The sequence below is a fragment of the Streptomyces sp. NPDC048603 genome, from assembly GCF_043199475.1.
In the GTDB taxonomy this organism is placed as follows: domain Bacteria; phylum Actinomycetota; class Actinomycetes; order Streptomycetales; family Streptomycetaceae; genus Streptomyces.
In genome coordinates, this window is record NZ_JBICVY010000012.1 from 1 (window position 1) to 230,686 (window position 230,686).

Here is a 230,686-nt window from a genome sequence, read left to right on the forward strand (position 1 = left end):
CCTCTCGGGCTTTCCTCCGGGCGCTTCCTTCGTTCTTGCGTTTCCGACTCTATCAGATCTTTTCGGACCCGATTTCCTCGGTGCTTTCCGGTTCCAGCGCTTCCGCGCTTTTCCCTTTCGGCGGTTCCAACCTTACCAGACTCTTTTCCGTTCGCCGCTTCTCGAAAGTCGCAGTCGGTTGGAATTTGATTCCGGTGGCCGTTGGAGGGCCTTTTCCCTTTCGGGCGGTCCAGACCATATCAGGTTTCCCGGGTCTGGTTTTCCACCCGCCTTCAAGACCGTTCGGGCACACGTGTGTGCCGCGTTTCTTGCTGGGGTGGAGACGTCAACGTACTGGAGCGGGGCCCCGGATGCAAATCCGGGGCCCCGCGTCTGGCCGTGCGTCACACGTGTGGGTCAGACCGCGTGGGTCAGACCTCTACGACGACCGGGAGGATCATCGGGCGGCGGCGGTAGCCGTCGGAGACCCACTTGCCCAGCGTGCGGCGGATGAGCTGCTGCAACTGGTGGGGTTCGGCGACGCCGTCGGCGGCCGCCTTGGCGATCGCCTCCTCGATCTTCGGAAGCACCGCCGTGAAGGCGGAGTCCTCGATGCCGGAGCCGCGGGCGTTGATGTTCGGGCCGCCCACGACCTTGCCGGTGGTGCTGTCCACCACGACGAAGACCGAGATGATGCCCTCTTCGCCCAGGATGCGGCGGTCCTTCAGAGCGCCCTCGGTGACGTCGCCGACCGAGAGGCCGTCGACGTACACGTATCCGGCCTGGACCTTGCCGGCGATGCGGGCGCGGCCGTCGATCAGGTCGACGACCACACCGTCCTCGGCGATGACGATGTGGTCCTTGGGGACACCCGTCATCGCGCCGAGCTCGGCGTTGGCACGCAGGTGGCGCCATTCGCCGTGGACCGGCATGAGGTTCCTGGGGCGGCAGATGTTGTAGAAGTACAGCAGCTCGCCCGCGGAGGCGTGGCCCGAGACGTGCACCTTGGCGTTGCCCTTGTGGACCACGTTGGCGCCCCACCGGGTCAGGCCGTTGATCACGCGGTAGACCGCGTTCTCGTTGCCCGGGATCAGGGACGACGCAAGGATCACGGTGTCGCCGGGGACGATCCGGATCTGGTGGTCGCGGTTGGCCATGCGGGACAGCGCGGCCATCGGCTCGCCCTGGGAACCCGTACAGACCAGCACGACCTCGTCGTCCGGCAGGTCGTCGAGGGTCTTCACGTCGACGACGAGACCCGCCGGCACCCGCAGGTAGCCCAGGTCCCGGGCGATGCCCATGTTGCGGACCATGGAGCGGCCGACGAAGGCGACCCGGCGGCCGTACTCGTGCGCGGCGTCCAGGACCTGCTGGATGCGGTGCACGTGGCTGGCGAAGGACGCCACGATGATCCGCTTGGTGGCGCCGGCGAAGACGCCGCGGATCACGTTGGAGATGTCGCGCTCCGGCGGGACGAAGCCCGGGACCTCGGCGTTCGTGGAGTCCGAGAGGAGGAGGTCGATGCCCTCCTCGCTCAGACGCGCGAACGCGTGCAGGTCGGTGAGGCGGTTGTCCATCGGGAGCTGGTCCATCTTGAAGTCGCCGGTGGCGACGACCAGGCCCGCGGGGGTGCGGATGGCGACCGCGAGGGCGTCCGGGATGGAGTGGTTCACCGCGATGAACTCGCAGTCGAAGTTGCCGAGACGCTCCCGGTCGCCTTCCTTCACCTCCAGGGTGTAGGGGCGGATGCGGTGCTCCTGCAGCTTCGCCTCGATGAGGGCGAGCGTCAGCTTGGAGCCGATCAGCGGGATGTCCGGCTTCTCCCGGAGGAGGTAGGGGACGGCGCCGATGTGGTCCTCGTGGCCGTGGGTGAGGACGATGCCGTCGATCTGGTCGAGGCGGTCCCTGATGGACGTGAAGTCCGGCAGGATCAGGTCGATGCCCGGCTGCTCCTCCTCGGGGAAGAGGACGCCGCAGTCGACGATCAGGAGGCGGCCGTCGAACTCGAAGACGGTCATGTTCCGGCCGATTTCGCCGAGGCCACCGAGAGGGGTCACACGCAGGCCGCCCTTGGGCAGCTTCGGCGGCGGGCCGAGTTCCGGATGCGGATGGCTCAAAAGACTCTCCTCACCACACGCGCCACGTACCCCTTTAAGGCACGTGGCGCGCGTGACATTCGTGCACTTGCTGTCTTGTGTGTGGTGGTGCCTATTCAGTTGTGGAGTCTGGTGTCAGAGCTGTACCCCGCCCGCGGCGAGATCGAGCTTGAGCTGAGCGATCTCGGCGTCGTCCAGGCCGACCATCGGCAGCCGCAGCGGGCCGGCGGGCAGGCCCTGGAGGGCCAGGGCGGCCTTGGTCGTCATGACGCCCTGGGTGCGGAACATGCCGGTGTAGACCGGGAGCAGCTTCTGGTGGATCTCGGTGGCCTTCTGCACGTCGCCGCCGAGGTGGGCCTCCAGCAGGGCGCGCAGGTCGGGGGTGACCAGGTGGCTGACCACGGAGACGAAGCCGGCGGCGCCCACGGAGAGCAGCGGGAGGTTCAGCATGTCGTCGCCGGAGTACCAGGCCAGGCCGCTGCGGGCGATGGCCCAGCTGGCCCGGCCGAGGTCGCCCTTGGCGTCCTTGTTGGCGACGATGCGCGGGTGCTCGGCCAGGCGGACGATGGTCTCGGTGTCGATCGGGACGCCGCTGCGGCCCGGGATGTCGTAGAGCATCACCGGGAGCTCGGTGGCGTCGGCGATGGCCGAGAAGTGCCGGTACAGGCCCTCCTGGGTGGGCTTGTTGTAGTAGGGCGTGACGGCCAGCAGGCCGTGCGCGCCGTCGCGCTCGGCCTGGCGGGCGAGCTCGAGGGTGTGGTGGGTGTCGTTGGTGCCGATGCCGGCGACGACGTGGGCGCGGTCTCCGACCGCTTCGAGCACGGCTCGTACGAGGTCGCTTTTCTCCGCGTCGGTGGTGGTCGGGGACTCGCCGGTGGTCCCGTTGATGATCAGGCCGTCGTTGCCTGCGTCCACCAGGTGGACGGCGAGCTGCTGCGCGCCGTCGAGGTCGAGTGCGCCATCTGCCGTGAACGGCGTGATCATGGCGGTGAGGACCCGCCCGAAGGGGGTCTGCGGAGTCGAGATCGGAGCCATGGGTAACACGCTACTCGCTGCCATGCTCGCGATGCCCCCTCGGGGGACGTGTACCGGGGAGCGGCTCGCAGTCGTTCTTGGAGGTGTTGGAGCCCGGCACTGCCTGCTCGGGGGTTCAAGCAGTGCCGGGTCCGTTTGATCAGCCTAGATGAACTTCACGAAACGTCGCAATACGGACACTTCGGTCTGTGGCTTCGCACATCCGACCGGGCGTGCCTACGGGGCCACACGGCCGTTCGCATTGAAGGCGGCGTAGGTCAGCGGCATGAGCTTCGCCCAGTGCTGCTCCATCCTCTCGCCCACCATCTCGATCTCCCGCTGGGGGAAGGACGGCACCCGGGCCAGCTCGTGCTGGGTGCGCAGGCCGAGGAAGTGCATCAGCGAGCGGGCGTTGCAGGTGGCGTACATCGAGGAGAAAAGACCCACCGGCAGGACCGAACGGGCCACCTCGCGCGCCACACCGGCGTCCAGCATCTCCTGGTACGCCTCGTACGCCTGCCGGTAGGAGTCCTCCATGACCCGGCCGGTCAGCTCCTGCTGCGCCTGGGTGCCCTCGACGAAGACGTACTTGCCCGGACGGCCCTCCTGGACCAGCTTGCGCTCGGCGTCGGGCACGTAGAAGACCGGCTGGAGCTCCCTGTACCGGCCCGACTCCTCGTTGTACGACCAGCCGACGCGGTGGCGCATGAACTCGCGGAACACGAAGATCGGCGCGCTGATGAAGAAGGTCATCGAGTTGTGCTCGAAGGGGCTGCCGTGCCTGTCCCGCATCAGGTAGTTGATCAGGCCCTTGGAGCGCTCGGGGTCCTTCTGCAGCTCCTCCAGGGACTGTTCTCCGGCCGTGGACACCCGGGCGGCCCACAGCACGTCGGAATCGGTGGCGGCGTGCTTCACCAGTTCGACGGTCACGTCGCTTCGGAAGTCGATCTTCGGCTCGGGGGTCTCGCTCACGAGGTCCTTCCCGTTCGTACGGTCTCGGGCGCGACCACTCTACGGCGACCCGGGCACCCTCCCCGACACCACCCGGCCGGCCCCCGGAGCCGCGGCGGATTTTGGGCAATGCGCAGGAATCCGGCACCGATCGGGATCTTCGTTCGTCCTAACCGGTACCAGTGAGAACACGCCACCGTGAGGGGTGAGGCCCACCATGATCCGACGGCGCGAACCAGTTCCGTTCGCCTTCGTCGCCGAGGCGGAGCGTTTCCGCAGTAACGTCACTCCACCGCCCCGGGAGCGCCTGAGCAGGACGCAACTCGCCGCCCGTACCCTGGTCGGACTGACCGTGGTGGCGGGGCTCGTCGGCTCGCTGCTCTTCGGCATGCCCGCACTGCAGCCGCACCAGGCGCCTGAGAAGGCGCAGCAGTCCGAGGCGGCCGAGGGGCGCTGACACCCTTCCGCCGATGTGCACATGAGTGAGGATCAGCCGTGCCCCTGCCCTTTCTGACGGCCGAACCGGAAGACGTCGCGCTGCCCCACGACGACCACGACCGCTGGCGCCGGCCCTACCGGCCCGGTCCCTGGCGCGTGGCCATCGGTGCGGTCCTGCTGCTGATCGCGTCCTTCATGCTGCTCGCCACGATGATCATCGCCTTCAGCGGCACCGGGAGCGGTGCCGTCATCTGCCTGGTGGCCGCCCTCGCCGTGGTGGCGGGCACCGCGCGGATGCTGCGGGGCGGGGTGTGGGTGAGCCGTGCGGGCCTGCGGCGGGTGTCGTTCTTCGGGACGCGCTCGGTGCCCTGGAGCCAGGTCGGCGAGATCCGTACGGTGCAGCAGCCGGTGCGCTGGATGGGGCTGCCCCGGACCGTGCAGGGGCAGGCGCTGACCGCCACGCCGGCCGGCGGCGCGCAGCTGCCGGTGCTTTTCACCGACCACGGCGCGGACTTCCTGGCCCGCGCGGAGGCCTTCGAGCGGGCCGCGGACACCATCGGGGCGTGGGCCGAGGAGTACCGGGCCGTCCCGGCGGGGGCGGCGGACGCGCCCGCGGGCCGGTAAACGCGCCGGCCGGCCCCTCGGGGCCGGCCGCGGCTTCGGAGCCCGTACGGGGATCAGACCCGTACGGGCTTCTTGTCGTGCAGGGCGATGGCCCGCTGCATGGCCTTGCGCGCCCGCGGGGTGTCCCGGGCGTCGTGGTAGGCGATGGCGAGGCGGAACCAGGAACGCCAGTCCCCCGGCGCGTCCTCGGTCTCGGCCTTGCGGCGCGCGAAGACCTCGTCGGCGGAGTCCCGCAGGATCCGTCCGTACCGGTCCCGCTCCAGCTCGTCCTCCGGCAGTGCGCCCTCAGCCTCCAGCTTCTCGGCCAGCTGGTTGGCCTTGCGGACGAACTGGGTGTTCTTCCAGAGGAACCAGATGCCGATGACCGGCAGGATCAGGACGGCCACGCCGAAGGTGACGGTCAGCGGCGTGCCGATGCGGATCAGGGCGATGCCCCGGCCGCCGGCCAGGACGAAGTACAGGGCCAGGACGGCCGCGGTGACGAGGTAGGTGATCTTCGCGCGCATGGTCGTGGCTCAGCTCAGGTCGAGGAAGTGTTCCAGGCCGAACGTGAGGCCCGGGGTCTGCGGCACGCGGCGGGCGCCGAGCAGGATGCCCGGCATGAAGCTGCTGTGGTGCAGGGAGTCGTGGCGGATGGTGAGGGTCTCGCCCTCGCCGCCGAGCAGGACCTCCTGGTGGGCCAGCAGGCCGCGGAGCCGCACGGCGTGGACCGGTACGCCGTCCACGTTCGCGCCGCGCGCGCCGTCGAGGGCGGTGGCCGTGGCGTCGGGCTGCGGCGCGCAGCCCGCCTTCGCACGGGCCTCGGCGATGAGCTGGGCGGTGCGGGTGGCGGTGCCGGAGGGGGCGTCCACCTTGTTCGGGTGGTGCAGTTCGACCACCTCGACGGATTCGAAGTAGCGCGCCGCCTGGGCGGAGAACTTCATGGTGAGGACTGCGCCGATGGAGAAGTTGGGGGCGATGAGCACACCGGTCTCCGGGGAGGCGGAGAGCCAGGTGTTCAGCTGGGCGAGGCGGTCCTCGGTCCAGCCGGTGGTGCCGACCACGGCGTGGATGCCGTGGCGGATGAGGAAGTCCAGGTTCCCCATCACCGAGCCGGGGGTGGTCAGCTCGACGGCGACCTGGGCCTCGCTCTCGACGAGGGTCTCCAGCTTGTCGCCGCGGCCGAGCGCGGCCACCAGTTCCATGTCCTCGGCGGCCTCCACGGCCTTGACGGCCTCGGAGCCGATGCGGCCCTGGGCCCCGAGTACCGCCACGCGCAGCTTGCTCATGATGTTCGCTTCCTTCACTCCGTACGGAACTACGCGACCGCTTCGTCGAGGCGCGCGGCCTGCTTCTCCTTGAGCGGGCCGATCACCGACAGCGACGGTCGCTGTGCCAGTACATCCTGTGCCACCGCGCGGACGTCGTCCGGGGTAACCGAGGCGATGCTGGTCAGCATGTCGTCGACGGACATCTGGGCGCCCCAGCAGAGTTCGCTCTTGCCGATGCGGTTCATCAGGGCGCCGGTGTCCTCCAGGCCGAGGACGGTGGAGCCGGAGAGCTGGCCGACGGCGCGCTTGATCTCCTCGTCGGTGAGGCCCTCGGAGGCGACCTTGTCGAGCTCGTCGCGGCAGATCCGGAGCACGTCGTGCACCTGGTTGGGGCGGCAGCCCGCGTACACGCCGAAGAGGCCGGTGTCGGCGAACCCGGAGGTGTACGAGTACACGCTGTAGGCGAGGCCCCGCTTCTCCCGGACCTCCTGGAAGAGCCGGGAGGACATACCGCCGCCGAGGGCGGTGTTGAGGACGCCCAGGGCCCAGCGGCGGTCGTCGGTGCGGGCCAGGCCCGGCATGCCGAGGACGACGTGGGCCTGCTCGGTCTTCCGGTTGACCAGGTCGACCCGGCCGGCCGTGCGGATCCGCTTGGTGCCGGCGCGCGGGGCGGTCGGGACGGCGTCGGTGCGGCCGAGCGCGCCGGCCTTCTCGAAGGCCGCGCGGACCTGGCGGACCACCTTGGCGTGGTCGACATTGCCGGCGGCCGATACGACCAAGTGGGTGGGGTCGTAGTGCTTCTTGTAGAAGCGGGCGATCTGGTCGCGGGTGAGCGCGTTGATCGTGTCGACGGTGCCGAGGACGGGACGGCCCAGCGGGCTGTCGCCGAACATGGTCTCGGCGAACAGGTCGTGGACCATGTCGCCGGGGTCGTCCTCGGTCATCGCGATCTCTTCGAGGATGACCCCGCGCTCGGCGTCGACGTCCGATTCCAGGATCAGCGAGCCGGTGAGCATGTCGCAGACCACGTCGATGGCCAGCGGCAGGTCGGTGTCGAGCACCCGCGCGTAGTAGCAGGTGTACTCCTTCGCCGTGAAGGCGTTCATCTCGCCGCCGACGGCGTCGATGGCGGAGGAGATGTCCAGGGCGGACCGCTTCTTGGTGCCCTTGAAGAGGAGGTGCTCCAGGTAGTGCGTGGCGCCGTTGAGGGCGGGGATCTCGTCGCGGGAGCCGACGTTCACCCAGATGCCGAAGGTGGCGGAGCGGACGGAGGGCAGCGTCTCGGTGACGACGCGCAGTCCGCCGGGGAGGACGGTGCGCCGGACGGTGCCGATGCCGTTCTCGCCCTTGAGCAGGGTTTGGGTACGGGCGACGGCCCGCCCCTCCGAAGAGGGGCGGGCCGTCACACGGGAACTACGCGACGTCACTTGTCGGAGTCGTCCTTGTCAGCCTCGGCGTCGGCGTCCTCGCCCTCGATCACGGGGATCAGGGAGAGCTTGCCGCGCTGGTCGATCTCGGCGATCTCGACCTGGACCTTGGTGCCGACCGCGAGCACGTCCTCGACGTTCTCCACGCGCTTGCCACCGGCGAGCTTGCGGATCTGCGAGATGTGCAGCAGGCCGTCCTTGCCCGGGAGCAGGGAGACGAAGGCACCGAAGGTGGTGGTCTTGACGACCGTACCCAGGTAGCGCTCGCCGACCTCCGGCATGGTCGGGTTGGCGATGCCGTTGATCGTGGCGCGGGCGGCCTCGGCGGCCGGGCCGTCGGCGGCACCGATGTAGATGGTGCCGTCGTCCTCGATCGTGATCTCGGCGCCGGTGTCCTCCTGGATCTGGTTGATCATCTTGCCCTTGGGGCCGATGACCTCACCGATCTTGTCCACCGGGATCTTGACGGTGATGATCCGCGGGGCGTTCGGGGACATCTCGTCCGGCGTGTCGATCGCTTCCATCATCACGTCGAGGATGTGGAGGCGGGCGTCGCGGGCCTGCTTGAGGGCCGCGGCCAGGACGGAGGCCGGGATGCCGTCCAGCTTGGTGTCGAGCTGGAGGGCGGTGACGAACTCCTTGGTGCCGGCGACCTTGAAGTCCATGTCGCCGAAGGCGTCCTCCGCACCGAGGATGTCGGTGAGGGCGACGTAGTGGGTCTGGCCGTCGATCTCCTGGGAGATCAGGCCCATGGCGATACCGGCGACGGGGGCCTTGAGCGGCACACCGGCGTTCAGCAGCGACATGGTGGAGGCGCAGACCGAGCCCATGGACGTCGAACCGTTGGAGCCGAGGGCCTCGGACACCTGGCGGATCGCGTAGGGGAACTCCTCGCGGGTCGGGAGGACCGGCACGATCGCGCGCTCGGCGAGCGCGCCGTGGCCGATCTCGCGGCGCTTCGGCGAACCGACGCGGCCGGTCTCGCCGACGGAGTACGGCGGGAAGTTGTAGTTGTGCATGTAGCGCTTGCGGGTCACCGGGGAGAGGGTGTCCAGCTGCTGCTCCATACGGAGCATGTTGAGGGTGGTGACGCCCAGGATCTGGGTCTCGCCACGCTCGAACAGCGCGGAACCGTGCACGCGCGGGATGGCCTCGACCTCGGCGGCGAGGGTACGGATGTCCGTGATCCCGCGGCCGTCGATGCGGACCTTGTCCTTGATGACGCGCTCGCGCACCAGGGCCTTGGTCAGGCTGCGGTAGGCGGCGGAGATCTCCTTCTCGCGGCCCTCGAAGGCCGGGAGGAGCTTCTCGGCGGCGATCTCCTTGACGCGGTCCAGCTCGGCCTCGCGGTCCTGCTTGCCCGCGATGGTCAGCGCCTGGGAGAGCTCGCCCTTGACGGCGGCCGCGAGGGCCTCGTACACGTCGTCCTGGTAGTCCAGGAAGACCGGGAACTCGCCCTCGGGCTTGGCGGCCTTGGCGGCCAGGTCGGCCTGGGCCTTGCAGAGGACCTTGATGAACGGCTTGGCGGCCTCGAGGCCCGCCGCGACGATCTCCTCGGTGGGCGCCTCGGCGCCGCCCTTGACCAGGGTGATGGTCTGCTCGGTGGCCTCGGCCTCGACCATCATGATCGCGACGTCGCCGTCCTCCAGGGTGCGGCCCGCGACGACCATGTCGAAGACGGCGTCCTCGAGCTCGGTGTGCGTCGGGAAGGCGACCCACTGGCCGCGGATCAGCGCGACGCGGACGCCGCCGATCGGGCCGGAGAAGGGCAGACCGGCCAGCTGGGTGGACGCGGACGCGGCGTTGATCGCGACGACGTCGTACAGGTGGTCGGGGTTGAGCGCCATGACCGTGGCGACGACCTGGATCTCGTTGCGCAGGCCCTTCTTGAAGGACGGGCGCAGCGGGCGGTCGATCAGGCGGCAGGTGAGGACGGCGTCCTCGGAGGGGCGGCCCTCGCGGCGGAAGAAGGAGCCGGGGATCTTGCCGGCCGCGTACTGGCGCTCCTCGACGTCCACCGTGAGGGGGAAGAAGTCGAGCTGGTCCTTGGGCTTCTTCGACGCGGTGGTCGCGGAGAGGACCATCGTGTCGTCGTCCAGGTAGGCAACGGCGGAGCCGGCGGCCTGGCGGGCCAGACGGCCCGTCTCGAAGCGGATGGTACGGGTGCCGAAGGCGCCGTTGTCGATGACGGCCTCGGCGTAGTGGGTCTCGTTCTCCACTAGCGTTTTCTCCATTTTCGTCGTCTCCGTCCTCCGCCCGTGTGGCGGGGGACGGTCGGAGAAGCGCGCCTTGCGTGCGGGCCGGTCTTCGATCGAAGCACCCGGGACTGGGGCCCGTACGGGCTCTCCGGGTGCCACTACCGAGGACCGGCGGTGCGTAGGGAGGGCGCTCCCCCTCTTCAGTTGTGCTTCGGGTGTGCGTTGCGACCAGACTACAAAGCGTCCGGTACGTCCCGCACGTACAGCAAAGGGAGCGGTCCCCTAAGAGTGGGAACCGCTCCCTTCACAGCGTCTTACTTGGCACCCGCGGCACCGCGGCGGATGCCGAGGCGCTCGACCAGCGTACGGAAGCGCTGGATGTCCTTCTTGGCCAGGTACTGCAGCAGGCGGCGGCGCTGGCCGACCAGGATCAGCAGACCACGGCGGGAGTGGTGGTCGTGCTTGTGGGCCTTCAGGTGCTCGGTCAGGTCCGAGATACGGCGCGAGAGCATCGCGACCTGGACCTCGGGGGAGCCGGTGTCGCCCTCCTTGGTACCGAACTCGGCGATGATCTGCTTCTTCGTGGCAGTGTCGAGCGACACGCTTACTCCTTGTGTGTATGCGTTGCCTCCGAGTGCCCCGGGTCTGCTTCTCCGGGGAGCTTCGGTGACTCGGGAGGCGAGTGGGTCTGGCGGCAGCCCTTTCGGGCGCGTGCACAGACGGCCGTCACACAGCGTACCAGGCCGGAACGGCGGTGGTCTCAGCTGGTGAGAGAACGGGCCTGGGTGTAGACGTCCAGTACGGCCAGGCAGAGCGGGACCAGGCTGAGCAGGACGGCGGCCTCGGCCAGGTCGAGGGTACGTCCCCAGAAGGGCGAGAGGCCCTTGCGGGGGATGACCAGGCCGATGCCGGCGAGGAGGGCGGCGCCGGCCGCCACGGCGGCGGAGAGCCAGATGGTGCGCAGGTCCAGGCCGCCGCTCTCACCCGTCCGGGCGAGCTCGGTGACCAGGTCGAGGGGCGGGTTCAGGGCGAGGCCGAGGACCAGCAGGGCGATGGCGGCGAGGCCGGCGGCCAGGGCGCAGACCACCTGCGAGGTGTAGCGGAACAGGCGGGCCCGCAGCAGCATGGCCAGGCCGGTGGCCAGGGCGAGGAGCTTGCCCCAGGTGTTGTCGGAGAACCCGAGCACGGCGGCGGAGCCCACGGCGACCGCGGCACAGCCGCCGACCAGGCCGAGCAGCATCTCGTGGCCGCGGCGGGCCTGGGCGGCGATCAGCTCGGCGTCCAGCGGGGTGACGGGGTCGGAGCCGTCGGCGGCCTGGTCGCCGTACGGGTCGGTGTCGTAGCCGTCGGGCCCCGGGTACTCGTCGGTGGAGCTCCGCGGGGCGGCGTAGCCGATGGGCAGCCGGGCGAAGCGGGCGGAGAGGCCGGGGAGGAAGGCGACCAGGCCGATGGCGACGGGGGCGCAGACGGCCGCGGTGCCGGTGGCGGTGGCCGAGGTGACGATCGCCAGGAAGGTGGCCAGGGTGCCGGTGGCGGCGAGGAAGGTGGTGGCGACGAACAGGGCGTCGCCGCTGGGGGTGAGCGCGACCAGGATGACGGAGGCGACCAGGACGGTGACGCAGCCGAGCAGGAACTGGAGGCGGCCGGGGCCCTCGCCGTCCGCGGCGGCGATGATGCCGGAGCCGGCGATCAGCAGCTGCGGAAGGGCGCCGAGGCCGAGGACGACGGCGGAGCCGCGGTCGCGGTAGACCCGGGCGCGGACGCCGGCCGCGGCGGTGAGGAGCAGGCCGGCGGCTCCGGCGATGATGCCGGGCAGGCCGTGCATGTCGTGCCGGACGGGGTCGGCGTACCAGAGGACGAAGCCCATCAGGACGAAGAGCACTACGGCGGCGGTGAGGCCGGCGGCGCGCAGCATGTCGTCGCTCCAGCGGTGCCGGTCGCGGACCACGGCGGAGGCGACGGCGTCGGCGACGTCGTCGAAGACGGCGGGCGGCAGGGACTCCGCGAAGGGGCGGAGGCTGAGCACCTCGCCGTCGAGGATGGTCTGCGCGGCGAGGGTGCGGGCGCCGTCGAGGACGGAGCCGTCCCGGCGGACCAGGTGGTAGCCGGTGGGGGTGCCGACGGGCTGGGTCTGTCCGGTGAGCCGGAGCAGTTCCGGATAGACGTCGGCGACGGCGATGTCCTCGGGGAGCGCGACGTCGATCCGGCTGTCCGGGGCCACGACGGTGACCCTCACGAAACCCGTCGCCTGGCCCGTACTCACCTGTGTGACCCCCATGTTCGGTGGCTGCTTCGCGGATGCGCATGAACGCGCGGGCCACCCTACCGGCAGTGGGAGTGACTGTCGGCAAGTAGGATCACCATCCCCCGGCCACCGCCGGGATGACGTCCCGTCCGTCTTCGAGGGATTGATGCTCCGGTGAGCCAGATCGTCGTCAAACGACCGCCGCGGTCCCTGCCGCCCGAGGTCCCCACGGACGAACTGCGGCTGGAACCTCCGCCGGAGCTTCCGCGCGGGCAGCAGGAGGGTGTTGCGATGCAGCTCCTGCCGTTGCTCGGCATGGGCTCGTCGGTGGTGTTCTTCTTCATGCCCACCGGCATGCCGTTCATGAAGATCATGGGCGTGCTGATGCTGGTGTCCACGGTCGCGATGGTCATCGCCCAGCTCGTGCGGTACCGCAAGGGTACGCAGGGGCAAATGGCAGATGTGCGACGGGACTACCTGAAATACCTCGCACAGACGCGGCGTCAGGTGCGGCGCACGGCACGGGTGCAGCGGGACGCGCAGCTCTATCTGCACCCGGCCCCGGAGCAGTTGTGGTCGGTGGTGGCGGAGGGCTCGCGGCTCTGGGAGCGGCGGGTCGGCGACCCGGACTTCGGGCAGGCCCGGCTGGGGCTGGGCCCGCAGCGGCTGGCGACTCCGCTGGTGGCCCCGGAGACGGCGCCGGTGGACGAGCTGGAGCCGCTGACGGCGGGCGCGATGCAGCGCTTCCTGCGGATCCATTCCTCGCTGGACGCGCTGCCGGTGGCCCTGTCGGTACGGGCCTTCTACCACGTGACGGTGTCCGGTGAGGCGGAGTCGGCGCGCGGTACGGCGCGGGCGCTGGTGGCGCAGCTGGCGACGCTGCACTCCCCCGAGGACCTGATGGTGGCCGTGGTGGCGGCGCCGGACGCGGTGGCGCACTGGGACTGGGTGAAGTGGCTGCCGCACACCCAGGCGCCGGGCCAGGTGGACGGGGCCGGTACGAAGCGGCTGTTCGGCGACGACCTGGCCGAGGTGGAGGAGCTGCTGGGCTCCCGCCTCGACGGGCGGCCGCGGTTCAGCCGGGACGTGTCGCCGGTGCTGGACCAGCCGCACGTCGTCCTGGTGCTGGACTCGGACGCGCGCGGCGGACTGGTGACGCCCGACTCGGTGTTCGCGGCGGCCGAGGGCCTGCAGGGCGTGACCATCGTCGAGGTGGTGGCGGGCGAGCTGGACGAGCTGCGGGGCGGGCTCTCGGTCGTGGTGCGGCCGGGCCGGCTGCTGCTGGAGTCGGGCGGCGGCATCGCGTACGAGGGCGTTCCGGACGGGCTGTCGCTGCCCGCGGCGGAGGCGCTGGCGCGGCAGCTGGCGCCGATGCGCACCGGCGGCGGTGACGAGGACGAGCCGCTGCTGGCCAATCTGGACTTCACCGACCTGCTGAACCTGGGCGACGCGGGGTCGATCGACGTGGCGCGGACCTGGCGGCCGCGGTCGGCGGGCGAGCGGCTGCGGGTGCCGATCGGGGTGGGCGTGGACGGTGCGCCGGTCATGCTGGACCTGAAGGAGGCCGCGCAGGAGGGCATGGGCCCGCACGGCCTGTGCGTGGGCGCGACGGGTTCCGGCAAGTCGGAGCTGCTGCGCACGCTGGTGCTGGGTCTGGCGGTCACGCACACCTCGGAGACGCTGAACTTCGTCCTCGCGGACTTCAAGGGCGGTGCGACGTTCACCGGGATGTCGCAGATGCCGCACGTGGCGGCCGTCATCACCAACCTGGCGGACGACCTGACGCTGGTCGACCGCATGGGCGACTCCATCCGCGGTGAACTGCAGCGCCGGCAGGAGCTGCTGCGGTCGGCGGGCAACTACGCGAACATCCACGACTACGAGAAGGCGCGGGCGGCGGGTGCTCCGCTGGAGCCGCTGGCCTCGCTGGTGCTGGTCATCGACGAGTTCTCCGAGCTCCTCACCGCCAAGCCCGACTTCATCGACATGTTCATCCAGATCGGCCGGATCGGCCGGTCGCTGGGCGTGCACCTGCTGCTGGCCTCGCAGCGCCTGGAGGAGGGCAAGCTGCGCGGCCTGGACACGTACCTGTCGTACCGGATCGGTCTGCGGACCTTCTCGGCGGCGGAGTCGCGGACGGCGATCGGCGTGCCGGACGCGTACCACCTGCCGTCGGTGCCGGGTTCGGGTTATCTGAAGTTCGGCACGGACGAGATGGTGCGGTTCAAGGCCGCGTACGTGTCGGGCACGTACCGCTCGGGCGGCCCGGACCTGTCGGTCGGGCGGTTCCCGGTGGAACGGCGGCCCGTGCTGTTCACGGCGGCGCCGGTGCCGGTGGTGTACGCGGCTCCGGACCCGGCGTACCTGGCGGCGCAGGCGGAGTCCCGGGAGGACGACGCGCTGGCGGACACCGTGCTGGACGTGATCGTGGGCCGGCTGGAGGGCCAGGGCGTGCCCGCGCACCAGGTGTGGCTGCCGCCGCTGGACCAGGCTCCGCCGCTGGACCAGCTGCTGCCGGCGCTGGCGACGGGCGAGGCGCGCGGACTGCACGCGGAGGGCTACACCAGGCCCGGCGGGCTGGTCGTGCCGCTCGGTCTGATCGACAAGCCGTTCGAGCAGCGGCGCGAGGTGCTGTACCGGGACTTCTCCGGTGCGGCCGGCCACATGATGGTGGTGGGCGGTCCGCAGTCCGGCAAGTCGACGCTGATGCGGACGCTGATCGCATCGTTCGCGCTCACCCACACCCCGCGCGAGGTGCAGTTCTACGGGCTGGACTTCGGCGGTGGCGGCCTGTCGGCGGTGCAGGACCTGCCGCACGTGGGCGGGATCGCGTCCCGGCTGGACCCGGAGCGGGTGCGGCGTACGGTCGCGGAGGTCGCGGGCATCCTGAACCGGCGGGAGGAGTTCTTCCGGGCTAACGGCATCGACTCGATCGCCACCTACCGGCGCCGGCGGGCGGCGGGCGAGCTGCCGGGCGAACCGTGGGGCGACGTGTTCCTGGTCGTCGACGGCTGGGGCGCCTTCCGGACCGAGTACGAGGGCCTGGAGCCGGTGGTCACGGACATCGCGGGGCGTGGCCTGGGCTACGGCATCCACGTGGTGGTCACCGCGGCCCGGTACATGGAGGTGCGGGCGGCGCTCAAGGACCAGATGCTGAACCGGCTGGAGCTGCGGCTCGGCGACGTCATGGACTCGGAGTTCGACCGGAAGGTCGCGGCGAACGTGCCGCCGGGCATGCCGGGCCGCGGTCAGGTGGCGGAGAAACTGCACTTCCTCGGGGCGCTCCCGCGGATCGACGGCTCGCACGCGGCGGACGACCTGTCGGAGGGCACGGCCGCGTTCGTGGCGGCGGTGCAGGCGGGCTGGTCGGGTCCGTCGGCGCCGGGGGTGCGGCTGCTGCCGCGGCTGCTGCACGCGGACCAGCTGCCCAAGGGCGGGGAGTACCCGGGCCGCGGGATCGCGATCGGCATCGACGAGACCGACCTGGAGCCGGTGTTCGTGGACTTCGAGACCGATCCGTTCTTCCTGGTGTTCGGCGAGAGCGAGTCCGGCAAGACGAACCTGCTGCGGCTGATCGCGAAGCAGATCGCCCAGCGGTACACCCCGGACCAGGCGCGGCTGGTGGTCGGCGACTACCGGCGGACGCTGCTGGGCGCGCTGCCCGAGGAGCACCTGCTGGAGTACGCGCCGATGGCGAGCTCCCTGCAGATGCACATGGAGGCGCTGAGCGGGGTGTTCCAGCGGCGGCAGCCGCCGGACGACGTGACCCCGCAGCAGCTGCGCGACCGCAGCTGGTGGACCGGCCCGGACGTGTTCATCGTCATCGACGACTACGACCTCGTGGCGACCAGCCAGGGCAATCCGCTGGCCCCGCTGGCGGAGTACCTGCCGTTCGCCCGGGACACCGGTGTCCGGTTCATCATCGCCCGGAGTTCCGCGGGTGCCTCGCGCGCGATGTACGAGCCGTTCATGCAGCGGATCAAGGAGCTGGGCGCGCAGGGCGTGGTGCTGGCCGGCGATCCGTCCGAGGGCGATCTGATCGGCAACGTCCGCCCGAGGCCCATGCCGCCGGGCCGGGGCTACTTCGCCTCCCGCAAGCGGGGCACCTCGCTGGTGCAGCTGGGCAGGCTGCCGGGAATGTAGCCCCGCGCGGCGGCCGGATGTGGGTGAACACGGCCACGGGCTCCGCCCGTGGCCGGATAATCGGGGGGCGGACGCCGGACGGCGGACGCGGCACCGAGGGGAAGGCCGCTCATGGGCACGCAGGCGGAGAAGGACGAGCTGTACGCGCTCGACATCAGCGGAGTGGAGTGGGAGGGGCCGCCGGGGACCGGCCCGGACGAGGAGCGCGTGGAGATCGCGCACCTGCCGGGCGGCGGGGTCGCCATGCGGTCCTCGCTGGACCGGGAGACCGTGCTGCGCTACACCGCGGCCGAGTGGGAGGCGTTCGTGCTCGGCGCCCGGGACGGCGAGTTCGACATCGAGACGCCGTAGGGTCCCGCGGGTACGGGAAAGGGGCGCGCCCGGTGCGGGCGCGCCCCTTCCGTGTGTGCCGGGCGGGCGTGTGGCGGCACGCGTGCCGGCCGGAGGCTCAGAAAGCCTCGGTGAACAGGCGCGAGGCCTTGACGTCGGTGGCGCGGTAGTCGCCCTTGCCCTGCTCGATGATCTTGGCGACGTTCTCCAGGGTGTCGCGCATGTGCTCGGCGCGGCCCTTGTACTTGGCCTGGAGCTGGATGTACTGCGCGTGCGCCTCACCGTCCCAGGTGTCGGTGACGACCTTCAGCGCGGAGTCCATCTCGTTGATGTCGTCGACGATCTTCTTCGAGACGGCGCGGAGGCGGTTGGCCATCTCCTGGACGCTCTCGTACCGGACCCTCATCTGGCCCTGGTCACCGGCCATGTTTCTTCTCCTTAGTGCTGGACTGACGCTTCCGGAACGGACGGTGGTCCGTCAGACGCTGTTCAGGCCGGACGAGTTGGCGGTCTGGGCCTTGATGGTGTTGAAGGCCGCACGCACGTCGTCGTCCTGGGCGTTGCTCAGGTTCTTGGTCTCGGCCACCGCGTGGTGCAGCACGCCGAGCAGCCGGCGGATCGCGTCGTGGTCCTCGTTCACCATGGTCTGCGCCGTGACGAAGCCCGAGGCACCGGAACCGGTCCAGCCGGCGCTCACCGTCGCGAGGATGTCGGCCAGCTCACGGGCCTGCGTGGTGACCGCGTTGGCGGTGCTGTTGACCTTGTTCTTCGCCTGGACGATCGGATCGTCTGCGAGTCCGAAACCGCCTGCAGGGTTGCTCATCTGGGGCTCCTCACTTCTTAATTCACTGACCCGACCGGCGTGGTTACGTCAGTCCCCCGATCACAGTCGTGAAGGCTGGTGCCACTCTAGTCAGTTCATCTGTCCGCCCCAACACCGGTACGGCTGTCCTGTAGGCGAACTGTGACGGTTCACTGCAAACGACGTCGGCGGTTCCGGGCATCCCGGACGACCACCGCCGTTCCCGCGATGACGGCGATCAGCACGGCGGCCGCACCCAACGCGTAGGTGCCGAGCCGTTCCTCGCGCTCCTGTGCCGTCTCGGTCACCTGCAGCGGCGCCACGTCCGGTGCGGCGGCCGGCGGCGGACCGGGATCCGGCACCGGCGCCCTGGGCCGCTCGTGGTCCTGGGTGACCGCGCGCACCGGGTCGACGACACCCCATCCGACGTAGTCGTCACGGCCCTTGACGGACCGTTCGGCGGTCTGCTGGATCTGCCAGATGATCTCTTCCGGGGTCCAGTCCTTGTGCTGGGCCTTCAGCAGCGCCGCGACCCCGGCGACGTAGGGGGCGGAGAAACTCGTCCCGTTGTCGACGCACTGGCCGAAGCCGGGAACGGTGGACAGCATGTCGACGCCCGGGGCGGCGACCGCGAGGAAGGTGCCCGGCTGCGAGAAGGCCGCCCGCTCGTTGTTGCGGTCGGAGGCGCCGACCGCAAGCACCTTCGGGTAGGCCGCCGGGTACGTCTTGCGCTTCTGGCCGTTCAGGCCGTCGTTGCCGGCCGAGGCGACGATCAGGACGTTCTTGTCCACCGCCCGTTTGACCGCCTGCCCCAGCGCGGAGTTCTCGCCCAGCGGGGCGTCGGTGTCCTGGGAGATGTTGATGATGTGGGCGCCCTTGTCCACCGCGTGGTCGATGGCCTTGCCGAGCGTCTCCGCGTTGCCCTTGCCCTGCCCGTCGTTCTGCCGGATCGGGATGATGGTGGCCTCGGGGGCCAGGCCGACGAAGCCGGTGCCCTTGTTGGGGCGGGCCGCGATCAGACCGGCGACCTTGGTGCCGTGGCCCACCGTGTCGTTGGTGCCGTCCCCCTTGCCGTCGATGAAGTCCTTGCCGGAGCCCACGTCGAGGGCACCGCTGAGCTGGGGGTTGACCCGGTCCACACCGGTGTCGATGACCGCGACCCGGACGTCCTTGCCCTTGGACCCCGCCCACAGCTCGTCGAGCAGCAGCCGCTGCAGGGCCCACGGGCGGCCCGCGGTCTGCTTCTTCATCGGGAACGTGCACTCGCCCGCGCCGGACAGGCGCAGGGGGGCCGCGGGCGGCCCGGCCGCCGGGGCGGTGGCACCGGTGGTGCCGGTGGTACCGGCGGGCCCGGTGGTACCGAGGGCGGCGGCCAGGGCCAGTACGGCCGCCAGGGCGACGGCCCGGTGCGGCCGGGGCTTCGGCTGATGAGTCATCGGTGTCCGCCCGCCCTCACGAACCCTGCGGCTGGCGGGCCGCGTTGGTGTCCAGACGGGGGCCCTTGGAGAGGAACTCCGACCAGGTGATCGGCACCAGTGCCGGGGCCACGTCCTTGTAGCCGAGCCGCGCCTGGGCCTGGCTGGCCTCCGGCGCGCTCTCCGCCTTGCCCTTCCCGTCCGCCGTCCCGGGCTGCGGGGAGGCGCCGATCCCGGACTGCTCGGCGTCGCTGTCCCCGTTGGCCTGGACGGCGTACCGCAGGCCGGTGTCGGTGACCAGGAAGAGGGAGCCGCCGCCCTTGGCCTGCTTGCCCTGGAACTGGGTGTAGAGCAGGCCGGAGCCGGGGGTGACGTAGGAACTGGTGCCGCTGGCGCTGATGTCCACCGGGAAGCCGGTGCCCGCCCAGGTGCTCAGGGTCGTCCTGCCCTGGCCCTCGACGGAACGCAGCACGTTGCAGACGGTGTTGCGGGGTCCGCCCTGCGCGGCGCTCGCGGCGGCCGCGCCGGTGCTCCCGTTGACCTGGCTGGACTGGGTCCTGGGCCAGCGCTTCTTCTCGTAGAACTGGGTGCCGTCCGGACGGATCGACTGGAGGTCGACCTCCTTCGCCCGGCCGTTCATGTTCAGGCGTTCGGCGGCCGGGGAGTTGATGAGCAGCCAGGCCGTGAAGGAGGAGACCCGGGAGACCTTGCCCGCCTGGACGACGAAGTGCTGCGGGCCGGAACCTGTCCGGGCCAGCAGCACCATGCCGATCCTGTTGTCGGCGGTGGCCAGGCCCTGCACCTTGGCGTCGTCGCCGGCCTTGCCCTCGAGCTTGGGGAAGGCGAGGTCCTCGCCGGTGTTGAGCGTCTCCAGCCACTGCGGGGTGACCTGCTGCGGGGTGCCGGTGCCGACCAGGGCCATGGTGAGGGTGGCCGCCTCGGGGGTGCCCTCCGGGAACTTGTACTTGGTTCCGGCGGAGTCGACCAGGTAGCGGGTGGTGGCCTCGCCTCCGTCCGGGCGGCGCAGCTTGGCCTGGACGTAGAGCACCTGGCCGTCGGCGAGCTTGCGCTTGTCGTCCATCAGGCCGGCTTCGCGGGAGGCGAGCACGAACGCGGCGGTCTGCACGCCCTTGCCGTTGCCGCCGGGCTGCTGGCAGACGGCCCAGCGCTTCGCCTCGCCCGCGTCCTTCGCCGAGGGCAGCCGGTCGGGGGCGTAGGGGATGCCGATGATGGGCCCGCGCGGCGGCTTGCCGCTGTCGAGGATCTTGTCGTCGACCTGGATGACGTCGAACTTGCCCGGGTCGAGCAGGAGTCGGGCCGAGGACAGGTTGAGCACCGGGTGCAGCCGGGGCTTCCCGTCGGTGTTGAGCACCACGTAGCGGGTGGTCGAGTTCTTGCCGACGATCACCTTGGTGCCCGGCTTGTCCCACTCCTTGGGGGCCTGTGGTTTGAACATGCCCCAGGCGCCGAACCCCGCGAGCACCAGGGCGCCCACGACCAGTCCCGGCACCACGGCCCGCAGCGGACGCGGTGCGCCCTCCTCGGTACCGGTGGCGGAAGGCTGGAGGAAGGCGGCCACCGATCGCCGCTTCGCAAAGGTGTACGCGTTGAGTTCGTCGCGTCGTGATGCCATGGCCGTCTGCTTCTCCCCGCCCGGCCCGGTCGGTGGGTACGGTCCCCGGGCCATGATTCGTCGGACCGGGCACCTACTATGCCTGTTGACGAAGGGGCCGTACGGGGCGGGTAGGGTGAGGCGGCCGCTCGGAGCCGCCCTGCGCCGCTCATTGCCTCCCGTTGCCTCCCGTTCCGGTCCCTTCGGGGCCCGTTGGGGCGGATCGGGAGATTCCGGGGAGCTGCGGATACCGTCCGCACCGCTTCGGTGCCCGCGGGGGGCGCCCGGAGCCGGGGCCGTGGAAGGGGAGGTGTGCCGGAGATGGCCATCGCGACGGAACAGCGCGCCGCCGCGGCCGCGCCGCCGCGCGGCGGGGTGACGCCGCATCCGAAGTCGAGTCCGGGCCGGTTCGGGCCGTTCCGATTGCAACAGCTGGTGCTGCTGCAGGTGGCGGCGGCACTGCTGCTGGCCGCCTGGGTGGTCGATCCGCTGCTGCTGGTGCCCGCGGGCGTACCGGCGGCCGTTCTGCTGGTCCTCGCCCTCGTACGCCGCCACCGGCGCTCCCTGCCCGAGTGGATCGGCACCGCGCTGTCCCTGCGCCGACGACGCCGGCGGGCCGCCGCGTTCACCGTGCCCGCCGGGACCGAGCCGGGGCTCGCCCCCGTGGTCGAGGCGGACCCGGCGCTGCGGACGTACACCTTCAGCGACCGTGACCGGCGGCCGGTCGGGATGATCGGCGACGGCACCTTCCTGACCGCCGTGGTGCAGGTCGACATGGACGCCACCGCGCTGCGGCCGGACCGCTCCGCGCGTCCGCTGCCCCTGGGCATCCTCCGGGAGGTGCTCGACGTGGACGGGATCCGGCTGGAGTCGGCACAGCTGGTGCAGCACACCCAGCCGGCACCCGCCCCGCACCTCCCCGCGCAGTCCATGGCCGCGCGCAACTACGCGCCCCTGCAGGCCCGGACCGGCACTCCGGCGGTGCGGCTGACCTGGGTGGCACTGAAGCTGGACCCGGAACTGTGCCCGGAGGCGGTGGCCGCGCGCGGCGGCGACCTGAAGGGCGCGCAGCGGTGCGTGGTGCGGGCGGCCGACCAGCTCGCCAGCCGGCTGGCCGGCGCGGGCTTCCGGGCGACCGTGCTGACCGAGCAGGAACTGACCTCGGCCCTGGCGACGTCCACGTGTGCCAACCCCATGGCCATCACCCAGGCCGGCCGATCGACGAGCACCGGGCGGCGCACCGAGGAGACGGCACGGGCCTGGCGGTGCGACGACCGGCGGCACACCACCTACTGGCTGTCCCGGTGGCCCGAACTGGGCGGCACGTCCGCCCCGTTGCCGCAGTTCGTGGCCCTGCTCACCTCGCTGCCCGCGCTGGCGACGACCTTCAGCCTGACGCTGGCCCCGGCCGACCGGCACGGGGTGACCGTCAGCGGGCACGTCCGCGTCACCGGGCGCAGTGACGAGGAACTGGTGGCGGCGCGACGGGAACTGGAACGGACGGCTCGCGGGATCAAGGCCGGCCTGGTCCGGCTGGACCGCGAGCAGGTGCCGGCGCTGCTGGCGTCGCTGCCGCTGGGAGGTGCGCGATGAGCGGTGTGCGGGGTGGCCGCGGTGGGCGCGGAGCGCGTGCGGGACGCGGTCCCGGCTCCGGGCCGGCGGGCGTGCCGGGTTCTGCGGGTTCGATGGGCTCGGCGGGTGCGGCGGGTATGACGGGTGCGAGCGGTACGGCCGGCGGCGCGGGACACGGCTCCGGAGCCGGGTCCGGATCCGGATCCGGACGGATCGGGTACGGGCTGCTCGGGCCGCGGCGCGAGCGGCACACGATATCCGCGGCCGACCTGGACGCGCTGGCCGTCCCGGTGGGCGACGACGGGGTGGTCATCGGCGTCGACTCCGAGGGCCGTTCCGCGGTGCTCGGCGTCAACCGGCCCACACCGTACGAGGTCACGCTGATCGGCGGCCTGTGGACGGCGCAGGTGCTGGCGCTGCGGGCGGCGGCGACGGGCGCACGGGTCGCCGTGGAGACCGGCCGGGCCCAGGTGTGGTCCGCGCTGGCCCAGGCGGCGGGCGGGGGACAGCAGTGCGTGACCCTGCACGAGGTGGGCCGGGTCCCGCCGCAGGGCGCCTCGGCGGGCAGCCCGGTCCTGGTGATCCGGGACTGCGGCATGCGGCCGCCGCGCGGGCGCGTGGTGGCCGGCCCCTGGCAGTCGGTGCTCACCCTGCTCCCCTACCTGAGCCCGACGGCACCGCGACTGCTGCGCCAGTCCTCGCTGGTCGGGGTCCAGCGGGTGTCCCCGGACGAGGCGGAACAGATCGGCCGCCTGATGAACCTGCCGCGGCCGGCGGTGGAATCCCTGCCGACCCTGGGCGACGGCGTGACCCTGTGGTGCACCGGACGCGACCGTCAGTTCGTGATGACCCAGGGCACGGAGGCGGAGTCGGGCCTCCTGGGCCCGGCGCGGCGGATCGACTGACGGAAGGCCGGCGACCGGGGCACCGTGTGGTTGCCTGCTCGCAGGCGTTGCCACGGCCGGGTACGACTCGGGGAAGGCACGGCAACCGCGCGTCCCAGGTCCGGGTGGGGAGGGACTGTGCGGACATGCCCTGAATCCCGGCTCCGGGCGGCCGCGCCATTAGGCTGACCGTGGGCGCGTCGTCTCGTGCGGGCGCCCGAACGGCTTGAACGGCGGATCGGGACCAAGGCCCGGCCAGACCAGGAGGACGAAGTGAACGGCGATCGGAACGAGAGCCGCGGCGGGGCGTGGGACGTCCCGACGGACGATCAGTCCGACGCGGAGCCCGAGCTGACGGGCGAGTTCACCATCGACTACACCCCGCCGGCCTGGTACACGCAGAATGCGTCTGCGGCGGCAGTGCCGGACCTCCCGGCGGGCAGCGGCTTCGAGCCGCACCGCCCGGACGACGTGTCCGCGCCGTCCACGACCCGGTTGGCCCCGCCGTCACGCCCGGCGGATCCGGCACCGTCGTCACCGGCTGCCGGAACTCCGGTCGTTCCGGGCGGTCCCGTCGTTCCGGGCGGTCCGGTCATTCCGGGCGGTGCGTCGCCCGTGGCTCCGGCGCCGTACGCGATGCCGCAGCCGGTCGGCGAGGCCGCGGGGCAGTCCCCCGCGGGCGGGACGCCGTTCCCGGACATCTCCCCCGCGGGAGCCACCCCTTCCGTACCGGCCCCGGCCAACGCGCCCGACCTGGCTGCGCCGTACGCGACGCCGCAGCCGGTCGGCGCGGCAGCCGACGGGCCGTCCGCCGCGGGCGGGACGCCGTTCCCGGACATCTCCGCCGCCTCGGGTACGCCCGTTCCGGCACCTGCCGATGCGCCCGCGGGGTACGCGGCGACCCCGCCGGGCGGGATTCCGTACCAGGGCGCGCCCGCCGGTGGTGACGCCGCCGGGCTGTCCCCCGCAGGGGGGACGGGGTTCCCGGCGGGGTCCCCCGCCGGGGTTACTCCTCCCGTACCGGCACCGGCCGACGGTTCCGGCCTGCCGGTGGCGGACCCGGGGGTGCCGGCCGGCCTGGACGGCGACCCGTACCGGGTGCCGGCCCCGGCCGAGGCACCCGCGGTGCCCGCGGTGCCCGCGGGCGCTCCGTTCGGCGGCGAGGCCGGGCTCAGCCTGGCCAAGGCCCCCGAAAGCGCGGGGGTCTCCTACACGGCCACGCCGCCGAACGGCACCCCGCTGCCGGCCTTCCCCTCGGATGCCGGAGCCGGCGAGCCCGGTCCGGCTCCGGTCTGGCCCGGAGCCACGGGTGAACCCGCTTCCGCTGACGCCACGTCACCCCTTCCGGCGAGCGGCGGCCACGCCGCCGAACCGGAAATCGTCCTGTCGGCCGAGGCGGACCCGCAGCCGTGGGGTGCGCCCGTACCGGAGGTGGAACCGCCCGCGCCCGCACCCGCGTTCGACGCTGCCGCGTCCGGTGCGGAGCCCGAGGACCGCAGGCCGGACGCCCCGGCCGTGGCCGACGGACCGGACTTCCCGCAGGCCCGGCCGCAGGCGCCCGCGGGGTACGACTTCCCGCCGGCCCAGCCGCAGGCCACTCCGGCCGGATACGGCTTCCCACCCCCGCAGCCCCACCAGGCACCGCCGGCCGCGCAGCCCGAACCGCAGGCCGCTCCGGCCGGGTACGGCTTCCCGCCCCCGCAGCCGCAGCAGGCCCAGCCCCACCAGGAACCGCAGGCGCAGCCCGGGGTGCAGCCGCCCGCCGGGTACGGGTTCCCGCAGGCGCAGGCGCCGCAGACGCCGCAGCCCGGCGCGCCCTGGGGCGCCCAGGCTGGTGCACCGGCGCCCGCGCCGACGGACCCGCAGCACCAGCCGCAACACCAGCCGCAGCCGTACCAGCAGCCGCAGGGGGATCCCCGGCTGAGCCAGCAGTGGCTCCCGACCGACGGCCCCGCCGGTCCGGGCGCCCCGGGCACCCCGGGCACTCCGGGCACTCCGGGCACCCAGGGCGCTCCGGCCGGTCCTTACGCTGCCGGTGGTCCCGCCGGTCCGGTCGGCCCCGCCGGCCCCGGCGGCCCCGCCGGTCCCGCCCCACACGACGCCCGCTACCAGGGCGCGCCCGGCGGCGGTGCGCCGCTCGGTTACACCGCAGCCGTGGAGCTCTCCTCCGACCGCCTGCTCCGCAACAAGCAGAAGCCCAAGAGCAACCGGCCCGCACCGGGCGGCGGCTCCCGCTTCCGCCTGGGCGGCAAGGCCGCCGAGGCGGAGCGCCGCCGCAAGCTGGAGCTGATCCGCACCCCCGTGCTGTCCTGCTACCGCATCGCGGTCATCAGCCTCAAGGGCGGTGTCGGCAAGACCACGACCACCACCGCCCTCGGCTCCACCCTGGCATCCGAGCGCCAGGACAAGATCCTCGCGATCGACGCGAACCCGGACGCGGGCACCCTCGGCCGCCGCGTGCGCCGCGAGACCGGCGCCACCATCCGCGACCTCGTCCAGGCCATCCCGTACCTGAACTCCTACATGGACATCAGGCGGTTCACCTCCCAGGCCCCCTCCGGCCTGGAGATCATCGCCAACGACGTGGACCCGGCCGTGTCGACCACGTTCAACGACGAGGACTACCGGCGCGCGATCGAGACCCTCGGACGCCAGTACCCGATCATCCTCACCGACTCGGGCACCGGGCTGCTCTACTCCGCCATGCGCGGGGTCCTGGACCTGGCCGATCAGCTGATCATCATCTCGACCCCGTCCGTGGACGGCGCGTCGAGCGCGAGCACCACGCTCGACTGGCTCTCCGCACACGGCTACGCCGATCTGGTCTCGCGCTCCCTCACCGTCATCTCGGGGGTCCGCGAGACCGGCAAGATGATCAAGGTCGAGGACATCGTGCAGCACTTCGAGACCCGTTGCCGAGGCGTGGTCGTGGTGCCCTTCGACGAGCACCTCTCCGCCGGCGCCGAGGTCGACCTCGACATGATGCGGCCCAAGACCCGCGAGGCGTACTTCAACCTCTCGGCGCTGGTCGCGGAGGACTTCGTACGGGCTCAGCAGGCACGCGGGCACTGGCCCCAGCCGGGTCAGCCGCAGCCCGGACAGCCGGGTCAGCCGGGTCAGCCCCAGCAGCCGTACGGACACCCGGGGCAGCCCGCCCCCGCCGGTCCCCCGCCGCAGCAGCCCTACGACCAGCCGTACCAGCAGCCGCCTCAGCAGCCGCCGTACGGACAGCCCCAGCCCTACCCGCAGCCGTACCCGCAGCAGCCGGGACAGCCGGGACAGCCGCCGTACCCGCAGCCCCAGCCGGGCCAGCCGGGCCAGGGCTGGCCGCAGCAGCCGCCGCAGGATCCCCGCCAGGACCCGCGGCAGCCGCACTGAAACGCCGAGGGCCCGTACCGTCCCCCGTGGGGACGGTACGGGCCCTCGCCCGTCAGATGCCGAACGGCCGAATGCCCGGCCGCCGAACGCCCGGCCGCCGGCCGTTCGGCCGTGCCGGGTCAGCCCGTGGTGCGCGCCGCGGCCGAGTCGTACGCCTCCGTCAGCGACCGCGCCCGCTTCACGTCGTCGGCCATGGCGTCGAGCAGCCCCTCCAGGGAGTCGAACTTCGCCATGCCCCGCACGTACGCCAGGAAGTCCACGGTGACGTGCAGCCCGTACAGGTCCAGGCCCACCCGGTCAATCGCGTACGCCTCGACCGTCCGCTCGGTCGCGTCGAACTGCAGGTTCGTGCCGACCGAGATCGCCGCCGGCATGCGCTCGCCGTCCGCGGTGAGCCAGCCCGCGTACACCCCGTCGGCCGGGATCGCGGTGTGCGGCAGGGTCTCGACGTTGGCGGTCGGATAGCCCAGCTCCCGGCCGCGCTGCGCCCCGCGCACGACGACGCCCTCGACCCGGTGCGGGCGTCCGAGGATCTCGGCCGCACCCTCCACGTCGCCCTCGGCCACCAGCCGGCGCGCGAGCGTGGAGGAGAACGGGTCGCCACCGCCGGCCTCACCGCGCACCACCAGGTCGAGGATCTCGACCTGGTAGTCGTAGGTGGCGCCCAGCTCGGTCAGGAACTCCACGTTGCCGGCGGCCTTGTGACCGAAGCGGAAGTTCGGTCCCTCGATGACGCCGCGCGCGTGCAGCTTGTCGACCAGCACCTTCACGATGAAGTCGGCCGGGGACAGCTGGGAGAACTCGGCCGTGAAGGGCAGGATCAGCAGCGCGTCCACGCCCAGTTCGGCCATCAGCTCGGCGCGCCGGTGGTGCGGGGCGAGCATCGCGGGGTGGCTGCCGGGGCGGACGACCTCGCTCGGGTGCGGGTCGAAGGTGACCACCACGGCCGGCACACCGAGTTCCCGGGCCCACTCCACGGCCCGCCCGATGATCAGCTGGTGCCCGCGGTGAACACCGTCGTAGGAGCCGATGGTGACGACGCTGCGTCCCCAGTCCTGGGGGATGTCCTCCAAGCCACGCCAGCGCTGCACTCTGACCGCTCCTCGCCCGAACCCGTGTAGTGCGTAGTAGAAGATTGCAGATCTAAGACTGCCATGCCGTCGGCCGGGGCCCCGCATCGGTATCGGGACAACACCGCGGAACGGTCAGGGGCGGGCCCCGGCACCCAGGGCCGCGACGGTGTGCCTGCCGCTCGGGCCCAGCAGTGCCGACGCCTCGTGCGGCTCCTCCTCGAGCCAGTGGGCGATCAGCCGCCCGAAGGGCGGGAGTTCACGGGCCAGGCACACGGTCCGCCGCTCGAACTCCGCCGCGCCTCCGGGTACCACGAGCAGCCGCCGCCCGGTGCGCCGCACCAGCTCGCGGGTGCGCTGCTCGCCACGCTCCACGGTGGCCCGGGCGACCGCGCCGAGCAGCTCGCCCAGCACGGCCGCTTCCGTCTCGGCTCCGAGGAGCCGGTCGAGCAGTTCGCCGCGCAGCGGTCCCGTCGCCGGTGCGCCGGCCGCGCCGAGCACCCCGGCGAGGGCGGCCCGGACCGGCTCCGTGCCGCGGAGCAGCCCGTCGGCGAGCCGTCGGAGGTCGTCGGTGGCGACGGGACCCCGTTCCAGCGCGCGGTCGACGTACGCGGCCGCGTGCGGTGCGTCTCCGGGGTGCCGTTCGGTGTGCTCGCGTACGAGGACGGCGGCGCGGGCGGCGGCCACGGGCGAGGTCAGCTCGGCCAGGGCCGGCAGCACCTGCCCGTCGGCGCGGGCCCGCAGGGCGCCGAGCACCTCCTCGGCGCGGCCCGGCAGCGCGTCGGCGGCGGCCACCAGCGCACCCGGGGGCACCCCGGGGCAGGTCAGCGCACGGGACACGTGCGCCTCCCGGGTCTCCGGATCGCGCAGCAGCATGCCGAGGGCGGGACCGTGCAGGCCGGCCTCCCCGGTGCGGTCCAGCAGGGCGAGGGCGGCGCGGCGGAGCAGGGCGCGGTCGGCCGGATCCGCCACGGCCGCCGAAGCCGCCGCGGCCGGACCGTACGCGGCGGCCGCGACCCGGCGCTCCGGGCGTTCGTCCCGGGCCCAGCGGTCCACGGTCCGCGCCATCAGGGCGGGCTCCTCCTCGGCGAGTACGGCGAGCAGCTCGTCGGCACGCGGGTGCGCAGCGGAGACCAGCACCTCGGTGAGCTCGTCGGGCGCGAGCCGGCGGTGGGTGTGCAGCAGCGCCTGCGCGGCGGCGGCGACGGTGGCACCGGGCCGCCCGCGCAACCGCCGCTCGTCGCCGAACCAGTCACGGAGCAGGGGCTGCACGCCCCGCGGATCCCGGCGCAGCCTCCGTGCGGCCGCGTCGAGACATCCGAGTTCGGCGGGGAGCAGGCGGCGCAGCAGATCCATCCGCTCGGCTTCGGGCAACCGCAGCCGGCTCCAGAAGCGGGCGTCGAGCCCGTCGCCGCGCCCGTCGCCGCCCGCGGTGTGGGAGGCGTACTCGGCGAGCGCGTGCAGCAGATCGAGGCAGGGAAGCGCGTCGGGCAGCCGGAGGAGGGTCCCGCGGAGCAGTCGCGCGGCCCACCAGGCCCGCTCACCGGAAGCCACGGCCCGGGACACGCCCTCGGCACGGTTCGTGCCGTCGACGCGGTTCGTGCCGTCGGCACGGTTCGTGCCGTCGGCACGGTTCGTGCCGTCGGCACGGTTCGTGCCGTCGGCCGGGGAGCCGGATCCGGCCGCGGTCGTGCCGGACGAGGAGCGCAGGAACCGGAGCAGGGCGTCGAGGTGCTCGGCGCGGGCTGCCGGGGGCAGCAGGAGGAGGGCCTCCTGGACGGGGCCGATGCGGTGCCGTGGTACGGGCGGGCCGGTGCGGATCAAGGTGTCGAGGGCGGCGGGGAGGTCCAGGTGAGAGGCCATCAGCCAGTCGGCGAACTCCTCGTCGGCGAACCGGTGGCCGGCTCCGGCCGGAAGGAGGAGGCCCTCGGCGAGCACCGCCTCCGCCCAGCCCCTGTCCGGTGGGAACAGCGCGGCGAAGGAAGCCCCGTCCAGCGAGCCCTGGCCCGGCCCGAGACAGTGGCGCGCGGCCTCGTGCACCCGCCCGGCGATGCGGACCGCCAGCCGGCGCACGGCCGGGCCGGGCGCATCGCCCTGCAGACGCGTCGCCACGCGCAGGCACACGAGGTCGAGGTGCGCCTCGAACACCTCGGCGCGTCCGGGCCGGCCGTCCGTGACCCCGGCTTCCCGCACCCCGGCCAGCAGCCGGAGGGTGAGGGGGTGGCGGCGGTCCCCCGCGCGCAGGGCGTCGGCCGGGATTCCGTACCGGTCCCGGGCGAGTTCCGCCTCGGCGGGGGTGAGGTCGCCGAGCAGGTGGGCGGCGGCACTCCCGTCCGGGTGGAACGCCGCGGCCCGCTCCCAGTACTCGGGCCGGGTGGCCAGGACCAGCCGCACGCGGTGCCGGCGGAGCCAGGCGGTCGTGGCGGAGGTCCACTCGGCGAGCCGGCGGGCGAGCCGGGACGGCATCTCCTCGGGCGCGTCGAGCAGGACGACGAGCCCGCGCCCCGCCGCGTCGGCCACCCGGGCGATCTCTTCGGCGCTCGGTTCCGCGCCGGTCCCGGCCCGGCCTGCGGCTCCGTCCCCGTCCTCGCCGGGACCGGGCGGAGCGGGGGGCGGAGGGGCTGGAGGGACGGTGGCGGACTGCAGGGCCCGGGTGAGCGCCTGGACCAGCGAGGTGTCCCACGGAGCGAGGTCCGAGCCGCGGAGCCGGACCACCGGAGCCGGACACGGGCCCCGGGACCGGCGGGCATCCAGCGCGGCGAGCTCGGTGCTGCGCCCCGTGCCCGGTTCTCCGACCAGGGCGAACACCACCGCGGACGAGCACATGAACGCATCGATCGCGCCCACCGCCCCCGAGCGCACCACCGGCTCCACCGGCTCCACCGGCTCCACCGCCATCCGGGGGGCATCCGGTCCCCCGGCCGCCGTCCGTTCCGGGTGCGGCGCCCGGCCCGTGAGGCGGAGGGCGGCGGCCAGATTGAGGTCGGGGCCGTAGGCGGGGACGGTTTCCGCGTTGCGGGCCAGGAGGGCCGCGAGGGCGCCGTCCGGGTCCGCGGCCGCGGCGGGGCGCAGGGGGATCGCGAAGCCGCCGGAGCGGTGTTCCGCGTGGAGGGCGGTGCACACGACCGCCAGCACCGCTCCGGTGGCCGCGTCCAGCACGGGCCCGCCGCACGCCTCGCCGCCCAGGCACAGCGCGTCCATGCCGTCGGTGCCGATGGCCAGCTCCAGTGCGGTGCCGAGCAGATGCGTGCCGTCCGCCGTGCGGTAGACGACCTCCGTGTCCGCCAGCACCCTGGCCTGCCGCCGGCCCCGCGCGTACAGCCGTACGTACGTCCCCGAGGCCACCCGCTGACGTACGGTCACCGGAAGCGGCGCCACCCCGAGACCGGCCGACCCGGCGGCCGAGCCGGTCGGCCCGGTCGGCCCCGCCGTCTCCACGAGCGCCAGCCCGGCCTCGGCGAGCAAGGTGACCGCGTCCGCCCCGACCGTGCGGGTGCGGCCGCCGGAGCCGTGCAGGACCAGCCGGTCCAGGCCGGCCACGACCTCGTGGCCGGTGACGATGGTGCCGCGGTCGTCGGCCACGAAGCCGCTCCCCCGCGGCCGGCCCGCCGGATCGCAGATCCTGACCAGCGGTTCTGCCCGGTCCCCCGTGACCTTCATGGGACGACCGTAGGTCGGTGAAGATCAGCCCCGGAAGCGTGTGCGCCGAACGCGCCCCCCTGTGCTCCCTCCGTTCACTCCGAGCGCCTGCTCGTGCGAGTGAATATCGGGCTCCGGGTGGATAGAGACCTACAGCGAGGGGGGTCGTGGAGCGGTGAGCAGCAGTCCGGCCTCGGCGGACCACATGCGCTCACCGCTCCACGTCAATCGTTTCCCACGCGAAGAGGGGCCCCCGGGACGAGGGCCCCACGCGCAAGGCCGTCCCCTACGCGAAGACCGCCAGGGACTTCGCCTTGCCGGACTTGCTCTCCACCAGGCCGAGCAGCCGGCCCTCGGGGCCGAACACCGCCACGGTCTTCCCCGGCTCGTACTCGTCCGGCATCTCCAGCCGGACCCCGTTGGTCAGCAGCGACGCGCGGCGCGCGTCGAGGTCCCAGCGGGGGAACGCCGCGGCCGCGGCCTCGGCGATCGGCATCACGGTCAGCTCCTCCTGGAGCTGGTCCAGGGTGCGGGCCTTGTCCAGCTTGTACGGACCGACCCGGGTGCGCCGCAGCGCGGTCAGGTGCCCGCCCACGCCGAGGTCGGCGCCGAGGTCGCGGGCCAGCGCCCGGATGTACGTACCGCTGGAGCAGACCACGGAGACGACCAGGTCGACCACCGGGGTGCCGTTCTCCGCGGTGGCCTCGCGCATGTCGTAGACGTGGAAGGACGAGACGGTGACCGGACGGGCCGGGATCTCGAACTCCTCGCCCTCGCGGGCGCGCTTGTAGGACCGCACACCGTTGATCTTGATGGCGCTGACCTTCGACGGGACCTGCATGATCTCGCCGGTCAGCTTGCGGATGCCCTCGTCCACGTCCTCACGGGTGACCCCGGAGGCGTCCGTCGACGAGGTGATCTCGCCCTCGGCGTCATCGGTCAGCGTGTCCTGGCCGAGCCGGATCGTGCCGAGGTACTCCTTCTCGGTCAGCGCGAGGTGGCCGAGGAGCTTGGTCGCCTTCTCGACGCCCAGGACGAGGACGCCCGTGGCCATCGGGTCGAGGGTGCCCGCATGGCCGACCCGGCGGGTCCTGGCCATGCCGCGCATCTTGGCGACCACGTCGTGCGAAGTGAAGCCGGACGGCTTGTCGACGATGACAAGGCCGTCCGGCGTGGTGGGTACGTGCTTGCTCATTCGGCTGCGTCGTCCTCGCCCGGCTTCTTGTACGGGTCGGCTTCGCCGGCGTACGTGGCGCCCGAGGACGCCTGCCGCACCTCTTCGTCGGAGGCGCGCGCCCGGTCGAGGAGGTCCTCGATGGTGCGGGCGTTCTCCGGCAGGGCGTCGGCGACGAAGGTCAGGGTGGGCGTGAACTTGATGCCCGCAGCCTGGCCGACCGCCGAGCGCAGGATGCCCTTGGCGCTCTCCAGTCCCTTCGCCGCGGCCGCCCGCTCCTCGTCGTCGCCGTAGACCGTGTAGAAGACCGTGGCCTCCCGCAGATCGCCGGTGACCCGGGTGTCGGTGATCGTCACGTGCGTACCGAGGCGCGGGTCCTTGATACCCCGCTGCAGCTTCTGGGCGACCACCTCCCGGATGAGGTCCGCCAGCTTCTTCGCCCGCGCGTTGTCGGCCACTGGTCCGTCTCCTTCATTTCTTTGCAGACGAGCTGCAGGTCAAGCAATCAATCAGTCTTCATCACCGTGGAGCCGCCGCCGCACGGACAGCAGTTCCACTTCCGGACGTGCCGCGACCAGCCGCTCACAGCGGTCGAGCACGTCCGACAGGAATCCGGCGTCCCCGGACACCATCGCGACCCCTATCCGGGCCCTGCGGTGGAGGTCCTGGTCACCCACCTCCGCCGCGCTCACCGAGAACTTGCGCTGGAGCTCTGCGACGATGGGCCGGACAACGGAGCGTTTCTCCTTCAGCGAATGCACATCGCCGAGGAGCAGGTCGAAGGACAGAGTCCCCACGTACATGTGGTGCCGGATATCCCGCCGGTTCGGGTTCGGTGACCTGCCGGCCGTCGCTCGGCAGGGACACCAGAACCGTACACGCAACGGCCGGGGCCGATCGACGGAAATTCCGCCGACCGGCCCCGGTCACAAGGCAACCGCTCAGACGCGCGGCTTCTCGCGCATCTCGTACGTCGCGATGACGTCGTCGATCTTGATGTCGTTGAAGTTCCCGAGGTTGATACCGCCCTCGAAGCCTTCGCGGATCTCGGTGACGTCGTCCTTGAAGCGACGCAGGCCGGAGATGGTGAGGTTCTCGGCGACGACCTTGCCGTCGCGGAGCAGGCGCGCCTTGGTGTTGCGCTTGACCTCGCCCGACCGGACCAGGACACCGGCGATGTTGCCCAGCTTGGACGAGCGGAAGACCTCGCGGATCTCCGCCGTACCCAGCTCGACCTCTTCGTACTCCGGCTTGAGGAGACCCTTCAGGGCCGCCTCGATCTCCTCGATGGCCTGGTAGATCACCGAGTAGTACCGGACGTCGACGCCCTCGCGCTCCGCCATCTGCGCGGCACGGCCGGCCGCACGGACGTTGTAGCCGATGACGATGGCGTCGGAGCCCATCGCCAGGTCGATGTCGGACTCGGTGACCGCACCCACACCGCGGTGCAGGACCCGGATGTCGACCTCTTCACCGACGTCGAGCTGGAGCAGCGAGGACTCGAGAGCCTCGACCGCACCGGACGCGTCGCCCTTGATGATGAGGTTGAGTTCCTGGATCTGACCGGCCTTGAGCACCTTGTCGAGGTCCTCGAGGGAGACCCGGCGGACCCGCTTGGCGAAGTTGGCGTTGCGCTCGCGCGCCGCGCGCTTCTCGGCGATCTGGCGGGCCGTACGGTCCTCGTCGACGACCAGGAAGTTGTCGCCGGCGCCGGGGACGTTGGTGAGACCCAGGACCAGGACGGGGGTCGACGGACCCGCTTCCTCGACGTTGTTGCCCTTGTCGTCGAGCATCGCCCGGACACGGCCGTACGCGTCGCCGACCACCATCGTGTCGCCGATGCGGAGGGTACCGCGCTGCACCAGGACGGTGGAGACGGCACCGCGGCCGCGGTCGAGGTGCGACTCGATCGCAATACCCTGCGCGTCCTGCTCCGGGTTGGCCCGCAGGTCGAGCGAGGCGTCGGCGGTGAGGACGACGGCCTCCAGCAGCGAGTCGATGTGCAGACCCTGCTTGGCGGAGATGTCGACGAACATGGTGTCGCCGCCGTACTCCTCGGCCACCAGGCCGTACTCGGTCAGCTGACCGCGCACCTTCACCGGGTCCGCGCCCTCGACGTCGATCTTGTTGACCGCGACCACGATCGGGACGTCCGCAGCCTTGGCGTGGTTGAGCGCCTCGATGGTCTGCGGCATGACGCCGTCGTTGGCCGCGACCACGAGGATCGCGATGTCGGTGGACTTGGCACCACGGGCACGCATGGCGGTGAACGCCTCGTGACCCGGGGTGTCGATGAAGGTGATGCGACGCTCTTCGTCGTTCACCTCGGTGGAGACCTGGTAGGCACCGATGTGCTGGGTGATGCCACCGGCCTCGCCCGCGACCACGTTGGTCTTGCGGATCGCGTCGAGGAGTCGGGTCTTACCGTGGTCGACGTGACCCATGACGGTCACGACCGGCGGACGCGCAACGAGGAACTCCTCGCCGCCCTCGTCCTCGCCGAACTCGATGTCGAAGGACTCGAGCAGCTCGCGGTCCTCCTCCTCCGGGCTCACGACCTGAACCGTGTAGTTCATCTCCTGGGCCAGCATCTCCAGCGTGTCGTCCGACACGGACTGGGTGGCCGTGACCATCTCGCCCAGGTTCATCATCACGGCGACGAGCGACGCCGGGTTGGCGTTGATCTTCTCCGCGAAGTCGGTGAGGGACGCACCGCGCGACAGGCGAATGGTCTCGCCGTTGCCGCGAGGCAGCATCACGCCGCCCACGGACGGGGCCTGCATGGCCTCGTACTCCTGGCGCCGCTGCCGCTTCGACTTGCGGCCACGACGGGCCGGGCCGCCGGGACGGCCGAAGGCGCCCTGCGTGCCACCGCGGCCGCCGGGACCGCCGGGACGGCCGCCGAAGCCACCGGGACGACCGCCGCCGCCACCGGCAGGACCGCCGCCGAAGCCGCCGCCACCACCGGGACGCGGGCCGCCGAAGCCGCCGCCGCCTGCCGGGCGGGAGCCCGGACCGGCCGGACGGCCGGCGAAGCCGGGACGACCGCCGCCTGCACCGCCGGGACCACCCGGACGGCCGCCGGGGCCACCGGGACCACGGCCGCCGGGGCCCGGACGCGGGCCGGCAGCGGGACGCTGCGGCATCATGCCCGGGTTCGGACGGTTACCGCCCGGACCGGCCGGACCGGGACGCGGGCCGCCCTGCGGGCGCGGCATGCCGGCCGGCGAAGGACGCGGACCACCCTGGCCGGGACCCTGGGGACGGGGACCGCCCTGGCCGGCACCCTGCGGACGCGGACCACCCTGGCCGGCACCGGGGGCACCCGGACGCGGGCCGCCCTGCGGGCGCGGAGCCTGCGGACGGGCCATGCCGGTGGAGCCACCGGAGGTGAAGGGGTTGTTACCCGGACGCGGGCCGGCCGGACGGCCACCCGGACGCGGGGCCTGCGGAGCCGCCGGGCCACCCGGACGGGGGGCCTGGGCGCCGGGGGCACCCGGACGCGGCGCGCCGGGACGGGCGCCGGGCGTGGCCGGACGCTGCGCCGCCGGGCGCGGGCCCGGGGTCGCGGCGGGACGCGCCGGGGCGGCCGGAGCCGACGGCGGGGCCTGGAACTCGGCCGCGACCGGAGCCGGAGCCGCCGGAGCGGGCTTCGGGGCCGGAGCCTTGGGACCGGGACGCGGGCCGGGAGTGGCCGGGGTCACCGGGGCGCTGACGGACGGAGCCTCGGCAGCGGCCGGCTTGGGGGCCGGGGCGCCGGGCTTCGGGGCAGCAGGACGTGCCGCGGTCGCCGGGGACGGCGCAGCGGGCTTCGCAGGCGTCGCCTTGCGGGGCGCACCGGGCTTCGCAGAGGTCTTGCCGGCACCGCCGGGACCCTGCAACGCGTCGGTCAGCTTGCGTACAACGGGCGCCTCGATCGTCGAGGACGCCGAACGGACGAATTCACCGAGTTCTTGGAGCTTGGCCATGACGACCTTGCTCTCAACCCCGAACTCCTTGGCGAGTTCGTATACCCGGACCTTAGCCACTTCGCTCCTTTTAGGTCCGGGTTACCGCCGGACCGTCGCTACTTCATGGGCGTACTCATCGCGTACTCATCGAGTGCTCATCGCAATCTCGACCTACTTCCAACTCGCGAGGTACCTGACCGCACGGGGCTCCGTGCCGTACTTCCTTCTTACGGTGTCGCCTCGATGACCGTCCGCAGCGCGGAGGTCTCGAGAGTTCCCTGGACCCGAAGGGCCCGGGGAAACGCCCGGCGGCGCACCGCCTGGTCGAGGCAGACCACGGCAGGGTGCACATAGGCACCCCGGCCGGGCAGCGTACCGCGATGGTCGGGCACACACTCGTCCCCGACCGCCACGATGCGCAGCAGATCGTGCTTGGCCGCTCGCTCCCGGCACCCCACGCAGGTGCGCTCAGGGCATGCGCGGGCATGCGTCCGGCCAGACACGTTCAGTCTACCTCCCCGTACCGACCTCACCCCTTCAGGCGAAAAATCGAACGGACGTCGTCTCCATTCGGGCCGCCGAAACGCGACCCCTGTCTACCGGCCCGCAACCCGAACCGGTAGCGGTTTATTCCGCCGACCCGCCGTCCGCGGGCTCCGTGTCGGGGCGGATGTCGATGCGCCAGCCGGTGAGCCGGGCGGCGAGGCGGGCGTTCTGGCCCTCCTTGCCGATGGCCAGCGACAGCTGGTAGTCGGGCACGGTCACCCGGGCGGACCGCGCGCCCAGGTCGACGATCTCCACCTTGCTCACCCGGGCGGGTGACAGGGCGTTCGCGACCATCTCCGCCGGGTCGTCCGACCAGTCGACGATGTCGATCTTCTCGCCGTGCAGCTCCGCCATCACGTTGCGGACCCGGCCGCCCATCGGGCCGATGCAGGCGCCCTTCGGGTTCAGGCCCGAACGGGTGGAACGCACCGCGATCTTGGTGCGGTGGCCGGCCTCGCGGGCGATCGCGGCGATCTCGACGCTGCCGTCGGCGATCTCCGGGACCTCCAGCGCGAACAGCTTCTTCACCAGGTTGGGGTGGGTGCGCGACAGGGTCACCGACGGACCGCGGACGCCCTTGGCCACCCGGACCACGTAGGTGCGCAGGCGCAGGCCGTGCGGGTACTCCTCGCCCGGGACCTGCTCCTGCACCGGCAGGATGGCCTCCAGCTTGCCGATGTCGACGAGGACGTTCTTGGGGTCCTTGCCCTGCTGCACCACACCGGTGATGACATCGCCCTCGCGCCCGGCGAACTCGCCGAACGTCAGGTCGTCCTCGGCGTCGCGCAGACGCTGCAGGATCACCTGCTTGGCGGTGGTGGCGGCGATCCGGCCGAAGCCCGACGGGGTGTCGTCGAACTCCTGGGGCTCCTGGCCCTCCTCCAGATCCTGCGGGTCTTCCTTCGCCCACACGACCACGTGCCCGTTGGTGCGGTCCAGCTCGACGCGGGCGCGCCGGTGGCTCCCCTCGGTCCGGTGGTAGGCGATGAGGAGGGCCGACTCGATCGCCTCGACGAGCAGGTCGAAGGAGATCTCCTTCTCCCGGACCAGACCCCGCAGGGCACTCATGTCGATGTCCACGGCTACGCCTCCTCTTCCTTCTTGTCCTTGCGGTTGAACTCGATCTCGACACGCGCCTTGGCGACGTCCGTGAAGGCGATGCGGCGGGAGGTGGCCTTGCGGCCCTTCACACCGGGGACCTCGAGATCCATGCCGTCCTCGTCCACGCCGAGGATGCGGGCGATCAATTCCCCGCCGTCGGCCAGCTGGAACTTCACGAGGCGGCCGGTCGCCCGGACGTAGTGACGGTGCTCGCTGAGCGGGCGGTCCGCGCCCGGGGAGCTGACTTCGAGGACGTACTCGTCCTCACCCATCACATCGCTCTCGTCGAGCCTGTCGGAGATCTCGCGGCTCAGCTCGGCGCAGGTGTCGAGCTCCACGCCCTCGTCGGAATCCACCACGATACGGAGCATCCGGCGGCGGCCGGCCCGGGAGATCTCGATCTCCTCCAGGTCCAGGTCCTTCGCGGCGACGAGCGGCTCCAGCAGCCCGCGCAGCCTGTCGCTCTGGGTGGTGCTCATCCGGGTGACTCCTCGGCCGCGTGTGCTGTTGTGGTTCCGTCGCGTGGATCGCGTGTCAGATCAAAGGGTATCCGGTCGCAGAGGGTGTTGCCGTCCGCCCCTTGGACCGTGCCCCCGGGTACCGTGATCACAGCCCGGTCCGGGCTGTTTCCTGCCGCCCGTCCCGAGGACTCCACCGTGCCCCTGTCCCTGCCTTCGCGAAGAAGCCTGCTCACCGGTGCGGCCGGGGCGGCGGGCGCCGCACTGCTCACCGGCTGCTCGGATTCCGGCGCGCGTCCCGGCGCACAAGCCGAAGTTCCACTCGAACGGCGGATGCGCGAGACCGCCGTCCGGGACAGCCGCGGGCTGCTGGAACGGTACGACGCGACGCTCGCGGCGCATCCGGCGCTGGACGGGCGGCTTGCGCCGCTGCGCGCGGCGGTCGCCGCGCACGCCGAGGCCCTCGCCCCGCCCGGCGCGTCCACGGCTCCGGCCTCCCCCTCCGCCGCGGGCTCCGCCCCGGCCTCTCCCGCAGCCGGTGCTCCGGCCGCTCCGGCCGTGCCGCAGAAGGCCGAGGAGGCGCTGGGGGCGCTGGCGGTCGCCGAGCGCTCGCTCGCCGAGGCCCGCACGATCACCCTCGCCGAGGCCCCCGGGGAACTGGCCCGGCTGCTGGCCTCGGTGGCGGCCTGCGGCATCGTCCACCACCACCTGCTGACCACCACGGGCACCGACCAGGGAGGAAACGCATGACGGCCGACGTCCTCGCGGCGGCCCAGGCCGCCCTCGCCGCGGAACACGCGGCCGCCTACGCCTACGGAGTGGTCGGCGCCCGCGCGGCCGCCCCGCGCGCCGCTCAGGCCCGGGAGGCGTACGGCACCCACCTGGCCCGGCGCGACGCCCTCGTCCGGACGGTGCGCGGGCTGGGCGGCGTACCGCGGGCGGCGGAGGCGGCGTACCGGCTGCCGTTCGACCTGCGGACCCCGGCCGACGCCGACCGGCTGGCCGCCGAGATCGAGGACCGGGTGGCGGGTGCCTACTCCGACCTGGTGCGGGCGGCGAGCGGCCCGCTGCGCCGGGAGGCGGCCGACGCCCTGACGGCGGCGGCGGTCCGCGCGGCACGCTGGCGCGGCGTCGGCGTAGCCTTCCCTGGGCTGACCGAACGAGCGGGACCACCGCGATCGGCCCCGCACAGCTGAAAGGGACCACCCACGCATGGCTTTCGAACCGCCGGAGCGGCTCGTACGGGCGCTCGGCGAGCAGCCGGACACAGCACCGGAGCGGGACTGGCTGGACCGGCTCCCCGGCCTCGTCGAACAGGCGCAGGACCGGCGGGGGGTACAGGTGCAGCGGGTCCAGGCTCCGGGTGGCCGGAGCAGCCTGGTGCTCCTCGTCCGGTACCCCGACGGCACCCCGGCCGCGCTGAAGCTGGCCCCGCCGAGCGCCCGCCCTGACCTGGAGCTGGCGGCGCTGGCGCACTGGGGCGGGTTCGGAGCCGTACGCCTGCTGGACACCTGGCACGGGGACGGCGGCCTGCTGCTGGAACGGCTGCAGCCGGAGGTGTCGCTGCGGTCTCTGCCGGAGGCCAAGGCACTGCTGGAGGCGGCCGGGACGGTCCGCCGGCTGTGGGTGGCCCCGCCCCCGGGGCACGGCTTCGAGACGGTGGCGGAGCGTACGCAGCGCCAGTCCGCGGTGCTCAAGGGAGCTCCCGCCGAGCTGCGGGCCCTGGCCGATCTGGCCCTCTCCCTGCGGGACGAGCTCACCGCCCTGCCGCCGGAGGAACTGCTCCTGCACGGAAACTTCCGGCAGGGCAAGGTGCTGGCCGGTGAGCGGGCGCCCTGGCTGACGGTCGGCCCGGAGCCGGTGGTCGGCGAGCGGGCCTATGACCTGGCCCGGCTGGTCAGGGACCGGCTGGAGGACCAGGTCGCGGCCTCGGCGGGGGCGGCGGGCGCACGCCGCCGCGTGAACAAGCTGGCGGACTCCCTGGAGGTGGACCGGGACCGGCTGCGGGGCTGGACCGTCTTCCGGGCGGTGGAGTCGGGCCTGCGGGCCCTGGCGGCGGGGCGGCACCGCGACTCCGAGCTGCTCCTGGAATTCGCCGCGTGGCTGTAGGGAATACCGTGGTTAACAGCCACGAATAGCCACGAATAGCCACGGGCAGGGGGCCGTCATGGTCGAAGAACTGCTCACCGCGGCGGTCGCCGCGGGTACCGTCATCGCGCTGTACTCCGCCGCGGCGGCCCGGGTGGTACGCCAGTACGAGCGCGGGCTGGTGTTCCGGTTCGGCCGGCTCCGGCACGAGGTCAAACCGCCGGGGTTCACGATGGTCATCCCGTTCGTGGACCGGATGCACAAGGTGAACATGCAGATCGTCACGCTGCCGGTGCCCGCGCAGGAGGGCATCACCCGGGACAACGTGACCGTGCGGGTGGACGCGGTGGTGTACTTCCGCGTGGTCGACCCCAAGAACGCGGTCATCGAGGTCGAGGACTACCGCTTCGCGGTCTCGCAGATGGCGCAGACCTCCCTGCGCTCGATCATCGGCAAGTCGGACCTGGACGACCTCCTCTCCAACCGGGAGAAGCTCAACGAGGGTCTGGAGCTGATGATCGACTCGCCGGCGGTGGGCTGGGGCGTGCAGATCGACCGCGTCGAGATCAAGGACGTGTCGCTGCCGGAGGCGATGAAGCGGTCGATGGCCCGGCAGGCGGAGGCCGACCGGGAGCGGCGGGCCCGGTTGATCAACGCGGACGCGGAGCTGCAGGCTTCGCGGAAGCTGGCGGAGGCCGCGGCGGTCATGGGTCAGGAGCCGGCGGCGTTGCAGCTGCGGCTGCTGCAGACGGTCGTGGCCGTGGCGGCGGAGAAGAACTCGACGCTGGTCCTGCCCTTCCCGGTGGAACTCCTCCGCTTCCTGGAGCGGGCCACCGAGGCGCAGCCGCACGCGCCGGCCACCCCGCGGCCGCCGGCCGTCACCGCCCCGCCACCACCGCAGCCGACCGCTGCGGAGCCGCCGCCCGTCGATGCCCCGGCACCACCGGAGTCGACCGCCGCGGAGCCCACGGAGGGGGCGGGCGCGCAGCCACCGGATTCCGCCGGCGCGGCGCGCGTCAACGGCTCCCCCACCGAACCGGCAGCCCCCGCCGACGTCCCGGCCCCGCCGGACCCCCGTCCGTAGCCGCTGCGCGGCGCCTCCCCCCCCACCCCGCCCCTTCCCGAAACCGGGGCTCCGCCCCGGCCCCTCGGGGCTGCGCCCCGGGCCCCGTGAGCGGGGCTTCGGGTTGGGCGGGGTACGGACGTTGCGCGGCGGTGTCCCGGTGTGCCCACCCTCCCCCAAGCTCTCGACTCCGCTCGAGCAGGGGGGACCCCCATCGCCCTGTGGGACGCCTGCCCACACCGAGGTGGGCGGCCTGCCCGCACCGAGGTGGTGTCCGCCCGCACTTACGGGCGGTACCGGAGGGAGACGGGGGTGGAGGCTGGGGGTGTCCGGGACACTCAAGCGTGATTTGTGGCGCGCCCCCGCTCAGCGGCCGGATCCGGCTCAGCGCGCCGTAAATCATGCCGTCCCGGACACCCCCAGCCGGAGCCCCCGGCCCCCGCACCCGAAGCCACCCCTGCCCCAGGGCCTCGGCCCGCCCGGCAACCGAGCCCCCCACCCGAAGCCCGGCTCCCCGGGCCCCGGCCCGACAGCCATCGCCCCGCGCCCGAAGCCGACCAGACCCAGGGCCCGGCCCCGCCCGGCAACCCCCGGCCCCGCCCCCGGCGAAGCCCGCCCGCTACGCCCCCGGCGTCACGCGGGACAGCGCCGCCGGCAGCGGCAGCTCCTCGCGCGTACCCGTCCGCCGGTCCTGGAGCTCCACCACCCGCTCCCCCGCCCGCCGCCCGGCGACCAGGATCCACGGCACCCCGATCAGCTCGGCGTCCGTGAGCTTCACGCCGGGCGACAGCCCGGCCCGGTCGTCCAGCAGGACCCGCAGCCCCGAGCCCGCCAGCGCCGAAGCCGCCTCCGCCGCCAGCTCCTGCTGGGCCGCCTTGCCCGCCGCGACCACATGGACGTCCGCCGGAGCGACGCCGCCGGGCCAGCACAACCCCCGCTCGTCCGCCGTCTGTTCCGCGAGCGCGGCGACGAGCCTCGAGACGCCGATGCCGTACGACCCCATGGTCACCCGGACCGGCTTGCCCTGCGGTCCGAGCACGTCCAGCCCGAACGCGTCAGCGTACTTGCGGCCCAGCTGGAAGATGTGGCCCACCTCGATCGCCCGGTCGAGGGACAGCCCCTCGCCGCAGGCGGGGCAGGGGTCGCCCGGCTCCACCACGACCACGTCCAGGTACCGGTCCACCTCGAAGTCCCGCCCGCAGACCACGTTCCGGGCGTGCGTGTCCGCCCGGTTCGCGCCGGTGATCCAGGCGGTGCCCGGCGCCACCCGGGGGTCGGCCAGGTAACGGACCTTCTCCAGGCCCTGCGGCCCGACGTAGCCGCGCACCAGGTCGGGCCGGCCCGTGAAGTCCTCGGCGGTGACCAGCTCCACCACCGCCGGGGCGAGGTGCTCGCCGAGCTTGCCGAGGTCGACCTCGCGGTCGCCGGGCACGCCGACCGCCACGATCTCGCCGTCGACCTTGACGAGGAGGTTCTTCAGGGTGGCGGAGGCGGGCACGCCGAGGTGTGCGGCCAGGGTCTCGATGGTCGGGGTGTCGGGGGTGTCCAGCTCCTCCACCGGCCCGTGCCCGGCATCAGCCGCCGCCGTGAGGGGGAAGGTGACCGCCTCGGTGTTCGCGGCGTATCCGCAGGCGGCGCAGGACGCGAAGGTGTCCTCCCCCGCCACGGCCGGCGCCAGGAACTCCTCGGAGGCCGAGCCGCCCATCGCGCCGGAGACCGCCGACACGATCCGGTGGTCCAGCCCCAGCCGCGTGAAGATCCGTACGTACGCCTCCCGGTGGAGGCGGTAGGACTCCGCCAGTCCCTCGTCCGTGACGTCGAAGGAGTAGGAGTCCTTCATCTGGAACTCGCGCCCGCGCAGCACGCCCGAGCGGGGCCGCGCCTCGTCCCGGTACTTCGTCTGGATCTGATAGAGCATCACCGGCAGGTCCTTGTAGGACGTGCACTGGTCCTTCACCACCTGGGTGAAGATCTCCTCGTGGGTGGGCCCGAGCAGATAGTCCGCGCCCTTGCGGTCCTTGAGCCGGAACAGCAGGTCCCCGTACTCCGACCAGCGCCCGCTCACCTCGTACGGCTCGCGCGGCAACAGCGCGGGCAGCAGCAGCTCCTGGGCGCCGATGGCGTCCATCTCCTCGCGCACGACGCGGCAGACGTTGTCGAGGACCTGCTTGCCGAGCGGCAGCCAGGTCCACACCCCGGCGGAGGAGCGGCGTACGTATCCGGCCCGGACCAGGAGCTTGTGGCTCAGCGTCTCGGCGTCGGCGGGGTCTTCCCGGAGGGTGCGCGCCAGCAGGGTGGACATCCGCCGGACGCGCTGTTCGTGGTGAGTGGACATGCCCGGAGGCTAGCGGCGCCGCAGCGGCAGTGTCGCGCCCATTACGGCGTACGGCAGGCTCGCGCTGGGGAAGTGGACCTGGCGGGCGAGGTCCCGGTAGCCGAGGTTCCGGTAGAGGCCGCGGGCCGGGGTGTCGTTGTCGATCGCGGAGAGGATGGACCGGGTCTCGGTGGCGGAGTCGGTGATCCTGGTGATGAGTTCGCGGCCGACGCCGTGCCCCTGGAAGCCGGGGTGGACGTGGAGTTCGGTGACGGCGAAGGCGTCGTCGAGCCAGTGGTCGTTGCCGACGGCCTTCAGGTACGGCTCGACGATCGTGGACCACCAGTGGCCGCGGTCGTTGGGCATCCCGTAGACGAATCCGGCGAGCGCCCCGTCCTCGGTGAACGCGCCGAGCGCGCGGGCGCCCGGGCAGGTCATGTGGCGCTGCACGATGTAGCGCCGGATGCCGACTTCCTCCTCGCTGAGCCCGAAGGCGACGGCCTGCACCCGCAGCGCCTCGTCGACACGTGCGGCGAGGTCGAGCGGGCCGATCTCCAGACCCGAGGGGAAGGGCAGCACCATGCAGCGACCTTACTTCGCGGTACCCGGCCGGGAACAGCGGCTCAGAACAGGACGCTCATGAACGCGCCGACCTCGCGGAAGCCGACGCGCCGGTAGGCGGCCCTGGCCGCGGTGTTGTAGTCGTTGACGTAGAGGCTGACCACGGGTGCGACGTCGCGCAGCGCGTACTCGATCACCGCGGCCATCCCGGTCTCGGAGTGGCCGCGGCCGCGGAACTCGGGCGCCACCCACACGCCCTGGATCTGGCAGGCCTGCCGGGTGGCGGCGCCGATCTCCGCCTTGAAGACCACCTTGCCGTCCTCGACCCGGGCGAACGAGCGGCCTGCCGTGACCAGCTCGGCGACCCGGGCCTGGTAGAGCAGGCCGCCGTCCCCGGCGAGCGGGGAGACGCCGACCTCCTCGGTGAACATGGCCACGCAGGCGGGCATGATCAGGTCCATCTCGTCCTTCCGGACGCGGCGGACCAGGGGGTCGGGTGCGATCTCGGCGGACGGCCGTTCGGTGACCATGAGCGGCTGACGGGTCCGGACCTCCCGGGCGGGACCCCAGTGCGGTTCGAGCAGCCGCCACAGCGGAGTGGTGGACTCGGCGGGGCCGACGATGGAGGAGCAGCGGCGGCCGGTGCGCCGGGCCCGGTCGGCGAAGGCGCGTACGGCCTCGGGGGTGGCGCAGACGGGGACCAGGTTGGCGCCCGCGTAGCAGAGCGAGCGGAGCTCGCCTTCGCTGTACCAGCCCCACATCTCGCCGCCGAGCCTCCAGGGGTCGAGTCCGGCGACCTGGACCCGGGAGGTGACGAACGCGTTCGCCACCGGGTCGCGTTCGAGTACCTCGAGCGCGGCGGGGAGGTCGCCGGGTTCGAGGACCCTGGTGGTGGTCTGGGTCAACACGTGGGCGCCTCACCGTGCGGATCTGCTGATCTCCGCACTTTACCCGGCGTGACGCGCGGACGCCGCTCACCGCAGGTCACGAAAAGGCCCCGGCCTCCTGCGCGTCGCAGGAGGCCGGGGCGGTGGCACGGGTGCCGGGCGGGCGATCGGGCGATCGGACGCCGTGGCGAGGATCAGACGCCGATGGCTACGGTCGGCTCGCCGGAGGTGATGCCGTCGGCCTCCATCTGCGCGGCGATCTTCATCGCCTCCTCGATGAGCGTCTCGACGATCTTCGACTCGGGGACGGTCTTGATGACCTCGCCCTTGACGAAGATCTGGCCCTTGCCGTTGCCGGAGGCGACGCCGAGGTCCGCCTCGCGGGCCTCGCCGGGGCCGTTCACGACGCAGCCCATGACGGCGACGCGCAGCGGGACCTCCATGCCGGTGAGGCCCGCGGTGACCTCCTCGGCCAGCTTGTACACGTCGACCTGGGCGCGGCCGCAGGACGGGCAGGAGACGATCTCCAGGCGGCGCTGGCGGAGGTTCAGCGACTCCAGGATCTGGATGCCGACCTTGATCTCCTCGGCCGGCGGGGCGGACAGCGAGACGCGGATGGTGTCGCCGATGCCCTGGGAGAGCAGCGCGCCGAAGGCGACCGCGGACTTGATGGTGCCCTGGAAGGCGGGGCCGGCCTCGGTGACGCCGAGGTGCAGCGGGTAGTCGCACTGGGCGGCGAGCTGGCGGTAGGCCTCGACCATGACGACCGGGTCGTTGTGCTTGACCGAGATCTTGATGTCGCGGAAGTCGTGCTCCTCGAAGAGGGAGGCCTCCCACAGCGCGGACTCGACCAGGGCCTCGGGGGTGGCCCGGCCGTACTTCTTGAGCAGGCGGGCGTCGAGGGAACCGGCGTTGACGCCGATCCGGATCGGGGTGCCGGCGTCCTTCGCGGCCTTCGCGATCTCCTTGACCTTGTCGTCGAACTGCTTGATGTTGCCCGGGTTGACCCGGACGGCGGCGCAGCCGGCGTCGATGGCGGCGAAGACGTACTTCGGCTGGAAGTGGATGTCGGCGATCACCGGGATCTGCGACTTCTTGGCGATGACCGACAGCGCGTCGGCGTCGTCCTGGGTCGGGCAGGCCACCCGGACGATCTGGCAGCCGGAGGCGGTGAGCTCGGCGATCTGCTGCAGCGTGGCGCCGATGTCGGAGGTGCGCGTGGTGGTCATCGACTGGACCGAGACGGGAGCGTCTCCGCCGACGGCCACCGAACCGACCTGAATCTTCCGGCTGACCCGTCGGTCGGCGAGCTTCGTCGGCACGGACGGCATTCCGAGAGAGATGGCAGTCATCTGCTGTGCAACCCCAAGGTGTGGATCGAGGTCCCGAAATCGGCGGGCTCCGGCCTTCGAGACTACGCCACACCCCGCGCCGGGCCCGCATCGCAGGGGGTGCGCCACCCGAACGTAGGGAGCCGGACACGTTTCGTGTCCGGCTCCCCCGTCCCCGCGCTATTGAAGGGACGCGGTCAGGTGATCTTGATGGGGTTCACCACGTCCGCGATCATCACCAGCACGGTGAAGCAGACGAACACCCCGGCCACCACGTACGCGACGGGCATCAGCTTGGCCACGTCGAACGGGCCGGGGTCGGGGCGCCGGAACAGCCGGGCCGTGTTCCGCCGCACCGACTCCCACAGCGCGCCCGCGATGTGCCCGCCGTCCAGCGGGAGCAGCGGGAGCATGTTGAACAGGAACAGCGAGAGGTTGAACCCGGCGAGCAGGTTCAGGAAGAACACCAGCTGGTGTTTGGCGGGCACGTCGAGGGTGAAGATCTCGCCGCTGACCCGGGCCGCGCCGACGATGCCCATCGGGCCGTCCTGTTCGCGCTCGGCCCCGTTGAAGGCGGCGTCCCACAGGGCGGGGATGCGCGAGGGCAGGTCGATGATCGACTGTACGCCCGCCTCCATCATGTCGCCCATCCGGGTGACCGACTGGCCGAAGGACTGCTCCACGTAGCCCACGGCCGGTGCGAAGCCGAGGAAGCCCGCGGTGACGTACTGGTCCTCGACGTAGCGGCCGCGGGCGTCCGTCTTGGCGACCTTGTTCTCGATCAGGTCCGCCTTGAGGTCCAGCCGCTGTCCGGCCCGCTCCACGGTGATGGTGGCGGGTCCGACGGTGGCCCGGATGTCCTTCTGCAGGGTGGTCCAATCCCCGACGCTCCTGCCGTTGAAGGCGACGATCCGGTCGCCCTGCTTGAGGCCGGCGGCCTTGGCGGGGGCGGCGGGGTCGCCTGCCCGGCAGGTGTCCCGCTTCTCGCTCTGCTGGATGACGCAGTCCGAGACCGAGCTGACGACCGTGGTCTGGGTGTTCACGCCGAAGGTCATCAGCGTGGTGAGGAAGATCGCCACGGCGAGGACCAGGTTCATGAAGGGCCCGGCGAACATCACGATGACGCGCTTCCAGGGCTTGCGCGTGTAGAAGAGCCGGGTCTCGTCCCCGGGCTGCAGTTCCTCGTACGCCGCCGACCGCGCGTCCTCGATCATCGCGCGGAACGGGGAGGTGGACCGGGCGGTGACCTTGCCGTCCTCGCCGGGCGGGAACATCCCGATCATGCGGATGTAGCCGCCCATCGGGATGGCCTTGATCCCGTACTCGGTCTCGCCCTTCTTCCGCGACCAGATGGTCGGGCCGAAGCCGACCATGTACTGCGGGACGCGGATGCCGAAGAGCTTGGCCGTGGAAAGGTGCCCCAGCTCGTGCCACGCGATGGAGACGAGCAGGCCGACGACGAAGATGACTATGCCGAGCACCGTCATGAAAGCTGTCATGCGCGCGCCTCCACGGCGGCCTTCGCCGCCATCTCCCTGGCCCGGGCCCTGGCCCAGGTCTCCGCTTCGAGGACGTCCGGGACGGTCAGGGAGGTTCCCCCGGCCGGCGTTCCGTGCTCTTCGACCACGGCAGCGACCGTATCCATGATTGCTGTGAACGGCAGCCGACCGGCCAGAAACGCCTCGACGCACTCCTCGTTCGCCGCATTGAACACGGCGGGGGCGGTGCCGCCGAGTCCGCCGACGTGCCGGGCGAGGCCCACGGACGGGAACGCCTCGGTGTCCAGCGGGAAGAACTCCCAGGTGGACGCCTTGGTCCAGTCGAAGGCGGGGGCGGCGTCGGGGATCCGGTTCGGCCAGCCGAGGCCGATCGCGATCGGTCCGCGCATGTCCGGCGGGGTGGCCTGGGCGAGCGTGGAACCGTCGGTGAATTCCACCATCGAGTGGACGTAGGACTGCGGGTGGACGACCACCTCGATCCGCTCGAACGGGATGTCGTAGAGCAGGTGGGCCTCGATCACCTCCAGGCCCTTGTTGACCAGGGTGGCGCTGTTGACCGTGATGACCGGGCCCATGGCCCAGGTCGGGTGCGCGAGGGCGTCCTCGACGGTCACGGCGGCGAGCTCGGCGCGGGTGCGGCCGCGGAACGGGCCGCCGGAGGCGGTGACCACCAGGCGGCGGACGTCGGCGCGGGTGCCGGCGGCCAGCGCCTGGAACAGGGCCGCGTGCTCGGAGTCCACCGGGATGATCTGGCCGGGCTTCGCCAGGCCCTTCACCAGCGGGCCGCCGACGATCAGCGACTCCTTGTTGGCGAGGGCGAGCGTGCGGCCGGCTTCGAGGGCCGCCAGCGTGGGCGCGAGGCCGATGGAGCCGGTGATGCCGTTGAGGACGGTGTGGCAGGGAGAGGCGGCCAGCTCGGCGGCTGCCTCGGGGCCGGCCAGGATCTCGGGCTGCGGCTCCGCGCCGTACCGGTCGGCCAGCGCTGCCTTGAGGGCCGGTACGGCGTCCTCGCGGGCCACCGCGACCTTCTCGACCCGCAGCCGGTGGGCCTGCTCGGCGAGGAGCTCGGCCCGGCCGCCGGCGGCGGACAGCGCGGTCACCCGGAAGAGACCGGGGTTGCGCAGGACGAGGTCGATGGCCTGGGTGCCGATGGAGCCGGTGGACCCGAGGATGACGATGTCCCGGCGGCCGGCCGCGGCGTCGAAGAGGAGGTGCGGATCGGCGAGGGGGGCTGGACTGTCGGTCATGCTCCCATTCTTGCCGCAACCCGGGAGTGCCCGGACACGGCCTCCCCTCACGGCCTCCCCTCCCCCGCGCTCCGGCCGGTGGCGCACGCGTCCCCCGCGCGCGCCACCGCCGGACCGGGCGGTCAGCGGATCGGGCGGTGGACGTTCTTCCGCTCGGACGGGCCCGGGGTGGCGTCCGCGATCCAGGGGCCGTCGCCGGACGGGTCGAGGACGCCGTCCTCCAGCCAGGTGTAGGTGCCGGAGAGGACCCCCGCCACCACCTTGCGGTCGAGGTCGTCGGTGTTGGACCAGAGACGGCCGAAGAGCTCCTCCACCCGCAGCCGGGACTGCCGGCAGAAGGCGTCGGCCAGCTGGTACGCCTCGCGGCCGTGGTCGCCGGAGACCCGCAGGTGCTCGGCGCGGACGCAGGCGGCGCTCATGGCGAAGAGTTCCGCGCCGATGTCGACGACCCGCCCCAGGAAGCCCTGCTTGGTCTCCATCCGGCCCTGCCAGCGGGACATGGCGTAGAAGGTGGACCGGGCGAGCTTGCGGGCGGTGCGTTCGACGTAGCGCAGGTGCGCCGACAGGTCGGTGTGGCCGCTCGGGTGGAACTCCCGGTAGCTGGTGGGCACGTGGCCGGGGCCGGCGGCCAGTCTGGGCAGCCAGCGGGCGTAGAACCCGGCGGCGCGGGCGCCCGCCTTCGCCTTGTCGCCGAGGTCCTTGTCCGGATCGATGAGGTCACCGGCCACCGAGAGGTGGGCGTCGACGGCCTCGCGGGCGATCAGCAGGTGCATGATCTCGGTGGAGCCCTCGAAGATCCGGTTGATGCGGAGGTCGCGCAGCAGCTGTTCGGCGGGGACGGCGCGCTCGCCACGCGCGGCCAGCGACTCGGCGGTCTCGAAGCCGCGTCCGCCGCGGATCTGGACCAGCTCGTCGGCCATCAGGCAGGCCATCTCCGAGCCGTACAGCTTGGCGAGGGCCGCCTCGATGCGGATGTCGTTGCGGTCCTCGTCGGCCATCTGGGAGGCGAGGTCGACGACGGCTTCGAGGGCGAAGGTGGTGGCGGCGATGAAGGAGATCTTCGCGCCGACGGCCTCGTGCCTCGCCACCGGCCGGCCCCACTGCTCCCGGACCCCGGACCACTCGCGGGCGATCTTCAGGCACCACTTGCCAGCGCCCACGCACATGGCGGGCAGGGAGAGGCGGCCGGTGTTGAGGGTGGTGAGCGCGATCTTCAGGCCGGCGCCCTCGGGGCCGATCCGGTTGGCGGCGGGCACCCTGACCTTGTGGAAGCGGGTGACGCCGTTCTCCAGGCCGCGCAGGCCCATGAAGGCGTTGCGGTGCTCGACCGTGATGCCCGGCGCGTCGGCCTCGACGACGAAGGCGGTGATGCCGCCCCCTCTCCCCGGTGCCGCAGCTCCCTCGCTCTTGGGCACCCGGGCCATGACCACGAGGAGGTCGGCGACCACCCCGTTGGTGGTCCACAGCTTCACCCCGTCCAGCACGTACGCGTCCTCGCCGTCGGGGACGGCGGTGGTGGCGAGCCTGGCCGGGTCGGAGCCGACGTCGGGCTCGGTGAGCAGGAAGGCGCTGATGTCGGTGGTGGCCAGGCGGGGCAGGAAGGTGTCCTTCTGCTCCTGGGTGCCGAACATCTTCAGCGGCTGGGGCACGCCGATGGACTGGTGCGCCGACAGCAGGGCGCCGATGGCCGGGCTGACCGAGCCGACCAGGGCGAGCGCCTTGTTGTAGTAGACCTGGGTGAGGCCCAGTCCCCCGTACTTGGGGTCGATCTTCATGCCGAGGGCGCCGAGCTCCTTGAGCCCGCGCACGGTCTCGTCGGGGATGCGGGCCTCGCGCTCGATGCGCTGCCCGTCGATCTGTGTCTCGCAGAACTCCCGCATCCGGGCCAGGAACGCCTCGCCGCGGCGGACGTCCTCCTCGCCGGGCACGGGGTGCGGATGGATCAGGTCGAGCCGGAACCGGCCGAGGAAGAGTTCCTTGGCGAAGCTGGGCTTGCGCCAGTCGGCCTCCCGGGCCGCCTCGGCGACCTGCCGGGCCTCGCGCTCGGTCACCTTGGGCTGCTGTGCGGGCTGTGTTGCGGACACTGAGGAGCTCACCTCGCCGCCGGAGTCGGGGACTCGTCTGCCTGGGGTGCGATCACCGGATGTGATTACCGATGGGTGCTACCTGTCAGTCGTACCCAATCCGGTCCGCCAGGAAAAGCCGGGTTGGGCAGAGCGGGCGAATCCCCCGGGGAAAAGGGGGACGGCCGGAGCCCCCGCACAGTAGGCTCCGGCCGTCGGCTTGTAGGCCGTACGAGATCAGATGTCGAGGCCGGTCAGGACCAGGACCCGCTCGTACGTGTAGTCGTCCATCGCGTAGCGGACGCCCTCGCGGCCCACACCGGACTGCTTGACGCCGCCGTACGGCATCTGGTCGGCGCGGTAGGACGGCGCGTCGCCGACGATCACGCCGCCGACCTCCAGCTCCCGGTGGGCGCGGAACGCGGTCTGGATGTCGCGGGTGAAGACGCCGGTCTGCAGACCGAACTTCGAGTCGTTGACGGCGGCGAACGCCTCGTCGGTGTCCTCGACCTTCGTGAGGGTGAGGACCGGCCCGAAGACCTCCTCGGTGGCCAGCTTGACGCCGGCCGGGACGTCCGCGAGGACGGTCGGCTCGACCGAGGCGCCCGTGCGCTTGCCGCCCGTGAGCAGCTTCGCACCGGCGGAGACGGCCTCCTCGACCCATGCCTCGACGCGCTTGGCTGCGTCCTCGGAGACCAGCGGGCCGACGTCGGTGGCGTCGTCGGACGGGTCACCGGTGACCTGCGCCTGGACCTTGGCTACGACCTTCTCGGCGAGGCGGTCGTAGACGGAGGCGGTGGCGATCACGCGCTGCACGGAGATGCAGGACTGGCCGGCCTGGTAGTTCGAGAAGGTCGCGATACGGGTCGCGGCCCAGTCGAGGTCGGCGTCCGAGGCCCAGTCGTCCAGGACCACGGCCGCGGCGTTGCCGCCGAGCTCCAGGGTGCAGTGCTTGTGGGGCACCGACTGCTGGATGGCGTAGCCGACCGTGTCGGAACCGGTGAAGGAGATGACGGGCAGGCGGTCGTCCTTGACCAGGGCCGGCATCTTGTCGTTGGCGACGGGCAGCACGGACCAGGAACCGGCCGGCAGGTCGGTCTCGGCGAGCAGCTCGCCGAGGATCAGACCGGACAGCGGGGTGGCCGGGGCCGGCTTCAGGATGATCGGGGCGCCTACGGCGATGGCCGGGGCGACCTTGTGCGCGCACAGGTTCAGCGGGAAGTTGAACGGGGCGATGCCGAGGACCGGGCCCTTGACGAAGCGGCGGGTCAGGGCGAGACGGCCGACACCACCGGCGTCGGTGTCGAGGCGCTGGGCCTCTCCGCCGTTGAATCGGCGGGCCTCTTCGGCGGCGAAGCGGAAGACGGACACCGCGCGGCCGACCTCACCGCGGGCCCACTTGATGGGCTTGCCGTTCTCGGCGGAGATCAGCTGGGCGATCTCCTCGGTGCGCTCCACGAGCCGCTTCGACACGTGGTCGAGGGCGGCGGCCCGGACGTGGGCGGGGGTCGCGGAGAACTCCGCGGTCACCGCGTACGCCGCGGCCACGGCCTCTTCGACCTGGGCGTCGGTGGGCACGCTGACGGTGCCGACGAGACGGCCGTCCCACGGGTTGTGGACGTCGAAGCTGTCCTCGCCGGTGGCCTGGCGGCCGGCGAGCCAGAAGGCGTGGGTGGAAGTCATGCGAATCCCGGCCCTTCGTGGAGTGCGGTGTGCGGTGTGCGGCGCAGGGCGCTGCCTGTCCCCTTCAAGGTAGGGCGGCGCGCCCGTTCTGTGGCTTGTCCGCGGTGGAGAACCTTTGCGCTGCGCTTCGCCGGATTGGCAGTGTTTTCCCGCGCGGCCCTCGCGGTGCCTGCCATCGCCGCAGGTCAGCGCGGTTCCGCTGGGCGGCGGCTTTGGGCGCGCCCCGTCAGGGACGCGGGGAACGGCGCGACCGGCCCACCACCGGGCCGCAGGTGAAGGGGTCCGGGGCCGGCCCCGGTTTCCGGGGCACCTCCCAGCGGAGCCGGGGAGAAAGGGGCGGGGTGGGGGAAAGGCCCCGCGCGGCGGCTACGCGGGCGGGGTGGTCGCCTTCAGGGCCAGCCACAGCTCCATGCGGACGTCCGGGTCGTCCAGGGAGCGGCCGAGGATCTCCTCCACCCGCCTCATCCGGTAGCGGAGGGTGTGCCGGTGGACGCCCAGGTCGGCGGCGGCCGCGTCCCACTGGCCGTGCCGGGACAGCCATGCCTGGAGGGAGGCGACCAGGTCGCCCCGCCCGGTCGCGTCGTGCTCCCGCAGGGCCCGCAGCGTGCCCTCGGCGAAGGCCCGTACGGCGTCGTCGGCGAGCAGCGGCAGGACCGAGCCGGCCGCGAGGTCCTCGTGCTCCACCAGCGGGCGACCCCGGCGGCGGGCCACCGCCAGCGCCTGGTCGGCCTGCTTGAACGCCACCGCGGCGGTGGCCGGTCCGGCCGGCGCGGACAGTCCCACGACGAGTTCGTCCGGCTCGGGGCCCGTCGCGTCGCGGCCCCGGCGGGACTCCAGTGCCTCGGCGTGGTCGGCCACGCTCTGCACGGCCGCGCCGCCGTCCGCGGCGAGGATCACCAGCCGGCTCTGTTCGGGGACCACCAGGAGCGCCTCCCCGTTGCGGCCGGCCGCGGCCTCCACCGCGTCGGCGAGTACGGCCAGCCCTTCCGGCTGCGCCGTGCCGGCCAGCGCCGGCTCGGCGATCACCAGCCGGAACGGTGCCTCCAGCAGGGCCCCGTACAGGTCCCCGGCCACCGAGCGGGCGTGCTCGGCCTCCCCGGCGAGCAGCATGCGCAGGACGGCCGAGCCCAGCCTGGTCTCCGCGTCGTGCAGCGAGCGGGAGCGTTCGGTGGTGAGGGTCAGCAGGGCGACCGCGGAGTGCACGGCGTACCGCTCGGCGGTGCCCAGCGGGGCCTCGGTGCCCACGGCCAGCGCGCCCCTGGCCCGCCGCCCGGTGCCCAGGGACTGCAGTTCCACCCGGTCCTCGGCGCCGCCGACGACGGCGCTGGCGGGCGCGGGCCGTTCGCGCAGGCGCTCCACGTCGGCGGTGAGCCGGGCGGCCCGGCGCGCGGCCCATTCCGGGGCGGCGGCGACGACCGTGCCGGAGGCGTCGTAGAGCGCGGCCCAGCCCTGGACGTGCGCGGCCAGCCTGGCCAGCAGCTCGGCGGGGCCCTCTGCGGAGAGCGCGGCCCGGGTCAGCTCCCGCTGCGCCTCGAAACCGGCGGTCACGGCCCGGTACTGGTCGGCGGCCAGGGCCGCGGAGACCGCCTTGCTGATCGCGAGGAACGGGGTGCGCTGGGGCACTTCCAGCAGCGGCAGGTCCTCGGCCTTCGCGGCCGCGACCAGCGCCTCGGGGATGCTCTCGTAGTTCACGCCGACGGCGAAGCCGATGCCGACGACGCCCGCGGCGGCAAGCCGGCGCACGTACCGCCGCATCTCCTCCGGATCGTCCGCGTCCAGCTTCATCGCGGTGATCAGGAGCAGTTCGCCGCCCTCCATGTAGGGCACCGGGTCGGCGAGCTCACTGACGTGCGCCCAGCGCACGGGGGTGTCGAGACGGCCCTCCCCCGCGCGGACGCTGAGCTTGAGCGCCGAGTGCTGGACGAGCGAGGCGAGGGTGAGCGGCATCGGCTTCGGTCACGGCTTTCGTGGAACGGCGGCGGGGACTTCTCGGGGACTTCTCGGGGATTTCGCCGTGGTGTACGAACGGCTCAGTTCGATTCTGCCACCCCGTACGGGTCTCTTCAGCCGGTTCCGCACAGTGGGCGGCGGCCCGCCCGGCCGTCAGCCGGTCAGGTCCACCAGCAGCGGAGCGGAGCGTTCCCCGCTCACCGAGGTCACCGAGAGCACGGCGTGCCCCGCCGGCACGGCGTGTGCCAGGTCGGAGGCGGACCAGCGTTCCCGCTCCTCCTGCCGGACGGTGACCGCGTCCGTGGTGACGGCCTTGCCGGTGACCAGCTTGCGGAAGGAGTTGACCATCCGGGTGAGCGGCTGGTCGGCGTAGACCGTGCGGTGGGTGACCGTCCGGGTCTCCACCCATTCGGTGCCCCATGCCTCCGCGAAGCGCTGGCCGTCCCAGGTGGTGACCCCGGCGAACGCGGCCCGGCAGCCGACCACGCCGAGCAGCGGGGCGCGCAGGCCCTCCGGTACGTCGTCCAGGCTGCGCAGGGCGAGCAGTACGCCGGCGTTGGCGGAGCGCAGCCGCTGCAGGCCGCGCACGGTCTCGGGGGTGAGGGTGTGGGTGGCGTCGTCGAGGGCGAGGAAGGCGAACAGCGAGCGGTCGGTGCGGGCGGTGGCTCCGGCGGTGAACTGGGCGAGCAGCAGCCGGGCCAGCATCCGGGAGGCTTCGGCGTGCCCGCGTTCGGGCAGTTCGACGCGGACCCGGACCGGGTGCTCCAGGGTGCGCAGGGAGAAGGGGCGGCCCTGCCGGCCGGTGGTGTCGAAGAAGCCGTGGAAGGCGGGCCGGTCCAGCAGGGCGATCCGGCCGGAGAGCAGCGGGCCCGGGTCGCCGGGGGTGGCGTGCTGCCGGGCCCGGGCGTCGAGCTCGCGGAGCATGGTGTGCGCTCCGGCGGTCTCCAGGGCGGCGCGCAGCCGCTCCTCGGCGGCAGGGGCCCGGTCCACGAGCTCGCGGAGTTCCGGGACGCCCGGGAAGCGCCCGAAGGCCGCGTGGAACGGGCCGAGCAACTGGGCCAGGGCCGTCGCGGCCCGGCGCACCTCGGTACCGGGCTGGTCTCCGGCCAGGGCCTCGGCGAGCAGGCCGGCGGCCTCGTCGGGGTCGGTGGTGCCGCCGTAGAGGTCGAGGTCGTGCACGGTGGCCGGGTCGCCGATCCGGATGACCACGTCGTAGGCCTCGTCGGGTCCGAGCGGGGTGCCGGCCGGGCAGACGGCGACGACGGCGGCCCGGCCGGCGAGGGCCTGGAGGGCCAGGGACTCGACGACCGGCCGGACCAGCCGGCGGGTCTTGCCGGCGCCGGAGGGTCCGACGGCGACCATCGAGGTGCCCAGCACCGCGGGGTCGAGGGCCAGGCCCGTGCCGCGCCGCTGGTAGGGGTTGCGGTCCCGGTCGGCGACCGTGCCGAGGCGGACCTGACGGGCCAGCAGGTCGTGCCGGGCGGTCCGGACGGGCAGGTCGCGGTCGCCGGACGGGTGGGCACAGGCCCCGGCGCCCCGGCTCCGCACGGCGTCGGCGAAGGCGGTACGGCGGCCGGGGTCGGTGGTGACCGAGTCCCAGGCCCGGCGGATCCGGGCGGCGTCCACGTCGTTCATCCGCCCGTCGGCGGCCTCGGCGCGCAGCCGGTCGGCGGCCTCGGCCAGCCCGGCGGCCCGCAGCTGCGGCCAGTCGGCCGGGTCCTCGGGTCCGCCGGCGAGCGGCGCGGCCGCCGCCGTACCGCCGTCCGCGGGGGTTCCGGCGCGCCGGCGTGCGGAGCGGCCGAGCGCAAGCCACCCGAACGGGAGCAGCACGGCCACCCGGAGCAGCAGGTCGGCCGTCTCGACCATCTCCGCGTTCGCGGCGAGCGTAGCGGGGTCGTTGTGCTCCCGGTCGTAGGGCAGCAGGGCGTAGACGACGCGTCCCAGGGGCAGGGCGTTCTCGGCCACCAGGGCGACGGTGACCAGGGCGCCGGCCGCGGCGAGCGCCACCCGTACGCCGGTCCGGGGGGCGGCCAGCCGCCGCCAGGTCTCCCGCCAGGCGCCGAGCCTGCCGAAGCCGTACAGCAGGCCGGCCACGAGGAGCAGTTCGTAGATGGCCAGGGCCGCGTCGCCACCGGTGCCGGCGACCGGTCCGCCGCCCAGCCGGTCCCACCAGTCGGCCGGGGTGAACAGCTTCACCGGGACGGTCCAGTAGGGGATGTAACCCCGGCGCAGCAGCGACCAGACCAGTACGCAGGCGAGCAGGGAGATCACGGCGCCCGACAGCATCGCCCGGGCGGGCGTCTCGTCGGGTTCCGTGTCGGGCCGGGGCACGTGCCCGTAGGCCCAGACACCGGGCCCGTCCGAACGCCGGGGCGTCCGCAGCCAGTCGACGAGCGACGGCCGCCCGTCGGGCCGGCGCGCGGGCGGCGGAGGAACGGCCGGCGGCCCGGCGGGGGGCGGGGCTGCGGCCGGCGGGGCGGAAGGGGGCGGGACGGAAGGCGCCGACGGCGCCGCGGAGGCGGGCGGGGCGGCGGGGGCGGGCGGGGCGGCGGGGGCGGGCGGGGCGGCGGGGGCGGGCGGGGCGGCGGAGCGCTGCGGGGCGGTCTTCGGCTGTCGCGCGGGCGGGGGACCGGCCGGCCGGGGCACCTCCGCGGGGCGTACCGCGTCCGGTCCCCCGTCCCCCCCGTTCCCGCCGTGCCCGCCGTACGTGCCGTCCGTCTCCATGAACCCCTGCCCCCTGCCAAGTTCCGGTGCTGCGCCGCTCAATCTAGTGCCCGCCCGCGCCGCCACAGGCGTATCCGGGCCCGAACCACAAGACACCCCGTATGGCCGTCAAGGACAAGGACACGCGGGCACCACTACCGAACGGAGCATGCCCGAGCCCCTCCCCCGGGCCTAGCCTGCGGATCAAAGACACAAGTGCGTCCGAAACCACCCCAGGAGCCCCCTATGACCTCTGTCCCGCAGGAGCGCAAGCTCGTCACCGCGATCCCCGGCCCCAAGTCGCAGGAGCTTCAGGCCCGCCGGCTGTCGTCGGTCGCCGGCGGCGTGGGCTCCGTGCTGCCCGTGTTCACGGCCCGCGTGGACGGCGGCATCATCGAGGACGTCGACGGCAACCGCCTGATCGACTTCGGTTCCGGCATCGCGGTGACCTCGGTCGGCGCCTCCGCCGAGGCCGTCGTGCGCCGCGCCACCGCGCAGCTGGAGAACTTCACCCACACCTGTTTCATGGTGACGCCGTACGAGGGCTACGTGGAGGTCTGTGAGGCGCTCGCCGAGCTGACCCCGGGCACCCACGCGAAGAAGTCGGCGCTGTTCAACTCCGGCGCCGAGGCCGTCGAGAACGCCGTCAAGATCGCCCGCGCGTACACCAAGCGCCAGGCCGTCGTCGTCTTCGACCACGGCTACCACGGCCGCACCAACCTGACCATGGCGCTGACCGCGAAGAACATGCCGTACAAGCACGGCTTCGGTCCGTTCGCCCCCGAGGTCTACCGCGTGCCGGTCGCCTACGGCTACCGCTGGCCCACCGGCGAGGAGAACTGCGGCCCCGAGGCCGCCAAGCAGGCGATCGACCAGATCACCAAGCAGATCGGCCCGGAGAACGTCGCCGCGATCATCATCGAGCCGGTGCTCGGCGAGGGCGGCTTCATCGAGCCGGCCAAGGGCTTCCTGCCGGAGATCGTGAAGTTCGCCAACGAGAACGGCATCGTCTTCGTCGCGGACGAGATCCAGTCCGGCTTCTGCCGCACCGGCCAGTGGTTCGCCTGCGAGGACGAGGGCATCGTCCCGGACCTGATCACCACCGCCAAGGGCATCGCGGGCGGTCTGCCGCTCGCCGCCGTGACCGGCCGCGCCGAGATCATGGACGCCGCGCACGCGGGCGGCCTGGGCGGCACCTACGGCGGCAACCCGGTCGCCTGCGCCGGTGCGCTGGGCTCCATCGAGACCATGAAGGAGCTCGACCTCAACGCCAAGGCGAAGAAGATCGAGTCGATCATGAAGTCGCGCCTCTCCGCGATGCAGGAGAAGTACGACATCATCGGCGACATCCGCGGCCGCGGCGCCATGATCGCGATCGAGCTGGTCAAGGACCCCGCGTCCAAGACCCCGAACGCGGAGGCGGCCGGCGCGCTCGCCAAGGCCTGCCACGCCGAGGGCCTGCTCGTCCTCACCTGTGGCACCTACGGCAACGTGCTCCGCTTCCTCCCCCCGATCGTCATCGGCGAGGACCTGCTGAACGAGGGCCTGGACCTGATCGAGGCCGCGTTCGCGGGCATCGGCGCCACCGACACCGTCTGAGACGGGCTCACCCGGCCGTCCGGACGGCTGTCGGTAGGACATCCGATCGGGCGGCCGACACCGTGCTCGACCGGTACCAGCGGTAACCGTCGGGCGTTGTGAAGAGAGTGTGGGGGGCCGATGGCAGGAAGGCGATCCTGCTGTCGGTCCCCCTTCCGCTGCCGTACGGTTTCTGCAGATGAGTGAGACACCCCGCCCGCGGGAAACCGCGGGCGATCCCGGAACCGGGCTTCCCCAGCGCCGTACCGGGCATGCGTTCGCGCAGCACATCACTCCTCGGAGATCGGACGACCGCCCGCCCCAAACCCCCCGGGGCGCGCGCCGAGCCGATCCGGGCGGCCGTCCCGGAACCATCCCCCCTGTTCCGGGACGGCCGGCCACCCTCCTCCTTGTTCTTCTCTGTGGCCTCTCCCTCGCCGGGCTGGCGCTGATCACCTGGCAGGTGCTCACCGACGGCCCGCTGCTGACCCCGGACGAGGCCCTCAGCCGGTCCCTGGTGCGGACCGTCCCGGACGCGGTCACCAACCCCCTCGCCGACCTCGGCAACATCCCCGTCGCCGTGCCGGTACTGGTCCTGGCCATGGCCTACGCGCTGTGGCGCGGGGCGCGCCGCCGCGCGGTGCTCGCCGCGGGACTGGCGATGGCGCTGGTCCCCGCGCTGATCGTGCCGCTGAAGGAGTGGACCGCCCGGCCGGGGCCGCTGGAGCCCTGGGCCGCTGGCTACTTCCCCTCGGGCCACACCGCCACCGCGCTGGTCTCCTATGCCGGCGCCGCCCTGCTCGTCTCCCCGTACACCCGCCGCCGCTGGCCGGCGGCCGCCGCGCTGCTGCTCGTCGCGGCGACGGCCGCGGGTCTGGTGCTGCGCGGGTTCCACTGGCCGCTGGACGTCCTGGCCAGTGTGCTGCTCTGTACGCCGCTGCTGCTGGGGGTACGTGCCGCGCGGGGCTCCGGTCACCCGGGCTGACCTGCCACCCGGGCCGCCGCCTCGTGCATCGCCAGTTCCAGGACCGCCGGCTCGGTCAGGGTGCCCTGCCCGTCCGGGACCACCAGCCAGCGCGCCCCGCCGCCGCCCCGGCCCGGGTACGGGACCACGATCCAGGTGCCGCGCCCGGCTCCGCGTACGCCCGTGCCCAGCCAGCGCGAGGTGGTGCCCGCGGGCACGAAGAAGCCCAGCCGCGCGTCGCCGGAGTCGGAGAGCACCGGACCGGGCCGGGCCCGCAGCAGGGTCAGCACCTCGAAGGTGGCCCGGCCGAGCCTCCCGGGGAGGATCAGCACGTCCCACCGCCGGCCGGCGGGCAGCAGGGTCACGCCGTACGGGTTGCGCTCCCACTCCCACCGGCAGGTCTCGGGGTCGGGCGATGCCGAGACCAGCCATTCCACCGCCGTCCTGGACTCCCTGAACTCCGAGCTCCGCATGGCCCGGCCTCCGTTTCCCCGTGAGGGCCCCTGCGAACGGGGGCCGTCACGGGAAGAGAGCGGGCCGGTGCCCGGGGATGACGCGGGTTCGGTGCACCCGTGGAGGTGAAACCGCGCACGCGGGCCCCCGGCGGAACGCGCGGGGGCGCGCCGGGGCAGCCCGGTCCGGGCCGCCCCGCGCGGTCGGGCGGTCGGGCGGTCGGGCGGTCTAGCTGTCGAAGCCCAGGCCGAACTTGTCCATCGTCTTCAGCCACAGGTTCCGGCGCCCGCCGCGGGCGTCCGCGCGGGCCAGGGACCACTTGGTGAGGGCGATGCCGGTCCAGGCGATCGGCTCCGGCGGGAACGGCATCGGCTTGGACTTCACCATCTGCAGTTCGGTGCGTTCGGTGCGCTCGCCGTCCAGCAGGTCCAGCATCACGTCCCCGCCGAAGCGGGTGGCGCCCACGCCGAGACCGGTGTAGCCGGCCGCGTAGGCGACCCGACCGGAGTGCGCGGTGCCGAAGAAGGCGGAGAACCGCGAGCAGGTGTCGATCGCACCGCCCCAGGCGTGGCTGAACCGCACTCCGTCGAGCTGGGGGAAGCAGGTGAAGAAGTGCTGCGCCAGCTTGAGGTAGGTCTCCGGGCGGTGGTCGTAGTCGGAGTTGAGCTTCCCCTTGTAGGGGTAGATCGCGTCGTAGCCGCCCCACAGGATCCGGTTGTCCGGGGTGATCCGGAAGTAGTGGAACTGGTTGGCGCTGTCGCCCAGGCCCTGCCGGTTCTTCCAGCCGACGGCGGCCAGCTGCTCCTCGGTGAGGGGCTCGGTCATCAGCGCGTAGTCGTACACCGGGACCGTGAACGGGCGGATCCGCCGTACCAGGGACGGGAAGATGTTCGTGCCGAGCGCGACCCGGCGGGCGAACACCCGGCCGTAGGGGGTCCGTACGGCCATCCCGGCGCCGGAGGAGGTCAGCGACAGCCCCCGGGTGTTCTCGTAGATCCGCACGCCGAGGCCGAGGCAGGCCTGCTTCAGGCCCCAGGCCAGCCTGGCCGGGTGGAGCATGGCCACGCCGTCGCGGTCCCACAGGCCGGCCAGGAAGGTGGGCGAGTCGACCTCTGCCCGGACGGCGTCCCGGTCGAGGAAGACGGCCCCGCCGAAACCGAGCCGCTCGGCCTCCTCGTGGAGTTCGAGCAGCTCCTGGACCTGGTGGGGTTCGGTGGCCACGTCGATCTCGCCGGTGCGCTCGAAGTCGCAGTCGATGCCGTAGCGGGCGACCGCCTCCTCGATCCCGTCGAGGTTGCGGGCGCCCAGCTCCTCCAGCTTCTTCAGTTCGCCGGGCCAGCGGGCGAGGCCGTTGGAGAGGCCGTGGGTGAGGGAGGCGGCGCAGAAGCCGCCGTTCCGGCCGGAGGCGGCCCAGCCCGCCTCCTTGCTCTCGATCAGTACGACGTCCCGGGACGGGTCGCGCTCCTTGGCGAGCAGCGCGGTCCACAGGCCGCTGTATCCGCCGCCGATCACCAGCAGATCGCAGCTCTCGTCGCTGGTGAGGGCGGGCTGTGCGGCCGGCTTGCCGGGGTCGTCGAGCCAGTACGAGACCGGCAGTGCATCGGAAAGGGATCGTGTGACACTTCGCATGGCGACTGGGGCCATGGCTTCCAACTCCCTACAGAGTTTCTCGGTGCATTACTTGAGCTGCGTCTTCTTCCGGCGGTTGCCGGCCAGCTGGCCGGCGAGGACCACCAGGACCGCGATGGCGAACATCGCCGTGCCGATGACGTTGATCTGGACGGGCGTACCGCGCTGGGCCGATCCCCACACGAACATGGGGAAGGTGACGGTGCTGCCCGAGTTGAAGTTGGTGATGATGAAGTCGTCGAAGGACAGGGCGAAGGACAGCAGCGCGCCGGCCGCGATGCCGGGGGCGGCGATCGGCAGCGTCACCCGCAGGAAGGTCTGCACCGGTCCCGCGTAGAGGTCGCGGGCGGCTTCCTCCAGCCGGGGGTCCATCGACAGGACGCGCGCCTTGACGGCGGCGACGACGAAGCTGAGGCAGAACATGATGTGGGCGATCAGGATCGTCCAGAAGCCCAGTTCGATGCCCATGTTGAGGAAGAGCGCGAGCAGCGAGGCGGCCATCACGATCTCCGGCATGGCCATCGGCAGGAAGATCAGCGAGTTGACCGCACCGCGCCCCTTGAAGCGGTAGCGGACGAGGGCGAACGCGATCATCGCGCCGAGGACGGTCGCGCCGATGGTGGCCCAGAGGGCGATCTGGAGGGAGAGCGCGAGGGAGCCGCACAGGTCGGCGACCCCGCAGGGGTCCTTCCAGGCCTCCAGCGAGAACTCCTGCCAGGTGTAGTTGAACCGCCCGGTGGGGTTGTTGAAGGAGAACACCGTCACGACGACGTTCGGCAGGATCAGGTAGGCGAGGGTGCACAGCCCCGCGATGACGACGAGATTCCGTCGGAGCCACTGCATCAGACCAGGTCCTCCGTCCCCGCTCGGCGGATGTAGATGGTGACCATGATCAGCACGATGGCCATGAGAATGAACGACAGCGCGGCCGCCGTCGGGTAGTCGAGGATCCGCAGGTACTGCGACTGGATGACGTTGCCGATCATGCGGGTGTCGGTGGAGCCGAGCAGTTCCGCGTTGACGTAGTCGCCGCTGGCCGGGATGAAGGTGAGCAGGGTTCCGGAGACCACGCCCGGCATGGACAGCGGGAAGGTGACCTTCCGGAAGGTCGTCAGGGGGGTGGCGTAGAGGTCGCCGGCGGCCTCGTGGAGCCGGGTGTCGATGCGCTCCAGCGAGGTGTACAGCGGCAGGATCATGAAGGGCAGGAAGTTGTACGTCAGGCCGCAGACCACCGCGAGCGGCGTGGCCAGCACCCGGTCGCCCTCGGTCATGCCGAGCCAGCTGGTGACGTCCAGGACGTGCAGGCTGTTGAGCACGCCGACCACCGGGCCGCTGTCGGCGAGGATCGTCTTCCAGGCGAGGGTGCGGATCAGGAAGCTGGTGAAGAACGGCGCGATGACCAGGATCAGCAGCAGGTTGCGCCAGCGGCCCGCCCGGAAGGCGATCAGGTAGGCGAGCGGGTAGCCGAGCAGCAGGCACAGCACGGTGGCGGTGCCGGCGTACAGCAGGGAGCGCAGGAACTGCGGGTAGTACTCGGTGAAGGCCTCCCAGTAGGTCTGGAAGTGCCAGGTGACCTGGAAGCCCTCCTCCAGGGAGCCCGTCTGCACGGAGGTCGAGGCCTGGTAGACCATCGGGAGGACGAAGAAGACCAGCAGCCACACGATGCCGGGCAGCAGCAGCCAGTACGGGACCAGCCGCTTGCGGGCGGAGGGCTTGTGGACCGGGGGGTCCGCGGCGGCGGGCGCCTGCGGCGGCGCCTCGGCGGTGGCGGTCATGCGCCCTCCTCGACCGTCTCGACGCCGGCGTCGATGTCCTGGGAGGCGTCCAGTCCGAAGGTGTGCTCCGGGTTCCAGTGCAGGACCACCTCGGCGCCGGGGACCAGCCGGGAGTCCCGCTCGATGTTCTGTACGTACACCTCCAGCTCCGCGCAGACGGGGCTGTCGATGACGAACTGGGTGGAGACTCCGATGAAGGAGGAGTCGGCTATGCGTCCGGTGACCTTGTTGCGGCCCTCGGCGACGGTGTGCTCGTCGGCGGCCGGGACCAGCGAGATCTTCTCGGGGCGGACGCCGACCAGCAGCTGTCCGCCGGAGCGCGGGGTGGTGGAACATCGTGCGCCGGGCAGCCTGAGCTTCGTTCCGGCGGCGGAGACCACGACCTCCTCGCCGGCCGACTCGACGGACGCCTGGATGAGGTTGGAGGTGCCGAGGAAGTTCGCCACGAAGGTGGTGCTCGGGTTCTCGTAGAGCTCGGCGGGGGCGCCCAGCTGCTCGACCCGGCCGCCGTTCATGACCGCGACCGTGTCGGCCATGGTCATGGCCTCCTCCTGGTCGTGGGTGACGTGCACGAAGGTGATGCCGACCTCGGTCTGGATCCGCTTGAGCTCCAGCTGCATCTGGCGGCGCAGCTTGAGGTCGAGGGCGCCGAGGGGCTCGTCGAGGAGGAGCACCTGGGGGTGGTTGATGAGGGCGCGGGCGACGGCGACGCGCTGCTGCTGGCCACCGGAGAGCTGGTGCGGCTTCTTGCGTGCGTGTTCGCCGAGCTGGACGAGGTCGATCATCTCGTCGACCTGCTTCCTGACCGACTTGATGCCGCGGCGGCGCAGGCCGAACGCGATGTTCTCGAAGATGTCCATGTGCGGGAAGAGCGCGTAGCTCTGGAAGACCGTGTTCACCGGGCGCTTGTACGGCGGCAGGTGGGTGACCTCGCGGTCGCCGAGGCTGACCGTGCCGGTGGAGGGCTCCTCCAGGCCGGCGATCATGCGCAGGGTGGTGGTCTTGCCGCAGCCCGAGGCACCGAGCAGGGCGAAGAACGAGCCCTGGGGGATGGTGAGGTCGAGCGGGTGCACGGCGGTGAAGGCGCCGTAGTGCTTGCTGATCCCGCTGAGGCGGACGTCGCCGCCGGTGGTGGTCTTGGTCGTCATGGGTCGCGGTCCCGGTTGTCTGTGGTGGGCGGGAGGGGGTGGGGGCCGGCAGGCCCGTCAGGCGCCGATGAGCTTGGCGAACTTCTCCTCGTACGCCGTCTCTTCCTCGGAGGTGAGGGAGCGGAAGGCGTGCGACTTCGCGGCCATGGCCTTGTCCGGGACGATCAGGGTGTTGTCCGCGAGCGCGGGATCGATCTTGGCGAGCTCGTCCTTGACGCCCTCGACGGGGCAGACGTAGCTGATGTACGCGGCCAGCTGGGCGGCGACCGGGAGCTCGTAGTAGTAGTCGATGAGCTTCTCGGCGTTGGTCCTGTGCCGGGCCTTGGCGGGGACCAGCAGGTTGTCGCTGGAGGTGATGTAGCCGGCGGCCGGGATGGCGTACTGGATATCGGGGTTGTCGGCCTGCAGCTGGATGATGTCGCCGGCCCAGGCCAGGCAGGCGGCGATGTCGCCCTTGTCCAGGTCGGAGGTGTAGTCGTTGCCGGTGAAGCGGCGTATCTGCTTCTTGTCCACGCCCTTCTGGAGCCGGCCGATGGCGGCGTCGTAGTCGGCGGTGGTGAAGCTGCCCGGGTCCTTGCCCATGTCGAGGAGGGTCATGCCGACGGAGTCGCGCATCTCGGTGAGGAAGCCGACCCGGCCCTTGAGGGAGGGGTCGTCGAGGAGCTGGGTGACCGAGTCGACCTTCTTCCCGCCGGTGGCCTTGGTGTTGTAGGCGATGACGGTGGAGATGCCGGTCCACGGGTAGCTGTAGACGCGGCCCGGGTCCCAGTCGGGACTGCGGAACTGCGGGGACAGGTTCGCAAAGGCGTGCGGCAGGTGGGATGCGTCCAGCTTCTGTGCCCAGCCGAGCCGGATGATGCGGGCGGCCAGCCAGTCGGTGACCACGATCAGGTCGCGGCCGGTGGCCTGGCCGGCCGCGAGCTGCGGCTTGATCTTGCCGAAGAACTCGACGTTGTCGTTGATGTCCTCGGTGTACTTGACCTTGATCCCGGTCCGCTTGGTGAACTCGGCGAGGGTCGGACGGGTCTTCTCGTCCTCGCTGATGTCCATGTACTCGGTCCAGTTGGAGAAGTTGAGCTCCTTCTCCGTGGCCGAGAAGTCCTCGGAGGCCGGCGCTCCCGGGCCCTCGCGCTTGGCGGGCGGGATGCCGCACGAGGTCAGGGCGGCCAGGCCGCCGAGGGTGAGCGCCCCGACTCCGGAGGCGCGCAGCAGCGAGCGGCGGGTGAGGGCGCCGCGTCCGCTCGTCAGGCTGCGCCGCATCGCGGCGAGTTGCGCCGCCGAGAGGCGGTCGGGCTCGTACTGCTCCATGCGCTGTTGGCCTTTCGGGAGGTGTACCGCTGGTCGGGCGGTGCGGGAGTGGCTATCGGTCCCCGAAGATCGTGCGGTGCCAGTCCTTGGCCGCCACCGCGGTGTTGTCGTACATCACATGCTTGACCTGCGTGTACTCCTCGAACGAATAGGAGGACATGTCCTTGCCGAAGCCGCTCGCCTTGTACCCGCCGTGCGGCATCTCGCTGATGATCGGGATGTGGTCGTTGACCCAGACGCAGCCGGCCTTGATCTCCCGCGTGGCCCGGCCGGCCCGGTAGACGTCCCGGCTCCAGGCGGAGGCGGCGAGGCCGTAGGGGGTGTCGTTGGCCAGCGCGATGCCCTCGTCGTCGGTGTCGAAGGGCAGGACCACGAGCACCGGGCCGAAGATCTCCGCCTGCACCACCTCGCTGTCCTGCGGCGCGTCCGCGATCAGGGTGGGCCGGTAGTACGCCCCGCCGGCCAGCTCGCCGCCGGGGATCTCCCCTCCGGTGACCACGGTGGCGTACGTCCGGGCCCGCTCGACGAAGCCGGCCACGCGGTCGCGCTGGGCGTGCGAGACCAGCGGGCCGAGGTCGGTTCCGGGGGCGAAGGGGTCGCCCAGGCGGACGGTGTCCATCAGCTCGGCGACCCGGGCGGTGAAGGCGTCGTACAGCGGGCGCTGGACGTAGGCGCGGGTGGCGGCCGTGCAGTCCTGGCCGGTGTTGATGAGGGAGGCGGCGACCGCACCGTGCGCGGCGGCCTCCACGTCGGCGTCGTCGAAGACCACGAAGGGGGCCTTGCCGCCGAGCTCCAGGTGGAGCCGCTTGACGGTGCTCGTGGCGATCTCCGCGACCCGCTTGCCCACGGGGGTGGAGCCGGTGAAGGAGGTCATCACCACGTCCGGGTGGCCCACCAGGTGCTCCCCGGCGTCCCGGCCGGCCCCGGTGACGATGTTGATCACGCCGTCCGGGATGCCGGCCTCCTGGGCGGCCTGGGCGAACATCAGGGAGGTGAGGGGGGTGAGCTCGGCGGGCTTGAGGACGATGGTGTTGCCCGCGGCGACGGCCGGGAGGATCTTCCAGGCGGCCATCTGGAGCGGGTAGTTCCAGGGGGCGATGGAGCCGATGACGCCGATCGGCTCGCGGCGCACGTAGGACGTGTGGTCGCCGGAGTACTCGGCGGCCGCCTGGCCCTGGAGGTGGCGGGCGGCGCCCGCGAAGAACGCGGTGTTGTCGATCGTGCCCGGTACGTCGAACTCCGTGGAGAGCTTGAGGGGCTTGCCGCACTGGACGGACTCGGCGTACGCGAAGTCCTCGGCCTGCTCGGTGAGGACCGCCGCCAGCCTGTGCAGGGCGTCGGAACGCTCACCGGGGGTGGCGGCGGCCCATGCGGGGAAGGCCCGCTTGGCGGCGGCGACGGCCAGGTCCACGTCGGCGGTGCTCGCCAGCTCGTAGTCGAGGACGTCCTCCCCGGTCGCGGGATCGACAACGGTGTGTGACCGTCCGGAGGTACCGGGTCGCAGACGCCCGTCGATGTACTGCGCGCCGTCTGCGAAGCGGTCCTTGATCTGGAAGCGGTTGCCCATCACGCTCTCCGTAGCTCCAGCTCGAATTGAAGGCCGATCCTGACAGAGCCGTTCGACTCCGCCAAGTGATTCCGTTGTTGCCTTTTGATTACGCGACGGAATCGGTCGACCATGTGTCGAGGCTGACCGCAAATCCCGTACGAAGTGTCCGTGGCGACTGCCAGACTGGCGTGCATGGAGATGATCGAGGCACTGATCGGGCAGGTCAGCCGGGGTGAACGGGTCAAGTATCTGCCGTTCTGGGGGCACCGCCCGCGACCGGACGGATCGCTCGGCCCGAGCTGCCTCAGCCAGTGGTGGCCTTCACCCTTCACGGTGGGTGACGTCGAGTACGCGACGGCGGAGCACTGGATGATGGCCGGAAAGGCCCGGCTGTTCGGCGACGCCGAAGCGGAACGCGCGGCGCTGTCCGCGCGCACGCCGGCGGAGGCGAAGAAGGCGGGCCGGCTGGTGCGCGGCTTCGACAACGCGGTCTGGGAGCGCGAGAGGTTCGCGATCGTGGTCGAGGGCAGTGTGCACAAGTTCGCCTCGGCGCCCGAGCTGACCGGATACCTGCTGGGCACCGGCGAGCGGGTGCTCGTCGAGGCGAGCCCGCTGGACCGGATCTGGGGCATCGGCCTGGCCGCCGACGACGAGCGGGCCCTGGATCCGGCCCGCTGGCGCGGGCTGAACCTGCTCGGTTTCGCGCTGATGGAGGCACGGACGCGGCTGCGGTCGGGGGACGGACTGGTCTGAGGGCCGGTCCGGGGGCCGGGCAGAGGGCCCCGTCCGAGGGTCCGGTCCGCAGGAGCGCGCGGGCGTAAATGGCTGGCGGGCGCTCCGGGTACCCGCCTAGGGTGGCGGCGCGACCGCGCCTCCCGGTGCGCCCGGCTGCGGCTACTTCCTTCCGAAACCAAGTGACGCCGCCGCCACTTTTCGATCTCGGGAGGCGCGGGAGCTTCCTTCTGCTTCCTCGTGCCCGGCCCACGGGCCGACGGCTCTTCCTGTTTCCTTGGGTCCCGGGGGGATTCACTGCCTCGCTACACGCAACGCGTGTCCAAGATCTGGTCCGACATGCTCGTGGCCCCGCACGTCTCCGCGGCCGCGCGCGCCCTGCCCGCCCCGGGGGTACACGTCCGCCCCACCGCGGCGGCCCTGCTCACCCACGAACGCGGCCGGGGTTTCGTCCGGGAGCCCCGGGAGGAACTCTTCCTGCTGGCCGTCGGCAACCTCACCGGGCAGCAGACCTTCTACGAGGGCGGCCGCGAGCGCGATGACCGCTACGCCCGCCTGGTGGCGCGGCTCGCCGTCGAGGATCCTGCGTGGACCGCCGGCCTGCTGCGCTGGCTCCGCGGCGAGGCCCATGTGCGCAGGGCGTCCCTGACCGGGGCCGCCGCGTACGTCCGGGCACGCCTCGATGCCGGGGTGACGGAGGGTCCGTCGAACCGGTCGGTGATCGACTCGGTGCTCCAGCGCGCCGACGAGCCCGGCGAGATGCTCGCCCACTGGATCTCGCTCCACGGGCGGAACGTGCCCCAGCCGGTGAAGCGGGGCGTCGCCGATGCCGCGCGGCGGCTGTACTCCTCCCGGTCGCTGCTGAAGTACGACACCGCCTCGAAGGACTTCCGCTTCGGTGACGTGCTCAACCTGGTGCACGCCTCGCCCGACCCGGCCAGGCCCTGGCAGGGCGAGCTGTTCCGGCACGCCCTGGACCGCCGCCACCGGCCGGAGCGGGCGGTCCCGCCCGCTTCCGACCGCCTCCTGACCGCACACCGGGTGCTGACGGAACTGCCGCCGGGCGAGCGGCGGGCCGTGGTGACCGGGGCGGACGGACAGCAGCGGCTGGCCGGGGCGGGGATGACCTGGGAGGCACTGGCCGGCTGGCTCCAGGGGCCGATGGACGCGGCCGTGTGGGAGGCCGTGATCCCGTCGATGGGGCCCATGGCCCTGCTGCGCAACCTGCGGAACTTCGACGAGGCGGGCGTCTCGGACGAGGTGGCGGCACAGGTCGCCGCCCGGCTCGCGGACCCCGAAGAGGTCGCCCGTTCCCGGCAGTTCCCCTTCCGGTACCTCGCCGCCCACCGCCACGCGCCGTCTCCGCGCTGGGCGGAGCCACTGGAGCGGGCGCTGGGCCACTCGCTGGCCCATGTCCCGGCGCTGCCCGGCCGGACGCTGGTTCTGGTGGACCGGTCCGACTCGATGTTCTGGGACACCCTGTCCGACCGTTCCCGGCTGACCCGGGCGGACGCGGCGGCGGTGTTCGGCACGGCGGTGGCGATGCGTGCCGAGCACGCGGACCTGGTGGAGTTCGGCTGGTCCAGTGCGGAGGTGCCGTTCCGGGCGGGGGAACCGGTACTCGAGGTACTGAAACGATTCCGCAGCCTGGGCGGAACCCACACCACAAAGGCGGTGCGCAAGCACTACCGGGAGCACGACCGGGTCCTGATCGTCACCGACGAGCAGGCCGCGCCGGACCGTCCGGGCGGCGTGGCCGAGCCGGTGCCGGCCGACGTCCCGGTCTACACCTGGAACCTGGCGGGGTACCTGCCCGCACACGGCCCCTCGGGCCCGCACCGGCACACCTTCGGCGGCCTGTCGGACGCCGCGTTCCGGATGGTCCCGCTGATCGAGGCCGGGCGGGCCGCCGACTGGCCCTGGACGGGATGAGCGGCGCGCGCCCCGGCCCCCCGCCGCCGGCCCCGGCCGGGGCCGGGCTCAGGTGCGGTACAGCACCCGGGAGGTCGAGGTGGACGGCGGCGTGTAGTCGTAATCGTCGTCGTCCTGCCGGTCGTTGACGATGCCGATCACCAGGAAGGTGGCCATCACGCCGCCTATGACGACCCCGACGGCGCCGAGGATGATCCCGGCCAGCGCCAGTCCCCCGTTGTCCGCCTCGCCACGGGCGACCCGGGCCCGGCCGAGCACCCCGAAGACGATCGCCACGATGCCGACGAACACGGAGAGGAAGCTCAGGCAGAAGAACACTGCGGCGATGATGCCGAGCACCAGCGCCGTGACCCCGAAGCCGTTGCGCATCTGGGTGCCGTACGGCGGGTAGGCGGTCTGTCCCGGATATCCGGGATAGACCGGGTAGACGGGCTGCGCCGGCGGGACCGGCTGGGCTCCCGTGTGGCCCGGATAGCCGTAACCGCCGCTGCCCGCGTGCGGATACCCGTACGGCGCGCCCGGCGGCTGCGGTGCTCCGGCCCCGGGCCCCTGCCCGGCCGCGGGCCGCTGCCCCTCGCCCGGCGGGACTCCCCCGGCCCCGGGCATGCCGATGATCGTCGGCTGGTCGTGCACCGAGGGCGCTGCGGGCCCGGCGCCCTGTCCGCCCTGCGGGGCAGCCCCGCCGGCCGCCGGCGCCTCCGGCAGGGCCCACGGGTCCCTGGACTCGGGACTCTGATCGGTCATGCGGTTCCCCCCTCTGGTACACGGCCATGCTACGGGCTGCCGCCGACAGCGCTCCTGCCTGCCTACGATGGGCCTTTGCCGTCCGGCCCCGCCCACCGCACCCGAGAGGCCCCTCATGACCGAGCTGCTCCCCTTCATCGAGGGGCTGCCCAAGGCCGAACTCCACGTCCACCACGTCGGTTCCGCCTCCCCCCGCATCGTGGCCGAGCTGGCCGCCCGGCACCCCGACTCCAAGGTCCCCACCGACCCCGAGGCGCTGGCCGACTACTTCACCTTCACCGACTTCGCACACTTCATCGACGTCTACCTGTCGGTGGTGGACCTGGTCCGCACCCCCGAGGACGTCCGGCTGCTGACCTACGAGGTCGCCCGTGACATGGCCCGGCAGAACATCCGCTACGCGGAACTCACCATCACCCCCTACTCCTCCACCCGCCGCGGCATCGAGGAGCGGGCCTTCATGGCCGCCATCGAGGACGCCCGCAAGGCCGCCGAGGCCGAACTCGGCGTCATCCTGCGCTGGTGCTTCGACATCCCCGGCGAGGCCGGTCTGGAGGCCGCCGAGGAGACGGCGCGGCTCGCCGTCGACCTGCGCCCCGAGGGCCTGGTCTCCTTCGGCCTCGGCGGCCCCGAGATCGGTGTGCCGCGCCCGCAGTTCAAGCCGTACTTCGACCGGGCCCGGGCGGCCGGCCTGCACAGCGTCCCGCACGCCGGCGAGACCACCGGCCCGGAGACGATCTGGGACGCCGTCAACGAGCTGGGCGCCGAGCGCATCGGCCACGGCACCAGCTGCACCCAGGACCCCGCCCTGCTGAAGTACCTGGCGGAGCACCGGATCGCGCTGGAGGTCTGCCCGACCTCCAACATCGCCACCCGCGCCGTCACCGACCTGGACCTGCACCCGGTCAAGGAGATGGTGCAGGCCGGCGTGCTGGTCACCATCAACAGCGACGATCCGCCGATGTTCGGCACCGACCTGAACAACGAGTACGCGGTCGCGGCCAGGCTGCTGGAGCTGGACGAGCGCGGTCTGGCCGCCCTCGCGAAGAACGCCGTCGAGGCGTCCTTCCTGGACCCGGCCGGCAAGGCGGCGCTGGCCGCGGAGATCGACACGTACACCGAGACCTGGCTGGCCCGCTGACGCCTGCGGACAATGGGGATCATGCGCTCCCTGACGGCCGTCGGTCACCGCGGCGATCCCTACCGGTTCCGTGAGAACACCCTCGACTCGGTCCGCTCCGCGTTCGCTCGCGGGGCGGACGCCGTCGAGGTCGACGTACGGCTGACCCGCGACGGCGTCCCGGTGCTGCTGCACGACGCCTCACTGGCGCGGCTGTGGCGGGCGGACGTCCTGCTGGGCGACCTGAGCGTCGCGCAGCTGCGCGAACTCACCGGCGGCGGGGTGCCGACGCTGCGCGAGGCGCTGCTCTCCGGCAACGCGGGCCGGGTCATGCTCGATCTGCCCGGCGCGTCCCCGGAGGACGTCCGCAAGGTGGTGGACGAGGTGCGCGAGTGCGGCGCCCGGGACCGTACGTACTACTGCGCGGGTCCGCGCACGATGCTCGCGGTGCGCGCCGCCGATCCGGGCGCGGAGATCGCCCTGACCTGGACCACCCTGAGCCCGCCGCGCCGGGTGCTGCTCGACGCGGTGCGGCCGGCCTGGCTCAACTACCGCTTCGGGCTGGTCGGCCGGGAACTGACGGACGCCCTGCACGCGGACGGGCTGAAGGTGTCCGCGTGGACCGCGGACACCCGGTGGTCGATGCGGAGGCTCATCGCGGCCGGCGTCGACTCGGTCACCACCAACCGGCCCTCCCTGCTGGCCTGCGTCAGAGCCCGTTCCGGCCGGTGAGCGGGATACGCGCCCTTCAGGAGCGGGTTCGCCGGGCGAACCCCTGGCTGCTGGACCTGGCACTGACCCTGCTGGTGCAGCTCGCCGTCACCATGCCCTTCGTCCTGCCCAGGGAGCCCGAACTGCCCCCGGCGACCTGGGGTACGTACGCCATGACCACGCTCGGGGTGGTGCCGCTGGTGTGGCGGCGCCGGGCCCCGGTCCTGGTGCTGGTGCTGATCATGGCCCTGGGCGCGGTGTACCGGCTGGCGGTGGACGGGCCGGGGCAGCCGCTGCCGTACGCCGGGCTGATCGCCTTCTACACGGTGGCGCTGCGGTGCACGGGCCGGGTGCGGGCGGCGGTGGGCGCCGGGACGGTGGTGGTCCTGGTGGTGTCGGTGGGGCTGAACACCGGGACGGCGCGCGAGCTGTTCTTCACCGGATTCTGTGCGACCGCCGCCCATGCGCTGGGGCGGCTCCAGCACACCCGGCAGGCGTACACGGCGGCGGTGGAGGACCGGGCGGCGCAGCTGGAGCGGGCCAACCGGATCGAGGCGGAGCAGGCCGCGGCACGTGAACGGGCCCGGATCGCACGGGAGATGCACGACATCCTGTCGCACGCCGTCAGCATCATGATCGTGCAGGCGGAGGCGGGTCCGCTGGCGGTGCGCCGGGCCCCGGAGCGAGCGGAGGCGGCCTTCGACGCCATCGCCGAGACGGGGCGGGACGCGATGGGTCAACTGCGCACCATCCTGGGGGTCCTGCGGGAGGAGTCGGTGCCGGCTCCGCGTGAGCCGCAGCCTGGGATCGCCGCGCTGCCGGCGCTGCTGGACCGGGTGCGGCGGAGCGGGCTGGAGGTGGCGTACGAGCGGTGCGGCGGGGTGCGCGGGCTTCCGGAGCCGGTGGAGGCCACGGCGTACCGGGTGGTGCAGGAGGGGCTGACCAACGTGGTCAAGCACGCGGACGCGACCCGCGTGACGGTACGGCTGGAGTACGGGGACGAGGAGCTGACGGTCACCGTGACGGACGACGGGCGGGGGCCGGGCGGGGCCTCTGGCGGGGCTTCTGGCGGGGCTTCTGGCGGGCACGGCTTGATCGGGGTGCGGGAACGGGCCGCGGCGCACGGGGGAACGACGTGGTCGGAGCCGGGGGACGGAGGCCGTGGGTTCCGGCTGGGGGCGCGGCTTGTAACCTCCCCGCAGGGGGTGGCCGGGTGACGATCCGTGTGGTGGTGGCCGACGACCAGGAGCTGGTGCGGAGCGGGTTCGCGCTGATCCTGGACGTGCAGGAGGACATCGAGGTCGTGGCGGAGGTCGGCGACGGCGCGGCCGCGGTGACGGCGGTGCGCGAGCTGGCTCCGGACGTGGCCCTGCTGGACATCCGGATGCCTGAGCTGGACGGGATCGAGGCGTGCCGGCGGATCACGGCGGAGAGCGCCTGCCGGACGGTCATGCTGACGACCTTCGACGCGGACGAGTACGTGTACGAGGCACTGCACGCGGGGGCGAGCGGCTTCCTGCTGAAGGACGTGCGGCGGGACGATCTGGTGCACGCGGTGCGGGTCGTGGCGGCCGGGGAGTCGCTGCTGGCGCCGTCGGTGGCGCGGCGGCTGATCGAGGAGTACACGTCGGCGACCGCGCGGCCGGCCGGCCCGGCGCTGCCGGCAGAGCGGCTGGAGGTGCTGACGGCGCGGGAGCGGGAGACGCTGCTGCACATGGCGCGGGGGCTGTCCAACGCGGAGATCGCGGCGGCGCTGGTGGTGAGCGAGCACACGGTGAAGACCCATGTGGGGAACGTGCTGGCGAAGCTGGGCCTGCGGGACCGGATCCAGGCGGTGATCTGCGCGTACGAGACGGGGCTGATCACGGCCGGGGCCGTTGGGGCTCCCTCCGGAGAGTGAGGGGCGGCGTGTCGCCTCCCCCAGCCCGGTGATTTGTCGTACCGGTGGAGATGGCTCTTGGTGGTGATGCCCCGGCAGGGCGCTGACCTGCAGCATTGAGGTCGTCGGGCAAGAGGGTCCGACACTTCGCAGGGGGAGCACACCATGAACGCACGCAGGCGCACGCTGATCGCCGCCGCTCTCGTCGTGGGCCTCGCGGCGGGGCCGGTTGCGGCCTCGGGGGCGGTGGCGGCCGGCAGGACGCCGACGGCCGTGGCCGCGGCACCCGCACCGGTCTTCACCAGCCCGCCGAACGCGGCGGCGCTGGAGCGAGCGATCGCCGGGCTGGGCGCGGACCATCCGCACGCGACGGCCGCGCTGGTCCGGGTGAGCGGTACGGCCGGCAGCTGGCAGGGCTCTTCGGGGGTGGCGGACATCCGGACCGGACGCCCGGCGATGGAGCAGGGCCGGTTCCGCGCGGGTTCGGTGACCAAGACCTTCACTGCGGCGGTGGTGCTCCAACTGGCGGCCGAGGGACGAGTGGATCCGAACCGGCCGGTGCGGGACTACCTGCCGGATCACATCCCGGCGGCTTACGCGCAGGTGACGGTCCGGCAGCTGCTGAACTACACGAGCGGGCTGCCGGTGGCCGACGGGCCCGGCGATTCCTTCCAGAGCCAGTGGGAGCACCGGTTCGACGTCGTCGACCCGCGGGCTCAGATCGCCAACGCGGTCGCCAAGGAGCGGGAGTTCGCCCCGGGCGAGGCACAGCACTACTCGAACATCAACTACACGGTGCTGGGGGTGCTGATCGAGAAGCTGACCGGGACGACGTACGAGCGGGCGGTCGAGCAGCGGATCGCCAAGCCGCTGGGGCTGCGCCACACCTGGGTGCCGGGACGGACGGAGGTCCGAATCCACGGGCCGCACAACCGGGGCTACCAGGCGGTCGCGCGGCCGGACGGCTCCGTCGAGCGGCGGGACGTGACGGTGTGGAACCAGTCGGACCGCTGGGCGGCCGGCGGCCTGATCTCCACCACGGAGGATCTGGAGCGGTTCACTCAGGAGCTGTTCGCGGGGAGAGTCGTGCCCCGGCCTCAGTTGGAGGAGATGTTCACGGTTCCACAGGTGCGGGACATATCGGGGAAGGAAGCCACCCGTTCGGCCGGACTGGAACTGAAGCGGCTTCCGGACGGCACCGAGGTGTGGGGCAAGGGGGGCGGGCGGCCCGGCTACAACACCGGCATCGGAGGGGTGCGGGACGGTTCGCGCGTGGTGGTGTACTCGGTGAACTCCCTGGACGCCAAGGCCATCACGCCGAGCCCGGTGGCGACGGCCGTCGTCATGGCAGCGCTGGCACCGCAGGAGCCGGGGCGGTCGCCGCTTCCAGGCGCTTGATGCCGCGGCGGAGGACCAGCAGCGGGATCACCCCGAAGACCCCGAAGGACATGTCGATGACGCTCCACCAGAAGGGGATGCCGCGGATCGGGCCGCAGATCAGGGCCAGCGGGATGATGCCCGCACAGGCGATCATCCCGGCCTCGACGATCCAGATGTTGCGCACCGGGTCGCGGTGGACGCCGTAGAAGAAGACGGCGATGACCAGGTGTGCGAAGGCCAGCCAGTCGGTGCCGTAGAGGAGGAAGGGGTATTCGGCGTCGGCCCGGTCGAGCCCATCGGTGACGCGCTGGATCCAGGCGTTGTCCACCAGGGAGTTGAGCCAGTGCAGCTCGGTGACCAGGGGGAATGCGGTGGCTCCGCTGAGGACCAGGCAGACCAGGAAGAGGGCCAGCCAGATACGGATGCGCCGAAGCAGGGCGCTGCGCTCGCTCATGGCAGCACCCTACGCCGATCTTCTGAACATGTTCAAGAAAAATCCTGAACGCGTTCAATGCGAACGGCACGTTCGGTTCAGAGGCCGACGATGGCGTTCCAGCGCTTGGCGAGGGACCGGCGCTCGGCCGCGGAGATGTCGCGGGCCACGGCGAGCCGCTTGCGCATGTCCCCGTCGGGGAAGATCAGCGGGTTCTCGGCCAGTTCGGCGGTCTCCTTGTCCTCCGCGGCGGCCAGCACCTCGCGGGCGGCGGGTACCGGGCACACGTAGTTGACCGAGGCGGCGAGCTCGGCGGCGACCTCCGGGTCGTAGTAGTGGTCGATCAGGGCCTCCGCATTGGCCTTGTGGCGGGCCTGGTTGGGGATGAGCAGGCTTTCCGCCCAGAGCTCGGCACCCTCCTCGGGGATCACGAACTCGATGTCGGGGTTGTCGGCCTGCAGCTGGATGGCGTCACCGGAGTACGCCTGGCAGGCCAGCACGTCCCCCTTGCTCAGATCGGAGGTGTAGTCGTTTCCGGTGAAGCGCCGGATGTGCTTCTTCCGCACCAGCCGCTCCACCTGGTCGCAGACCCGGTGGAAGTCCGACTCGGTCCAGCGGGTGACGTCCACCCCGTTGCCCTGCATCAGCAGCGCGAAGGACTCGTCCAGGCCGGAGAACAGGGTGACCTTGCCGGCCAGGTCGAAGTGCCAGAGGTCGTTGACGGAGCGGATCTCCCGGCCGAGCGCCTTGCGGTTGTAGGCGATGCCAGTGATCCCCGACTGCCAGGGCACGCTGTGCCGCCGGCCCTCGTCGAAGGCGGGTGCGCGCAGCTGCGGGTCCAGGTGCTCGGCCACGTTGGCCTGGCCGGAGCGGTCCATCTCCTGGGCCCAGCCGAGGCGGACGAACCGGGCCGCCATCCAGTCGCTGACCACCACCAGGTCGTGGCCGGTCTCCTGGTGGTTCATCAGGGCCGGGCCGACCTTGCCGAAGAACTCGTCGTTGTCGTTGATCTCCTCCGTGTAGCGGACGGCGATCCCGGTCCGCTCGGAGAAGGACTCCAGCGTCGGCCGCTTCGTCTCGTCCTCTTCGTCGGTGTCGATGTAGAGGGGCCAGTTGGCGAAGGAGACGCTCTTGTCCCGGCCGGACCGGTCCTGTCCGGACCGGCGGTCCTCCGGGACGTATGCGGCGGGAACACCGCAGCCGGCGAGGGCGGACACCAGGCCGGCGGCACCGAGGCCGCGCAGCACCGAGCGGCGGGTGAAGGGGAGTTCTGGCATGGCCCAAGGCTCCGGGAACGCCGCGGGGCGGGCAATAGACATTGTGTCTACTGCCCGCCCCGTCAGGACTCAGCGGTGATCAGTCGGTTGACCGGTCAGCCGTCGAGCGAGGTCATCACGTGCTTGATGCGCGTGTAGTCCTCGAAGCCGTAGGCGGAGAGGTCCTTGCCGTAGCCGGACTTCTTGTAGCCGCCGTGCGGCATCTCGGCGACCAGCGGGATGTGGGTGTTGATCCACACGCAGCCGAAGTCGAGGTTCTTGGACATCCGCATCGCGCGGGCGTGGTCCTTGGTCCACACCGAGGAGGCGAGGGCGTACTCGACGTCGTTCGCGTACTGCAGCGCCTGGGCCTCGTCGGTGAACGACTGGACGGTGATGACCGGGCCGAAGACCTCGTTCTGGATGATCTCGTCGTCCTGCTTCAGGCCCGAGACGACGGTGGGGGCGTAGAAGTAGCCCTTCTCGCCGACCTGGTGGCCGCCCGCCTCGACCTTGGCGTGGGCGGGGAGGCGCTCGATGAAGCCCGCGACCTGCTTGAGCTGGTTGGGGTTGTTCAGCGGGCCGTACAGCACGTCCTCGTCGTCCGGCTGGCCGGTCTTGGTGTCGGTGGCGGCCTTGGCCAGCGCCGTCACGAACTCGTCGTGGATGGACTCGTGGACGAGCACGCGGGTCGCGGCCGTGCAGTCCTGGCCGGCGTTGAAGTAGCCCGCCACGGCGATGTCCTCGACGGCCTTGGCGATGTCGGCGTCCTCGAAGACCACGACCGGGGCCTTGCCGCCGAGCTCCAGGTGGACGCGCTTGACGTCCTTGGAGGCGCTCTCGGCGACCTGCATACCGGCCCGCACCGAGCCGGTGATGGAGGCCATCGCGGGGACGGAGTGCTCGACCATGGCCTTGCCGGTCTCACGGTCACCGCAGATGACGTTGAAGACGCCCTTGGGCAGGACCGAGTCGATGATCTCGGCCATCAGGACGGTGGAGGCCGGGGTGGTGTCCGAGGGCTTCAGCACCACGGTGTTGCCCGCGGCGATGGCCGGCGCGAACTTCCACACGGCCATCATCATCGGGTAGTTCCACGGGGCGACCTGGGCACAGACGCCGACCGGCTCGCGGCGGATGATCGAGGTCATCCCGTCCATGTACTCGCCGGCCGAGCGGCCCTCGAGCATGCGCGCCGCACCCGCGAAGAAGCGGATCTGGTCGACCATGGGCGGCAGCTCCTCGCTGGCCGTGAGGCCCAGCGGCTTGCCGGTGTTCTCGGACTCGGCGGCGACGAGCTCCTCCGCGCGCGCCTCGAAGGCGTCCGCGATCTTCAGCAGCGCCTTCTGGCGCTCGGCGGGCGTCGTGTCGCGCCAGCCCGGGAAGGCCGCGGCGGCGGCGGCCATGGCGGCGTCCACATCGGCCTGGCCGGACAGCGGGGCGGTCGCGTACACCTCGCCGGTGGCGGGGTTGACCACCTCGGTGGTCCGCCCGTCGGCGGCGTCCTTGAACTCCCCGCCGATGTAGTTGCGCAGACGACGCAGTTCGGTGGTCACTACACCCACACTCCTGATCAATGTCCAACGGTTGAGACAACTACCCCAGCCTAGCCCCTCAGGCGACGCTTTCGACAGAGCAAGACACGAGGATCTACGAAATCAGTGAGATTCGCTCCGATGGACAACGGATTTCATTGAATCCGGGTTGCGGAACAGACGACTCCTCGTGCACAGTGATGCCGTGGTCAGTCGAAGCGCAGATTCCAGGAACAGACAACCGTCCCCTTCGGTCGATGCTGTGTCCCTGGCGATCATCGAGCAACTGCAAGAGGACGGCCGCCGTCCCTACGCCGCCATCGGCAAGGCCGTGGGCCTGTCCGAGGCAGCCGTGCGCCAGCGCGTGCAGAAACTGCTCGACCAGGGCGTCATGCAGATCGTCGCCGTCACCGACCCGCTCACCGTGGGCCTCCGGCGCCAGGCGATGGTCGGGATCAACGTCGAGGGAGACCTCGACCCGGTGGCCGACGCACTGACCGCGATGGCCGAGTGCGAGTACGTGGTGATGACCGCGGGCTCGTTCGACCTGATGGTGGAAATCGTCTGCGAGGACGACGACCACCTGCTGGAAACCATCAACAAGCGGATCCGCACGCTCCCCGGCGTGCGATCGACCGAAAGCTTCGTTTACCTGAAGCTGAAGAAGCAGACCTACATGTGGGGAACCCGATAACCGTGACCCAGGACCTGTCCAAAACCGCGTACGACCACCTGTGGATGCACTTCACCCGCATGTCCTCGTACGAGAACTCCCCCGTCCCCACCATCGTGCGGGGCGAGGGCACCTACATCTACGACGACAAGGGCAAGCGCTACCTGGACGGTCTCGCCGGACTGTTCGTGGTCAACGCCGGACACGGCCGCAAGGAGCTGGCCGAGGTCGCCTACAAGCAGGCCCAGGAGCTGGCGTTCTTCCCGGTGTGGTCCTACGCCCACCCCAAGGCCGTCGAGCTCGCCGAGCGCCTGGCCGACTACGCCCCCGGCGACCTGAACAAGGTCTTCTTCACCACCGGCGGCGGCGAGGCCGTCGAGACCGCCTGGAAGCTCGCCAAGCAGTACTACAAGCTGCAGGGCAAGCACACCAAGTACAAGGTCATCTCGCGTGCGGTCGCCTACCACGGCACCCCGCAGGGCGCCCTGTCCATCACCGGCCTGCCGGCCCTGAAGGCCCCCTTCGAGCCGCTGGTCCCCGGTGCCCACAAGGTCCCGAACACCAATATCTACCGCGCCCCGATCCACGGAGACGACCCCGAGGCCTTCGGCCGCTGGGCCGCCGACCAGATCGAGCAGCAGATCCTGTTCGAGGGCCCCGACACCGTCGCGGCCGTCTTCCTCGAGCCGGTGCAGAACGCCGGTGGCTGCTTCCCGCCGCCGCCCGGGTACTTCCAGCGGGTCCGCGAGATCTGCGACCAGTACGACGTCCTGCTCGTCTCCGACGAGACGATCTGCGCCTTCGGCCGACTCGGCACGATGTTCGCCTGTGACAAGTTCGGCTACGTGCCGGACATGATCACCTGCGCCAAGGGCATGACCTCGGGCTACTCCCCGATCGGCGCCTGCATCGTCTCGGACCGTATCGCCGAGCCGTTCTACAAGGGCGACAACACCTTCCTGCACGGCTACACCTTCGGTGGCCACCCGGTGTCCTCGGCGGTCGCGATCGCCAACCTCGACATCTTCGACAAGGAAGGCCTGAACCAGCACGTGCTGGACCAGGAGGGCAACTTCTTCAACACCCTGAAGAAGCTGCACGACCTGCCGATCGTCGGCGACGTCCGCGGCAACGGCTTCTTCTACGGCATCGAGCTCGTGAAGGACAAGAACACCAAGGAGTCCTTCACGGACGAGGAGACCGAGCGCGTGCTCTACGGCTTCCTCTCCAAGGCGCTCTTCGACAACGGCCTGTACTGCCGGGCCGACGACCGCGGTGACCCGGTCATCCAGCTGGCCCCGCCGCTGATCGCCGACCAGGGCACCTTCGACGAGATCGAAGGCATCCTGCGCTCGGTGCTCACCGAGGCGTGGACCAAGCTCTAGCCAGAGCGCTCTGACAGGAGCCCAGAGCTCCAGGCAGAGACCGCCGCCGTCCCGGCGCCGCACACGGCCCGGATCCTCCGTTCGAGTGGGAACGGCAGGGTCCGGGCCGTGTGCTGTGGGCATTCGAGGCGATTGTCGGATTGGATGACGTTACGGCGCCAGTGACCGATCGGGCTCCGCTTCGTTCCCCCGGACGGAGGTGTACGCCATGGTGGCTCCCCCGGACAACGATGTGCTCTGGGCACGGTCCCTGCACTACTCCCACGACGGTTCGCCGGGAATCGTCGGCGTCTCGGCCGGCGTCCGCGAAGGCGAGATCCTCGCCGTCACCGGACCGCGCGGATCCGGCAAGACCACTCTGCTGCGCTGTCTCTCCGGACAGCTCCGCCCCGACCAGGGCGAGGTCTGGTTCAACAGCGTGCCCGTGCACACCATGGGCGACCTCTCCCGGGAGCGGCTGCGCCGGGACCGGTTCGGCTGGATCGGCCCCGAGCCCCACCTGATGCCCGAACTGAACGTCTGGGAGAACGCGGCCCTGCCCCTGCTGATCGCCGGGGTACCGCACCGCACCGCCAAGCGGACCGCGATGGACTGGCTGGACCGGCTCGACATGGGCGCCTTCGCCCGCAAGCGGCCGCGCGTCCTGAACCGGGCCGAGTGCCAGCGCGTCGCCCTGGCCCGGGCCCTGGTCAACGAACCCACGGTGATCTTCGCCGACGAGCCCACCGCCCCGCTGCACCGCGCCGAGAGCGCCACCCTGCTGCGCACCCTGACCACGGCCGCCCGCTCCCACTCCATCACGGTGCTGCTCGCCACCCACGACCCCGAGGTCGCGGAGGTCGCCGACCGCCGGACGGCCCTGCTCGACGGCCGCCCCGACGCGGCCGCCCCGCGGGAACCCGGCCACCCCGACGCACCGGAAGGGCGCCCCGAGTGCTCGCTCTCCGCCTGACCCGGGGCTCCGGCCCGCTGCTCCAGCTGCGCCGGCTGCTGGTCGCCGCCGCCTCCGCCGGCACCGGATACCTGCTGCTGTGCATCCTCGCCGACGCCGCGGCCGCCAACGGCCCGGCCGAGGCTGCCGGATCGTTCCCTCGCCTGCTGTGGGCCCTGGTCCCGCTCGCCGTCACCGTGCAGCTGGCCGTGGCCGTGGCCCGTACCGACCCTGCCACCCGGCCCCCCGACGCACTGACCGCCGTGGGGCTGGGCCCCGTACGGACCGCCCTGATCTCGGCCGTCTCCACCGCCGTCGCCTGCACCCTGGGCAGTGCGGTCGCCCTCGCCGTCTTCCTGCACCTGCGCGGCGACCTCACCGGACTGCCCTTCGACGGAGCCGGGTCCGCGACCCTGCACGCGGGCCTGCCGCTGCCGGTGGCCGGCGCGCTCACCCTGCTGGCCCTGACCCCGCTGGCCGCGTCCGCCGCCGTCGCCCTCGTCCTGCGTCCGCACACCGCGCGCACACCGCGCACACCGCAGGCCGGGCTTCCCTGGGGGGTCGCGCTCACCGCCTGCGGACTCGCCGCCGAGGCGTACGCCGGCCGCGGCACCCCGGGCGCACTGGCCGGCTGGTCCCTGACCGCCGTCGGGCTGGCCCTCGCCGGGCCGGGCCTGACGCACGCCTGCGGGACCGCGGTGCAGGCCGCCCGGCCCGGCGCGCTGCGGCTGCTGGCCGGCCGCGCGCTCCAGGAGGAGGCCGGCCGGGTCGGCGGCCCGCTCGGGGTGACCTGCGCGGTGGCCGCCGGCGGGCTCAGTGCCCTGGCCCTGTCCGGGACCGGCGGGACGCTCGTGCCGCTGGGCCCGCTGACCGGCCCGGCCGCCGCGCTGGTCGCCGGGTGCGCGGCAGCCTCCCTGATCACCGCCGGCGTCGAGGTCCGGCAGGCCCGGGCGCAGGCCCGGCAGACCCTGCTGGACCTGGGCACCCCCGTCCGGATGCTGCGTACGGCGGCCACCCTGCGGGCGGCCGCGCTGCTGGCGCTGTGCCTGCCGCTCAGCTGGGCCGTGGCCCAGCTGACGGCGGTGGCGCTGAGCCGCTGACCGGCAGACCGATCTCCCGCTGGTCCCCCGCCGGCCTCCCACCGATCTCCCCACCCCCGGGAGGCAACTTCGGGGCCCGTTCACACGTCTGGCAGAGGTACGCACAACCTGCCAGACGTGAACGGAGCCATCGTGCTCATAGGCTTGCTGACCGCTGTCGCGGCGTCCATCTGCTACGGCACCGGATCCGTGCTCCAGGCGGTGGGGTCCCGCCGGGCCGCCCGCGAGAACCCCGCCGCCGCGGGGGTCACCGCACACGGCGGCCCCAACCTGACCTCCACCGCCAAGGCCGCGATGACCTGGGAGTTCATCCTCGGCACGGTGCTGGACTTCGTGGGCTTCGGGCTGGGTGCGCTGGCCGCCCGGCTGCTCCCGCTGTTCCTCTCCCAGACCGTGATCAGCGCCAACCTGGTCATCACGGCGGTGCTGAGCGTGAAGATGCTCGGGATCCGGCTGAGCCGGAAGGAGTGGGCGTCGATCGCCACCGTTTGCGTGTCCCTGGTGCTGCTGGCCACGGCCGCGGGGCACGAGGGCAGCGGCCACACCGACCGGGCCACCCACTGGTGGCTGCTGGCGGTGACCCTCCTGATCATCGTGGGCGGGACGGTGGCCGTACGGTTCCTGGGCGCACGGGCCGCCATCCTCGCCGGCCTGCTCTCCGGCCTGGGATTCGGCGCCCTCGGCGTCGGCGTCCGTGTCCTGGACGGGGTCGACCCGTTCGATCCCGTCACGCTGCTCACCGACCCCGCGCTGTACGCGATCGTGGTGGCCGGCGCCGGCGGCATGTACCTGCACACGATCGCCCTGCAGATCGGCTCGGTGAACGGCGCGACGGCCGCCCTGGTCGTCGGCGAGACGGTCCTGCCGGGCGCCATCGGCGTCCTCTGGCTGAACGACGCCTCCCGCCCCGGCTTCGCCTGGCTCGCCGTGACGGGCTTCGTCCTGGCCGTGGCCGGCGCGGTGGCGGTGGCCTGGTTCGGCAAGCACGGCGCCCCGGCCGGGCAACCGGAGCCGGAGCCTGCCCCGGCTCTGGTTCCCTAGCCGCGCTACTCCGCCGGGAGGAGCACCACGTCCGAGGGGGCGAAGGACACCGAGACCGCGGCACCGACCTCCGGGGCCTCCGCCAGCTCGCACTCCGCCTCCAGCCCCGGACCGGAGTCCGGGCGGAGGGCGACGGCCACGTGGGTGCCGCGGAACGTCCGGGACTCCACCACGCAGTCCAGGCCGGACGGGGTCAGCAGGACCCCGCCCGGACGGACCAGCAGGCGGCACTCCCCCGCCGGGGCGTCCGCCGGGACCGGTATCCGGCCCCACGGGGTGGTCGCCGTGCCGTCGGAGACGGTCGCCGGGACCACGTTCTCGAAGCCGAGGAAGCGGGCGACGAACTCCGAGGCGGGACGCTGCCAGACCTCCAGCGGGGTGCCGACCTGGGCGATGCGGCCGTCACGCATCACCACCACGCGGTCGGCGAGAGCGAAGGCCTCGCCCTGGTCGTGGGTGACGGCCAGGACGGTGGTGCCCAGCCGGGAGAAGAGCGACCGGAGTTCCACGACGAGACGTTCCCGCAGTCCGCGGTCGAGCTGGCCGAGCGGCTCGTCCAGCATCAGCAGGCGCGGGGAGGGGGCCAGCGCCCGGGCCAGCGCGACCCGCTGCTGTTCGCCGCCGGACAGCGAGGCCACGGCCCGGCGCTCCGCCCCCGGCAGGCCCACCAGTTCCAGGAGTTCGGCGACCCGGGGCCCGTAGGACGCCTTCGGAGATCCGGCCATGCGCAGGCCGAAGGCGACGTTGCCGCCGACGTCCCGGTGCGGGAACAGCTGGTGGTCCTGGAACATCAGGCCCACCCCGCGCCGGTGCACCGGCACTCCGGCCTGGTCCGCGCCGCCGAGCCGGACCCGGCCGGCGGAGACGGGCTGCAGGCCGGCGACCACCCGCAGCAGGGTGGACTTGCCGCTGCCGCTCGGGCCGAGGACGCACACGATCTCGTGCTCGGCGACGTCCAGGCGGACCGAGTCCACCACGGCGCGCTCGCCGAAGCGGACGGTGACGTCGTCGAGCTCCAGCAGTCCGGCCCCGGCCGCGGCGGACTTCCCGGGCTGTTCTCGCATCAGAATTCTCCGGAGGTCTTGTCGGGCCGCAGCCGCTCCAGCACCAGCAGCGACGCCGCACACACCAGCATGAGGATGGTGCTCAGTGCCATGGCCTGGCCGTAATTGAGCTCACCCGCACGGCCCAGCAGCCGGGCCACCGCCACCGGCAGCGTCGGATTGTCCGGCCGGGCGATGAACACGGTCGCCCCGAACTCGCCGAGGGAGACCGCGAAGGCGAATCCGGCCGCGATGAGCAGGGCCCGGCGGACGAGCGGCAGGTCGACCTCCCGCCAGGCCCGGAACGGGGACGCGCCGAGCACCGCCGCGGCCTCGCGCAGCCGCGCGTCCACCGCCCGCAGCACCGGCAGCATGGTCCGTACGACGAAGGGCACGCCCACCAGGGCCTGGGCCAGCGGCACCAGGATCCACGAGGTCCGCAGGTCCAGCGGGGGTTCGTCCAGGGTGATCAGGAAGCCGAAGCCCACGGTCACCGCGGACACGCCGAGCGGGAGCATCAGCAGGGCGTCGAAGCCGCGTACGAAGGGTCCCGCGCGCCGGGTGAGGGCGGCCGCGGCGAGCCCGCCGATCAGCAGGGCGATGGCGGTGGCGGCCAGCGCGTACTGCAGGGAGTTCCAGACGGCCTCCAGCGGAGCCACCACGAAGGTGCCGGTCGAGGCGGCGTCCTGGAGGGCGCGGTAGAAGCCGAGGCCGTAGCCGTCGGCGGTGTCGAAGGAGCGTTCCACCAGGACGCCCAGCGGCAGCACGATCAGCAGGGCCACGGTGAGCAGCACCCCGCCCAGCAGGGCCCACTGGCCCGCGCCGCGCGGCCGGTGCGCCGTGCCCGAGGGGTCGACCAGGCGGAGCGCGGTCTCCCGGCGGCGGACCGTCCGGGCGTGGATGGCGAGGATCAGGGCCATCGCGGTGAACTGGATCATCGTGAGCACCGCCGCCGTCGGCAGGTCCAGCAGCTGTGCGGTCTGCCGGTAGACCTCCACCTCCAGGGTGGCGTACGAGGGGCCGCCGAGGATCTGGACGACGCCGAAGGAGCTGAAGGTGAAGAGGAAGACCATCAGGGCGGCCGCGGCCACCGCCGGGGCCAGCGCGGGCAGCGTCACCCGCCGCCAGGCGGCGAACCGGCCGGCGCCCAGCACGCGGGCGGCCTCTTCCTGGCGCGGGTCGAGCTGGGCCCACAGTCCGCCGACGGTCCGGACGACCACGGCGTAGTTGAAGAAGACGTGCGCGAGGAGGATCGCCCAGACGGTGGTGTCCAGGCGGACGCCCCACAGTTCGTCCGTGAGTCCGTTGCGGCCGACCAGGGCCAGGAAGGCGGTGCCGACGACCACGGTCGGCAGCACGAACGGGACGGTGACCAGCGCCCGCAGCGCCTCCTTGCCCGGGAAGTCGAGGCGGGCGAAGACATATGCGGCGGGCAGGGCGATCAGCAGGGTGAGCAGAGTGGAGGCGACGGCCTGCCAGGTGGTGAACCAGAGCACGTCGGCGATGTCGGGGCGGCTCAGCACCTCGCCGATCCGGCCGAACTGCCACCCCTCGTCGGTCTTGAGACCGCGCCCGACGATCGAGCCGACGGGCCAGGCGAAGAAGACCGCGAAGAAGGCGACGGGCAGGGCCAGCAGGCCGAGCCGGAGCAGGGTGCCCCGGCGGGCGGCCGCGCGGTCCGCGGCCGCCGCCTTCCTCCCGTCCGCTACTTCACGACGAGCGACGTCCACGCCTGGACCCACTGCTCACGGTTCTTGGCGATGGTGTCCGGAGTGACGTTCTCCGGCTTCTCGATCACCACACCGTGCTTGGTGAAGATCTCCGGCAGCTTCGCGTCCTTGACGACCGGGTTCACGAACATGTTCAGCGGCATGTCCTCCTGGAACGCCTTGCCGATCATGAAATCGATGAACGCCTTGCCGCCGGCCTCGTTCTTCGCGCCCTTCAGCAGACCGGCGAACTCGGTCTGGCGGAAGCAGGTACCGGTGGAGACGCCCGTCGGGGCCTCGGCCGGCTGCGGCTCGGAGAACAGCACCTCGGCCGGCGGGCTGGAGGCGTAGGAGACGACCAGCGGCCGGTCGCCCTTGGCCTTCTGGCCGCCCGCGGAGCCGGAGAACCGCTCGTTGTACGCCTGCTCCCAGCCGTCGACGACCTCGACGCCGTTGGCCTTGAGCTTGCTCCAGTAGTCCTTCCAGCCGTCCTCGCCGTACTTGCCGACGGTGGCGAGCAGGAAGCCGAGGCCCGGCGAGGAGGTCGCGGCGTTCTCGGTGACCAGCAGGTTCTTGTACTCGGGCTTGACCAGGTCGTCCAGCGTCTGCGGCGGGGCGAGCTTCTTGTCCGCGAAGTACTTCTTGTCGTAGTTGACGCAGATGTCGCCGGTGTCGATCGGAGTGACCCGGTGCTCCTTGTCGAGCTGGTACTCGGCGCCCACGCCGGCCAGGCCCTTGGCCTCGTACGGGGTGAAGATGCCGTGGTCGAGCGCACGGGAGAGCAGCGTGTTGTCGACGCCGAAGAACACGTCGCCGCGCGGCTTGCCCTTGGTGAGGATCTCCTGGTTCAGGGCCGCGCCCGCGTCGCCGCTCTTGACCACCTTGACCGTGTAGCCGGTCTGCTTCTCGAACTCCTTCAGGATCTCCTTGGAGGGATTGAAGGAGTCGTGGCCGACGACGGTCACCGTCTTCGACGCCGGGCCGCTGCTCCCGGCGCCGTCCTTGTCCTTGGCGTCGCCGCCGCACGCGGTGAGCGTGGTCACGCCGAGCGCCGCGGCGAGCGCGGCCCCCGCGATCTTCTGGGTGGTGTTCACGGATTTTCCTCCTGGGATGACCAGGAGAAGACGCGGCCCCGCCCGGGTGCTCTTGAGGAGCGGGGCACCCGGGCAGGGCGCAACAGCTTGAGGTGGTGACCGAACTTCCTACCCGGAATGACCCGGGCGAGGTTCAGAGGGTCTGCGGCCTGACGGTTGCCGCACTCTCAGCGCTGTGGCGCTCCCCTGTCGGAATATGCAGATGTACGGGGGTCAGACTACCGTTCGCTCGCGGCGAGCTGTCCACACGCTCCGTCGATCTCCTGGCCGCGGGTGTCCCGGACGGTCACGGGGACGCCGTGGGAGGCGATCGCATCGACGAAGGCCCGCTCGTCCTCGGGGCGGGAGGCCGTCCACTTGGAGCCCGGGGTCGGGTTCAGCGGGATCAGGTTGACGTGCACCCGCTTGCCCTTGAGCAGCCGGCCGAGCAGGTCACCCCGCCACGCCTGGTCGTTGATGTCGCGGATCAGGGCGTACTCGATGGAGACCCGGCGGCCGGACTTCTCGGCGTACTCCCAGGCCGCGTCGAGCACCTCGCGGACGTTCCAGCGGGTGTTCACCGGGACCAGGGTGTCGCGCAGCTCGTCGTCGGGGGCGTGCAGCGAGACGGCGAGCCGGCACTTGAAGCCCTCGTCGGCGAAGCGGTGGATGGCCGGGACCAGGCCGACGGTGGAGACGGTGATGCCGCGCTGGGACAGGCCCAGGCCGTCGGGCTCGGGGTCGGTGAGGCGGCGGATGGCGCCGACCACCCGGTTGTAGTTGGCCAGCGGCTCGCCCATGCCCATGAAGACGATGTTGGACAGGCGGGCCGGGCCGCCGGGGACCTCCCCGTCGCGCAGGGCCCGCATGCCGTCGACGATCTGGTGCACGATCTCGGCGGTGGACAGGTTGCGGTCGAGGCCGGCCTGGCCGGTGGCGCAGAACGGACAGTTCATGCCGCAGCCGGCCTGCGAGGAGATGCACATGGTGACCCGGTCCGGGTAGCGCATCAGGACGGACTCCACCAGGGTGCCGTCGTGCAGCTTCCACAGGGTCTTGCGGGTGGTGTCGTCGTCGCAGGAGACGTGCCGAATGACGGACATCAGCTCGGGGAGCAGGGCCTCGCGCAGCTTCTCGCGCGCGGCGGCCGGGATGTCGGTCCATTCGGCGGGGTCGTGGGCGTAGCGCGCGAAGTAGTGCTGGGAGAGCTGCTTGGCCCGGAACGGCTTCTCGCCGATGGCGGCGACGGCCTCACGGCGCTCGGCCGGAGTGAGGTCGGCCAGGTGCCGCGGCGGCTTCTTGGCTCCGCGAGGGGCGACGAAAGTGAGCTCTCCCGGAGCGGGGCGGGCCATGGCAGGTACTCCTCTAAGACGAAAGGCGCGCTGCACCGGCAGCGCGCCTTTCCAGAGTACCGGGTGGGTCCCGTCCGGGCCCGGTTCGGCCGTTCGGGGGCCGGGGTCAGCCCGTCCCGACGAACAGGGCCAGCAGCAGCCAGACCACCGGGGCGGTCGGCAGCAGGGAGTCCAGGCGGTCCATGATCCCCCCGTGTCCGGGGAGCAGGGTGCCCATGTCCTTGATGCCGAGGTCCCGCTTGATCATCGACTCGCCCAGGTCGCCGAGGGTGGCGCTGACCGCGACCACCAGACCCAGGACCAGGCCCTGCCACCAGGTGCCGTCGTCGATCAGGAACTCCATGCACAGCGCGCCGGCCAGCATGGCGAAGGCCACCGCGCCGAACAGGCCCTCGCGGGTCTTTCCGGGGCTGATGCGCGGGGCCAGCTTGTGCTTGCCGAAGCGCCAGCCGACCGCGTAGGCACCGGTGTCGCTGACCACGGTGAGCACCAGGAAGGTGATCACCCGCTGCGGGCCGTCGTCGGCGGCGAGCAGCATGGCGACGAAGGTGGCCAGGAACGGCACGTAGAACGCGGCGAACACGCCCGCCGTGACGTCCTTGAGGTAGTCCTCGGGCGGCTCGGTCATCCGCCACACCAGCACCGCGAGTGCGGTCAGGGCCATGGCGACCCAGGCGCCCTCGGCACCCCGGACGTAGCCGGCGATGACCATGGCGGCGCCGCCCACCGCGAGCGGCACGAGCGGGGCCTTGATGCCCTTGCGCTCCTGCAGCCGCGAGGTGAGCTCCCACAGCCCGACGACCACGGCGACGACGATGACGCCGACGAAGACCGCCTTCACGATCAGCAGCGAAGCGAAGATGACGGCGCCGAGACCGACGCCGACCCCTATGGCGGCTCGCAGGTCACGCCCGGCGCGCTTCTTCGGCGGCGGCGAGGCGTCCTGCGGGGGCTGCGGGGGTGGCGTGGGCATGGGCTCCTGCAGCGGCGTCTGGGCGCGGAACGAGGGGCCGTCCGGAAGGACGGCCCCCCGATCATATGCGGGACCTGCCGGAACCGGCTCCGCCTCCCAAGGAGAGTCGTTCATCAGACCTCGAGGAGCTCGGCTTCCTTGTGCTTCAGCAGCTCGTCCACCTGCGCGACGTACTTCGCGGTGGTGTCGTCGAGCTCCTTCTCGGCGCGGCGCACCTCGTCCTCGCCGGCCTCCTTGTCCTTGACCAGCTTGTCGAGGGAGTCCTTGGCCTTGCGGCGCACGGAGCGGATGGAGACCTTGGAGTCCTCGGCCTTGCCCTTGGCGACCTTGATGTACTCGCGGCGGCGCTCCTCGGTCAGCTCCGGGAACGTCACACGGATGATGTTGCCGTCGTTGCTGGGGTTGACGCCCAGGTCGGAGTCGCGGATGGCCTGCTCGATGTTGCGCAGGGCGCTCTTGTCGAACGGCGTGACCACGGCCATGCGCGGCTCGGGCACCGAGAAGGAGGCGAGCTGGTTGATGGGCGTGATGGCACCGTAGTAGTCCGCCACGATCTTGTTGAACATCGCCGGGTGCGCACGGCCGGTGCGGATCGCGGCGAAGTCCTCCTTGGCCACCACGACGGCCTTCTCCATCTTCTCCTCGGCCTCGAGGAGGATTTCTTCGATCACCACGTGCTCCTGCATGTCAGATATGGATGGTTCGGGCGGGCGGGCCGGCATCGGCCCGGCTGAGCGTTCAGGCCCGGGTGCCCTGGTCGCTCACGAGCGTGCCGATCTTCTCACCCTTGACCGCCCGGGCGATATTGCCCTCGGCCAGCAGCTCGAAGACGAGGATCGGGAGCTTGTTGTCGCGGCACAGCGTGATGGCGGTGGCGTCGGCGACCTTGAGGTCGCGGGAGAGCACCTCGCCGTACTCCAGCGCGTCGAACTTCACGGCGTCCGGATTGGTCTTCGGGTCGGAGTCGTAGACCCCGTCGACGCCGTTCTTGCCCATGAGCAGGGCCTCGGCGTCGATCTCCAGCGCGCGCTGGGCGGCGGTGGTGTCGGTGGAGAAGTAGGGCATGCCCATACCGGCGCCGAAGATGACGACGCGGCCCTTCTCAAGGTGCCGTACGGCCCGGAGCGGGATGTACGGCTCCGCGACCTGGCCCATGGTGATGGCGGTCTGGACGCGGGAGTCGATGCCTTCCTTCTCCAGGAAGTCCTGGAGGGCGAGGCAGTTCATGACCGTGCCGAGCATGCCCATGTAGTCGGACCGGGCCCGGTCCATGCCGCGCTGCTGCAGCTCGGCGCCGCGGAAGAAGTTGCCGCCGCCGATGACGACTGCGATCTCCGCGCCGTCGCGGACCACGGCCGCGATCTCGCGGGCGATGGCGTGCACGACGTCGGGGTCGACACCCAGGCCGCCGCCGCCGGAGAAGGCCTCGCCGGACAGCTTCAGCATGAAGCGGCGGCCCTTCTTGTCGTGGTCGCTCTTGTCGTCGGAAGCGGTGTGGGGGTCCACGCCCTGATTCATGGAGATCTCCTCGTGCACATACGAAGAAGGCCATTGCCGGGGTCCTTGCGGTTCCCTGTGCGGCAATGGCCTCCTCGTCAGATCTGCGGTCGTCCTGCGCGAGCGCGGCCGACTGCTTCAGACCCTATCGGGGTCCGGGTGTCCGTCGCGTACGGACGGACTCAGATGCCGACCTTGATGCGCGAGAAGCGCTTCAGGGTGACACCGGCCTCGTCCAGGATCTGCTGAACGGTCTTCTTGTTGTCCAGCGCGTACGGCTGGCCGAGGAGGGTGGCCTCCTTGAAGAAGCCGTTGACCCGACCCTCGACGATCTTCGGGAGCGCGGCCTCGGGCTTGCCCTCGGCGCGGGTGGTCTCCTCGGCGACGCGGCGCTCGGTCTCGACGACCTCGGCCGGGACGTCCTCCTTGGAGAGGTACTTCGGGGCGAACGCGGCGATGTGCTGCGCGATGCCCTTGGCGACGTCACCCTCGGCCTTGTCCAGCTCGACCAGGACACCGATCTGCGGGGGCAGGTCGGGCATGGTGCGGTGCATGTAGGCGAAGACGAAGCCGTCGGCGAACTGCGCGAAGCGGTCCAGGACGATCTTCTCGCCGAGGTTGGCGTTGGCCTCGTCCACGAACGCCTGGACGGTCTTGCCGGCCTCGATCTCGGAGGCGAGCAGGGCCTCGATGTCCGCCGGGTTGGTCTTGGCGACGTGCTCGGCGATGTCGGCGGCGACGGTCTGGAACTTCTCGCCCTTGGCGACGAAGTCCGTCTCGCACTTCAGCTCGACCAGGACACCGGAGGTGTTGTCGCCGGCGATGAGGGAGACGACGGCACCGTTCTCGGCGGAACGGCCCTCGCGCTTGGCGACGCCCTTCTGGCCCTTGATGCGCAGCGCCTCGACGGCCTTGTCGACGTTGCCCTCGGCCTCGTCCAGAGCCTTCTTGCAGTCCATCATGCCGGCGCCGGTGAGCTCGCGGAGCTTCTTGACGTCAGCGGCGGTGTAGTTCGCCATGAGTCTGTGATTCTCTCTCGAAGTCGTAGATCTACGGGTGAACGGCGGGGGCCGGTGCTCTGGTGCGCACCGTCCCCCGTCGTCATCGTCCGTGCTGAGAGTGCCCGGCGGATGAACGCCGGGCCTCTCTCAGTGGGATCAGGCCTGCTCGGCGTCCGCGGCCGGGGCCTCGGCGGCGGGGGCCTCAGCGGCCGGAGCCTCGGCGGCGGGGGCCTCGGCGGCCGGAGCCTCGTCGGCCTTCTTCTCGCCCTCGAGCAGGTCGCGCTCCCACTCGGCGAGCGGCTCGCCGGCAGCCTTGTCGCCCGGCTTCGAGTCACCGGCGGCAACGCCGGAACGGGCGATGAGGCCCTCGGCGACGGCGTCGGCGATCACGCGGGTGAGCAGGGTGACGGAGCGGATCGCGTCGTCGTTGCCCGGGATCTTGTAGTCGACCTCGTCGGGGTCGCAGTTGGTGTCGAGGATCGCGACGACCGGGATGTGGAGCTTGCGCGCCTCACCGACGGCGATGTGCTCCTTCTTGGTGTCGACGATCCAGACGGCGCTCGGCACCTTCTGCATCTCGCGGATACCGCCGAGGGTCTTCTCCAGCTTGGCCTTCTCGCGGGAGAGGACCAGGAGCTCCTTCTTGGTGAGGCCGGAGGCGGCCACGTCCTCGAAGTCGATCGCCTCGAGCTCCTTCAGACGCTGAAGGCGCTTGTAGACGGTGGAGAAGTTGGTGAGCATGCCACCGAGCCAGCGCTGGTTGACGTACGGCATGCCAACGCGGGTCGCCTGCTCGGCGATGGCCTCCTGGGCCTGCTTCTTGGTACCCACGAACATGATGGAGCCGCCGTGCGCGACGGTCTCCTTGACGAACTCGTAGGCGCGGTCGATGTACGACAGCGACTGGAGCAGGTCGATGATGTAGATGCCGTTGCGCTCGGTGAAGATGAAGCGCTTCATCTTCGGGTTCCAGCGACGGGTCTGGTGACCGAAGTGGACGCCGCTCTCCAGCAGCTCCCGCATCGTGACGACGGCCATGGCCGTATCTCCTTGGATTCTCGGTTTCATTCCTGACGCCCCGGCGCGTCCTGCCCCCGTCGAAGGGGACCGAGGGACGCTGCCGCCAGACCGTAGGACCGGTCGGCGCTGGGGCGTGCGAAGTCGACCCGGTGACCCGGATCGCCACAAGAAGTGTACGGGACCCGGCGCGGTGCCGGGTGACGCCCTCCCCGGACACGTCCGGGGGTACCTCCTGTCCACAGCGGCCCCGTCGCCCACAGGCCGGAGCGCGCGGGCCGGATGCGCGGGACCCTGCGGGCATGACCGCACTGCTGCCGATCTTCCTGCTGGGTCTTCTGCCGGCCCTGTTCGCCCCGCTGCCGGCCCCCGCGCCGACGCCCGCCGCCGTCCGGCCGCCGCAGGAGGCGCGGTACACCCGTCCGCTGCCCGCGCCGCTGGAGGTGGCGCGGTGGTGGGATCCGCCGCCCACGCCGTACGCGGCCGGGCACCGCGGGGTGGACCTGGCCGCCCCGGTGGGTGCGGAGGTACGGGCGGTGGGTCCGGGCCGGGTCCATTACGCCGGACAGGTGGCCGGCCGCGGGGTGCTGTCGCTCACCCTCCCGGGGGGTCTGCGCACCACGTTCGAACCGGTCCGCCCGCTGGTCTCCGCGGGCGAGCCGGTGCGGGCCGGGCAGGTGGTGGCGGTCCTGGACGCGGGGAACCACTGCCCGGTGTCCTGCCTGCACTGGGGTCTGCTCTCCGGGGAGGACTACCTCAACCCGCTGGCCCTGGTCCCGCGGGCCTCGCCCCGGCTGCTCCCGCAGGCCGCGGTGCCCGGGCTCAGCCCCGGACGCCGCGCAGCGCCATGGCCACGGCGGCCTCGGTGACCTCGGCGGGTTCCTCGGCGGCACCGAGCTCGATCCGGCGGACGGCGGCGTCCACGACTCCCTGCAGCAGCATCGCGGCGAGCCGGGGCTGGTCGTGACCGAGTGCACCGAGCGCCTCGACGATCATCGCCACCAGGCCGCCGTGCGCCGCGCGGATCTTCTCCCGGGCACCGGCGTCCAGCTCGCTCGCCGAGATCGCCACCACGGCCCGGTGCCGCCGGTCCCCGACCAGGGCCAGCTGCTGCCGGACGTACGCCTCGACCTTGGCCTCGGGGGTGTCCGCGGCCTCCATGGCCGCTTCGATCTCGGCCGCCCAGACCGGGAAGTCCACGGCGCAGAGTTCTTCGACCACGGCCGCGCGGGAGCGGAAGTACTCGTAGACGGAGGACCGGGCGAGGCCGGTCCGCTCGGCGAGGGCGGGGAAGGTCAGGGCCTCCGTACCGCCCTCGGACAGCAGGGATCGGGCGGCGTCCAGCAGGGCGCCGCGCTGCATCGTCCGGTGCTCGGCCACGGAGGCCGCTCGAATCCTGGGCACGTCTCCACTCTACGGAGGCACCGCAAGGTCACCGGCCGACATCCGCCAGCTTCGCCCGCAGTTGCAGCACGGACTTGGTGTGGATCTGACTGACCCTGGACTCGGTGACGCCGAGCACGTGGCCGATCTCGGCCAGGGTGAGCCCCTCGTAGTAGTAGAGGGTCACCACCGTCTTCTCCCGTTCGGGCAGGGTGTTGATGGCCCGGGCGAGCAGCCGGCGCAGCTCCCGGTCCTCGGCCACCTCGACCGGGTTGTCGGCGGCGGTGTCCTCCAGGGTGTCCATCAGGGTGAGCCGCTCGCCGCCCTCGCCGCCGCCGTGCAGCATCTCTTCCAGGGCGACCATGTTGGCCAGCGACAACTGGCTGAAGACGGAGTGCAGTTCCTCCACCGTGATGCCCATCTCGGCGGCCACTTCCGCCTCGGTGGGGGTGCGCCTGAGCTGTGCCTCCAGGGTGGCGTAGGCCCGTTCGACGGCACGTGCCTTCTGGCGCACGGAGCGCGGGATCCAGTCCAGGGCACGCAGTTCGTCGATCATCGCGCCGCGGATGCGGGTGATCGCGTACGTCTCGAACTTGATGGCCCGGTCGATGTCGAACTTCTCGATGGCGTCGATCAGCCCGAAGACCCCGGAGGAGACGAAGTCCGCCTGCTCGACGTTGGGCGGGAGGCCGACGCTGACCCGGCCGGCCACGTACTTCACCAGCGGCGAGTAGTGCAGGATCAGCTGCTCCCGCAGGCGCTCGTCGCCCGAGTCCTTGTAGGAGCGCCACAGCGCGTCCAGGGACGAGGGCGCGGTGGACCGCTCGCTGCCGCGGGCAGCGGGGGGTGCCGCAGCGCGGTCAGACCCTGAGGTGTGCTGGGGCATGGGTCGCCTTTGTCGGGGCCGGATTCCTTGGGAGCGTAGCGTGACTGAACAGTCGCGGTGCGCGAAGAGTACGGGATCGTATGACGGCCCAGGCGCCCCCGGTGACGCGCGGGTGGTCCGGGACCGGCGCCTCGCGCACGGTCCCGGCGACTGCCACCGGGAAGACCGCGTCTCTCATCGGCTTCACTCTTTCACCGGAACGCCCCAGGTCAACGGTCGCCTCGCCGGGCGCCACCGGTTCGAGTGGCCGCACCGGCCGCGGATCCGGTCAACCTCCATCCGTCGCCCTGCCGTTCGACGAACCCCAGAGAGTGAAGTTCGTACAGTCTGCCGATGACTTCATCGGTGCCGGTGCCGGCGGAGAACGCCACCTCCTCGGTGCGGGCGGGCCGTCCGGCCGGGAGCGCCTCCAGCACCCGGGCGGTCTCCGCCGGGAGCAGGTCACGGGGGAGCACCGGCCCTCGGCGCTCGGGGGCCAGCTCGCCGATGCCACCGACGAGTTCGACGACTTCGTCGGCGTCCGTGACCAGGGCCGCCTCGCCGCGCAGCAGCTCGTGCACGCCGGCGGAGAGCCCGCTGGTGGCGGGACCGGGCACGCCCATGGTGAGCCGGCCCAGCCGCTGGGCGCGGCGGGCGGTGACGAGGGAGCCGCTCCGGTGGGCGGCCTCGACGACCACGGTGCCGCGGGTCAGGGCGGCGATGACCCGGTTCCGCAGGACGAACCGGCTGCGGGTGGGGTGGCTGCCGGGCGGCAGCTCGCCGACCAGCAGGCCCTGTCCGGCGATCCGGCCGAGCAGCCCGGCGTGCCCGGGCGGATAGTGCGTGTCCACCCCGCAGGCCAGGACGGCCGCGGTGGCCCCGCCGACGGCGAGCGCGCCACGGTGGGCGGCCCCGTCGATCCCGTAGGCGGCACCGGAGACCACCACCCAGCCGCGTTCGGCGAGTCCGGCGGCAAGGGTCTGTGCCATGTGCGTGCCGTACGGGGTGCAGGCGCGGGCGCCGACCAGGGCGACCGACCGGAGCGCCCAGACCCGCAGGTCCGGCCGGCCGCGCAGCCACAGCCCGAGGGGGCGGGCGTCCCCGAGGTCGTCGAGCTGGCTGGGCCACTCCGGGGCGCCGGGCCACACGAAGCGGCCGCCCAGGGCCGCGATGGCCGCCAGGTCCCGCTCCGGCTCCGCCCGGGCGGCCCGCTCCCGGTACCCGGCGAGCCGCCCGGCCCCCACTCCGTCGAGCTCCCCGCACTCCCCCGGCCCCCCGGTCAGCCGCCGTATCACCCCCTCCGCGCCATACCGCCGCAACCAGCGCCCCCCGTGCTCGTCCCCCGGCTCCAACACCCGCGTGAGCGCCGCCCTGGCCAACTGTTCATCCCGGTCCTCGGCCATCACGGGCCCCCCGGTACGAGCGTCGCGCCGCGGGCGATGCCCGTGCGGAGTTCCAGGGCGACCGCCACGTCCACGGCGTCGGGGCGGTCCTTGCCGGACAGGTCGGCAACGGTCCAGGCGACGCGGAGCACCCGGTCCAGGCCGCGGGCGGTGAGCAGCCCCCGCTCCAGGTCGCGCTCCGCCTGGGCGAGTGCTCCCGCTCCGGGCTGCCAGCGGGTCCGCAGCTCGTGCCCGGGGATCTCGCCGTTGAGGCTCCAGGGCGTGTCCTCCAGCCGGGCCGCCGCCCGCGCCCTGGCCTCCGCCACCCGTGCCGCGACGGTCTCGCTGGACTCGCCGCGTCCGCCCCGCCCGAGCAGATCGGACCGGCTGACGGGCTCCACCTCGACCCGCAGGTCCACCCGGTCGAGCAGCGGGCCGGAGAGCCGGGCCTGGTAGCGGCGGACCGCGGTCGGCGGGCACTCGCAGCCGGTGCCGTGCACCGTGTGGCGGCCGCAGGGACAGGGGTTGGAGGCGAGGACCATCAGGAACCTCGCGGGCAGCCGCACCACCCCGGCCGCCCGGGCGACGACCACTTCGCCCGACTCCAGCGGCTGCCGCAGCGCGTCCAGCGCCTTGGTGCCGAACTCCGGTGCTTCGTCGAGGAACAGCACGCCCCGGTGGGCCAGGGAGACCGCGCCGGGCCGCGGCAGCCCGCTCCCGCCGCCCACCAGCGACTGCATGGTCGCCGAGTGGTGCGGGGCGCAGTACGGCACCTCGTGCACGAGCGGATCACCGGGCGGGAGAAGTCCGGCGACCGAGTGGACGGCGGTGACCTCCAGGGCCTCCTGCCGGGTGAGGACCGGCATGATCCCCGGAAGGCGTTCCGCCAGCATGGTCTTGCCGGCCCCGGGCGGGCCGGTCAGGAACACGTGGTGGCCGCCGGCGGCGGCCACCTCCAGTGCCCGCCGGGCCGCCCGCTGCCCGGCCACGTCCGCCAGGTCGGGCACCCCGGTCCGGCCACCGGTGCCGATTCCCGCGCCGACGGCCACGCCCGGCACCATCAGGCCCGCGCGCATCGGGTCGGGGCGGTCCGGTGGGTGCGGGGGGTCCTCGTCCGGGATCTCGCCGCCGGTGAGTACGGCGATCAGCTGGCGGAGGCTGCGGACGCCGAGCACCGAGACGTCGGGGACGAGGGCGGCCTCGCCCGCGCACTGCTCCGGGACGACCACCTGGCGGTAGCCGGCCTCCGCCGCGGCCAGGACGGCCGGGAGGACGCCCCGGACCGGGCGGGCCCTGCCGTCCAGGCCCAGTTCGCCGACGATGACGAGGTCGGCGATGGCGGCCGGGTCGATCCGTTCCGCCGCGCCCAGCACCGCCGTGGCGATGGCCATGTCGAAGCCGGAGCCGGACTTCGGCACGGAGGCCGGGCTCAGGCCCACGGTGAGCTTCTTCTGGGGCCATTCCGCGCCGGAGTTCACCACCGCCGCCCGGACCCGGTCCCGGCTCTCGAACAGGGTCTTGTCGGGCAGCCCGACGAGCGTGAAGGCGGCGATTCCCGGTTCCAGGTCGGCCTGGACCTCGACCAGCACGCCCTCGACACCGACCGGCGCCACCGAGCAGGTCCGCGCGAAGCCCATCACGCCACCCCCCTGACGTGCTCCACGACCGGCGCGCCCCGGCGCGGCAGGACCACCCCGACCAGGTCGATCCGCACCCCGCCCGGGGGCGGTCCGCCGTGGTCCGCGATCCAGCGCCCGGCGAGCATCCGCAGCCGGTCGGCCTTGCCGCGTCCGACCGCCGCCATCGGGTGTTCGAACGGACCGGCCCGGCGCGTCTTGACCTCGCAGACCACCAGCGCGTCGCCGTCCCGGGCGACGATGTCGATCTCCCCGCCGGGCCCGGACCGCCAGTTCCGCGCGATCACCCTCATCCCGGCCTCGGTCAGCCGCCGCGCGGCCAGGTCCTCGCCGTACCTGCCCAGTGCCCCTCGTGCGTCCATCGCGCACCACCTCCGGGACCGACGGTCCCGCACCGGTGCGCACCTCGTGGATCTCGGTGGACAACCAGGGGCCTGTGGACGATCCGCTCACCCACAAGGGTGGGATCAGCCGCTTGGGTCAGCAGCCCCGCTCAGCTGCCGGGGAGCTCCAGGTCCGTCTTGTTGAGCTCCTCGATGTTCACGTCCTTGAAGGTCAGTACCCGTACCTGCTTCACGAACCGGGCCGGCCGGTACATGTCCCAGACCCACGCATCGGCCATCGAGACCTCGAAGAACACCTCGCCCTGGACCGAGTGCACCTGCATCTCGTAGTCGTTGGTGAGGTAGAACCGGCGTTCCGTCTCGATCACGTACTTGAACAGCCCGACGACGTCGCGGTACTCCCGATAGAGCTTCAGCTCCATCTCGGTCTCGTACTTCTCGAGGTCCTCGGCGCTCATGGCATGTTCCCCTTCAGCCGTGCGTCCCCCTATTGTGCGCCAGCCCTGCGCGCCCCTAAACGATTTCGGGGTCCAGGACCACCGGCGCGGCCGGGGGACCGTCGTCGAGCAGTGCGCGGAACAGCTCGGCGAGTCTGGTCGGGTACACCGTCTCACGTGCGGCGAGAAGTTCCTCGGAGGTCCACCATCTCGCCCCGGTGACACTTCGTCGTTCCAGCTCGGTGAGGGCGGCCGGGGCGGTCGCCGTCTGCGTGGTCCGAGCCAGGAAGTACCACTCGTCCTGTTCCCAGCGCCGCCCGTCGAAGGGGAAGGAGCAGTACCGGTGCCAGAGCACCGGGCCGAGCTCCACGTCGGTGATCCCGGTCTCCTCCGCCAGCTCGCGCAGCGCGGCCTGCGCCCGGGTCTCTCCGGGCTCCAGACCGCCGCCCGGGGTGAACCACCAGTCGTCCGCCGGATCGGCCGGCTCGAAGCCGTGCAGCAGCAGGATCCGGTCCGCGGGGTCCAGCAGGATCAGCCGCGAGACCTTGCGCGGGCCCGGTTCAGCGGACACCGGCCGGCTCCCGCCGTGCCCTGCCGAAGCGCCGCGCGACGGGCCCGTACGCCGATCCCGCGAGCACCAGCCCCGCACCGACCAGCGCGGCGGTCACCTGGAGCCCGAGCGGGCCGGGAGAGGAGATCCCTCCGGGCAGCCCCGCGTACGTCCCCGGGCGGTCCAGCATCGCCGGCGAGGGCCAGGCCCGGGCGTCCACGCGGGCGGTGACCGCGGAGAGGTCCACCATGCCCTGTCCGGCGTCCTGGAGGTGGGCCCGGGAGTCCAGCGAGGCCGCTCGCCGGTCGCCGAGCAGGAACAGCTTGCCCTTGGGGACCGTCACCTCGAACGGCGTGTCCGAGGCGAGGCCCGAGCGGCGCCCGGAGCCGTCGGCCTTGACGTCGTCGATGTACGGCTCGTCCAGTTCCTTGCCGTCCACGGTCAGCCGTCCGCCCTGGTCACAGCAGCGCACGGTGTCGCCGCCGATGCCGACGACCCGCTTGACCATGGGCGCGTTGCTCCACACGGAATCAGTGAAGATCACCACGTCGCCGCGGCGCACCTCGCCGCCGCCGATCCGTTCGGCGAGCACCCGGTCCCCCGGCCGCACCGTCGGCATCATCGAGTCGGTGGGCACCGTGTAGGGCTGGTAGACCAGCGCACCCCACACGAATCCGCCCAGGAAGAGGGCAAAGCCGATGGCCACGGCCAGCCCCGACAGTATGTTGCCGAGGCGGCCGCGGCCACCCGTCCCACGTGCTGCTTCGCCCATCCCAGCGCCCCCCACCTCGGAGATCGTCGACTGGGCGGCAATCTACCCGGCGGTACGCCCCCCGGTCAGCACCCGCCTGCGCCACATCACCAGCGGTACCGCACCCGCCACGCCCAGTCCGGCCGGAGCCAGCCCGAGCGCGGCCGCCGCGGCCTGGTCGCCGATGCCCGGCTGGTCGAAGGTGTCCGGCACCGGCAGGGTGGCCCAGCGGGTCACCGGCCAGGCCACGACCACGGCCCGTCCGACGACCTTGTCGTTCGGAACGAAGCCCTTGGTCTCGTCGTCCATGTGCCACCGGGAGTCATAGGAGTTCTGCCGGTGGTCACCCATGACCCAGATGTGGTCCTTCGGCACCTTCAGCGGGCCGAACGGCTTGTCGTCGCACGCGGTGTTGCCGGGGAAGACGTACGGCTCGTCGAGCACCTTCCCGTTGACCTTGACCGGCCCGCCCTTCGCACACTCCACCGTGTCGCCGCCGACCGCGATGACCCGCTTGATCAGGTCCTTCTCGTCGGCCGAGGGCATCAGGCCGATCCAGCCGAGCACCCTCTGGAAGACGTTGGGGTTCGGGGTCGCCTCACCGGCCAGCCATTCCGCCGGGTCGTTGAAGACCACGACCTCGCCCCGCTCCGGCTCCGAGCCGAACCACGGGGTCAGCTTGTCCACGAGCACCCGGTCCCCGCGCTGCAGGGTGTTCTGCATCGAGTCGGAGGGGATCGAGAACGCCTGCACCAGGAAGGTCTTGATCAGCAGGGCCAGGACCAGGGCGATGCCGATGAGGAGGGGCAGCTCCTTCCAGAAGGAGCGCTGCGGGCTCTCGGCGGCCTCGTCGTCCCCTGCGGTCTCGCCCGCACCGGCGACGGCGTCCTCCGGCTGCTCGGCCGCCGGCCGCTCGGGCCGCTCCTCGGGCTCATCGCGTCCGGAACGTGCCCCTACTGCCACATCCCCCACTTCCACTCCTCACTTCGATACGCCCGCCCGCGCCGGAACTGACGCGGGCCCTCCACTCCCCTAACGAGCGGGAGTTCCCCAAGGATCGGGAGACGGAGGACACACTATGCGACGGGCCTGTGCCTCCTGCGTCCCCGGCGCGCGGGATCGGGCACCGCGGCGAAGACGGCGGGCTTGTCCAGGCTGCCCCAGTGGGCCGACGGCCAGGCGATCACGAAGGCCCGGCCGACCACGCCCTCCTCGGAGACGGTGCCCTGGAACTGCTCGTCCAAGTGGTAGCGGGAGTCCGCCGAGTTGGCGCGGTGGTCGCCCATGACGAACAGCCGGCCCTCCGGGACCTTCACCTCGAACCTGATGTCGGAGGGCGCGTTCCCGCTCATCACGTACGGCTCATCGATGGACACGCCGTTGACGCTGACCCGCCCCTTGGCGTCACAGCACTTGACGGTGTCCCCGCCGACCCCGATGACCCTCTTGATCAGGTCCTGCTCGCCGGATGCGGGCAGCAGGCCGATGAAGGCCAGCGCCTGCTTGAGCTGTTTGACACCGACCGGGTCGGGGGCGGGCCGCGTCTCGTCCCTGAGCCAGCCGCCGGGGTCCCTGAAGACGACGACGTCGCCGCGCTCGGACTTGGCCCCGAACCACGGGGTCAGCTTGTCCACCAGCACCCGGTCGCCGATCCGGATGGTCTGCTCCATCGAGCCGGACGGGATGAAGAACGCCTGCACCAGGAAGGTCTTCAGGAGCAGCGCGATGCAGAGCGCCACCGCCACCAGCAGCGGCAGCTCACCGGCCCGCCGGGTCCGCCGGCGCCGTTTGGTCCTCCGGGCCAGCCGGCGGCGCTCGGCGCGCCCGCCGAGCCGCTCCAGCTCGGCGTCCCGCTGGCGCCGTGAACGCCCGCGGCTACCCACCCGTACCGCCGGGGCCGCCGGGGCTGCCCCAGCGGGTCAGCGGCCAGCCGATCCAGTCGGCCCGCCCGATCACCTTGTCCACCGGCACCATCCCGCCGCCCGGTGAACCGAGGTGGTCGCGGGAGTCCCGGGACTGGGACCGGTGGTCGCCCATCACCCACAGGGTGCCGAGCGGCACCACGATCCGGAACGGAACCGTCGAGGGGACGTCCCCGGGGTAGAGGTAGGGCTCGTCGACCACCGTCCCGTTGACCTTGATCCGGCCGCGGTCGTCGCAGCAGACCACGTCGTCGCCGCCCACGCCCACCACCCGCTTCACGAAGTCCGTGTCGGCCGGCTCGGCCAGCCCGAGGGCCGCGGCCGCGCCGCGCAGTGCCTCGCCGACCGGATCGCCCTCCGGCCGTTCCTGCACGAAGGAACCGGTTCCGTCGAAGACCACCACGTCGCCCCGGCGGGGTTCCCCGCCGAAACGGTACGCCAGCTTGTTGACCAGTACCCGGTCCCCGACGCGCAGGGTCGGCTCCATCGACCGGCTGGGGATCAGGAAGGGCTGCAGTACGAAGTTGCTGAAGAGCAGCACGCCGATGGTCAGGGCGACACCGGCCAGCCCGGCCCGCCGCCAGGTCAGCAGCCCGGAAAACGCGAAGCGCGACCGCTCCGCCCCCTCGTCGGGGGAAGAGTGGCCGCGCTGCGTGACTCGTGGTTCGGTGTCCATCGGGAGGAGCCTATCCGGCCTCTCCCGGGGCCCGGCACGAGATCAGTTGTCGCGCTTCTCCTTGATCTTCGCGGCCTTGCCACGGAGCTCACGGAGGTAGTACAGCTTCGCGCGGCGGACGTCACCGCGGGTGACCAGCTCGATCTTCTCGAAGATCGGGGAGTTCACCGGGAAGGTGCGCTCGACGCCGACGGAGAAGGAGACCTTGCGGACGGTGAAGGTCTCGGAGACGCCGGAGCCCTGGCGGCGGATGACGACGCCCTTGAACTGCTGGATACGGGAGCGGTTGCCCTCGATGACGCGGACGTGCACGTTGATCGTGTCACCCGGGCGGAAGGCCGGGACGTCCGAGCGCAGGGAGGCGGCGTTCAGGCCGTCGAGGAGAGAAGACATGTTCTTCGTCTGCTTTCTTCGCACGACGCCACAGGCCGCCGTGCGGGTTTCCGTAGAGAATTCGGGAGCTGTGCCACCCGGCAGGCGACTGTCCCCCTGTGGCAGGGGCGCACGCGGGCGTACAGCAGCCGCCTATTCTTCCACGGCCTGCGGCCTGCGCCAAAATCGGCCGTCGGGGGCGGGGGACCAGCCCAGGATGCTGAGGGTCTCCCGGTCCTTCTTGTCGAAGGCCGTGGCCTCGGTGCGCTCGATGAGGTCCGGGCGGTTCTGTGCGGTGCGGGCGAACGCCTCGTCCCGGCGCCAGCGCGCGATCTTCCCGTGGTGACCGCTGAGCAGCACGTCGGGGATGCCGCGGCCGCGCCACACCGGCGGCTTGGTGTAGACGGGGCCCTCCAGGAGGTTCGCCATCTCGCCGGGCGCGAAGGAGTCGTCCCGGTGCGATTCGGCGTTGCCCAGGACACCGGGGAGCAGCCGGGCCACCGCCTCGGTGATCACCAGGACGGCGGCCTCGCCGCCGGCCAGGACGTAGTCGCCGATGGAGACCTCGTAGACCGGCATGCGGGTGGCGTACTCGTCCATGACCCGGCGGTCGATGCCCTCGTACCGGGCCGGGGCGAAGATCAGCCAGGGCCGCTCGGAGAGCTCGACGGCGAGTTCCTGGGTGAAGGGCCGGCCGCTGGGCGTGGGGACGACCATGGCCGGGCCGTGGGCACCGGCCTCGTACCCGGCGGCGACGGCGTCGTCCAGGCAGTCGCCCCACGGCTCGGTCTTCATGACCATGCCGGGGCCGCCGCCGTAGGGGGTGTCGTCGACCGTGTGGTGCCGGTCGTACGTCCAGTTCCGCAGGTCGTGGACGTGTACGTCGAGCCGGCCGCGGGCGGCCGCCTTGCCGACCAGCGAGACGTTGAGCGGTTCCAGGTACTCGGGGAAGATCGTGACCACGTCCACCCGCAGGGAATCCAGCCGCATCAGGACTCGCCCTCCGCGGCCTCGCGGGCGGAGGCGATCTCGGCACGGTCGTCGATCAGGCCCGGCGGCGGGTCGATCACGGCCCGCTGCTCCTCCAGGTCGATCTCGGTGACGATCTCCTCCACGAAGGGGATCATCACCTCGCTGCCGTCCTCCCGCTCCACGATGAACAGGTCCTGCGAGGGCAGGTGGGAGATCTCGGTGATCCGGCCGATCACGGTGCCGTCGGCGAGGACCACGTCCAGGTCCATCAGCTGGTGGTCGTAGTACTCGTCCTCCTCCTCCGGCAGCTCGGAGGGGTCGACCTCGGCGATCAGCAGCGTGTTGCGCAGTGCCTCGGCGGCGGTGCGGTCCTTCACGCCCTCGAAGCGGAGGAGCAGCCGGCCGCTGTGCACCCGGCCGGTCTCGATGGTGAGGGGTCCGGCCGACGCGGGCTCGGTGTGGAGCACGGCACCGGGGGAGAGCCGGAGTTCCGGCTCGTCGGTGCGCACTTCGACGGTGACCTCGCCCTTGATGCCGTGGGCGCGGCCGATCCTGGCGACTACGAGCTGCACGCTGTTACTCCCTCTGTGCGGCCAACCCGCCGCCGCTTTCGCGGAGGTGGTGCCTCTCCGTCGTGGTTACTCGATTGATGGTTGCTCTGAGCCGTCGTTGGATTCGGCTCGGGCCGAGGCCAAAACGACACAGGCCGGGGTGGGCAGCGGATGCCCTCCCCGGCCCGTGCCGGTGGTTCAACTTCTCAGCGGACCTGGTCCACGTCGACGAGGTCGACGCGGATGCCCCGCCCGCCGATGGCCCCCACGACGGTGCGCAGGGCCCGCGCGGTGCGGCCGTTGCGGCCGATCACCTTGCCGAGGTCGTCGGGGTGCACCCGGACCTCGAGCACCTGCCCACGACGCAGGTTGCGCGAGGCGACCTGCACGTCGTCGGGGTTGTCGACAATGCCCTTTACGAGGTGCTCAAGAGCCTCCTCGAGCATGCTCAGGCCTCGGTCGACTCGGCGGCGGCCTCGGCCTCGTCCGCCTTCTTCTCAGCCTTCTTCTTCTGGGTGATGGCCTCGCCCTTGGCGTCGCCACCCTCCAGCGCCTTCGCGAACTCCTCGAAGGAACGACGCTTGTCTTCCTTCGTCGCCGGCTGCAGGAGCGGCGCCGGGGCCGGCAGGCCCTTGTGCTTCTGCCAGTCGCCGGTGAGCTTCAGGAGGGCGAGAACCGGCTCGGTCGGCTGGGCGCCGACGGACAGCCAGTACTGCGCGCGCTCCGAGTCGATCTCGATGCGCGAGGGGTTGTACGTCGGGTGGTACAGACCGATCTCCTCGATGGCCCGGCCGTCACGGCGGGTACGGGAGTCGGCGACGACGACGCGGTAGTGCGGCTGGCGAATCTTGCCGAGGCGCTTGAGCTTGATCTTGACTGCCACTGGAGTGGTGTCTCCTGGTCTTGACGTGGTTGGGCACATGAGATGCCACGTGGGGTTGCGGTACTCGGGTGCCCGATGGACGCGTCAGCCGGAGGAGAGAGGGGTCCTGTGCGGCTGTCGAGTACAGCTGCCCATTCTGCCACATGCCCCGGGCACGTCAGGACGCGGCTGCGGCGACCGCGACTTCCGGGATGCGGAAGGGTTTGCCGCAGCCACCGCACACGATGGGGGCCTGGGCCAGCACGGAGGGAACCACCCGGACGTTGCGTCCGCAGTCGCAGACCGCCTTGACCCGGACTCCGCCGCCGGAGGAGCCGTGCCGTGCGGCCGGTCCGCGGAAGCTGCGCTTGGTGTCGGCGGCGGTGGCCACGGTGTGCGCACGCAGGGCGCGCTGCAGCCGCTCCATGGTCGGGCGGTATCGCTTCTTGGCCTCCGGGTTGAGCGTGACCAGGGAGAAGCCGCTGCTCGCGTGCGGTTCCTCGGAGTGGTCGAGGCCCATCTCCTCGGCGATGGCCAGGAAACGGCGGTTGTGGTAGCGGCCGGCGCGCGAGGTGTCACGGACGCCGCGGGCCGCGGCGATGCCGTGGACTGCCTCGTGCAGCAGTCGCTCGAAGGAGAGCTCGGCGCCACAGGCGGACGAGGATTCTCCGATCAGGGACTCGGGCGCGGCGAGGTCGGGCAGCTCGGGGTGGTACCGCTGAATATCGGCCCACGCCAGCGCCAGCTCTGCGGCCAGAACAGGTGGTGTCGTGCTCACGTCGTGACAACGAGCCTGGGTGCCCCGGTGTTCCGATTCCGGGCCATTCCAAATTTTTTGCACGTACCAGTCAGTTCAGTCTCATGCGGCCCGAGGAGGGCGGGTGCGCAGAACTCCGGAGGAGTCGGTACGTACAGGGGTGCCCCGGACTACGTCCCGGGGCACCCCTCACGTCACACCCATCACATCATGCGTACCGCTTCACGCGAGCCGCATCGGTACTAACGGGTCAGTACGAGCGCGCCACGATGGCCAGCGTGCCCGGGGCGTCGTCCGCCTCCGGCACCGAGCCGTCCTCGGCGACCAGGCACCGCACGGTCACGGCCTGCTCGCCCAGCTTGGCCTCGCCCTCCGGGCCCAGGTCGGCCCACGGGATCCGCGCCCAGCCGCCGGCGACCGCGGCCTCGGCGGCCTCCTCGAGGGTGGCCACGTCGGTGGTGCGGGACTCCCGGCGCTCGCGGGACTCGCGCAGCAGCTGCGCCTGGTCCTCCTCCAGCACCTTGGGGAGCAGGTCCGCCAGGGCGTCGATCTGCACCGGCTCCTTGCCGCCCGGGATCCGGCGGGCCAGCATCGCGGTACCGGCCTCCAGGTCTCGGGGGCCGATCTCGACGCGCACCGGAACGCCCTTGAGCTCCCAGTCCACGGCCCGTCGGCCGAACGGGACGTCGACCCGGTCGTCGACCTGCACCCGCAGGCCGACGGCCTTCAGCCGGTCGCCCAGCTCGCGGACCTTGGCCACGGCCTCGTCGCCCTTGATCGCCATGACGACGACCTGGACGTGGGCCAGGCGCGGCGGGACCCGCAGGCCGTTGTCGTCGCCGTGGGACATGATCAGACCGCCGACCATGCGGGTGGAGACGCCCCAGGAGGTCTGCCAGACCAGCTCCTGCTTGCCCTCCTTGGACAGGTAGGAGGTGTGGAACGCCTTGGCGAAGTTCTGGCCCAGCTCGTGGCTGGTGCCCATCTGCAGGGCCTTGCCGTCGCCCATCATGCCCTCGAGGGTGAGGGTGTTGATGGCGCCGGCGAAGCGCTCCTTGGGGGTCTTGCGGCCGAGCACGACGTCGATGCCGAGCACGTTGGTCATGAAGTCGCCGTACACGTTCCGGTGGATGTGCGCGGCGTACTCGCGGGCGTCCTCGTACGTGGCGTGGGCGGTGTGGCCCTCCTGCCAGAGGAACTCACTCGTACGGAGGAAGATGCGGGGGCGCATCTCCCAGCGGACCACGTTGGCCCACTGGTTGATCAGCAGGGGCAGGTCGCGGTAGCTCTGCACCCACTTCGAGAAGTAGTCGTTGATGATCGTCTCGGAGGTGGGGCGGACGACGATCGGCTCTTCCAGCTCCTTGCCGCCGCCGTGGGTGACGACCGCGAGCTCGGGGGCGAAGCCCTCGACGTGCTCGGCTTCCTTCGTCAGGTACGCCTGCGGGATGAACATGGGGAAGTACGCGTTCTGGGCGCCCGATTCCTTGATGCGGGCGTCCATCTCCTGCTGCATCCGCTCCCACAGCCCGTAGCCGTACGGTCGGATGACCATCGTGCCGCGCACTGGGCCGTTGTCGGCCAGTTCGGCCTTGTTGATCAGATCCTGGTACCAGCGGGGGAAGTCCTCCGCCTGGGGGGTGAGAACGGGAGCCTTTGCCATGGCGCGAATGGTACGGCGCCGGGAGTGCGGAACGTGAATCGGGCCGTGATCCGGACGCGGTCCCGGCCTGATCCGGGCGCGGACCGGGCGCGATCCGGTCGCGATCCGGCGCGGCCCCCGCACGATCCGGCGCGGCACCCGCGCGATCCGGCGCAATCCGCCCTGACGTTCCTCTGGACGCGGCGGCGAAGTGGGAGTTCTCTGGCAACGGGGGCCAGGGGGCGAGAGGAATCAGGAGCGCTTCTTCGATGACACCTACGCCGACCGCGACGCTCGTCGCCCGGGACTGGGCGGAGATCCAGGAACGGATGCTGGTACCGCTGTACGAGGCGGTGTACGACCGGCTGGAGGTGGGGCCGGGCGACCGGGTGCTCGGCCTGGACTGCGGGGCCGGGCTGAGCCTGCTGCTGGCTGCGGGCCGGGGTGCCCGGGTGACCGGGGTGGAGCGGCGGCCCGCGCTGCGCGCCCTGGCCCGGGAGCGGGTGCTGGAGGTGCTGTCCGCGGCACCGGAGCCCGCCGCCCGGCCGTACGACGTGCTGACCGCCTTCTCCCCGGAGCCACGGCTCCTGTCGGCCGCCCTGGCGGGGGTCCGGCGGGGCGGTGCGGTGGTGCTGGCGGACTGGGGTCCGGCGGAGCGCTGTACTGTCCCGGGCGCCCCTGCCCCGGCCGACCTGGACGGGCTGGCGGCCGGGGCGGGCCTGCGGCCGGACGGCTCGGGCCGGGTGTTCTGCCCGTTCGGGTACGCGGATCTGGAGAGCGCGGTCCGGGGGCTGCTGTCGACCGGCCTGTACGAGCTGTCCGACCCCGCGCAGGCGGAGAAGGAACTGGCCGAGGAACTGCACCCGTTCGAGCGGGCGGACGGCTCGGTCTGGCTGCCGAACATCTTCCGGTACGTGATCGCCCGGACGGAGTAACGGGGCCCGCCGGATCCGCGGACCGGCGGACCGGCGGGCTGCGCGGCGGCAGACGGACTGCGCGGCGGACGGACGGAGGGCGGACCGGAGGGCGGACCGGCTGGCGGACCGGCCTTCAGAGGGTGGGCTTGACGACCCTCGGGATGCCGGCCGTCGCGTACGCCTCGTCCTCCTCCAGGGTCTCGCTGACGAGCAGGGCCTCCGCGAGCGCGTCGAGCTTGTCCCGGTGCTCGCGCAGCAGCCGGCAGGCGATCTCGTAGCACTCGTCGACGATGCGCCGCATCTCGGCGTCGACCGCGTCCAGGGTGGCGGGCGCGGCGGTGAGCCCGTACGGGGACTGCGCGTCGGACGGGATCGCGGTCAGCCGGCCCACGCGCGCGCTCATGCCCCAGCGGCCGACCATGCCGCGGGCCAGGTTGGTGACCTGCTCCAGGTCGTTCTCCGCGCCGGTGGTGATGATCCCGTAGACCACGTGTTCGGCCGCCATGCCGCCGAGCGCGCCGATGATCCGGCCGCGCAGGTAGGGCTCGGTGTAGGCGTAGCGGTCCGAGTCCGGGGTGGAGAGGGTGACGCCGAGGGCCCGGCCCCGCGGCACGATTGTGATCTTGCGGACGGGGTCGGCGCCCGGCTGGAGCATGCCCAGCAGGGCGTGGCCGCTCTCGTGGTAGGCGGTGCGGCGGCGCTCGTCCTCCGGCATCACCAGCGGCCGTTTCGCGCCGAGCTGGACCTTCTCCAGGGCGTCGGACAGATCGGTGCGGGTGACGGCGTCCTGGTTCCGCCGGACCGCGAGCAGGGCCGCCTCGTTGGCCAGGTTGGCGAGTTCGGCGCCGGTCATGCCGGGGGTCGTACGGGCGACCTGGGCCAGGTCCACACCCGGGTCCAGCGGGATCTCGCGGGTGTGGATGCGGAGGATGGCCTCGCGGCCGGCGCGGTCGGGCGGGGAGACGGTGACCATCCGGTCGAACCGGCCGGGCCGGGTGAGCGCGGGGTCGAGCACGTCCTTCCGGTTGGTCGCGGCGATCACCACCACGCCCTCGGAGCCGGAGAAGCCGTCCATCTCGGTGAGGATCTGGTTGAGGGTCTGCTCGCGCTCGTCGTGGCCGCCGATCCCGCCGCCCGCGCCCCGGGCCCGCCCGATGGTGTCGATCTCGTCGATGAAGATGATCGCGGGCGCGACCTTGCGGGCCTCGGCGAAGAGCTCCCGGACCCGGGAGGCGCCGACGCCGACGATCATCTCGATGAACTCGGACGCGGAGGCGGAGAAGAACGGCACGCCCGCCTCCCCCGCCACCGCGCGGGCCAGCAGGGTCTTGCCGGTGCCGGGTGGTCCGGCCAGCAGGACGCCGCCGGGCATCCTGGCCCCCATCCGCCGGTACGCCTGGGGGTTCTTGAGGAAGTCGACGACCTCGCTGAGCTCGCTCTCGACCTCGTCGATGCCGGCCACGTCGTCGAAGGTGGTGCGCGGGCCGCCCTCGAGCGCGACCGGCTTGGGCGGCGCTTTCCGCCCGATGCCGCCGAGGCCCGCACCCATGGCCCCGCGCATCCGGCGGGCGACCAGCAGCCACAGGCCGACCAGCAGCAGCATGGGGGCGAGGGAGAGCAGCAGGTTGGCGAGGAAACTGCGCTGTTCGACCACGGGCTGGGCGGTGACGGTGACGCCCTTGGCGGTGAGGTCGGCCCACAGGTCGTCGTCGGCGAACGCGGGCCGCTGGGTCACGAACTTGGTGTAGTCGCCCTTGCCGCCGGGGAGCTGCTGCTCGTTCTTCAGCTCGCCCTGGATGGCGTCGCCCTTGGAGTAGATCTTGGAGACGTTGCCGGCCTCGACCTGCTTGGTGAACTCGGTGTACGAGATCGTCGGTTCGTCGACCTCGTTGAAGAACGAGAGCGCCAGGTTGGTGATCAGGTAGACGATCAGGGCGGCCAGGATCAGCCCGCGCCAGCCGCCGGGCATCTTCTTCCTCGGCGGCGGGGCCGGCGGGGCGCCCTCCGACCGCCAGGGCGTGTCCGCCCGGTCGCGCGGGGGTACGGGGGTCGGGCTCGGCACCGGCGCCTCCTTCGTCCGTCCTCCGGCCGACATTAAGCGACAATCCGGACACCCGCCCGCCCGCGTGCGCGCCCGCCGGGTGGCACGGGGTGGCCCGGGAGCGGGCCCGGAGGCGGCGCCGTGCATACGACGAGGGCCGTGCCCTCCCCCTGCACGGAGGAGGGCACGGCCCTCAAGGCGTCTTGCCCACACCGGGCCCGCAGCGGGCCCACGGCAGGCCCCGCGCCGGGCCTACTTCATGAACTTCTTGAACTCGTCGGGGAGTTCGAAGTCCTGGCCGGGCTGGCCGGCGGGCAGGCCGAACGGGTTGCCCGCACCCGGCTCGAGGTCGGCCGGCCCCTGCTCGCGGCGGGCCGCGGCGGCGGCCTCCTCGGCCTTCCGCTTCATCGGGTTGCCGCTCTTGCGCTTGCCCTTGGCCTGCTTGACCTGCTTCTTCTGCCGGCCGGGGCCACCGCCCATGCCCGGGATGCCGGGCATGCCGGGCATCCCGCCGCCCTGCGCCATGCGGGACATCATCTTGCGGGCCTCGAAGAACCGCTCGACGAGGTTCTTGACGGCGCTGACCTCGACACCGGAACCCTTGGCGATACGGGCGCGGCGGGAGCCGTTGATGATCGTCGGGTCCTGGCGCTCGGCCGGGGTCATCGACTTGATGATCGCGGCCGTGCGGTCGACGTCGCGCTCGTCGATGTTGTTGATCTGCTCCTTGATCTGGCCCATGCCCGGGAGCATGCCGAGCAGCTTGGAGATGGAGCCCATCTTCCGGACCTGCTCCATCTGGGCCAGGAAGTCGTCGAGCGTGAACTCCTTGGGGCCCTTGGCGAGCTTGGCCGCCATCTTCTCGGCCTCGGCCTGCGAGAAGGTCTTCTCGGCCTGCTCGATCAGGGTGAGCATGTCACCCATGTCGAGGATCCGGCCCGCCATGCGGTCCGGGTGGAAGGCGTCGAAGTCGTCGAGCTTCTCGCCGTTCGAGGCGAACATGATCTGCTTGCCGGTGACGTGCGCGATGGAGAGCGCGGCACCACCGCGGGCGTCGCCGTCGAGCTTGGAGAGCACGACGCCGTCGAAGCCGACGCCGTCGCGGAACGCCTCGGCGGTGTTGACCGCGTCCTGACCGATCATGGCGTCGACGACGAAGAGGATCTCGTCAGGGCTGACGGCGTCGCGGATGTCCGCGGCCTGCTGCATCAGCTCCTGGTCGATACCGAGGCGGCCGGCGGTGTCGACGATGACGATGTCGTGCTGCTTGGTCCGGGCGTACTCGATGGAGTCCTTGGCGACCTGGACCGGGTCACCGACGCCGTTGCCCGGCTGCGGGCCGTAGAAACCGACGCCTGCGCGCTCGGCGACGATGCTCAGCTGGTTGACGGCGTTGGGGCGCTGGAGGTCGCAGGCGACGAGCAGCGGGGTGTGGCCCTGGCCCTTGAGCCAGTTGCCCAGCTTGCCGGCGAGGGTGGTCTTACCGGCACCCTGCAGACCGGCCAGCATGATCACGGTGGGCGCGGTCTTGGCGAACCGCAGCCGGCGGGTCTCGCCGCCGAGGATGGAGACGAGCTCCTCGTTGACGATCTTCAGGACCTGCTGGGCCGGGTTGAGCGCCCTGGAGACCTCGGCACCCCGGGCGCGCTCCTTGACGTTCGCGATGAAGGAGCGGACGACCGGGAGGGCGACGTCGGCCTCGAGGAGTGCGATACGGATTTCCCGGGCCGCGGCGTCGATGTCCTGCTCGGAAAGGCGGCCCTTGCCCCGGAGGGACTTGAAGGTCGCGCTGAGGCGGTCGGAAAGCGTATCGAACACGGTGGTCGCGATTCCTCGGGTCGGGGGCGGTGTGGTCGCCCTCCAGGGTATCCGCCCGCGCCGCCTGCCCGGCCCTGCGGGGCTTTTCCGGTTCCCGGGCCCTGCCCCCGGGTGCCCCCGGCCCCCGACCCGCCCGGCGCGTACGGGCCCGCACCCGGGGCCGCACCGCGTGCAGGTGCGGGTGCGGGTGCGTCGCGCCGCACGGGCCGCGCCGGGCACGGTTCCGCTGCGCGGAGCAATTCCCCACCCCGCCCTCCCCCAGACTCCGTCCGGGGGACCCCCATCCCGAAACCGGGGCCGGCGGCCCCGGACCCCGCCCCCTGGTCCGGGGCGGCCCTGTCGTACCGGGACTGCGGGCCGGTCGTGGCCGCTCGCGCAGTTCCCCGGGCCCCTGACCGGACACGGCCCGGCAGAGCCGGTCAGGGGCGCGGGGTGGGGCGAAATCCCCGCCCGCCCCCGGGCCCTCGGGTCAGGAGAGGGCGGACTGGAGGGTGGCCGCCAGGGTCATGGCCTCGGCCGGGGCCAGGGGCTTGCCCTCCGCCGTGGTCACGTACAGCGCGTCCACGGCGTTGGCGCCCAGGGTGGAGACGTGGGCGCTGCGGACGCGGACGCCGGAGTTCTCCAGGGCCCGGCCGATGCGGTGCAGCAGGCCGACCGCGTCGGGGGCGCGGACCTCCAGGACGGTGGCCACCGAGGTGACGTCCGGGATCACGGTGACCCGGGGCGGCGGTGGGACCACCCCGCGCCGGCGCGGGTACGCCGCCTCGCGGTCGGCCAGCCTGGACGGGACGTCGAGCGAGCCGTCCAGGGCGCGGACCAGGTCCGCCCGCAGCCGTGCGGCCTCCGGCAGCGAGCCGTACTCCGCGGCCACCCGCCAGCGCAGCACCAGTGCCTCTCCCAGCCGCTCGGGCAGTTCCAGCAGCCGCAGGTCGGCCGTGCGGACGGTCAGCCGGTGCAGGGCCAGCACCCCGGCCACGGCCGGCAGGATGCCGTCCTGGTCGGGGACGGCGACCACCAGTTCCACGCCGACGGCCGCGTCCTCCTCCTGCCGGGTGAGCAGCGTCAGCACCGGTTCCCCGGTGCGCAGCGCCTCCACCGCCAGCCGTTCCTGCTCGGTGCCCGGCGCGGCGGCGGCCGGGCTCCCCGGCACGGCGGCGGGCCCGCCGTCGAGCACCGCCGCCACCCGCCGCACCAGGTCCGCGACCAGGGCGGCGCGCCAGGCCGACCACGCCGCGGGTCCGGTGGCCAGCGCGTCGGCCTCGGTCAGGGCGTGCAGCAGCTCCAGGGTGCCGGCCGTGCCGACGGCCTCGGCGACCGAGCGGACCGTGGCCGGATCGTCCAGGTCGCGCCGGGTCGCGGTGTCGATCAGCAGCAGGTGGTGCCGGACCAGGGTGGCCAGGACCTCCGCGTCGGCCCGGTCGAAGCCGATCCGTACCGCCATGTCGCGGGCGATGGTCTCGCCCACCTCCGAGTGGTCCCCCGGCCAGCCCTTCCCGATGTCGTGCAGCAGCGCGGCCGTCAGCAGCAGGTCCGGCCGGCCGACCCGGCGGGTCATGACCGAGGCGCGGACGGCCGTCTCGACCAGGTGCCGGTCCACCGTCCAGGTGTGCACGGGGTTGCGCTGCGGCCGGCAGCGGACCCGCTCCCAGTCCGGCAGGAGGCGGCTGATCAGCCCCTCCGCCTCCAGCGCCTCCCAGACGGCGACCGTGGGCTCCCCCGCACCCAGCAGGGTGACCAGCTGTTCCCGGGCCTCGGCCGGCCAGGGCACCGGCAGCGGCCGTGCCTGCCCGGCGAGCCGTCGTACGGCGTGCGGTGAGACCGGCAGTCCGGCCTGCGCGGCGGCCGCGCCCAGCCGGAGCGGCAGCACCGGGTCCCGTTCGGGCCGGGCGGCCAGGGCGAGCACCGCCTCGCCGTCCTGCTCGACCACGCCCTCGGCGAGCGGGGCGCGCTCCGCGGGGCCGCTGTTCCTTGAGCCGAGCAGTCCGCGGAGCCGGGGGCGGGCCGCCCGGGCCCGGAGCACCCGGCCGACCTCACGCCAGGTGACGTCCCCGGCGTACGCGACCACCCGCGCGGCCTCGTACACCTCGCGGAGCAGCGCGTCGGCACCGGGCAGGCCCAGCCGGGCCGCGACCTGGTCCTGCTCCTGGAGGCTGAGCCGGTCCGAGGCGCGGCCGGTGACCAGGTGCAGGGCGTCGCGGGTGTCGAGCAGCCGGCGCCTGGCTTCGGCGAGGCCCTCGCGCGGGGCGTCCGCCAGCCAGGAAGCGGCGACGGCGCGGAGGGCTGTGATGTCCCGCAGCCCTCCCCTGGCCTCCTTGAGATCGGGTTCCAGCAGGAAGCGGAGCTCCCCGGAGTGCCCGGCCCGCTCCCGGCACAGCGCGTGCAGCTCGGGGAGCCGCCTGACCGCGTGGTTGCGCCAGTCCGCCAGGACGGCGGTGCGGGTGCCGGCGACCAGGCCGAGGTCGCCCGCGACCGGCCTGGCGTCCAGCAGGCCGAGCTGGACCTTGAGGTCTTCCGCGGCGGCCTTGCGGACCTCGGCGGGGGTCCGTACGGAGTGGTCCAGGGCCAGCCCGAGGTCCCAGACGGGGTACCAGATCCGGTCGGCGAGCCGGGCCAGTGCCCCCGCCGAGGCCTTGCCGTCGTGGAGCAGCAGCAGGTCGAGATCGCTGCGCGGGGAGAGTTCGGCGCGTCCGTAACCGCCGACGGCGACCAGGGCCGCGCCCGCCACGCCGCTCTCCCGGGCGGCCGTGGTGAACAGTGCGGCCAGCCAGCCGTCGGTCAGCGCGGCCAGCGCGGAACGCCGGGAGGGCCCGGACCGCGGCTCCTCGGAGAGGAGTCGCAGCCGGGCCGCGGCGTAGCCGCCGGGGCCAGAGCCGCCCTGGCCTGACGGGTCCGCCGGATCGGCCGGACCGGGGAGGTCCGACCGGTCCGACGGGTCCTTCGTGGTGTCCTCGGCGCTCGTCACCCCACAGCTCCCGGTGTCTAGAGGGCGTCCGCGCCGCGTTCGCCGGTGCGGACCCGCACGACGCTGTCCACGGGCACGCTCCACACCTTGCCGTCGCCGATCTTGCCGGTGCGGGCTGCCGTGATCACCACGTCCATCACGTCCGGGGCCGCGTCGTCGTCGACCAGCACCTCGATGCGGATCTTGGGGACCAGGTCGATCCGGTACTCGGCACCGCGGTAGACCTCGGTGTGGCCGCGCTGCCGGCCGTAGCCGCTGGCCTCGGAGACCGTGAGGCCCTCGACCCCGAAGCGCTGCAGGGCGTCCTTGATCTCGTCGAGCTTGTGGGGCTTGACGATCGCGGTGATGAGCTTCATGCGTCGACCTTCTTCGAGTCCGTGACGGCGGTGGCGGTGACGGCGGTGGACCGTGCGGGGGTGCCGCCGCCGGCGCCGCTGAAGTCGTATGCGGTCTCGGCGTGTTCGACCTGGTCGATGCCGGAGACCTCGTCGTCCTCGCTGACCCGCATGCCCATCGTCTTGTGCAGGACGAAGGCGAGCAGCGCGGATGCGACGAGAGAGTACGCGAGGACGGAGAAGACTCCGACGGCCTGCTTGCCGAGCTGTTCGAGACCGCCGCCGTAGAAGAGGCCGGCCGCGTCGGACTGGACCCCGCCGGTGGCGAAGAAGCCGACGAGGAGCGAACCGACGATGCCGCCGACGAGGTGGACTCCGACCACGTCGAGGGAGTCGTCGTAGCCGAACTTGTACTTGAGGCCGACGGCCATGGCGCAGAGCAGACCGGCGATGGCGCCGATGGCGATCGCGCCGAGCGGGGAGCAGGAACCGCCCGAGGGGGTGATGGCGACCAGGCCGGCGACGGCGCCGGAGGCTGCTCCGAGGGTGGTGCAGGCGCCGTGCCGGATCTTCTCCCAGGCCAGCCAGGACAGCATGGCCGCGGCGGTGGCGACCTGCGTGTTGAGGAACATCACGGCGCCGATGCCGTCGTCGTTGCCGAGCCAGGAGCCGGCGTTGAAGCCGAACCAGCCGAACCACAGCAGGCCGGCACCGAGCATCACCAGCGGGAGGCTGTGCGGGCGCATCGGGTCCTTCTTGAAGCCGACGCGCTTGCCGATGACGAGGATCACGCCGAGGGCCGCGGCACCGGCGTTGATGTGGACGGCGGTGCCGCCCGCGAAGTCGATGACGCCCATCTCGAACAGCCAGCCGCCGGAGCCCCACACCCAGTGCGCGACGGGGAAGTAGACGGCGGTGACCCAGAGCGCGATGAACAGGGCCCAGGCGGAGAACTTCACGCGGTCCGCGAGCGCACCGCTGATCAGGGCCGGGGTGATGATCGCGAACATGAGCTGGAAGACGGCGAAGACGTAGACCGGGATGGTGTAGCCGTCCCAGAGCTGGGTGAGGCCGATGCCGCTGAGGCCGACGTAGTCGGCGGACCAGCCGACGATCGAACCCTTGTCGGTGCCGAAGGCGAGGCTGAAGCCGTACAGCACCCAGAGGATCGTGACGATCCCGAGGCTGATGAAGCTCATCATCAGCATGTTGAGGCTGCTCTTGACGCGGACCATGCCTCCGTAGAAGAAGGCGAGTCCGGGGGTCATCAGCATGACCAGGGCGGAGCAGATGAGCATGAACCCGGTGTTCGCGGCAGACAGCGTCGGGGCGTCTGCGGCAAGGGTCGTGACGGCTGGGGCCATCGGCGTCTCCTCGTCGTCGGTACGTTCGCGTGCGGGCGATCGTGTGGAAACCTGAGCGGCGGCGTGCTCCCGGCGGGGATGGCCGGTTATGGGCCATGAGATTCGCGCAGGCCGGTTTCCGGCGGCGCCGCTTCCGTGTTTCGCGACGGTGACGAAGAGGTCGGGGCTGTTACGGCGGGGTGAACACAGCAGCCGGCCGCGGCGGTACCCGGGTGATCTGGCAAAGGGGGGAGCCCGATCCGCTGTACGGGGTACCGGCCGCGGCCGGGGTCTTCAGACGGCCTCCGCGGATTCGGGGAGGCGGGCGGCGAGGTGGTCGGTGAGCCGGACCACCTCGGCGATGTCGCCGTACTCACGGGCGGCGGTGTCGACGGTTTTCCGGAGCCGGGTGTTCACCCGTTCGGACCGTACCTTTTTCGCCACGTCGAGGGCCTGGTCGACGAGGACGGTGGCCTGTTCCGGCTCGCGCTGCAGCAGGTGGACGGTGGCCATGCCGATGAGGTTGAGGGCGTAGGAGCGCTGGTGTTCCTCGTCCTTGGCGAAGAGCTCGACGGCGCGTTCCATGACGGGTTCGGCCAGTGAGGCGTAGGTGGGGCTGCGGCCGGCCACGTAGGCCAGGTCGCGGTAGGAGTGGGCGTTCTCCCCGTTGAGCTCGGCCTCGGAGAAGAAGCGGATCCAGTCGGGCTCGGGCTCGCCGCCGAAGCCGACGTCGCCGAAGGTGTCCTCGGCCATACGGACGGCCCGCTTGCAGCGGCTGGGCTGGCCCATGTTGGCGTAGGCGCGGGCCTCCATCGCATACAGCATGGCCTGGGTGCGGGGGCCGGCGCAGTCGCGGCTGCCGTACTGGGCGAGGTGGATGAGCTCCAGGGCGTCCTCGGGGCGGCCGAGGTGGATCATCTGGCGGCTCATGCCCGAGAGGATGTACGAGCCGAGCGGCTTGTCGCCGGCTTCCTTCGCGGCGTGCAGGGCGAGCACGAAGTACTTCTGCGCGGTCGGGTGGAGGCCGATGTCGTAGCTCATCCAGCCGGCGAGTTCGGCGAGTTCGGCGGCGACCTTGAAGAGTCTCTTCATGACCGGCCCGGGGTGGTTCTCCTGGAGCAGGTCGGTGACCTCGTGGAGCTGGCCGACGACCGCCTTGCGGCGCAGTCCGCCCCCGCACTGGGCGTCCCACTGGCGGAACATCGCGGTGGTCGCTTCGAGGAGGTCGAGTTCCGGTTCGGAGAGCCGGGGGGCGCGCGGCCCGGGGAAGCCCGCCGGCCCTCCCCCCGGCTGCGCCGGGAGGACCCCCACCTCGCGCGGTCCGGGGTCGGCGGCCGGGACCGGGACGAGCCAGCGCTGCATGGGCTCGATGAGGGCGGGGCCGGCGGAGAGTGCGAGCGAGGTCCCGAGGAAGCCGCGGCGGGCGAGCATCAGGTCGCTGCGGGAGAACTCGCCGAGCAGTTCGACGGTCTGCGGGCCGGCCCAGGGCAGGTCGACGCCGGAGACGGACGGGGTCTGGTGGGCCGTGCGCAGTCCGAGCTGCTCGATGGCGACCACGGTGCCGAACCGTTCGGAGAACAGCTCGGAGAGGATGCGCGGGACCGGTTCGCGGGGTTGTTCGCCGTCGAGCCAGCGGCGGACCCGGGAGGTGTCCGTGCTGATGTGGTGGGCGCCCATCTGCCGGGCGCGGCGGTTGACCTGGCGGGCGAGTTCGCCCTTGGACCATCCGCTGCGGACGAACCACGAGGTCAGTTGTTCGTTCCGGGCAGCAGACTCCGCGTTCGTTCCGCTTGCGCCGTTGCCGCCCACTGGAACGCCCCCATCCGCTCTGCTTCTCCCTACGAAACCCTGGCCCTGCGCGACAGGCCCTCCACGGGCCTTCACGATTCCTTCACGGTTTGCCTGCGGCATAACCACGCTTGGGGTCACCGCCGGGGTTCGTGCACCGAAAGTAATCCTACGATCACCCCTTCGGCGAGGCTCTTTGCGGAATCGCCACCATTCGCCACCCCTTCGAATGAACTCGCCACCCGCCGGGCGCGATTCACTGGACACAGACCGGACCCGGTGGCAAGGAGTGGCAGACCGGGGCGGGCGGCGAAGCGCGTAACCACTGGCTCACCGGACCCGTTGGAGGGGGCATGGGCATGGGCTTCACGATCGGCGGCAGCCGGGGGACCAAGGAGTTCCGGACCGGCGCCCGGCGCCGCGGCCGGGTCCCGGAGTGCACGGTGGTGGCGGAGTACACGGGACTGTGGGGCTGGGACGCGGTTCCCGGCGCCCGCGCCGCCGGACCCGCCCGGGACTGTTCGTGCGGGGACGCCGGGTGCCCGGCGCCGGGGGCGCATCCGCTGCCGTGCGCGCCGCTGGTTCCCGCGGGCGCGACGCTGGACGAGGCGACCGAGGCGTGGGCGGACTACCCCGGCGCGTCCGTGCTGCTGCCGGTCGGCCGGACCTTCGACCTGATCGACGTCGCCGAGGAAGCCGGCCGGCGGGCCCTGGTCCGGCTGGAGCGGATGGGTCTCCCGCTGGGGCCGGTGACGGTCACCCCGGACGGCCGGGCCCAGTTCTTCGTGGCCCCGGGCGCGGCGGCGGGGCTGCCGCAGCTGCTGTACCGGATGGGCTGGGACGACGCCGGGCTCGACCTGCGTGCGCTCGGGGCCGGCAGCCACCTGACGGCGCCGCCGTCGGACCACGCCGGCCTCGGCCCGGTCGGCTGGCTCCGCCCGCCCACCCTCGACACGGCGGGGCGGCCCCCGCAGGCCAGGCTGCTGCTGGGCACGCTGGCGTACATCTGCCACCGCTTCCAGCGATAACGCCGCCCGGCGGGGCGGGTCCGCCATTGCGGGCCTACGACCGCGAAGCCCGGCCGTATGGGCGCCGGCCGTTCCCTCGGCCGCGTGGGCAGGCGTGCCGCGCCGCACCGCCGTGTGGGCGGGCTGCCGTTCACGCGGCCCTGCTGGGCGGGCGTGCCCGACGCCCCCGCCGTGTGGGCAGGCGTGCCGCAGGGCGGCACGGGTGGGCACACGGCACGACGGCCCGCGCCGGCCGCGCAGCGTGTCCCCGCACCCCGACCCCGCAGACGGGGTCGGACCCCGTCCGGGCGGAGCTCCGCTCCCGGCGGTGCCGGGTCCGGCAGAGCCCCGCCCGGGCCCGGGGGCAGCGGCTGCGGCCAGGGCCGGCCATGGCTTCGGTGGGGCGGGAGCGAGCCTGCGGAGCGGCGTTCCGGTGTGCCCACCCGTTCCGCCCTGCGGAACGCCTGCCCACACCTCCGGCGGAGCCGCCCCCACACCTCGGCGGAGCCGCGCCCCAGCCAGGGCGGGGCAAAGCCCTGCGGAACGCCTGCCCACACCTTTCGCGGAGCCGCGCCCGCACCTCGGGGGAGGCGAAAAGGTGAAGCCCCCGGCCGGGTGGCACGGGGGCTTCGGGGCGGGCGGCAGCCGTCAGGCGGGGTCGCCGATGAGCGCGTCGACGAACGCGCCGGGCTCGAAGGGGGCCAGGTCGTCCGGGCCCTCGCCCAGCCCGACCAGCTTGACCGGGACGCCCAGCTCACGCTGGACCGCGACCACGATGCCGCCCTTGGCCGTGCCGTCGAGCTTGGTCAGCACGATGCCGGTGATGTCCACGACCTCGGCGAAGACGCGGGCCTGCATCAGCCCGTTCTGGCCGGTGGTGGCGTCCAGCACGAGCAGCACCTCGTCCAGCGGACCGTGCTTCTCCACGACGCGCTTGACCTTGCCGAGCTCGTCCATCAGGCCGGTCTTGGTGTGCAGCCGGCCGGCGGTGTCGATCAGCACGACGTCCGCGCCCTCGGCGATGCCCTCCTTGACCGCGTCGAAGGCGATCGACGCCGGGTCGCCGCCCTCGGGACCGCGCACCGTGCGCGCACCGACCCGCTCGCCCCAGGTCTGCAGCTGGTCGGCGGCGGCGGCACGGAAGGTGTCCGCGGCGCCCAGCACCACGCTGCGGCCGTCGGCGACCAGCACCCGGGCCAGCTTGCCGGTGGTGGTGGTCTTGCCGGTGCCGTTGACCCCGACGACCATGACGACGCCGGGCGTGTCGACGCCGCTCTCCGTCTTCACCACGCGGTCCATGTCCGGACCGATCAGGGTGATCAGCTCCTCGCGCAGCAGGCCGCGCAGCTCCTCCGGGGTGCGGGTGCCGAGCACCTTGACCCGCTCGCGGAGCCGGTCGACGAGCTCCTGCGTCGGCTTCACGCCGACGTCGGCGACGAGCAGGGTCTCCTCGATCTCCTCCCAGGTGTCCTCGTCCAGGTGTTCCCGGGAGAGCAGGGTGAGCAGGCCCTTGCCGAGGGAGTTCTGGGACCGGGCGAGCCGGGCGCGCAGCCGGACCAGCCGGCCGGCGGTGGGCTCGGGCACCTCGATCTCGGGAGCGGCGGGCACCTCGGGCGCCTCGGGCTCCACGACCTCCGGAGCGGGGGCCGCCGCCTCCGCCTCCGGGAGCCCGACCTCCTCGATCGTGCGGCGCGGTTCTTCCGCCGTTTCGACGGAGTCTTCCCCGACCTGCGGTTCGGCGGGCGGGGCACTGATGGTCGGCGTGCTCGGCGGGGCCGCGGGCGGCAGCTGCTTCTTCTTGCGGCTGCTGACCACGAGCCCGCTGACGACAGCACCGACCGCGACCAGGGCGATGACTACAGCAAGGATGAGGATGTCCATAACGCGTCCAGTATCGGTCACGGCTTCCCCGGGGCCCGGCAGCCGGAGCCCCGGGCCGGGACTTTCGTCCCCGTCCGGGCATGCGGACCTGCCGCGACGCCGGACACCTGTGCAACTGACGCTTCGTCAGCTAACGTCCCCCTTCGCCACCCACACCCTGCGGAGGGGGACCCCCATGCCCATCACCGTGGCCCGCTTCAACCTGATCGACCCCGACGGCACCCCCGAGACCCTGGCCGCCCGCTACCAGACGGCGGTGGAGATGGCCCGGTACGCCGACGAGCACGGGATCGACACGATCCAGACCGAGGAGCACCACGGCACCGACAACAACTGGCTGCCCTCCCCCTTCACCTTCGCGGGCGCGGTCCTGGGCGCCACCCGCCGGATCGCGGTGACCGTGTCGGCGATCATCGGCCCGCTGCACGATCCGCTGAAGGTGGCCGAGGACATCGCCGTACTGGACCTGATCGGCGGCGGGCGGCTGGTGACGGTGGCGGGCATCGGCTACCGGCCGGAGGAGTACGAGCAGCACGGCGTGGAGTGGGGCCGGCGCGGCCGGCTCCAGGACGAACTGCTGGAGACCCTGCTGCAGGCGTGGACGGGCGAGCCGTTCGTCTTCCGGGGCCGGACGGTGAAGGTCACTCCCCGGCCGTTCACCCGGCCGCACCCGCTGCTGCTGGTCGGGGGCAGCTCGCGGGCCGCGGCCCGGCGGGCGGCCCGGCTGGGGCTGCCGTTCTTCCCCAGCGCGCACCTGCCGGAGCTGGAGGCGTACTACCAGGAGCGGCTGGCGGAGTACGGAACGGAGGGCTTCTGCATGATGCCGGCCGCCGAGACCCCGCTGCTGCACATCGCGGAGGACCCGGACCGGGCCTGGTCGGAGTACGGCCGGCACTTCCTGCACGAGGCGGGGATGTACGCGTCCTGGCAGTCCAAGGACATCCGCTCGGCGGTGCGGTCCGCGGCGACCACGGTGGAGGAGCTGCGGGCGGAGGGGGTCTACCGGATCCTCACGCCGCCGGAGGCGGTGGCGTACGCGCGGGGCGCGGGCGAGGCGGGAAACCTGGTGCTGCACCCGCTGTGCGGGGGCATGCCGCTGGACGAGGGATGGCGCAGCCTGCGCCTGCTGTGCGAAGAGGTGCTGCCCCGGCTCGGGAACCACGGGGGCTGAGCCGGGGCAGCGGGAGGAGCGGGGTGGTGGCGGGGAGTGGTTACCCCATCTCCTCCAACGCCTTGCCCTTGGTCTCCGGCACCCATTTGATGACGAAGGGGATCGAGAGCAAGGCGAAGACCGTGTAGATCACGTACGCGCCGGACAGGTTCCAGTCGGACAGCGTCGGGAACGTGACGGTGATCAGCCAGTTGGCGACCCACTGGGCCGCGGCGGCCACACCGAGGGCCGCGGCCCGGATGCGATTGGGGAACATCTCACCGAGCAGCACCCAGACGACCACGCCCCAGGAGAGGGCGAAGAAGAGCACGAAGGTGTGGGCGGCGATCAGCGCGACGGTGCCCTGCAGCTCGGGCATGGAGATCTCGCCGCCGATCTCCTCCTTGTACGAGAAGGCCCACGCGCAGAGCCCGAGGGAGACGGCCATGCCGGCCGAGCCGATGAGGGCGAGCGGCTTGCGGCCGAGCCGGTCCACGAAGATCATCGCGATCACCGTGCCGATGATGTTGATGATCGACGTGGTGAAGGAGTAGAAGAACGAGCTGGTCGGGTCGATGCCGACGGACTGCCACAGCGAGGAGCTGTAGTAGAAGATCACGTTGATGCCGACGAGCTGCTGGAAGACCGAGAGGCCGATGCCCACCCAGACGATCGGCAGCAGGCCGAAGCGGTCGCCGCGCAGGTCCTTGAAGGTGGACTTGTGCTCGGAGCGCATGGCGAGGTCGATCTCGTGGGCCCGCGCGTCCACGTCGATGCCGGAGCCCTCGACGTCCTTGAGGACCTTCTTGGCCTCCTCGGTACGGCCGACCGAGATCAGGTAGCGGGGGGACTCGGGGATGACGAAGGAGAACAGGCCGTAGAGGACGGCGGGGATCGCCATCACGCCCAGCATCCACTGCCAGGCCTCCAGGCCTGCGATCTCCCCGCGCTGGTCACCGCCGGCGAGGTTGAGGATGCCCCAGTTCACCAGCTGGGAGAGGGCGATGCCGATGACGATGGCCGCCTGCTGGAAGGAGGCGAGCCGGCCCCGGTAGGCGGGCGGGGAGACCTCGGCGATGTAGGCGGGGCCGATGACGGAGGCCATGCCGATGGCGAAGCCGCCGACGACCCGCCACATGGCGAGCTCCCAGAGGGCGAAGGGGAGCGCGGAGCCGATCGCGCTGACGGTGAAGAGCACCGAGGCGATCTGCATGCAGCGGATGCGGCCGATCCGGTCGGCGATGCGGCCGGCGGTGGCGGCGCCGATGGCGCAGCCGATCAGGGCGGCGGCGATCACCTGGGCGAGCGCCTCGGAGCCGATGTCGAAGCGGTCCCGGATCGCCTCGACGGCGCCGTTGATCACGGCGCTGTCGTAGCCGAAGAGAAAACCGCCCATGGCGGCGGCCGCGGCGATGAAGATGACGTGCCCGAGGTGGTCGGGATGCGGTGCGCGTCCGCCGGTCGGCGGCTTCTCTGTGCTGGTCAAGGTGTGCTCCGTGGGGGTTTTGTCCGTTCTCCTAGTGGCGCACAGTTCAAGATCCGGCACCACCTGAAGGCGGGAGACAGCGGAGCGAGCCTATGTGTCCATTTTCTGAAGTCAACCCCTGACACAGAAGCGCCCTGGCGGCACATGAGGGCAGACCCCGAGGCGACGGACTCCCCGCATCACTTCACTTCTTGAATGGAGAACGGCTTCAGCGGAGACGCTGGCTGATGACCTTGGAGACTCCGTCGCCCTGCATGGAGACGCCGTACAGCGCGTCGGCGACCTCCATGGTCCGCTTCTGGTGCGTGATCACGATCAGCTGGGAGCTCTCCTGGAGCTCCTGCATGATGCGGATCAGCCGCTGCAGGTTGGTGTCGTCGAGTGCGGCCTCGACCTCGTCCATCACGTAGAACGGGCTGGGCCGGGCCTTGAAGATCGAGACGAGCAGGGCCACGGCGGTCAGCGAGCGCTCGCCGCCGGAGAGCAGCGACAGCCGCTTGACCTTCTTGCCCGGCGGGCGGGCCTCGACGTCCACGCCGGTGGTGAGCATGTTGTCGGGATCGGTCAGGACGAGCCGGCCGTCGCCGCCGGGGAACAGCCGCGAGAACACCCCTTCGAACTCCCGGGCGGTGTCCCGGTACGCCTCGGTGAAGACCTGCTCGACGCGCTCGTCGACCTCCTTCACGACCTGGAGGAGGTCGGCGCGGGTCTTGCGGAGGTCGTCCAGCTGCTCGCTGAGGAACTTGTGCCGCTCCTCCAGCGCGGCGAACTCCTCCAGGGCGAGCGGATTCACCTTCCCGAGCTGCTGGTAGGCCCGTTCGGCCGCCCTCAGGCGCTTCTCCTGCCGGGCACGCACGAAGGGGCCCGGACGGTTGCGGGGATGCTCCGGGTCCTCCGGCAGCTCCTCGCCCTCCGCCGGGAGCGACGGCGGAACCGGCTGGTCGGGTCCGTACTCGGCGACCAGGGCGGCGGGCTCGACGCCGAGTTCCTCCAGGGACCGGGCCTCCAGGGCCTCGATCCGCAGCCGCTTCTCGGCGCCGAGGACCTCGCCCCGGTGGACGGAGTCGGTCAGCTTGTCCAGCTCGCCCTTGAGCTCCCGGCCGCGGTCGCGGGCGGCGGCGAGTTCCTGCTCGCGCAGGCCCTTGGCGTACTCGGCGTCCGCCTTCTCGGTGTCGGCGCGGCCGAGCGAGACCTCGATGTGCGCGAGGAGCTGGCGGGCGCCGTCGGCGACGGCCTCCGCGACGGCGGCCTCGTGGCGGCGGCGGGCCCGGCGGCGCTCGGCGCGGGCGCGTGCCTCGCGCTCGGCGCGGGCGGCGCGGTCGAGCCCGTCGGCCCGGCCCGCGAGCCCATTGACCCGCTCCTCGTGGGTGCGCAGCTGGAGGCGTGCCTCCATCTCGGTCTGCCGGGCGTTGGCTCCGTCCGCGGCGAGCCGGTCCCGGGCAGCGGTGTCGGGCTCCTCCTCGCCTCCCTCCCCGAAGGGGCGACTCTCCTCGGCCACGGCGAGCCGTTCGGCGCACTCCTCGACCTCGGCGAGGGCCCGGTGCAGGGCCTCCTCCGCCTTGGCCGCGGCGGCCGCGGCGCGCTCGGCCTCGCCGGCCGCACCCTTGGCCTGGCCGGCGAGCCGGCCGAGCTGCTGGGCCACGCCGGCCCGGGCGCGCTCGTCCTCCCGCCGGCGTTCCCCGAGCTCCTCGACGAGCGAGGCGGCCTGTACGCGGCGCTGCTCGGCGGCCACCCGTACGTCGGCCAGCGCGGCGCAGCTCACGTCGAGCCCGGCGAGCTCCCGGTCGGCCTCGTCCACGGCTGCCTGCACCTCGATGAGACTGGGCACTCCGGCGGAACCGCCGTACGCGAGGTGCGCCCCGAGCACGTCCCCGTCCTGCGTCACGGCCACCAGATCGGGCCGCACCCGCACCACGGCCTCGGCCTCGTCGAGCCCGCCCACGACCACGTAGTCCCGCAACACCCAGGCCACGGCCCGGCAGAGCGCGTCGTCTCCCCCGACCAGCGCCGCCGCCACCGTCCACCCGCCCGGAGCCGCTCCGGATCCCGGCTCCGTGCCTTCGCCGTACGCACCGGCGGCGGCCGGGGCGGAACCGTCCGCACCTCCGGCGGGCGCCTGGGCAAGGGCGTGGGCGGGGCGGGGAACATCCGGCCGCGCCGGAGCCGCCGCCCCGGCCGGGCCGGCCGGCTCCGGCGGGCCCGGCTGCGGGCCGATGCCCGGAGCGGCGGACGGAGCCGGGGCGGCCTGCGCGCCCGGAGTACCGGCCGACACGTCCCGAACGGGCAGCGCGCCGCCCGCGGGTGCGGACGGCGCGGAGGTCTGGGCGGGCACCCCCGCCGGGGTGATCAGCAGGGTCGCCCGCCCGGCATCGGCCGCCCGCAAGTGCCGCAGCGCCGTGGCGGCGGCCGTCGCCGAGCCCACCGCCACCGCGTCCGCCGCCGCCCCCAGCGCCGCCGCGACCGGGACCTCGTACCCCGCCGCCACCGTCAGCCGCTCGGCGGCCGGTCCGAGCAGCCCGGCCAGCTGCTCCCGCGCCGCCAGCAGCGCCCCCGTGCCGTCCTTCCGCCGCAGCCCCAGCGCCAGTGCCTCGCACCGGGCCGCGACCGCGGCACGGGAACGATCCGCCACCGCGAGCGCGTCCCGCGCCTCGCCGAGCCCGGCCTCCGCCGCCGCCAGTTCCGCCCGCGCCGCGTCGTGCGCGGCGGACGCCGTGCCCGTGTCGGGGTCGGTGGCCTCCACCTCCGCGGCCAGCGCCTCGTACTCCTCGCGTGCCGCCACCGCCCGCGACTCCGCCTCGTCTCGTGCGGCCACCAGCCGGTCGATCCCGTCCTGTGCGGCGCCCGCCCGCGAACGGGCCGCGCCCAGCCGGCCGGTCAGCCTGGCCAGGCCCTCCCGCCGGTCGGCGATCGCCCGGGCCGCGTCCCGGAGCCGGCGTTCCTCCTCCGCCAAGGCCCGTTCCAGCTCGGCCCGGTGCTCGACCGTGTCCTCCAGGGCGCGGCTCGCCGCCTCCAGGGCGGCCGTCAGTTCCGCTTCCTGCTCGCGGATCCGGGCCGCTTCCCGCTCCAGTTCCTCCGGGTCCCGGCCGGTCCGCTCCTCCTCCACCGGCGCCGTCGCGCTCTTGACCCGGGCGTCGGCCAGCGACACCGTGCCGCGTACCCGTTCCGCCAGCTGCGACAGCTCGTACCAGGTCTGCTGGGCCCGGGTCAGCCGCGGAGCCAGCGACCGTACGGCCGCTTCGAGTTCCGCCTCCCGGCGCAGCGCGAGTTCGAGTTCGGCCTCGGCCGTCTCCTTGCGTTCCTTCAGCGCCGCCTCGTCCGCGATCTCCGCGGCCAGCGCGGTCCGCAGGGTGACCAGGTCGTCGGCGAGCAGCCGCAGCCGCGCGTCCCGCAGGTCTGCCTGGATCACGGCGGCCCGCCGGGCCACCGCCGCCTGCCGGCCGAGCGGCTTGAGCTGCCGCCGCAGTTCCTCCGTCAGGTCCTGCACCCGGGCGAGGTTGGCCTGCATGGAGTCCAGCTTCCGCAGCGCCTTCTCCTTGCGCTTGCGGTGCTTGAGGACGCCCGCCGCCTCCTCGATGAAGGCCCGGCGTCCCATCGGGTCCGCGTGCAGGACGGAGTCCAGCTGGCCCTGACCGACGATCACGTGCATCTCGCGGCCGATGCCGGAGTCGGAGAGCAGCTCCTGGATGTCCAGCAGCCGGCAGGTGTCACCGTTGATCTGGTATTCGCTGCCGCCGTTGCGGAACATGATCCGCGTGATCGTGACCTCGGCGTACTCGATCGGCAGGGCGCCGTCGGAATTGTCGATGGTCAGCGACACCTCGGCACGGCCGAGCGGAGGCCGCCCGGTGGTGCCGGCGAAGATGACGTCCTCCATCTTCCCGCCGCGCAGCGACTTCGCGCCCTGTTCGCCCATGACCCAGGACAGCGCGTCCACCACATTGGACTTGCCCGAGCCGTTGGGGCCCACGACACAGGTGATCCCGGGTTCAAAACGCAGGGTGGTGGCGGATGCGAAGGATTTGAATCCGCGCAGGGTCAGGGCCTTGAGGTGCACGCCGCCGGACTCTACCTTTCGCGTGCGGTTTCACCCAGGAACGTGCAGGGCACAACAGACCTTAAAGATTCGACCCCGCGCTAAAGAAAGAAGGGACGCCGGAGCGTCCCTTGCAGATCATGCCGGGGCTGGGAAGTGGAGCTGAGTGACGAGAGCGCGGATCAGGTGAGCGCAGGCTCCGCCTTGGGTACGTCGATGTCGATGCTGTCCAGCAGCGAGTCTCCGTGCTGCGCGGCGGCCGTCAGCGCGTCGTTCTCGGACTGAATCCGTACGAGCTCGGACTCGAGGTCCTGGACGCGCTGCTGAAGCCGTCGCATCTCGGCGAGGAGTCGCGGGTCGGAACCGCCGACGTAACCGAGAAGCGCCTTTGCCATGATGGATGGTCCTCCACACTGAGTGACCGACCGAAGCGGTGTGGGTCGTGAGGGAATCGCACCCGCGGTGTCCGGCAGTGCCTGTCAGTCACTGCGCTACTACTGCCAACACTGCCAAACAGCTCAGGTGCGCGGGGCTTCCAGCGTCTCACCAAAAAGTTTGACGGTCAACACGATCACGCCCCGTATCGGCGGGCATCCCGGCGTTCCCACGGCCCGCGGCCCGGGCCCGGAGATCGTCCTCGCCTCCGAGCCTTCCACGGATCACCGCCCCGGGCAACGTCTGCGCAGATCAGTCCATGATCAGCGAATCGCGAAATCCTCGTAGCGGCCGCGCGGCACTCCCCAGATCTCCGTCACCCCGTCGACCCTCCCCGGCGTGTCGGAAGACCGCAGCCAATCGAGCAGCCGGTGGCAATTCTCACGTTGACCTTCGGCCACCACCTGCACCCGGCCGTCGTCGAGATTGAGGGCGAAACCGGTCAGCCCGCCGATCTCCAGAGCATTGGCCCTGGTGAACCAGCGAAAGCCCACTCCCTGTACACGGCCGCGCACCCAGGCCGTGAGCCGGACGTCTTCATTCATGCACGAACGCTAACCGGGCCCTCACAGATCGTCCGCATCGGCCATCCGGCTCATGGCGTACAGTCGCCGACCAATGACCTCACCCATTTGGGTGAGTTAGGGACGATCTTGGAAGGCACCGTCGATGGGACGTCACCGACTCCCCGCGCCGCCCCGCGGCAAGCGCGGCACCGCCGTACGCACCGGCCTCCTCGGCGTCTCCGTGGCCGTGGCCCTGGGGACGGCGGCCGTGACCACCGGCCTGGTGCCGGTCGGCAGCGCCTTCCCGTACGTCGGCCAGGAGAGCGACACCGGCCGGAAGACGGAGGCGAAGCCGGAGCGGAGCCCCGCTCAGGGCAGCCACCTCCAGCAGCAGGGCGGCCTGGCCAACCTGCCGGGCCGCGCACCGGCCCGCACCACTCCGCCCGCCTCGGCTTCGGCTTCGGCTTCGGCTTCGGTCCCGGCATCGCCGTCGGCTTCGGCGTCGGCTTCGGCATCCCCCTCTCCCTCGGCCACCCCGACCCCTTCCGCCACGCCCTCCACCAAGGCCCCGGCCCCCACCCCGGTGAAGAGCCTGCTGAAGAAGAGCACCCCCCGGCCAGCCGCCACCCCGTCGAAGGCCGCGCCGCAGCCCGTGCAGCCCGTGCCGCCCGCCCCGCCCACCGGCCACTCGGCCGAGGAGACGGCCGTCCTGAACCTGGTGAACCAGGAGCGCGCGGCGGTCGGCTGCCCCGCGGTCCGGGCGAACCCGCCGCTGGCCGCCCTCGCCGGCGCCTTCAGCAAGGACATGGCGGTCCGCGGCTTCTTCGACCACACCGACCCCGACGGCCGGACCCCCTGGGACCGCGCCGCCCAGGCCGGCCTCTCCGGCATGGCCGCCGAGAACATAGCCCGCGGCCAGGGCGACGCCGCGTCCGTGATGAAGGGCTGGATGAACAGCCCCGGCCACCGCGCGAACATCCTCAACTGCGAGTACCGCACGCTGGGCGTCGGCATGTACGACGCCCCGGGCGGCCCCTGGTGGACCCAGGACTTCGGCATCTGAACGAACAATCGAACAGAAGAACGCCGGCGGGAACACCCGCGAGCGCCGACGCCCCGCGACCTCGAAGGTCGCGGGGCGTCGGCGCTCGCCGGTACCGCCGGCACGGCGGGTGGGTCAGGAGGCGACGGCGGCGCGGCCGGCGTTGAAGACGCGGGCGGTCTCGACGACGCGGCGGCCCAGGTGGGTGGCGGTCTCGAGGTCGGCCTTGTGGACGCCCTCGGTGCCCTGGTCGGAGTTGCTCTGCGCGGCGGCGCCGGAGAAGAAGCCGAGACGGTTGATGTCGTTCTCGGAGGCGGTCGAGGCGTTCCAGCCCGGCTTGAGGCCGAGGTTGACCCAGTGCATGCCGTGCTGCGCGGCGAGGACCTGGAAGAACTGCAGGGTGTGAAGCTTGTCGCCGCTCTTGGAGGCGGAGTTGGTGAAGCCGGCCGCCAGCTTGTTCAGCCAGGCGTCGCCGAACCAGCGCTTCGAGGTGGCCTCGGCGAAGACGTGGAAGGCCCCGGAGGCGGTGCCCATGTACGTCGGCGAGCCGAAGATGATCGCGTCGGACGCGTCCAGCAGCTCCCACTGCGCGTCGTCGATCTCGTCCACCTTGACCAGGTGAACCGTGGCACCGGCCTCCAGCGCTCCGTCGCGCACGGCCTCGGCGACGACCGCGGTGTGGCCGTAGCCCGAGTGGTAGGCGATCGAGACGACGGGGGTGTTCGCGGACATGACGGTTCTCCCTCAACGGTGGTGCGGGCCGCGGTGCGGCGCCGCTGTGGTGCGATGAGGAAAGGTAAGCACTAACTTTTCGGAAGCGCAACCTTCCAGTTAGCGCTACCCGGGAGTACGCTTGAGGGCATGGAGACCACCGCCCGCACCGAGAACGTCTGCGCCGAGGACCTCGCCTACGACGTGTTCGCGCGCGCCTGCCCCTCCCGCGAGACGCTGGAACACGTCACGGGACGGTGGGGCAGCCTCACCCTGACCGCCCTCCACGACGGGGCGTGCCGCTTCAACGAGCTGCGCAGGCGTGTGGACGGCGTGAGCGAGAAGATGCTGTCGCAGACGCTGCACGCGCTGGAGCGGGACGGGCTGGTGCACCGGGAGGCGCAGGCGACCAACCCTCCGCGGGTGGATTACGAGCTCACGGAGCTCGGCCGGGGCGCGGCGGAGCGGCTGATGGGCCTGATCCGCTTCCTGGAGGGCAACACCCCGGCGGTACTGGAGGCGCGGGACCGTTACGACGAGGCGCGCGGCGGGCGCTGACAGCGCGGGCAGAAGTAGCTCGACCGGTTCATCCACGGGCGGCGGCGCATCGGTGTGCCGCAGCGCCGGCAGGGCTCGTCCTCGCGCCCGTAGGCGTCGAGCGACCGGTCGAAGTAGCCGGATTCGCCGTTGACGTTGACGTAGAGGCTGTCGAAGCTGGTGCCGCCGACGGCGAGGGCGGCGTTCATCACGTCCCGGACATGACCGAGGAGTTCCGTGCTCCGGGGGCGGGTGAGGGTGGCGGTGGGGCGCTCGTAATGCAGCTTCGCCCGCCAGAGCGCCTCGTCCGCGTAGATGTTGCCGACCCCGCTGATCAGCGACTGGTCGAGCAGGGCGCGCTTGACCGTGGTCCGCTTGGCGCGCAGTGCGCGGTGGTAGGCCGCCTCTTCGAAGAGCGGGTCGAGGGGGTCCCGCGCGATGTGCGCGATGACGTCCGGCAGGCCCTCGGGGGTGGTGTCGTGGAGGGACAGCCCGCCGAAGGTGCGCTGGTCCACGAACCGGAGCTCGGTTCCGGCGGCGTCCTCGAAGCGGAGCCGGATGCGCAGGTGCTTCTCGTCGGGGGCGTCGGCGGGCTGCACGAGGAGCTGGCCGCTCATCCCGAGGTGGCCGAGGACGGCCTGGCCGGCCGGGCCCTCGGACTCCGCGCCTTCCAGGGGCAGCCACAGGTACTTGCCGCGCCGCTGCGGCACGCCGACGGTGCGGCCGGTGAGACGGGCCGCGAAGTCGGCGCCGCCGGCCGGGTGGCGGCGTACGGCGCGCGGGTGCAGCACCTCGACGTCCGCGATCGTCCGCCCGGCGACCCAGCGCTCCAGCCCGCGGCGTACGACTTCGACCTCGGGCAGCTCGGGCACGGCGTCTCTCCTCCGGAGGGTTTCCTGCGGTCGAGCGTACTCGCGCCCTGCGGGCGGCCCTTCCCCACCCCGCCCTCCCCCGGGTTCCGTCCGGTGGGGGTACCCCGGCGAGGCCAGGGGGAGGACCCCATGGCGAAACCGGGGCCTGCGGGCCGGTGGCGGCCGGTCGCGCAGTCCCTCGCGCCGATGACGGGGCGCGGCACCCGGCCGTCGGCGGACATGACTCCGCCCGCCCCGGGGGCCGGGGCGGGCGGAGGGAAGCTCGAAGGAAGGCCGGGCCGTCAGGCGCCGGGGGCCGTGTCGGTGGGGGTCGGCGTCCCACCATCCCCGCCGGAGGCCGAAGCCTCGGCGGCGGCCTTTGCGGCTGCGGCCCGCTCGTCCGCGGCCGCGCGGATCGCGCGCCACGCGGACTCGGCCGCCTGCTGTTCCGCTTCCTTCTTGCTGCGGCCGGTGCCGGTGCCGTACGAGACACCACCGACGCGGGCGGCAGCAGTGAAGACCTTCTCGTGGTCCGGCCCGGTCTCCGAGACCAGGTACTCCGGCACGCCAAGGCCCTCGGCCGCGGTGAGTTCCTGGAGGCTGGTCTTCCAGTCCAGGCCGGCACCGAGGTTGGAGGACTTCTCGATCAGCGGGTCGAAGAGCCGGTGAACCAGCTCCGAGGCCGCGTCGAGGCCCTGGTCGAGGTAGACCGCACCGATCACCGCTTCCAGGGTGTCGGCGAGGATGGACGCCTTGTCCCGGCCGCCCGTGCCCTCTTCGCCCCGGCCGAGCCGGATGAAGGAGCCGAGCTCGAGGCCGCGGCCGACCTCCGCCAGCGCACGCGAATTGACCACCGCGGCCCGCAGCTTGGCCAGCTGGCCTTCTGGCAGGTCCGGGTGGGTCCGGTACAGCGTGTCCGTGACCACCAGGCCGAGCACCGAGTCCCCGAGGAACTCCAGCCGCTCGTTGGTGGGCAGACCGCCGTTCTCGTACGCGTACGAACGGTGGGTCAGCGCACGCACCAGAAGGGCGGACTCGAGCTTGTACCCGAGCCGCCCTTCCAGAAGCGTGTGGGACGAGGCCGCGTTGCCGCTGTCCGCCTGCTTTTTGTCGCCGGCAAGCTCAGACATTGCGCCTCTCACCAGCCGCTCAGACCTCGAGGACCTGGCGCTTGTTGTAGGTGCCGCAGCTCGGGCACGCGATGTGCTGCTGCTTCGGCTCCTGGCAACGCTCACACGAAACCAGGGGGGTGACCGCAGCCTTCCACTGCGACCGGCGGTGGCGCGTGTTGCTGCGCGACATCTTCCGCTTCGGAACAGCCACGGCTACTTCTCCTGCTTCTCGGCGGCGCCCCGGACGTCTGCGTCAGAAGCCGCGCCGCTCATGTTGTCCTTCTCGTCGTCCTGATCGGTCACGACGAGTCCCTGCAGTGCCGCCCAACGGATGTCGACGGCGTCGTGGTGGTGGTCCGGGTCGTCATTCAGGCTGAGCCCGCAGTCGGGGCACAGACCGAGACAGCCCTCCCGGCACACCGGCTGCAGCGGCAGTGCGAGCACCACCGCGTCCCGCAGCACGGGTTCGAGGTCGAACATGCCGTCCTCGAGGAAAAGCATGCCCTCGTCGTCCTCGGCGTCGTCGCCCGGCTCCGCCTTGTGGCGGCCCCGGTCGTCGGCGTCAGGGTACGAGAACATCTCCTGGAAGTCCGTGTCGAGCTCTCGCTCCACGGCCTCCAGACACCTTACGCACTCCCCCAGGGCGGTTGCACGGGCGGTGCCTGTGACAAGCACCCCTTCCATGACCGACTCCAGGCGGAGGTCGAGCTCCACGGGAGCGCCTTCCGGCACTCCGATGACCCCCTCCAGGCCGAGGTCGGCCGGAGCGGAGATGTCGCGGGACAGCCGCTGCATGGCACCAGGACGCCGACCCAGCTCGTGCGTGTCGAACACGAGCGGGTTGCGGTGGTCAAGGCGGGTGTTCAGGGCCGTTCCTGCTTTCGGAAAGATCGTTGCCGCGCGCTTTTGGGCACGCGAGATGGCGGCGCATACGCGCGACCGAACAGTCAGGATACCCGCCGCTCCGCCGATAGCCCAATCCGGTACGGAGCCGCTGCTAGCGCCCCTGCTCGTACTGGCGCAGCTGATCCAGGTTGATCATGCTCGTGTCGAAGAAGCTGGTCTCGTCGAGCGCGGGCTGCTGCGCCTGGTGCTGGTGTACCTGGTGCTGCTGATGCGTCTGGTGCTGCTGGTACGCCGCGTACGGGTCGGCCTGCGCGTGCGGCTGGTACGAGCCGTAGGGGTCGGCCTGGGGCTGCTGGTAGCCCGCGTACGGGTCGGCGAAGGGCGCGGCGTAAGCCGCTCCGGTGGAGCCGGTGCTTGCACCGGCGTAGGCGTCAGGATGCTGCTGGGCCTGCTGGGGCTGATGCGTCTGCTGGTACGCGTACGTGTCGTAGAGCGGCTCGGGCTGCGCCGGTACGGCGGCCTGCGGGGCCGGCTCGGGGTCCGGCTCCGCCAGCGCGGCCAGGAAGTCCGCGTCGGCTGCCGTCCGGGCCTGCGGGACGCCCGCCGCGTCCCGTGCCGCCATGTGCGCGCCCAGGTCGTCCACGGCCACCCGGCCCTGGAGCTTCTGCCGGCCGCGGCCCACCGCCTCCAGGGTCCCCGCCAGCACCGTCTCGAAGGCGGCGAGCTTGGCCGAGATGTAGGCGTCCGCCGAGCCATGGCCGTCGTCCGTGACCTCGCCGGCCAGCAGCTTCTCCCGGCCGCGGTCCACCGAACCGATGGTCTTGGTGAGCACGACCTCGAAGTTGGCGAGCTTGCTGTCCACGTAGTCGTCCGCCTCGGCGCGGATCTCCTCCGCCTCCCGGCGGGCGTCGTCCAGGATCCGGTCCGCCTCGGCCTGTGAGCGCCGGGCCACCTCGGTGTCGGAGATCAGCGATCCGCGCTGGGCGTGTGCGGACTCGATGATCCGGTCGGCCTCCTGACGGGCCTCCTGGACGAGCTGTTCCCGGCCGCCGATCAGCTCCTGCGCCTGGGCGAGCGAGCCGGGCAGTGCCTGCCGGACCTCGTCCAGCAGACCGAGCAGCTCGGCCCGGTTCAGCACGCAGGAGGCCGACATGGGCATGGACCGGGCACTCTCGACCGCCGCGACGATCTCGTCGAGCTTCTTCTGCACGTCCATACGGGCTCGCACTCTCTCGGCCCCGGGCGGTTCCCGAGACGGACGGGACGACTGTACGGCCACCCGGGGGCCGCCGGACCCCCGCTGACGCGGCGTCAGCGGGGCCGGGCCGGGGTCAGCGCTCGGCCAGCCGCTGGACCAGGGCCGCGTGGACGTGCGGCGGCAGCAGGTGGGAGACGTCGCCGCCCCATGCGGCGACCTCCTTGACCAGCGAGGACGACAGGAAGCTGTAGGTGGGGTTGGTGGGCACGAAGAGCGTCTCGACGCCCGTGAGCCCGTTGTTCATCTGGGCCATCTGGAGCTCGTAGTCGAAGTCGCTGACCGCACGCAGCCCCTTGACGATGGCGGGGATGTCGCGCTGCTTGCAGAAGTCGACGAGCAGGCCGTGGAAGGCCTCCACCTGGACGTTGCCGTACTCGGCCACCGCCTCGCGGATCAGCTCGATCCGCTCCTCGACCGTGAACAGCCCCTTCTTGGACTGGTTGATCATCACGGCGACGTGGACGACGTCGTAGAGCCTGGAGGCGCGTCCGATGATGTCGAGGTGTCCGTTGGTGATGGGGTCGAAGGATCCCGGACAGACGGCGCGGCGCAACTGAACTCCCTCGTTCATGAGTCTTCGCTGGTGAGAGCGGCGCGACCGTACCAGAGGGTGCCTTCGCCGTACCGCCGGGAGCGGAGCGGCTCGAACCCGTCCGGCCAGGGGAACGCGCCGCTTCGAGTGCTGCGCTCCACGGTGACGAGCGCGTCCGGCGTGATCCAGCCGTTGGAGCGGAGTGTGAGCAGGATCTCGCCGAGGTCCTGGCCCGTCACGGCGTACGGCGGGTCCAGGAAGACGATGTCGTACGGCTCCCCGGGCGGCGGGCCGGCGGCGACCTGTTCGGCCTTGCCCGCCCGGAACTCGGCCCCGGGCAGGCCGAGTACGCGGATGTTGTCCCGGATGGTCTTCCCGGCCCGGGCGTCGGCCTCCACGAGCAGGGTGTGCGCGGCGCCGCGGGAGAGGGCCTCCAGCCCGACCGCGCCGGAGCCGCCGTACAGGTCGAGCACCCTGGCTCCCTCGACCCCGTGCAGGGACTCCCAGGTGGAGAACAGGCCCTCGCGCGCCCGGTCGGAGGTCGGCCGGGTGCCGTTGCCGGGGGGCACGGCCAGCCGTCGCCCGCCGGCCGTGCCGGCGATCACGCGGGTCATCTGGGTTCCTTCGGTGTGCGGAGGGCGGTCTGCGGGTCGGGTGGGACCGCCCTGGCCGGGCGGCCACCCCCATTGTCAGCCCTTCTCCAGGTACTGCTCCCGCTCGGTGTCGAGAAGTGCGTCGAGGGCGGTCCGCAGGCCGGCCAGCCGCTCCAGGTCCGGGTCGGCGGCGACCACCCGGGCGGCCTCCTCCCGGGCCTGGGCGATGATCTCCTCGTCCTCGATGACGGCGAGCATCCGCAGGGAGGACCGGACCCCGGACTGGGCCTGGCCGAGTACGTCGCCCTCGCGGCGCTGCTCCAGGTCGATCCGGGAGAGCTCGAAGCCGTCGAGGGTGGCGGCGACGGCGGCGAGCCGGGCCCGGGCCTGGCTGGCCTCGGGCATCTCGCTGACCAGGAGGCAGAGCCCGGGGGCGGAGCCCCGGCCGACGCGGCCGCGGAGCTGGTGCAGCTGCGAGACGCCGAACCGGTCGGCGTCCATGATCACCATCACGGTGGAGTTGGGCACGTTCACCCCGACCTCGATGACGGTGGTGGCGACCAGCACCTGGACCTCGCCGGCCGCGAACCGGCGCATCACCTCGTCCTTGTCGGCGGGGTCCATGCGCCCGTGCAGCACCTCCACCGCCAGTCCGGCCAGCGGTCCGGTGCGCAGCTGCTCGGCGATGTCCAGGACGGCGAGCGGCGGCCGCTTCTCGGCGAGGTCCTCCGCGGAGGGCTCGGCGGAGGAGCCTGGGGCAGAACCGGCGGACTTCTTCTTCGGCTCGTCCTCGCCGTCCCCGATCCGCGGGCACACCACGTACGCCTGATGGCCCTTGCCGACCTCCTCGCGGACCCGTTCCCAGGCGCGGGTGAGGAAGTGCGGCTTGTCCTTGGCGGGGACCACGTGGGTGGCGATGGGGGAACGGCCGGCGGGCAGCTGGTCCAGGACGGAGGTCTCCAGGTCGCCGAAGACGGTCATCGCGACGGTGCGCGGGATCGGGGTGGCGGTCATCACCAGCAGGTGCGGCGGCTGCTTGCCCTTGGACCGCAGGGCGTCGCGCTGTTCCACGCCGAAGCGGTGCTGTTCGTCGACGACGACCAGGCCGAGGTCGTGGAACTGCACCTTGTCCTCGATCAGCGCGTGCGTGCCGATGACGATCCCGGCCTCGCCGGTGACCAGGTCCAGCAGGGCCTGGCGGCGGGCGGGCATCCCCATGGAGCCGGTGAGCAGCACCACCTTGGTGCCCCGTTCCGCCCCGCCGAGCATCCCGCCCTCGGCGAGCTCTCCCATCATCTCGGTGATCGACCGGTGGTGCTGCTGGGCGAGCACCTCGGTGGGCGCCAGCATGGCGGCCTGCCCGCCGGAGTCGACGACGGCGAGCATGGCGCGCAGCGCGACCATCGTGTTGTGCGTCACCGTGAAGTGGTCGGTGACGTAGGCGCGGCTCGGGTGGGCAACGCTGATGCACTGGACCGGCTTCACACCGACGTATTCCACGGCCCGAACGGCTCGCCGGAAGGTGTTGTACTTGGGCCTCACCCGCAAGCGCGCCGCCTTGCGCGACAGCCGGAACGGGGGGAATTCGTCCGGCAGGGCCACGGAAACGTTGAATGCCCCCTTCTTCGGCAGAATGCGGGCGCGGCCACCGAGTGACCGCGCCAGCCACGCCACGTCCTCCGCCAAGCGCTTGGACACGCTGCAGAGCGAGATGCTCATGCCGTTCGCGTCGATCGTGCCGTCGGTGTCCATGAGTCCTTGGAGTACCGCAAGACGCTCCTTGACCGAGGCGTTCTTGTACGGCTCCGGAACGTACTTGTCGTGTGAGCCGGCACCCCACAGCCCCAGGTCGCGGAGCGCCTGGATCACCGGATTCCTCCGGGTGCCTCCCCGCGGACCGCTCATCCGAATCGTGTAGTCGCAGGTGGATCCCGGAACTGGAGTGAGGACGCAGTCGGGTGCCACCGCCGCTTCCACCGCGGCGCGGATCTCCGCATCCGTGGTCGACAGCCTCAAGTTGTGCCGGAACGACCCGTCGCCAATGAGGACGCCCAGCAGGTAGGGATCGAGGGGGCGGTCACCGAGATCGTCGAGATCCACCGGAACGGCGACCGGCAGGTACCACTTCGAGGAACCGTTGGCTTTGACCAGATCAGTCCTGATCTCCCTCGTGGTCATGACCTTGGGCTCCTGCCCTCGGTGCCAGGCACAGCTCGTGTCCACGATCCACAGATGCTCGTCGTCGCACTCGACCGTGCTCCCGTCGGAGAGCAACAGACGCCACACGTCGCGTTCTCCCTGGGGGAACACGCCGTCGACGATCGCGACGTCGCCGGTCGGGACCACCACCTGGTCTCCGACCGCGAGCTCCCCCATCGCCTTGTAGCCGGACGGCGTCAGTACCAACGAATCCAGCGGCTGGGCCTTGCCTGAGCCGACCTCGCCCTGGAGAAGGCGGTGCATGGGGTGTTCGGTGGCGAGGTCGTCGAAGATCTCCTTCGAGACCTTCTGCTGGCCCTCGGTGAGGGTGAAGGGCAGTTTGGCGTCGAAGGCGTCGAGCAGTCCGCCGGGGGCGGGGCGGCGGGCCACGGCCGGGAGCTGGCTGTCGGCGTGGCGGCGGCGGGCCAGCGCGACCTGGAGGACGAAGGCCTCGTCCCACTTGAGGCGGTCGCGGGCGGCGGCCACCTCGGCCTTGTTGCGCGGCCGGTGGATCTGCTGCAGGGCCTCGGGGAGCGGGAGCATGCCGCGGCCCTCGCGGAGCGCGGGCGGCAGCGGGTCGATGGCGTCCGCGGTGCGCGGCAGGACCGCGTCGACCGCCTTGGAGATCTTCCAGGTCTCCAGCTTGGCGCAGGCCGGGTAGATCGGGATGAGCCGGCCGGCGAAGGCGTCCACCGCCTCGCGGTCGGAGCCCTCGCCGCTCAGCAGCTCGTAGGCGGGGTGGGAGAGCTGGAGCTTCCGGTTGAACATGCCGACCTTGCCGGCGAACATCGCGCGGGTGCCGGGCAGCAGGTCCTTGTGCGGCTTGTGCACGCCAGAGCCGAAGAAGACCAGCTGGAGGCGGCCCGCGCCGTCGGTGATGGTGACTTCGAGGCGTCTGCCGCGGCCGCCGTTGAAGGTCAGGATCCTCGCGTCCGCCACCTGCGCGACCACCGTGACGTGCTCGTCGAGCTGGTCGGCGAGCTCGGCGAGGGCGGTGAGCTCGCCGCGCTCGGCGTACCGGCGGGGGTAGTGGTGCAGCAGGTCTCCGACCGTGTGCAGGCCGAGCTGCTCGGCCAGCACCTTGCCGGTGGCGGGGCCGAGGGTCTTCTTGAGCGGTTCATCCAGTCCGGGCACGTGTCCCATTGCACACCATGGCGGTGACAGCGGGGCCGCGCGCGGGGCTGCGGTCGGCACGGGGCGGACCGGCGACCGGAGCTCTGCCCGTTGCGCCGCCGGGCTTCGGCCGGGCGGGATCCTTCCGCGGGGCGGGGGTGTCCCGGTGTGCCCACCCGTCCCGCCCTGCGGGACGCCTGCCCACACCGGGGGTGGGTTGCCGGACGCCTGCCCACACCGGGGGCGGGGTTCTTACTCCACGCCGATCAGGAGGGGGGCGCAGTGGCGGCCGCCCCGGTAGGTGACCGTGTCGACGGCGAGGTGGCCGCCGCGGACGTAGGACTCCAGGCGGTCGGCGAGGGTGTCGGGGGCGTCCGGTCCGAGGACCAGCGTGACGAGTTCGCCGCCGGAGCCGAGCATCCGCTGCAGGACCGCCTCGGCGGTGGCGGCCAGGTCGGAGCCGATCACGGCGACGTCGCCTTCGATCAGCCCGAGCACGTCCCCGGCCTGGCAGATTCCGGCGGAGGTGAAGGACTGCCGTTCGGCGACGGCCAGTTCGCCGTAGCGGGTGGCGCCGGCCGCCGAGGTCATGGCGACCACGTCCTCGTCGAAGCTGCCGCCGGGGTCGTGGACGGCGAGGGCCGCCAGGCCCTGGACCGCGGACCGGGTCGGGATCACGGCCACCCGGACGCCCTCGGCGCGGGCCTGCTCCGCGGCGGCCGAGGCGGCGGCGCGCAGGTCCGCGTCGTTCGGCAGCAGCACCACCTCGCGGGCGTGTGCCCGCCGGATGGCGTCGACCAGCCCCTCGGCGGCCGGCGGCTCCCCGGGACGGGCCGGCACGGTGGTCGCTCCCGCCTCCCCGTAGAGGCCCGCGAGCCCCTCGCCGGGGACGACGGCCACCACCGCGCGCTGCGTGCGCTCGCCGCGGGACCTGCGCCGCTCGTCGCCGAAGTGGGTGATGCGGATCCGGTGCGGCCGTCCGGCGACCACTCCGGCCTCCACCGCGGCGCCGGGGTCGTCGACGTGGACGTGGACGTTCCACAGGCCGTCGCCGCCGACCACCACCAGCGAGTCGCCGAGGGCGTCGAGCCGCTCGCGCAGCCCGGCGACCGCCTCGTCGGAGGCATCCAGCAGGTAGATCACCTCGTACCCGGGGCCGCCCGGCTCCTCGTGGTCACAGGGGTCGGCGTGCCGGGGCACGGGCACGTGCCGGCCGGGCACCGGGTCGGCGGCGGGTTCCTGTCCGGAGAGGGCCTGCCAGAGCGCGCCCAGTACGGCGACCAGGCCGCAGCCGCCGGCGTCGACGACTCCGGCCCGCCCCAGCTCGGCCAGCTGGCCGGGGGTCCGTTCCAGGGCGGCCCGGGCCCCGTCGTAGGCGGCGCCGGCGACGGCGGCGGGTGTTCCGCCAGCGGCTCCGGCGGCCCGGGCGGCGGCCCCGGCGACGGTGAGCATGGTGCCCTCGACGGGGTGGGCCACGGCCTGGTACGCGGATTCCGCGGCGCGGGCGAGGGCCCGGGCCAGCCTCTCCCCGGCGGCCTCGGGGCCGGTGCCGGTGCCGGGGCCGGTGGCGCCGGCCGGGGCGCCGAGTACGTCGGCCATGCCGCGCAGCAGCTGGGCCAGGATGGTGCCGGAGTTGCCCCGCGCGCCTATCAGCGCGCCGTGCGCGTAGGCCCGTACGGCCTCGGCGAGCGAGACGGGGGCCGCCCCGGAGCCGGCACCGGTGGCCGTGCCGGTGCGTGCGGCGCAGGTCTCCTCGACCTCGCGGGCGGCCGCCTCGGCGGTCAGGTAGAGGTTGGTGCCGGTGTCCGCGTCCGCGACCGGGTAGACGTTGATCGCGTCGATCTCGTCGCGGGCCCGGCCCAGCGAGGCCAGGGCCAGCGAACTCCAGGTGCGCACCGCTTCGGCGTCGAGGATCTGCGACTCGTGCGGCACCGGGCGTTCCTCCTCCTGCGGGCTGGGGTTCACCGCAGAGTAACGGGGGGCGGGGCGGGAGCTGCCCGGCCCGTGGTAGTTTTCTTGGACGGCAGCAGTCGTTGTATGCTGCTCCGGTTGCCCGACGAAAGTCGGGTCATACCCCCCGGCAAACCACTTCAGACCTCTGATTCCGGTGCGCCGGAATTCACTGTAAGTGCATCTGAAGTCTTTGGAGTGACCTGTGGCTGCCAACTGCGACGTTTGCGGCAAGGGGCCGGGCTTCGGCAACAACATCTCGCACTCGCACCGCCGTACGCCCCGTCGCTGGAACCCGAACATCCAGCGTGTGCGTGCCGTGGTCGGTGGGACGCCGAAGCGCCTCAACGCCTGCACCTCGTGCATCAAGGCCGGCAAGGTCTCGCGCTGACGCTCCCGTCGTAGCGCAGCCTTCCGGTTGCCCGAGAAGCCGGTCCACCTCAGGGTGGGCCGGCTTTTTGCCATGTGCGGCGCGTTGCCGTCCGTGGCGCGGACGCGGAAACGGGAGAGGGCCCTGCCGCGTGCGGCAGGGCCCTCTCCCGTGCTCCCGGTGTGAGCTCAGCGCCACTGCCAGGCGTGGTCCACCGGCCCGATGCCGCCGCCGAGCGCGAAGCCGGCCCGGATCGCCCCGGTGACGTACTCCTTCGCCTCCATGACGGCCTGCGGCACGTCCTGGCCCTTGGCCAGCCCGGCCGCGATCGCGCTCGCCAGGGTGCAGCCGGTGCCGTGGGTGTGCCGGTTGTCGTGCCTCGGTGCGCGCAGCCACAGCTCGGAGGTGCCGTCCGTCAGCAGGTCGACCGCCTCCGGCCCGGCGGCCAGGTGCCCGCCCTTGATCAGCGCCCACTCCGGGCCGAAGCCGAGGACCGCCCCGGCGGCCCGCCGCATGTCGTCCTCGGTCTCCACGGTCACCCCGGTGAGCTGGGCGACCTCGTCCAGGTTCGGCGTGGCGACGGTGGCCTCGGGCAGCAGCAGCTTCCGTACGGCGTCCAGGGCGGAGGCGGCCAGCAGCGGGTCCCCGTGCTTGGAGACGCCCACCGGGTCCACCACGGCCGGGGCGTCCGTACCGGCCAGCAGCCCCGCCACGGCCTCCACCAGCGGCGCGGAGGACAGCATGCCGGTCTTCACCGCGTGCACGCCGATGTCGTCCGTCACGGCCCGGTACTGGGCCGTGACGGCCTCCACGGGGAGTTCCCAGACCCCGTGGACGCCCAGCGAGTTCTGGGCGGTCACGGCGGTCAGCACGCTCATTCCGTGCACGCCCAGGGCCTGCATGCTCTTGAGGTCGGCCTGGATGCCCGCCCCGCCGCCGGAATCGGATCCGGCTACGGTCAGGCAGAGCGGCGGCGCCACGGGCGGCGCACTTGTCATCGCAGGGGCTCCTCGGTGGATTCGCCGCCGAAGTGGTCCCAGCCGCCGGTGCTGGTCCACGGGGCGCCGTCGACGGTGACCTGGGGCTGGGCGGACGGGTTCAGCACCTCGCCGATCACCTTCCAGCGGGCGGGCAGCTTCACGTCCGGCGGGAAGGTGGCCACGATGGCGTGGTCCTCGCCACCGGAGAGCACCCACTGGAGCGGGTCCACCCCGACGGCCTGGCCGATGTCGAACATCTGGGTCGGGATGTCGATCGCGGCGGAGCGCAGGTCGATCCGGACCTTGCTGGCCTCGGCGATGTGGCCGAGGTCGGCGACCAGGCCGTCGCTGACGTCCGTCATGGCCGTGGCGCCGAGTCCGGCGGCCGCGGGGCCCGCGTGGTACGGCGGCTCGGGGCGGCGGTGCGCCTCGACGAAGGCCCGCGGGGAACGGAAGCCGCGGGACAGCACGGCGAAGCCGGCCGCCGACCAGCCCAGCCAGCCGGTCACCGCGACCACGTCGCCGGGCTGTGCGCCGGACCGGGTGACCGGCTCGTGGTTGCGCAGGTCGCCGAGGGCGGTGATGGCCACGGTGATGGTGTCGCCGCGGACCACGTCGCCGCCGACCACCGCGGCGCCCGCGACCTGACATTCGTCGCGCAGGCCGTCCATGAGTTCCGTGGGCCAGGTGACCGGCAGGTCGGCGGGCACCACCAGGCCGAGCAGCAGCGCGGTCGGGACGGCGCCCATGGCCGCGATGTCGGCCAGGTTCTGGGCGGCGGCCTTGCGGCCGACGTCGTACGCGGTGGACCAGTCACGGCGGAAGTGCCTGCCTTCCAGCAGGATGTCCGTGCTGGCCACGACCCGCCGGTCGGGGGCGGACACCACCGCGGCGTCGTCGCCGGGCCCGAGCCGTACCGCCGAGGTGGTGGTGAGCCGGGAGGTGAGCTCCCTGATGAGCCCGAACTCTCCCAGTTCGCCCACAGTGCCCTTCATCGCTGTGCTCCTTCTGGCCCAGTCCGCTTGCGGTCGCGAGCCGTCACAGCTCTGGGTACCGTCAACAGATACGTCAACTTCTGCTCTTCGTACGCCCCGCAGCGCGCGGCGCCTGGTCCCCGGGTCTCCCCGTGGCCCTCGGCGACGCGGTACCGTGGCGTCTCTTCTCCCCCGGGCCCACCCGAATGACCGGGCCCACCCCGAGGGTAGGGGAAATGCTCCTCGTGGCCGCCCTGGAGGTTCCGTGGTACAGGCGTACATCCTCATTCAGACCGAGGTGGGCAAGGCGTCGATCGTCGCCGAGTCCATCGCCGAGATCCCGGGGGTGATCCAGGCCGAGGACGTGACCGGGCCGTACGACGTGATCGTGCGCGCCCAGGCCGACACCGTGGACGAACTCGGCCGCATGGTGGTCGCCCGGGTCCAGCAGGTGGAGGGGATCACCCGCACGCTGACCTGCCCGGTGGTTCATCTGTAGCCCCCGTCTACTCTTGGCCGGTGATGTCCCTCCACCGCCGGCCGGTCGGTCTGCTGGCCCTGCCCGCCCTGGTCGCCGCCCTCTCCCTCGCGGGCTGCGCGCCGGGTGACCGGGTCGCCCGGGTGGCACCCCCGCCCTCACCGCCCGCCGAGGTCGCGGTGCTCTGTGCGGCGCTGCACGGTGAGCTCCCGGACACGGTGGCCGGTCTGGCGCGGACCGGGACGGATCCCGAGTCCGAGCTGACCGCCGCGTGGGGCGGCTCGGCGATCGTACTGCGGTGCGGCATCCCCAGGCCCGGGAAGATGCTGGATCCGGAACAGGACGGCATCACGGTGAACGGCGTCGGCTGGCTGATGGAGCAGCCGGCCGGCGGCGGGTTCCGGTTCACCACCGGGCTCCGCAAGGCGTACACCGAGGTCGTGGTGGACGAGGCGCACGCCAAGGACGCCGGGATGCTGGTCGGCCTCTCGGCGGCCATCGCCAGGACGGTGCCCGAGGGCATCGCCTCGTACTGAGCCCTGCGTGCGGGTGCCGTGCCTGCCGGCCCGCTCGCCCGGCCGTGTACCGCGCACCGAACCGCCCGCCGGGAGCGACCCGGCGGGCGGTTCGGTGCGCGTACGGCCGGGGGCGTCCGGCTAGCGCAGCCCGGTGGACCGGCGCAGCGCCGCCTGGATCAGCAGGTCGACCAGCTCCGGGTACTCGATCCCGGACTCCTGCCACATCCGCGGGTACATGGAGATCGGTGTGAAGCCAGGCATGGTGTTGATCTCGTTGATGACGAAGGTGCCGTCCTCGGTGAGGAAGAAGTCGGCACGCACCAGGCCCTCGCAGGAGGCCGCCTCGTAGGCCTCCACGGCGAGCCGCTGCACCTCGGCGGTCTGCTCCGGGGTGAGGGGCGCGGGCACGATCCCGGACGCCGAGTCGATGTACTTCGCCTCGAAGTCGTAGAAGTCGTGGCTGGAGACCGGCGGGATCTCGGCCGGGACGCTGGCCCGCGGCCCGTCCTCGAACTCCAGCACGCCGACCTCGATCTCGCGGCCGCGCAGCAGCGCCTCCACGATGATCTTCGGGTCGTGGCGCTGGGCCTCCTTGACGGCCGCGGCGAGGCCGGAGACGTCGTCGACCTTGGTGATGCCGATGGAGGAACCGGCCCGGGCGGGCTTGATGAACAGCGGCCAGCCGTGCTCGGCGGCGAAGTCCAGGACGCGGTCGCGGGCGGCGTTCTCATCCTGCGCCCACTCGCGGGGGCGGATCGTCAGGTGCGGGCCCACGGCCAGACCGAACGAGGTGAACACCCGCTTCATGTACTCCTTGTCCTGGCCGACGGCCGAGGCGAGGACGCCCGAGCCGACGTACGGGGTGCCGGAGAGCTCCAGGAGGCCCTGGAGGGTGCCGTCCTCGCCGTACGGGCCGTGCAGGACCGGGAAGACCACGTCGACCTCGCCCAGCGCCTTGGGCACGGCGCCGGGTTCGGTGTAGAGGACCTCGCGGCTGGCCGGGTCCACAGGCAGGAGGACTGCGCCCTCCTCGGACTCGGCGAGCTCCGCCACGCTGGGGAGCTTGCCGTCGGTGATGGCCATCCGGCCCGGCACGTCGGCGGTCAGCGCCCAGCGGCCGTCGGTGGTGATGCCGATCGGCAGCACCTCGTACTTGGACCGGTCGATGGACCGGAGCACGGCGCCCGCCGTGACGACCGAGATGGCGTGTTCCGAGCTGCGGCCGCCGAACACGACGGCCACACGGGGCTTGCGGCCCTGCTGCTCAGGGGTCTGGGGGAGGTTCTCGCTGCTCATATCGCCACGAGAGTACCCGCTCAGACGTCCGGAAAGGTGTCAGCTCCGTTCCGGTTTGGCGCTGCGTCCCATCAGGTCCTTCAGTGCGACCAGCGGCGGCTTGCCATGGTGGACGATGTCGACGACCGTGTCGGTGATCGGCATGTCGACCCCGTGGCGGCGGGCCAGATCGGCCACCGACTGGCAGGACTTGACGCCTTCGGCGGTCTGTTTGGTGACCGCAATGGTCTCCTCCAGGCTCATTCCGCGGCCCAGGTTGGTGCCGAAGGTGTGGTTCCGGGACAGCGGCGAGGAGCAGGTCGCGACCAGGTCGCCGAGTCCGGCCAGGCCGGAGAAGGTGAGCGGGTCGGCGCCCATCGCCAGGCCCAGCCGGGTCGTTTCGGCGAGCCCGCGGGTGATCAGGGAGCCCTTGGTGTTGTCGCCGAGCCCCATGCCGTCGGCGATGCCCACGGCGAGGCCGATGACGTTCTTGACGGCGCCGCCGAGCTCGCAGCCGACCACGTCGGTGTTGGTGTACGGGCGGAAGTACGGGGTGTGGCAGGCGGCCTGGAGGCGGCGGGCCACGGTCTCGTCCGTGCAGGCCACGACGGAGGCCGCGGGCTGCCGCTGGGCGATCTCGCGGGCCAGGTTGGGGCCGGTGACCACGGCCACCCGCTCGGACGGAACCTTGGCGACCTCCTCGATGACCTCGCTCATCCGCTTGGCGCTGCCGAGTTCGATGCCCTTCATCAGGGAGACCAGCACGGTGTCGGGGGCGAGCAGCGGGGCCCACTCGGCGAGGTTGCCGCGGAGGGTCTGCGAGGGGATGGAGAGCACCGTGAAGTCGGCGTCGCGGGCCGCCTCGGCGGCGTCGCCGGTGGCCCTCAGGTTCTCCGGGAGTGCGATGCCGGGCAGGTAGTCCGGGTTGGTGCGGGTGGTGTTGATGGCCTCGACGAGTTCCGGGCGGCGGTGCCAGAGGGTGACCTCACAGCCCGCGTCGGCCATCACCATGCCGAAGGCGGTGCCCCAGGAGCCCGCGGCGAAGACGCCGACCCTGACGGGGCGATCCGTGGCAGGACGGTTCACTTCGTTCCCTCCCCTGCGGCCTTGCGCCGCTGTTCGGCCCTGGCCCTGCGGTGGTCGTAGGGCCGGTCGGGGGCCTGTTCGCCGCGCAGTTCCTCCAGCAGCCGGGTGACGGCCGCCATGATGACCTCCGTGGCCTCCTTGAGCACCTCGGGCGTGGGCTCGCGGTCGTAGAAGGCGGAAAGGTCCACGGGCGGTCCGGCGAGCACCTTGAGGGTCTTCCGCGGGAACAGGCTGACCTTGTTCTCCTTGGCGTACGGCGGCATCGCCAGGTTGGCCCCCCACTGGGCCACCGGGATGACGGGGGCCTTGGTGAGCAGGGCGATCCGGGCGGCTCCGGTCTTGCCGGCCATGGGCCAGACGTCGGGGTCCCGGGTGATGGTGCCCTCCGGGTAGATGGCCACGCATTCGCCGCGCTCGATCGCGTCCACGGCGGCCCGGAACGCGTCCATGGCGTTGGTGGTCTCCCGGTAGACGGGGATCTGGCCGGTGCCGCGGAGCATCATCCCGACGAAAGGTGTCCTGAAGAGTCCGGCCTTCGCGAGAAAACGGGGTACCCGGCCGGTGTTGTACTGGTAGTGCGCGTAGGACAGCGGGTCCAGATACGAGTTGTGATTGACGGCGGTGATAAAGCCTCCGTCGGCCGGAATGTGCTCCATTCCCCGCCAGTCCCGCTTGAACAGCACTACCAGCGGTGGTTTGGCGATGACCGCTGCCCAGCGGTACCAGAAGCCGATTCTGCGGCGGGACACTCGTGCACCTTCCTCTTGGACCGGTTCTCGGTGCTGGGGCACCTGGTCGGCCGGACAAGTGTGGCCCCGGGTCCGGTCTCTGTCGAGAACACCGTACGCCTCGCTCGCGGCACCGGGCCCACGGGCCGTGGGAGCCGGGGAGACAATGGCGGTCCGGCCCGCGAGGGGACGGCCGGTGAGGGGGGTGGGGCGGGTGGGAGCGGCGTGGAGCCTGGTGGTGCCGCTGAAACCCCTCTCCGCGGCCAAGAGCCGCCTCGCGGCGGCGGCCGGTCCCGACCGTGCCGGACTCGCGCTGGCGTTCGCGCAGGACACCGTGGCGGCGGCGCTGGCCTGCGGCGCCGTACGGGATGTGGTGGTGGTCACGGACGATGCGGTGGCCGGGGCGGAACTGGCGCGGCTGGGGGCGCGGATCGTGCCCGACGTTCCGGGAGCGGGGCTCAACGCGGCGCTGGCCCACGGGGCGCGGGCGGTGCGGTCGGTCCGGGCGGGGGCGCCGGTGGCCGCGATGAACGCGGACCTGCCGGCGCTGCGGCCGCCGGAATTGCTACGCGTGCTCGAAATAGCGGGGGATTTTCCCCGGGCATTTCTGGCCGATGCGGCAGGAATCGGAACGACCTTGCTTTCGGCGTCTCCCGGCGTGGAATTGGAGCCCGCGTTCGGAGGGCCGTCGCGGCTGCGGCATTCGGCCTCGGGGGCGGTGGAAATCACCGCGTCCGGGGTGGACAGCGTGCGCCGGGACGTGGACACGGGGGCGGATCTCCGGGCGGCCGCCACCCTGGGTCTGGGCCCGTACACGGCCCGATACAGTGCGGGTATGCAGGCAACCGCGTTCACGTACGACGAGCAGACCCGCAGCGGCAGTGTGCTGCTGGACGACGGCACCCCGGTGCCCTTCGAGGCGCCGGCCTTCGACGCCGGCGGCCTGCGCCTGCTGCGGCCCGGCCAGCGGGTGCGGATCGAGACCGAGGGCGAGGGCAGCGCCCTGCGGATCACCCTGATCACCCTGCAGACCCTCTGATTTCCGGTGTGCCCGCCCGGAACGGCCCCGGCGGGCACGCCGAGCGGGAAAGACACCGCGGGCGGGTCTCCCGCAGAGGGAGGCCCGCCCGACGTGTGTGACTGCTGCCGCCTTACTTCTTGCGGGCGGTGGTCTTCTTCGCGGTGGTCGTCTTGCGCGCCGTCGCCTTCTTGGCCGGCGCCTTCTTCGCCACGGCCTTCTTGGCCGGCGCGGTCTTCTTCGCGGCGGTCTTCTTCGCCGCGGTCTTCGCCGGGGCCGCCTTCTTCGCGGCCGCCGTGGTCTTCTTGACGGCGGCCTTCTTGACCGCGGTCGTCTTCTTCGCCGCCGCGGTGGTCTTCTTCGCGGCGGCCGTGGTCTTCTTCGCGGCGGCCGTCGTCTTCTTCACGGCGGCCTTCTTCGCCGCGGTGGTCTTCTTCGCCGCGGCCTTCTTGACCGTGGCGGAGGCGCCGCCGGTCAGGCTGCCCTTCGGGGCCTTCTTCACGGCCACCTCGTCGCCCTTGGGGAGCTTCTTGGTGCCGCTGACCAGGTCCTTGAAGCCCTGGCCCGCACGGAATCGGGGGACCGAGGTCTTCTTGACCCGTACGCGTTCACCCGTCTGCGGGTTGCGGGCGTAGCGGGCCGGACGGTCCACCTTCTCGAACGAGCCGAAGCCCGTGACCGAGACGCGGTCGCCCGCGACCACCGCGCGGACCATCGCGTCGAGTACCGCGTCGACAGCGTCCGCGGCCTGCTGGCGGCCGCCGAGCTTGTCGGCAATCGCTTCTACGAGCTGCGCCTTGTTCACGTCTTCCCCTTCGGAGACATCGCCGGAACGAATGTGTTCAAGCTATTTCGCACGTTAGGCGGATATATACCGCAAATCAAACACGAAACGGGCTAATCACCCTAGTGCCGCAACGGTGTACGTCGTTGAGTACGTCGTTCCGTACGCCGTTGCGGAGTTCCTTCGCATCAGTCGCCTTCAGGGAATCGACCCTCGTCGAGGTCCTTCATCAACCTGTCCAGGCGCCTTGCCGCATCGGCGAGATCGTGCTTCGCCGCGGCCGTGACGACCAACAGCTTCCGGGTCAGCGCCATCCTTACGCCCTCCGGGACTTGCAGTGAGCGCACCTTCGCGTGTGCTTCTTTCAACCGGTCCGCGACGAGTTCGTAGAGCTCGAGTTGACTGTCGCGTTCCATGCACAGATTGTGCCATCTGGGGCGAGTTGTCGCCTCATGGGCCCTCAACATACGACTGTGCCCCCCGCCGGAAGGCGGGGGGCACAGTCGGTGGAACGCGATCACCTCAGGGCGAATAAGCCCTGATCAGAGTGAATCAGGCGCGAATCGTACGGGGCTTGAAGGACGGGCGCGCGCTTTCGTACCGGGCGATGTCCGCTTCGTTCTGAAGGGTGAGGGAGATGTCGTCCAGACCCTCCAGCAGACGCCAGCGGGCGTTGTCGTCCAGCTCGAACTCGGCCTCGATTCCGGCCGCACGGACCTGGCGGGCGACCAGGTCGACGGTGATCTCGGCGGCCGGGTCGGCCTCGGTCAGCTCCCAGAGCCGGTCGACGGTCTCCTGCGGCAGCACCACGGTCAGCAGACCGTTCTTCAGGGAGTTGCCGCGGAAGATGTCGGCGAACCGGGAGGAGATCACGGTCTTGAAGCCGTAGTTCTGCAGCGCCCACACGGCGTGCTCACGGGAGGAGCCGGTGCCGAAGTCGGGGCCCGCCACGAGCACGGTCGCGCCCTGGCGCTCCGGGCGGTTGGTGACGAACTCGGGGTCCTTGCGCCAGGCCTCGAAGAGGCCGTCCTCGAAACCGTCGCGGGTGATCTTCTTGAGCCAGTGGGCCGGGATGATCTGGTCGGTGTCGACGTTGCTGCGACGCAGCGGGACGGCCCGGCCGGTGTGCGTGGTGAAGGCTTCCATGGTTGATCAGACTCCGGCGGTCGCGGTGGCGTCGGTCAGGTCGGCGGGCGAGGCCAGGTGGCCCAGCACCGCGGTGGCCGCGGCCACCTGCGGGGAGACCAGGTGGGTGCGTCCGCCCTTGCCCTGCCGGCCCTCGAAGTTGCGGTTGGAGGTGGAGGCGGAACGCTCACCGGGGGCCAACTGGTCGGGGTTCATGCCCAGGCACATCGAGCAGCCCGCGTGCCGCCATTCGGCGCCGGCCTCCTTGAAGACCCGGTCCAGGCCCTCGTCGACGGCCTGCAGGCCGACCCGGGCGGAGCCGGGAACCACCAGCATCCGTACGCCCTCGGCGACTTTACGGCCCTTGATGATGCCGGCGACGGCGCGCAGGTCCTCGATCCGGCCGTTGGTGCAGGAACCTACGAAGACGGTGTCGACCTTGATGTCGCGCAGCGGCTGTCCGGCCTCCAACCCCATGTACTCCAGGGCCTTTTCGGCGGCGAGGCGCTCCGAAGGGTCCTCGTACGAAGCCGGGTCGGGGACGTTGGCCGACAGCGGCGCGCCCTGGCCCGGGTTGGTGCCCCAGGTGACGAACGGGGTCAGCGCGGAGCCGTCGATGACGACCTCGGCGTCGAAGACCGCGTCCTCGTCGGTGCGCAGGGTCTTCCAGTACGCGACGGCGGCGTCCCAGTCCTCGCCCTCCGGGGCGTGGTCACGGCCCAGCAGGTAGTCGAAGGTGGTCTGGTCGGGGGCGATCATGCCCGCCCGGGCGCCGGCCTCGATCGACATGTTGCAGATGGTCATCCGGGCCTCCATCGAGAGCTTCTCGATGGCCTCGCCGCGGTACTCCAGGACGTAGCCCTGGCCGCCTCCGGTGCCGATCCTGGCGATGATCGCCAGGATCAGGTCCTTGGCGGTGACGCCCTCGGCCAGCTCGCCGGTGACCGTGATCGCCATGGTCTTGGGACGGGCCATCGGCAGCGTCTGGGTCGCCAGCACGTGCTCGACCTGGCTGGTGCCGATGCCGAAGGCCAGCGCGCCGAAGGCGCCGTGCGTGGAGGTGTGGGAGTCACCGCAGACCACGGTGGTGCCGGGCTGGGTGAGTCCCAGCTGCGGTCCCACCACGTGGACGACGCCCTGCTCGACGTCGCCCAGCGAGTGCAGGCGGACACCGAACTCGGCGCAGTTGCTCCGCAGCGTCTCCAGCTGGGCCCGGGAGACCGGGTCCGCGATCGGCTTGTCGATGTCGATGGTGGGGGTGTTGTGGTCCTCGGTCGCGATGGTGAGGTCGAGGCGTCGGACCTTGCGGCCGGCCTGGCGCAGCCCCTCGAAGGCCTGCGGGCTGGTCACCTCGTGCAGCAGGTGCAGATCGATGAAGAGGAGGTCGGGCTCGCCCTCGGCGCGCCGGACGACGTGGTCGTCCCAGACCTTCTCCGCGAGTGTCCTACCCATCGCTTTCCCTCCGGCCGGCTGGTTGTCCCGGCACTCCTAGAGATCCCGAACCCAGTGGTTCGTGGGCCCGTACATACAGACTGGCGGGTTCTTGGAAAATTTGAACTTGCGTTTCACAGTGTGAGACATGAATATCGTTGCATGGACAACTCTAGCGGCGTCGGCGTTCTCGACAAGGCAGCTCTGGTTTTGAGCGCACTGGAGTCCGGTCCGGCCACCCTCGCCGGGCTGGTCGCGGCGACAGGGCTCGCACGACCCACGGCACATCGCCTTGCCGTGGCACTGGAACACCACCGGATGGTGGCGAGGGACATGCAGGGCCGGTTCATCCTCGGTCCGCGGCTGGCAGAGCTCGCCGCCGCGGCCGGCGAGGACCGTCTGCTGGCCACGGCGGGACCGGTACTCACCCACCTCCGTGACGTGACCGGGGAGAGCGCTCAGCTCTACCGGCGTCAGGGAGACATGCGCATCTGCGTGGCGGCAGCCGAGCGGCTGTCCGGTCTGCGGGACACGGTGCCGGTCGGCTCCACGCTCCCGATGAAGGCCGGCTCGGCCGCGCAGATCCTGATGGCCTGGGAGGAGCCCGAGCGGCTGCACCGGGGCCTGCAGGGCGCGCGTTTCACGGCCACGGCCCTGTCGGGCGTACGGCGCCGCGGCTGGGCCCAGTCGATCGGCGAGCGGGAGCCCGGCGTGGCCTCCGTCTCGGCGCCCGTGCGCGGGCCGTCGAACCGTGTGGTGGCCGCCGTGTCGGTCTCCGGGCCGATCGAGCGGCTGACCCGTCACCCGGGCCGGATGCACGCGCAGGCGGTCATTGACGCGGCCGCCCGCCTCACGGAGGCCCTGCGCCGGGCCGGCTGACCCTTCTCCCCTTTGCACACCCCCGGGCCCGGGGGCGCGTACGACGCCGCACACGTCCTGACACGCGCCTCCGGGCCCGCTCTTTCGTTACTGGAACTGCCCTCCTGGAAGCCGAAGGGCCCCTGGCTGCTGCCAGGGGCCCTTCTTCGCACCTCAGATCGGTCCTCTCCGCGTGACGCTCAGCGCCCAGCGGTACAGGTCGGGCACACGGAACACCCTTGATGCCCCATCGCTCTCCATCGGTGCGATCAGGCCCACCTCCTGCGCCAGACCGATGAGGTCTTCCTCCACATCAGGGAGGTTCTGCTCCAGGTGGTCCTCACCGACGGGCGTGCGCCCGTAGTCGCGCAGGACAGAGGCAACCTCCTGCAGCTCTTGGAACTCTTCGTCCAGGAGCGCCGAGAGCGCCCGCTCACTGACCTGCTCAAGGGTGAGGGCAAGGCTGCGCGGGCGCAGGACGGATCGTTCGTACCCACTGCGCTTCTCCTCTTCACGCTCCCAGTCCAGTGCGGCCGCAAACAGCTGCAACAGGGCGCGCGGGGAGTGGTCACCGTTGCCGTCAGCCAAACGGTTCCAGACCCAGTTTGCAGTGAAGGCCGTCCGCTCTCCACGCATCCGCTCGCCCACCAGTGCGTTCCAGGCAAGGGTCACCTGCTCCGGGCTCCAGGAGGCAACATCCATGGCTGTCAGCCCCGCGTCGATGTCCACGAGTGCCTGCCTGAAGCCAGCTGCCCGGATCGCGCGCTTGAGTACAACCTTGAAGTACTCCTCGCGGTCCTCCCACTGAAGGCGCTTCGACAAGCCGAAGAAGTGACTCTTGTTCTCGAAGCGGAGTCCTTGCCAGATGTCCTGGCGGACAAGAATCTTGAAACGGACCCGATGAAGCCGTGGGGCAAGATCTGCCTGCTTGGTGAGAAGACCGGAGATCGCTGCGGCCCGTCTGCTCCTAGCGTCGGCGGAGTGACCGAATGCAGTGTCCAAGCCGTCGAAGAGGAGCAGGAGACCCGGACCTCCAACAGACTCGAGCCTGCGCATCCACTCGGCGCATTCCAGTGGCCCCATCGGATCCTGCAAGACCTCCGACACGGCCTTGACCGCAGCAAACTCCCCTTCCTTGATCTCCGCCATGGCCGCATGTGGTGCGCCGAGTTCAGGCTGCGGCTGCATGCGGTGGATTGCGAGGGCTACGAGCACCTGCCAGAAGCTGCTCCAGTCCATGCCTTCGGCCCGCAGCACGCTGTCGATCGCCTTGTAGCTGTCTGGACCGAAGGACCAGTCGGGTCGCTCCTTGAGCTGTGGCGTCGTGACGAGCACGGGGCGCCACCCTTCGATCCGGCCGGCGGCGAGCCAACGGAAGAGAGCCGTCTTGCCGGTTCCCTTGCGACCCAGGATGAGCGGGACCTCTGGGTCGGCGGTTTCGTTGACCTGCCGTGTGACCACGTAGTCCTGGAGGAACTCTTCGCTGTCGAGAGACTCCGCCGTTCCTGTGGAGAAGGACAGTTGCCGCAGCGCTTCGCCCTTCCGCTCAGAGGACTGACGGCGCTGCGCACGGTCGGACACGGGCTCGGGAACGATCTGAAGGATCCAATCCGCTATGCGCGCGTACGGTGCCAGCTGCCCCTTCGCCGTCGCCACCGTGTCCGAGAACGCGACGTCAGGGTTGTAGGGCACGACATGGGTGATCTCTTCCGGGCTCAGTGCAGAGGCAACGTCGTCCCGCCCCGTGACGAGTGGCGCGAGCCAGCCCTCCACCCAGGTCTTGGCCCGCTCCGCCAGGCGGGTGGCGCTGATGCCCGGAGGCATCGGCGATACCACGAAACGGGGCTCGGGAGTGAGCGAGTGCGCCGCCCGGCGCCGCGTCGTGGCCCGGAGAAGTGCCCTGGTGAGCAGCTCGGTCCCGTTTCGCGCCTGGCCGTGCGGGTGGAAGCAGACGATGGCCATGTCGGAAACGTCGAACAGCAACGGTGCCGCCACGGGACTCACACCTGTGCGCGAGTCGATGAGGATGACGTCAGGGCTGAGATTCGACGAACGGACCTCATCGATCAGCCGGTGAAGGGCGTTGACCCGCTCCCGATACCAGATCTCAGGCTCCAGGGAGCGCAATCGTGCCGCGTAGTGTCCGTCCACCCGACCTGCAGGCATACAGAAGAGGCGACCCGAATCATCCACCGGGAGCACATGATCCAGGATCTGCGGCCCGTCTTCGAACTCATACTGCAGCAGGGCCGACACGGTACCTTGGTCTGCTTCAACCCGGCTCTCAATGCCGAAGAGCGAGTCGAGGCCGGGTGCTTCCAGATCCATGTCGATACATACGACCTTGAGTCCGTGCTCGCCGCTTAGCTTCCGGGCCACGGCCGCCAGGGCAGTGCTACGGCCGACGCCGCCCTTCAGACTGTAGAAGGTCACAACCGGAGCAGATTCAAGCTCCTCGTCGAGATCGCTGGCGAAGACGATCTCAACGGGGTCCTCGCTCATGGCCCTGTCGAACGCGTCCTTCCAAGCAGGCACCGCACTCTGGCCTGCTGGCAGGGCTCCGTACCAATGGGCCTCGGAGGCCGTCAGGACCTCCCACGTGTGGACTCGGCCGGCCGCCTCCGCCGAAACCGCAGCCAGGACGCGTTCACGACGTGCTGTCTCATCGGCCGGCCCGAAGTCATCCGACACCACGCGGACTACAAAGCCTGCCGGGTCCGCCACGATCGCGACCTCGGCGGATGGCAGAGCGGAAAGGACCGCTGCCGTGATCTCTTCCATCATGTCCCGGTCGGGCATTGGGTGTGCCTGTTCCTTCGTCATCGGGTACCTCGGCTCCTGCCGAACCGGTTCGACTCTGCCTGCCGAATACGCGTCGTCACCCACTGTGCCAGCTCGATGCCGCCTTGCAGCAGATCGTGGGGATCGACCCCCTTCGGGAGTTCGGTCTCGTAGCGAAGTTCCGTGCCCCAGTGGTCCAGGAACAACGCAGAGTGCCCCCGAGCGGCTGGGAAGCCGGCGGATGACCACAACCCCCGCAGGTTGTGCCCTTCGCTGCCTCCCCGCGGGAACCGGATGCTTCGGATGTGCAGCAGGTGCTTCAGCTTGCACTCGACCACATACCCGGCCAGGTACACCGCTCCGAGCAGAAGGCCACCGTCTTTCAGGACTTGCGTCTCATTCGCACGCAGCCTGGCAACTTCGTGAAAGTTACTCAATCCCCGCCCCGTACTCGCGCTGCGTCAGTACAGACCGATGATCGCAGCAGAGGGCGCTCCGTGAGGCAGATTCCACGCATTGCGCGAGCATGCGGAGAGGCCCTCCGCGATGATCGCGGAGGGCCTCTCCTACCGTACCCCCGACCGGATTCGAACCGGCGCTACCGCCTTGAGAGGGCGGCGTGCTAGGCCGCTACACAACGGGGGCAAGATCTTTATTTGTACTGCGCTGGCCTACCTGGACTCGAACCAAGACTAACTGAACCAGAATCAGTCGTGCTGCCAATTACACCATAGGCCACTGGTGGCTTATACCAGTTGGTACCCCCGACCGGATTCGAACCGGCGCTACCGCCTTGAGAGGGCGGCGTGCTAGGCCGCTACACAACGGGGGCCCTAGCGATCCTGCATCGAAACGTCCGGGAGCTACCCAGGAGACCTCGCGGGAAGGATCTGTACCCCCGACCGGATTCGAACCGGCGCTACCGCCTTGAGAGGGCGGCGTGCTAGGCCGCTACACAACGGGGGCAAGCACTGCATGCGCACTGCGCTGGGGTACCAGGACTCGAACCTAGAACAACTGAACCAGAATCAGCCGTGTTGCCAATTACACCATACCCCACCAAAACTCAACCCACCGTAGGGGGTTTCGTTCTGAGTGGCGCCCCCGTTGCTTCCGGCCTTTCGGCCCGCTCCCGGCGGCGCAGAAAGAACATTACCGGATGCCTGACCGTGCTCCAAAACGGGTATCCCCGGCCAGCACCTCGGGCAGCTCCGAGAGCCCCTCGATCCGGTGCGTGCCCTCGGGTGCGGGCCCGCCGTCGCCCCGCCGGTCCAGCCATACGGCGACCAGCCCGGCGTCCCGGGCGCCGAGGGCGTCGATCTCCCGGTTGTCCCCCACGTAGGCCACTTCTCCGGGCTCCAGCCCCATCGCGGCGCAGGCGGCCAGGAAGGCGCCCGCCTCCGGCTTGCTCACGCCCAGTTCGGCGGCGCACAGCAGTACCTCGAAGCGTTCCCACAGGCCCAGGCTGCGCATCTTGCGCTCCTGGACGGGGGCGCTGGAGTTGGACAGCAGCCCGTGCCGGTGGGTGTCCGTGAGGGCGTCCAGCGCCGGCAGGACGTCCGGGAAGAGCGTCCAGGCGGCCTCGTAGTGCTCCAGGTACCGGCCGAACCAGGCATCGGCCTCCTCGTCGGTCAGCCCGGGCCGGTCCAGGAAGTCCCGCACCCGGTCCCGGCGCTGCCCCTGGAAGGACACCTGGCCTGCCGCGAAGCGCTCCCAGTGCCGGTCCGTGGCCTCGCGCCAGCTCCGCAGCGCCCCTTCCGGCGTTCCGTGGAGCCCGTCGAGCCCCTGTTCCGCGAGCCACCGCGCCAGACCGGCGGTGTCCGCGCCGGTGTAGTCGAAGAGGGTGTCGTCGATGTCCCAGAGCACGGCGCGGATCTCCATGTGACCGACGCTACAACGCCGCGGGGGCGGTCGTCCGTGCAGTGCGCAAAAAGGCACTGCGGGACGACCGCCCCCGCGGGGAGTGACGAACGACTCAGCCGGCGAGCTTCGCCAGGGCCGCGTCGATGCGGGCCAGGGTCTTCTCCTTGCCCAGGATCTCCAGGGACTCGAAGAGCGGCAGGCCGACGGTGCGGCCGGTGACGGCCACCCGGACCGGGGCCTGGGCCTTGCCGAGCTTGAGGCCGTGGGCCTCGCCGGCGGTGAGCACGGCCTGCTTGAGCGACTCCGGGTCCGACCAGTTCGCGGACTCCAGGTTGGCGCGGGCGGTGGTCAGCAGCGCGGCCGGCTCGCCCTTCATCGCCTTGTCCCAGGACGGCTCGTCGGAGACCGGCTCGGGGAGGAAGAGGAAGTCCACGTTGGCCGTGATGTCCGAGAGGACCGTGACACGGGTCTGCGCGTGCGGGGCGATGGCCTCCCAGGCGGCCTGGTCGAAGTCCTCCGGCGCCCAGGGGGCGTGCGGGGCGCGCAGCCACGGGGTGCAGGCGTCCGCGAAGGCCTTCGGGTCCAGCCGGCGGATGTGCTCGGCGTTGATGGCCTCGCACTTCTTCAGGTCGAAGCGGGCCGGGTTGGCGTTGACGTCCGAGACGTCGAACTTCGCCACCATCTCCTCGATGGTGAAGAGGTCCTGGTCCGCGGAGAACGACCAGCCGAGGAGGGAGAGGTAGTTGAGGAGGCCCTCGGGCAGGAAGCCGCGCTCGCGGTAGATGTTGAGCGAGGCCTGCGGGTCGCGCTTGGAGAGCTTCTTGTTGCCCTCGCCCATCACGTACGGCAGGTGGCCGAAGGAGGGGATGTCCTTGGCGACGCCCAGCTCGATCAGCGCCTTGTAGAGCGCGATCTGGCGCGGGGTGGAGGACAGCAGGTCCTCGCCGCGCAGCACGTGGGTGATCTCCATCAGCGCGTCGTCGACCGGGTTGACCAGCGTGTAGAGCGGGGCGCCGTTGGCCCGGAGGATGCCGTAGTCCGGCACGTTCTCCGGGGTGAAGGTGAGCTCGCCGCGGACCAGGTCGGTGAAGGTGATCGGCTCGTCGGGCATCCGGAAGCGCACGATCGGGGTGCGGCCCTCGGCCTCGTACGCGGCCTTCTGCTCCTCGGTGACCACGCGGCACATGCCGTCGTAGCCGGACGGGCGGCCCTCGCGGCGGGCGAGCTCGCGGCGCTCGTCGAGTTCCTCGGCGGTGCAGTAGCAGTGGTAGGCGTAGCCGCCCTCGATGAGCTTCTTCGCGACGTCCGCGTAGATGTCCATCCGCTGGGACTGGCGGTACGGGGCGTGCGGGCCGCCGGCCTCGGGGCCCTCGTCCCAGGTGAAGCCGAGCCACTTCAGCGAGTCGAGGAGCTGCTCGTACGACTCCTCGGAGTCGCGCGCCGCGTCGGTGTCCTCGATGCGGAAGACGAACGTGCCGCCGTGGTGGCGGGCGAACGCCCAGTTGAAGAGGGCGGTACGGACCAGGCCCACGTGGGGGTTGCCGGTCGGAGAGGGACAGAAACGTACGCGGACAGAGCCGTTAGCCACGCTTGATCACCTTGTTGGTGAGAGTGCCGATGCCTTCGATGGTGACGGCGACCTCGTCGCCGACGTTGAGGGGGCCGACTCCCGCCGGGGTCCCCGTGAGGACGACGTCGCCGGGGAGCAGCGTCATCGCCTCGGTGATGTGCACGATGAGGTCCTCGATGGAGCGGACCATCTCGCTCGTGCGGCCGAGCTGCCGCTGTTCGCCGTTGACCGTGCACTGCACGGCGAGGTCGGACGGGTCGAGTTCGGTCTCGATCCAGGGACCGAGCGGGCAGGAGCTGTCGAAGCCCTTGGCCCGGGCCCACTGCTTCTCGCGCTGCTGGACGTCGCGCGCGGTGACGTCGTTGGCGCAGGTGTAGCCGAGGATCACGTCTTTGACGCGCTCCCGGGGCACCTCGCGGCACATGCGGCCGATGACCACGGCCAGCTCCGCCTCGTGGTGGAGCTCCTGCGAGAAGGAGGGGTAGGCGATCGGGTCGCCCGGGCCCACCACCGAGGTGGAGGGCTTGAAGAAGGTGATCGGGGCGTCCGGGACCTCGTTGCCGAGCTCCGCCGCGTGCTCCGCGTAGTTGCGGCCGATGGCCACGACCTTGTTGGGGAGCACCGGCGGCAGCAACCGGACCTTGCTCAGCGGGACCTTCGTGCCGGAGAGCTCGAAGTCCGCGAACGGGATGCCTTTGATGATGTCGATGACGAGTTCGTCGGGGGCGGTGCCCTCCACGGCGCCGAAGGCGACATTTCCGTCGATCGAGAATCTGGCGATGCGCAAGGGTCGCGCCTGCCCCTCTTGTTTCCGCTGGCTGGAGTCTGCGGGTCCAGGCTAACGCGGCCGAGGGGCCTGACCGGCCTTGTTTACGGCTGGACGGCGGCGACGGGCGCGTGCATCAGGACGGTGCGGCGGGGGTTGGCCGTCTGGGCCGGCAGGTCGACCGGGTGCTCCGGGGCCGCGGCCGCCTGCACCTCCTCGGCGTCCTTCAGGTGCGCCAGGGTGGTGCGGCGGGGGTTGGCTATGTTGCGGAACATCATGGTCGTCTTCATCGGAGTCTTTGACCCTGTCGGTGAGCGGGGCGCCGCGCGGGCGCCGATTGTCGGATGTGCCATCCCTGTAATGGGAAAGGCTAAACATCTGAATCCCCGGGAGAACCGGTAAGTAATGGCCATGGGTATGTGAGTTTGCTCACGAGCGACCGGGCATTACGGACATACTGACGGGTCACATGGCCCCCCGGAAACGGACATTGCGCCACTGAATGTTCCATTCCGCTGCTGATCATCTCGACTGGGACACCCGGCGACCCTTTGCGTTTCCGTCACTGAAGTCCGATTCCTTCCCAAAAGCCCTCCACCCCCCGTAGTCCTGGCGTCACTTTTCGTGAGCGACTCTCCGGTGGGGGTCTCGCACCTTGTTGGAGATCCCCCACTGTGCTGGAATTCGCGGGACCGACGCGGGAATCAAGAGAAATCAACGAAAGCCGCGCGGTCACGACGACCACCACGGGGCCCTGACAGGGGCCCCACGACTCGACACCGTCCCTCCGCTCGCCCGGCGGGACGCCTGGTCCAGAGGTTGCGACGCTAGTGCAGGGACGTTTCAAGAGGGATGGCAGCGCTGCGGCGGAGCAGGAGCCCCGCGGCGGGACCGACCGCGGCTCCTCGCCCCAGCACGCGCAGAACCGCGGGCCGGGCGCCGAAGGTGCCGCCGGAAGCCCGGCCGGAGCCGCTCAGGCGGCCGGCAAGGGCAAGACGAAGGCAAAGGGTGCCGGCAAGGGCAGGGGCCGCAAGGCCGTCCAGGCCGGCGCCACGACCGAGCCCGTCGACCTGGGCCAGGCGATACCGAAGGCCCCCAGTGGGCCCGGTTCCCGTCTCGCCCTCCAGAACTGGCGCATCAGTACGCGACTGCTGTCGCTGCTGACCCTGCCCGTCGTCGCGGCCACCACGCTGGGTGCCGTACGAATCAACGACTCGCTCAACGAGATCGAGCAGCTGGAGCACATGCAGCTGCTGACCACGCTGACCCGGCAGGCCACCAACCTGGCCTCCGCGCTCCAGGAGGAGCGCGACCGGTCGGCCGGTCCGCTGAGCAACAAGAAGAACGACTCCGGTGTCCAGACCGTCCAGGACTCCACCGACGCCGCCGCCCAGGCCTTCGCCTCCGCCACGTCGAACATCGACGACCAGGAGGAGAAGGACGAGACCCTCAAGTCGATCCGCAGCAACGTCACGCAGATCAGCCGGCAGCTCGCCTCGCTCGAGGAGATCCGCGGCAACGCGTACCAGAGCGGCGGATCGCAGCAGACCGTCTCGCAGTACAACGCCCTGATCGTCTCTCTGCTCTCGCTCTCGCAGGACATGGCGCAGGCGACCTCCAGCCCGGAGATGATCAAGCGCACCCGCGCACTGGCCGCGTTCTCCTCCGCCAAGGAGTACGCGTCCATCCAGCGCGCGATGATCGCGGCGGCGCTGCCCGCGAACACCACCGAGCAGCGCACCATGCCGGAGAACGACCGCCTCTACGCGTACTCGGCCTACCGGAACTACGACCAGGCCAAGGTCACCTTCGAACTGGTCTACCAGGGCAAGTCCGAGGAACTGCTGGCACCGCTGGGCTCCGGCAACTCCGAGATCTCCTCCGCGGACAGCTACGCCGGCCGTGTGCTGAAGAACCCGGGCCAGTTCGCCAAGGAGAATCCCCGCACCTGGCTGGACTGGTACGACGCCTACGACAACAAGATCGTGGCGATGAAGCGGATCGAGCTCCAGCTCCTCGGGGACATGGAGCAGAAGGCCCGCGAGCTCAAGAACGAGTCGCAGCGCGACGCCATCATCAACGGTGCGCTGATCCTCCTCGTCCTCGGCGTCTCGCTCATCGGCGCATTCGTCGTGTCCCGCTCCATGATCCGCTCGCTGCGCCGGCTGCAGGACACCGCGACCAGGGTCGCCCAGGAACGCCTGCCCGAGATCGTCAAGCAGCTCTCGGAGACCGACCCGCAGGAAGTGGACACCACCGTGGAGTCGGTCGGTGTGCACTCCCGGGACGAGATCGGCCAGGTGGCCGCGGCCTTCGACGACGTGCACCGCGAGGCGGTCCGCCTCGCCGCCGAGCAGGCCCTCCTCCGGGGCAACGTCAACGCGATGTTCACCAACCTCTCGCGCCGTTCGCAGGGTCTCATCCAGCGCCAGCTCTCGCTGATCTCGGAGCTGGAGTCGCGCGAGGCCGACCCGGACCAGCTGTCCTCCCTCTTCAAGCTCGACCACCTCGCGACCCGCATGCGCCGTAACGGCGAAAACCTCCTCGTCCTCGCGGGCGAGGAGCCGGGCCGCCGGTGGACCCGCCCGGTCCCGCTGGTCGACGTCCTCCGTGCCGCCGCGTCCGAGGTGGAGCAGTACGAGCGCATCGAGCTGGCCTCGGTGCCCTCCACCGAGGTGGCCGGCCGGGTCGTCAACGACCTCGTGCACCTCCTCGCCGAGCTGCTGGAGAACGCGACCTCGTTCTCCTCCCCGCAGACCAAGGTCAAGGTCACCGGTCACGCGCTGCCCGACGGCCGCGTGCTGGTCGAGATCCACGACACCGGTATCGGCCTCTCCCCCGAAGACCTCGCCGCGATCAACGAGCGGCTCGCCGCTCCGCCCACGGTGGACGTCTCGGTGTCCCGCCGCATGGGTCTGTTCGTGGTCGGCCGCCTGTCCCTGCGACACGGCATCCGCATCCAGCTGCGTCCGTCCGACTCCGGCGGTACGACGGCCCTCGTCATGCTGCCCGTGGACGTCGCCCAGGGCGGGCGCAAGCCCGGTGGCCAGGGCGGTCCGGGTGCGCCCGGCGGCCAGGGCGGCCCCGGCGGCCAGCAGGGCGGTGCCCCGGTGGCCGGTGCTCCCGGACGCCCGCAGGTGGGCGGCGCCCCGCAGCGCGGCCAGATGTCCGGTGGTCCGCAGCGTGCCGCGCTGCCCGGCCGCGACGGTTCCGCCCCGCCTCAGGGCGGCTCGGGCATCGCGGGTGCCTTCAACGGCGCTTCGGCCGCAGGCCGTGGGGCCGGGCAGAACCCGCAGGGCGGGCTCGGCAACCACCCGCAGGGCGGCTTCGGCCAGGGTCCCGCGCAGGGCCAGAACGCCTTCGGCGCCGGCGGTGCCCCGCAGAGCGGCCGTGGTCCGGCCGCCGGTGGCGCGCAGGGCCGTCCGGCCGCACCCCCGCAGAACACCGGTCCTGCGGGCTTCCCGCAGGGCAACGCCTTCGAGCGGCCGCAGGCGCCGGCCGGCGGCCCGGGTGCCCCGCAGGCCCCGGCCCCGCAGGCCCCTGGTGCCCCGCAGGCCCCGGCCCGTGGGCCGCGCCCCCAGCTGCCCGCACGAGGCGAGCTGCCGGGCAACCAGACCAGCTGGGGAACCGACCAGGCCCGCCACGGTGGTCCGGACGTGCCGCGCGGTCACGACGAGCTGTCCGGTCCCGGCTCCACGGCCGAGTTCCCCCGCCCGGACTTCAACGCGCCGCTCCCCCAGGACACCGGCAACTGGGCCATGCCCCAGGCCGAGTCCACCGGCCAGTTCGAGCGCCCCGACGTGCGCGGTCCGGCGAACCCGGCCGCCACCGGACAGTTCGCGCGGCCGGGCGGCCCCGGCGTGGGCTCGTACGGCGACCCGGCTCAGCAGGGCCGGCCGCAGTACCAGGCCCCGCAGGCGCCCGCACCGGCACCACGTGCCGACGCGCCGCAGCTGCCGCAGGCCCTCCCCCAGACTCCGTCCGGGGGGACCCCCAGGCCGGAGGCACTGCCCCCGGCGGGCGGGTCCCCGGCGGATGCCCGTAGTCCGATCTTCGAGACCATGGAGGCGAACTGGTACCCGCAGGACGGCGCCGGCGGCACGCCGCAGGCTCCCGGCCGGGGACCGGGCGTCCCCCAGCAGCAGTCCCACGGTCCGCAGCAGCCGGCTCAGGCCGCGCTCCGTCAGCAGCCGCTGCCGCAGCGCGGCCACGAGCCCGCCCCGGAGCCGACCCCGGCCGCCACCACGGGCCCCACCCCGCAGGTGAGCTGGAAGTCGTCCCCGAACGACGAACTGATGCGACAGGCCGAGCGGGTGCGCCAGCCCGCGGCCGGTGGAGTGACCACCTCGGGTCTGCCCCGCCGGGTGCCGCGTGCGAACCTGGTCGCGGGCACTGCCCAGCAGGCCGGCGACGCGCAGGCCGGCCCGCAGGTTTCGCGTGCGCCCGATGACGTGCGCGGCCGCCTGACCAACCTCCGACGCGGTATCCAGCAGGGACGCCAGGCCGGCACCAGTGGCCCGGCGACCGGCAGTTACCACATCGACCCCACTTACCAGCAGGAGCGATAGTTGAGTTCGATGAGCCAGGCGGCACAGAACCTGAACTGGTTGATCACCAACTTCGTGGACAACACCCCCGGGGTGTCCCACACCGTGGTGGTCTCCGCCGACGGTCTCCTGCTGGCGATGTCCGAAGGGTTCCCACGCGACCGGGCCGACCAGCTCGCGGCCGTGGCTTCCGGACTGACCTCGCTGACCGCCGGAGCCTCCCGCATCTTCGAGGGCGGCTCCGTCAACCAGACGGTGGTCGAGATGGACCGGGGATTCCTGTTCCTGATGTCGATCTCCGACGGATCCTCGCTGGCCGTACTCGCCCACCCGGAGTGCGACATCGGCCTCGTGGGCTACGAGATGGCCCTCCTGGTGGACCGCGCCGGCAACGTCCTCACCCCGGACCTGCGCGCGGAACTCCAGGGAAGCCTGCTCAGCTGATCATCCATCTCCCGGCCGGACGGTACTGCCGGCCGGGAGACCGGGGTCCCTTCCCTGGCCCCGGGACCCAGTACCACCGTCCGGCCGTCATCCCGTCCCCCCACCGGCCACCGTCAGACGGCACGCTGACCACCTGCTGTCGCAGCCCGGAGGATTCATGACCCCGCCCCCCGCCTATCCCGACTCGTACGGCGATTCGTCGTACGCCGCGGAAGGCGACCAGCCGCTGGTACGCCCCTATGCGATGACGGGTGGCCGGACCCGGCCGCGCTATCAGCTCGCCATCGAGGCCCTGGTCAGCACCACGGCCGATCCGATGCACCTGTCCGGACTGCTGCCCGAGCACCAGCGCATCTGCACGCTGTGCCGCGAGGTCAAGTCGGTCGCGGAGGTGTCGGCACTGCTGTCGATGCCGCTGGGTGTCGCCCGGATCCTGGTCGCCGACCTGGCCGAGGCGGGCATGGTGGCCATCCACCAGCCGGGCAATGGAGAGGCCGGCGGCACGCCGGACGTGACGCTGCTGGAGAGGGTGCTCAGTGGACTTCGCAAGCTCTAACGGAGGTTCCCACGGTGGAGCGGTCCGCTCCACCACCTCCGCGAAGATCGTGGTGGCGGGCGGCTTCGGCGTGGGCAAGACCACGTTCGTCGGAGCGGTCTCCGAGATCAACCCCCTGCGCACCGAAGCCGTCATGACGTCCGCCTCCGCGGGCATCGACGACCTCACCCACACCGGTGACAAGACGACAACCACGGTCGCCATGGACTTCGGCCGCATCACCCTCGACCAGGACCTCATCCTCTACCTGTTCGGCACCCCCGGACAGGACCGCTTCTGGTTCATGTGGGACGACCTCGTCCGCGGCGCCATCGGCGCCGTCGTCCTCGTCGACACCCGCCGCCTCGCCGACTGCTTCCCCGCCGTCGACTACTTCGAGAACAGCGGCCTCCCCTTCGTCGTGGCGCTCAACGGCTTCGAGGGCCACCAGCCCTACACGCCGGAGGAGGTCCGCGAGGCCCTCCAGATCGGCCCGGACGCCCCCATCATCACCACCGACGCCCGCCACCGCGCAGACGCCAAGTCCGCACTCATCACGCTCGTCGAGCACGCACTCATGGCACGTTTGAAGTAGACGAGTTCACGCAATCTCCACGACTTCCGGGGCGGGCTGTGTCGTACGACACCACCCGCCCCGTGTCGTTCATAACGTTTCGACAGAGAATTGACGGTAGTTGGACACACGCCGCGTTCGCTCGGTGCCGCTGCGCGTACGAGACGCTTCTTGTTTGGCGCCACTCGCTCTTTATGTCCGTTTTACGCGAGGCATAAGTCTCTGGGAATGGCCGGATTCAACTGTTTGGAACACGACCGTTGCCCATGCTGGAATTCAACGAACTAGCTAGTAGCACCGCCGAGAGGTTGTTGGTCGAGTGAGGCGAAGCAACTCGAGCCCCGCGGAAGAAGCCGCGCGCGGCAACTTCACCCCGCCGCAGCGCGCGGCCGCGTCTCCCGTCGACGTGCCCGTGGACGAGTCCACGAACAGCGGAAGCACCAGCAGGTTCTCCCCCCGCAACTGGCGCGTGCCGACCCGTCTGAACGCCATCCTGGTCCTGCCGGCCCTCGTCGGTCTGGTCATGGGCGGCTTCCAGGTGAAGGGGTCCATCGACACCTGGAACGAGGCGAAGGACGCCGAGAAGACGGCCCGCATCGTCCAGGCGGCGGCGGAATACGGCCAGGCGCTGCTCAACGAGCGCGACCTCACCGCCGCACCGCTGCTCACCGGAAACCGTGACGACGAGGCGATCTCCAAGGCCTACGCGGAGACCGACGCGGCGAAGACCAAGTTCGCCCAGGCCGTCGAGGGCATGCCCGAGAAGGAGGGCCTGGAGCGCCGTCTGCAGCTCTTCCAGCAGGAGGAGCCCAAGCTCCAGCGGGTCCGTGAAACGGCCTACGCCAAGGAGCTGGAGACCGAAAAGAAGGACCTCCCGAACAACATCCTCGGTCCGATTCCGACCGAGGAGAGTTATGTGCTGGTCCAGCACTACCTCATGCAGTTCGCCAACGAACTCGGTCTCGGCACCGGAAATGTGACCAGCTACGGCCGCATGGTGTACGCGATCCAGCTCGCCAAGGCCGCCAACTCGCTGCAGCGCTCGGTCGGCACCCACCTGCTCGTCCGGCCCAACAGCAAGGAACAGATCCACAAGGCGCAGCTCGTCGCCTTCTCCTCCTACGCCTACCTCGAGGAAATCGCCATCGGCGAGTACGTCGCGGCGGGCACCGAGGCCGACACCGACCGGCTCAAGGAGGTCATGGGCAAGAAGAGCGCCCAGGGCGCCGAGCGGCTCGACCGTGCCGAGCAGGAGGCCAAGGCCGCCGGCAAGCCCTTCAAGCGGCCGCCGAACAGCGGCGGCTCGATCCTCGCGGGCATGACCGAGGAGATAGCCAGCGGCGCCTCCAAGGAGAAGCTGACCGCCGACGGCATCGTCGCGCCGGTCTGGCAGGCCGCCGCCACCGCCAAGTTCGACGGCTACTCGGAGATCGAGAAGGAACTCCTCGACAAGGCGGTCAACGACGCCGTCGCCATCTCCGACGACGCCCGCACCGACGCCATCACCAACGGCGCCATCGTGGTCGTGGCCCTGCTCGTCGCCTTCATCCTGGCCGGCATGGTGGCCCGCCAGATGGGCCGCTCGATGCGCCGCCTGCGCGGTGCCGCCTTCGACATCGCCGAGCAGCGCCTCCCGATGCTCGTCGACCAGCTGTCCCGTACGGACCCCGGCAAGGTCGACACCCGGGTCGCGCCCATCCCGATCAACTCCCAGGACGAGATCGGCGAGGTCGCCCGCGCCTTCGACCAGGTCCACCGCGAGGCCATCCGGCTCGCCGCCGAGCAGGCTCTCCTCCGGGGCAACGTCAACGCGATCTTCACCAACCTGTCGCGCCGCAACCAGTCGCTGATCGAGGGCCAGCTGACCCTGATCACCGACCTGGAGAACAACGAGGCCGACCCCGACCAGCTGGAGAACCTCTTCCGGCTGGACCACCTCGCCACCCGTATGCGCCGCAACGGCGAGAACCTCCTCATCCTCGCGGGTGAGGAGCCGGGCCGCCGCTGGGACCAGCCGGTGCCGCTGGTGGACGTGCTCCGCGCCGCCTCCTCGGAGGTGGAGCAGTACGAGCGCATCGAGCTCTCGGGCGTCTCCGAGGCCGAGATCCACGGCCGGGCCGTGACCGACCTCGTGCACCTGCTCGCCGAGCTCCTGGAGAACGCCACCACGTTCTCCTCCCCGCAGACCAAGGTCCGCGTCAACGCCACCCGTCTGCCGGACGGCCGCGTGATGGTCGAGATCCACGACAAGGGCATCGGCCTGACCGCCGAGGACTTCGCGGACATCAACCACAAGCTGGCCAACCCGCCGACCGTGGACGCGGCGATCTCGCAGCGCATGGGCCTGTTCGTGGTCGGCCGGCTGGCGGACCGTCACCACATCCGCGTCCAGCTCCGCCCCTCGGGCGAGCAGGCGGGCACCACCTCGCTGGTGATGCTCCCGGACGCGATCACCCACGGTGGTGGTGGCGAGGGGATCCCGGACGACGACTTCACCGTGTCCCAGATGATCCCGCAGCAGCAGGCGTTCGAGAGCGCCCCGCTGCGCACCGCCGCGGAGCTCGGCTTCGACGACTCCCGGTACTCCGACGGGAGCGTCGGCGACACGGGCCCGATGAACCCGGTGGGCCGCTCGCTGGGCGCCCAGGAGCGCCGCGCGCAGCTTCAGGAGAACGTCGCCCAGCAGCAGTACCCGCAGGACTATCCGGAACCTCAGCCGGAGCACGGCTACCAGCAGTACCAGGAGTACGAGCAGCAGCCGGAGCAGGGCTACGAGGCCGGCTACGAGAACGCGTACGAGCCGGGTTACCCGCAGCAGGACGGTTATGCCTATCCGGAAGCCGGGTACCAGGACGGTGGGCCGGCCGACCAGGGCTACGACACCGGGTACCAGGACCAGTCCCCCCAGGTGGCGTGGCCGGAGCAGAACGCATACCAGGCGGACTACCAGCAGGGCTACGGGAACGAATCGGAACCCCCGTCGGCTCCCGAACCGGCCCGGGAACGCGTAGGCTTCGACCGTCCGGAAACCGCTGCCGAAACCGGTCACGAGATGACCGGAGCGGGCCTGCCGCGTCGCGGCAGCCAGCAGCAGTGGCAGCCGGCGCAGCAGGAAGCGGAGCCGGCCAAGTCCCTCTTCGAGCAGCGGTCCCCCGCGGCGACGGAGCAGGGTCGGGACGGTGCCGGCTGGCGTTCGGCCAATGACGAGCGCTGGCAGCAGGCCGGCAAACTCCGTGAGCCGAAGGCGGGCGGGGTCACCCCGTCCGGTCTCCCTCGGCGCGTGCCCAAGGCCAACCTGGTCGAGGGCTCCGCGGAGACGACCCCGCAGGGCGGCCCCCAGGTCTCCCGCGCCCCGGAAGACGTCCGTGGCAGGCTGAGTAACCTGCGACGTGGTGTCCAGCAGGGACGCAGTGCGGGTTCGGAGCAGTCAAGTAACAGCTATGACCAGGAGCGTTAGTGTGAGCGCGATGAGCCAGGCGGCGCAGAACCTGAACTGGTTGATCACCAACTTCGTGGACAACACCCCCGGGGTGTCCCACACCGTGGTGGTCTCCGCCGACGGCCTTCTGCTGGCGATGTCCGAAGGGTTTCCGCGCGATCGAGCCGACCAGCTTGCGGCCGTGGCTTCCGGACTGACCTCGCTGACCGCCGGAGCCTCCCGCATCTTCGAGGGCGGCTCCGTCAACCAGACTGTGGTCGAGATGGACCGGGGATTCCTGTTCCTGATGTCGATCTCCGACGGATCCTCGCTGGCCGTACTCGCCCACCCGGAGTGCGACATCGGCCTCGTGGGCTACGAGATGGCCCTTCTGGTGGACCGCGCCGGCAACGTCCTCACCCCGGACCTGCGCGCGGAGCTCCAGGGAAGTCTTCTCAGTTAGCAGACGGGCAGTTCGTTTTCGCGCCACCGCCCCGTAAGGTGCGGTGGCGCGGTCCAACGGGAGTACTGCGTTTTGGAGTCGGAGGAGGAAACGTGACAACACCCGCAGGAGGACATCCATACGGCGGGGCGGCACAGCCGCAGGGTGGGCACGACCAGAACCGCTTCAACTTCCCCTCCGCTCCCAGCCGCCCCGTGCCGGAGCAGTCCCCGTATCAGCAACAGTCGTACGGACAGCAGCCGTACGCGCCTCAGCAGCAGCCCGGCCGGGCCGACCGGCCGCAGCAGGCGAAGGCGCACAACCCGCTGGTCCGTCCGTACGCGATGACCGGCGGGCGGACCCGGCCGCGCTACCAGCTCGCCATCGAGGCGCTGGTCAGCACCACGGCCGATCCCGCGCGGCTGCAAGGGCAGTTGCCCGAGCACCAGCGCATCTGCCGGCTCTGCCAAGAGATCAAATCGGTGGCCGAGATCTCGGCCCTCCTCTCCATTCCCCTCGGCGTGGCCCGAATCCTCGTCGCCGACCTGGCCGAGGCCGGGCTCGTCGCCATTCACCAGCCCGGCGGCGACGAGTCCGCGGGCGGCCAGCCAGACGTGACACTGCTCGAAAGGGTGCTCAGTGGACTTCGCAAGCTCTAACGGCGGAGCGGCTCGCTCCACCACCTCCGCGAAGATCGTGGTGGCGGGCGGCTTCGGCGTGGGCAAGACCACGTTCGTCGGCGCGGTCTCCGAGATCAACCCCCTGCGCACCGAAGCCGTCATGACGTCCGCCTCCGCGGGCATCGACGACCTCACCCACACCGGTGACAAGACGACCACCACGGTCGCCATGGACTTCGGCCGCATCACCCTCGACCAGGACCTCATCCTCTACCTGTTCGGCACCCCCGGACAGGACCGCTTCTGGTTCATGTGGGACGACCTCGTCCGCGGCGCCATCGGCGCCGTCGTCCTCGTCGACACCCGCCGCCTCGCCGACTGCTTCCCCGCCGTCGACTACTTCGAGAACAGCGGCCTGCCGTTCGTCATCGCCCTCAACGGCTTCGACGGACACCAGCCCTACACCCCCGAAGAAGTCCGCGAGGCCCTCCAGATCGGCCCGGACGCCCCCATCATCACCACCGACGCCCGCCACCGCGCAGACGCCAAGTCCGCACTCATCACGCTCGTCGAGCACGCACTCATGGCACGCCTGCGGTAGTACGCGCCGCGCGTACGCGAAGGCCCCGTGTCCCCGGTTCTCCGGTGGACACGGGGCCTTCGCCGTTGCCGTGCGCCCTCGCAGAGGGCGGGGCCGGGCCCGGACATGGTGCCGGGCCCGGACATGCGGCAGGCCCCGCACCCGTGGTTCGGGTGCGGGGCCTGCGGGGGCGTCTGCGGGTCAGCCCTGCCAGCTGTGCGGGGCGCGGAAGCCCGGGGTGCGCTCCAGACGGCGCCAGCCGGCGGTGGAGCGGCGGGGGGCCGGCACGGCGGACGGGGTGGCGGCGGCGCGGGCGAGCAGGATCGCGGTGATCGCGGCCAGCTCCTCCGGCTCGGCGTGGCCCTTTTCGACGCGCAGCATCGTGTCGGTGCTCATCGTTGGCTTCGTCTCCTTACTGCGGCGGGTTGCCGTGCTTGCGGGACGGCAGGTCGGCGTGCTTGTTGCGGAGCATCGCGAGGGCGCTGATCAGGGTCTCGCGGGTCTCGGCGGGGTCGATGACGTCGTCGACGAGGCCGCGTTCGGCCGCGTAGTACGGGTGCATCAGCTCGGCCTTGTACTCCTTGACCATGCGGGCGCGCATGGCCTCGGGGTCCTCGGCGTCGGCGATCTGCTTGCGGAAGATGACGTTGGCGGCGCCTTCCGCGCCCATCACCGCGATCTCGTTGGTGGGCCAGGCGTACGTGAGGTCGGCGCCGATGGACTGGGAGTCCATGACGATGTACGCGCCGCCGTACGCCTTGCGGAGGATGAGGCTGATCCGCGGGACGGTGGCGTTGCAGTACGCGTACAGCAGCTTGGCGCCGTGCCGGATGATGCCGCCGTGCTCCTGGGAGACGCCGGGCAGGAAGCCCGGGACGTCCAGGAAGGTCAGGATCGGGATGTTGAAGGCGTCGCACATCTGGACGAAGCGCGCGCCCTTCTCGGACGCCTCGATGTCGAGGACGCCGGCGAGGTGGCCGGGCTGGTTGGCGACGATGCCGACGACCTGGCCGTCCATCCGCGCGAGGGCGCAGATGAGGTTGCGGGCCCAGCGCTCGTGGATCTCCAGGACCTCGCCGTCGTCGACGATCTCCTCGATGACCTTGAGCATGTCGTACGGGCGGTTGCCGTCGGCGGGGACCAGGTCCAGCAGGACGTCCGAGCGGCGGTCGGCCGGGTCGTCCGTCGGGTGGGCCGGCGGGTTCTCCCGGTTGTTGGAGGGCAGCATCGAGATGAGGTACCGGACCTCGGCGATGCAGGTCTCCTCGTCGTCGTAGGCGAAGTGGGCCACGCCCGAGGTCTCGGCGTGCACGTCGGCGCCGCCGAGGCCGTTCTGGGTGATCTCCTCGCCGGTCACCGCGCGGACCACGTCCGGGCCGGTGATGAACATCTGCGAGGTGTCCCGGACCATGAACACGAAGTCCGTCAGGGCCGGGGAGTACGCCGCGCCGCCCGCGCAGGGGCCGAGCATCACGCTGATCTGCGGGATGACGCCCGAGGCGCGGGTGTTGCGCTGGAAGATGCCGCCGTAGCCGGCGAGGGCGGAGACGCCCTCCTGGATACGGGCGCCGGCGCCGTCGTTCAGCGACACCAGCGGCGCACCGGCCGCGATGGCCATGTCCATGATCTTGTGGATCTTCGTGGCGTGGGCCTCGCCCAGCGCGCCGCCGAAGATCCGGAAGTCGTGGGCGTAGACGAAGACCGTGCGGCCCTCGACGGTGCCCCAGCCGGTGATGACACCGTCGGTGTAGGGCTTGCGGGCCTCCAGACCGAAACCGGTCGCCCGGTGCCGGCGCAGCTGCTCGACCTCCTTGAAGGAGCCTTCGTCGAGGAGGAGCGCGATGCGCTCGCGGGCGGTCAGCTTCCCCTTGGCGTGCTGGGCTTCGGTCGCGCGGTCACTGGGGCCGCGCCGCGCCTGCTCGCGCAGGTCGTGCAGCTCGGCCACGCGGCCGCGAGCGTCCGTCGGCTCGCCTGGAGTCTGGTCCACAACGGTCATGTATCGACCTTACGAAGGCGACCTCGGGAAACCCTCCGTAGAGACCGCACAGTCTCGGACCCGATCCGCTGTGAGGCCCACACAGAAGCGCCGGGGCGTGCAAGGACATCACCAGCAGGGACCTGCTGCCTTTGTCCACTCCCCACAAGACTCGCGAGTTAAGTTGAAAGTTGAACAGAATGGGTCTACTGTCGTTCTCGTTGAAACTTCAACGAACGTCCCCCCACCGAGGAGCACACCATGGGCATCTTCAGCCGCCGCACCAGCGAGACCGTCACCCCCGCCGCCACCGCCGTCCTCGACGCCGACCCGGCCCTGGCCGCCCTCACCGGCGACTACACCATCGACCCCGCGCACAGCAGCATCGGCTTCACCGTCCGGCACGCGATGGTGACCAACGTCCGCGGCAACTTCACCGACCACGAGGGCACCCTCCGCCTGGACGGGGCCGACCCCTCCCGGTCCACCGCCGTCGTCGAGATCCGGACCGCCTCGGTCGACACCGGTATCGCCGACCGCGACACCCACCTGCGCGGCGGGGACTTCTTCGACGCCGAGACCTTCCCGCTGATGACCTTCCGCTCCACCGCGGCCGCCCGGACCGGCGCCGACACCTACCGCCTCACCGGCGAGCTCACCATCAAGGACGTCACCCGCCCGCTCTCCCTCGACCTGGAGTTCAACGGCGCGGCCACCGACCCCTACGGCAACGAGCGCGTCGGCTTCGAGGGCCGCGCCGAGATCCTGCGCTCCGAGTGGGGCCTGACCTGGAACGCCGCGCTGGAGGCCGGCGGCGTGATGGTCAGCGACAAGGTGAAGCTGACCTTCGACATCTCGGCCATCCGCAAGGCGGCCTGAGCCTCGTCACCCGGCCCCGGGGGCGGTGCTCAGAACCCGCCCCCGCCGTCGAACCCGCCGCCACCGCCCCAGTCCCCGCCGCCGAAACCGCCCCCGAAGTCGGAGGCGTCGAAGTCGGAGCCGGAGAAGTCGCCGCCCTCGAAGCCGTCTCCGTAACCGGCGCCGCCCCAGTCGGCGCCGTAGGCCGGGCTGGACATCATCGAGCCGAGCACCGTGCCCGCCAGCAGGCCGGGCAGGATCCCGCCGCCGAAATAGCCGCCGGCCCACGGCCCGTACACCGGTCCGGCGTCGTAGTAGGGCCGCGGACCACGGTCGGTGTCGACCGTGCGGACCATCGGGTCCTTGCCGTCGCGCAGGCGGACCGCGTCCGCGGCGCACACCGGGACCGTGCGGGGCGTGCCCGCAGCGGGCGCCCAGGAGGCGTCCTCGGTGCCGGGACCGTGCCGCGGGTCGAAGAAGCAGGGCGCGCGCCGCTCGGGCGGCGGCCGCCCCTCCCGGCGGGCGGCGAGCACGGCCAGCGCGAACCGGCCGTCCTCCAGCGCCTGGGTGACCCCCTTGACCTCCTCCGGGTGCCGCACGGAGCCCATGATCTGCTTGGCCCGGTCGTACGAGTCCAGGGCCCGCTCGTAGTCCTGCCGCATGACGTCGTCGGCGCCCGGCTCACCGGGGTGGAAGTCCAGCCGTTCGAGTTCCTCGCCGAAGGCGGTGATGTCCTCGTCGACCACCACCCGCAGCTTCTCCACCGCCGCCTGCTCGGCCTCCTCCTTGCGCCTGCGGTTCCGGCGGACCAGGGCGTACGCGCCTCCGCCGCCGAGCACCGCGACCGCGCCGAGCCCGACCAGCGCCGTGGTGTCCACACCGCCGCCGGGGGCTCCGGTGGTGCCCCAGGAGGCGGGGGCGCTGCCCCTCGTCTGCGGCAGGGCCTGGTCGACGAAGTTGTTGAGCTGGGTGGACGCGTCCACCGGGCCGCCCGCCTTCACCGCTTCGGAGAGGTTCTGCACGGCGTTCCCCGGCATGACCCTCGGGTCGGCCTTGGCGTCGAAGCCGTCTCCGAGCCGGATGGCGTAGAGACCGGTGATGCCGGTCAGGGACCGCACGTTGCGGAACACCGTGTCCGGGGGGAACTCGCTGGAGTTCGGCAGCACGGCGACGAAGAGCGGTTTGTCCGCGTCCTTGATCTTCTTGGCGAGGGCATCCGCCTGGTCCTTCGACAACTGCGCCTGGGCGCGCGGGTCGACGTAGACCGGGCCCTGCTTCAGGGCCTCGGCCACGGCGTCCGGTCCGGTCGCGGCCGACGCCTGTGGGGCGACCGCGAGGGCGGTCGCCGACAGTGCGAGCAGCAGGCCGGAAAGTACGGCGGGTATCAGCCTGGTCCTCATGCCTACGACGCTACCCGAACAGGCGTTTTCCTGTGTAAGCCGGACATAAGGTAAGCGGGCGCGAGGACCGGGCGGTTGCCTCAGACCCGGGGGCGGATCGGGCGGCCGGGGGCGCCCGGGGAGGTGTGGGCCGGCGGGCGGAGCATCATCCGGAAGGCCGGTTCCACGCCAGCGTGCAGCAGCCCGTAGGTGAAGGCGTCCTCCAGGGCCTGCCAGGAGGCGGCGATCACGTTCGGGGCCACGCCGACCGTGTTCCACTCCTTGTTGCCGTCGGTGGTGGTGATCAGCACGCGGGTGGTGGACTCGGTGCCGTGCGTGCCCTCCAGGGTGCGCACCTTGTAGTCGACCAGCTCGTACTTGGCCAGCTGCGGGTAGAACTTCTCCAGCGCCTCGCGCAGCGCCCGGTCCAGGGCGTTGACCGGGCCGTTGCCCTCCGCGGTGGCGATGATCCGCTCGCCCCGCACCCACAGCTTGACCGTGGCCTCGTTGGCGTGGGTGCCGTCGGGGCGGTCCTCGCTGATCGCGCGCCAGGACTCCACCTTGAAGAAGCGGCGGGCCCGGCCCTCGGCCTCGGCGCGCAGCAGCAGCTCGAAGGAGGCGTCGGCGGCCTCGTATGTGTAGCCCTGGAGCTCCCGCTCCTTGACCCGCTCCACGACCCGGCCGATCAGCTCGCGGTCGCCCTTGAGGTCGACGCCGAGCTCCTTGCCCTTGAGCTCGACGGAGGCCCGCCCGGCCATGTCGGAGACCAGCATGCGCATGGTGTTGCCGACCCGCTCGGGGTCGATGTGCTGGTACAGGTCGGGGTCGACCTTGATGGCGGAGGCGTGCAGGCCGGCCTTGTGCGCGAAGGCGGAGACACCGACGTAGGGCTGGTGCGTGGAGGGGGTCAGGTTGACCACCTCGGCGATGGCGTGCGAGATCCGGGTCATCTCGGCGAGCGCGCCCTCGGGGAGGACGGTGCGGCCGTACTTGATCTCCAGTGCGGCGACCACCGGGAACAGGTTGGCGTTGCCGACCCGCTCGCCGTATCCGTTGGCGGTGCACTGCACGTGGGTGGCGCCTGCGTCGACGGCGGCCAGGGTGTTGGCCACGGCACAGCCGGTGTCGTCCTGGGCGTGGATGCCCAGCCGGGCGCCGGTGTCGGCCAGCACCGTGGAGACCACGGCGGTGATCTGGGCGGGGAGCATGCCGCCGTTGGTGTCGCAGAGGACGACCACGTCGGCGCCGGCCTCGTGGGCGGCGCGGACGACGGACTTGGCGTACTCCGGGTTGGCGCGGTAGCCGTCGAAGAAGTGCTCGCAGTCGACGAACACCCGGCGGCCCTGTTCGCGCAGGTAGGAGACGGTGTCGCGGACCATCTCCAGGTTCTCGTCCAGGGTGGTGCGCAGGGCCAGTTCCACGTGCCGGTCGTGGGACTTCGCCACCAGGGTGATCACCGGTGCGCCGGACTCCAGCAGGGCGCGGACCTGCGGGTCCTCGGCCGCGGAGGCTCCGGCCCGGCGGGTGGCGCCGAAGGCGACCAGCTGGGCGTGCCGGAACTCGATCTCGGCCTGCGCGCGGGCGAAGAACTCGGTGTCGCGGGGGTTGGCGCCGGGCCAGCCGCCCTCGATGAATCCGACGCCGAACTCGTCCAGGTGCCGGGCGATCGTCAGCTTGTCCGCGACCGTGAGGTTGATGCCCTCGCGCTGCGCGCCGTCACGCAGGGTCGTGTCGAAGATGTGGAAGCTGTCGTCCAGGACGGCTTTCGCCTCTGTCGTCCCTGTTGGCGTCATGGTGATCTGGACTCCTGTCGGATGAGTGGCTCCGGATGCCCGGGATCCACTGCCCCCATCATCGCGCGCGGGGCGCTCCCGGCATTTCGTGCGCCGGGAAACAAAAAACCTCTCGCTGGTGCGAGAGGTCTGCGCGCGGGTCAGGGGCACGGTGTCGCTGCCCGTGGAGGTTTTCCGCGGTTCAGCGGTCACTGCGGACCGGCGCGCTGCTGCAGATAATCACGGTCTGAGCAAGCACGTTCGCAGTGTGCCATACGGTTCCCGGCGGGCGGACGCGAGTCTCACCATGTGGGCGGCGTTCGTCACGTCGCCGGACAGCGGTGGCTCCGGCGGGGCGGAACGCCTGCCCACACCTACGGTGTCAGCGCCTCGGTGAAGAACTCGCGTACGTGGGCCAGGATGCCGGCGCGGTCGAGCGTGGGCAGGCCCACGGCGAGCTGGATGCTGAAGCCGTCCAGCAGGGCGCGGGCGCGGGCGGCGACGCGTTCCGCGTCGACCGGGCGGAACTCGCCCCGGGAGATCCCCTCGGCGAGCAGCGCGACCAGGTCGCGGTGCCAGGCACCCTCGATCGCGGCCTGGCGCTCCCGCTCCTCCGGCCCGGCGTTCTGGGACCGGTTCCAGACCTCCAGCCAGAGCGTCCAGTGCGGGTCCCGGGCGTACTCGGGAACGTACAGGTCGACGTACGCGGCGAGCCGGTCGGCGACCGTGCCGCGCCGGGAGAGCAGGGCACGCCGTTCGAGGCCGAGCGCGGCCTCGCTCCATTCCAGGGTCTGCAGCAGCAGCTCGTCCTTGGTCCGGAAGTAGTACAGGAGGTGTCCGCTGCTCATGCCGACCTGGCGGCCCAGGCCGGCCATGGTCAGGCCGTCCAGGCCGCGCTCCGCGATGGTGGCCATGGCGGCGGCGAGGACTTCCTCGCGCGGCGGCGCGTTCTTCCTCGCGCGTACCCCACCCGCCACCATGGCCACTCCCTCACGTTCGCGGTCCTCGGACTCGGGCGAGTCCTCAGACCTTGGGCTGCTGCTGGGTGATGCAGTGGATACCGCCACCCCCGGCGAAAATCGTACGTGCGTCAACCAGCGTCACGGTCCGCTCCGGGAACAGTCCGCGGAAGATCTCGGCCGCTTCCTCGTCCCGCGGGTCGTCGAAGGCGCACAGTACGACGCCGTCGTTGCACAGGTAGTGGTTGATGTACGAGTAGTCCACCCACTCGCCGTCCTCCTCCAGCACGGTCGGCGCCGGGATCTCCACGACCTGCAGCTGCCGCCCCCGGGCGTCGGTGGCGGACCGCAGCAGGGCGGCGATGAGCTTGCAGCGCTCGTGGTCGGGGTGCGCCGGGTCGGGCTGGGTGTGCACCATCACCACGCCGGGGCGGGCGAAGGCGGCGACGATGTCGACGTGGCCCTGCGTGCCGTAGGTGCCGTAGTCGCCGGCCAGGCCGTACGGCAGCCAGATGGCCTTGGTGGTGCCGAGGTGGGCGTGGATCTCCTGCTCGACCTGCTCGCGGGTCCAGCCGGGGTTGCGGCCCTCGCCGAGCTGCACGGTGTCGGTCAGCAGGACGGTGCCCTCGCCGTCGACGTGGATGGCGCCGCCCTCGTTGACCAGCGGGGTGGAGTACGTGCGCGTGCCGACGAGGTCGGAGATGTGCCGGGCGACCTTGGAGTCGTTGTCCCAGCGGGCCCACTCCTGGGCGCCCCAGCCGTTGAAGGTCCAGTCGACGGCGGCGAGCTCGCCCTGGGCGCTGGTGACGAAGGTGGGGCCGATGTCCCGCATCCAGGCGTCGTCGAGCTCGTGCTCCACCAGGTCGATGGGGTGCTTGTCGCCGGCGCCGACCACGGCGCGGGCGCCTTCGGCGTCACCGGGCGGGACGACCAGGGTGACGGGCTCGTACGCGCTGACGGCGCGGGCGACCGAGCCCCAGGCCCGGCGGGCCTCGGCGAGCTCCTCCTCGTTGGTGAAGGTCGGGTTGGGGCTGGGCCAGGCCATCCAGGTGCGCTCGTGCGGAGCCCACTCGGGAGGCATGCGGTGACCGGCGTCGACGGGCTTGTTCATCAGGGGTCCTTGCTCTTACAGGAAGTACAGGCGGTTGAGGGCGACCGAGTCGGCGGCTTCGGAGCGCAGCGGTTCCCCGTCGAGGGAGACGAGTCCGCTGCGCGCGTCCACATCGACCGCGCCCACCCGGGAGTTGAGGAGGAGGTCGGCCGGTCCGATGCCGCGGGTGCCGCGGACGGCGACCCGGCGGCGGCGGGTCGGCATGGCGTCGGAGCCGAGGGCGGCCGCGGCGGCGGAGACGAACGCGACCGAGATGTCGGCGGCGGTGGCGCCGTACGAGCCGAACTGCGGGCCGAGCACCAGGGGCTCGCAGGTGTCGGTGGCGGCGTTGGGGTCGCCGGTGACTCCGTAGGCCGGGAAGCCGGACTTGAGGACGAGCTGGGGCTTGGCGCCGAAGAACGGGGGGCGCCACAGCACGATGTCGGCGAGCTTGCCGACCTCGATGGAGCCGATCTCGTGGGCCAGGCCGTGGGCGATGGCCGGGTTGATGGTCAGCTTGGCCATGTAGCGGAGGACGCGGGCGTTGTCGTCGCCCTCCCCGTCGCCGCCTTCCCCGTCATGGGGAAGCAGGGGCCCGAGCTCGGCCTTCATCTTGGCGGCCATGGCGAAGGTACGGCGGATCGTCTCACCGGCCCGGCCCATGCCCTGGGCGTCGGAGGAGGTGATGCCGATGGCGCCCAGGTCGTGCAGGACGTCCTCGGCTCCCATCGTGCCCGCGCGGATCCGGTCGCGGGCCATGGCGGCGTCGCCGGGGAGGTCGGGCTTGAGGTCGTGGACGGAGACGATCATGCCGTAGTGCTCGGCGACCGCGTCCCGGCCGAAGGGCAGGGTCGGGTTGGTGGAGGAGCCGATCACGTTCGGCACGCCGGCCATCTTCAGCACGTTGGGGACGTGCCCGCCGCCGCAGCCCTCGATGTGGAAGGCGTGGATCGTACGGCCGTCCAGGACCCGGAGGGTGTCCTCCACGGACAGGCACTCGTTGAGGCCGTCCGAGTGCAGGGCGACCTGGACGTCGTGCTCCTCGGCCACCCGCAGCGCGGTGTCCAGGGCCCGGGTGTGGGCGCCCATGTCCTCGTGCACCTTGAACCCGGACGCGCCGCCCTCGGCCAGCGCCTCGACCAGCGGGGCGGCGTCCGAGGAGGAGCCCCGGGCCAGGAAGCCGATGTTCACCGGCCAGGCGTCGAAGGCGTTGAAGGCGTGCTTCAGTGCCCACGGGGAGTTGACGCCGACGCCCCAGACCGGGCCGAACTCCTGGCCGATGACGGTGGTGACACCGGCGGCCAGCGAGGCTTCCATGATCCGCGGGGAGAGCAGGTGGACATGGGTGTCCACGGCGCCGGCGGTGGCGATCAGGCCTTCGCCGGAGACGATGCTGGTGCCGGTGCCGACGACCACGTCGACCCCGTCCAGGGTGTCGGGGTTGCCCGCCCGGCCGATCGCGTGGATCCGGCCCTCGCGGATGCCGATGGACACCTTGCGGATGCCCAGCACGGCGTCGATGACCAGCACGTTGCTGATGACCACGTCGCAGGTCTCGCGGACCGCGGCGGCCTTCAGGTGCAGCCCGTCACGGGCGGTCTTGCCGAAACCGGCCAGGAACTCGTCCCCGGGCTTCTGGGCGTCGGACTCGACCCGCACGGTCAGACCGGAGTCGCCCAGGCGGACCCGGTCACCGGCCCGGGGGCCGAAGACGGAGGCGTACTCGTGCGGGTCGATGTGCCGGCTGCCGGGGGCGCAGTGGTCACTGTGCTTGGTGGGCCTGCTCATCGCGTTCCTCCCTCCACTCCCAGGTAGCCGCACGCGGCGGCGCGGCGCAGGGCTTCCTCCCTGGCGCCGGGGGCGTCCAGCGGTCCGTCCACCAGTCCGGCGAAGCCGATGGCGACGCGGTCGCCGCCGATGGACACCAGGCCCACCTCGAACTCGCCGCCGGCGTCGAAACGGACCGAGGAGCCGGCCGGTACGCACAGGCGCATGCCGTAGGCGGCGGCCCGGTCGAAGTCCAGTCGCGGGTTCGCCTCGAAGAAGTGGAAGTGCGAGGTCACGCTGATCGGGACGGCCGAGGTGTTCCGGACGGTCAGCCGCACCTCCGGCTCGGGCGCCGGGCTCTCGGGGCCGGGGACGACCGCGCCGGGCGCGTCGTCGCCCAGCGGCACCGCGCCCTTGATCGGCGAGGAGACCACGGCGAGGCGGGATCCGTCGTCGAAGACCGCCTCCACGTGCACTTCGGTGACCACGTCGGCGACGCCCGGCAGGACGTCCCCGGGGCCGAGCACGCTGCGGGCGGCCTCGATGGCCTCCGCGAGCCGCTTCCCGTCGCGGGCGGCCTCACAGACCGTGTCCACGATCAGAGCCGTCGCCTCCGGGACGTTCAGCTTCAGTCCGCGCGCACGCCGGGCGCGGGCCAGTTCCGCCGCGCTGAAGAGCAGCAGCCGGTCGCGCTCCGTCGGGGTCAGCCGCACGACGTCCACCTCCCAGATCCAAGGTTTAGAACGCCACTCTAACTGTTCATTTCTTCGCAGGGAACCATTGACCTGCGACATGGGGTTGCGTCACATTGAGTGTCGCTCTAAACAATCCCCATCCCCCGTCCCCGCCCCATCCGTCCTCTGCCCGGGAGTCCCCCATGCCCATCGAACAGCGCGGAGTCGACACCATTCCGGAGGCGGAGCGCACCAGCTCCCCTCGCGACCTCGTGGCGATCCTGCTCGGCTCGAACCTCTGTCTCGGCGTGATCGTCTTCGGCTGGCTGCCGCCCTCCTTCGGCCTCGGATGGTGGCCCTCCGTCACCGCCATCGTGGCCGGAACCGTGGCCGGGATCGCGTTCACCGCGCCGCTCGCGCTGGTCTCGCTGCGCACCGCCACCAATCTGTCCACCTCCAGCGGCGCCCAGTTCGGCGTCCGGGGCCGCCTCGTCGGCTCGGTGGTGGGCCTGCTGCTCGCGCTCGGCTACACCGCGCTCACGCTGTGGATCGGCGGCGACGTGATGGTGGGGGTGCTCTCCCGGCTCACCGGCCTGCCCGACACCGGGCTCTCCAAGGCGCTGATGTACGGCGTCCTGGCCGCCTGCACCGTCGTCGGGGCCGTCTTCGGCTACCGGCTGCTGCTGCGGATGAGCAAGCTGCTGGCCGTCGTGATGGTGGCCCTGCTGGCCGTGGGCGTGTACGCGTACGCCGGTGACTTCACCACCGCCGCCCCGCCGGACACCCCGTACCTGCTGGGTTCCTTCTGGCCGACCTGGCTGCTCGCCGCCGTCGCCGCCGGTCTCAGCGGTCCGGTCGCCTTCATCACCCTGCTGGGCGACTACACCCGCTACATATCCCCGGCGCGGCACAGCTCCCGCAAGGTGCTGTGGGCCACCGGCCTGGGCCTGCTCGCCGGTCTGCTGGTGCCGCAGCTGTTCGGCGCGTACACCGCCCTGGCCGCCCGGGCCGGCCTGGACTACGCCGGTCCGCTGGTGACCGCCTCCCCGGTCTGGTACCTGATCCCGCTGCTGGTGGCCGCCGCGGCCGGCTCGGTGGGCAACGCCGGGCTGATGCTGTACTCCATGGGCCTGGACCTCGACGCGATCGTGCCGAAGGCCACCCGCACCAAGGCCACCCTGGTGGCCGCCGTCGTCGCCACCGTCTTCGTCTTCCTGGGCTCCTTCGCCTGGAACGCGCAGGCCGCGATGACCTCCTTCGTCCTGCTGCTCACCGCCATCGGCACCCCGTGGGCGGTGATCACCCTGATCGGCTTCGTGCGCTGCCGCGGCGCGTACGACGCCGATGCCCTGCAGGTGTTCAACCGCCGGGCCCGCGGCGGCGTCTACTGGTACAGCGCCGGGTGGAACCTCCGCGCCACCGCCTCCTGGGCGGCGGGTGCGGCGGTGGGCCTGGCCGCCGTGTCCACACCGCTGTACGAGGCGCCGCTGCTGCCCCTGACCGGCGGGGTGGACTGCAGCTTCGTCCTGTCGGGGCTGGTCGGCGGCCTGGTCTACGCGGCGCTGACGTTCCGGCCGCAGGCGGCACCCGCCGCCGCGCCGGCCGGTCAGGTGGCGGCCGCCGTCGAGTGACGGACGGCCCTGGGGAAAACGGGAGGGCCCGTGGAAGAGCTCGCGTACGTCTTGGGCAAGGTCGTCAAGGGGGCGGCCGGCCTGGCCTACGCCGTCGGGGACCTCCTCGTCCCGCTCGGCCCGGAGGGGGACTCGCGCAAGCGGAAGCGGACCGGCGCCGAGGACGGCGCGGACCGGAAGACCGAGGACTGACACACGGCCGGCCGCACGGCCGGACACGGCGAAGGGCCCCTGCTCACGCAGGGGCCCTTCGCCGTGTCCGGCCGTGCGGCGCGGATCAGCCCAGCGGGTGCATCCAGCCGTGCGCGTCCTCGGCGTGGCCGGTCTGCAGGGCGAGCAGCGCCTTGCGCAGCCGCATGGTGACCTCGCCCGGAGTGCCGTCGCCCTGGGTCCAGTTGTCGTTGTGGGACTTCACCGAGCCGACCGGGGTGATGACCGCGGCGGTGCCACAGGCGAACACCTCGGTGAGGGTGCCGTTCTCGGTGTCCCGCTTCCAGTCCTCGGTGGAGATCCGGCCCTCCTCGGCGGTGAAGCCGAGGTCACGGGCGATGGTCAGGAGCGAGTCGCGGGTGATGCCCGGGAGCAGCGAGCCGGTGAGCTCGGGGGTGACGATGCGGGCGGTGCCGTCGGCGCCGTCGGGGTTCCCGTACACGAAGTACAGGTTCATGCCGCCCATCTCCTCGACCCAGCGGTGCTCCTTGGCGTCCAGCCAGACCACCTGGTCGCAGCCGTGCCCGGCCGCCTCGGCCTGCGCGACCAGGGAGGCCGCGTAGTTGCCGCCGGTCTTGGCCGCGCCGGTGCCGCCCTTGACCGCGCGGACGTACTCCTCGGAGAGCCAGACGGAGACCGGCTTGACGCCGCCGGGGAAGTAGGCGCCGGCCGGGGAGGCGATGACCATGAACAGGAACTCGTTGGCCGGACGCACGCCGAGGCCGACCTCGGTGGCGAACATGAACGGCCGGAGGTAGAGCGAGGCTTCGCCGGAGTCCGGCACCCACGCCCGGTCCTGCTGGATCAGGGCGTCGCAGGCGGCGATGAACAGCTCGGTGGGCAGCTCCGGCATGGCCATGCGGCGGGCGGAGGCCTGGAAGCGCTCGGCGTTCGCCTCGGGGCGGAAGGTGGCGACGGTGCCGTCGGGCTGCTTGTACGCCTTGAGGCCCTCGAAGATCGTCTGCGCGTAGTGCAGGGTCATGTTCGCCGGGTCGATGGAGAGCGGCGCGTACGGGACCAGCTCCGCGTCGTGCCAGCCGCGACCCTCGGTCCACTTGATCGTGACCATGTGGTCGGTGAAGTGGCGGCCGAATCCGGGGCTGGTCAGCAGCGCCTCGCGCTCCGCGTCGGACAGCGGGTTCGAGGAGGGCTTGAGCTCGATCGTGGGCGTCGTCATGAGTGCTTGTCCTTCACCTTTTGTGTATGGCGGACCGCGCTCACGGCGTACCAGGACGTCCGAGCTTCCCCGTATTCCGCGGCCTCGCGTTCGATTATCGCGCGGGGACGGTCTTTCGGAGAACCGGGGTGATGCGGCCCAGGGGAGATGGTGGCACCCGGGGACGCACAGGGAAAGCCGCCGGGTGCGGGGATGCGCCCGGCGGCTTCTCTCTGGATGGAGCTGAGCTGCTGCGCCGGGTCAGCCGGCTACGCGGGCGGCGAGGGCGTCGCCGATCCGGTCGGTCGACCGGAAGGTGCCGTCGCGCTCGGCCAGATCGGCGGAGACGGCGTCCTCGATGCGGACCGCCTCGGCCTCGTAGCCCAGGTGACGCAGCAGGAGGGCGACGGACAGGATGGTCGCGGTCGGGTCGGCCTTGCCGGTGCCCGCGATGTCCGGGGCGGAGCCGTGGACCGGCTCGAACATGGACGGGAAGGCGCCGGTGGGGTTGATGTTCCCGGAGGCGGCCAGGCCGATTCCGCCGGTCACGGCGGCGGCCAGGTCGGTGAGGATGTCACCGAAGAGGTTGTCCGTGACGATGACGTCGAAGCGCTCGGGCTGGGTGACGAAGAAGATCGTCGCCGCGTCCACGTGCAGGTAGTCGGTGGTGACCTCGGGGTACTCCTGGCCCACCTTGTCGAAGATGTTCTTCCACATGTGGCCCGCGTACACGAGCACGTTGTTCTTGTGGACCAGCGTCAGCTTCTTGCGGGGGCGGGAGTTGGCCCGCTCGTAGGCGTCGCGGACGACGCGCTCGACGCCGTACGCGGTGTTCACGCTGACCTCGGTGGCCACCTCGGCCGGCGTGCCGGTGCGCAGCGAGCCGCCGTTGCCGGTGTACGGGCCCTCGGTGCCCTCGCGGACCACGACGAAGTCGATGTCCGGACGGCCCGCCAGGGGGGTGGCGGTGTTCGGGAAGAGCTTCGACGGGCGCAGGTTGATGAAGTGGTCGAAGGCGAAGCGGAGCTTCAGCAGCAGACCGCGCTCCAGCACGCCGGACGGGACCGAGGGGTCGCCGATGGCGCCCAGCAGGATCGCGTCGTGGTGCTTGAGGGCCTCGAGCTCCGCGTCCGGCAGGGTCTCGCCGGTGCGGTGCCAGCGCTGGGCGCCGAGGTCGTATTCCTTGGTCTCCAGCTTCACATCCTGCGGCAGGACCGCGGTAAGGACCTTGAGGCCCTGAGCCACGACTTCCTGGCCGATGCCATCACCGGGGATCACTGCGAGATTGATGCTGGTCGACATGTCGGCACCGTACTCCTCGTCCAGCCTTCAGACACGTTGCGTCCACCATGTGGACGCAAACGCGTCGTCGGCGGTGTGGCCCGAACGGGCCCCGAACGGGCCCCGAGGGAGCCTTGAGGGGGCCCCGGACGGGTGGCCGCAAGGGGCCGCGGGGGTGGCTCAGTGACCGGTGGCGCCACCGTTGTCACGGCGGTCCAGGGAGCGCTGCAGGGCGGCGGCGGCGTTGCGGCGGTCGGCGTCGGCGGAGCCGGAGCGGCGGACGCGGCGGGCGGCGGCGGAGCGGGCTGCGTTGGCGGTGGTGTGCATCGTGATCGACTCCTTGAGAGCAGGGTGTGGCGGGGCCACGGGTGAGGGGTTCTTTCAAGGCGCCGGAAGGGGGCGGGGAGCTGGGCGCAGCAGGGGTTGCCTGCGTGGGGCGCACGCTCACGGCCGCCATTCGCCCGGTCGGCGATGCGTTCGGCTTCTACAAAGCTAGGGCAGCTCGCGCTGTATGTCTCGGCAGTTAGTCGGACTTCCTAGTATCTGAGACAGGAATATTTGGGCGATATGCGGGGGGTGGCGGTGCGATACGCCGCCGATAGCCGGGAAACACGGGACGCATACCGGACGGAGGGGCTCCGGCCGGGCCCGGGCGAGGGGCCCGGGAGGGGGGCCGCCCGGGTTCCGGCGGAGCGTCCGGCCGGGCGTGTCGGTTCCGGAGGCCGCGCGGGCTGTGGCGGGCCGGGCGCCGCGGGTGGGGCGGATCAGCCGCCGGAGGTACGGCGGCCTGCGCGGAGTTCTCGGATCAGGGCCTGGACGGCCGGGGTGCCGGCCAGCTCGCGGGTGGTCACGTAGCCGACCGAGCGGGTGGGCCGCTCCGGTCCGAGATCGGTGATCCGTACTGTGTCCGGTGCTCCCGTCAGGGAGAGGGCGGGCATGATCGCCATGCCCAGGCCGCGCTCCACCATGGTCAGCACCATGCCGTCGTCCTCGGCCTTCACCGCGGCCCGCGGGATCCAGTCCTGCGCCCGCCACCACTCCCGGGTGTACGAGCCGCAGTTCTCGTCCCAGTCCAGCAGCGGCAGCGCCTTCGGGTCGGGGTGCCCGGCGGGGTGCACCAGCGCGTACGGCTCTTCGGCCAGCACCCCGCTCAGCAGACCGGACGGCACTCCCGTGGAGCCGCCCAGGGTGGCGATGCCGAGGTCGGCCCGGCCGGCCGCGACCTCCCCCGCCGTGCCCGCGCCCAGCTCGCGCACCACGCGCACCTCGGGCCGGATGCCCGGGTGGCGGGCGGTGAGCCGCTCCAGGGCGGGCGGCAGCAGGTGCAGGGCCGCACTGCGGAACGCGGCGATCCGCAGGGTGCCCGTGACCGCTCCGGGCCCGGAGCCCGAACCGGAGCCCGGCCCGGAGCCGCGTACCTCCACGGCCAGCAGCTCGTACAGCCGGAGGATCCGGCGGGCCAGCGCCACCGCCCGCTCCCCCGCCGGGGTGGGCCGGGCCCCGGACCGGCCGCGGTCGAACAGCACCGCCCCCAGCTTGGCCTCGGTGGCGCGTACGGCGTGCGAGACGGCGGACTGGGTGATCCCCAGGGCGGCCCCGGCCGGCGAGAAGCCGCCGGCCTCGGCGACGGCCACCAGGATCCGCAGCTCCTGCGGGGTGAGCAGGTCCTGCACGGCCGGCAGCTCCCGCAGTACGGGCAGTACAGCCGGCACGGGCTGTACGGCTGGCACGGGCTGTACAGCCGGTGCGGGCAGTTCCTGCGGAGCGGGCCCGGCCACGGGGCTCCACCTCCCTCTCGTTCCTTCTCGTGCCTTCTCGTCCCCGTCACGTTCCATGAGCCGCGTTCATGGATGTGCGCCTTCCATGAGCGCAACCCCCTGCCCGGCCTGCGGATTCCTTCCTAGCGTCACCGCCATGAACGACACCGCATACGCCGTGCACCAGACCGCCCGCCCCTCCGGCTTCCCCTCCGCCGCGGACTTCGCGTTCGTCGGGACCCCCGTCCCCTCCCCCACCCCCGGCACCGCGCTCGTCGAGAACCTGCTGCTGTCGGTGGACCCGTACCACCGGGGCCTGATGGACGGCGGCGAGGGCGGCTTCGAGCTCCACACCCCGCTGGAGGGCCGCTCGGTCGGCCGGGTGGTCGCCTCCCGCGACCCGGGGCTGCGCGAGGGCGACCTGGTCTTCCACCGGGCCGGCTGGCGCACGCACGCCCTGGTCACCGCGGGCGTCGACGGCACCCGCAGGATCCGCGCCCACGAGGGCGTCCCGCTGGAGGCGTACCTCTCGGTCCTCGGAGGCACCGGACTCACCGCGTACGCGGCGCTGACCCGGACGGCCGCCCTGCGGGAGGGCGAGGACGTGTACGTCTCCTCGGCCGCCGGCGGGGTCGGCACCGCCGCCGGCCACATCGCCCGGCTGCTGGGGGCCCGCCGGGTCATCGGCAGCGCCGGCTCCCCGGAGAAGGTGCGGCACCTCACCGAGCGGCTCGGCTTCGACGCCGCCTTCGACTACCACGACGGGCCGGTCGGCGAACTCCTCGCGGCGGCCGCCCCGGACGGGATCGACGTGTACGTCGACAACGTCGGCGGGGACCACCTGGCGGGCGCGATCGACGTGCTGCGCGAGTACGGGCGAATCGCCTGGGTGGGCGCCATCTCCACCTACAACGGCGACCGCGCACCGGCCGCACCGCGCAACCTCTTCGAGATCGTGCACAAGTCCCTCCGGCTGGAAGGGGTATTGGTCCGCAACCACACCAATCTGCAGGAGGAGCTGGAGGAGTTCCTCGTGCCGCACCTGCAGAGCGGCCGGGTGAGCACCGACACCGCCGTCGTCCAGGGCTTCGACCGCACGGTGGAGGCGTTCCTGGGCATGCTGCACGGCGAGAACCTGGGCAAGACGCTGGTCCGCACGGGGATCTGAACCGGGGGTTCCGCGATGTTCACCGATTGATTACTGCACGGCCGTGGACCTTTGGACACGGTGGCGCCACCCTTGCGCTCGATGTGCCGGACGGGGCACCCGAGTTGAATGTGAGGGCCAGTGACACCGATCAGCCGTAGAGGGTTCGTGGGGATCGGAGCGGGTCTCGTGGCGGGCGCGGCCGGGGCGGCCCTGCCGGCCGACACCGCCGCTGCCGCCGCCGCTGCCGCCCCCCTTTCGACGGCCGCGGCGGCCGCCACCGGCACCATCACCGACGTGAAGCACGTGGTGGTCCTCATGCAGGAGAACCGCAGCTTCGACCACTACTTCGGCCGGCTGCGGGGTGTCCGCGGGTTCGGCGACCGGGCCGCCGGCAACCTGCCCGGCGGCTGGGGCATGTTCAACCAGCCCAACCTGGGCGGGCGACAGTACCCGTGGAACCTGTCCGACACCCCGCCGGCGGGCGGCACGGATGGCGAGACCCTCGCCCAGTGCACCGGCGACCTGCCGCACAGCTGGACCTCCCAGCACGCGGCCTGGAACAAGGGCCGGATGGACAACTGGGTGGCCGGCGTGGGCAACACCCGCACCCTGGGCCACCTGGACCGGGAGGACATCCCGTTCCACTACGCCCTCGCCGACGCCTACACGATCTGCGACGCGTACTTCTGCTCGGCGCTGAGCGCCACCGGCCCCAACCGGACCTTCCTGTGGAGCGGGAAGGTGGACGGCAGCAGCAAGGACGGCGGCGAGGAGTCCGGGCTGACCTGGGAGACGTACGCCGAGGCCCTGGAGCGGGCCGGGATCTCCTGGCGGGTCTACCAGAACGCCCAGGACAACTACGGGGACAACGGCCTGGCCTACTTCAAGAAGTTCACCGACGCCGCGCCCGGCACCCCCTGGCACGACAAGGGCATGGCCTCCGTGCCGCGGGTCACCGGCTCCACGCCCGACGACATCGCGGCGGCGATCCGGGCGGACGTGGTGGCCGGCACACTGCCCCAGGTCTCCTGGGTGGTCGCGAACCAGGCGTTCTCCGAGCACCCGTACGCCCCTCCGGGTGACGGCGCCCACTTCGTGGACCTGGTCTACCGGGCGCTGGCCGCGAACCCCGAGGTCTTCGACTCCACCGTCCTCTTCCTCAACTACGACGAGAACGACGGGTTCTTCGACCACGTGCCGCCGCCGGTGGCCCCGCCCGGCACCCCCGGCGAGTACATCGACGGGATACCGGTCGGCCTCGGCTTCCGCGTCCCCATGCTGGTGATGTCGCCGTGGACCCGGGGCGGCTGGGTCAGCTCGGAGGTCTTCGACCACACCTCCGTCCTCCGCTTCCTGGAGACCTGGTCCACGGCGGCGGGCAAGCCCGCCCTCTGCCCGAACATCAGCGCCTGGCGCCGCAAGGTGACCGGCGACCTCACCGGCGTCTTCGACTTCGCCCGCCCGGTGTACGGCGTCCCCGCCGGGCTCCCGTCCACGGCGAAGGTCATCGGCCAGGCGACCTGCGCCCCGCTGCCCAACCCGGTGCCGCAGGACAACGCACTGCCCGCGCAGGAGCCGGGCACCCGCCCGGCGCGGGCCTTGCCCTACCAGGCGAACGGCAACCTGGACCGCTTCGAGTTCGGCGCCGCGGGGCAGATCAAGGCCTGGTTCTCGATGACCAACCAGGGCGCGCAGGCGACCCGCCCGGCGCACTTCTCGATCCACCCGCACCAGCACCGGGACACGGCGGCCTGGCAGTACACGGTGGACGCCGGCAGCACGGCCACGGACTACTTCCACATCGGCCTGGGGCACGGCTCCGGCAAGTACGACATCTCCATGCACGGCCCGAACCGCTTCCTGCGGCGCTTCATCGGCGACGCCACGAAGCCGGGCAAGGACCTGGAGGTCGCGGCCCGCTACGCCGTGGAGCCGGGCACCGGCAAGCTCGCGGTCTACTTCAAGATGAAGAACGCCTCCGGCTCCCCGGTCACCTTCACGATCCGCTCGAACGCCTACCGCACGGACGGCCCGTGGACCTACACCGTCCCGGCCGGCTCCACCAAGGAGGACTGGTTCAACGCGGTCGCCTACACCAACGGCTGGTACGACTTCACCGTCCTGGCGAACTCCGACGGCACCTGGTCCCGCCGCTACACCGGCCACCTCGAAACGGGCACCGCGAGCGTCTCGGGCTCGTAAGGGCCGGGCCGACCGGGCCGAGGGCCCCTCAAGGGCCCCCTCAGAGCACGTCACCGTCCCGCCAGTCGAACCACAGCGGCCCGGCGGGGTCCGGCAGGACCCCGCCGGGAGGCACCCACAGGTAGGTGGACCCCTCCTCGGGCAGGGATACGGGTCCCCCGGGCGCCAGCGCGCCGAGCGATCCGCCCCAGACGGTCCATCCCCGGCTCCGGTAGAGGGGGGCGCCGGTGGCGGAGGCGGCCAGCGCGCCGAGGACGTACGCCCGCCCGATGACCTCCTCCAGCGCGCCCATCACCGCGTGCCCGAGGCCCTGCCCGCGATCGGCGGCCCGTACGGCGACGGCCTCGACGTACCCGGTGCGCAGGGCCCGCCCTCCGTGCACCACCCGGCGCTGCACGACGCTACCGTGCGCGACGATCCGCCCGCCCCGGCGCACCAGGGCGTGCATCCCGCCGAGCCCGTGCTCGAAGTCCTCGTCGGAGAACTGCCCTTCGAACGCCTCGTCGAGCATCTCCCGCAGCCCGCCGAGCTCGCCCGGCTCCAGCCCGGCGGTGTGCACCAGGCGTACGTCCGTCACAGGTTGCCCTCCTGCCTTTCCGGGTACCGGGCGCGTGAGCCGTTCGGCAGTCCTGCGCCCGGCGACGGTATCAGCGGCCCGCGAGCCTGCCCTCCAGCCTCCGCAGGCCGTCCACGCCCAGCCCGCCGTACCGCAGGTAGCCGGGGGCGTCCAGCCACTCCGCGGCCTGCCGGGCGAGCTCGTGTGCGGTGGTGCCCAGCTCTGCCAGCCGGGCTTCCACCGGGCCCGGGTCGTACGTCCGCCCGTGCGCGGCGTGCCAGGCCGGCATCCGGGGCTCGCTCAGTCCGTGGTCGGCGGCGATCCACTGCGGGTCCGCCCTCGCCAGCCGGAGGAGGACAAGAGAGATCAGGCCGGTGCGGTCGCGGCCGAGCGCGCAGTGGAAGAGCACCCCGCCGGGACCCGCGTGCGCCACGGCCCGGGCCACGCCGGCGACCCGCTCGGGGAAGCGCCGGAGGAAGGGCACGTAGTACTCGGGACTGCCGGAGCCCGGTGTCCCCCACCAGTGGTCCCAGAAGTCACGGTGCTCGATGCCGTCCAGCGGCACGTGGAGGGTGGTGACGGCCGCCGGGCGGGGGGCCGCGTCGGTGTCCGCGGCGACCTCGTCGGGGTTGCGGAGGTCGATCACCGTCCGGACCCCGTGGTCGAGGAGCGCCTCCCAGCCAACCGCCGTGAGGCCGCTCACCCGGTCCGAGCGGACCAGTGCGCCCGGGGCGCAGCCGCCCGGGCCGCCGAGATCGCGGACGTTGAAGCAGCCCTCCCAGTCCAGGAGCCGCACCACTGCGTTCCCCTCCGCCACGATTCCCCCTGTGCGTCCCGTACGGAAACAGACATCACGTACAACGCCCCTATGGCCAAGGGCGGTTCCCCGGATCAGACTCGGCCGTATGTCGACTACCACCCAGCAGTGGACGCCCACGCACGGCGAGCCCTACCGGCCGGTGCCCTACCGGCCCGAGCGGATGGACGCCGAGGAATCCCTGGCCCGCGCGGCCGAGTTGCGGGTCCGGATGGACCGGCGGCGGACCGTGCGGCACTTCTCCCCCGATCCGGTGCCCGAGCAGGTGGTCCGGGACGCGATCGCGTGCGCCGCGACCGCGCCGTCCGGGGCCCACCAGCAGCCGTGGACCTTCGTCCTGGTCAAGGACCGGGAGATCCGGCAGCGCATCAGGGCCGCCGCCGAGCAGGAGGAGGAGATCTCCTACGAGGGCCGGCTCGGCGACGAGTGGCTGGCGGCCCTGCGCCCGCTGGGCACGGACGCCGTGAAGACCCACCTGACGGACGCGCCGGCGCTCATCGTGGTGTTCCAGCAGCGCCACTGGCTCGGCGAGGACGGCTCCAAGCGCAAGCACTACTACGTGGACGAGTCGGTGGGCATCGCGGTCGGCATGCTGCTGTCGGCCCTCCACCTGAGCGGACTCGCGGCCCTGATCCACACCCCCAGCCCGATGCGCTTCCTGGGACACGTGCTGAAGCGGCCGGAGAACGAGAAGGCGTTCGCGGTGATCCCGGTCGGCTACCCGGCCGACGACTGCCAGGTCCCCGACCTGGTCCGGAAGTCCCTGGAACAGGTGATGGTCGAGGTCTGACCCCGGCTCCCCGGCGGGCCGGGCGCCCGCCGGGCCCCTCGCCTGCCTACGCGCCGGGCAGCGGAGGAAGTTCAGGAGGTGCGGTCGGCCCTTGCGTGCCGCCCGGCCCTTCCGGCCCTTGAAGCGCGGCTGCCAGAGCAAGGCAGACCTGCACCCTCTCGGCCGGTGTGCACTGTGCCAGGGCAACCCGCACCTCCCTCAGGATCAGATGGTCACGGAGCGCCATCCTGAGCCCCGACACGAGATCGGGGAGGAGCAGGAACAGGAGGAGGAGAAGGGCGGGCATCAGACGTACCTCCCCCGGATCGACTCCCCGGTCCGTACCAGGCCCTGGGTCGTGTGGGCCAGTTCGATCCGGCGCACGTAGATGCGCGCCCCTCCCAGGGCGATCGTGCCGGGGTGCAGACCCACGGGTGCTTCGGCCGACGGCAAACTGTCCGGGGGCGCGTCGAGACCGCTGCGCAGCAGCTTGTCCTTCACCACTGAAGCGTCCTGGCCACAGCACCACTCCAGGACCATGTCCTGGTACTGGTGGCAATACGAGTTCGCCCATCCGTGGGCCTCGGCGGCGAGGTTGACCAGCCGGGGGCGCCTGAGCAGCCTGCTCAGCAGCCGGTCCCTGGAGACGGGGTCGTCCCCCGCGAGGCTGCCCGTCCAGTCTGCCAGCTCGGCCACCTCCAGGGCGTGCAGCCTGCGCCTGCTGCGGCGACCCACGTATCGGACTCCCTGAGTGTCCACGGGGAGCCGTGGGGACCGCCCCACCCCATGCAGGAGGATCTCTCCACCTCCGGCGAGGTCACGGAGCAGGCATCCGCGCGGGCTGGACCGGACGCGCAGTCCGGGCACACCGCGGAGGCCGCCGTAGTACACGTCGACCCGGGGCATCAGTTCAGCTAGCAGACGCTCCGCCATCGGCGTGTGCACCTGGAGCACCAGGCCGTCGGGCGTGGGCAGGGAGCGCGTGAAGCCCATGACGGCGCCGTCGAGTTGGCTGTCCTTGAGTGATTCGCCGCCGACCAGGGCGACCCATGCCTCGAAGGCACGTTGTTCGGACCTGAAGGCGTCGGGGACCGGCAGGGTGCGGGAGATCCGACCTTGCTCAGCCCACTCGAGGGCGGAGCGGTATGGCACTCCGGTCGCCTGGGTGCACAGCCGGGCGGCACGCTTACGGTTGCTGTTTCCGGACACACGTCTCCTCAGCGCCGCACCGGCTCGGCGAGTGGAGGTAACGCGTACCCAACGGACAACCACACGTACGGGATCTCGTGAGAGAACTGGGCTCCCCTCGGGCAGCCGGGGCCCGAGGTGTAGGAGCAAGCTTCCGCACCAACTAGGTCCAGGCTAACACCGGTTGCCGGAAATGGGAGCCGCCCCCGCTCCGGACTTGGGGGTACCGGAGCGGGGGCGGGTTCATGGGTGGGCCGGGGAGGCCCGGGGGGGGCGTCAGCCCATGTGGGGGTAGCCGTACTCGGTCGGCGGGACCAGGGTCTCCTTGATGGAGCGGGTCGAGGTCCAGCGGAGCAGGTTCGACGCGGCGCCCGCCTTGTCGTTGGTGCCGGAGGCGCGGCCGCCGCCGAACGGCTGCTGGCCGACCACGGCACCGGTGGACTTGTCGTTGATGTAGAAGTTGCCCGCGGCGAAGCGGAGCTTCTCCATCGTGTGCGCGGCCGCGTAGCGGTCGGCGGCGATGACCGAGCCGGTCAGGGCGTACGCCGAGACGGACTCCATCTGGTCCAGCATCTCGTCGTACTTGTCGTCCTCGTAGACGTGGACGGCGAGGATCGGGCCGAAGTACTCGGTCGTGAAGACCTCGTTCTCCGGGTCGGTGCACTCGATGACGGTGGGGCGGACGAAGTAGCCCTCGGAGTCGTCGTACGTGCCGCCGGCGACGATCGTGCAGGTCGGGTCGGCCTTGGCGCGGTCGATCGCGGCCTTGTTCTTGGCGAAGGAGCGGTCGTCGATGACGGCGCCGATGAAGTTCGTCAGGTCGCGGACGTCACCCATGGTGATGCCGTCGACCTCGGCGGCGAACTGCTCCTTGAAGCCGTCGTTCCAGATGGACGCCGGAACGTAGGCGCGGGAGGACGCCGAGCACTTCTGGCCCTGGAACTCGAAGGAGCCGCGGGTCAGCGCGGTCTTCAGGACGGCGCGGTCGGCCGAGGGGTGCGCGACGACGAAGTCCTTGCCGCCCGTCTCGCCGACCAGGCGCGGGTAGGACTTGTACGTCTCGATGTTGGTGCCGACCGTCTTCCACAGGTACTGGAAGGTCTTGGTCGAGCCGGTGAAGTGGATGCCGGCCAGCTCGGGGTGGTTCAGGGCCACCTCGGAGACGGCGATGCCGTCACCGGTGACCAGGTTGATGACGCCCTTGGGGAGGCCGGCCTCCTCCAGGAGCTCCATCAGCAGGACGGCCGCGTGCGTCTGGGTGGGGGACGGCTTCCAGAGCACCACGTTGCCCATCAGCGCGGGCGCGGTCGGCAGGTTGCCGGCGATCGCGGTGAAGTTGAACGGGGTGATCGCGTAGACGAAGCCCTCCAGCGGGCGGTGGTCGCTGCGGTTCCACACGCCGGCCGAGTTGGCCATCGGCTGCTCGGCCAGGATCTGGCGGGCGAAGTGCACGTTGAAGCGCCAGAAGTCGACGAGCTCGCACGGGGTGTCGATCTCGGCCTGCTGGGCGGTCTTGGACTGGCCCAGCATGGTGGAGGCGGCCAGCTTCTCGCGCCACGGGCCGGACAGCAGCTCGGCGGCGCGCAGGATGATCGCGGCGCGGTCGTCGAAGGACATCGCGCGCCACGCCGGGGCGGCGGCCAGGGCGGCCTCGATGGCGTCGCGGGCGTCGTCCTGGGTGGCGTTGGCGTAGGTGCCGAGCACCGACTTGTGGTCGTGCGGCTGGACGACGTCGAAGCGCTCGCCGGCGCCCATCCGCTTGGTGCCGCCGATGGTCATCGGGAGCTCGATCGGGTTCTCGGAGAGCTGCTTCAGCTGCGCTTCGAGACGCGCCCGCTCGGCGCTGCCGGGGGCGTACGTGTGGACCGGCTCGTTGACCGGCGCGGGGACCTGGGTCACAGCGTCCATGGGTCGAAAACTCCTTGACCTAGTTCTTGGTGATCATCGAGCGGACGAAGAAGAGCAGGTTGGCCGGCTTCTCCGCCAGACGGCGCATGAAGTAGCCGTACCAGTCGGTCCCGTACGCGGTGTAGACACGCATCCGGTGGCCCTCGGCGGCCAGCCGCAGGTGCTCCTCGCTGCGGATGCCGTACAGCATCTGGAACTCGTACTCGTCCAGTTTGCGCCCGGCGGTGCGGGCGAGTTCCTGGGTGATGGCGATGAGGCGCGGGTCGTGGGACCCGATCATCGGGTATCCCTGCCCCTCCATCAAGATCTTGAGGATGCGCACGTACGCCTTGTCGATCTCCGCCTTGTCCTGGTACGCGACCTCGGCCGGCTCCTTGTAGGCGCCCTTGACGATCCGGACGCGGCTGCCGGAGGCGGCCAGGCGGCGGGCGTCGGCCTCGGTGCGGAAGAGGTACGCCTGGATGACGCAGCCGGTCTGCGGGAAGTCCTTCCGCAGCTCCTCGTGGATGGCGAACATCGAGTCGAGGGTGGTGTGGTCCTCGGCGTCCAGGGTGACGGTGGTGCCGATGGCCGCGGCGGCCTCGACGACCGGGCGGACGTTGGCGAGGGCCAGCTCGTGGCCGCCCTCCAGCGCCTGGCCGAACATCGAGAGCTTGACGGACATCTCGGCCTTGGTGCCCAGGCCCAGGTCCTGCAGCCGGTCGATCAGCTCCAGGTAGGCGTCACGGGCGGCGTAGGACTGCTCCACCGTGGTGATGTCCTCGCCCACCACGTCGAGGGTGACCTCCAGCCCCTTGGCGGCCAGGTCGGTGACGATCGGGATGACCTGGTCGACCGTCTCGCCGGGGATGAAGCGATTGACCACGGGCTTGGTCACCGGGGCGGCAGAGACGATTCGGCGCATCTTCTCGCTGCGCGAGGCGGCCAGAATCACGGGACCCAGCACGGGGCACCTCCAACGGGTGGCAGAAAGCAAGTGAAACCACCGTGAAACCTATGGATCGGTTTGATCCTCGGCCATCGACACCTGTCACGCATCCGTGGCCGGGATCTCATACAGATGTCTGAAGCGGGCGGCGCCGGGTGGGAGAATGTGCCCGTGAAGGGCGATTACCAGGACCTGGTGGACGAGATCTCGGCGCTGCTGGGTGCCCCCGCGACCCTGGAGAACCGGGACTTCCGCCTGATCGCCTTCGGCGCCCACGACAGCGAGGACGACCTCGCCATGGACCCGGTCCGGACCCGGTCGATCCTGACCCGGCAGTCCACCGCGGCCGTGCGGTCCTGGTTCGAGGGCTTCGGCATCGCCCGCGCCACCGGCCCGGTCCGGATCCCGGCCGCGCCCGAGGCCGGGGTGTTCCGGGGCCGGATCTGCCTGCCGGTGCGGAACCGCGGGATCGTGCACGGCTACGTGTGGCTGCTCGACCCGGAGCCGGGACCGGGGCAGGGCCCCTGGCCGGACCCCGCCCAGCTGGACGCCGCCATGGAGGTGGCCGAGCGGATCGGGGTGCTGCTGGCCGAGGAGGCCAGGGCGGGCGCGGATCTGTCCCGGGAGTTCCGGGCGGTGCTCACCGCCGGCCGGGGCCGGCCGCGGGACCTGGCGGTGGAGGCGCTCCGGGCCGCGCTGGGGGCGGGCGGGGCCGGCCCGCACGGCCTGGTGTGCGTGGCCCCGTGGGCCGGGGACACGCCTGGGTCGGTGCCGGGCGCGGCGGCGGTGTGCGCGGCACCGCTGCGGGAGACGGCCGGAGACGGCCCGGCGGTCGGGGAGGGCCGGGCGTCCGGGGAGGGTCTGGCGGTCCTGGTGAGGCTCCGGGCGGCGGACTCGCTCACCCCGGCACTGAACACGGCCGGCCGCCTGCTGCCCCGGGACGGCGGGGCCGGGAGCCCCCCGGCCGGGGCGGGTGGCGCGCGGGCCGCCGGGGTCGGCGAGCCGGTACGGGACCTGGCCGGGCTGCCGGAGGCCTGGGAGCAGGCGACGGCCGCCGCCCGGGCGGCGCTGGCCCAGCCGCGGCTGGGGCCGGTGGCCCGCTGGTCGGCGATCGGCGCGTACCGGATGCTGGCGGCGCTGTCCGCCGACCCGGCGCAGGACCCGGCGACCCGTGCCCTGCTCGGCCCGGCCCACCCCGAACTGGCGCGCACGGCCGAGGTGTTCCTGGACTGTGCCGGACAGGCCGGGCGGGCGGCGGCGGCCCTGGGCATCCACCGGCAGACCCTCTACTACCGGTTGTCCCGGGTGGAGCAGCTGACCGGGCTGGACCTGGACGAGGGCGAGGACCGGCTGCTGCTGCACATGGCACTGAAGGCGGCCCGGCTCAACGAAAGTTGAAGGCGCGCTACGACTCCAGGGGTACGGACCCCGCCCCGGTCTCCGGGCCGGACCCGGGTCCGTCCCCGATGCCCGCGCCCGGCCGGAGCACCTACCGTCGCGAACACCACCGGCACCGCGCGACAGGAGGCACCGTGAAGGCGATCGTCCAGGACCGCTACGGCCCACCCGAGGTCCTTGAACACCGGGAGGTCGACCGGCCGGTACCCGGAGAGCACGACGTACTCGTCAGGGTCCGGGCCGCCGCGGTCAACGCGGCCGACTGGCACCTGATGCGGGGTGATCCGTACGTGGCGCGCCCGGTGCTCGGGCTGCGCCGGCCCAAAGTGCCCGTCCGGGGCCGCGACTTCGCCGGCACGGTGGAGGCGGTGGGCGCGGCCGTGACCGGACTCCGCCCGGGCGACGAGGTGTACGGCGAGGCCGACGGGGCGTTCGCCGAGTACGTGTGCGCCCCCGCCACGGCGGTGGACCGCAAGCCGGCCGGCCTGACCTTCGCGCAGGCGGCCGCGATCCCCCTGGCGGGGAACACCGCGCTGATGGGCCTGCGCGACCTGGGGCGTCTGGCACCGGGGCAGTCGGTACTGGTCAACGGCGCGTCCGGGGGCGTGGGCACGTTCGCGGTGCAGATCGCCAAGGCACTGGGCGCCGAGGTGACCGGCGTGTGCAGCGCCCGGAACGCCGAACTGGTCCGCTCGCTGGGTGCGGACCGCGTCGTCGACTACGCGCGGGAGGACTTCACCCGGAGCGGCCGGACGTACGACCTGGTGCTCGACCTGGTGGGGAACCGTTCGCTGGCGGATCTCCGGCGCGCGCTGGTGCCCGCCGGGACACTGGTGCTGTCCGGCGGCGGGGTGTCCGGGGGCGGCAGCCTGATCGGGCCGATGGCGCTGCTCGTGAAGGGGCAGGTGCTGTCCCGGTTCGCCCGGCACCGGCTGCTCGTGCTGACGGCCGAGCCCCGCCGGGAGAACCTGGCGGCGCTGCGGGAACTCGTGGAGTCCGGGCGGGTCAGGCCGGTCGTGGACCGGACGTACCCGCTGGCCGAGGCGGCGGAGGCGATCCGGTACCTGGAGGTGGAGCACGCCCGCGCGAAGGTGGTCCTGACCGTGTGAGGACACCCGGGTACGGGCACCGTCCGGAAGGGGCCGTCCTGGCAGCAGGACGGCCCCCTTCCGGCGCGGCCTACTTCTCCTTGCCCAGCGCGGTCCCGGCCGCGCGCCGCATCCCCTCGGTGAGCTCCTCCGCGCTCGCGGCGCTCTCCGGGTCGAACAACCACTGGATCATCAGGCCGTTGAGCAGGGCCTGATAGAAGGCCCCGAGCGTCCGGACGTCCCGCTCGTCGAGTTCTTCCTCGGGCCGGCCGGTCATCATCGCGATCAGGCCGCGGCGCCCCTCCCCCTGCTGGGCGGCCAGCATCTTCCGCAGCTCCGGCACCCGGTCCTGGCTCAGGGCGATCTCCAGGCTGGCGGCCCACACCGGTCCCGACGCCTCGTGCTGGGCGACCACGTTCTCCCAGAGGGAGCGGAACCTCTCCAGCGAACCGCCCTCACCCTGGACTGCGGCCGAAAAGGACTCGCCCCACTCCTCCATGAGCTGCACGAACGCCTGGGTGAGCAGGGTGTCCTTGGAGCCGTAGTGGTAGCCGATGGAGGCGAGGTTCGCCCCGGAGGCGGCCACGATGTCGCGCGCGGTGGTCCGCACGAACCCCTTCTCGACCAGGCACTTCTTCGCGCCGTCGAGCAGATCTTCCTTGTGTCCCATGCCCGCACCCTATCAATACGGACGTTCAAAACACACGTACTAGACAAGCGTTTATGACGTCTGTACATTTCTGCTCATGACGAAGACCCCGCCCCGTGCCGGGCGCCGCGAATGGACCGCCTTCACCGTCCTGCTGCTCCCCCTGCTGCTCGTGTCGATGGACGTGTCCGTCCTCTACTTCGCGGTCCCCGCCATCACCCGGGAGCTCGACCCCAGCGCCACCCAACAGCTGTGGATCTTCGACAGCTACGCCTTCGCCCTGGCCGGCCTCCTGATCACCATGGGTTCGCTGGGCGACCGGATCGGCCGCCGGAGACTGCTGCTGATCGGGGCCGTCGCCTTCGGCCTCGCTTCCGTGGCCGCGGCCTACGCACAGAGCGCCGAGATGCTCATCGCCGCCCGTGTGCTCCTCGGTGTCGGCGGGGCCACCCTGATGCCCTCCACACTGGCCCTCGTCCGCAACCTCTTCCGGGACGACAGGCAGCGGACGCAGGCGATCGGCATCTGGTCGGGGGCCATGGCCGGCGGCATCGCGCTCGGCTCGGTGATGAGCGGGCTGATCCTGAACCACTTCTGGTGGGGTTCGGTCTTCCTGATCAACGTGCCCGCGATGCTGCTCCTGCTGGTCCTGGTGCCCGTGCTGGTCCCCGAGTTCAAGGACCCGGCCCCCGGCCGCTTCGACCTGCTGAGCGTGCCGCTGTCCATGGGCGCGGTCCTGCCGGTGGTCTACGGGCTCAAGGAGATCGCCGCCGAGGGTGCCCGGCCGCTCCACCTCGGCTGCCTCGCCGCCGGCCTGGCCGTCGGGTACGTCTTCGTCCGCCGCCAGCGCTCCCGCGAGGACGCGATGATCAGCCCGGCGCTGTTCCGGGGCCGGGGTTTCGGGGCCGGTGTCACCCTCAACACCCTGGCCGCCTTCGCGATGATGGGATCCGCCTACTTCACCACCCAGTACCTGCAGTCGGTGCTCGGCATGGGCACCCTGGAGGCGGCGCTGTGGAGCCTCGCCCCGTCCGTGGCCGTCGGCGCGGCCGCCCCGGCCGCCGCAGCCCTCGGCCAGAAGCGCGGCCGGCGGACGGTCATCGCGGGCGGCTTCGCCACCGGCGCCGCCGGGTTCGCGCTGCTCGCCCTGGTCGGCACCGATTCGCTGTGGCTGCTGCTGACCGGCTGCACGGTGCTGGCCTGCGGGATCGTCACCGTGATGTCCCTGGTCTCCGACATGGCACTGGCCTCGGCCCCCGCGGAGAAGGCCGGCTCCGCCGCCTCCCTGCTGGAGACCGGCCAGGAGTTCGGCGGCGCGCTGGGCATGGCCCTGCTGGGCAGCCTGGGCACGGCCGTCTACCGCGAGGACCTCTCCGGCGCCGAGCCGGCCGCGCGGGAGACCCTGGGCGGGGCCGCTGCCGCCGCCGGGCAGCTGGGGGGCGAGGCCGGCGCGGAACTGCTGGCCGCCGCCCGCGAGGCCTTCGTGCACGGCATGCAGTACGCCGCCTGGGGCGGGGCCGCCGTGCTGCTGGCCTCGGCCGGGCTCGCCCTGGCACTGCTGCGGACGGCCACGGGCCCCGCACCGGCCGTCGCACCGGCCCCGGCCGGACCGGCCGCCGAAGCCACCGAGCCGGTCACCGCCGCGCACTGAGCGGCGTACGGCGCGGCGTACGGCGCCGGGCCGGCGGAAACGGGAAAGGGCCCGGGGGAAACCCCGGGCCCTTTCACACGTGCGTGGTCGGTCAGTCGACCAGGTTGACCGAGCGGGTCGACGTGGCGCCGATCTCCTCGGAGATCTCCGCCAGCACCGCCGGCGGGACGGTGTCGTCCACGGTCAGGACGGCGAGCGCCTCACCGTGCTCCTCGGCACGGGCGACCTGCATGCCCGCGATGTTCAGACCGGCCTCGCCGAGGATCCGGCCGACGGCGCCGACGACGCCCGGGCGGTCCTGGTAGCGGAGCACGACCATGTGGTCGGCGAGCGCCAGGTCCACGTCGTACTCGCCGATGCCGACGATCTTCTGGAGGTGCTTGGGGCCCGCCAGGGTGCCCGCCACCGAGACCTCCTGGCCGTCGGAGAGGGTGCCGCGGACGATGACCACGTTGCGGTGGTCCGGGGACTCCGAGCTGGTGGTCAGGCGCACCTCGACACCGCGCTCCTGCGCGAACAGCGGGGCGTTGACGTAGGAGACCGTCTCTTCGACGACGTCCTCGAACACACCCTTGAGGGCGGAGAGTTCCAGCACCTTGACGTCGTGCTGGGTGATCTCGCCGCAGACCTCGACGTCGAGGCGGACCGCGACCTCGCCGGCCAGGGCGGTGAAGATCCGGCCGAGCTTCTCGGCGAGCGGCAGGCCCGGGCGGACGTCCTCGGCGATGACACCGCCCTGGACGTTGACCGCGTCCGGCACCAGCTCGCCGGCGAGCGCCAGGCGCACCGACTTGGCGACGGCGATACCGGCCTTCTCCTGGGCCTCGTCGGTGGAGGCGCCGAGGTGCGGGGTGCAGACGACCTGGTCCAGCTCGAACAGCGGGGAGTCCGTGCAGGGCTCCTTCGCGTACACGTCCAGGCCGGCGCCGGCGACGCGGCCCTCCTTCAGGGCCGAGTACAGGGCGGCCTCGTCGACGATGCCGCCGCGCGCGGCGTTGACGATGCGGACGGACGGCTTGACCTTGTGCAGCGCCTCGTCGCCGATGAGACCGAGGGTCTCCGGGGTCTTGGGCAGGTGCACGGTGATGAAGTCCGCGACCTCGAGCAGCTCGTCGAGGGAGAGCATCTTCACGCCCATCTGGGCGGCGCGCGCGGGCTGCACGTAGGGGTCGTAGGCGACGACCTTCATGCCGAAGGCCGACATGCGCTGGGCGACCAGGACGCCGATGCGGCCGAGGCCGACGACGCCGAGGGTCTTCTCGCTGAGCTCGACACCCGTGTACTTGCTGCGCTTCCACTCGCCGTTCTTCAGGGCGGTGTTGGCCTGCGGGATGTTGCGGGCCGTGGCGACCAGCAGGCCGCAGGCGAGCTCGGCGGCGGTGACGATGTTGGAGGTCGGGGCGTTGACGACCATCACGCCGGCCTTGGTGGCGGCGGAGACGTCCACGTTGTCCAGACCTACGCCGGCACGGGCGACGACCTTGAGCTTCTTCGCGGCGGCGATGGCCTCCGCGTCGACCTTGGTGGCGGAGCGCACGAGGATGGCGTCGACGTCCGCGATCGCGGGCAGCAGCTCCGCGCGGTCGGCGCCGTTGCAGTGGCGGATCTCGAAGTCGGGGCCGAGAGCCTCAACGGTGGCAGGCGAAAGCTCTTCGGCGATCAGTACGACAGGTTTCGAGCTCACGTGGGTCCTCACTAATCCAGTGCGGACGGCCGTCCCGACGGCCGCAGGCGGTGGAGGGGGCTAGCCGCGTGGAAGACGCACGACACTGTGGGCCTGACGCGTTGTGTTGAGCAGTGTAGTAGCGGGGCGGCGGTTGTTTTCCGCCTGTCCGGAGAGATCACCCGTCCGGGGTTGGCCGGGGTGGACAACCCGATACGGCCCGGATGGACAAACCGGATGGACGAAGGGGCCGGGACGGAAGCGTCCCGGCCCCTTCGCAGTGGGTCAGTTCTCCTCGTCGGAGACCCAGCTCATCAGCTTGCGCAGCTTCTTGCCGGTGGTCTCCAGCAGGTGCTCGGAGTCGGCCTTCTTGTACTCGTTGTACTTGGGCAGACCGGCCTTGTACTCGGCCATCCAGGTGTTGGCGAACTCGCCGCTCTGGATCTCCGCGAGGACCTGCTTCATCTCGGCCTTGGTGGCGTCGGTGATGACGCGCGGGCCGGTGATGTAGTCGCCCCACTCGGCGGTCTCGGAGACCGACCAGCGCATCTTCTCCAGGCCGCCCTCGTACATCAGGTCGACGATCAGCTTGAGCTCGTGCAGGCACTCGAAGTACGCGATCTCCGGCTGGTAGCCCGCCTCGGTGAGGACCTCGAAGCCGGCCTTGACGAGCGCGGAGGCGCCACCGCAGAGGACGGCCTGCTCACCGAACAGGTCGGTCTCGGTCTCCTCGGTGAAGGTGGTCTTGATGACGCCGGCGCGGGTGCCGCCGATGCCGGCCGCGTAGGAGAGGGCGAGGTCGAACGCCTTGCCGGTGGCGTCCTGCTCGACGGCGGCGATGCACGGAACGCCGCGGCCCTCCTCGTACTGACGGCGGACCAGGTGGCCCGGGCCCTTCGGGGCGACCAGGGCGACGTCCACGTTGGTCGGGGGCTTGATGAAGCCGTAGCGGACGTTGAAGCCGTGGCCGAAGAAGAGCGCGTCGCCCTCCTTCAGGTGGTCCTTGATGGACTCCTCGTAGATCTCGGCCTGGAGCGGGTCCGGGGTCAGGATCATGATGAGGTTCGCCCATTCGGCGGCCTCGGCGACCGGGAGGACCTTCAGGCCCTGCTCCTCGGCCTTGGCCTTGGACTTCGAGCCTTCCTTCAGGCCGACGACGACGTCGACGCCGGAGTCACGGAGCGACAGCGCGTGGGCGTGGCCCTGGCTGCCGTAGCCGATGACCGCGACCTTGCGGCCCTGGATGATGGACAGGTCGGCGTCGTTCTCGTAGAACAGCTCGGCCACTGGGATATCTCCTTGGTGCGCTGGTGTTGCTCCCACCGTACGGCGGGGAACGGAATGAAAGTCTGTCGGTCTCGCAATGCGAGCATCGGGCACTGCGCAATGCGAGCATCGGGCACTGCGCAATGCGAGCATCGGACGCCGCGCCACGCGGGCGCGGCGATCCGAGGGTGCGTCAGGCGCTGCGGTCGAGCGCGCGCAGGCTGCGGTCCGTGATGGACCGTCCGCCACGCCCTATGGCGATCGTGCCGGACTGGACGAGCTCCTTGATGCCGAACGGCTCCAGCATCTTGAGCATCGCGCCGAGCTTGTCGGCGCCGCCGGTGGCCTCGATGGTCACGGCCTCCGGGGAGACGTCGACGGTCTTGGCGCGGAACAGCTGGACGATCTCGATGATCTGGGAGCGGGTCTCGTTGTCGGCACGGACCTTGACCAGGACGAGTTCGCGCTCGATCGCGGAGGAGGGCTCCAGCTCGACGATCTTGAGGACGTTGACCAGCTTGTTGAGCTGCTTGGTCACCTGCTCCAGGGGCAGGTCCTCGACATTGACCACGATGGTGATGCGGGAGATGTCGGGGTGCTCGGTGACGCCGACCGCCAGGGAGTCGATGTTGAATCCGCGGCGGGAGAAGAGCGCGGCGATCCGGGCGAGGATGCCGGGCGTGTTCTCGACCAGGACCGAGAGCGTGTGCTTGGACATGTGTGTCGTTCTCTCTCTGGGGCTCTCGCGGCTCAGTCGTCTTCGCCGTCGCCGAAGTCGGGGCGGACGCCCCGGGCTGCCATGACCTCGTCGTTGGAGGTGCCGGCGGCGACCATCGGCCAGACCATGGCGTCCTCGTGGACGATGAAGTCGACCACGACGGGGCGGTCGTTGATCGCGTTGGCCTCGGCGATGACCTTGTCCAGGTCGGCCGGGTCCTCGCAGCGGAGCGCGACGCAGCCCATGGCCTCGGACAGCTTGACGAAGTCCGGGACGCGGGTGCCCATGCGGGGGGCGACGGACTCGCCGAGCTGGGAGCCGACGGTGTCGTGGCCGGTCTCCTCACCGTGCAGGACGGTGTTGGAGTACCGCTGGTTGTAGAACAGGGTCTGCCACTGGCGGACCATGCCCAGCGCACCGTTGTTGATGATCGCGATCTTGACCGGGATGTTGTTCAGCGCGCAGGTGGCCAGTTCCTGGTTGGTCATCTGGAAGCAGCCGTCGCCGTCGATCGCCCAGACCGTGCGGTCCGGCATGCCGACCTTGGCGCCCATCGCGGCCGGGACCGCGTAGCCCATGGTTCCGGCGCCGCCGGAGTTCAGCCAGGTGCGGGGCTCCTCGTAGTCGACGAAGTGCGCCGCCCACATCTGGTGCTGGCCGACGCCGGCCGCGTAGATGGTGCCCTCCGGGGCGAGCTGGCCGATCCGCTGGATGACCTGCTGCGGGGAGAGGCTGCCGTCCTCGGGCAGGTCGTAGCCCAGCGGGTAGGTCTCGCGCCAGCGGTTGAGATCCTTCCACCAGGCGGTGTAGTCACCGGTGTTGCCCTCGTTGATCTCGGCCTGGACGGCCTGGATCAGGTCGGCGATGACCTCGCGGGCGTCACCGACGATCGGGACGTCCACGGCGCGGTTCTTGCCGATCTCGGCCGGGTCGATGTCCGCGTGGATGATCTTGGCGAAGGGGGCGAAGCTGTCCAGCTTGCCGGTGACGCGGTCGTCGAAGCGGGTGCCCAGGGCGACCAGCAGGTCCGACTTCTGCAGCGCGGTGACGGCGGTGACCGCGCCGTGCATGCCGGGCATGCCGAGGTTCTGCGGGTGGGTGTCCGGGATGGAGCCCAGGGCCATCAGGGTGGTGACGACCGGGACGCCGGTGAGCTCCGCGAGGACCTTCAGCTCGGCGGTGGCGCCGGCCTTCATCACGCCGCCGCCGACGTAGAGGACCGGGCGCTTGGCCGCGGCGATCAGCTTGGCGGCCTCGCGGATCTGCTTGGCGTGCGGCTTGGTGACCGGCCGGTAACCGGGGAGGTCCTGGGCGGGCGGCCAGCTGAAGGTGGTCTGCGCCTGCAGGGCGTCCTTGGCGATGTCGACCAGGACCGGGCCGGGACGGCCGGTGGAGGCGATGTGGAACGCCTCGGCGATGGTCTTGGCGATGTCCGCGGCCTTGGTGACCAGGAAGTTGTGCTTGGTGATCGGCATGGTGATGCCGACGATGTCCGCCTCCTGGAAGGCGTCGGTGCCGATGGCCTTGGAGGAGACCTGGCCGGTGATCGCGACCAGCGGGACGGAGTCCATGTGGGCGTCGGCGATCGGGGTGACCAGGTTGGTCGCACCCGGGCCGGAGGTGGCCATGCAGACGCCGACCTTGCCGGTGGCCTGCGCGTACCCGGTGGCGGCGTGACCGGCCCCCTGCTCGTGCCGGACCAGGATGTGACGGACCTTCGTGGAGTCCATCAGCGGGTCGTACGCGGGCAGGATGCAGCCTCCCGGGATGCCGAAGACCGTGTCGCACCCCACCTCTTCGAGAGAACGGATGAGGGACTGCGCACCCGTGACGTGCTCGATCGCAGCGGTCTGCTGTCCGCCGGTACGGGCCCGCGGCTGCGGATGGTGGGCCCCGGTGGCCTGCTCGGTCATCGGCAATCTCTTCTCGAAGCTGAGGGTTTTACAAGTGATTCGTACATGCGCCATGTGCCAGTGCAACAAAAAACCCCTCGTGCCGGCAGGCAAGCGAGGGGAGCGCGTCGGGTGCGTGGAGCGGGGACATGTGGGTCCCGGTCTCAGCCGACGCGCTTTCCAAGTACGAGAATTCGGGTGCGCATGGCACTGACCCTCCCTCTGCCGGGAGGTCGGTGTCAAGTGGGTGGGACGGCCGTCTCATTATGTGAGCCCCTATGGGTGACCAGTGGCCCCCCCAGCGAACCGCCGGCCAGGGCAGGCTGGGCCACCCCGCCCGGTACTGGAAACGTACTCCTCGCGAGGGCTCTGCGCAGCCGGTATTCGTCCAGTGGGCCGGAAAACGCCATTCCCTGTCCGTGGCTGCAGCCCATCGCCCGCAGGGCCATGACCTGCTCCGGGAGGTCCACCCCGTCGGCCACCGACTGCATGCCCAGATCATTTGCGATCCGCAACAATCCTGCGGTGATCTTGTGCAGTCTGGCCGATTCCACCACGCCCTCGACCAGGCTCCGGTCCAGCCTGAGCAGGTCCAGCGGGAGCCTGCGGAGGGCGCTGATCGCCGCGTACCCGCTGCCGAAGCCGTCCAGGGCGATCCGCACTCCGAGACGCCGGAGAGAGGCCAGGCGGCGCTCCAGGTCGTCGAAGGGGACCCGGGGGTCGGGCAGGGCGAGCTCCAGGATCAGTCCTCCCGGGGGCAGCCCGTGCCGGGTGAGCAGCGCCTCGACCGAGCCGGGCGGCCCGGACCTCTCCAGCAGCCGCTGTGCGCTCATCCGGACCACCGCCGGGACCTCGTGCCCGGCCAGGTGGCGTTCGCCGGCCTGCTCCACGGCCGTCTCCAGCAGCCGGCGGCTCAGCCCGTCGGCGCGGGCGGTGCCGCCGGCCGCGGCGGGTCCGGCCGCCGGGCCGGGGGGCGCGGCCGGTCCGGACTCCTGCGATTCGGCCACCCGGAGCAGCTCGGCCGGGGTGAAGAGGATCCCCTGGGCGGAGCGCCAGCGGGGCTGCGCGGCGACCGCCGTGATCTCTCCGGTGGCCAGCGAGACCACGGGCTGGTGCAACAGGGTGAACTCGCCCTCGCGCAGCGCGCTGCGGAACCGGCCGGCCCGTTCGGCCTTGCGGGTCACCTCGGACTGCATCTGCGGCACGTACAGCTCGACCCGGTCCTTGCCGCCGGCCTTGGCCCGGTACATGGCCAGATCGGCGTTGCGCATCAGGTCCGAAGGGGTGATGCCGGGGTCGGCGAAGGCCACGCCGATGCTGGCGGCGACCCGGACCTCGTGGCCGGCGATCCGGTAGGGCTGGGAGAGGGTGCTGCGCAGCCGCTCGGCGATCTCGTTCACCTGGTGCTCGCGGGCGCTGCGGTCGCGGCCTCCGTCGCCGAGGATGAGCGCGGCGAACTCGTCCCCGCCGAGCCGGGCGGCGGTGTCCCCGGCGCGCACGGAGTCCTGGAGCCGGCGGGCGGCCTCGATGAGCAGTTCGTCGCCGGCCTGGTGGCCGATGGTGTCGTTGACCGCCTTGAAGCCGTCCAGGTCGATGAAGAGCACGGCCGTGCTGTGGTCGCCGGCGCGGCGGCCGGTCAGCGCCTGGCGGACCCGGCGGGTGAACAGGGCCCGGTTGGGCAGGTCGGTCAGCGAGTCGTGCTCGGCGCTGTGCTGCAGCTGGGCCTGGAGGCGGACCCGTTCGGTGACGTCGCGGCTGTTCAGGATGAGTCCGCCGTGGTGGCGGTTGACGGTGGACTCCACGTTCAGCCATTCCCCGCTGCCGGACATGAACCGGCATTCGATGCGGGTGGTGGGCTCTTCCGCGGGCGGGGCGGCCAGGAAGCGGCGGACCTCGTGGACCACCCGGCCGAGGTCGTCGGGGTGGATCAGCTCGGAGAGCTGCGTGCCGACCAGCTTCTCGGCCTCACGGCCGTAGACCCCGGCCGCGGCGGGGCTGACGTAGCGCAGCACCCCGGTGGGCGCGGCGATCATGATGACATCGCTGGAGCCCTGGACCAGGGAACGGAAGTGGTTCTCCTTCTGGGCCAGTTCCTGGGTGAGCGCGATGTTGTCGAGGAGCATGATGCCCTGGCGGACGACGAGCGCGAGGACCACGCTGCAGCCGGTGAACAGGGCCACCCGGTCGTCCCCCCGCCGGCCGTCGACGGCGTTGTAGTTGTAGAGGATGACCAGGGTGCAGACGGCGGCCGCGAGGTACGGGGTGAGCGCGGGCAGGGAGCCGGTGATGGGGCGGCCGGTCCGGCGGCCGGCGTACGGGTGCCCGCCGGGCGGGGGGAGCCGGCGGGCGCCCCAGGGCGCGTAGGCGAGGAGCAGCGAGCCGGCGAACCAGCCGGCGTCGAGGAGCTGTCCGGACCGGTAGCCCAGCCGGAAGAGCGGGGAGGTGAACAGGGCGTCGCTGAGGACGGTCAGCGCGAGGGCCGCGAGGGCGGTGTTCACCGCGGAGCGGTTGGCGGCGGACCGGCGGAAGTGCAGGACCAGGACCATGGAGACGAGCGCGATGTCCAGCATCGGGTAGGCGAGGTCGAGCGCCGGCCGCAGGACGCTGCCGGGGGCGCCGGACTGGGCGGCTTCCGTGGCCTGCTGGAGGGCGAGGCTCCAGGCGAGGGTGAGCAGGGAGCCGCCGATGAGCCAGGAGTCGAGGGCCAGGCACACCCAGCCGGCCCTGGTCACCGGGCGCTTGGCGAGGACGAGCAGGCCGACGATGGCGGGCGGGGCGAAGCACAGGAAGGCGAAGTCCGCGGCGGACGGGCTGGGTACGTCCCGGTCGAGCACGACCTCGTACCAGCCCCAGATGGCGTTGCCGCAGGCGGCCATGAGGGAGGAAAAGGCGAACAGCAGCCAGGCGGGGCGGTCGCGGTTGCCGGCGGCGCGGGCGTACCGGTAGCAGGACACGGCGGCCAGCAGGGCGGCGGCGCTCAGGCCGAAGTCGCCCATGAATTCCGCTAGTTGATCCGACCCCCAGCCGAGCCCGGCGCCGACGGTGTACGCCGCGATCACCGCGGCGAGGAGGAGCTGGGCCGCGAGTCCCCGGCCGCCCCCCTGGACCGGCGGCTGGGCCAGGAGGGCCCCGGGGGCGCTCACCCGTCCCCCTCGGACGCCGGCCCGGGGCGGGGTGGTGCGGCCGGGCGGGGTGGCCGGGATGGCCGGGCCGGTCCGGGCCGGCCGGCCGGGCCGGACCCGGCCGCCGAGGGGGCCCGCCCCGCCGAGTGCGCCCGGCCCGCCGAGTGCGCCCGGCCCGTCCGGCGGCTCCGGTTCACCCAGTGGCTCCGGCCTGCCCGGGTGGCTGAATTCGGCGCGCACAGGCGGCGCCTCCGGCGGCTCCGCCGCGTCGGATCCTTCGTCCATTGGCCGTGCATCGCCCGTCGCCCCCCAAACTGTCCGATCACTCCCCAGCGCCGTACGTTCGCGGCGCAGCCCCTTGTTCCGGACGATACACCACTTTCGTCACTCAGGGACAGGGTTGCTGTACGCTCCGTCACCAACGGCAGCGTTCCGGACACCTAGCGCACTCGAACAGGTACGGAGAGTGCACATTCGGGCTCATTCCGTGATCAGTACGGTGTTTTCGAGGGACTCACCCGCGGCGAAGCGGGTGAGCTGCCGGGCCAGCAGACGGCGGGCCCGGGGCAGGAACGCCGAGCTGCTGCCGCCGACATGAGGCGTGATCAGGACACCGGGGGCGTGCCAGAGCGGGTGCCCCGCGGGCAGCGGCTCGGGGTCGGTGACGTCCAGTGCCGCCCGGAGCCGGCCCGACTCCAGTTCGGCGAGCAGGGCGGCGGTGTCGGCGACCGGGCCGCGGGCCACGTTCACCAGCAGCGCGCCGTCCTTCATGCGGGCGAGGAAGGCGGCGTCCGCGAGGCCCTCGGTCTCCTCGGTGAGCGGGGTGGCCAGGATGACCACGTCCGCTCCGGGCAGCAGGGCGGGCAGCTCGGTGAAAGCGTGCACGGGGCCGCGTCCGGTGGTGCGGGCGGAGCGGGCGACCCGGGTGATCCGCGCGCACTCGAAGGGCGCGAGCCGGTCCTCGATGGCGGCGCCGATGGCCCCGTAGCCCACGAGCAGGACGGACTTGTCGGCGAGCGCCTCGTAGAAGCCGCCGTGCCACTCCTCGCGGTCCTGACCGCGGACCATGCCGGGGATGCCGCGGAGCGAGGCGAGGACGAGGGTGAGCGCCAGTTCGGCGGTGCTGGCGTCGTGGACCCCGCGGGCGTTGCAGAGCCGTACGCCGGGGTGCAGGGCGGGCAGGCCGCCGAGGACGTGGTCGATGCCGGCGGTGAGGGTCTGGACGACCTGGAGGCGGGGCATCCGGGCGAACGGACGGACGCTGACCGCCGGGGACTTCATGTAGGGCGTGACGTAGAAGACGCAGTCCGCGGGGTCGGCCGGGAACTCGTCCTCGCCGTCCCACCGTCGGTACCGGAAGGAGCCGGGCAGACCGTCGATGTCCTCGGCGGGATACGGCAGCCAGACCTCTGGGGTGGGTGAACTCATGATCGGGAGGCTATGCCAAGCCGCCGCGATCAAGCCGTTACATTCGGGGGTGCGAGACGGAGGGGGACGCACGGGTGGAGCGCAGGTCAATCGGGGCGGCGGCGCTGGCGGTGGGCGCGATAGGACTCGGCTGCATGCCGATGAGCTGGGGGTACGCCGCCTCCCGACGGGACGGGACGAAGGCCCTGGCGGCCGTGCACGCGGCACTCGACCACGGGTCGAGCCTGCTCGACACCGCCGACATGTACGGGCCGTTCACCAACGAGCTGCTGCTCGGCCGGGTGCTCCGGGAGCGGCGGGCCGACGCCTTCGTGTCCACCAAGGCGGGGCTGCAGGCGGGCGACCAGCACGTGGTGGCCAACGGGCGGCCCGGTTACATACGGCGGGCGTGCGACGCCTCGCTGCGGCGGCTGCAGACGGACGTGATCGACCTGTACCAGCTGCACCGGGTGGACCCGGAGGTCCCGGTGGAGGAGACCTGGGGCGCGATGGCGGAGCTCGTGGGTGCCGGGAAGGTCAGGGCGCTGGGGTTCTGCGCGGTGGGCGCGGGCGCGGGGCCCGGTGCGGGGCGGCGCGGGGACCGGTCGTACGCAGTGACGATCCGCCACCTGGAGCGGGTGCAGCAGGTGTTCCCGGTGAGCGCGGTGCAGGCGGAGCTGTCGGTGTGGTCGCCGGAGGCGGCCTGGCACCTGCTGCCGTGGTGCGCGGCGCGCGGGGTGGGTTTCCTGGCGGCGATGCCGCTGGGCAGCGGCTTCCTGACCGGGACGCTGACGCCGGGGCAGGGCTTCGAGGCGGACGACGCGCGGGCCCGGCACCCGCGGTTCACGGCGTACGCGATGGCGGCGAACCAGGTGCTGGTGGCGGGGCTGCGCCGGGTGGCGGAGCGGCACGGCCCGCAGGTCACGGCGGCGCAGGTGGCTCTGGCGTGGGTGCTGGCCCAGGGGCCGCAGGTGGTGCCGGTGCCGGGGGCCGGGCGTGCGGAGCGTGCGGTGGAGAACGCGGCGGCGGCCGAGGTCATGCTGACCTCGGCCGACCTGGCCGAGATCGCGGCGCTGCCGGTGGCGGTGGGAGCGTGGGACTAGGCGTCCGGCCGGCGTGCGGGGGCTCCGGCCGGGGTACGGCTCGCACCCTGGGCCGCGGGCTGCGGTGTCCGGTGTGCCCACCCGTCCCGCCCTGCGGGACGATTGCCCACACCGGGGCGGTATCGGAAGGGAGCAGGGGGATGCGGTACGGGAGGACACGGGGCGCGGGGGTGGCCTTGGTGCTTGTGGGGTGCGGGGTGCTGGTGGTGGCGGGGTGTTCGCCCGCGGGGAACGGGGGTGGGGCCGCGTCCGGTACGCCGGCGGCCAAGGCACCTGCCGCGAGCCCGTCGGCTTCGGCTCCGGCGTCGGGTTCGGCCGCGCCGACTCCCGCCGGGCCGCCCGCGAAGGGGTCCGTCACGGTCGCCGGGGAGGTGGCCAAGGGTCTGGAGTCCCCGTGGGGTGTGGCCGTACTGCCGGACGGTGACCTGCTGGTGGCCTCGCGGGACCGGGGCACGATCAGCCGGGTGGAGACGGCCACCGGGAACACCACGGTGATCGGCGAGGTGCCGGGGGTCGACCCCGGTGGGGAGGGCGGCCTGCTGGGCCTGGCCCTGTCCCCCTCGTTCGCGAGTGACCGGATGGTGTACGCGTACTTCACCACGGCCTCGGACAACCGGATCGCCCGGCTGCGCTACGACGAGCAGCGGTCGCCGGGCGAGCAACTGGGTGCGCCGGACACGGTGTTCCGGGGGATCCCGAAGGGGTTCGTGCACAACGGGGGCCGGATCGCGTTCGGCCCGGACAAGATGCTCTACGTGGGGACCGGGGAGACCGGGGACACCGGGCTCGCCCAGGACAAGAAGTCGCTGGGCGGCAAGATCCTGCGGATGACCCCGGACGGCGAGCCGGTGCACGGGAATCCCGAAGCCGACTCGGTCGTCTACTCCTACGGGCACCGCAACGTGCAGGGGCTGGCCTGGGACGGGGACCGGCGGCTGTGGGCGGCGGAGTTCGGGCAGAACACGTGGGACGAGGTGAACCTGATCGAGCCCGGCGGGAACTACGGCTGGCCGGCCGCCGAAGGGAAGGCGGGCAAGCCCGGGTACAAGGACCCGGTGGCCCAGTGGAAGACGGACGAGGCGTCCCCGAGCGGGCTCGCCTGGGCCGAGGGCTCGCTGTGGATGGCCGGGCTGAAGGGCGAGCGGCTGTGGCGGATCCCGCTGGCCGGGACGGCTCCGGTGGCGGAGCCGGAGGCGTTCCTCACCGGGAAGTACGGCCGCCTGCGGACGGTGGTCCCGCTGGGGGGCGACCGCCTGCTGCTGGTGACGAGCGAAACGGACGGCCGGGGATCCCCCGAGGCGGGGGACGACCGGATCTTGACCTTGACGGTGCGGTGACCGACTGAGCCCCGGCCGGGGCGGAAGGAACGGTGGGCACGGTGTTCAACATGATCGAGGAACTGTTCAATCCGGGGCGCCGCCACACCGACGAGGAACGCAACCGGCTGGAGCTGACCCGGGTTGACGCGAGCGACGGCGATCCGGGGCGCGGACCGATAGACCTGGATTCCGGGAGTGTGCGCATACGGCTGGCGGGTCGGGCAGCCGCCGAGGACTGACGGCTCCCGCCGTATGCGGGTCGGCCGTTGCCCCTGCCGTTGGTGCCGGCCGTGCCCGCGGCCGTGGGTGCGGCCGGTCGTAACCCCGGCCGTGGTGGCGTGCCGGCCGTACCCGGCCACCGTGCCCGTGGCAGCCGGTGCCCCGGCCGTGGGTGCCGGCCGTTCACGCGGCCGTGGGTGCCGGCCGTTCACGCGGCCGTGTGGGCAGTCGTGCCGCTGGGGCGGCACGGGTGGGCACACGGCACACCGGCCCGCGCCGGACGCGCAGCGTGTCCCCGCACCCCGACCCCGCAGACGGGTCGGACCCCGTCCGGGCGGAGCTCCGCTCCAGGGCGGGCGCCGGGCCTGGCGGAGCCCCGCCCGGGCCCGGGAGCAGCGGCTGCGGCCGAGCCCGGCCAAAGCTTCGGCGAGGCAGGAGCGTTGCCTGCGGAGCGGCGTTCCGGTGTGCCCACCCGTTCCGCCCTGCGGAACGCCTGCCCACACCTTCTGCGGAGCCGCGCCCCGGCCAGGGCGGGGCAGAGCCCTGCGGAACGCCTGCCCACACCTTTCGCGGAGCCGCGCCCCGGCCAGGGCGGGGCAGAGCCCTGCGGAACGCCTGCCCGCACCTCGGCGGGGCGCGGATCAGGCGGTCGGGGTGAAGAGGCGGAGGCGGTGGGACAGGGCGGCGGCTTCGACGCGGCCGGAGACGCCCAGTTTGGCCAGGATGTTGGAGACGTGGACGCTGGCCGTCTTCGGCGAGATGAAGAGCTTCTCGGCGATCTGACGGTTGCTGAGGCCCGCGGCGACCAGACGCAGGACGTCCCGCTCACGGCTCGTGAGGCCCAGTGCCTCCGCCGGGTCGGTGTCCGGGGCGGCCGGGGCAGGCGCCTCCGGCACCGTCAGCGGGATCCGGGCGCGCTGTCCCAGCAGGGCCAGGTCCTCGCGGAGCAGCCGGGCGCCGAGCCGCTCGGCCTCCGCATGGGCCTCGCGGAGCAGCGCGGTCGCGTGGTCCCGGTCGCCGCCGGAGACCAGCAGTGCCTCGCCGAGCCGGTGCCGGGCCCGGGACAGCAGGTACGGCCGGTCCAGCGGGCGGACGGCCGATTCGACGGCCGTCCAGTCCGCCGCCGTGTCCTTCCCCTCCGCCCGCAGCAGTTCGGCGCGTACGTACTCGGCGTGGGCCTGCCAGAGCGGGAACGGGGTGGCCAGGCGCCGCGCGGCGGACCGGATGAGGTCCACCGTGCCGGCCCGGCCGGGGTCCGCGGCGGGCAGGCCGCGGGCGTCCGCCTCCGCCGTCGCGGCGGCGAGCAGCAGCGGCCAGGCGTAGCGGTGGTGTCCCAGCGGGAAGCCGTCGCCGACCGCGGCGGCGAGCTCGGCGCGGACGTCGGCCAGCCGCCCCTCGCCGGCCGCCACGCCCACCGCGAGGCGGTACAGCGGGATGCGGTGCTGGGGCTGCAGGTCGTGGTCGCCGAAGCTCCGGTGCGCGGCGGCGAGCTGGTTCGCGGCCTCGGTGAGTTCCCCGCGGGCCAGCGCCAGGTAGGACAGGCGCGCGAAGGCCATGCCGCGCGGGGCGGCGCTCTGGCCGACCTTGAGGGTGCGCCGGGCCGCTTCCGCGGCCTCCTCCCAGCGTCCGAGGCTGTACAGGGTCTCGGCCATGTTGCCGCGGACCCACGCCTCGGTGTCCAGCAGCCGGGACCGGGCGACCAGTTCCACGCCCGCCTCGGCCACGGCCAGGGCGTCGCGGGACTCGCCGTGGCTCTCCAGCTGTGAGGTGAGGTTGATGTAGGCCCGCCCGGCGAGGCTGGTGAGGCCGAGGGCGGCGGCGCGGTCCTTGACCGCGTGCAGTTCGGCGAACCCGGCCTCGGCGTCGCCCGCGTCGGTGAGCAGGGAGCCGACGGTGATCCGGGCGTTGAGTTCGGTCTCCTCGGCGCCGACCATACGGGCGTACTCGGCAGCGCGTTCGGCGGCGGCCAGGTTGTCGGGGCCGGGGTTGTGGAGCATGCCCCAGCCTGCCGCCCGGACCAGTACCTCAGCGTGCACCTGGGACGGGGGCAGGCCCTTGACGAGTCCCTGGGCGGTGCCGAGCTCCTCCCAGCCGTCGCCGCGGGCGAGGCTGGCGACCAGCCGGGACCGTTCGGTCCAGAACCAGGCGGCGCGCAGCAGGTCCAGGTCGGCGGTGGCTCCCTCCAGGGACCGCAGGGCGACCTTGGTGTGCTTCAGGGCGCGCTCGCGCTCCCCGCCGAGCCGGGCGGCGACGGTGGCCTCGGCCAGCAGGTCGAGCCGCTGGAGCGGGGTCGCGGGGTCGCAGCCGCAGGGAGGGTAGGCCTCGGTGTAGTCCGCCGGGCGCAGGGCGTCGCGGATCTCGTCCGGGGTGCTGTCCCACAGGTCCAGGGCGCGTTCGAGCAGGCTGAGCTGCTCGGTGTAGGCGTGCCGGCGGCGGGCGGCTACGGAGGCGTCGAGGGCGGTGGGCAGGGCCTTGGCCGGGTCGCCCGCGCAGTACCAGTAGCTGGCGAGCCGGATGATCCGCTCCTCGGCGCGGACCAGGGTGTCGTCGGCCTCCAGGGCTTCGGCGTAGCGGCGGTTGACCCGGGCCCGTTCGCCGGGCAGCAGGTCGTCGCTGACGGCCTCGCGGACCAGGGAGTGACGGAAGCGGTAGCCGTCGCCGTCGGGGGTGGCGAGCAGGATGTTGGCTCCGACGGCGGCCCTGAGGGCGTCGAGGAGTTCGTCCTCGGTGAGCCGGGAGACGGCCAGCAGCAGCGGGTACTCGACGGTGGAGCCGCCCTCGGCGACGATGCGGACGACGCCTTGGGCGGCGTCGGGGAGTACTTCCACGCGGACCAGCAGCAGGTCGCGGAGGGATTCGGTGAGGCCGGTGCGGCAGCCGTTCCCGGCGGTGGCCACGAGTTCCTCGACGAAGAAGGCGTTGCCGTCGGAGCGTTCGAAGACGGTGTCGACGAAGGACTCGTCGGGCTGGGAGGAGAGGATGCCGACGACCTGGCGGCGGACCTCGGCGCGGTTGAAGCGGGGCAGCTCGACCCGCTGGATGGTGCGCAGCCGGTCGAGTTCGGCGAGCAGCGGGCGCAGCGGGTGGCGGCGGTGGATGTCGTCGGCGCGGTAGGTGGCGACGAGGACCAGGCGGCCGCCGGTGAGGCTGCGGAAGAGGTAGGCCAGCAGGTGCCGGGTGGAGGTGTCGGCCCAGTGCAGGTCCTCCAGGACGAGGACGACGGTGCGGTCGGCGGCGAGGCGTTCCAGCAGGCGGGCGGTCAGCTCGAAGAGGCGGTGGGTGCTCTCCTCGTCGTGTTTGCCGCGGGGGGTCTCGCCGAGTTCGGGGAGGATCCGGGCCAGTTCGTCCTCCTGCCCGGCGGCCGCGGCGGCGAGCTCCTCGGGCAGTCGGCGGCGCAGGGCGCGCAGTGCCGTGGAGAAAGGGGCGAAGGGAAGTCCCTCCGCCCCTATCTCCACACAGCCGCCGACGGCGACGGCGGCGCCGCGCCGGGTCGCCTCGGCCGTGAACTCCTCGATGAGCCGGGTCTTCCCGACGCCGGCCTCGCCGGCTATGAGCAGGGCCTGCGGCTCCTGGCCGGCGGCCCGGCCCAGTGCGTCGGTGAGTACGGCCAGTTCGTCGGCGCGGCCGACGAACACCGGGCTGACAGATCTGGTCTCCACGCCGCCGAGCATCGCACATGCCTGCTGCCGGGACGCATCGGGTTTTCCTGCGGTCGTCATGGCGCTTGGGGTCGCACGCTGCGCGCGGGTCAGGCGACGCGGACGAAGCGGCTCCGCTGCTCCCTCACCGGCCCTTCGGGTTCCTGGCCGCGAGCGGAGCCGCGGCGGGCCTCGACCGCCTTCCGGGCCTGGCGGGCCAGCCGGTAGTCGGCGGCCCGGCGGAGGAGCTCGGCGTGACGGGCGGTGGCGATCTCCTGCTGGAACATCTCGTTCTCCCTGGTGGGTTCCGGGTTTCTCGGGCACCTCGTTCGGTGTGATCCCAGAATCCCGTCCCAGGGGGTGCCGGCACATCGGGTGCCTGCCGCATCTGCCGGCCCCGGGGAGCCTTAGGCGGGGGCCCGGGGCCGGCAGGCCCGCCTAAGGCCCCGCCCGGCACTGCTTAGGCAGCGCCGGGCGGGCCTTAGGCGTCGTTTCCTCCGGCGGCAGGCGCTGAGCGGCGTGTCGCGTTCAGCTCGTACCGGCCGGGTGGACCTTCCCCGTGAATCCTCCAAAGCCTGTGCGGAACAAAGGTGTTCTGCGAGACTGCGCTTCCCGGGAACGCACGTGGGGTGAGGGGCGGTTCGGTGAGCGGTTGGTCGCTGGTCAGCGTGTCCGCGGCGGTCGTGGCGGGGCTGGTGCTGCTGTGGCTCGCCGTGCGCACGATGCACGTCATTCCTCAGGCGAGCGTGGCCATCGTCGAACGCAACGGGCGGTTCGCCCGCGTGCTGAACTCTGGTTTCCACCTGGTCATCCCGTTCATCCACACGATCCGCAACCGGATCGACATGCGGGAACAGGTCGTGCCGTTACCGCCGCAGCCGGTCATCACCGCGGACAACCTGGTCGTCAACATCGACACCGTCATCTACTACCAGGTGTTGGATCCCCGCGCCGCGACCTACGAGGTCGCCAGCTACTTCCAGGCCATCGAGTACCTCACCGTCACCACCCTGCGCACCATCGTCAGCAGCATGAGCCTGGAGCAGCTCCTGACCTCCCGCGAGGAGGTCAACGCGGGTCTGCGCGGCGTCCTCGACGAATCCACCGGCAAGTGGGGCATCCGCATCCACCGGGTCGAGCTCAAAGCCATCGAACCGCCCACCTCCATCCAGGACTCCATGGAGAAGACGATGCGCGCCGACCGTGACAAGCGCGCCGCCGTCCTCATGGCAGAAGGAGTCCGGCAGTCCGAGATCCTGCGCGCCGAGGGCGAGGCGAAGGCCGCGGTGCTCCGCGCCGAGGGCGAGATCGAGATCGCCCGGCTCCGCAGGGCCGCCGAGGCGGAGGACGCCGGTGCGGGCGCGGCCCGCCACCCCGCCCCGCCCGCCCCCGAACCCGTCCGGCACCAGCCCCTGCACCGGGACGACCCCGACCGCATCGGCCGCTACCGGCTCACCGCCCGGCTGGGCGAGGGCGGCATGGGCACCGTCTACCTCGGCATGTCGCCCGGGGGCCGTCGGGTGGCCGTCAAGGTGGTACGGCAGGAACTCGCCCAGGACCGCTCCTTCCGCCTCCGCTTCGCCCGGGAGGTGGACGCGGTCCGGCGGGTCGGCGGCTTCCACACCGCGCCCGTGGTGGACGCCGGCCCCGACGACGCCCTGCCCTGGCTGGTGACCGAGTACATCCCGGGCCCGTCCCTGCACGAGGTGCTGCGCACCCACGGAGCGCTCCCCGCCACGGGCGTACGGGCTCTCGCGCTCGGCCTGGCGGAGGCCATGGAGGGCATCCACGCCTGCGGGCTCATCCACCGGGATCTCAAGCCGGGCAACATCGTGATCTCCGGGGTGGGGCCCCGCGTCATCGACTTCGGGATCGCGCGGGCCGCCGAAGGGACGTCCCTCACCACCACGGACGTCGTGGTGGGCACCCGGGGCTTCCTCGCCCCGGAGCAGCTGACCGGCGGGCCCCTGACCCCGGCCGTGGACGCGTACGCCTTCGGGATGGTGCTGTGCCACGCCTACGGCGCCGCCCCCTCCGCGGGAGGCACCGTCCTCGACCAGGCGCTGCGGACCCTGCCCGCCGACCTGTCCGCAGTGGTCGGCGACTGCCTGCGGCACGATCCGGCCGCACGCCCCACGCCCGCCGAGATCCTGCAACGGCTCGACCGCTCCGGGGAGAAGGCCCTCCGGGACCGGCTCCCCGAGGACTGGCTCCCCGAGCCCGTGCGCGCCCTGGTCGCCCGGCATCAGGCCGTCACCGCGCCGCGGGCGTGAGGTCCGGTACGACATCGCCCCCGGGGAGGGAGCGTCAGGAGGCGGCGCGCCACTCGCGGGCGAGCAGAGCCCAGACCTCGGTGTCCTGGCGGACGCCGCGGTGGAGGTGGTTCTCGCGCATGACGCCCTCGCGGGTGAAGCCGAGGCGTTCGGCGACGGCGATGCTCTTCTTGTTGGCGGAGGCCACGTGCCACTCCACCCGGTGCATGCCGCGTACGTCCACGGCCCAGTCGATCAGGACCCGGCAGGCCTTGGTGACCAGGCCCCGGCCGACCCCGGCGGGCTCCAGCCAGCAGCCGACCTCGCAGTTGCCGGTCTTCGCGTCGAAGGCGGGGAAGAGGACACCGCCGACGAGGGTGCCGCCGAGCCGGATGCCGTAGAGGCGGACGCCGTCGTCGGCGGCCTTGTGGGCGTTGGAGCCGAGCAGGGTCCGGGCCGACTCCAGGTCGGTGGCCCGGTCCGGGAAGGGTACGTACTGGCCGATGAACTCGCGCCCCCGGTCGATGTGGGCGAGGAACTCCTCGGCGTGCCACACCTCCAGCGGGAACAGCTGGGCGTCGTCGGCCAGGTCTATCGAGAACACGCGCACTCCTTGCGGCTGGTCACCGGTCAGCGGGAACGGCCGCCGGACGGTTGTCCTCCTTCGGCCGCTGCGCGGGAAGTGTCGCATGTGGCGGCTCGTCGGGGGGCTCGATGCTGATCTTCGGCAGCAGCCGGTCGAGCCAGGCGGGCAGCCACCAGTTGGCCCGGCCGAGCAGGTGCATGAGGGCCGGGACGAGCAGGGTGCGCAGCACGAAGGCGTCCAGGGCGACGGCGGCGGCCAGCGCGATGCCGAACATCGCGATCAGGCGGTCGCCGCTGAGCACGAAGGCGAGGAAGACGGAGATCATGATGACGGCCGCGGAGTTGATCACCCGGCTGGTCTCGGCGAGCCCGACCCGGACGGCGCGCCGGTTGTCCCCGGTCTCCAGCCATTCCTCGTACATCCGGCTGACCAGGAAGACCTGGTAGTCCATGGAGAGGCCGAACAGCACCGACACCATGATCACGGGCAGGAAGGGCTCGATCGGCCCGGCGCTGCCCAGGCCCATGGGCTCGCTGCCCCAGCCCCACTGGAAGACGGCGACGACCACGCCGAAGGAGGAGACCACGGCGGCGACGTTCATGGCGGCGGCCTTGAGCGGGATGCCGACGGACCGGAAGGCGAGCAGCAGCAGGACGCAGCCGAGCGTGATCACCACGCCGACGAAGAGCGGCAGCTTGCCGACGATGACCTCGGCGAAGTCGTCGTAGCCGGCGGTCACCCCGCCGACGTACAGATCGGTGCCGTTCTTTTCCAGCGGCGGGATGACCTCCTGGCGCAGCCGGTCGACCAGTTCGCTGGTGTCTTTGGACTGCGGGGAGGAGTCCGGTACGACGGTCAGGACGGCGGTGTCCCCGGCCGGGTTGACCAGGGGGCGGCTGACGGCGGCGATGCCGTCGGTGCCGCGCAGGGTCTCCGCGAGACGGTCGAGGGCGGCCCGGTCCGGGAGGGCCCCGCCGTCGCTGTGGGCCACCAGGGCGAGGGGCCCGTTCATGCCGGGGCCGAAGCCTTCGGCGAGCAGGTCGTAGGCCTGCCGGGTGGTGGAGCCGGCCGGGTTGTTGCCCTGGTCGGAGGTGCCGAGGTGGAGGGAGAGGGTGGGCAGCGCGAGCACCGCCATGAGCACGGCGGCGACGGCGCCCAGCAGCTTGGGCCTGCGTTCCACGAAGGCGGACCAGCGGGCGGCGAAACCGGTGGGCAGTTCGGGCCGCGGGCCCTGCTCGGCGAGCACCCGGCGTTCCCGGCGGGACAGGGCGCGCATGCCGATGTACGAGAGCAGGGCGGGGAGCAGGGTGACCGAGGCCGCGACGGTCAGGACCACGGTCAGGGAGGCGGCGATGGCCACACCGTTGAGGAAGTTCAGCCGGAGCACCAGCATGCCGAGCAGGGCGATGCAGACGGTGGCGCCGGCGAATACCACGGCGCGGCCGGTGGTGGCGACGGCGTTCTCGGCCGCTTCCGCCACCGGGAGGCCGCGTTTGAGGCCCTTGCGGTGCCGGGTCACGATGAACAGCGCGTAGTCGATGCCGACGCCGAGGCCGATCAGGGTGCCCAGCATGGGCGCGAAGTCGGCGACGGGCATGGCGTGGCCGAGCAGGGTGATGCCGGCGTAGGCGGTGCCGACGCTGACCAGGGCCGTGGCGATGGGCAGCAGGCTGGCGGCGAGCGAGCCGAAGGCGAGGAAGAGGACCACGGCGGCGACGGCCACGCCGATGGCCTCGGCGAGGTGGGAGGTGGGGGCCTCGGTGAGTCCGATGGCCCGGCCGCCGAGTTCCACCTGGAGCCCGTCCGCTTCGGTCACCGGGTTCTTGGCGGCGTCGACGACGGCCTGGGCCTGGCCCCTGGGGACCGCGTCGGCCTGCCGGTCGAAGGTGACGACGGCGTAGGCGGTGCGTCCGTCGGGGCTGATCTGCCCGGCGCCGTCTGGCCGGTAGGGGCTGGTCACGGCACCGACGCCGGGGAGTGCGGCGATGGTGTCGAGGGCGCGGTCCATCCGCTGCTCGACGGCGGGGGTGCGGGCGGTCTGGCCGGGCGGGGTGTGCCAGACGACGGTGTCGGTGTCGCCGCCCTGGCCGGGGAAGCCGGCCCGGAGCAGGTCACCGGCCTTGCCGGACTCGGTGCCGGGGACCTGGTAGTCGTTGGAGAACGCCGTTCCGGCCCCGGCGGCGGCCGCGGCGGTGCCGCCGAGCGCGAGGAGCCAGATCAGGACGGCGGCGAGACGGTGCCGCATGCACCAGCGGGCGAAGGCTGCCAACGGAACTCGCTCTCCCTGGTGGTTCGGATCTTCACCGGGGAACAGCCCGACGCAGAACGCATGAACGCATGTGCCTCCGGAGGGTCGCCCCGGATGGTCTCCACCGACACGATCGCAGCGATTCGTGATCGTTGGCCCGTTTCGTGGGCATCGTCACAGGGTGCTGCCGGTATCGGGGACCTTGTACCCGGGGACCTTGTACCCGGGGACGGAGGGCCAGCGGACGGTGAGGACGACGGTGTCCTCCTCCGCGTACCAGGAGTGGTCGACGCCTCGGCTCCAGACCGCGTAGTCGCCCTGTTCGGCGAGGACGACGGTACGGCCGGGGAACTCCAGCCGGAAGCGTCCGCTGATCAGCACCTGGAGCGCGGTCCGGTGTTCGCCCCTGACCCACTGCGCGCGTTCGTCGCCCTTGGCGTGCACTCCCCACTTGATCTCGACGTCGGCGCTGTGCCGCGGGTCCGCCGGGTCCTTGAAGTGGCCGAGCAGCCAGCCGTGGTCGAGGGCCGCGTCGGGGGCGGCACGGCCGACGTAGATGCTCTCGCTGTCGTTCATGGGGCGAGGCTAACGGCGCGGGAGGGGCGGAGTGCCCGGGCGGCGATCACGAAGGTGACCGAGATCAGCAGTGCCCAGGCGCCGAACTTGGCGATCGGCACGGGCTGCCAGCCGTCGAGCTGGTCGGGGTAGCTCCAGGCCCCGGCGTAGGTCGCCGCGTTCTCGGCGACCCAGAGGAAGAAGCCGATCAGTACGAAGGCCAGCGCGAGCGGCATCCGGTAGCGGGCGCCGCCGACGCTGTAGCCGACCCCGGTCCCCCACAGGGCGGCCAGCAGCAGCGCCGCCAGCACCCACCGGGCGTCGGGCAGCCAGTGGTGGGTGAAGAAGTTGAGGTAGACGGCGGCGGCCAGGGCCGCCATCAGCCTGGGCCGGTAGTGGGTCAGCGAGAGGTCGAGCAACCGCCAGGCCCGGCAGACGTAGCTGCCGACGGCGGCGTAGAGGAACCCGCCGTAGAGCGGGACGCCCTCGATCTTGGCGATCGCGTCCTCCGGGTAGCTCCAGGAGCCCAGCCGCACCTTGACCAGCTCGAAGACCAGCCCGATGAGATGGCAGACGGCGATCACCGCGGTGTCGCGGGCGCTGTCCCAGCCGACCTTGCGGGCGAACACGGTGAGCCCGATCCCGTACAGCAGGATCAGGTCGTAGCGGGCCACCGGGAGGTCGGGGAGCAGCGCCGAGGCGCCGATCCCCGCCACCAGGGCCACGGCGAACGCACAGCAGCGGGCCTGCAGCAACCCGAAGCGCAGGAGCTGCCCGGCGGCGGACGCGATCGACGTTCCGGTCGGCGTCCCGGTCGGCGTTGCGGTCAGCGTTCCAGTCGATTTGAGCGCGTTCAAAGATCGCATGTCGAGGCAGACGCCACCGAAGGCGCGCGCGGTTGCAGTCGCCGACTGCAGTCTCATGTCATGATCACGCCCATGGAGCGAACAGGACCGCCGCTGGCCGGCGACGAGCGGGAGACCCTGCGGGGTTTCCTGGACTACCACCGGGCCACCCTGGCCATGAAGTGCGAGGGCCTGACCGACGAGGAGCTGCGGCGGCCGGCCAGCCCGCCCTCCACCCTCTCCCTGCTCGGCCTGGTACGGCACATGGCCGAGGTGGAACGGCACTGGTTCCGCCGCACGGTGGCCGGCGAGGACGTCCCGTTCGTGTGGTCCGACGGGAGCGATTTCCAGGCCGCCTACGACGCCTCGGGATCGACCCGCGCCGAGGCGTTCGCCGCCTGGGAGGCCGAGGTCGCCGAGGCCCGCCGCGTGGAGGCGGCCGCGGACTCCCTCGACCTCACGGTGCGCGTGCCCCGCTGGGAGGCGGACGCCACCCTGCGCCTGATCATGCAGCACATGATCACGGAGTACGCCCGGCACAACGGGCATGCGGACTTCCTCCGCGAGGCGGTGGACGGCACGGTCGGCGCCTGACCCGCACGGTCGGCGCCCGACCCACGCGGTCGGCGCCCGACCGCACCGGCCCGCCGTACGTCAGGCCGCCGCCGCGTCCCGCCAGTAGCCGAGGCTGTTCACCCGCTGCTTGGGCAGGGCCAGGTCCTTGCGGAGCCATGCCGTCAGGGTGCGGGTGGTGGCGGTGTCGCAGGCCAGCCAGACGTACGCCGACCCGGGGTCCGGGGCCAGCTCCGGCAGTTCGGCCTTGACCCGCTCGACCAGGGCCGCGCCGCCGTCCTGCCGGGCGATCCTCCGGATCTCGTGCCGGGCCGGGTCCAGCCGGACCGGGAGCTCCGCGTCCGAGGCGTGCTGGGTCTCGAACCAGATGGTGGCCGCGGTCTCCGGGAAGGCGTCCAGGAGGGAGTTGATGGCCGGCAGCGAGGCCGGGTCGCCGATCAGCAGCAGCCGCTCCGGCGCCGGCGCGGGCGCGCTGAATCCGGTGCCCTGCACGGTGGCCTCGATCGCACCGCCGGGCCGCACGTCGCGCGCCCAGCGGCTGGCCACCCCGTCGTGCAGGGCGAACTCCAGCGCGAAGGTGCCGGCCTCCCGGTCGGGGTCGACCAGGGTGTAGGCGCGCTGGTGCGGCTTGCCCTCGTTCTCGAACCACAGCCGCACCCACATGGTCGGGTGCAGCGACTCCCCCGCCGCCGCCAGCAGGCCGCCGTCGGTGAAGTGCACCCGGCGGAAGTCGGCCGTGACGTCCTCCGCCCCGGTCACCGTGAAGGTGAAGTCCTTGCCCCTCAGGAGCTTGAGGACGACTCCCTCCCACCCCTTGCCGACGCCCATGCCCGTCCTCCCCTTCGCCGAGCCCCCCACCGGGGGCCATATAGTTAGGCCAGCCTAACCTAATGCACTCGGGGAGCAGTGAGCGGTGTGAGCAGTGAGAACAACGTGACGGACAGGGTCGCGGCCAGGGGCACGGACGGGGTCGCGGACAGGGACTTCGAGGTGTTCCGGGACGCCCACGGCATCCCCCACCTGCGCGCCTCGGACGAGCTCAGCCTCCTCCACGCGCAGGGCCGCACCACCGCCCTGGACCGGGCCTGGCAGCTGGAGGTCGAGCGGCACCGTTCGCAGGGCTCCACCGCCGCCTTCCTCGGCCGGGAGGCCGTCGACTGGGACGTCTTCGCCCGCCGGGTCCGCCTCGACGACACCGCCCGCCGCTGCTGGGAGGCCCTGGACGAGGGCACCGCGGCCTGGGTCCGCGCGTACGTCGACGGCGTGAACGAGGGCCTGCCGCTCGGCGCCGCCCGCGACCCGCGCTTCGCGGACACGGGTCTGACGCCCACCCCCTGGGAGCCCTGGGTGCCGCTCGGCATCTGGCTGTCCGCGCACATCCTGTTCGCCGGCTTCCCCACCAAGCTGTGGCGCGACCGGGTCGCCCGCGTCCTCGGCGAGGAGTCGGTGGACCTGTTCGCCACCGACGGCCCCGGCACGTCGGGCAGCAACGGCTGGCTGGTGCCCGGCGACCGCACCGCCACCGGCGCGGCGATCATCGCGGGCGACCCGCACCGGTTCATCGAGGACCCGGGCATCTACCAGCAGATCCGCCTCGCCTGCCCGGACTACGACGTGCTCGGCATCGCGGTCCCCGGCATCCCGGGCCTCGCCCACTTCGGCCACACCGGCTCCGCCGCCTGGGCCATCACCAACGCCATGGCCGACTACCACGACCTGTACACGGAGGAGCTGCACCGGGACGGCGACGCCGACGACTGCACGGTCACCGCGCGCGGCGCCGACGGCACCCGGGAGCCGGTCGCCCGCCACACCGAGACCATCACCGTCAAGGACGGCGATTCCACCGCGGAAATCGAGGTCGAGGTGCTGGAGACCGGGCGCGGCCCGGTCGTGGTCCGGGCCGGCGAGGACGGTGCCGACGCCGACCTGAGCCTGCGTTACCCGCCGCGGGTCCGCGCCGACCTCGGCTTCGCCGTCCTGCCGGCCCTGCTGCGCGCCCGTACGGTCGCCGACATCGACCGCGCCCTGGACGGCTGGGCCGAGCCGGTGAACGTGGTGCACGCCGCCGACACCGAGGGCGGCCTGCTGCACCGCGTCGCGGGCGCCGTCCCGCTGCGCGACCGTGCCAACCGCTCCCGCCCGGTGCCCGGCTGGGACCCGCGGTACGCCTGGCAGGGCTGGGCGGAGACCGCCGAGGAGCCCGTGCAGGGCTTCGCGGTGATGGCCAACGCCCGCGGCATCGCCTCCCCGTTCGGCGTGGAGTTCGCTCCCCCGCACCGGGCGAACCGGATCCGCGAGCTGCTCAGCGGCTCCGCCGACTGGACCGCGCCGGCCATGGCCGACGTCCACCGGGACACCTACCTGGCCTCCGCCGGACCGCTGCTGGCCCTGCTGCCGGAGCTCGACGGCCTCTCCCCCGAGGCCGCCGCCCTGCGCGAGCGGCTGCTCGGCTGGGACCGGCACATGGCCGCCGACAGCACCGAGGCGACCCTCTTCGCCGCCTTCCGGACCGCCGTGACCCGCGCCATCGCCGCCGACCCGGTG

Annotated in this window: 192 protein-coding genes, 5 tRNA genes, 4 pseudogenes and 1 riboswitch (1 of these 202 cut by a window edge); of the genes and pseudogenes, 60 read left to right on the forward strand and 141 right to left on the reverse strand. The window is 71.9% G+C overall.

The window, feature by feature from the left end; genetic code table 11:
* Positions 1–410: 410 nt before the first annotated feature.
* The 3 genes from ACGFQ9_RS28075 to thyX form a co-directional block, all read right to left on the reverse strand.
* The gene (locus ACGFQ9_RS28075) at positions 411–2,096 is read right to left on the reverse strand and encodes a ribonuclease J (RefSeq protein WP_393577587.1); all 1,686 of its coding nucleotides are present in this window, start codon (positions 2,094–2,096) and stop codon (positions 411–413) included.
* A gap of 114 nt (positions 2,097–2,210) precedes the next feature.
* Complete coding sequence (gene dapA, locus ACGFQ9_RS28080) at positions 2,211–3,110, reverse strand: 4-hydroxy-tetrahydrodipicolinate synthase (RefSeq protein WP_393577589.1); 900 nt, start codon at positions 3,108–3,110, stop codon at positions 2,211–2,213.
* A 216-nt stretch (positions 3,111–3,326) separates the two neighbouring features.
* Positions 3,327–4,061 carry an FAD-dependent thymidylate synthase gene (gene thyX / locus ACGFQ9_RS28085; protein ID WP_393577591.1) on the reverse strand — a complete coding sequence of 245 codons (735 nt, stop codon included), beginning with the start codon at positions 4,059–4,061 and terminating at the stop codon, positions 3,327–3,329.
* 196 nt (positions 4,062–4,257) lie between these two features.
* On the opposite strand from thyX, the gene ACGFQ9_RS28090 reads away from it, so the two are divergent.
* Both ACGFQ9_RS28090 and ACGFQ9_RS28095 read left to right on the forward strand, forming a co-directional pair.
* Positions 4,258–4,497, forward strand: a complete 240-nt coding sequence (locus ACGFQ9_RS28090) for a hypothetical protein (protein WP_393577593.1) — start codon at positions 4,258–4,260, stop codon at positions 4,495–4,497.
* A 38-nt stretch (positions 4,498–4,535) separates the two neighbouring features.
* Positions 4,536–5,102, forward strand: coding sequence for a PH domain-containing protein (locus ACGFQ9_RS28095; RefSeq protein ID WP_393577594.1), 567 nt, complete (start codon positions 4,536–4,538; stop codon positions 5,100–5,102).
* Positions 5,103–5,155: 53 nt separating this feature from the next.
* Here ACGFQ9_RS28095 and ACGFQ9_RS28100 read toward each other — a convergent pair whose 3' ends face one another.
* From ACGFQ9_RS28100 to eccD, 6 genes are all read right to left on the reverse strand, one after another.
* Positions 5,156–5,608 carry a hypothetical protein gene (locus ACGFQ9_RS28100; RefSeq protein ID WP_393577596.1) on the reverse strand — a complete coding sequence of 151 codons (453 nt, stop codon included), beginning with the start codon at positions 5,606–5,608 and terminating at the stop codon, positions 5,156–5,158.
* A 9-nt stretch (positions 5,609–5,617) separates the two neighbouring features.
* Positions 5,618–6,370, reverse strand: coding sequence for a 4-hydroxy-tetrahydrodipicolinate reductase (gene dapB / locus ACGFQ9_RS28105; RefSeq protein ID WP_393577598.1), 753 nt, complete (start codon positions 6,368–6,370; stop codon positions 5,618–5,620).
* 29 nt (positions 6,371–6,399) lie between these two features.
* Entirely contained in the window at positions 6,400–7,779 is a 1,380-nt protein-coding gene (locus ACGFQ9_RS28110; protein ID WP_393577600.1) for a M16 family metallopeptidase, read from the reverse strand.
* A complete protein-coding gene (locus ACGFQ9_RS28115) occupies positions 7,776–9,998 on the reverse strand; it encodes a polyribonucleotide nucleotidyltransferase (RefSeq protein WP_393577873.1) in 2,223 nt (740 codons plus the stop codon). The genes ACGFQ9_RS28110 and ACGFQ9_RS28115 overlap by 4 nt, the downstream gene beginning before the upstream one ends.
* A 293-nt stretch (positions 9,999–10,291) precedes the next feature.
* Positions 10,292–10,579, reverse strand: coding sequence for a 30S ribosomal protein S15 (gene rpsO, locus ACGFQ9_RS28120; RefSeq protein WP_150207049.1), 288 nt, complete (start codon positions 10,577–10,579; stop codon positions 10,292–10,294).
* 158 nt (positions 10,580–10,737) lie between these two features.
* On the reverse strand, positions 10,738–12,255 hold the full coding sequence (gene eccD, locus ACGFQ9_RS28125) for a type VII secretion integral membrane protein EccD (RefSeq protein WP_393577601.1): 1,518 nt from the start codon (positions 12,253–12,255) through the stop codon (positions 10,738–10,740).
* A 141-nt stretch (positions 12,256–12,396) separates the two neighbouring features.
* Here eccD and eccCa point away from each other — a divergent pair, with 141 nt between their 5' ends.
* Both eccCa and ACGFQ9_RS28135 read left to right on the forward strand, forming a co-directional pair.
* Positions 12,397–16,365, forward strand: coding sequence for a type VII secretion protein EccCa (gene eccCa, locus ACGFQ9_RS28130; RefSeq protein WP_393577602.1), 3,969 nt, complete (start codon positions 12,397–12,399; stop codon positions 16,363–16,365).
* A gap of 111 nt (positions 16,366–16,476) precedes the next feature.
* A complete protein-coding gene (locus tag ACGFQ9_RS28135; RefSeq protein ID WP_393577603.1) occupies positions 16,477–16,716 on the forward strand; it encodes a DUF397 domain-containing protein in 240 nt (79 codons plus the stop codon).
* Between the two features lie 97 nt (positions 16,717–16,813).
* Here ACGFQ9_RS28135 and ACGFQ9_RS28140 read toward each other — a convergent pair whose 3' ends face one another.
* From ACGFQ9_RS28140 to eccB, 4 genes are all read right to left on the reverse strand, one after another.
* On the reverse strand, positions 16,814–17,122 hold the full coding sequence (locus ACGFQ9_RS28140; protein ID WP_393577605.1) for a WXG100 family type VII secretion target: 309 nt from the start codon (positions 17,120–17,122) through the stop codon (positions 16,814–16,816).
* 51 nt (positions 17,123–17,173) lie between these two features.
* Positions 17,174–17,518 carry a WXG100 family type VII secretion target gene (locus ACGFQ9_RS28145; RefSeq protein WP_393577606.1) on the reverse strand — a complete coding sequence of 115 codons (345 nt, stop codon included), beginning with the start codon at positions 17,516–17,518 and terminating at the stop codon, positions 17,174–17,176.
* Between the two features lie 149 nt (positions 17,519–17,667).
* Positions 17,668–18,933, reverse strand: a complete 1,266-nt coding sequence (gene mycP, locus ACGFQ9_RS28150) for a type VII secretion-associated serine protease mycosin (protein ID WP_393577608.1) — start codon at positions 18,931–18,933, stop codon at positions 17,668–17,670.
* A gap of 16 nt (positions 18,934–18,949) precedes the next feature.
* Positions 18,950–20,545 (reverse strand): type VII secretion protein EccB, encoded by a 1,596-nt coding sequence (gene eccB, locus ACGFQ9_RS28155; RefSeq protein ID WP_393577609.1) that lies wholly within the window; start codon positions 20,543–20,545, stop codon positions 18,950–18,952.
* Between the two features lie 300 nt (positions 20,546–20,845).
* Between eccB and eccE the strand changes: the two genes are divergently transcribed.
* The 3 genes from eccE (at position 20,846) to ACGFQ9_RS28170 (ending at position 26,358) form a co-directional block, all read left to right on the forward strand.
* Positions 20,846–22,117 (forward strand): type VII secretion protein EccE, encoded by a 1,272-nt coding sequence (eccE, locus tag ACGFQ9_RS28160; protein ID WP_393577610.1) that lies wholly within the window; start codon positions 20,846–20,848, stop codon positions 22,115–22,117.
* Between the two features lie 116 nt (positions 22,118–22,233).
* Complete coding sequence (locus ACGFQ9_RS28165) at positions 22,234–23,001, forward strand: hypothetical protein (RefSeq protein ID WP_393577612.1); 768 nt, start codon at positions 22,234–22,236, stop codon at positions 22,999–23,001.
* A gap of 252 nt (positions 23,002–23,253) precedes the next feature.
* On the forward strand, positions 23,254–26,358 hold the full coding sequence (locus ACGFQ9_RS28170) for an SCO5717 family growth-regulating ATPase (protein WP_393577614.1): 3,105 nt from the start codon (positions 23,254–23,256) through the stop codon (positions 26,356–26,358).
* Between the two features lie 119 nt (positions 26,359–26,477).
* Here the strand turns inward: ACGFQ9_RS28170 and ACGFQ9_RS28175 are convergent, their stop codons facing one another.
* The 9 genes from ACGFQ9_RS28175 to rimP all read right to left on the reverse strand — a co-directional run bounded on the left by ACGFQ9_RS28175 (position 26,478) and on the right by rimP (position 38,317).
* Positions 26,478–27,449, reverse strand: coding sequence for a bifunctional riboflavin kinase/FAD synthetase (locus tag ACGFQ9_RS28175; RefSeq protein WP_393577616.1), 972 nt, complete (start codon positions 27,447–27,449; stop codon positions 26,478–26,480).
* Positions 27,450–27,563: 114 nt separating this feature from the next.
* Positions 27,564–31,088: a serine protease gene (locus tag ACGFQ9_RS28180; RefSeq protein WP_393577618.1), complete on the reverse strand. Its 3,525-nt coding sequence runs from the start codon at positions 31,086–31,088 to the stop codon at positions 27,564–27,566.
* A gap of 265 nt (positions 31,089–31,353) precedes the next feature.
* Positions 31,354–32,262 carry a tRNA pseudouridine(55) synthase TruB gene (gene truB, locus ACGFQ9_RS28185; protein ID WP_393577620.1) on the reverse strand — a complete coding sequence of 303 codons (909 nt, stop codon included), beginning with the start codon at positions 32,260–32,262 and terminating at the stop codon, positions 31,354–31,356.
* On the reverse strand, positions 32,259–32,699 hold the full coding sequence (rbfA, locus tag ACGFQ9_RS28190; protein WP_393577621.1) for a 30S ribosome-binding factor RbfA: 441 nt from the start codon (positions 32,697–32,699) through the stop codon (positions 32,259–32,261). Before rbfA ends, truB begins: the two co-directional genes overlap by 4 nt.
* A gap of 51 nt (positions 32,700–32,750) precedes the next feature.
* Positions 32,751–33,044, reverse strand: a complete 294-nt coding sequence (locus ACGFQ9_RS28195) for a DUF503 domain-containing protein (RefSeq protein ID WP_393577623.1) — start codon at positions 33,042–33,044, stop codon at positions 32,751–32,753.
* A gap of 138 nt (positions 33,045–33,182) precedes the next feature.
* Positions 33,183–36,269 carry a translation initiation factor IF-2 gene (infB, locus tag ACGFQ9_RS28200; protein ID WP_393577624.1) on the reverse strand — a complete coding sequence of 1,029 codons (3,087 nt, stop codon included), beginning with the start codon at positions 36,267–36,269 and terminating at the stop codon, positions 33,183–33,185.
* Positions 36,270–36,418: 149 nt separating this feature from the next.
* Positions 36,419–36,694: a YlxR family protein gene (locus ACGFQ9_RS28205; protein WP_393577625.1), complete on the reverse strand. Its 276-nt coding sequence runs from the start codon at positions 36,692–36,694 to the stop codon at positions 36,419–36,421.
* A gap of 124 nt (positions 36,695–36,818) precedes the next feature.
* Entirely contained in the window at positions 36,819–37,817 is a 999-nt protein-coding gene (gene nusA / locus ACGFQ9_RS28210) for a transcription termination factor NusA (RefSeq protein ID WP_393577627.1), read from the reverse strand.
* Between the two features lie 2 nt (positions 37,818–37,819).
* A complete protein-coding gene (gene rimP, locus ACGFQ9_RS28215) occupies positions 37,820–38,317 on the reverse strand; it encodes a ribosome maturation factor RimP (RefSeq protein WP_393577628.1) in 498 nt (165 codons plus the stop codon).
* A 177-nt stretch (positions 38,318–38,494) separates the two neighbouring features.
* Here rimP and ACGFQ9_RS28220 point away from each other — a divergent pair, with 177 nt between their 5' ends.
* From ACGFQ9_RS28220 to ACGFQ9_RS28235, 4 genes are read left to right on the forward strand one after another with little or no spacing between them, the layout of a single operon-like run.
* The gene (locus ACGFQ9_RS28220) at positions 38,495–39,046 is read left to right on the forward strand and encodes a hypothetical protein (protein ID WP_393577629.1); all 552 of its coding nucleotides are present in this window, start codon (positions 38,495–38,497) and stop codon (positions 39,044–39,046) included.
* Positions 39,043–39,492, forward strand: coding sequence for a DUF4439 domain-containing protein (locus tag ACGFQ9_RS28225; protein WP_393577631.1), 450 nt, complete (start codon positions 39,043–39,045; stop codon positions 39,490–39,492). The genes ACGFQ9_RS28220 and ACGFQ9_RS28225 overlap by 4 nt, the downstream gene beginning before the upstream one ends.
* Positions 39,493–39,508: 16 nt before the next feature.
* Complete coding sequence (locus tag ACGFQ9_RS28230) at positions 39,509–40,405, forward strand: aminoglycoside phosphotransferase family protein (protein WP_393577632.1); 897 nt, start codon at positions 39,509–39,511, stop codon at positions 40,403–40,405.
* Between the two features lie 58 nt (positions 40,406–40,463).
* A complete protein-coding gene (locus tag ACGFQ9_RS28235) occupies positions 40,464–41,468 on the forward strand; it encodes a slipin family protein (protein ID WP_393577633.1) in 1,005 nt (334 codons plus the stop codon).
* A gap of 598 nt (positions 41,469–42,066) precedes the next feature.
* Here the strand turns inward: ACGFQ9_RS28235 and ACGFQ9_RS28240 are convergent.
* From ACGFQ9_RS28240 to ACGFQ9_RS28285, 10 genes are all read right to left on the reverse strand, one after another.
* Positions 42,067–43,782, reverse strand: coding sequence for a proline--tRNA ligase (locus tag ACGFQ9_RS28240; RefSeq protein WP_393577634.1), 1,716 nt, complete (start codon positions 43,780–43,782; stop codon positions 42,067–42,069).
* A 9-nt stretch (positions 43,783–43,791) separates the two neighbouring features.
* Positions 43,792–44,343, reverse strand: a complete 552-nt coding sequence (locus ACGFQ9_RS28245) for a GNAT family N-acetyltransferase (protein ID WP_393577635.1) — start codon at positions 44,341–44,343, stop codon at positions 43,792–43,794.
* A 41-nt stretch (positions 44,344–44,384) separates the two neighbouring features.
* A complete protein-coding gene (locus ACGFQ9_RS28250) occupies positions 44,385–45,230 on the reverse strand; it encodes a GNAT family N-acetyltransferase (RefSeq protein ID WP_393577636.1) in 846 nt (281 codons plus the stop codon).
* Positions 45,231–45,403: 173 nt separating this feature from the next.
* Complete coding sequence (ispG, locus tag ACGFQ9_RS28255; protein ID WP_393577638.1) at positions 45,404–46,561, reverse strand: flavodoxin-dependent (E)-4-hydroxy-3-methylbut-2-enyl-diphosphate synthase; 1,158 nt, start codon at positions 46,559–46,561, stop codon at positions 45,404–45,406.
* Between the two features lie 176 nt (positions 46,562–46,737).
* Positions 46,738–48,039, reverse strand: coding sequence for a M50 family metallopeptidase (locus ACGFQ9_RS28260; RefSeq protein ID WP_393577640.1), 1,302 nt, complete (start codon positions 48,037–48,039; stop codon positions 46,738–46,740).
* Positions 48,036–49,286 carry a 1-deoxy-D-xylulose-5-phosphate reductoisomerase gene (gene dxr, locus ACGFQ9_RS28265; RefSeq protein WP_393577641.1) on the reverse strand — a complete coding sequence of 417 codons (1,251 nt, stop codon included), beginning with the start codon at positions 49,284–49,286 and terminating at the stop codon, positions 48,036–48,038. The genes ACGFQ9_RS28260 and dxr overlap by 4 nt, the downstream gene beginning before the upstream one ends.
* Before the next feature lie 122 nt (positions 49,287–49,408).
* Positions 49,409–51,370 carry an acyl-CoA dehydrogenase family protein gene (locus ACGFQ9_RS28270; RefSeq protein WP_393577642.1) on the reverse strand — a complete coding sequence of 654 codons (1,962 nt, stop codon included), beginning with the start codon at positions 51,368–51,370 and terminating at the stop codon, positions 49,409–49,411.
* A gap of 216 nt (positions 51,371–51,586) precedes the next feature.
* Complete coding sequence (locus ACGFQ9_RS28275; protein ID WP_393577644.1) at positions 51,587–53,032, reverse strand: aldehyde dehydrogenase family protein; 1,446 nt, start codon at positions 53,030–53,032, stop codon at positions 51,587–51,589.
* A gap of 366 nt (positions 53,033–53,398) precedes the next feature.
* Positions 53,399–54,979 (reverse strand): PucR family transcriptional regulator, encoded by a 1,581-nt coding sequence (locus tag ACGFQ9_RS28280; RefSeq protein ID WP_393577646.1) that lies wholly within the window; start codon positions 54,977–54,979, stop codon positions 53,399–53,401.
* Positions 54,980–55,135: 156 nt separating this feature from the next.
* Positions 55,136–57,706 carry an ATP/GTP-binding protein gene (locus ACGFQ9_RS28285; RefSeq protein ID WP_393577647.1) on the reverse strand — a complete coding sequence of 857 codons (2,571 nt, stop codon included), beginning with the start codon at positions 57,704–57,706 and terminating at the stop codon, positions 55,136–55,138.
* A gap of 225 nt (positions 57,707–57,931) precedes the next feature.
* Here ACGFQ9_RS28285 and gabT point away from each other — a divergent pair, with 225 nt between their 5' ends.
* Both gabT and ACGFQ9_RS28295 read left to right on the forward strand, forming a co-directional pair.
* Positions 57,932–59,284: a 4-aminobutyrate--2-oxoglutarate transaminase gene (gene gabT / locus ACGFQ9_RS28290; protein ID WP_393577648.1), complete on the forward strand. Its 1,353-nt coding sequence runs from the start codon at positions 57,932–57,934 to the stop codon at positions 59,282–59,284.
* Positions 59,285–59,726: 442 nt separating this feature from the next.
* On the forward strand, positions 59,727–60,248 hold the full coding sequence (locus ACGFQ9_RS28295) for a phosphatase PAP2 family protein (protein WP_393577650.1): 522 nt from the start codon (positions 59,727–59,729) through the stop codon (positions 60,246–60,248).
* Here the strand turns inward: ACGFQ9_RS28295 and ACGFQ9_RS28300 are convergent.
* The 7 genes from ACGFQ9_RS28300 to ACGFQ9_RS28330 all read right to left on the reverse strand — a co-directional run bounded on the left by ACGFQ9_RS28300 (position 60,236) and on the right by ACGFQ9_RS28330 (position 68,107).
* A complete protein-coding gene (locus ACGFQ9_RS28300; protein ID WP_393577651.1) occupies positions 60,236–60,700 on the reverse strand; it encodes a bifunctional DNA primase/polymerase in 465 nt (154 codons plus the stop codon). The two genes, ACGFQ9_RS28295 and ACGFQ9_RS28300, sit on opposite strands and share 13 nt — an antisense overlap.
* Positions 60,701–60,908: 208 nt before the next feature.
* The gene (locus tag ACGFQ9_RS28305; protein WP_393577653.1) at positions 60,909–62,324 is read right to left on the reverse strand and encodes an NAD(P)/FAD-dependent oxidoreductase; all 1,416 of its coding nucleotides are present in this window, start codon (positions 62,322–62,324) and stop codon (positions 60,909–60,911) included.
* A gap of 33 nt (positions 62,325–62,357) precedes the next feature.
* Complete coding sequence (locus ACGFQ9_RS28310) at positions 62,358–63,152, reverse strand: ABC transporter permease (RefSeq protein WP_393577654.1); 795 nt, start codon at positions 63,150–63,152, stop codon at positions 62,358–62,360.
* A complete protein-coding gene (locus ACGFQ9_RS28315; RefSeq protein WP_393577655.1) occupies positions 63,152–64,084 on the reverse strand; it encodes an ABC transporter permease in 933 nt (310 codons plus the stop codon). The genes ACGFQ9_RS28310 and ACGFQ9_RS28315 overlap by 1 nt, the downstream gene beginning before the upstream one ends.
* Positions 64,081–65,232, reverse strand: a complete 1,152-nt coding sequence (locus ACGFQ9_RS28320) for an ABC transporter ATP-binding protein (RefSeq protein WP_393577656.1) — start codon at positions 65,230–65,232, stop codon at positions 64,081–64,083. Before ACGFQ9_RS28320 ends, ACGFQ9_RS28315 begins: the two co-directional genes overlap by 4 nt.
* Positions 65,233–65,289: 57 nt before the next feature.
* Positions 65,290–66,540, reverse strand: a complete 1,251-nt coding sequence (locus ACGFQ9_RS28325) for a spermidine/putrescine ABC transporter substrate-binding protein (RefSeq protein ID WP_393577658.1) — start codon at positions 66,538–66,540, stop codon at positions 65,290–65,292.
* A 52-nt stretch (positions 66,541–66,592) separates the two neighbouring features.
* Positions 66,593–68,107, reverse strand: a complete 1,515-nt coding sequence (locus tag ACGFQ9_RS28330; protein WP_393577660.1) for a gamma-aminobutyraldehyde dehydrogenase — start codon at positions 68,105–68,107, stop codon at positions 66,593–66,595.
* Positions 68,108–68,281: 174 nt separating this feature from the next.
* Between ACGFQ9_RS28330 and ACGFQ9_RS28335 the strand changes: the two genes are divergently transcribed.
* Entirely contained in the window at positions 68,282–68,842 is a 561-nt protein-coding gene (locus ACGFQ9_RS28335; protein ID WP_393577875.1) for an NADAR family protein, read from the forward strand.
* Positions 68,843–69,160: 318 nt separating this feature from the next.
* Positions 69,161–70,753 carry a TROVE domain-containing protein gene (locus ACGFQ9_RS28340; protein WP_393577876.1) on the forward strand — a complete coding sequence of 531 codons (1,593 nt, stop codon included), beginning with the start codon at positions 69,161–69,163 and terminating at the stop codon, positions 70,751–70,753.
* Positions 70,754–70,801: 48 nt separating this feature from the next.
* Here ACGFQ9_RS28340 and ACGFQ9_RS28345 read toward each other — a convergent pair whose 3' ends face one another.
* On the reverse strand, positions 70,802–71,497 hold the full coding sequence (locus tag ACGFQ9_RS28345; RefSeq protein WP_393577661.1) for a DUF4190 domain-containing protein: 696 nt from the start codon (positions 71,495–71,497) through the stop codon (positions 70,802–70,804).
* A gap of 115 nt (positions 71,498–71,612) precedes the next feature.
* Here ACGFQ9_RS28345 and ACGFQ9_RS28350 point away from each other — a divergent pair, with 115 nt between their 5' ends.
* The 5 genes from ACGFQ9_RS28350 (at position 71,613) to ACGFQ9_RS28370 (ending at position 76,605) form a co-directional block, all read left to right on the forward strand.
* Positions 71,613–72,638 carry an adenosine deaminase gene (locus ACGFQ9_RS28350; RefSeq protein WP_393577663.1) on the forward strand — a complete coding sequence of 342 codons (1,026 nt, stop codon included), beginning with the start codon at positions 71,613–71,615 and terminating at the stop codon, positions 72,636–72,638.
* A 12-nt stretch (positions 72,639–72,650) separates the two neighbouring features.
* Complete coding sequence (locus ACGFQ9_RS28355; RefSeq protein ID WP_393577665.1) at positions 72,651–73,349, forward strand: glycerophosphodiester phosphodiesterase; 699 nt, start codon at positions 72,651–72,653, stop codon at positions 73,347–73,349.
* A complete protein-coding gene (locus tag ACGFQ9_RS28360; RefSeq protein ID WP_393577667.1) occupies positions 73,346–74,545 on the forward strand; it encodes a sensor histidine kinase in 1,200 nt (399 codons plus the stop codon). The genes ACGFQ9_RS28355 and ACGFQ9_RS28360 overlap by 4 nt, the downstream gene beginning before the upstream one ends.
* Positions 74,542–75,228 (forward strand): response regulator, encoded by a 687-nt coding sequence (locus tag ACGFQ9_RS28365; protein WP_393577668.1) that lies wholly within the window; start codon positions 74,542–74,544, stop codon positions 75,226–75,228. The genes ACGFQ9_RS28360 and ACGFQ9_RS28365 overlap by 4 nt, the downstream gene beginning before the upstream one ends.
* Positions 75,229–75,372: 144 nt before the next feature.
* Entirely contained in the window at positions 75,373–76,605 is a 1,233-nt protein-coding gene (locus ACGFQ9_RS28370; RefSeq protein WP_393577670.1) for a serine hydrolase domain-containing protein, read from the forward strand.
* Here the strand turns inward: ACGFQ9_RS28370 and ACGFQ9_RS28375 are convergent.
* The 3 genes from ACGFQ9_RS28375 to ACGFQ9_RS28385 all read right to left on the reverse strand — a co-directional run bounded on the left by ACGFQ9_RS28375 (position 76,550) and on the right by ACGFQ9_RS28385 (position 79,832).
* On the reverse strand, positions 76,550–77,041 hold the full coding sequence (locus ACGFQ9_RS28375; protein WP_393577671.1) for a hypothetical protein: 492 nt from the start codon (positions 77,039–77,041) through the stop codon (positions 76,550–76,552). The genes ACGFQ9_RS28370 and ACGFQ9_RS28375 overlap by 56 nt on opposite strands.
* A 77-nt stretch (positions 77,042–77,118) precedes the next feature.
* Positions 77,119–78,297, reverse strand: coding sequence for a PotD/PotF family extracellular solute-binding protein (locus ACGFQ9_RS28380; protein WP_393577672.1), 1,179 nt, complete (start codon positions 78,295–78,297; stop codon positions 77,119–77,121).
* A 95-nt stretch (positions 78,298–78,392) separates the two neighbouring features.
* Complete coding sequence (locus ACGFQ9_RS28385; protein ID WP_393577674.1) at positions 78,393–79,832, reverse strand: gamma-aminobutyraldehyde dehydrogenase; 1,440 nt, start codon at positions 79,830–79,832, stop codon at positions 78,393–78,395.
* A gap of 169 nt (positions 79,833–80,001) precedes the next feature.
* Here ACGFQ9_RS28385 and ACGFQ9_RS28390 point away from each other — a divergent pair, with 169 nt between their 5' ends.
* From ACGFQ9_RS28390 to ACGFQ9_RS28410, 5 genes are all read left to right on the forward strand, one after another.
* Positions 80,002–80,505 carry an Lrp/AsnC family transcriptional regulator gene (locus tag ACGFQ9_RS28390; protein WP_393577675.1) on the forward strand — a complete coding sequence of 168 codons (504 nt, stop codon included), beginning with the start codon at positions 80,002–80,004 and terminating at the stop codon, positions 80,503–80,505.
* Positions 80,490–81,869: an aspartate aminotransferase family protein gene (locus ACGFQ9_RS28395; protein ID WP_393577676.1), complete on the forward strand. Its 1,380-nt coding sequence runs from the start codon at positions 80,490–80,492 to the stop codon at positions 81,867–81,869. Before ACGFQ9_RS28390 ends, ACGFQ9_RS28395 begins: the two co-directional genes overlap by 16 nt.
* Positions 81,870–82,068: 199 nt before the next feature.
* Positions 82,069–82,821, forward strand: a complete 753-nt coding sequence (locus tag ACGFQ9_RS28400; protein ID WP_393577677.1) for an ABC transporter ATP-binding protein — start codon at positions 82,069–82,071, stop codon at positions 82,819–82,821.
* Positions 82,803–83,900, forward strand: coding sequence for a hypothetical protein (locus ACGFQ9_RS28405; RefSeq protein ID WP_393577678.1), 1,098 nt, complete (start codon positions 82,803–82,805; stop codon positions 83,898–83,900). The genes ACGFQ9_RS28400 and ACGFQ9_RS28405 overlap by 19 nt, the downstream gene beginning before the upstream one ends.
* 132 nt (positions 83,901–84,032) lie before the next feature.
* On the forward strand, positions 84,033–84,941 hold the full coding sequence (locus ACGFQ9_RS28410) for a hypothetical protein (protein WP_393577877.1): 909 nt from the start codon (positions 84,033–84,035) through the stop codon (positions 84,939–84,941).
* Between the two features lie 5 nt (positions 84,942–84,946).
* On the opposite strand, the gene ACGFQ9_RS28415 is transcribed toward ACGFQ9_RS28410, so the two are convergent.
* The 9 genes from ACGFQ9_RS28415 to rpsB form a co-directional block, all read right to left on the reverse strand.
* Complete coding sequence (locus ACGFQ9_RS28415) at positions 84,947–86,005, reverse strand: ABC transporter ATP-binding protein (RefSeq protein ID WP_393577680.1); 1,059 nt, start codon at positions 86,003–86,005, stop codon at positions 84,947–84,949.
* Positions 86,005–87,618: an ABC transporter permease gene (locus ACGFQ9_RS28420; RefSeq protein ID WP_393577879.1), complete on the reverse strand. Its 1,614-nt coding sequence runs from the start codon at positions 87,616–87,618 to the stop codon at positions 86,005–86,007. Before ACGFQ9_RS28420 ends, ACGFQ9_RS28415 begins: the two co-directional genes overlap by 1 nt.
* A gap of 71 nt (positions 87,619–87,689) precedes the next feature.
* Complete coding sequence (locus tag ACGFQ9_RS28425; RefSeq protein WP_393577682.1) at positions 87,690–88,787, reverse strand: thiamine ABC transporter substrate binding subunit; 1,098 nt, start codon at positions 88,785–88,787, stop codon at positions 87,690–87,692.
* Between the two features lie 87 nt (positions 88,788–88,874).
* Positions 88,875–88,985, reverse strand: a riboswitch (TPP riboswitch).
* Between the two features lie 20 nt (positions 88,986–89,005).
* Complete coding sequence (gene rlmN / locus ACGFQ9_RS28430) at positions 89,006–90,118, reverse strand: 23S rRNA (adenine(2503)-C(2))-methyltransferase RlmN (RefSeq protein ID WP_393577683.1); 1,113 nt, start codon at positions 90,116–90,118, stop codon at positions 89,006–89,008.
* 106 nt (positions 90,119–90,224) lie between these two features.
* Complete coding sequence (locus ACGFQ9_RS28435) at positions 90,225–91,205, reverse strand: phosphatidate cytidylyltransferase (protein WP_393577685.1); 981 nt, start codon at positions 91,203–91,205, stop codon at positions 90,225–90,227.
* Positions 91,205–91,762: a ribosome recycling factor gene (frr, locus tag ACGFQ9_RS28440; RefSeq protein WP_393577880.1), complete on the reverse strand. Its 558-nt coding sequence runs from the start codon at positions 91,760–91,762 to the stop codon at positions 91,205–91,207. Before frr ends, ACGFQ9_RS28435 begins: the two co-directional genes overlap by 1 nt.
* A 67-nt stretch (positions 91,763–91,829) precedes the next feature.
* Entirely contained in the window at positions 91,830–92,609 is a 780-nt protein-coding gene (pyrH, locus tag ACGFQ9_RS28445; protein WP_393577686.1) for a UMP kinase, read from the reverse strand.
* Positions 92,610–92,770: 161 nt separating this feature from the next.
* Complete coding sequence (tsf, locus tag ACGFQ9_RS28450) at positions 92,771–93,607, reverse strand: translation elongation factor Ts (RefSeq protein ID WP_393577687.1); 837 nt, start codon at positions 93,605–93,607, stop codon at positions 92,771–92,773.
* A 138-nt stretch (positions 93,608–93,745) separates the two neighbouring features.
* Positions 93,746–94,627, reverse strand: coding sequence for a 30S ribosomal protein S2 (rpsB, locus tag ACGFQ9_RS28455; RefSeq protein ID WP_393577689.1), 882 nt, complete (start codon positions 94,625–94,627; stop codon positions 93,746–93,748).
* Between the two features lie 281 nt (positions 94,628–94,908).
* On the opposite strand from rpsB, the gene ACGFQ9_RS28460 reads away from it, so the two are divergent.
* The gene (locus ACGFQ9_RS28460) at positions 94,909–95,475 is read left to right on the forward strand and encodes a M23 family metallopeptidase (RefSeq protein ID WP_393577690.1); all 567 of its coding nucleotides are present in this window, start codon (positions 94,909–94,911) and stop codon (positions 95,473–95,475) included.
* Here ACGFQ9_RS28460 and ACGFQ9_RS28465 read toward each other — a convergent pair.
* The 18 genes from ACGFQ9_RS28465 to proS form a co-directional block, all read right to left on the reverse strand.
* Positions 95,429–95,968, reverse strand: coding sequence for a TetR/AcrR family transcriptional regulator (locus ACGFQ9_RS28465; RefSeq protein ID WP_393577882.1), 540 nt, complete (start codon positions 95,966–95,968; stop codon positions 95,429–95,431). The two genes, ACGFQ9_RS28460 and ACGFQ9_RS28465, sit on opposite strands and share 47 nt — an antisense overlap.
* A 70-nt stretch (positions 95,969–96,038) precedes the next feature.
* Entirely contained in the window at positions 96,039–96,875 is an 837-nt protein-coding gene (whiG, locus tag ACGFQ9_RS28470) for an RNA polymerase sigma factor WhiG (protein ID WP_393577692.1), read from the reverse strand.
* Positions 96,876–97,084: 209 nt separating this feature from the next.
* A complete protein-coding gene (gene dprA / locus ACGFQ9_RS28475; RefSeq protein WP_393577693.1) occupies positions 97,085–98,257 on the reverse strand; it encodes a DNA-processing protein DprA in 1,173 nt (390 codons plus the stop codon).
* The gene (locus ACGFQ9_RS28480; RefSeq protein ID WP_393577694.1) at positions 98,257–99,873 is read right to left on the reverse strand and encodes a YifB family Mg chelatase-like AAA ATPase; all 1,617 of its coding nucleotides are present in this window, start codon (positions 99,871–99,873) and stop codon (positions 98,257–98,259) included. Before ACGFQ9_RS28480 ends, dprA begins: the two co-directional genes overlap by 1 nt.
* Positions 99,873–100,235: a YraN family protein gene (locus tag ACGFQ9_RS28485; RefSeq protein WP_393577695.1), complete on the reverse strand. Its 363-nt coding sequence runs from the start codon at positions 100,233–100,235 to the stop codon at positions 99,873–99,875. Before ACGFQ9_RS28485 ends, ACGFQ9_RS28480 begins: the two co-directional genes overlap by 1 nt.
* Before the next feature lie 131 nt (positions 100,236–100,366).
* A complete protein-coding gene (locus ACGFQ9_RS28490; protein WP_008737534.1) occupies positions 100,367–100,675 on the reverse strand; it encodes a DUF2469 domain-containing protein in 309 nt (102 codons plus the stop codon).
* 55 nt (positions 100,676–100,730) lie between these two features.
* Positions 100,731–101,225 carry an NUDIX hydrolase gene (locus ACGFQ9_RS28495; protein ID WP_393577697.1) on the reverse strand — a complete coding sequence of 165 codons (495 nt, stop codon included), beginning with the start codon at positions 101,223–101,225 and terminating at the stop codon, positions 100,731–100,733.
* Entirely contained in the window at positions 101,215–101,976 is a 762-nt protein-coding gene (lepB, locus tag ACGFQ9_RS28500; RefSeq protein ID WP_393577699.1) for a signal peptidase I, read from the reverse strand. Before lepB (ACGFQ9_RS28500) ends, ACGFQ9_RS28495 begins: the two co-directional genes overlap by 11 nt.
* Positions 101,977–102,018: 42 nt before the next feature.
* Positions 102,019–102,918: a signal peptidase I gene (gene lepB, locus ACGFQ9_RS28505; protein WP_393577700.1), complete on the reverse strand. Its 900-nt coding sequence runs from the start codon at positions 102,916–102,918 to the stop codon at positions 102,019–102,021.
* A gap of 113 nt (positions 102,919–103,031) precedes the next feature.
* Complete coding sequence (gene lepB, locus ACGFQ9_RS28510) at positions 103,032–103,838, reverse strand: signal peptidase I (RefSeq protein ID WP_393577702.1); 807 nt, start codon at positions 103,836–103,838, stop codon at positions 103,032–103,034.
* A complete protein-coding gene (gene lepB, locus ACGFQ9_RS28515) occupies positions 103,831–104,553 on the reverse strand; it encodes a signal peptidase I (RefSeq protein WP_393577703.1) in 723 nt (240 codons plus the stop codon). The genes lepB (ACGFQ9_RS28510) and lepB (ACGFQ9_RS28515) overlap by 8 nt, the downstream gene beginning before the upstream one ends.
* A 42-nt stretch (positions 104,554–104,595) precedes the next feature.
* A complete protein-coding gene (gene rplS, locus ACGFQ9_RS28520) occupies positions 104,596–104,946 on the reverse strand; it encodes a 50S ribosomal protein L19 (RefSeq protein ID WP_393577704.1) in 351 nt (116 codons plus the stop codon).
* A gap of 132 nt (positions 104,947–105,078) precedes the next feature.
* A complete protein-coding gene (gene trmD, locus ACGFQ9_RS28525) occupies positions 105,079–105,900 on the reverse strand; it encodes a tRNA (guanosine(37)-N1)-methyltransferase TrmD (protein ID WP_393577884.1) in 822 nt (273 codons plus the stop codon).
* Between the two features lie 14 nt (positions 105,901–105,914).
* Positions 105,915–106,469 carry a ribosome maturation factor RimM gene (rimM, locus tag ACGFQ9_RS28530; RefSeq protein WP_393577705.1) on the reverse strand — a complete coding sequence of 185 codons (555 nt, stop codon included), beginning with the start codon at positions 106,467–106,469 and terminating at the stop codon, positions 105,915–105,917.
* A gap of 185 nt (positions 106,470–106,654) precedes the next feature.
* Entirely contained in the window at positions 106,655–106,894 is a 240-nt protein-coding gene (locus ACGFQ9_RS28535) for an RNA-binding protein (protein WP_007266827.1), read from the reverse strand.
* 2 nt (positions 106,895–106,896) lie between these two features.
* A complete protein-coding gene (gene rpsP / locus ACGFQ9_RS28540) occupies positions 106,897–107,331 on the reverse strand; it encodes a 30S ribosomal protein S16 (RefSeq protein ID WP_393577706.1) in 435 nt (144 codons plus the stop codon).
* Between the two features lie 157 nt (positions 107,332–107,488).
* Positions 107,489–108,088 (reverse strand): hypothetical protein, encoded by a 600-nt coding sequence (locus ACGFQ9_RS28545; protein ID WP_365111952.1) that lies wholly within the window; start codon positions 108,086–108,088, stop codon positions 107,489–107,491.
* Between the two features lie 229 nt (positions 108,089–108,317).
* A complete protein-coding gene (proS, locus tag ACGFQ9_RS28550) occupies positions 108,318–109,730 on the reverse strand; it encodes a proline--tRNA ligase (RefSeq protein WP_393577708.1) in 1,413 nt (470 codons plus the stop codon).
* A 248-nt stretch (positions 109,731–109,978) separates the two neighbouring features.
* Between proS and ACGFQ9_RS28555 the strand changes: the two genes are divergently transcribed.
* Positions 109,979–110,644, forward strand: a complete 666-nt coding sequence (locus tag ACGFQ9_RS28555) for a class I SAM-dependent methyltransferase (RefSeq protein ID WP_393577709.1) — start codon at positions 109,979–109,981, stop codon at positions 110,642–110,644.
* 115 nt (positions 110,645–110,759) lie between these two features.
* Here the strand turns inward: ACGFQ9_RS28555 and ftsH are convergent, their stop codons facing one another.
* The 6 genes from ftsH to ACGFQ9_RS28585 form a co-directional block, all read right to left on the reverse strand.
* On the reverse strand, positions 110,760–112,688 hold the full coding sequence (ftsH, locus tag ACGFQ9_RS28560; protein WP_393577711.1) for an ATP-dependent zinc metalloprotease FtsH: 1,929 nt from the start codon (positions 112,686–112,688) through the stop codon (positions 110,760–110,762).
* Between the two features lie 231 nt (positions 112,689–112,919).
* Positions 112,920–114,485, reverse strand: a complete 1,566-nt coding sequence (gene ffh / locus ACGFQ9_RS28565; protein WP_393577713.1) for a signal recognition particle protein — start codon at positions 114,483–114,485, stop codon at positions 112,920–112,922.
* A 469-nt stretch (positions 114,486–114,954) separates the two neighbouring features.
* A complete protein-coding gene (locus tag ACGFQ9_RS28570; protein WP_393577715.1) occupies positions 114,955–117,447 on the reverse strand; it encodes a [protein-PII] uridylyltransferase in 2,493 nt (830 codons plus the stop codon).
* A gap of 17 nt (positions 117,448–117,464) precedes the next feature.
* The gene (locus tag ACGFQ9_RS28575) at positions 117,465–117,803 is read right to left on the reverse strand and encodes a P-II family nitrogen regulator (protein WP_393577716.1); all 339 of its coding nucleotides are present in this window, start codon (positions 117,801–117,803) and stop codon (positions 117,465–117,467) included.
* Positions 117,800–119,146 carry an ammonium transporter gene (locus ACGFQ9_RS28580; RefSeq protein ID WP_393577718.1) on the reverse strand — a complete coding sequence of 449 codons (1,347 nt, stop codon included), beginning with the start codon at positions 119,144–119,146 and terminating at the stop codon, positions 117,800–117,802. Before ACGFQ9_RS28580 ends, ACGFQ9_RS28575 begins: the two co-directional genes overlap by 4 nt.
* A 273-nt stretch (positions 119,147–119,419) precedes the next feature.
* Positions 119,420–120,934, reverse strand: a complete 1,515-nt coding sequence (locus ACGFQ9_RS28585) for a hypothetical protein (protein WP_393577720.1) — start codon at positions 120,932–120,934, stop codon at positions 119,420–119,422.
* A gap of 338 nt (positions 120,935–121,272) precedes the next feature.
* Between ACGFQ9_RS28585 and ACGFQ9_RS28590 the strand changes: the two genes are divergently transcribed.
* Positions 121,273–121,941, forward strand: a complete 669-nt coding sequence (locus tag ACGFQ9_RS28590) for a bifunctional DNA primase/polymerase (RefSeq protein WP_393577721.1) — start codon at positions 121,273–121,275, stop codon at positions 121,939–121,941.
* 627 nt (positions 121,942–122,568) lie between these two features.
* Here ACGFQ9_RS28590 and ftsY read toward each other — a convergent pair.
* Complete coding sequence (gene ftsY, locus ACGFQ9_RS28595) at positions 122,569–123,801, reverse strand: signal recognition particle-docking protein FtsY (RefSeq protein ID WP_393577723.1); 1,233 nt, start codon at positions 123,799–123,801, stop codon at positions 122,569–122,571.
* Positions 123,802–123,976: 175 nt separating this feature from the next.
* Between ftsY and ACGFQ9_RS28600 the strand changes: the two genes are divergently transcribed.
* Entirely contained in the window at positions 123,977–124,972 is a 996-nt protein-coding gene (locus tag ACGFQ9_RS28600; protein WP_393577725.1) for an LLM class flavin-dependent oxidoreductase, read from the forward strand.
* 40 nt (positions 124,973–125,012) lie between these two features.
* Here ACGFQ9_RS28600 and ACGFQ9_RS28605 read toward each other — a convergent pair whose 3' ends face one another.
* The 4 genes from ACGFQ9_RS28605 to ACGFQ9_RS28620 form a co-directional block, all read right to left on the reverse strand.
* Complete coding sequence (locus tag ACGFQ9_RS28605) at positions 125,013–126,437, reverse strand: sugar porter family MFS transporter (RefSeq protein ID WP_393577726.1); 1,425 nt, start codon at positions 126,435–126,437, stop codon at positions 125,013–125,015.
* A gap of 208 nt (positions 126,438–126,645) precedes the next feature.
* Positions 126,646–130,491 (reverse strand): AAA family ATPase, encoded by a 3,846-nt coding sequence (locus tag ACGFQ9_RS28610; RefSeq protein ID WP_393577728.1) that lies wholly within the window; start codon positions 130,489–130,491, stop codon positions 126,646–126,648.
* A gap of 161 nt (positions 130,492–130,652) precedes the next feature.
* Positions 130,653–130,865, reverse strand: a complete 213-nt coding sequence (locus ACGFQ9_RS28615; RefSeq protein WP_389475524.1) for a hypothetical protein — start codon at positions 130,863–130,865, stop codon at positions 130,653–130,655.
* A 303-nt stretch (positions 130,866–131,168) separates the two neighbouring features.
* Positions 131,169–131,450, reverse strand: coding sequence for an acylphosphatase (locus ACGFQ9_RS28620; protein ID WP_393577730.1), 282 nt, complete (start codon positions 131,448–131,450; stop codon positions 131,169–131,171).
* A 124-nt stretch (positions 131,451–131,574) separates the two neighbouring features.
* Here ACGFQ9_RS28620 and ACGFQ9_RS28625 point away from each other — a divergent pair, with 124 nt between their 5' ends.
* Positions 131,575–132,474 (forward strand): CAP domain-containing protein, encoded by a 900-nt coding sequence (locus ACGFQ9_RS28625; protein ID WP_393577732.1) that lies wholly within the window; start codon positions 131,575–131,577, stop codon positions 132,472–132,474.
* A 114-nt stretch (positions 132,475–132,588) separates the two neighbouring features.
* On the opposite strand, the gene ACGFQ9_RS28630 is transcribed toward ACGFQ9_RS28625, so the two are convergent.
* Positions 132,589–133,185: a flavodoxin family protein gene (locus ACGFQ9_RS28630; RefSeq protein ID WP_393577734.1), complete on the reverse strand. Its 597-nt coding sequence runs from the start codon at positions 133,183–133,185 to the stop codon at positions 132,589–132,591.
* Positions 133,186–133,314: 129 nt separating this feature from the next.
* Here ACGFQ9_RS28630 and ACGFQ9_RS28635 point away from each other — a divergent pair, with 129 nt between their 5' ends.
* Positions 133,315–133,722: a winged helix-turn-helix transcriptional regulator gene (locus ACGFQ9_RS28635; RefSeq protein ID WP_393577735.1), complete on the forward strand. Its 408-nt coding sequence runs from the start codon at positions 133,315–133,317 to the stop codon at positions 133,720–133,722.
* On the opposite strand, the gene mutM is transcribed toward ACGFQ9_RS28635, so the two are convergent.
* The 9 genes from mutM to ACGFQ9_RS28680 form a co-directional block, all read right to left on the reverse strand.
* On the reverse strand, positions 133,695–134,573 hold the full coding sequence (mutM, locus tag ACGFQ9_RS28640) for a bifunctional DNA-formamidopyrimidine glycosylase/DNA-(apurinic or apyrimidinic site) lyase (protein ID WP_393577736.1): 879 nt from the start codon (positions 134,571–134,573) through the stop codon (positions 133,695–133,697). The two genes, ACGFQ9_RS28635 and mutM, sit on opposite strands and share 28 nt — an antisense overlap.
* 281 nt (positions 134,574–134,854) lie before the next feature.
* On the reverse strand, positions 134,855–135,682 hold the full coding sequence (rnc, locus tag ACGFQ9_RS28645) for a ribonuclease III (RefSeq protein WP_393577737.1): 828 nt from the start codon (positions 135,680–135,682) through the stop codon (positions 134,855–134,857).
* A 19-nt stretch (positions 135,683–135,701) separates the two neighbouring features.
* The gene (gene rpmF, locus ACGFQ9_RS28650; protein WP_030676011.1) at positions 135,702–135,875 is read right to left on the reverse strand and encodes a 50S ribosomal protein L32; all 174 of its coding nucleotides are present in this window, start codon (positions 135,873–135,875) and stop codon (positions 135,702–135,704) included.
* 2 nt (positions 135,876–135,877) lie between these two features.
* The gene (locus tag ACGFQ9_RS28655) at positions 135,878–136,531 is read right to left on the reverse strand and encodes a YceD family protein (protein WP_393577885.1); all 654 of its coding nucleotides are present in this window, start codon (positions 136,529–136,531) and stop codon (positions 135,878–135,880) included.
* Between the two features lie 130 nt (positions 136,532–136,661).
* On the reverse strand, positions 136,662–137,726 hold the full coding sequence (locus ACGFQ9_RS28660; protein ID WP_393577738.1) for an ATP synthase F0 subunit B: 1,065 nt from the start codon (positions 137,724–137,726) through the stop codon (positions 136,662–136,664).
* A 115-nt stretch (positions 137,727–137,841) separates the two neighbouring features.
* Positions 137,842–138,321, reverse strand: a complete 480-nt coding sequence (gene coaD, locus ACGFQ9_RS28665) for a pantetheine-phosphate adenylyltransferase (RefSeq protein WP_393577887.1) — start codon at positions 138,319–138,321, stop codon at positions 137,842–137,844.
* Positions 138,322–138,335: 14 nt separating this feature from the next.
* Entirely contained in the window at positions 138,336–138,914 is a 579-nt protein-coding gene (rsmD, locus tag ACGFQ9_RS28670; protein WP_393577739.1) for a 16S rRNA (guanine(966)-N(2))-methyltransferase RsmD, read from the reverse strand.
* Positions 138,915–138,989: 75 nt separating this feature from the next.
* Positions 138,990–142,235, reverse strand: a complete 3,246-nt coding sequence (locus tag ACGFQ9_RS28675; RefSeq protein ID WP_393577740.1) for a helicase-related protein — start codon at positions 142,233–142,235, stop codon at positions 138,990–138,992.
* Between the two features lie 222 nt (positions 142,236–142,457).
* Entirely contained in the window at positions 142,458–144,170 is a 1,713-nt protein-coding gene (locus tag ACGFQ9_RS28680; RefSeq protein WP_393577742.1) for a DAK2 domain-containing protein, read from the reverse strand.
* Between the two features lie 190 nt (positions 144,171–144,360).
* Between ACGFQ9_RS28680 and rpmB the strand changes: the two genes are divergently transcribed.
* Complete coding sequence (rpmB, locus tag ACGFQ9_RS28685) at positions 144,361–144,546, forward strand: 50S ribosomal protein L28 (RefSeq protein ID WP_030195073.1); 186 nt, start codon at positions 144,361–144,363, stop codon at positions 144,544–144,546.
* Positions 144,547–144,713: 167 nt separating this feature from the next.
* Here the strand turns inward: rpmB and thiD are convergent, their stop codons facing one another.
* Together thiD and ACGFQ9_RS28695 are read right to left on the reverse strand one after the other, a co-directional pair.
* Entirely contained in the window at positions 144,714–145,523 is an 810-nt protein-coding gene (gene thiD / locus ACGFQ9_RS28690; RefSeq protein ID WP_393577743.1) for a bifunctional hydroxymethylpyrimidine kinase/phosphomethylpyrimidine kinase, read from the reverse strand.
* Complete coding sequence (locus ACGFQ9_RS28695; RefSeq protein ID WP_393577745.1) at positions 145,520–146,500, reverse strand: thiamine-phosphate kinase; 981 nt, start codon at positions 146,498–146,500, stop codon at positions 145,520–145,522. Before ACGFQ9_RS28695 ends, thiD begins: the two co-directional genes overlap by 4 nt.
* A 244-nt stretch (positions 146,501–146,744) precedes the next feature.
* Between ACGFQ9_RS28695 and ACGFQ9_RS28700 the strand changes: the two genes are divergently transcribed.
* Both ACGFQ9_RS28700 and ACGFQ9_RS28705 read left to right on the forward strand, forming a co-directional pair.
* Positions 146,745–146,978 carry an Lrp/AsnC family transcriptional regulator gene (locus tag ACGFQ9_RS28700; RefSeq protein WP_393577746.1) on the forward strand — a complete coding sequence of 78 codons (234 nt, stop codon included), beginning with the start codon at positions 146,745–146,747 and terminating at the stop codon, positions 146,976–146,978.
* Positions 146,979–147,001: 23 nt separating this feature from the next.
* On the forward strand, positions 147,002–147,493 hold the full coding sequence (locus tag ACGFQ9_RS28705; RefSeq protein ID WP_393577888.1) for a DUF3515 domain-containing protein: 492 nt from the start codon (positions 147,002–147,004) through the stop codon (positions 147,491–147,493).
* 120 nt (positions 147,494–147,613) lie between these two features.
* Here the strand turns inward: ACGFQ9_RS28705 and ACGFQ9_RS28710 are convergent, their stop codons facing one another.
* Genes ACGFQ9_RS28710 through ACGFQ9_RS28720 form a run of 3 tightly spaced genes read right to left on the reverse strand, consistent with a single transcriptional unit; the run spans position 147,614 to position 150,585 of the window.
* Positions 147,614–148,771, reverse strand: coding sequence for a D-alanine--D-alanine ligase family protein (locus ACGFQ9_RS28710; protein WP_393577747.1), 1,158 nt, complete (start codon positions 148,769–148,771; stop codon positions 147,614–147,616).
* Positions 148,772–148,810: 39 nt separating this feature from the next.
* Positions 148,811–149,836, reverse strand: coding sequence for an NAD(P)H-dependent glycerol-3-phosphate dehydrogenase (locus tag ACGFQ9_RS28715; protein WP_393577748.1), 1,026 nt, complete (start codon positions 149,834–149,836; stop codon positions 148,811–148,813).
* Positions 149,833–150,585, reverse strand: a complete 753-nt coding sequence (locus ACGFQ9_RS28720; RefSeq protein WP_393577749.1) for a lysophospholipid acyltransferase family protein — start codon at positions 150,583–150,585, stop codon at positions 149,833–149,835. Before ACGFQ9_RS28720 ends, ACGFQ9_RS28715 begins: the two co-directional genes overlap by 4 nt.
* A 145-nt stretch (positions 150,586–150,730) precedes the next feature.
* Between ACGFQ9_RS28720 and cofC the strand changes: the two are divergent.
* A pseudogene (gene cofC / locus ACGFQ9_RS28725) lies at positions 150,731–151,402 on the forward strand (2-phospho-L-lactate guanylyltransferase); the annotation flags it as partial.
* Between the two features lie 313 nt (positions 151,403–151,715).
* Here the strand turns inward: cofC and ACGFQ9_RS28730 are convergent.
* The 4 genes from ACGFQ9_RS28730 to leuC form a co-directional block, all read right to left on the reverse strand.
* A complete protein-coding gene (locus tag ACGFQ9_RS28730; RefSeq protein WP_393577750.1) occupies positions 151,716–152,387 on the reverse strand; it encodes an HU family DNA-binding protein in 672 nt (223 codons plus the stop codon).
* Between the two features lie 167 nt (positions 152,388–152,554).
* Positions 152,555–152,782: a hypothetical protein gene (locus tag ACGFQ9_RS28735; protein ID WP_393577752.1), complete on the reverse strand. Its 228-nt coding sequence runs from the start codon at positions 152,780–152,782 to the stop codon at positions 152,555–152,557.
* A 136-nt stretch (positions 152,783–152,918) separates the two neighbouring features.
* On the reverse strand, positions 152,919–153,512 hold the full coding sequence (gene leuD / locus ACGFQ9_RS28740; protein ID WP_393577754.1) for a 3-isopropylmalate dehydratase small subunit: 594 nt from the start codon (positions 153,510–153,512) through the stop codon (positions 152,919–152,921).
* A gap of 6 nt (positions 153,513–153,518) precedes the next feature.
* Entirely contained in the window at positions 153,519–154,943 is a 1,425-nt protein-coding gene (gene leuC / locus ACGFQ9_RS28745) for a 3-isopropylmalate dehydratase large subunit (RefSeq protein WP_393577755.1), read from the reverse strand.
* Positions 154,944–155,084: 141 nt separating this feature from the next.
* Here leuC and ndgR point away from each other — a divergent pair, with 141 nt between their 5' ends.
* Positions 155,085–155,801, forward strand: coding sequence for an IclR family transcriptional regulator NdgR (ndgR, locus tag ACGFQ9_RS28750; protein WP_114054338.1), 717 nt, complete (start codon positions 155,085–155,087; stop codon positions 155,799–155,801).
* Between the two features lie 153 nt (positions 155,802–155,954).
* Here the strand turns inward: ndgR and ACGFQ9_RS28755 are convergent, their stop codons facing one another.
* From ACGFQ9_RS28755 to ACGFQ9_RS28800, 10 genes are all read right to left on the reverse strand, one after another.
* Positions 155,955–158,603 (reverse strand): tyrosine-protein kinase family protein, encoded by a 2,649-nt coding sequence (locus ACGFQ9_RS28755; protein WP_393577757.1) that lies wholly within the window; start codon positions 158,601–158,603, stop codon positions 155,955–155,957.
* A gap of 530 nt (positions 158,604–159,133) precedes the next feature.
* Positions 159,134–159,206: transfer RNA gene (locus tag ACGFQ9_RS28760), tRNA-Glu, on the reverse strand.
* Positions 159,207–159,227: 21 nt separating this feature from the next.
* Positions 159,228–159,299, reverse strand: a tRNA-Gln gene (locus ACGFQ9_RS28765).
* Positions 159,300–159,317: 18 nt separating this feature from the next.
* A tRNA-Glu gene (locus ACGFQ9_RS28770) sits at positions 159,318–159,393 on the reverse strand.
* Positions 159,394–159,454: 61 nt separating this feature from the next.
* A tRNA-Glu gene (locus tag ACGFQ9_RS28775) sits at positions 159,455–159,527 on the reverse strand.
* A gap of 21 nt (positions 159,528–159,548) precedes the next feature.
* A tRNA-Gln gene (locus tag ACGFQ9_RS28780) sits at positions 159,549–159,620 on the reverse strand.
* A 93-nt stretch (positions 159,621–159,713) separates the two neighbouring features.
* Complete coding sequence (locus ACGFQ9_RS28785) at positions 159,714–160,442, reverse strand: HAD family hydrolase (RefSeq protein ID WP_393577759.1); 729 nt, start codon at positions 160,440–160,442, stop codon at positions 159,714–159,716.
* 94 nt (positions 160,443–160,536) lie between these two features.
* The gene (gene gltX, locus ACGFQ9_RS28790; protein ID WP_393577760.1) at positions 160,537–162,012 is read right to left on the reverse strand and encodes a glutamate--tRNA ligase; all 1,476 of its coding nucleotides are present in this window, start codon (positions 162,010–162,012) and stop codon (positions 160,537–160,539) included.
* Positions 162,005–162,781: a fumarylacetoacetate hydrolase family protein gene (locus tag ACGFQ9_RS28795; RefSeq protein WP_365111844.1), complete on the reverse strand. Its 777-nt coding sequence runs from the start codon at positions 162,779–162,781 to the stop codon at positions 162,005–162,007. The genes gltX and ACGFQ9_RS28795 overlap by 8 nt, the downstream gene beginning before the upstream one ends.
* An 83-nt stretch (positions 162,782–162,864) precedes the next feature.
* Positions 162,865–163,050: a hypothetical protein gene (locus tag ACGFQ9_RS28800; RefSeq protein ID WP_393577762.1), complete on the reverse strand. Its 186-nt coding sequence runs from the start codon at positions 163,048–163,050 to the stop codon at positions 162,865–162,867.
* A gap of 540 nt (positions 163,051–163,590) precedes the next feature.
* On the opposite strand from ACGFQ9_RS28800, the gene ACGFQ9_RS28805 reads away from it, so the two are divergent.
* From ACGFQ9_RS28805 to ACGFQ9_RS28840, 8 genes are all read left to right on the forward strand, one after another.
* Complete coding sequence (locus ACGFQ9_RS28805) at positions 163,591–167,328, forward strand: nitrate- and nitrite sensing domain-containing protein (protein ID WP_393577764.1); 3,738 nt, start codon at positions 163,591–163,593, stop codon at positions 167,326–167,328.
* 9 nt (positions 167,329–167,337) lie between these two features.
* Positions 167,338–167,751 (forward strand): roadblock/LC7 domain-containing protein, encoded by a 414-nt coding sequence (locus tag ACGFQ9_RS28810; protein WP_365112203.1) that lies wholly within the window; start codon positions 167,338–167,340, stop codon positions 167,749–167,751.
* Between the two features lie 157 nt (positions 167,752–167,908).
* Positions 167,909–168,307 carry a DUF742 domain-containing protein gene (locus tag ACGFQ9_RS28815; protein WP_393577766.1) on the forward strand — a complete coding sequence of 133 codons (399 nt, stop codon included), beginning with the start codon at positions 167,909–167,911 and terminating at the stop codon, positions 168,305–168,307.
* Complete coding sequence (locus tag ACGFQ9_RS28820; RefSeq protein ID WP_393577767.1) at positions 168,288–168,881, forward strand: ATP/GTP-binding protein; 594 nt, start codon at positions 168,288–168,290, stop codon at positions 168,879–168,881. The genes ACGFQ9_RS28815 and ACGFQ9_RS28820 overlap by 20 nt, the downstream gene beginning before the upstream one ends.
* 298 nt (positions 168,882–169,179) lie before the next feature.
* Positions 169,180–172,317: a nitrate- and nitrite sensing domain-containing protein gene (locus ACGFQ9_RS28825; protein WP_393577769.1), complete on the forward strand. Its 3,138-nt coding sequence runs from the start codon at positions 169,180–169,182 to the stop codon at positions 172,315–172,317.
* A 10-nt stretch (positions 172,318–172,327) separates the two neighbouring features.
* Positions 172,328–172,741 (forward strand): roadblock/LC7 domain-containing protein, encoded by a 414-nt coding sequence (locus ACGFQ9_RS28830; RefSeq protein ID WP_365112203.1) that lies wholly within the window; start codon positions 172,328–172,330, stop codon positions 172,739–172,741.
* Between the two features lie 92 nt (positions 172,742–172,833).
* Positions 172,834–173,379, forward strand: a complete 546-nt coding sequence (locus ACGFQ9_RS28835) for a DUF742 domain-containing protein (protein WP_393577771.1) — start codon at positions 172,834–172,836, stop codon at positions 173,377–173,379.
* On the forward strand, positions 173,360–173,941 hold the full coding sequence (locus ACGFQ9_RS28840) for an ATP/GTP-binding protein (protein WP_037792108.1): 582 nt from the start codon (positions 173,360–173,362) through the stop codon (positions 173,939–173,941). The genes ACGFQ9_RS28835 and ACGFQ9_RS28840 overlap by 20 nt, the downstream gene beginning before the upstream one ends.
* A gap of 180 nt (positions 173,942–174,121) precedes the next feature.
* Here ACGFQ9_RS28840 and ACGFQ9_RS28845 read toward each other — a convergent pair whose 3' ends face one another.
* Together ACGFQ9_RS28845 and ACGFQ9_RS28850 are read right to left on the reverse strand one after the other, a co-directional pair.
* On the reverse strand, positions 174,122–174,316 hold the full coding sequence (locus ACGFQ9_RS28845) for an acyl-CoA carboxylase subunit epsilon (RefSeq protein WP_393577772.1): 195 nt from the start codon (positions 174,314–174,316) through the stop codon (positions 174,122–174,124).
* Between the two features lie 16 nt (positions 174,317–174,332).
* Complete coding sequence (locus ACGFQ9_RS28850) at positions 174,333–175,916, reverse strand: acyl-CoA carboxylase subunit beta (RefSeq protein WP_393577773.1); 1,584 nt, start codon at positions 175,914–175,916, stop codon at positions 174,333–174,335.
* Between the two features lie 240 nt (positions 175,917–176,156).
* Between ACGFQ9_RS28850 and ACGFQ9_RS28855 the strand changes: the two genes are divergently transcribed.
* Complete coding sequence (locus tag ACGFQ9_RS28855; RefSeq protein ID WP_393577774.1) at positions 176,157–176,774, forward strand: YceI family protein; 618 nt, start codon at positions 176,157–176,159, stop codon at positions 176,772–176,774.
* Positions 176,775–176,803: 29 nt separating this feature from the next.
* On the opposite strand, the gene ACGFQ9_RS28860 is transcribed toward ACGFQ9_RS28855, so the two are convergent.
* The 6 genes and pseudogenes from ACGFQ9_RS28860 to ureA all read right to left on the reverse strand — a co-directional run bounded on the left by ACGFQ9_RS28860 (position 176,804) and on the right by ureA (position 184,433).
* Positions 176,804–178,153: a hypothetical protein gene (locus tag ACGFQ9_RS28860; RefSeq protein ID WP_393577775.1), complete on the reverse strand. Its 1,350-nt coding sequence runs from the start codon at positions 178,151–178,153 to the stop codon at positions 176,804–176,806.
* Positions 178,154–178,308: 155 nt separating this feature from the next.
* Positions 178,309–179,925: pseudogene (gene cimA, locus ACGFQ9_RS28865) on the reverse strand (citramalate synthase); the annotation flags it as partial.
* 353 nt (positions 179,926–180,278) lie between these two features.
* The gene (locus ACGFQ9_RS28870) at positions 180,279–180,884 is read right to left on the reverse strand and encodes a TetR/AcrR family transcriptional regulator (protein ID WP_393577776.1); all 606 of its coding nucleotides are present in this window, start codon (positions 180,882–180,884) and stop codon (positions 180,279–180,281) included.
* Positions 180,885–180,927: 43 nt separating this feature from the next.
* Positions 180,928–181,974: an agmatine/peptidylarginine deiminase gene (locus tag ACGFQ9_RS28875; protein WP_393577778.1), complete on the reverse strand. Its 1,047-nt coding sequence runs from the start codon at positions 181,972–181,974 to the stop codon at positions 180,928–180,930.
* A 15-nt stretch (positions 181,975–181,989) separates the two neighbouring features.
* Entirely contained in the window at positions 181,990–183,741 is a 1,752-nt protein-coding gene (locus tag ACGFQ9_RS28880) for an urease subunit alpha (RefSeq protein ID WP_393577779.1), read from the reverse strand.
* A complete protein-coding gene (gene ureA / locus ACGFQ9_RS28885; RefSeq protein WP_393577890.1) occupies positions 183,738–184,433 on the reverse strand; it encodes an urease subunit gamma in 696 nt (231 codons plus the stop codon). Before ureA ends, ACGFQ9_RS28880 begins: the two co-directional genes overlap by 4 nt.
* A 164-nt stretch (positions 184,434–184,597) precedes the next feature.
* Between ureA and ACGFQ9_RS28890 the strand changes: the two genes are divergently transcribed.
* Positions 184,598–186,025 (forward strand): cytosine permease, encoded by a 1,428-nt coding sequence (locus ACGFQ9_RS28890; RefSeq protein ID WP_393577781.1) that lies wholly within the window; start codon positions 184,598–184,600, stop codon positions 186,023–186,025.
* A gap of 30 nt (positions 186,026–186,055) precedes the next feature.
* The gene (locus tag ACGFQ9_RS28895) at positions 186,056–186,217 is read left to right on the forward strand and encodes a hypothetical protein (protein WP_393577782.1); all 162 of its coding nucleotides are present in this window, start codon (positions 186,056–186,058) and stop codon (positions 186,215–186,217) included.
* 85 nt (positions 186,218–186,302) lie between these two features.
* On the opposite strand, the gene ACGFQ9_RS28900 is transcribed toward ACGFQ9_RS28895, so the two are convergent.
* From ACGFQ9_RS28900 to ACGFQ9_RS28915, 4 genes are all read right to left on the reverse strand, one after another.
* Complete coding sequence (locus ACGFQ9_RS28900) at positions 186,303–187,412, reverse strand: branched-chain amino acid aminotransferase (RefSeq protein WP_393577784.1); 1,110 nt, start codon at positions 187,410–187,412, stop codon at positions 186,303–186,305.
* A 240-nt stretch (positions 187,413–187,652) separates the two neighbouring features.
* Positions 187,653–188,693: a 3-isopropylmalate dehydrogenase gene (locus ACGFQ9_RS28905; protein WP_393577785.1), complete on the reverse strand. Its 1,041-nt coding sequence runs from the start codon at positions 188,691–188,693 to the stop codon at positions 187,653–187,655.
* A 159-nt stretch (positions 188,694–188,852) separates the two neighbouring features.
* Positions 188,853–188,999 (reverse strand): hypothetical protein, encoded by a 147-nt coding sequence (locus ACGFQ9_RS28910; protein WP_393577786.1) that lies wholly within the window; start codon positions 188,997–188,999, stop codon positions 188,853–188,855.
* A gap of 437 nt (positions 189,000–189,436) precedes the next feature.
* Entirely contained in the window at positions 189,437–190,384 is a 948-nt protein-coding gene (locus ACGFQ9_RS28915; protein WP_393577787.1) for a LysR family transcriptional regulator, read from the reverse strand.
* A 202-nt stretch (positions 190,385–190,586) separates the two neighbouring features.
* Here ACGFQ9_RS28915 and ACGFQ9_RS28920 point away from each other — a divergent pair, with 202 nt between their 5' ends.
* Both ACGFQ9_RS28920 and ACGFQ9_RS28925 read left to right on the forward strand, forming a co-directional pair.
* Positions 190,587–191,597 carry an NADP-dependent oxidoreductase gene (locus ACGFQ9_RS28920; RefSeq protein WP_393577789.1) on the forward strand — a complete coding sequence of 337 codons (1,011 nt, stop codon included), beginning with the start codon at positions 190,587–190,589 and terminating at the stop codon, positions 191,595–191,597.
* A 120-nt stretch (positions 191,598–191,717) separates the two neighbouring features.
* Positions 191,718–193,781, forward strand: coding sequence for a phosphocholine-specific phospholipase C (locus ACGFQ9_RS28925; RefSeq protein ID WP_393577791.1), 2,064 nt, complete (start codon positions 191,718–191,720; stop codon positions 193,779–193,781).
* A 40-nt stretch (positions 193,782–193,821) separates the two neighbouring features.
* On the opposite strand, the gene ACGFQ9_RS28930 is transcribed toward ACGFQ9_RS28925, so the two are convergent.
* Entirely contained in the window at positions 193,822–194,358 is a 537-nt protein-coding gene (locus ACGFQ9_RS28930; protein WP_393577793.1) for a GNAT family N-acetyltransferase, read from the reverse strand.
* Positions 194,359–194,428: 70 nt separating this feature from the next.
* Positions 194,429–195,154 (reverse strand): tyrosine-protein phosphatase, encoded by a 726-nt coding sequence (locus tag ACGFQ9_RS28935; protein WP_393577794.1) that lies wholly within the window; start codon positions 195,152–195,154, stop codon positions 194,429–194,431.
* Between the two features lie 88 nt (positions 195,155–195,242).
* Between ACGFQ9_RS28935 and ACGFQ9_RS28940 the strand changes: the two genes are divergently transcribed.
* Positions 195,243–195,944 carry a nitroreductase family protein gene (locus tag ACGFQ9_RS28940; RefSeq protein ID WP_393577796.1) on the forward strand — a complete coding sequence of 234 codons (702 nt, stop codon included), beginning with the start codon at positions 195,243–195,245 and terminating at the stop codon, positions 195,942–195,944.
* A gap of 285 nt (positions 195,945–196,229) precedes the next feature.
* On the opposite strand, the gene ACGFQ9_RS28945 is transcribed toward ACGFQ9_RS28940, so the two are convergent.
* The 3 genes from ACGFQ9_RS28945 to ACGFQ9_RS28955 form a co-directional block, all read right to left on the reverse strand.
* Entirely contained in the window at positions 196,230–197,132 is a 903-nt protein-coding gene (locus tag ACGFQ9_RS28945; RefSeq protein ID WP_393577798.1) for a hypothetical protein, read from the reverse strand.
* Between the two features lie 255 nt (positions 197,133–197,387).
* The gene (gene pruA / locus ACGFQ9_RS28950) at positions 197,388–199,019 is read right to left on the reverse strand and encodes an L-glutamate gamma-semialdehyde dehydrogenase (protein WP_393577800.1); all 1,632 of its coding nucleotides are present in this window, start codon (positions 199,017–199,019) and stop codon (positions 197,388–197,390) included.
* Between the two features lie 19 nt (positions 199,020–199,038).
* Entirely contained in the window at positions 199,039–199,965 is a 927-nt protein-coding gene (locus ACGFQ9_RS28955) for a proline dehydrogenase family protein (protein ID WP_393577802.1), read from the reverse strand.
* Positions 199,966–200,118: 153 nt separating this feature from the next.
* Between ACGFQ9_RS28955 and ACGFQ9_RS28960 the strand changes: the two genes are divergently transcribed.
* Positions 200,119–201,345, forward strand: a complete 1,227-nt coding sequence (locus ACGFQ9_RS28960) for a PucR family transcriptional regulator (RefSeq protein WP_393577804.1) — start codon at positions 200,119–200,121, stop codon at positions 201,343–201,345.
* Between the two features lie 134 nt (positions 201,346–201,479).
* Complete coding sequence (locus ACGFQ9_RS28965; protein WP_393577806.1) at positions 201,480–202,454, forward strand: NAD(P)-dependent alcohol dehydrogenase; 975 nt, start codon at positions 201,480–201,482, stop codon at positions 202,452–202,454.
* Between the two features lie 70 nt (positions 202,455–202,524).
* On the opposite strand, the gene ACGFQ9_RS28970 is transcribed toward ACGFQ9_RS28965, so the two are convergent.
* Entirely contained in the window at positions 202,525–203,103 is a 579-nt protein-coding gene (locus tag ACGFQ9_RS28970) for a TetR/AcrR family transcriptional regulator (protein ID WP_393577807.1), read from the reverse strand.
* A gap of 76 nt (positions 203,104–203,179) precedes the next feature.
* Between ACGFQ9_RS28970 and ACGFQ9_RS28975 the strand changes: the two genes are divergently transcribed.
* Positions 203,180–204,733: an MFS transporter gene (locus ACGFQ9_RS28975; protein ID WP_393577808.1), complete on the forward strand. Its 1,554-nt coding sequence runs from the start codon at positions 203,180–203,182 to the stop codon at positions 204,731–204,733.
* A 91-nt stretch (positions 204,734–204,824) separates the two neighbouring features.
* On the opposite strand, the gene serA is transcribed toward ACGFQ9_RS28975, so the two are convergent.
* The 6 genes from serA to ACGFQ9_RS29005 form a co-directional block, all read right to left on the reverse strand.
* Complete coding sequence (gene serA, locus ACGFQ9_RS28980) at positions 204,825–206,417, reverse strand: phosphoglycerate dehydrogenase (protein WP_393577810.1); 1,593 nt, start codon at positions 206,415–206,417, stop codon at positions 204,825–204,827.
* Between the two features lie 264 nt (positions 206,418–206,681).
* Entirely contained in the window at positions 206,682–207,683 is a 1,002-nt protein-coding gene (gene ilvC / locus ACGFQ9_RS28985; protein WP_393577812.1) for a ketol-acid reductoisomerase, read from the reverse strand.
* Between the two features lie 172 nt (positions 207,684–207,855).
* On the reverse strand, positions 207,856–208,380 hold the full coding sequence (gene ilvN, locus ACGFQ9_RS28990) for an acetolactate synthase small subunit (RefSeq protein ID WP_393577813.1): 525 nt from the start codon (positions 208,378–208,380) through the stop codon (positions 207,856–207,858).
* 32 nt (positions 208,381–208,412) lie between these two features.
* Positions 208,413–210,293, reverse strand: a complete 1,881-nt coding sequence (locus ACGFQ9_RS28995) for an acetolactate synthase large subunit (RefSeq protein WP_393577815.1) — start codon at positions 210,291–210,293, stop codon at positions 208,413–208,415.
* Positions 210,294–210,511: 218 nt separating this feature from the next.
* Positions 210,512–213,415, reverse strand: coding sequence for a putative bifunctional diguanylate cyclase/phosphodiesterase (locus ACGFQ9_RS29000; protein WP_393577891.1), 2,904 nt, complete (start codon positions 213,413–213,415; stop codon positions 210,512–210,514).
* 459 nt (positions 213,416–213,874) lie between these two features.
* A complete protein-coding gene (locus tag ACGFQ9_RS29005) occupies positions 213,875–214,822 on the reverse strand; it encodes a 2-hydroxyacid dehydrogenase (RefSeq protein ID WP_393577817.1) in 948 nt (315 codons plus the stop codon).
* A gap of 74 nt (positions 214,823–214,896) precedes the next feature.
* Between ACGFQ9_RS29005 and ACGFQ9_RS29010 the strand changes: the two genes are divergently transcribed.
* The 3 genes from ACGFQ9_RS29010 (at position 214,897) to ACGFQ9_RS29020 (ending at position 217,462) form a co-directional block, all read left to right on the forward strand.
* A complete protein-coding gene (locus ACGFQ9_RS29010; protein ID WP_393577819.1) occupies positions 214,897–215,904 on the forward strand; it encodes an aldo/keto reductase in 1,008 nt (335 codons plus the stop codon).
* A 140-nt stretch (positions 215,905–216,044) separates the two neighbouring features.
* Positions 216,045–217,241 carry a PQQ-dependent sugar dehydrogenase gene (locus ACGFQ9_RS29015; protein WP_393577821.1) on the forward strand — a complete coding sequence of 399 codons (1,197 nt, stop codon included), beginning with the start codon at positions 216,045–216,047 and terminating at the stop codon, positions 217,239–217,241.
* Between the two features lie 50 nt (positions 217,242–217,291).
* Entirely contained in the window at positions 217,292–217,462 is a 171-nt protein-coding gene (locus ACGFQ9_RS29020; RefSeq protein ID WP_393577823.1) for a DUF6191 domain-containing protein, read from the forward strand.
* Between the two features lie 621 nt (positions 217,463–218,083).
* Here ACGFQ9_RS29020 and ACGFQ9_RS29025 read toward each other — a convergent pair.
* Together ACGFQ9_RS29025 and ACGFQ9_RS29030 are read right to left on the reverse strand one after the other, a co-directional pair.
* Positions 218,084–221,113, reverse strand: coding sequence for an AAA family ATPase (locus ACGFQ9_RS29025; protein WP_393577892.1), 3,030 nt, complete (start codon positions 221,111–221,113; stop codon positions 218,084–218,086).
* Positions 221,114–221,190: 77 nt separating this feature from the next.
* Positions 221,191–221,367 (reverse strand): hypothetical protein, encoded by a 177-nt coding sequence (locus tag ACGFQ9_RS29030; RefSeq protein WP_393577824.1) that lies wholly within the window; start codon positions 221,365–221,367, stop codon positions 221,191–221,193.
* A gap of 372 nt (positions 221,368–221,739) precedes the next feature.
* Between ACGFQ9_RS29030 and ACGFQ9_RS29035 the strand changes: the two are divergent.
* Both ACGFQ9_RS29035 and ACGFQ9_RS29040 read left to right on the forward strand, forming a co-directional pair.
* Positions 221,740–222,426: pseudogene (locus ACGFQ9_RS29035) on the forward strand (SPFH domain-containing protein); the annotation flags it as partial.
* A 159-nt stretch (positions 222,427–222,585) separates the two neighbouring features.
* Positions 222,586–223,353 (forward strand): annotated as a pseudogene (locus tag ACGFQ9_RS29040) (serine/threonine-protein kinase); the annotation flags it as partial.
* Positions 223,354–223,387: 34 nt separating this feature from the next.
* Here the strand turns inward: ACGFQ9_RS29040 and ACGFQ9_RS29045 are convergent.
* From ACGFQ9_RS29045 to ACGFQ9_RS29060, 4 genes are all read right to left on the reverse strand, one after another.
* The gene (locus ACGFQ9_RS29045) at positions 223,388–223,936 is read right to left on the reverse strand and encodes a GNAT family N-acetyltransferase (RefSeq protein ID WP_393577825.1); all 549 of its coding nucleotides are present in this window, start codon (positions 223,934–223,936) and stop codon (positions 223,388–223,390) included.
* Between the two features lie 19 nt (positions 223,937–223,955).
* Positions 223,956–226,187: an MMPL family transporter gene (locus ACGFQ9_RS29050; protein ID WP_393577827.1), complete on the reverse strand. Its 2,232-nt coding sequence runs from the start codon at positions 226,185–226,187 to the stop codon at positions 223,956–223,958.
* Between the two features lie 153 nt (positions 226,188–226,340).
* Positions 226,341–226,742 (reverse strand): signal peptidase I, encoded by a 402-nt coding sequence (locus tag ACGFQ9_RS29055; protein WP_393577828.1) that lies wholly within the window; start codon positions 226,740–226,742, stop codon positions 226,341–226,343.
* Positions 226,739–227,644 (reverse strand): DUF817 domain-containing protein, encoded by a 906-nt coding sequence (locus ACGFQ9_RS29060; RefSeq protein ID WP_393577830.1) that lies wholly within the window; start codon positions 227,642–227,644, stop codon positions 226,739–226,741. The genes ACGFQ9_RS29055 and ACGFQ9_RS29060 overlap by 4 nt, the downstream gene beginning before the upstream one ends.
* 15 nt (positions 227,645–227,659) lie before the next feature.
* Here ACGFQ9_RS29060 and ACGFQ9_RS29065 point away from each other — a divergent pair, with 15 nt between their 5' ends.
* Positions 227,660–228,160, forward strand: coding sequence for a DinB family protein (locus tag ACGFQ9_RS29065; protein WP_393577832.1), 501 nt, complete (start codon positions 227,660–227,662; stop codon positions 228,158–228,160).
* Positions 228,161–228,220: 60 nt separating this feature from the next.
* On the opposite strand, the gene ACGFQ9_RS29070 is transcribed toward ACGFQ9_RS29065, so the two are convergent.
* Positions 228,221–228,967: a siderophore-interacting protein gene (locus ACGFQ9_RS29070; RefSeq protein WP_393577833.1), complete on the reverse strand. Its 747-nt coding sequence runs from the start codon at positions 228,965–228,967 to the stop codon at positions 228,221–228,223.
* Between the two features lie 105 nt (positions 228,968–229,072).
* Here ACGFQ9_RS29070 and ACGFQ9_RS29075 point away from each other — a divergent pair, with 105 nt between their 5' ends.
* Positions 229,073–230,686: the 5' portion of a penicillin acylase family protein gene (locus ACGFQ9_RS29075; RefSeq protein WP_393577894.1), read on the forward strand. The gene runs 510 nt beyond the window's last position; 1,614 of the gene's 2,124 nt are visible here — the first part of the coding sequence; its start codon is at positions 229,073–229,075; its stop codon lies beyond the right edge, outside the window.

Bases quoted from the DNA above. Each gene is read 5' to 3' on its own strand.
- dapA (WP_393577589.1), bottom strand. From the start codon at position 3,110: ATGGCTCCGATCTCGACTCCGCAGACCCCCTTCGGGCGGGTCCTCACC.
- ACGFQ9_RS29015 (WP_393577821.1), top strand. From the start codon at position 216,045: ATGCGGTACGGGAGGACACGGGGCGCGGGGGTGGCCTTGGTGCTTGTG.
- dxr (WP_393577641.1), bottom strand. From the start codon at position 49,286: ATGACCGACAGTCCAGCCCCCCTCGCCGATCCGCACCTCCTCTTCGAC.
- ACGFQ9_RS28260 (WP_393577640.1), bottom strand. From the start codon at position 48,039: ATGACAGCTTTCATGACGGTGCTCGGCATAGTCATCTTCGTCGTCGGC.
- ACGFQ9_RS28240 (WP_393577634.1), bottom strand. From the start codon at position 43,782: ATGTCCACTCACCACGAACAGCGCGTCCGGCGGATGTCCACCCTGCTG.
- ACGFQ9_RS28755 (WP_393577757.1), bottom strand. From the start codon at position 158,603: ATGACGAAGGAACAGGCACACCCAATGCCCGACCGGGACATGATGGAA.
- ACGFQ9_RS28580 (WP_393577718.1), bottom strand. From the start codon at position 119,146: ATGGCCCCAGCCGTCACGACCCTTGCCGCAGACGCCCCGACGCTGTCT.
- mycP (WP_393577608.1), bottom strand. From the start codon at position 18,933: ATGACTCATCAGCCGAAGCCCCGGCCGCACCGGGCCGTCGCCCTGGCG.
- ACGFQ9_RS28920 (WP_393577789.1), top strand. From the start codon at position 190,587: ATGAACGACACCGCATACGCCGTGCACCAGACCGCCCGCCCCTCCGGC.
- ACGFQ9_RS28315 (WP_393577655.1), bottom strand. From the start codon at position 64,084: ATGACCGCCACCGCCGAGGCGCCGCCGCAGGCGCCCGCCGCCGCGGAC.
- ftsY (WP_393577723.1), bottom strand. From the start codon at position 123,801: ATGGACATCCTCATCCTTGCTGTAGTCATCGCCCTGGTCGCGGTCGGT.
- ACGFQ9_RS28275 (WP_393577644.1), bottom strand. From the start codon at position 53,032: ATGACTTCCACCCACGCCTTCTGGCTCGCCGGCCGCCAGGCCACCGGC.
- ACGFQ9_RS28325 (WP_393577658.1), bottom strand. From the start codon at position 66,540: ATGGAGCAGTACGAGCCCGACCGCCTCTCGGCGGCGCAACTCGCCGCG.
- ACGFQ9_RS28555 (WP_393577709.1), top strand. From the start codon at position 109,979: ATGACACCTACGCCGACCGCGACGCTCGTCGCCCGGGACTGGGCGGAG.
- ACGFQ9_RS28850 (WP_393577773.1), bottom strand. From the start codon at position 175,916: ATGACCGTTGTGGACCAGACTCCAGGCGAGCCGACGGACGCTCGCGGC.
- ACGFQ9_RS28485 (WP_393577695.1), bottom strand. From the start codon at position 100,235: ATGGACGCACGAGGGGCACTGGGCAGGTACGGCGAGGACCTGGCCGCG.
- ACGFQ9_RS28660 (WP_393577738.1), bottom strand. From the start codon at position 137,726: ATGGACGTGCAGAAGAAGCTCGACGAGATCGTCGCGGCGGTCGAGAGT.
- rnc (WP_393577737.1), bottom strand. From the start codon at position 135,682: ATGTCTGAGCTTGCCGGCGACAAAAAGCAGGCGGACAGCGGCAACGCG.
- ACGFQ9_RS28225 (WP_393577631.1), top strand. From the start codon at position 39,043: ATGACGGCCGACGTCCTCGCGGCGGCCCAGGCCGCCCTCGCCGCGGAA.
- leuD (WP_393577754.1), bottom strand. From the start codon at position 153,512: ATGGAAGCCTTCACCACGCACACCGGCCGGGCCGTCCCGCTGCGTCGC.
- ACGFQ9_RS28305 (WP_393577653.1), bottom strand. From the start codon at position 62,324: ATGGCCCCAGTCGCCATGCGAAGTGTCACACGATCCCTTTCCGATGCA.
- ACGFQ9_RS28145 (WP_393577606.1), bottom strand. From the start codon at position 17,518: ATGAGCAACCCTGCAGGCGGTTTCGGACTCGCAGACGATCCGATCGTC.
- tsf (WP_393577687.1), bottom strand. From the start codon at position 93,607: ATGGCGAACTACACCGCCGCTGACGTCAAGAAGCTCCGCGAGCTCACC.
- pyrH (WP_393577686.1), bottom strand. From the start codon at position 92,609: ATGAATCAGGGCGTGGACCCCCACACCGCTTCCGACGACAAGAGCGAC.
- ACGFQ9_RS28330 (WP_393577660.1), bottom strand. From the start codon at position 68,107: ATGGGCAACCGCTTCCAGATCAAGGACCGCTTCGCAGACGGCGCGCAG.
- ACGFQ9_RS28355 (WP_393577665.1), top strand. From the start codon at position 72,651: ATGGGGATCATGCGCTCCCTGACGGCCGTCGGTCACCGCGGCGATCCC.
- ACGFQ9_RS28900 (WP_393577784.1), bottom strand. From the start codon at position 187,412: ATGACGACGCCCACGATCGAGCTCAAGCCCTCCTCGAACCCGCTGTCC.
- whiG (WP_393577692.1), bottom strand. From the start codon at position 96,875: ATGCCCCAGCACACCTCAGGGTCTGACCGCGCTGCGGCACCCCCCGCT.
- ACGFQ9_RS28800 (WP_393577762.1), bottom strand. From the start codon at position 163,050: ATGAAGACGACCATGATGTTCCGCAACATAGCCAACCCCCGCCGCACC.
- ndgR (WP_114054338.1), top strand. From the start codon at position 155,085: ATGGACAACTCTAGCGGCGTCGGCGTTCTCGACAAGGCAGCTCTGGTT.
- truB (WP_393577620.1), bottom strand. From the start codon at position 32,262: ATGAGCAAGCACGTACCCACCACGCCGGACGGCCTTGTCATCGTCGAC.
- ACGFQ9_RS28875 (WP_393577778.1), bottom strand. From the start codon at position 181,974: ATGAACAAGCCCGTCGACGCCGGTCACCGCATGCCTCCCGAGTGGGCT.
- ACGFQ9_RS28620 (WP_393577730.1), bottom strand. From the start codon at position 131,450: ATGAATGAAGACGTCCGGCTCACGGCCTGGGTGCGCGGCCGTGTACAG.
- lepB (WP_393577703.1), bottom strand. From the start codon at position 104,553: ATGGACACCGAACCACGAGTCACGCAGCGCGGCCACTCTTCCCCCGAC.
- ACGFQ9_RS28460 (WP_393577690.1), top strand. From the start codon at position 94,909: ATGACCGCACTGCTGCCGATCTTCCTGCTGGGTCTTCTGCCGGCCCTG.
- ACGFQ9_RS28100 (WP_393577596.1), bottom strand. From the start codon at position 5,608: ATGCGCGCGAAGATCACCTACCTCGTCACCGCGGCCGTCCTGGCCCTG.
- ACGFQ9_RS28630 (WP_393577734.1), bottom strand. From the start codon at position 133,185: ATGTCCGCGAACACCCCCGTCGTCTCGATCGCCTACCACTCGGGCTAC.
- ACGFQ9_RS28235 (WP_393577633.1), top strand. From the start codon at position 40,464: ATGGTCGAAGAACTGCTCACCGCGGCGGTCGCCGCGGGTACCGTCATC.
- eccE (WP_393577610.1), top strand. From the start codon at position 20,846: ATGGCCATCGCGACGGAACAGCGCGCCGCCGCGGCCGCGCCGCCGCGC.
- ACGFQ9_RS28350 (WP_393577663.1), top strand. From the start codon at position 71,613: ATGACCGAGCTGCTCCCCTTCATCGAGGGGCTGCCCAAGGCCGAACTC.
- ACGFQ9_RS28785 (WP_393577759.1), bottom strand. From the start codon at position 160,442: ATGGAGATCCGCGCCGTGCTCTGGGACATCGACGACACCCTCTTCGAC.
- ACGFQ9_RS28370 (WP_393577670.1), top strand. From the start codon at position 75,373: ATGAACGCACGCAGGCGCACGCTGATCGCCGCCGCTCTCGTCGTGGGC.
- ACGFQ9_RS28910 (WP_393577786.1), bottom strand. From the start codon at position 188,999: ATGCACACCACCGCCAACGCAGCCCGCTCCGCCGCCGCCCGCCGCGTC.
- ACGFQ9_RS28675 (WP_393577740.1), bottom strand. From the start codon at position 142,235: ATGGGACACGTGCCCGGACTGGATGAACCGCTCAAGAAGACCCTCGGC.
- ACGFQ9_RS28625 (WP_393577732.1), top strand. From the start codon at position 131,575: ATGGGACGTCACCGACTCCCCGCGCCGCCCCGCGGCAAGCGCGGCACC.
- ACGFQ9_RS28165 (WP_393577612.1), top strand. From the start codon at position 22,234: ATGACGGGTGCGAGCGGTACGGCCGGCGGCGCGGGACACGGCTCCGGA.
- eccB (WP_393577609.1), bottom strand. From the start codon at position 20,545: ATGGCATCACGACGCGACGAACTCAACGCGTACACCTTTGCGAAGCGG.
- ACGFQ9_RS28090 (WP_393577593.1), top strand. From the start codon at position 4,258: ATGATCCGACGGCGCGAACCAGTTCCGTTCGCCTTCGTCGCCGAGGCG.
- ACGFQ9_RS28140 (WP_393577605.1), bottom strand. From the start codon at position 17,122: ATGGCCGGTGACCAGGGCCAGATGAGGGTCCGGTACGAGAGCGTCCAG.
- proS (WP_393577708.1), bottom strand. From the start codon at position 109,730: ATGGCAAAGGCTCCCGTTCTCACCCCCCAGGCGGAGGACTTCCCCCGC.
- ACGFQ9_RS28285 (WP_393577647.1), bottom strand. From the start codon at position 57,706: ATGGAGACGGACGGCACGTACGGCGGGCACGGCGGGAACGGGGGGGAC.
- ACGFQ9_RS28180 (WP_393577618.1), bottom strand. From the start codon at position 31,088: ATGAAGGTCACGGGGGACCGGGCAGAACCGCTGGTCAGGATCTGCGAT.
- ACGFQ9_RS28905 (WP_393577785.1), bottom strand. From the start codon at position 188,693: ATGTCGACCAGCATCAATCTCGCAGTGATCCCCGGTGATGGCATCGGC.
- ACGFQ9_RS28600 (WP_393577725.1), top strand. From the start codon at position 123,977: ATGCCCATCACCGTGGCCCGCTTCAACCTGATCGACCCCGACGGCACC.
- ACGFQ9_RS29005 (WP_393577817.1), bottom strand. From the start codon at position 214,822: ATGAGTTCACCCACCCCAGAGGTCTGGCTGCCGTATCCCGCCGAGGAC.
- ACGFQ9_RS28435 (WP_393577685.1), bottom strand. From the start codon at position 91,205: ATGAACGACTCTCCTTGGGAGGCGGAGCCGGTTCCGGCAGGTCCCGCA.
- ACGFQ9_RS28735 (WP_393577752.1), bottom strand. From the start codon at position 152,782: ATGGAACGCGACAGTCAACTCGAGCTCTACGAACTCGTCGCGGACCGG.
- rimP (WP_393577628.1), bottom strand. From the start codon at position 38,317: ATGAGCACCACCCAGAGCGACAGGCTGCGCGGGCTGCTGGAGCCGCTC.
- ACGFQ9_RS28340 (WP_393577876.1), top strand. From the start codon at position 69,161: ATGCTCGTGGCCCCGCACGTCTCCGCGGCCGCGCGCGCCCTGCCCGCC.
- ACGFQ9_RS29025 (WP_393577892.1), bottom strand. From the start codon at position 221,113: ATGCTCGGCGGCGTGGAGACCAGATCTGTCAGCCCGGTGTTCGTCGGC.
- lepB (WP_393577699.1), bottom strand. From the start codon at position 101,976: ATGGGCGAAGCAGCACGTGGGACGGGTGGCCGCGGCCGCCTCGGCAAC.
- ACGFQ9_RS28710 (WP_393577747.1), bottom strand. From the start codon at position 148,771: ATGAGCAGCGAGAACCTCCCCCAGACCCCTGAGCAGCAGGGCCGCAAG.
- ACGFQ9_RS28465 (WP_393577882.1), bottom strand. From the start codon at position 95,968: ATGCAGCGCGGCGCCCTGCTGGACGCCGCCCGATCCCTGCTGTCCGAG.
- ACGFQ9_RS29020 (WP_393577823.1), top strand. From the start codon at position 217,292: ATGATCGAGGAACTGTTCAATCCGGGGCGCCGCCACACCGACGAGGAA.
- ACGFQ9_RS28195 (WP_393577623.1), bottom strand. From the start codon at position 33,044: ATGTACGTGGGGACTCTGTCCTTCGACCTGCTCCTCGGCGATGTGCAT.
- ACGFQ9_RS28880 (WP_393577779.1), bottom strand. From the start codon at position 183,741: ATGAGCAGGCCCACCAAGCACAGTGACCACTGCGCCCCCGGCAGCCGG.
- ACGFQ9_RS28695 (WP_393577745.1), bottom strand. From the start codon at position 146,500: ATGAAGGGCACTGTGGGCGAACTGGGAGAGTTCGGGCTCATCAGGGAG.
- dapB (WP_393577598.1), bottom strand. From the start codon at position 6,370: ATGAGCAAGCTGCGCGTGGCGGTACTCGGGGCCCAGGGCCGCATCGGC.
- ACGFQ9_RS28415 (WP_393577680.1), bottom strand. From the start codon at position 86,005: ATGCGAGAACAGCCCGGGAAGTCCGCCGCGGCCGGGGCCGGACTGCTG.
- ACGFQ9_RS29060 (WP_393577830.1), bottom strand. From the start codon at position 227,644: ATGAGACTGCAGTCGGCGACTGCAACCGCGCGCGCCTTCGGTGGCGTC.
- ACGFQ9_RS28810 (WP_365112203.1), top strand. From the start codon at position 167,338: ATGAGCCAGGCGGCACAGAACCTGAACTGGTTGATCACCAACTTCGTG.
- ACGFQ9_RS28280 (WP_393577646.1), bottom strand. From the start codon at position 54,979: ATGCCGCTCACCCTCGCCTCGCTCGTCCAGCACTCGGCGCTCAAGCTC.
- dprA (WP_393577693.1), bottom strand. From the start codon at position 98,257: ATGGCCGAGGACCGGGATGAACAGTTGGCCAGGGCGGCGCTCACGCGG.
- ACGFQ9_RS28590 (WP_393577721.1), top strand. From the start codon at position 121,273: ATGGGCTTCACGATCGGCGGCAGCCGGGGGACCAAGGAGTTCCGGACC.
- ACGFQ9_RS28575 (WP_393577716.1), bottom strand. From the start codon at position 117,803: ATGAAGCTCATCACCGCGATCGTCAAGCCCCACAAGCTCGACGAGATC.
- ACGFQ9_RS28380 (WP_393577672.1), bottom strand. From the start codon at position 78,297: ATGCCAGAACTCCCCTTCACCCGCCGCTCGGTGCTGCGCGGCCTCGGT.
- ACGFQ9_RS29065 (WP_393577832.1), top strand. From the start codon at position 227,660: ATGGAGCGAACAGGACCGCCGCTGGCCGGCGACGAGCGGGAGACCCTG.
- ACGFQ9_RS28230 (WP_393577632.1), top strand. From the start codon at position 39,509: ATGGCTTTCGAACCGCCGGAGCGGCTCGTACGGGCGCTCGGCGAGCAG.
- ACGFQ9_RS28975 (WP_393577808.1), top strand. From the start codon at position 203,180: ATGACGAAGACCCCGCCCCGTGCCGGGCGCCGCGAATGGACCGCCTTC.
- ACGFQ9_RS28345 (WP_393577661.1), bottom strand. From the start codon at position 71,497: ATGACCGATCAGAGTCCCGAGTCCAGGGACCCGTGGGCCCTGCCGGAG.
- rplS (WP_393577704.1), bottom strand. From the start codon at position 104,946: ATGTCTTCTCTCCTCGACGGCCTGAACGCCGCCTCCCTGCGCTCGGAC.
- ACGFQ9_RS28490 (WP_008737534.1), bottom strand. From the start codon at position 100,675: ATGAGCGCCGAGGACCTCGAGAAGTACGAGACCGAGATGGAGCTGAAG.
- ACGFQ9_RS28300 (WP_393577651.1), bottom strand. From the start codon at position 60,700: ATGCGGAGCTCGGAGTTCAGGGAGTCCAGGACGGCGGTGGAATGGCTG.
- ACGFQ9_RS28815 (WP_393577766.1), top strand. From the start codon at position 167,909: ATGACCCCGCCCCCCGCCTATCCCGACTCGTACGGCGATTCGTCGTAC.
- ACGFQ9_RS28995 (WP_393577815.1), bottom strand. From the start codon at position 210,293: ATGACCGAGCAGGCCACCGGGGCCCACCATCCGCAGCCGCGGGCCCGT.
- ACGFQ9_RS28320 (WP_393577656.1), bottom strand. From the start codon at position 65,232: ATGACGACCAAGACCACCACCGGCGGCGACGTCCGCCTCAGCGGGATC.
- ACGFQ9_RS28870 (WP_393577776.1), bottom strand. From the start codon at position 180,884: ATGGTGGCGGGTGGGGTACGCGCGAGGAAGAACGCGCCGCCGCGCGAG.
- ACGFQ9_RS28860 (WP_393577775.1), bottom strand. From the start codon at position 178,153: ATGAGGACCAGGCTGATACCCGCCGTACTTTCCGGCCTGCTGCTCGCA.
- ACGFQ9_RS28830 (WP_365112203.1), top strand. From the start codon at position 172,328: ATGAGCCAGGCGGCGCAGAACCTGAACTGGTTGATCACCAACTTCGTG.
- ACGFQ9_RS29055 (WP_393577828.1), bottom strand. From the start codon at position 226,742: ATGAACGACAGCGAGAGCATCTACGTCGGCCGTGCCGCCCCCGACGCG.
- ACGFQ9_RS28135 (WP_393577603.1), top strand. From the start codon at position 16,477: ATGGGCACGCAGGCGGAGAAGGACGAGCTGTACGCGCTCGACATCAGC.
- ACGFQ9_RS28635 (WP_393577735.1), top strand. From the start codon at position 133,315: ATGGAGACCACCGCCCGCACCGAGAACGTCTGCGCCGAGGACCTCGCC.
- eccD (WP_393577601.1), bottom strand. From the start codon at position 12,255: ATGGGGGTCACACAGGTGAGTACGGGCCAGGCGACGGGTTTCGTGAGG.
- thiD (WP_393577743.1), bottom strand. From the start codon at position 145,523: ATGACAAGTGCGCCGCCCGTGGCGCCGCCGCTCTGCCTGACCGTAGCC.
- ACGFQ9_RS28940 (WP_393577796.1), top strand. From the start codon at position 195,243: ATGTCGACTACCACCCAGCAGTGGACGCCCACGCACGGCGAGCCCTAC.
- ACGFQ9_RS28705 (WP_393577888.1), top strand. From the start codon at position 147,002: ATGTCCCTCCACCGCCGGCCGGTCGGTCTGCTGGCCCTGCCCGCCCTG.
- ilvN (WP_393577813.1), bottom strand. From the start codon at position 208,380: ATGTCCAAGCACACGCTCTCGGTCCTGGTCGAGAACACGCCCGGCATC.
- leuC (WP_393577755.1), bottom strand. From the start codon at position 154,943: ATGGGTAGGACACTCGCGGAGAAGGTCTGGGACGACCACGTCGTCCGG.
- rpsB (WP_393577689.1), bottom strand. From the start codon at position 94,627: ATGGCCGTCGTCACGATGCGGGAGCTGCTGGAGAGCGGCGTCCACTTC.
- ACGFQ9_RS28480 (WP_393577694.1), bottom strand. From the start codon at position 99,873: ATGGGCTTCGCGCGGACCTGCTCGGTGGCGCCGGTCGGTGTCGAGGGC.
- rsmD (WP_393577739.1), bottom strand. From the start codon at position 138,914: ATGACCCGCGTGATCGCCGGCACGGCCGGCGGGCGACGGCTGGCCGTG.
- pruA (WP_393577800.1), bottom strand. From the start codon at position 199,019: ATGGACGCTGTGACCCAGGTCCCCGCGCCGGTCAACGAGCCGGTCCAC.
- ACGFQ9_RS28310 (WP_393577654.1), bottom strand. From the start codon at position 63,152: ATGCAGTGGCTCCGACGGAATCTCGTCGTCATCGCGGGGCTGTGCACC.
- ACGFQ9_RS28335 (WP_393577875.1), top strand. From the start codon at position 68,282: ATGGAGATGATCGAGGCACTGATCGGGCAGGTCAGCCGGGGTGAACGG.
- ACGFQ9_RS29030 (WP_393577824.1), bottom strand. From the start codon at position 221,367: ATGTTCCAGCAGGAGATCGCCACCGCCCGTCACGCCGAGCTCCTCCGC.
- rlmN (WP_393577683.1), bottom strand. From the start codon at position 90,118: ATGGCCCGCCCCGCTCCGGGAGAGCTCACTTTCGTCGCCCCTCGCGGA.
- ACGFQ9_RS28845 (WP_393577772.1), bottom strand. From the start codon at position 174,316: ATGAGCACCGACACGATGCTGCGCGTCGAAAAGGGCCACGCCGAGCCG.
- ispG (WP_393577638.1), bottom strand. From the start codon at position 46,561: ATGACTGCCATCTCTCTCGGAATGCCGTCCGTGCCGACGAAGCTCGCC.
- ACGFQ9_RS28375 (WP_393577671.1), bottom strand. From the start codon at position 77,041: ATGAGCGAGCGCAGCGCCCTGCTTCGGCGCATCCGTATCTGGCTGGCC.
- ACGFQ9_RS28890 (WP_393577781.1), top strand. From the start codon at position 184,598: ATGCCCATCGAACAGCGCGGAGTCGACACCATTCCGGAGGCGGAGCGC.
- ACGFQ9_RS28245 (WP_393577635.1), bottom strand. From the start codon at position 44,343: ATGGTGCTGCCCTTCCCCTCGGGTCTGGAGATCGGCCCGCTCGACCTC.
- ACGFQ9_RS28535 (WP_007266827.1), bottom strand. From the start codon at position 106,894: ATGCTCGAGGAGGCTCTTGAGCACCTCGTAAAGGGCATTGTCGACAAC.
- ACGFQ9_RS28615 (WP_389475524.1), bottom strand. From the start codon at position 130,865: ATGGCAAAGGCGCTTCTCGGTTACGTCGGCGGTTCCGACCCGCGACTC.
- ACGFQ9_RS28855 (WP_393577774.1), top strand. From the start codon at position 176,157: ATGGGCATCTTCAGCCGCCGCACCAGCGAGACCGTCACCCCCGCCGCC.
- gabT (WP_393577648.1), top strand. From the start codon at position 57,932: ATGACCTCTGTCCCGCAGGAGCGCAAGCTCGTCACCGCGATCCCCGGC.
- ACGFQ9_RS29070 (WP_393577833.1), bottom strand. From the start codon at position 228,967: ATGGGCGTCGGCAAGGGGTGGGAGGGAGTCGTCCTCAAGCTCCTGAGG.
- ACGFQ9_RS28970 (WP_393577807.1), bottom strand. From the start codon at position 203,103: ATGGGACACAAGGAAGATCTGCTCGACGGCGCGAAGAAGTGCCTGGTC.